The following is a 217,243-nucleotide window of genomic DNA, read 5'->3' on the forward strand; positions in this document are numbered from 1 at the left end:
CGGGTCGCCCGGTGCATCGAGCCCGTCGCCCGACTCGTCGGCCGGATCGATGGCCGGGCACACCACGAAGGCCTGGTGGCCCTTCTCGAGCTCCTCCGCCACACGCTGCCAGATGCGCCCGGCCCAGCCCGGCTTCTCGGAGAGCGGCACGCTGAAGCTCTCGATGCCCTGGCGGCCCTCGGGCAGCTCGGTGATGGTCGACACGTCCAGGTCGCCGAACACCGTCATGGCGACGGTGCGCGGAATGGGGGTGGCCGTCATCACGAGCACGTGCGGCGGGGTGGCGGCCTTCTGGCGCAGGGTGTCGCGCTGCTCCACGCCGAAGCGGTGCTGCTCGTCGACCACCACGAGGCCGAGGTCGTAGAACTGCACGGTGTCGCTGAGCAGCGCGTGGGTGCCCACCACGAGCTTCGCCTGGCCCGAGACCATGCGCAGCAGGGCCTTCTTCTTCTGCGCGGTCGGCAACTGGCCGGTGTGCAGCGTGGGCATGAGCTCGGCGGCGAGATCGGGGCCGAGCACCTTGACGATGGAACGGAGGTGCTGCGAGGCGAGCACCTCGGTGGGTGCCAGAAGAGCGGATTGCCCGCCGGAGTCGGCCACGGCGAGCATGGCCCGCACCGCCACGAGGGTCTTGCCCGATCCGACCTCGCCCTGGAGCAGGCGCATCATGGGCACGTCGCTCGCCAGGTCGCGGCTGATCTCGCCTCCCACCACCTGCTGGTCGCTCGTGAGGCGGAACGGCAGCGCGGCGTCGAAGCGCTCGAGGTAGCCACCGGGCTTCGGAACGCGGGGGGCGGTCTTCACGGCGTTGGCGGCGCGGCGCTGGCTCACGAGGGCGGTCTGCAGCACGAAGGCCTCGTGGAAGCGCAGGGTGTCGCGGGCGCGCAGGTAGTCGGAGTCGCGCTGGGGGCGGTGGATGAGCTCGTGCGCCTGCTGGGCGGTGAGGAGGCCTCGTTCGAAGCGCACCTCCTTGGGCACCGGATCCGGGAACGCGCCCGGTGCCTTCAAGCCGTCGAGCAGCAGCTCGATCGACTTCGCCACCTGCCAGCTGGCCACGGATGCCGTGGCCGGGTAGATGGGGATGGGCATCTCGGCCCACCGCTTGGCCTCGGCGTCGTCGAGCTCGGGGGCGGCGCCGTCGCTGAGGCTGCCGCGGCCGAGGGCCTCGTCGAAGAGCTCGTAGTTGGGGTGGGCGAGCTGCAGGGCGCCGCGGTAGTTCGAGACCTTGCCGGCGAAGATGCCGCGCACGCCGGGGCGGAGCTCGCGGGCCCGCCAGGACTGGTTGAAGAAGGTGAGGCTGATGTGGCCTCGGCCGTCGGAGATGGAGACCTCGAGCAGCGATCCGCGTCTCGCCCTCATCGGGCGTTCGCGCACGTCGCGCACCTCGGCCACGATCGTCACGTTCTCGTCGAGCGGGAGCATGTCGATGGCGGTGAGCTCGCCGCGCTTGGCGTAGCGGCGGGGGTAGTGGGCGAGCAGCTCGCCCACCGTGCGGGTGCCGAAGGCCTTCTCGAAGGCGTCGGCGGTGCGCCCGCCGAGCAGCCCGTCGATCTTCGCGTCGAGGAAGGCGCCACCGCCCTGCGCCTGCCGCAGCGCGGCGTCGAGCGCGGCCTGCTCGACCTCGGCCCCCCGCCGCTCGTCAGCAGCAGCGGCCCGCCGCTCGTCGAGCGACACGGCACTCCGCACCTTCGGCCCGCCCCCCGACCGCCCTGCGCCGCCGGCCCCTGCCGCGCCGCCGCCGCTCGCGCCGCCTGTCGCGCCACCCCGCGCCCCACCGGCGCTGCCGCCGCTCGCCCCACCGGCGCTGCCGCCGCTCGCCCCACCTGCACCGCCGCCCCGCGCGCCACCTGTGCTGCCGCCGCTCGCGCTACCCGCGCTGCCGCCTCGCGCGCCGCCGGCGGTGCCGCCTGGGGCGCGGTCAAGGTCGGCGCCGTCCAGTTCGGCCTCAAGCTCGGCGAGGTCGGCCGCGAGCTCGCCGGCTTCCAACCAATCGGCGTCGGTCCACGCGCCGTCGGACCCCGCGGGGCCGCCCACGCCGGGCCCGTCGCCCGGCCCGCCTGCTCCCGCGCCGCTCATGCCCCCATCCTAAGCTCGCCCTCCGACACCACCTTCGGCCGTCGAGCGGGGGCGGCGCGGTAGGGTGCTGGGCGTGACTCGCATCATCGCCGGATTCGCCGGATCCCTACCGCTCGCCGTGCCCCGCTCGGGCACGCGCCCCACGAGCGACCGCGTGCGCGAGGCCATCTTCTCGGCGCTCGAGGCGCGCGGCGGGGTCGACGGCCTGCGCGTGCTCGACCTCTACGCGGGCTCCGGCGCGCTCGGGCTCGAGGCTCTCAGCCGGGGTGCAGCGACGGTGACCCTCGTGGAGAAGCACCCGGCGGCGGCCAAGGTCATCCGCCAGAACCTCGCCACCGTGCTCGGTGCCGCCGCGCGCGGAGCCGGTGCACCTCGGGCCCAGGTCGCGGTGCAGACTGTGCAGGCGTTCCTGCGTGCGACGCCCGTGGTGGTGGGGGCGGGATTCGACGTGGTGTTCATCGATCCGCCCTACGAGCTCACCGAGGCCGAGCTCGCCGAGGATCTCGCCGCTCTCGCCCCCCTGCTCGACCCGGAGGCCGCGGTGCTCGTCGAGCGCAGCAGCCGCACCCCGGAGCCCACGTGGCCCCCCACCCTCGCCCTCGACCGCACCCGCTCCTACGGCGACACCGCCCTCTGGTGGGCCTCCCCCACCCTCGCCTGACAAGCCCGCTCGCTTCACCCACCCCACGCGACCCGCCCATCCAGTTCACCACCCGTCGCGACCCACCCACCCCGGCTCACCACCCCCCACGCGACGCTCGATCTTGCGGAATCGACGGAGAGTGGGGCCGAGCAGCCCGAACGACGGATCGTCGCCCCGTTTTCACCGCCGATCTCCGTCGTGCCACTCGGAGCAGGGGGTGCGGTGGATGCCGGCGGTGCCGCGGGGTCGGGCGCGGGTGGTCAGCCGGCGTGGCCGTCCCAGTCGGCGTAGGGATCCCAGCCGCCGAGCGCCGAGTGCGGAAGGGTACCGACGAGGGCGTCGGGGCGGCCCCCGGGAGTGGAGGCGGTGCCGGAGGTAGAGGCGGTGCCGGAGGCGAGGGCGCGCACTGTGCCGAGGGGGCGGAAGCCGTCGGGGAGGGGCGCGGTGGGGGGGAAGGTCGCGAGGAGGGCGTGGTCCTCGCCGCCGGAGAGGACGAACTCGGCGGCGCGGGCGCCCACGACGGGGTCGGTCTCGAGCAGGGCGCGGGCCTCGGCGGCGATGGACGACGGATCGAACGACACCACGCATCCGCTCGCCACGGCCAGGCGGCGGCCGTCGAGCACGAGCCCGTCGGAGACGTCGAGCATGGCGGTGGCACCCGCCTCGGCCGCCACGACCCCGAGAGCGATGGGAGCCCGCGGCGCCAGCTGCGCCTCCACGAGCTCGCGGTGGGCTGCCCGCACGGCGCGCCCCCGCTCGGCATCGGGCTCAGCGCCGACTCCCCCACGAGCGGCCTCCCAGCCCTCCCCCGCCCCGAACGCCCCGCCGCCGGCGGCCCCAGCTGGGGTGGTGGCGTCGCGGAAGAGGAGGGCGATGCCCGCGCCGGCGCGGCCGAGGGGGCCCGCTACCGCTACCGTGTCGCCCGGCCGGGCGCCCGCGCGGGTGACCGGGGCTCGGCCAGCGAGGTCGCCGAAGGCCGTGACTGCGAGTGTGAGGGTGGCCGTGACCGAGAGGTCGCCGCCCACCACCCCGCACCCCGGAGCAGCGAGGGCGCAGGCCTCGCGCAGGCCGTCGGCGATGCCCAGCAGCAGCGAGACGGGGGTGTCGAGCGGCGCCGCGATCGCCACCACGAGCGCCGTGGGCCGAGCCCCCATGGCGGCCACATCGGCGAGGTTCGACATGGCGGCCTTCCACCCCAGGTCGTGCGGCGTCGACCACGCCAGCCGGAAGTCCGGGCCGTGGATCATCATGTCGGTCGTCACCACGTACCGCCCGTCAGGCGCGGCCACCACGGCGGCGTCGTCACCTGGCCCGAGCTGCTCGGCCGCGGCGTGCGGCAGCCGCGGGAACAACCGCCGCAGCACCTCCCCCTCACCCACCGACGCCAGGGTCTCGGGATGCTCGTTCGCAGGTAAACCGGAGTCGGGAGCCACGCGTCAACGGTAGCCTGAACTGCGATGCCCACACCGCCCACGCCGCCTGCACTCCTCTCGCCGCCCGCACCTCCCGCACCTCCCGCACCGCCCCTCCGCTCAGCCTCCGCACGCAACGGCACTCCCGCCCGCGCCGCCGACGCCATCCGAGCCGCCAGGGCCACTCGCGCCGCCGGGGCCACCCGCGCAACCCGAGCCGCCCGCGCCGCCGGTGTGCTCGCCCTGGTACTCACGGGCACCGCGGTGCTCGCCGGGTGCGCCGGCCCCGTGGCCCTCGAGCCCGCCGCCGACGCCACCGACCCCGCGTGCGCCGAGGTGATCGTGCGGCTCCCCGACGCGGTGGCCGACGCCGATCGACGCGAGACGGATGCGCAGGCCACGGGTGCGTGGGGCGACCCCGCATCCGTGCTGCTGCGCTGCGGTGTGGAGCCCTACGGCCCCACCACCCTCCCCTGCTACAACGTGAACGGCGTCGACTGGATCCGCGACGACGCCGACGACCCCACCTTCGTCTTCACCACCTACGGCCGCACCCCGGCCGTCGAGGTCATCGTCGACTCCCTCAGCGCCTCCGGCACGAACGCCCTCGTCGACCTCACCACAGCGGTCTCCGCCATCCCCCAGACAGAGGTCTGCCTCAACGCCGACGACGTCCTCGAGTCGGGCATCACCCCCACGCCCACCCCACCCGCAGGCTGACCCTGCCGACGGAGCGACCCCCACCCCGCAGGCTGACCCAACAACCCGCGGAGACTCAAGCGCAGACCCAACGCAACAGGCCGTACCCGACGACCCGAGGTGAGACCGACGCCGCGCAGCGACGGCGGCCTCACATGTCGCCCGCGCCGCAGAAGCGGCGGCGCGGCAACCAGCACTTCTACTCCAGCGCCAGCTCGATCAGCTCGTCGATCAGTTCCGGGTACGAGAGTCCCGACGCGATCCAGCAGGCCGGGAACATCGAGATCGGGGTGAAGCCCGGCATCGTGTTGATCTCGTTCACCACGAACGACCCGGAGGGCGTGAGGAAGAAGTCCACACGCGCGAGCCCCGATCCGTCGATCGCGGTGAACGCCCGCGCCGCGAGCGACTGCATCTCGGCGAGCTCAGCCTCCGAGAGGTCAGCAGGGCACACGAGCGAGACCCCAGACCCGCCCAGGTACTTCGCCTCGAAGTCGTAGAACTCGCGCCCGGTCATGACGATCTCACCGGCCACCGACACGCGCGGCGCAGCACCGAAGTGCCCCCCGAGCACCCCGCACTCCACCTCGCGCCCCGACACGGCCGACTCCACGAGCACCCGCGAATCCTCGGCCAGCGCCACCTCGATGGCCTCGCCCAGCGACGACAGCGACGAGACCTTGCTCACGCCCACCGACGACCCCGCCCGCGCCGGCTTCACGAACAGCGGCAGCCCGAGCGACGCCACCGACTCGGTGACCGAGGAGGGCGACGCGGCCCACGAGTCCGCCGTCACGGTGACCCACGGCGCCACGGCGATCCCGGCGGCAGCCAGCACGGTCTTCGTGAAGTGCTTGTCCATGCCGAGCGCCGACGCCAGCACCCCTGAGCCCACGTACGGCAGCGAGACGAGCTCGAGCATGCCCTGCACCGTGCCGTCCTCCCCGAACGGCCCGTGCAGGATGGGGAACACCACATCCACGGAGCCCAGCGACCGCACGGCCCCCGACGCCTCCTGCACCGACAGCGAGCGCGACAGTGCCGACGACGGCCACAGGATGCGCGACCCGTTGTCGACGACCTCGGGCAGAGCGGCGGGGTCGAGCCGGAACTTCGAGGGAGAATCCTCCTCCAGCACGAACGCGCCCGACCGCGTGATCCCCACGGGGATGACGTCGTAGCGCGACCGGTCTATGGCCTCAAGAACGCCGCCCGCGGTGGCGCAGCTGATCGAATGCTCGCTGGAGCGACCCCCGAAGAGCACCACGACCGTCTTCTTTTCTGGCATCGAGAGTCCTTTCGCCCTGCGGCGCCGAATCGTCGTCGGTCGTCAGGTGGGGGGCAATGTCTTTCGGATCGAGCGTACCGGCCAGCACTTCGGCCACCTGACGGCAGATGGGCATGTCCACGCCCTTAGCCGCCGCCAGCGCGAGCACGGGCGCCACCGAGGCGAGCCCCTCCGCGGTCTGCTGCATCGACTTGACGACGTCGGCGAAGCTGTAGCCCTGGCCGAGCAGCCGACCGGCGGTGTTGTTGCGCGAGAGCGACGACCCCGAGGTGGCGATGAGGTCGCCGAGCCCCGCGAGGCCCGAGAGGGTCTCCGGATGCCCGCCGTACGCCACCGCGAAGTCGGTCATCTCCACGAGACCGCGAGTGATGATCGAGGCCTTCGTGTTCTCGCCGTAGCCCACCCCGTCGACTATGCCGATGGCCACGGCGATGAGGTTCTTGAGCACGCCGCCGAACTCGGTGCCGATCACATCCTGGTTGATGAACGAGCGGAAGTACCGGTTGGTCGCGATCTTCGCCACGGCCTCCGCCGTCTCGAGGCTCGTGGAGGAGACGACGGCCGCTGTGGGCTGCTCCTTGGCGATCTCGAGGGCGAGGTTGGGCCCCGAGGCCACGGCGATGCGGTCGCGATCGATCTCGAGCACCTGCTCGAGCACCTCGCTCATGCGCATGCCGGTGCTCTTCTCGACGCCCTTCATGAGGCTGATCACGGGCGCACCCTCGGGGATGAGCGTCTTGATGTCCACCAGATTGGCCCTGAGCGACTGGCTCGGGATCGAGACGAACACGAACTGCGCGTGCGCGAGGGCGGCCCCCACATCCGGTGTGGCCGTCACGCTCGCGGGCAGGTTGACGCCGGGCAGGTAGTCGCTGTTGCGCTTGGCCTCGCGGATCTCCTTGGCGAGCTCGGGCCGGCGCGCCCACAGGGTCACGTCGGATCCGCCGTCGGCGACGATCTTGGCGAAGGTCGTGCCCCAGCTGCCCGCCCCCAGCACCGTGACCTTGGGCCGCACGGGGGCGGGAACGGGGTTGCGGTTCGATCGCATCAGTCTGTCTCCTCGAGGCGGCCGTACTCGCTCTGGTTGTGGGCGGCCGGGTTCCAGCGCTCGGCGGGCGCCGGCTCGCCGCGGAGCTCCTCCACGAGCCCCGTGATCGCGGCCATGACGCGCCTCGTGGCCTCGCTCAGCGCCCGCTGGTCGAGAGGGCCGGCCCGCAGGTCGTCGAGGTCCACGGGAGGGCCGTACAGGATGCGCACCGTCTTGCGCGGGAAGATGCGGAGCTTCTTCGAGTACCGCGGCAGGATGGCCTGCACCCCCCAGTGCGCGGCCGGGATGACGGGGATGCCATGCTGCAGGGCGAGTCGCACAGCCCCCGTCTTGCCCCGCATCGGCCACAGCTTCGGGTCGCGCGTGAGAGTGCCCTCGGGGTAGATGATGATGCCCTTCTCGTGCTCGAGCAGCTCGGTGGCCGCCGAGATGGGGGCGCTCTGCCGGCCGGGCCCTGAACGCTCCACCGGGATCTGACCGATCGAGCGCAGCCCCCAGCCCACCAACGGCACCCTGAACAGCGAGGCCTTGGCCAGGAAGCGCGGGGCGCGCCCGAGCTTCCAGACCCCCCAGGCCATCACGACCGGATCGAAGTTCGAGTAGTGGTTGGGGGTCAGTACGAACGGCCCCGTGGTGGGGAGGTGCTCTGTGCCGCGCTGGTCGACCTTCACGATCGCCGTGAGCAGCGGCACGACGAACACCTCGACCACCCGGAACGCAGGGGTCTTCTCGGTGTTCTTTCGCGATGCGGTGTTCTTGCGCGGTGCGGCCATCGACGGGACGAGCTGCTACTCGGCGAAGTAGAAGTCGGCTCCCAGCTTCTCCAGCTTGCCCACGAAGTCGCCGTAACCGCGGGCGATGAGGCCCACGTTCGACACCGAGGAGCGGCCGTTCGCGGTGAGCGCGGCGATGAGGTGGCTGAAGCCGCCACGGAGGTCGGGCACCTCGAGCTCGGCACCGTGCAGCTTGGTGGGGCCGGTGATGACGGCGGCCTGCTCGAGCGGGCGGCGGGGCACCCGGCGGTTCGGATCGGCCAGGCCGTTCTTGTGCACCTCGACGTCTGCGCCCATCTTCACGAGCGCATCCACGAAGCCGAAGCGGTTCTCGTAGACCGTCTCGTGCACGATCGACGTGCCGTGCGCCTGGGTGAGCGCCACGATGAGGGGCTGCTGCCAGTCGGTCATGAAGCCGGGGTGCACGTCGGTCTCGATGACCACGGGCTTGAGGTCGCCACCGGGGTGGTAGAAGCGGATGCCCTCCTCCTCGATGTCGAACGCGCCACCGATCTTGCGGAAGACGTTGAGGAAGGTCATCATCTCGGACTGCTTGGCGCCCGTGGTGAAGATGGATCCGCCCGTCGCGAGCGCGGCGGAGGCCCAGGAGGCGGCCTCGTTGCGGTCGAACAGCGCGCGGTGGTTGTAGCCCTCGAGGCTCTCGACACCTTCGATGAGGATGGTGCGGTTGGGCTCCACCGAGATGATGGCGCCCATCTTCTGCAGCACGGCGATGAGATCCATGATCTCGGGCTCGATGGCCGCGTTCTTGAGCTCGGTGGTGCCGAGGGCGCGCACACCGGTGAGCAGGACCTGCTCGGTGGCGCCCACGCTCGGGTAGGGCAGCTCGATGTTGGCGCCGCGCAGGCCGTTGGGGGCCGTGATGTTGATGCCGCTCGGCAGCTTGTCGACGACGGCTCCGAACGCGCGGAGCGCATCCAGGTGGAAGTCGATGGGGCGGTCGCCGATGCGGCAGCCACCGAGGTCGGGGATGAACGCGTGACCGAGGCGGTGCAGCAGCGGGCCGCAGAAGAGGATGGGGATGCGGCTCGAGCCCGACAGCGCGTCGATCTCGGCGCTCGTGGCCGTGGCCACGTTGGTGGGGTCGAGCTGGAGCACGCCGGTGGCGGCCGAACCCGTGATCTTGACGCCGTGGATCTCGAGGAGGCTCGACACCACGTGCACGTCGCTGATGTCGGGGACATCACGGAGGGTTGAGGTGGTGTCGCCGAGGAGCGAGGCCACCATGGCCTTCGTGACGAGGTTCTTGGCCCCCCGCACGTCGATGGTGCCGCGAAGCGGACGCCCCCCGTTGATGACGATCGTGTCGGACTTGAGCCCGACCCGCTCTGCGGCCTTCCGGCCGTCCTGTACGAGACTGTTCACTTGCATCACCTGCACTGACTGTTATTGCCGCTACGGGATTCGACTGGTCGTCGCCCCGGTTGTCACCCGGTCACGGAGTGTGGTCGTGACCGAACGCTACTTCACGGGAAGCGTTCGAGGTCTCCAACTCTCCCGGCGGCTCTCGAATTCCGTGATCGCCGCTTCGTTGCGGAGGGTCAGCCCGATGTCGTCCAGACCCTCGAGCAGCCTCCAGCGAGTGTAATCGTCGATCTCGAACGGAACTGAGAGGTCGCCGATGACGGCGGTCTTGGCCGTGAGGTCGACCCGGATCTGCACGCCGGGCTGGGCGTCGATGGCCTCCCAGATGCGCTCGATCTCGGCTTCGTCGACGAGCCCGGTGAGCAGGCCCTGCTTGCCGGAGTTGCCGCGGAAGATGTCGCCGAAGCGGGCCGACAGCACGGCCTGGAAGCCGAAGTCGCGGAGCGCCCAGACGGCGTGCTCGCGGCTCGATCCGGTGCCGAAGTCGGGGCCGGCCACGAGCACGCGCGGGTTCTGGAACGCGGGCTGGTTGAGCACGAACTCGGGGTCGTTGCGCCAGCCGGCGAAGAGCGCATCCTCGAAGCCCGTCTTCGTGACGCGCTTGAGGTAGACGGCGGGGATGATCTGGTCGGTGTCGACGTTCGACCGCTTCAGCGGCACGGCGACACCCTCGACGATGTTGATGGCATCCATGTCAGGCTCCTACCGTCTCGCGGGCGTGTGCCGGCTCTTTCAGGTCGGAGACGCTCGAGAGCGTGCCCCGGATGGCGGTCGCCGCGGCGACCAGGGGCGACACCAGGTGGGTGCGGCCGCCCTTGCCCTGGCGGCCCTCGAAGTTGCGGTTGGAGGTGCTCGCGCAGCGCTCCCCCGGTGCGAGCTGATCCGGGTTCATGCCGAGGCACATCGAGCAGCCGGCGAAGCGCCATTCGGCGCCGAACTCGGTGACGATCTTGTCGATCCCCTCCGCCTCGGCCTCGAGCCGCACGCGGGCGCTGCCGGGAACCACCATGACGCGCACGTTCTCGGCCTTCTTCTGGCCCTTGATGATCTCGGCGAACGCGCGCAGATCCTCGATCCGACTGTTCGTGCACGAGCCCATGAAGACCGCGTCGACCGGGATCTCCTTGAGCGGGGTGCCCGCCTTCAGGTCCATGTACTCGAGGGCCCGCTCGGCGGCCGAGCGCTCGTTGGGGTCGGCGATGGTCGAGGGATCGGGCACGGAGTCGCTGAGCGAGACGCCCTGGCCGGGGTTGGTGCCCCAGGTCACGAAGGGCTCGAGCTCGTCGGCGTCGAGGAAGACCTCGGCGTCGAACACGGCGCCCTCGTCGGTGGGGAGGGTCTTCCAGTAGGCGACGGCCTCGTCCCAGTCCTCGCCCGCGGGGGCGTGCGGGCGGCCCTCGAGGTAGTCGAAGGTGATCTGGTCGGGGGCAACCATGCCCGCGCGGGCACCGGCCTCAATCGACATGTTGCAGATCGTCATGCGGCCCTCCATGGAGAGCGAGCGGATGGCGGAGCCGCGGTACTCGAGCACGTAACCCTGGCCGCCTCCCGTGCCGATCTTGGCGATCACGGCGAGGATGATGTCCTTCGCGGTGACGCCGGGGCGGAGCGTTCCCTCGACCGTGATGGCCATGGTCTTGAAGGGCTTGAGCGGCAGCGTCTGGGTGGCCATGACGTGCTCGACCTCGCTCGTGCCGATGCCGAACGCCATGGCGCCGAACGCGCCGTGGGTGCTCGTGTGGCTGTCGCCGCAGACCACGGTGATGCCCGGCATGGTGAGGCCGAGCTGCGGGCCGACGACGTGCACGATGCCCTGCTCGAGGTCGCCGAGGGAGTGCAGGCGCACGCCGAACTCCTTGGCGTTGTTGCGCAGGGTCTGGATCTGGGTGCGGCTCGTGAGGTCGGCGATTGGCTTGTCGATGGCCAGCGTGGGGGTGTTGTGGTCTTCCGTGGCGATCGTGAGGTCGAGCCGGCGGAGCGGGCGACCCTCGGAGCGCAGGCCGTCGAAGGCCTGCGGGCTCGTGACCTCGTGCACGAGGTGCAGGTCGATGTAGATGAGGTCGGGTTCGCCGTTCTCGCCCTTGACCACGAGGTGGTCGTCCCAGACCTTCTCGGCGAGAGTACGGGCCTTCTCGGCCAGGGTGCGGGGGCGTGAGGATGTGGTGCTCATGGGGTGTCCTTCGAAAGAGTAGGGGTCAGCCGTTGACGAACACCGCGACGAGGGAGGCCTTGACTAGGACTCGTCGCGGCAGCGAAGGAGAAGCCGACCGAACAGCACCCCCCGATCCTACCAGCAGCAACGGAAAGAACCCCTCCCTCCGCGGGATGAGACCGCGGACGGAGGGGTTCTGCGGAGCCGGGTCAGCGGCGCGCGAGCTCGTCGTGGAACTCGGAGCGCACCTCGGTGAGGCGCCGCTTGAGGCGGGCCACCAGCTCGGGGTCGAAGCCCTCGGAGGAGGCCTTGCGCAGATCCGTCCTGACGCTCTGGCGGAAGTCGGCGAGCGCGATGTCGGCGTCGCGGAGCGCGGCCGAGACGTCGGCCCGCGAAGGGGACGACGACGAGCCGGTGGATGCGGTCGGCACCGAGTCTGCCGTGGGCTCCTCTTTGCGCAGGGTGGGGTGCGCGGGGGCCGTGGGCTCGAAGGAGGGCTGCGGAGCGTCGCTCGTCGAGGTCGTCGAGGTCGAGGGGGTCGCCGTGGGGTCGACGGGCGAGTTCCAGCCGCGCAGGTGCTCGGTGGCCGCGAGGCGGGCCTCACGGGCGGCGGACGCCAGATCCGCCTTGAGGCTGCGCATGGCGAGATCGACGCCGGAGCGCACCTCGTCGGCCAGCCTTCGCACGGAGTCGGACAGCTCGGCCTCGATGTCATCGAGCTCGGCACGGCGCGAGTCGAGCTCGGCGCGACCTGCGTCGGTGATGGAGTAGACGGTCTTGCGGCCGTCGGCGGTCTTGGTGACGAGACCGTCCTCCTCGAGCTTCGCGAGCCGCGGGTAGATGGTGCCCGCGCTCGGGCTGTAGGTGCCACCGAAGCGGTCCGAGAGCGCCTGGATGAGCTCGTAGCCGTGCTTGGGCGACTCGTCGAGCAGGCTCAGCAGGTAGAGCCGCAGGTGGCCGTGGCCGAAGACGGGGCTCATGCGTGACCCTCGGCGAACGTCTCGTCGGGGCCGGCGGGGCCCTCGGCACCGGCACCGGCGGTAGCACCGGCAGTAGCACCAGCACCGGCACCCGCTCCCGCCTTCGAGGCCGCGTGCTCCGCCTCGCGGAACACCACCGTGATGTCGCCGGCCACGGAGTTCGCGCGCACCTCGGTGAACGCCCCTTCGAGCGATCCCGTGCTGCCGTTGTAGCCGCTGCCGCGCAGCCCCTTGATGGTGCTGTGGGCGAGCTGCAGCACCCCGGAGACGGAGTTGACGTTGTAGCGGGCCGACGTGGCGCTGTCCATGCGCACCGTGAGGGCGCCCGAGACGGTGTTGTTCTGGATCTCGTCGGGAGTGCCCGTGGTGTCGACGAAGACCTCGGCGGAGACGCCGTCGGCCGAGAACCGGCGGATCGCGCCCTGGGCGGTGATGTCGCCGGCGACGGTGTGGGCCTTGACGCGACCGGTGTGGTCTCGGATCGAGATCTCGCCGTTCACGCTGTTCACGTCGAGGTCGCCGATCACGTCGTCGACCACCACGTCGCCCGTGATCGTGCTGATGCGCGCATCCGTCACGAGGCCGGAGAGGAGGGCCGAGGCCGAGATGACGCCGAACTTGAGGGCCACGTCGCGCGGCACCATGATGCTGATGTCGGCGCTCGCGTTGCCCCGCCACGAGGTGAACACCTCGATGAAGTTGTCCCAGCGCAGCTGCGGGTGGTTGATCTCGAGCTTGTCGCCGTCGACCGAGACGGTCAGCTCCTTGCCCTTCACCGAGTGCACCTCGATGCGCGCTCCCGGCTCGTCGTGGCCGATCACGTCGACCTTGCCGCCGATCAGTCCGACCTTGACCGATCGGACCAGTTCGATGTCGATGACCTTCGGTCCGTCGACGACCCACTTCTCGAGTACCACGCTGCTCTCCTGCCTGTTCGCGTTATATCGCGTCCTGTGGCAGTCACGTTATATCGCGTCTCGAGTTGGGTCAAGATATATCGCGAGTGCGCGTCGAAAGATCAGCGAAGTGCCAGCGAGGCGGATGTGGCGGGCGTCAGCCCGCGTGCTGCGTCATGAACGGCATGGGGTCGTAGCGCACGCCGTCGGCACCGTAGAGCTCGAAGTGGGTGTGCTCGGTGGTGGCGTTGCCGGTGCGGCCCGTGAGGCCGATCACCTGCCCGGCGGTGACCGTGTCGCCCACCCCGGCCATGAGCGAACCGTCGAGGAAGTGCATGTACATGCTGCACACGGCGACCCCGCCCACCTTGTGCGCGAGCGAGAGGTAGACGCCGCCCGTGCCTCCGTTGCCCGAGGCGGCGATGACGATGCCGTCGGCGATCGCGTGCACCGGCACACCCTCGTCGTTGACCATGTCGACGCCCTTGTGGAAGCCCTCGGCGCGCGGACCGAAGCCGTCCGACTGCCGGTAGCCGCCCGGGTAGACCCAGGAGAACGCGGTGGACTCGGCCACGGCGTCGGCCCCCGCCTGGCACTGGGCACCGCCGTAGCCGCCCTCGCTCGAGGAGGCGACGGGCTTGGGAACGGGGGTGGGGGTGGGCGTCGGGGTGTTCACCACGTAGCCGTCTCGGGCCACGGCGCCTGCACCGGCGGCCTCGGAGTCGAAGGACTGCGCCGACCCGGCCAAGACGTCGCTCTGCACCGCGTCGAACGAGCTCGTGGTGGCGAGGGAGGCGGCCGGCACCGAGGTGGCCACGGCCACGCCGAACACGAACGTCATGGCGACGCCGCCGAGTATCGTGCCCTGGAACCTCATCCGCCCCATTCTGTAATGCCCGCGCCCTCCGCACAACCCGGGGCGGTGCTGACAGAATCGGCAGATGGCTCTTCCCATCGAGGACTACGCGCTCATCGGCGACTGCCACACGGCCGCCCTCGTCGGCATCGACGGCAGCATCGACTGGCTCTGTCTGCCGCGTTTCGACTCGGCCTCGACCTTCGCGGCGCTGCTCGGCACGCCGGAGCACGGCCGCTGGCTGGTGGCGCCCGCAGCCGCGACCACGCAACCCGCCACGCGCCGCTACCTCGGCGACACCTTCCTGCTCGTCACCCGCTGGCAGACGGCGGAGGGCGTGGTGGAGGTGACGGATGCGATGCTCCCCGAATCCGGTGACCGCACGGTCGTGAGACGCATCCGCGGGGTCTCCGGGAGGGTGCGGATGCGCCAGGAGCTCGCCATCCGCTTCGGCTACGCCGACGCCCTGCCCTGGATGCGGCAGGCGCCCGAGCACGGCGGCAACGCCGTGGTCGCCATCGCGGGCCCCGATGCTGTGATCGTGCGCGGACCGGCGCTCACGGCCGACGGCCACGTGCACGCCTCCGACTTCGAGGTCGCCGAGGGCGACGTGGTCGACATCCAGCTGACCTGGTTCTCCTCCCATCTCTCACCCCCTCGCGCCGTCGACGTCGACGAGGCGCTCGCCTCGACGTCGACGTGGTGGTCGGACTGGGCCGACGCCACCGAACTGCCCGAGCCCTACGCCGCCGCCGTGCGCCGCTCCCTGCTGGTGCTGCGGGCGCTCACCCACCTCGACACGGGCGGCATCGTGGCGGCCGCCACCACGAGCCTGCCCGAGCAGTTCGGTGGCCCGCGCAACTGGGACTACCGCTACACCTGGATCCGCGACGCCTCGCTCACCCTCTCGGCGCTCATGCTCCACGGCTACGAGGAGGAGACCGGGCACTGGCGGCGCTGGCTGCTGCGTGCCATCGCGGGCGACCCCGCCGACATCCAGACCATGTACGGATTGGGCGGTGAGCGGCGGCTGCCGGAGTACGAGGTCGACAGCCTGCCGGGGTACTCTCTGCCCGCGGGCGACAGCGCCTCCCCCACCGGCCCCGCGTCGCCCGTGCGCGTCGGCAACGGCGCCGCCACCCAGTACCAGGGCGACATCTTCGGCGAGCTCATGATCGCGCTCCGCGAGGCCCGCCGCATCGGCGTGGACGAGGATCAGTACTCCTGGCCGCTGCAGCGCTCGCTGCTGGGCTTCCTGGCCACCACGTGGCAGAAGCCCGACAACGGCATCTGGGAGATCCGCGGGCCGCAGGTGCCGTTCACGCACTCGCGCGCCATGATCTGGGCCGCCTTCTCGTGCGGCGTCGAGGCGGTGCGTGTGTACGGGCTGCCGGGCGACGACGAGCTGTGGGCCGGCATCCGCGACACCCTGCGCACCGAGATCGAGACCCACGGTTTCGATGCCTCGCGCAACACCTTCGTGCAGCACTACGGCACCACCGAGGTCGACGCCTCGCTGCTGCTGCTCTCGCAGATCGGCTTCGTGGAGGCCGACGACCCGCGCATGCTCGGCACCGTGGCCGCCATCGAGGAGGATCTGCTGCACGAGGGGCTGCTGCTGCGCTACCGCACGGAGTCGGGGGTCGACGGGCTGCCGGGCGGCGAGCATCCGTTTCTCGCGTGCTCGTTCTGGCTCGTGGGGCAGTACGCCCGGTCGGGGCGCGTGGAGGATGCGACGACACTCATGGACAGGCTCGTCGGGCTCGCGAACGACGTGGGGCTGCTGGCCGAGGAGTACGACGTGCGCGGGGCGCGACAGGTGGGCAACACGCCCCAGGCGTTCTCGCACCTGGCACTCGTGAGGGCCGCGGATGCGATCGCCACGGCGACGGCGGCCGCCGCCCACGCACCCGGGCGGGCACCCGGTGAGTCCTCCACCGATCGCGCCGCCACCAATCGCGCACGCACCGACACCGCCGACGCTCCGAGCGATTAGGCTTTCGCCGATGAAGGCACTCACCGAGGCGGAGATCCGCGGCTCGTTCGCGAACGTCAGCGAGACCGACCTCGAGCGGATGACCCTGCCGGGGCTGCACGAGATCCTCTGGGACGAGCGCGAGTTCCTCGGTTGGCGCGACGTGCACGCCATCCACCGCGGCTACATCGTCTACTGGCAGGGCGACCGGCCCGTCGGCATCCTGCTCAAGGCGGCCGGATCGCTCACCCGGCCCGGCATCTCGAGCATGTGCACGCTGTGCCGCACTCCCCTGCCCGGTGTGCAGGTGACGCTGTTCACGGCACCGCGCGCCGGCCAGGCGGGCTACGACGGTTCGACCGTGGGCACCTACATCTGCGCCGACTTCGGCTGCTCGACCCTCATCCGCAAGGTGCCGCCGCGCTCGGAGCTGCAGCCAGACCCCGACGCCGTGGTGGCGCTGCGCGCGGCGGGCCTGAGCTCGCGCCTCGACTCCTTCACGCGCAACGTCTTGCGTTAGGTCGGCTAGCCGTCGTTCTCTTCGAGGGTTTCCTCGTCGGTGGCTACTTCGTCTTCGGAGGTGGGGTGCTCGGGCTCGTCGGCGACCGTGGGGTCCACTCCTGAGGGCACCGCGTCTGTCGTGGGGCCGTTGCCCACCATGCCCTCGCCGTCGGGGTAACCCGAGTAGTCCGGGTACTCCACGTCGCTGAGGTCGACGGGTTCGTTCTTCTCGCTCATCGCGGTCCTTCCGTTGGGGATGCTCCCGAGTCAACTCCCCCGAGCCGCTCGCGACAACCTGCCCCCACCAACGCAGAAAGCCTCCGGAGAACCGGAGGCTTTCTGTCTGTACTGCTCTGTGTGCTGTGACCCCAGCGGGATTCGAACCCGCGTTACCGCCGTGAGAGGGCGACGTCCTAGGCCGCTAAACGATGGGGCCGTTTTTGCAACTCACCGAGTATGCCACACCCATGAAGCTCCTAACAAATCAGCGGCGCGGCGAGCACCGAGAGCGCCTCCGGAACGAGTTCGACCGTGAGCGGCAGCTCGCCGAAACGCTCCCCGTCCGCGTACCCCACGACCCCGGGGGACGACACCGTGACGGTGCGGCCGCGGCGGAACTCCACGAAGGGCAGATCGACGTGGGTGCCCGAGAACACCCGGGGGAACAGGCGGATGAAGCGCAGCCGCGAGACCGGCGACACGATGAACACGTCGAGCAGGCCGTCGTCGAGCAGCGCATCCGGAGCGATCTTCATGCCGCCCCCGATGGTGGTGTTGTTGGCCACCGAGAGCAGGCACGAATCGACCTCGATGCGCTCGCCGTCGATCTCGAGCTCGTAGTGCCGCGTCTTGAGGGTGGCGAGCTCCGCCACGAGGGCCAACACGTAGCGCGAGGCGCCGCGGGGGCGGCGCATGCGGTTGGCGCGATCGTTGACGGCGGCGTCGAAGCCCGCCGAGAGCACTCCCGCGAACCAGCGGGGGCTCTGCTCGCCCCCCGTGACCCGGGCGGCGTCGATGACCCGCGGCGCCCCCTCGAGGGCCGTGGCGAGCACCCGGATCGCCGCCTCGGGATCGCCGGTGGGGATGCCGAGACCGGTCGCGAAGTCGTTGCCCGTGCCCGTCGGCACGATGCCGAGCGGCACACCGGTGCCCGCCACGAGGTTGACGCCGAGGTTGACGAGCCCATCGCCGCCGACCACCACGAGCGCATCCGTGGGGGCCTCGAGGGCACGGTCGACCACCCGCACGAGCCCCTCGTAGTCGGGGGCGCTGAGCGGCACGACCTCGTGACCCCGCGCCTTGAGCGCCGAGACGACGAGGGGCCCGACGTGACGGCTCCGACCGAAGGAGGCGTTCGGGTTGATCGCGATGACGATCCGCTTCGCCGCGGTGGGCGCTGGGCTGTCGACTGGGGTGGGCATTCCACCGATTATCGCGGAGTTGCACGGCGGCGGCGGCAGGTGTTGAGTCGGGATCATGAGACTCACGAAATTCGAGCACGCCGCTCTGCTGCTGGAGAAGTCGGGCCGCAAGCTCTTCATCGACCCCGGATCGTTCACCACCCCCATCACCGACGCCGCGGGCACCGTGGCCGTGGTGATCACCCACGAGCATCAGGACCACTGGACCCCCGAGCAGCTCCGACGCATCCTCGAGGCCTCGCCCGACGCCGTCATCTACGGGCCGGAGGGCGTGGTGAACGCCGCCACCGACTTCGACGTGGTGCAGGTCGCTCCCGGCGACTCGATCGAGGCCGGGCCGTTCCCGCTCGTCTTCTCGGGCGGGCAGCACGCCATCATCCACTCCTCGATCCCCGTGATCGACAACGTGGGTGTGCTCGTGGATGGAACGCTCTACTACCCGGGCGACTCGTGGGCCCTGCCGGAGGGTGTGGACGTGGATCTGCTCGCGGTGCCGGCGGGGGCGCCGTGGATGAAGATGGCCGAGGCCATGGACTACGTGCTCGAGGTCAAGCCCAAGCGTGCGTTCTCCACGCACGAGATGGTGCTCTCGGTGGGCGGCAAGGCCATGTCGAACGACCGCATCAAGTGGGCGACCGAGCAGGGCGGCGGGGAGTTCTTCGCGCTGCAGCCGGGCGACTCGCTCGACCTCTAGAGCCGAGCGCGGGGGCGGTCAGGGGGCCAGTGACGGCGACTCGGTGATGCCGAACACGTCGCGGAGCGCCGCCCTGGCCGCCTGCCAGCCGCCCATCCCGTGCACGCCGGGCCCCGGTGTGGTGCTCGCCGAGCACAGGTAGACCCCGTCGAGCGGGGTGCGCCACGGCGTGCCGGAGACGACGGGCCTGGCGAGCAGCTGGCTGAACGAGGCGGCTCCGCTCGAGATGTCGCCGCCCACGTAGTTGGCGTTGTAGAGCGCGAGGCCCGACGCCGGGATGGCGGCCGAGGCCACGATGCGGTCGCGGAAGCCGGGGGCGAACTCCTCGATGCGGGCCGTGATGGCCTCGGTCATGTCGCGTCCCGATCCGCGGGGCACGTGCGTGTAGGCCCAGAGCACCTGGTGGCCCGCAGGGGCGCGACCGGGGTCGACGGTGCTCGGCTGCGAGACGAGCACGAACGGCTTGTCCGGGTGCGTGCCGCGGGCGATCTGGCGCTCGCCCGCGTCCACCTCGGCCCCGGACCCCGCGAGGTGCAGGGTGCCGGCGGCCGCGAGCTGCGGATTCTTCCAGGGCACGGGCCCGTCGAGCACGAAGTCGACCTTGGAGGCGGCGTTGCCGTAGCGGAAGCCGCGCAGGGCGCTGCGGTAGCCGAGCGGCAGCAGCTCACCGCCGATGGATTCGAGCGCCCTCGGGGAGACGTCGAGCAGCACGGCGTGCGCGGAGGGCAGGTCGCGCAGGGAGTCGACTCGGGTCTCGGTGACGATCTCGCCGCCGTGCGCCACGAGGTCGGCGGCCAGGGAGTCGACGATTGCCTGGGATCCACCGATCGGGATGGGCCAACCGCCCGGGGTGTGCGCGAGCATGCCGAGGACCAGCCCCGCAGCCCGGGCGCCGAGGGACGCGACCGGGCCGATGGAGTGCGCGGAGAGGCCGGCGAGCAGGCCGCTCGCCTCCTCGGTGCGGAAACCGCCGCTCGCCGAGCGGGAGGTGGCGAGCACACGGGTGCCGAGGGTCGCTGCGGCGAGCGGATCGCGCGGCACGCGGAGGAGCGGCGACATGGCGAAGTCGACCACGGCGTCGCGGCGCGCGAGCAGCGGGGCGAAGAGCCGTCGCCACCCCGCGCCGTCGGCGCCGAGACCGGCGGCGGTCTGCTCGAGGTCGCGGAAGGCGAGGGCGGCGCGGCCTCGGTCGAGCACCTGGGCGTAGGAGATCTCCGGCGAGACGAACGGCACCCGGTCGGTGAGCTGGAAGGCCCGGAAGAAGGGCGAGGCCAGGGCCATCGGATGCACGGCCGAGCACACGTCGTGATGGTGGCCGGGCAGGGTGAGCTCCGCCGTGCGCGCACCGCCGCCTGCGGAACCTGCCGCCTCGAACACCCGCACCGAGAGTCCGGCGCGCGCGAGCGTGACGGCGGCCGCGAGCCCGTTGGGCCCGCTCCCCACGACCACCGCGTCGACCGGCCCGCTGCTCATGCCGCCACCCTATCCCCCGCGCGGGCGTCGAGAAGGGTGGGGAGATGGTGGTGGGAGAGAGGGGTCAGATCCAGCCGCGGTCCTGAGCCAGGAGCACGGCCTGCTGCCGGGTGCCGACGGCGAGCTTGGCGAGGATGGCGGAGACGTGGTTGCGCACCGTTCCGGGGGCGAGCGAGAGGGTGCGGGCGATCTCCACCGTGGTCTCGCCGCGCCGGCCCACGCGCAGCACGTCGAGCTCGCGGTCGGTGAGCGGACAGCGCTCGTCGCTCAGCGCATCCGCCGCGATCTCGGGGTCGACGTAGCGCGCCCCCGCCGCCACCTTGCGGATGACCGCGGCCACCTCCCCGGCCTCGCGCGATTTCGGCAGGAAGCCCGAGACGCCGGCCGTGAGGGCGCGCCGCAGCACGCCGGGCCTGGCGTGCCTCGTGACGATCACGAACCGGGCGGACACCGTGCGCCTCAGTCGCTCCGCCACCTCGACGCCGTCGAGGCCGGGCATCTCGAGGTCGAGCAGGCACACGTCGGGCTGCAGCCGCTCGGCCGCCTCGACGGCCTGCAGCCCGTCGGCGCACTCGGCGATCACGTCGATGTCGCCCTCCAGCCGCAGCAGCGCGGCCACGGCCGAGCGGATCATGCCCTCGTCATCCGCGACGAGCACCCTGATCTTGGGCACGTCGCCCTGCGCACCGCCCGCTGCGGCGCTCATCTCTGAGCCCATTCCAGCGTTCGTTCCTGCGCTCATCGCTGCGCCCCAGAGCCTGCGGTGGCCGGAGCCGTGACCACGACCCCGAACTCGTGCTCGCCGCGCGTGACCTCCACGGTTCCGCCCGCCTCCCCCGCGCGGCGGGAGATGCCATCGAGACCCGAACCCGCTTCCGCCGAGCCCGCCGACGAGGAGGCGTCGTTGCGGATCTCGTACCTCCAGAGGTCGCCCGACCGGGTCAGAGCGAGCCTCGCCCACGTGCCGCCACCGTGGCGCAGCACGTTGGTGGTGGTCTCCCGGATGACCGGTCCGAACACGGCAGCGGGGGCGTCGTCCGCATCCGCCGCCACGGTCGTCTGCGCCTCGATGCCCGCCGCCCGCAGCAGGTCGCGTGCATTGGCGAGCTCGTCGCCGAGCGGCACGGAGCGGAACCTCGTCGCGAGGTCGCGCGTGCCCTGCCTGGCCTCGTCCACACTCACGCGCGCGGCCTTGAGCTGCTCGAGCGCTGCCCCCTGATCGTGCTGAAGCAGCCGTTCGGCCAGCTCGAGCTGCAGCGCGATGACCTGCAGGTGGTGCCCCTGCAGGTCGTGCACATCCGTCGCCACACTCAACCGCTCCTGGGTGGCCGCGAGCCGCGCCTCCGAGACGCGCGCGCGATCGAGGGCGATGAGCACGTCCCACCACCAGAGCGAGAGCACCGTCATGAGCGGCAGCACGGCCGTGAAGAACCCGTACAGGAAGTGCTCGCCCGCGGCATCGGAGGGCGCCTCCGCGAACGTCGTGCGCGCATCCACCACCCAGAGGGCAACGAGCAGCACGGAGACCCCCAGCACGAGCCTCGTGCGCACCGAGCGCGGCCAGTCGAGCAGCTGCAGCAGCTGCGCCACGGGCATGACGAGCATCATCCACAGGCCGCAGAACGAGAACGCCGCCACCCCGTAGGCCGCCGCAACGAACAGCGGCACGAGCGTGCGCCGCCACGGCAGCGTGGTGGTCTCACCGGTGCGGTAGCGGTAGGCGAGGAGGGGCGGCACGGTCGACGCGCACCAGAGCACGCCGCCCACGAGCACCACGAACGGCGCCACCGGCGGCAACGCGAGCTGCACCGAGATCGCCGACCAGATGACCACGAGCATGACCTCGAAGAACAGGATCGCCGACGCCGTGTACCACCAGGTGGCGGTGACCCCGCGGCCGGCCGCGAGCCGGCGACCGCGGGGGAATCGGGGCCGGAGGGGTCGGTCTGGGCGGTCACGCTCCCACCCTAGATCCGTGACAGATGTCACGGCCCCAAGGTGCGGATGACCCGGCAACCGGTGACACCGGGGCACTGCCGGTGGGCGAGCGGATGCGATGGGCTTGTCATCGAGGCGGAGTCGACCGGACGACGCCCCCCGATGAACAGGAGCTCCCCCATGGATCTGATCAGCCGCTTCCAGGAGTTGGTGGCCCAGGTGCCCGAACTCCTCCAGCCCTTCATCGTGGCGCTCGCCGGCGCCGTGCCCTTCATCGAGGGAGAGGGCGCCGCGACGATCGGCGTCATCGGCGGGCTGCACCCCGTGGTCGCCGCACTGGCGGGTGCTCTCGGCAACTTCGCCTGCGTGGCCGTGCTCGTGCTCGTGAGCTCGGGCGCTCGATCGGCCATCGTCACCAAGCGCCGCGCTCGCGCCGAGGCCCGCACGGCGGCCGTGCCCGTGGTGGCGCCCGTCGGCGCCGGATACGGCGACCCGATCTCTCGGGACGACGCCACCCTGGGATCTGCTGTGGCGGACGGATCGGCCGAGGCGGATGGATCGGCCGAGGAGAGCGGGTCGGCTCGCAAGGCGGCCCGTCGGGCCAAGTTCCAGCGGGCGCTCGACCGCTACGGTGTGCCCGGTGTGAGCCTGCTCGGTCCGCTCCTCTTGCCCACCCAGTTCACGGCCACGATGCTCGCGGCCGGTGGCGTGAGCAAGGGCCGCGTGCTGCTCTGGCAGGGCATCGCGATCGCCGCGTGGACCACGCTGTTCGCCCTGATCATCAGCGGCGTGCTCACCGCCGTCGGCTGATCGGACCGCAGGCGGAGCGAACCGCGCGCGGAAAGAACCGCCTGCGGAGAGCCGGGCACGAAGAGCAAGGGGGGCCGCGGGTGTGAACCCGCGACCCCCCTCACGTCGTGCGTCAGCCCTGTCGGCGAGCGCGCACCCGGAGCAGCCCGGCGGCACCGGCGGCGAGGGCGCCACCGCCCACGAGCAGGAGCGACCACGGCAGCAGTGCCGCGGCACCGGATCCCGTGTTGGCGAGACCGGCCGGCTTCGGCGCCGGAGCCGGGGTGGGCTTGGGCGTCGGGGTCGGCGTGGGTGCGGGCGTCGGCACGACCCGGAAGTCGACCGGGTTGCTCACCGAGGCACCGAAGTTGCCTGCCTCGTCACCGCGGTACCTGGCCGTGAGCACGGCCTCACCGACGGGTCGGAACTGGAACTCCGCGTCGATCGAGTTGCTGCCCGGCTCGAGAGTGGCGATGCCCACGAGGGCGTCGTCGTAGTAGAACGCGATGTCGCCGGACGGCACGATCGGGGACGGGCCGACGACCGTGGCGGTCAGCACGGTCTTCTCGCCCTCCTTCACGGTCGACGGGTTCACCGCCAGCTGCGTGGTGGTGGGCACCTGGAGGACACCGAGGTAGCCATCGGCCTCTGAGCTCGCGTAGGGCGAGACCGGGGCGGGCAGGTACACCGTGCTGAGCGTGTACGAGCCGGCGTCGAGCTCGCCGCCCTCGAAGGTGAACTCCGCGGATCCGTCGACCAGGGGCAGCACGATCGCCTCGTCGAGAGCCAGAGCGGATGCCGAACCGGGCGCCGAGGCCGAGCCCGTCTGGGCCAGCCGGCTCACGATGAGCTGCACGTCGCCGACAGGCACCTCCTCGGTGGTGAGGTTGCCCACCGAGACCACCACGGAGACGTCGTCGCCGTACACGGGGGTCTCCGGGGCGACCTCGATGGTCGTGACCGTCTGGTACTCCACCGAGTAGCTGATGGTCACGGATCCGTCACCGGCGTCGCCCTCGCCCTCGACCGCGCCCATGAGGGTGCCGAAGATGCTGCCGCCGCCTGCGCCGCCGCCCCCGCCGCCGCCGAGGCCGAAGATGGCCTCGATGGAGCCGGTCGCGCCGTCGGGCGTGGCGGGGTTCTCGTCGTCGTCCGCCACGAGGGCGCCGGCCGCGCCGCCACCGCCACCCGAGACGCCGTCGCCGTCGAAGCCGGCGCCACCGCCTCCGCCGCCACCGCCGAGGAAGAGCACCGACTCGCCCTCTCCACCGTCACCGGTCTCGGAGGTGTTGATCTCGCCGCCCGCGCCCTCGGCGAGGCAGTTGAGTGCGAAGTCGGGGTCACCGTCGGGAGAAGCGGCCTCGTCGTCGCGAGGAGCCTTGCCGTCTTCGCCCGCTGCACCGCCGTCGCCGCCGAAGCAGAAGCCCACCACGCCGCGACCGCCGCCGCCCGCGCCGCCCGCCGCCACGACCACGGTGGTCGGGTCGTCGACGAGCGCGCCGATGCTGCTCGAGCCGCCGCCGCCCCCGCCGGGGCGGGCCAGCAGCGAACCACTGCCGCCGTCGCCGCCGACGGTGTAGCCGAAGCCGCCCTCGCCGGGCACGAGCGCAAGAGCGTCGACGTCCCCCGGCGCGGCGAAGGTCTCGACGGCGGTCTCCGGCTCGGCGTACGCGTCTTGGCCCGCCTCGCCCACGTTCACCGCGAACTCCTGGCCCTCCGTGACCTCCATGGTGCCCGAGAGCACCGCGCCCACGCCGCCGGCACCGCCGTTGGTGCCACCGCCCGTGCCGCCTGAGGCGCCCTCGACCTGCACGAACACCTCGGTGACCCCGGCCGGGACCTGCCAGGTGTAGAAGCCGCTCTCGGAGAAGACCACCGGTTCTGCGGGCAGCGCCGCCTGGGCCGGCGCACCGACGGCGAGCAGGCCGCCCGCGGTGAGCGCGAACACCCCGGCTCCCGCCAGAAGGCGCCTGACCGGGCGCGGATGGGCTGTGGACGGCTTCGATGCCATGACGACTCCCCCTGATTCGCGGCGCACATCGTCGGCGCCAGCGGCCTCAGCGTAGCCACCTGGCGCTCTGCCTGATAGAACCCGGAAAGGGGGGTACGGAGGAGCAGAATGCTCGTGAACGTTTCGTGGCTGTGGCCCGTTGTGGCAGATGGAGGTGCACGCCCGATGACCGACGACCAGGCCGAACTGCTGCGTGCGGTGCACGACGCCCACGCGCCGGCACTGCACCGTTACGTGCTGCGGCTGACGCGAGACGAGAACCTCGCGCAGGACGTGGTGCAGGAGGCGCTGCTGCGTGCCTGGCGCAAGCCCGCCATCCTCGAGCAGAGCGATGACGAGGCCAGGGCGTGGCTGTTCACGGTGGCGAGGAACCTCGTGATCGACGACAGGCGGAGCGCGCGGCACAACCGCGAGTTCGGTGTGGACGAGGTGCCCGAGGGCCCTCGGGTGCGGAGCATCGACGGCACGGGCACGGATGACGGCACCGACGCCATCGACGCCGTGCTCGACAGGTGGCTGCTCGCGGACTCGCTGCAGTCGCTGAGCCTCGAGCACCGTGCCGTGGTGGTGCGCTCGTTCTACCTCGGCCAGTCGGCCGTCGAGATCGGGCGGCACGAGGGCATTCCGGCCGGCACCGTGCGGTCGCGCCTCCACTACGCGCTGCGAGCACTGAGGCTCGCACTGCAGGAGAGGGGGGTGACGGAGTGAACGGCATGGACGATGTGAACGGAGTGCAGGGCGGCGGCGATCCGTACCGGGAATGGGATGCGGCCTACCTGGCGGGAATCCTGACGCCCGACGAGCGTCGGCGCTACGAGCGCCACCTCGCCGAGTGCCCCCCGTGCGCGGCCTCGGTGGCCGAGATCGCGGGACTGCCCGGCATGCTCGCGCAGCTGACGCGCGAGGAGGCGGAGGCGCTGCTGACCGACTCGAGCGGGACTGCGCGCGGCCCCGGCGAGGGAGTGCCGCAGGCGGCGGAGGCCGGTCGCGTTCAGGACCTGGCCCGGCGCGCCGGCCGGAGCCGTCGGCGTGCGCGCCGTCGGTTGGGCGGGATCGTGGCCGCGGGCGGAGTGCTCCTGGCCGCGGTGGGCGTGCTCTTCGGGGTCGGCGTGGCGCAGACCGGCGGGCCGGCGCCCGAGGCGGCACCCGCCGCCACGTCGGCGCCCTCCGAGGGCACCGTTCTCGCCATGGCGCAGGTGGAGCCCGGCTGGCTCGACGCCGAGCTCACGGTGACCGAGAAGGGCTGGGGCACGCGCTTCGACTGGAACTGCAGCTACCGGGTCGACGTCGGTTCGTACGAGCCCGTGGACTACGACCTCGTGGTGACGGATGCGCAGGGCCTCGAGACGACCGTGGCGAGCTGGACGGCCACGAGCGAGGCCGCCGGCAACCTCTCGGCCTCCACGAGCATCAAGGCGCCCGACATCCGCTCGGTCGACATCCGCGTGGCCGACACCGATCGCCCCCTGGTGCGCACGACGCTGTGACCCGACACGGTCACCGTGTGACGGGCTGACCCGCTAGCGCCCGTGCGCGCCTCACCACGTGCACGGCGTGAGCGCCGCCACCGCGTCTCCGAGCGACGCCGGGCCGCCGAGGAGCACGATCTTGCGGGTGCCGTTGACCTCGAGCTGCTGCACCACCGCCTTCGGGATGCAGTCGTTCGGGATGACGAACAGCGGCGCATTGGTCGATCCGGCGAGCACACCCCCGGCCAGGGCGTCGGGGAAGGTGGCGCCCGTGGCGAGGTACACGGTGGAGTAGTCCTGCAGGATGAGGTCGTTGAGCGCTGCGGAGACGGCGTAGCGATCGGCGCCGCCCACCCGCGTGGTGCTCAGGGTGCGCCCGATCGAGGCCTCGATCGAGGCGGTCACCGAGGCCGTGCCGCCCATGATGATGGCGGAACCCGCCCCGAGCTCTGTGATGAGCGCCGCCGTGGAGCCGTCGAGCGCCGGCTGCGCTCCGTCGACGAGGAGCACGGGGAACCCCAGCTTGGAGGCGGCGGCTCCCGCCGAGAGCGCGTCGGGGAACGTGCGCCCAGTCGCCAGGAAGACCCCGGAGGTGGGGGCGTCGAACGCGCTCCTGGCGACGGCGCGGCTGACCTCGTAGCGGTCCGCGCCCGCGAGCCGGGAGACGGTGGCGCGCGGCACCGTGCTGCGGATCGCGCTCACGACCGCGTCCGGCACGGAGGCCGTGCCGCCGACCACCACGACGGTCGACGGATCGAGCGCCGCGAGCGCGGTCGAGACGCTCGCGGGGAGCGACGTCGGCGGCACCAGGAGCAGCACTCCGCCGCGGTGCACCACGGCGGGCCCGGCGCTCAGCGCATCCGGGTAGGTCGCCCCCGAGGCGATGTAGACGACGTCGCTCCTGCCGGGGGCCGTCTGCCTGGCGATCCTCGCGGCGAGCTCGTAGCGGTCCGCGCCGCTGATCCGCGAGACGTCCGCGGTCAACCGGTGCCCCTCGTCGTCGACCGGCGCCGGGCTCGCCCCTGAGGTCGACGGCGCAGCGCCTCCGAGGAGCACTCCGGCGGCGAGGAAGACCGCGAGCGCGGAGATCCGCTGATGTGAGAGCCTGCCCATGATCGTCTCGTTCCCCCCTCGGGGCCCACGTCGTCGTGGGCTGCAGCCGACGGATAGGGCCACTGTAGCGCGATACAGCGATTAATGCTCATGTTTCAGTGACTGGCGTAACGCGAGCGACATGTGAGGTGCGGCATCATGGAGTCGTGCAGTTGTTCGTGAGGGGATCCGAGAGTCCGCTCACCGGCGAACTCCGCGTGCCTGTGTCGAAGTACCACGCGCACCGCGCCCTCGTGCTCGCCTCGCTCGCGCCGGGGCGGAGCGTCATCACGGGTGTCTCCGACACGAGGCAGGTCACCTGGACCATCGGTGTGCTGCGCGCGCTCGGCACCCGCATCGACGTGACCGCTGAGGGCTACGTGGTGCACGGCGGGCCCTACGACACGAGCGCCGGCGTGATCGACCACGGGTCCAGCGCGGCCGACGGCGTGCTCAACGTGGGATCCTCGGGCACCACGCTCTACTTCATGACCGGTCTCGCGGCCCTCGCCGACAAGCCCATGACGCTCACGGGCATGAAGTACTTCCAGCGCCGCCCCATCAAGGCGCTGCTCGACTCGCTCGACGGCATCGGGATCCGCTACAGCGCCGAGCACGACCGGCCGCCCATCACCGTGCAGCCCGGTCGGCCCCGCGGGGGCCACGTCACGATCGCGGGCACGCTCTCGCAGTGGATCTCGGGGCTGCTGCTCGTGGCCCCGTTCGCCGAGACGGAGACGACGATCGAGGTGGTCGGCGAGCTCAACGAGCGCCCCTACGTGGAGCTGACCGTGCGCATGATGCAGCAGTTCGGGCTCGAGGTGGAGCACTCCGACGACTGGCGGCACTTCACCGTGCGGCCGGGGCAGACCGCGACCCCCGCGCACTACTCCATCCCGCCCGACATCGGATCGGCCGCGTTCGGGCTCGCCGCCGCCGCCCTGCACCCCTCGGATGTGCTGTTCCGCGGTCTCACGGCGAGGCGCGGGGTCGACACTGACCACCCCGAGGGCGACTTCCTCGACGTCGTGACGCGCATGGGGCTGCCGCTCGAGCGGGATGCGGAGACCGGTTTCGTGCGGGTGCGGCATGATGGCCTCGAGCTGCAGCCGATCGACCTCGACTTCCGGCAGATGCCCGACCTGCTGCCCGTGGTGGCGGCGCTCGCGAGCCTCGCGGGAGGCACCTCGAGGTTCCGCAACATCTCGCACGTGCGGCTCAAGGAGTCGGATCGGGTGAACGCGATGCTGCAGCTCAACAAGCTCGGCGGCGATCTCGTGGACTCCGGCGACGAGCTCACCATCCGCGGGGTGGATGCGCTGCAGGGGGCGCCGATGTCGTCGTTCAACGACCACCGCGTGCTCATGTCGCTCGCCGTGGCCGGCACCCGTGCGAGCGGGGAGTCGCGACTCACCTACCCGCGGGCCTACCGCATCTCGTACCCGGCGTTCCTCGACTCGATGACCGCCGTGGGGCTCGACCTCTCGATCACCTCCGCCCGCGCCGAGGCGGCCGCATCGTGACGCAGGATCAGGCGGCACCCGCGTCTCCCGAGGCCCCCGCGTCTCCCGGGCTGACCGCGCGAGTCGATGGGCTCGCCGAGGCCGCACCGTCGGCAGCGGCCGTGATCGAGGTGGGCGACCGCGCCCTCACCTGGAGCCGGGCCGAGCTGCGGCGGGCCGCCGACGGGGTCTCCGAGCTGCTGCTGCGGCTCGGGGTGCGGCCGGGTGAAGCCGTGGCGTTCCAGCTGCCGAACTGGGCGGAGTGTGTGGCGGTCACGCTCGGGGTGCTGCAGATCGGTGCCGTCGTAGCGCCCGTGATGCCGGTGTTCGGCGAGCGCGAGGTGGCGATGGTGCTCGCGCGCTCGAAGGCCAGGGTGCTCGTGGCGCCGCAGTCGTTCCGGGGCCGCCTGCACGCGCAGGAGGTGGCGGGTGTGGTCGTCGAGGCGGAACGGCAGGGCCGCGGTCTGCTCCTCGAGCACGTCGTGGTGATCGCGGATGTGGATGCCACAGGCGCCGCCCGCGCGGGCACGCAGGGCTCGCGCATCCGCCCCACGCCGCCGCCCACGCCCACCCGGGCGCTGGAGTGGCACGACTACGACGACGCCGTATCCGCCGTCGCATCCGCCGCGGCATCCGCCGCGGCATCCGCCTCCGCGCTGTGGGACGAGGACCGGTCCGGGCTCGTGGAGCTGCGGCCCGGAGGTGCGGACGTGGCGCAGCTGCTCTTCACCTCGGGCACCACGGGCGAGCCGAAGGGCGTGCAGCACCTGCACGGCACGCTCGACCTCGCCACGCGGCTCGAGGTCGAGCACCTGGGGCTCGACGAGCACGACCGCGTCTTCATCCCCTCGCCGCTCGCGCACCAGACGGGCTTCCTCTACGGGCTGCTGCTGAGCTGGCGGCTCGGCGTGGCCGCTGTGGTGCAGCCGGTGTGGGATGCGCGAGTGGCGCTCGAGCAGGCGTTCGAGCGCGCGGGATCCACGTTCGTGCAGGCCGCCACCCCTTTCCTCATGGACCTCGTCGACGCCGTGGAGGCGGGGGCCTCCGCGCCGCCCCGCCTGCGCATCTTCGTGGCGACGGGCACGGCCGTGCCCAGGAGCCTCGCCGAGCGCGCCACCCGCGTGCTCGACACCGCCGTGCTCGGTGCGTTCGGCACCACCGAGACCTGCCTCGGCACGCTCTCGGCACCCACCGACCCGCCGGACTCCGCGTGGGGCTCGGACGGCCGGCCGCTCGCCGGCATCCGCATCCGCATCGTCGACGACCACGGTGCCGAGCTGCCGCGAGGGCAGGAAGGCGACTACGAGCTGAAGAGCCCCACGACCTTCCTCGGCTACCTCGACCGGCCCGACCTCACGGCCGAGGTCTTCACCGCCGACGGGTGGTACCGCACGGGCGATCGGGCGATCCTCGACGCCGATGGCTTCCTGCACATCACCGGTCGGGTGAAGGATGTGATCAACCGAGGTGGTGAGAAGGTGCCGGTGGTCGAGATCGAGAACCTGCTGTTCGGTCATCCGGCGGTGAAGGAGGTGGCGATCGTGGCGATGCCCGACTCGCGCCTCGGCGAGCGCGCGTGCGCGTTCGTGGTGGGCACCGATCCGCTCGACTTCGCCGAGATGCAGAGCTTCCTCGCCGCGGCCGGTGTCTCGAAGTACTACTGGCCCGAGCGGCTCGAGATGATCGACGAGCTTCCACGGAACGCCGTGGGCAAGATCCAGAAGAACGTTCTGCGGGAACGGGCCGCACAGCTCGTGGCAGGCACAGGCACAAGCACAGGCATAGGCATAGGCACAGCAACGATGGAGAGCTCATGAGCAAGCACGACACCGTCATCGATGGCACCGCGTTCGACGAGACCGCCTTCGAGCAGCTGAAGGCCGAGCTCGACGCGTGGGTGCGCGGGACGGGCGAGGAGTGGTCGGAGCGCGTGGAGCAGGAGGGCGACGTGCCCGCCGAGCTCTACGCCGAGCTGCGCGACCGCGGCTGGCTGAGCCTCGCCGCCCCCGTGGAGCTCGGGGGTCGGGGCATCCCGTTCGCCCGCTACCTCGAGCTGCTCGAGGTGGTCTCGCGCTCGCACGGCTCGATCCGCATGCTCGTGCACGTCAACAACGGGCTCTGGCGCGCCATGGCGCCGTTCGTCGACGAGGCGCAGCGAGACACGCTCAAGCGCGTGGTGAGCGGCGAGCTGCTCGTGGCGTTCACGCTCACCGAGGCCACGGCGGGCACGGGTGCCGACATCCGCACCACCGTGCGCCGCGAGGGCGACGTGTACCTGCTGAACGGCGAGAAGCACCTCATCACGTTCGGCGTGAAATGCGACCACTGGCTGCTCTTCGCACGTCTCGAGGGCAGCACCGGCGCGGCGGGCACCGTGGCGTTGCTCGTGCCGAACTCGCAGCTGCCGGGCGCCGAGGTCATCGACGACTCCGACACCATGGGGGTGCGCGGCACCGACCACGCCATCCTGCGCTTCACCGACACCCCCGTGCCGGTCTCGGCGCGCATCGGGGCCGAGGGCGAGGGGCTCGCGGTGGCGCTCGGCGGCTTCCTGCTGCCGAGCCGCATCTCGGTGGCGATGAGCTGCGTGGGGCTCGCCGAGCGGGCCCAGGAGCTCGCGGCCTCGTACGCGCTGTCGCGCACGACCTTCGGCAAGACTCTCGCCGAGCGGCCCGTCATCCAGGCCTACCTGGCCGAGAACTACGCCGACATCGCCGCTGCCCGCGCACTCGTGCTCGAGGCCGCGCGCGCCTACGAGCGGTCGGCTCCGGATGCCGCTGCACTCTCGAGCGCCTCGAAGATCGTGGCGGTCGACATGCTGGGGCGGGTGACGGATCGGGCTCTGCAGATCCACGGCGGCCAGGGCTTCTGGCGACGCAGCACGATCGAGCGCGTGTACCGCGACGCGCGGGCGCAGCGCTTCGAGGAGGGCACGAACGAGATCCAGAAGACGGTGGTGGCCAGAGCCGTGCTCGCCGAGGCGCGCGCAGCCGCCGCTGCCGGCTCAGCCACCGAGGAGGCCGCACGATGACCGACGACACCACCACCGCATCCCCCTCCCCCGCCACCTCCGATGAGGCCGGGCCGCGGGTCGTCGTCATCACGGGGGCCTCGCGGGGCATCGGGCGACTGCTCGCCTCGAAGCTCGGCGCGCAGGGGGCCGCCGTGGTGATCAACTTCAAGGTCAACGGCGACCTCGCCGACGAGTCGCTCGCCGACGTGGTCGCAGCAGGCGGCTCGGGCATCACGGTGCAGGCCGACGTGGAGAACCCCGACGACATCGATCGCCTCTTCGACACCGTGGCCGAGCGCTACGGCCGCCTCGACGCCTTCGTGGCCAACGCGGCGGCCTCGGCGTTCAAGCCCGTGGCGCAGCTCAAGACCCACCACCTCGACCGCAGCTACGCCATGAACACCCGCTCCTTCGTGCTGGGCGCGGTGCGCGCGGCCGAGCTCATGGATCGGGGCGGCCGCATCCTCGCCATCACGAGCTACGGATCGCAGCGCGCCTTCGCCACCTACGCCGCGCTCGGTGCCGCGAAGGCCGCAAACGAGGCTTACGTCAAGTACATGGCGGCCGAGTACGGGCCGCGCGGCATCACCGTGAACGCCGTGAACGGCGGGCTCATCGACACGGATTCGCTCGACTTCTTCTACAACAAGGTGCCGGGCATGGCGCCGATCGAGTCGGTGCTGTCGAAGATCCCGCTGCAGCGGCCGGGCACCGCCGACGACATGGCGGATGCGGCCGACTTCCTGCTCTCGCAGAAGGCCGGCTACATCACGGGCCAGGTGCTCACGGTCGACGGCGGACTCACGGTGGTGGCCCCGCCGTTCTGGTCGGACACCACCGGTGATCTCCGCGCGGCGGTGCTCCCTCCGACCCCCTGATCCGCGGCCCGGCTGAACGGTGCGGGCGCACCCGCGGCGAGTAGCGTGAGGGCATGCTCAACCTGCTGCATCTCGACTCCTCCGCCGCCTCCCCCGAGCGCTCACGCTCCCGCGCCATCGGGCGGAGCTTCAGCGAGGCCTGGCTGCACGCGGCACCGGGCAACTCGGTGACGCACCGCGATCTGCACCGCGACCCCCTGCCGCACCTCGCCGACGACGCGCTGCACTGGCCGCCGCGCCTGCGCCACGCCGACGCCGCACCGCCCGCCGAGGCCGAGGCGCTGCAGGCCTCGCTCCTCGCCGAGCTGCTCGCGGCCGACGTGCTGCTCGTGGGTGCGCCGCTCTACAACTACTCGCTGCCCTCGACGCTCAAGGCGTGGATCGACAACATCCACGTGCCGGGCGTCACCGCGCCGTTCGACGGCGACACGCAGCCGCTCGCCGGTCGGCCCGCGGTGATCGTGGCGAGCCGCGGCGCCTCCTACGACCCCGGATCGCCCACCGACGGCTGGGACCACGCGGTGCCCGCCCTCCGGCTCGTGCTCGGCACGGCGCTCGGCATGGAGGTGACGGTGATCGAGACCAACCTCACCCTCGCGGAGGACGTGCCGGCCCTCGCCCCGCAGCTCATCCGCTCCAGGGCCGAGCTCGCGGCCGCCCACGTGGCCGCCACCGACCTCGGCGCCCGCCTCGGAGCCCCCCGCCCCGCCTGACCCGCCCCCTGCCACCGCTGTGTGCGGTATCGAACGCGGACAACGACGAACGTCGCGCCGACCGACGCCCCTGAGGGCGAGGTCGACGCGACGTTCGCGTTTCTCCGCTCGGTGCGGCGGCTACTCGCCGCGCTGCAGGGAGATGAGGCCCGTCGGGAAGCGGTCGCGCGCCGAGACGTAGACCGTGCCGAGCTCCGTGTCGACCGAGACGCCGTACACCTTGTTGCCGTAGGCGGTGCCCGGGTAGTTCGCGATCTCGGTGAGGTCGGCCGCCTTCAGCACCCGCACCCCGCTCGCCTCGAAGGTGTCGCGCGAGTGGCCCACGTACAGGCGCCCCGCCACCTGGTCGACCGCGATCGACCGGTAGTCCGGCGCCGCGACCACGAGCGAGTCGAGCAGCTCGAAGGTGGTGGAGTCGTAGACCCGCACTCCCTCCGTGCCCGATCCGTTGTCGTTCGACGTGTAGATGCGCCCGGCCACGGAGTCGACCGCGATGCCGTGCGTCGTCCACGCCGCACCCGGGGTGTCGACCGTCTGCACGGCTGCGCCCGTCTCTGCGTCCATCACCTGGAACCCGGTCTGACGGGTGGCGCCGAACACGCGCCCCGTCGTGAGGTCCACGTCCATGCCGCGCACGTTCGCCGCGAAGGTGAACGGCCCGCGGGCCATCGATCCGTCGGCGAGATTCAGCACGGCCCAGGCGTTTCCGAAGGCCACGTAGAGCTCGTTCTTCGCGGTGTCGATCGCGACGTCACGCACGCCCTCACCCTCGGCCCCGGGGATGGCGTGGGTCGCCACCACCGTGTCGGTGGCCGGGTCGATCTCGAGGACCCTGGCGGGCCGCTGCTCGTTGCCCACGAACAGGTGACCGGTCTCGGAGTCGACGACCGAGCCCACGGGCTTGGTGTCGTCATCCGGTGCGCTCTCCGCCGACGGGATCGCCGTCATGGGAGTGGGCGTGTACTCGAGGCCGACCGGCGGCTCCGGGTCGGTGGGATCGGTCGGATCCGTGGGATCGGTCGGATCGGTCGGGTCGGTCGGATCGGTCGGGTCCGTCGGATCGGTCGGATCCTCCACGCCCCTCCGCTGCGAGATCGTCACTGCCACCGACGTCAGCTCCGACCCGGGCGGGTTGAGGCGATAGTCGCGGTTCGAGACGAACACGCGCTGGCGCTCCTCATCCACCGAGATGCCGTAGCCGTCCTTGCCGTACTTCGGGTCGGCGTAGTCGGCCAGCAGTTCGCCGGTCTTCGAGTCGTGCACGGTGAAACCACCCGATCCCACGGCCGTGCCGGTGTACCCGACGTAGAGCAGCCCGTTGGTGGAGTCGGCATCGAGCTGACGGGGGTTGGCCCGGCTCGTCGACTCCCACAGCGAGGTGTACCCGTTGTCGATGTCGAACGTCTCGATGTTCTTGGCATCGGGCACATCGCTGAAGTACACCGTCGAGACGAGACCGTTCTCCGGATCGGCAGACACGTAGTACGCGTCGGCCGTTCCGTCGATCACGCCGATGGACTCACCCGTCTCGGCATCCAGTACCTCGACTCCCCGTGAGGGGACGGCACCGAACACGAGACCGCGCTCGGGGTCGACGTCGATCGAGCGGTTCGACTCGAGGAACGAGAACGGACCGCGCACGATCTGGCCGAACGTCGCATCCGCGATGGAGACCACGAGCCAGTTGCGGTTCTGCTGCCCGACGTAGAGCAGCTCCTTCTCGTCGTCGATGCCCAGGTCGCGGATGTTCTCCGGCAGCGTGATGGTGCGCAGGACCTGGTCGGTGTCCGGGTCCATCTCGAAGATGTTCCGGCCGTTCTGGTCACCCAGGTACAGCACGTCCTTCGACTGCGAGAACGCGGAACCGGCGGGCAGGGTCGCCGCGGGCTTCGCCACGGAGGAGAGCGCGCCCACGGAGTCGTACTCGAGCGTCTCGGGCAGCACGCGCTCGGAGACGGTCACGGCGACCGCCTCGAGCTCGGAGCCGGGCGGGTTGAGGCGGAAGTCGCGGTTCGAGACGAACACACGCTGGTGCTCCTCATCCACCGAGATGCCGTAGCCGTCCTTGCCGTACTTCGGGTCGGCGAAGTCACCGAGCAGCTTTCCGGTCGCGAGATCGTGCACCGAGAATCCGCCGGAGCCGATCGCCGTGCCCGTGTACCCCACGTAGACGAGGCCGTTCGTGGAGTCGATGTCGAGCTGACGAGCGCCCACGCGCCCCTTGGTCTCCCAGAGCTGCTCGAAACCGGCCTCCACATCGAACGTGGCGACCTGCACCACATCGGGGACGTCCTCGAAATAGGCCGTGGAGACGTACCCCTTCACCGGGTCGGCAGCCACGTAGTAGGCACCGGCCGTTCCGTCGATCACGCCGATGGACTCACCCGTCTCGGCATCCAGAACCTCGATACCCCGCGACGGCATCGCGCCGTACACGTAGCCGCGCACGGGGTCGACGTCGATCGAGCGGTTCGACTCGAGGAACGAGAACGGACCGCGCACGATCTGGCCGAATGTCGCATCCGCGATGGAGACCACGAGCCAGTTGCGGTTCTGCTGACCGACGTAGAGCAGCTCCTTCTCGTCGTCGATGCCCAGGTCACGGATGTTCTCCGGCAGCGTGATCGTGCGGAGGATCTCATCCGTCTCCGGGTTCATCTCGAAGATGTTGCGGCCGTTCTGGTCACCCAGGTACAGCACGTCCTTCGATTCGGAGTAAGCGGATCCGGCGGGGAGCGTGGCGTTCGACTTGTTCACGGAGTCGAGCGACGAGACGACCTCGTAGTCGACCGAGCCGACCGGGGTCTCCGGATCGGTGGGGTCGGTCGGATCCGTCGGGTCCGGGTTCGGCGTGCAGCCGAGGCACGGTCCACCGGGGTCGGAGGGGTCGATCTCCTGAGGTGCGGTGTCATCCGTGACGGCCTTGCCCGCCTCGTTCTTCACGATCGTGAGACCGTCGAAGTACTGACCGTCGGCCGTGCGCGATTCGTAGCGCATGGTGTCGCCCGAGACGTCGATGAGCTGGTAGAGCTCCACGCCGCCCTGCAGCTTCTTGAGGTGCGCGTCGTTCTCGGTCCAGAGGCGGGGGCCGGCACCGTCGTACATCTTCGAGCCCACGACCGACACGGCGTAGACCGGTCCGTCGTAGTTGAGCTCGGAGTTCCAGGTGGTGGGGTTGCCCTCCTCGGCGTCGTTCGTGTTGCCGCGACCGTAGTTGTGGTCGTGGCCCTGCAGCACGAGGTCGACGTTGTGCGACTCGAACAGCGGCAGCCACGCCTCACGGATGGCCCGGTTGTTGCGACCCTCGTCGAGCGAGAACACGGGGTGGTGGAAGTACACCACGGTCCACTTGTTCGGGTTCGACTCGAGGGTGTTCTCGAGCCACTCGGTCTGCACCGCGAGCGAGGCGGCATCCGTGATGTTGCTGTTCAGCGAGATGAACCGCACGCCCTGGTAGTCGCTGTAGTAGACCGTGCCGTCGAGCAGCGCCTCGATCTCGTCGGATCCGCTCGGCCCGTTCTCGGGGTAGGCGAACTGGGCCGACCACTGCTTCGAGAGCTCCTCGCCCTCGTACTCGTGGTTGCCGGCGGCCGCGAGGAAGTTCTGCGTGCCGAACTGGTAGCCGGCGGCGTCGAAGACCTCGCCCCACTGGGCGTCGTCGTTCGCGTCGTCGATGAGGTCGCCCGCCTGGAGCACAAGGCTCGCGTCGGGCCGGTCGCGGAACGCGTTGCGGATGACGCGGCTGGCATCGCTCAGGATGCCGTTCTGCACGTCGCCGAGGTAGATGAACGAGAAGTCCTCCGCCGTGGAGGCGGCGGTGGTGAAGTGCTGCCACTCGCTGAAGTTCGTGCCGTCGCCCACGCGGTACTGGTACTGCGTGGAGGGCGTGAGGCCCGTGAACTCCACGGTGTGGAACTCCTCGTCCCAGCCGCCGGCCGCCACCGTGGTGGTGGAGGTGGCGTTGATCTTCTGGATGCCCGTGGGGTACGGCGTGGCCGTGGCCACGCGCAGCTCCGCCTTGGGCGTGTTGACCGTGGTGGCGGTGCGCCACGTGACGGCCTGGCTGGTCGCCAGGTCGCCGGAGGGCGTGAGCACGATGCGGTCGGGCACCACGGAGGGTCCGTGCTGCTCGAGAGGCGTGGCGACCGCGGCCTGGGCCGAGGAGCTCGCCCCCAGCACGGGAGTGAACATCGCTGCCGCGACGGCAGCGGCGGCGAGGCCCGCGAGCAGCCGCACGGGGCGGGCTCTGGTGGGCGTTGTGGTCATGGACCGACGGCCTTTCTGAGTGTTTCGGGAAGTGGTGTGTCCGGATGCGGGGGTCGCGTTCACGCGGTGCCTCCCGTGGGGCGGCGGCGGATGTAGAGCACGGCGAGGGCGAGCACGCCCGCGAGCAGCAGTCCTCCGGCCACGGCGATGGCCGTGCCGGTGCCTGCGGCTCCCGTGTTCGCGAGATCCTTCACGCCGGTGCTGGCGGAGCCCGCCTTGAGCACGGTGAGGTCGGCCTTCACCACAGCCCCGGACTCCAGGCCGCGCACCTCGACGTGGTGCGACCCGGGGGTCACTCCCGCCGGGATGCGCGCGGTGAAGAAGTAGGCGCCGTTCGCGTCGGCCTTCGGGTAGCCGAGCTCGATGGGATCGGAGTGCAGCGTGACCTCGAGGTCCTCGTTCGGCCAGAAGCCGGCACCCTTCATGTCGATGCTGCCGCCGGCCGCTACGCCCGTGGCGGAGAGCTCGATGGTGGGCTTGGCCTCAGGCTTCGGCGCCACCGGGTTCTCGGTGGGCTGGGGGCTGGGGGCCGAGGTGGGGGTGGGGGTGGGGGTCGCCGTGGCCGTGGGCTCGACTGTGGGGCCCGGGGTGGGCTCCGTGGTGGGGCCGGGGGTCGGCTCCAACGTGGGGCCGGGGGTCGGCTCGGGCGTGGGGCCCGGGGTGGGCTCCGCGGTCGGCGTGGGCTCCGGAGTCGGCGTGGCGGTCGGCGTGGGCGTGGGCTCCGGAGTCGCGGTGGGCTCGGGGGTCGGCGTCGGCTCGGGCGTCACGGTGGGCTCGGGGGTCGGCGTCGGCTCCGGGGTCGCGGTCGGCGTCGGCTCGGGAGTCGGCGTCGCGGTCGGCGTCGGCGTGGGAGTCGGGGTCGGCGTCGGCTCGGGAGTCGGCGTCGGCTCCGGCGTGGGCTCGGCACCCGGCACCACCGGCGTCGGACGCTCGGGAGCCGAGATGTCGGAGCGCGTCGATCCCGGGCCCGATGCCCAGGCCACGGTCTCGTCGGTCACGAGCTTGGATCCGTCGTCCGCCTTGGTGATGGTGAACGCGTCGAAGAGCTCACCGGTCACGGTGTGGCTCTCCACGTGCATCTGCCCGTCGATCACGTCGACCGTCTGGTACATCTGCGTGTCGCGGTTCATGCTGCGGAGGTTGGCGCCGTTCGTGATCCAGTTGTTCGACTCGAGCGGATCCGGCACGTACATCTTCGGGCCCGCGATCGTGACCATGTAGACCGGTCCGGTCTGGCTGGTCTCCGGGTCGGCACCCGCGGGCAGGTTCTCCTCGTTGGCGAAGAGGTTGCCGCGCCCGTAGGCGTGGTCGTGGCCCTGCAGCACGAGGTCGACGTTGTGCTTCTCGAACACGGGCAGCCAGGCATTCCGGATCGACTTGTTGTCGCGACCCGAGGTCACCGAGAAGACGGGCTGGTGGAACGCCACCACGGCCCACTCGCCCGGGTTCTGCTCGAGCACGGAGTCGAGCCAGGCGGTCTGTGCGGCGAGCTCCTCGGTGCCGATCACCGAGGCGTTGAGCGTGATGAAGCGCACACCCTGGATGTCGGTGTAGTAGACGTTCTCGGAGAAGGCCTGCTGCAGCGCGGGCGTCGTGGCCGGTCCGTTCTTCGGGTACTCGAACTGCGCGCCCCAGTAGCGGGTGAGCTCGGGGCCCGGGTAGTACTCGTGGTTGCCGGGGGCGGCGATCACGTTCTGGTAGGCGTTCGTGAAGCCGGCGGCGCCGAACCACTCGCCCCACTCCGCGTCGGCGACATCCGTGTCGATGAGGTCGCCGAGGTGCACGACGGCCTTGGAGTAGGGGCGCGCCTCGTAGGCGGCGCGGAAGGCGCGCGAGGCGTAGGACTTGACGTCGTTCTGCGCGTCGCCCTGCACGATGAACGAGAACGGCTCGGCGGTGGAGGCGGCGGTCTCGAACTCGAGCCACTCGCTCCAGGTCTCGCCGTCGCCCACGCGGTAGAGGTAGGCGGTGCTCTCGGCGAGGCCGGTCATGGTGGCCGTGTGGTACTTGATGCTGTAGCCGAGATCGGTGGCGAACTCCGTGGTGCTCGCGGCATCGATCGTGGTGGGGTTCTGCACCGGACCCTTGGCCATGGGGGCGAGCTGCACCTTGGGGGCGGTCACGTCCATGCTCGTGCGCCACGAGACGTTCTGGCTCACGTAGGGGGTCTCGGTGGGGGTGAGGATGACGCGGTCGGGTACCGCGGAGGCGACGTGCACGAGCGCGGGGCTCACAGGAGGCGGGTTGAGGCCGCCGGCGGCGTAGGCGAGGCCTCCGCCGAGGGTGGCGAGGGCCACGGCGGCGGCGACTCCGCCGGCCACCAGGGCTGTGCGGGGGCGGATGCGCGTGAGGGCACGCGTGAGCTGATCGCTCTTCATTCGGGGTGCTGTCCTTCGATGGATGGGTAGGCGGGTACGACGGCGATCACGCTAGTGAAGCGGTGGCACGCTCCCGGGCCGGCCGCTTGAGATTTCACGCCGCGTTCACGGCCACGGCGTGTCGAAACCGGCCAGGGCAGGTTTCTTCGCCCAGCGTTCACCCAGCAAACGTGACGCTGCTCTGGCACACGGAGCCTCCGATGCGATAGGGGCCCGCTCCTGCCCTCGGTGGCGCAGCCCGCGCTCGACCCGCGAGGATGAACGCATGACTCCTGCCGACGCTGCCGCCACCCCCGCTCACGCTGCGACACCCGCCCTGCGGGTGCCCGAGAGCGCGGCGGCCAGGGGGGCCGTGGAGGTCGCTCGGGAGTTCCACACGACCGCGCTCGTGGAGCACTGCATCCGCTCGTACCTGTTCGCCGCCGAGCTCGGGCGCACCACGGGTCTGGCCTTCGACGACGAGCTGCTCTTCGTCGCGGCGATGCTGCACGACCTGGGACTCGCCGACGCCTTCGACCACGCCGAGACCTCGTTCGAGCTCTCGGGAGGCGACGTGGCACGGGTGTTCGCCGCCGGTGCGGGCTGGCCGCCGCCGCGTCGCCGCCGCACGGCCGAGATCATCGACCGCCACATGGCCGACTCGGTCGACCCAGCGGTCGATCCGGAGGGCTACCTGCTGTGCGAGTCCACCGGCCTCGACATCTCGGGCCGCGGCGCCGAGCGCTGGTCCCCCGCGTTCCTCGACGCCGTGCTCGCGGCGCACCCTCGAGGCGCTCTTGCCGAGGACTTCCTGGCCTGCTTCGAATCCCAGGCGGCCAGAAAGCCCCACTCGGCCCCCGCGGCCGCCCTGGCTTCGGGCCTCGCGATCCGCCTGCGCGCCAACCCCCTCGGAAGTTGAGAGGTCGCCGATCCGTCCGTAACTTTACCGTACGTACGGTATGGTTACGGTCATGAGAAGCAACTCACGCACCGAGATCCTCGAAGCCGCCCTGCGCGTGGTCGACGCCGGGGGCGGGGCCGACATCACCTACCAGTCGGTGGCCGCGGAGGCCGGGCTCACCAAAGCCGGCCTCATGTACCACTTCCCCTCGAAGGACGCGATGATGGTCGCCGTCATCGAGCACGTGATCGACCGCTGGCAGACCGAACTGCAGGCCGAGCTGCCTGTGCCGCTCGAGCAGTCGACCCTGGCGGAGCGGGTGCGCGCCTTCGTGACGTTCGCGAGCGACGGAGGGGTGAGCCCCGGCGAGTTCGTGGTGTTCTCCGAGGCCGTGCGCCGGCCGGAGCTCGCGGCTCCGTGGCTCGCCTACCTGCAGCGCTGGTTCGGTTTCGGCGCCGCCACCGAGGGGAACGCCTCCACACTCATGCTCGCGTGGTTGGCCACGAACGGTCTGTGGATCGCGGAGTCGACCGGCATCCTCGAGCTGTCGTCCGCGCAGCGCGAGGCCCTGGTGGGGCGCATCGTGGGTCTGCTCGACGAACCCGCGGCCCGCTGAACCCACGGCGCCCGACCCGACCCCACCCGATTCGACCCGACCCGACCCGACCCGACAAGGAGACCCCATGTTCACCATCGTTCCCGCTTCCTCCGCCGCCATCCCCGAGGCCTCCGAGGCGCTGGCCTCGGCCTTCGAGCACGACACCGTGATGGGCACCCTCACCCGCGGATCCGACGCGAGGGGGCGCCTGGCCCGGCTCTTCGGAGCGCTCACCCGATCCGGAGCGCTCAAGGGCGGCCGCCTGGATCTCGCACGACGCGACGACGACGGCCTCATCCTGGGCGCAGCCATCTGGGAGCAGCCGGGCCACCACACCTCCCTGGCGGCTCAGGCGCGCGAGCTGCCCGCGTTCCTGCGGGCGCTCGGGGTGGGTGGGCTGCTCGCGGCGATGAAGGTGCAATCGGCCCTCGCGCTCCACCGGCCGGCCGAACCGCACTGGTACCTGGCGCAGATCGGGGTGACCGCCGAAGCGCGCGGCCTCGGGGTCGGATCGGCGCTCCTCCGCCGGCGCCTCGACGCGATCGACCTGGCCGCCGAGGCCGCCTACCTCGAATCCTCGAACGAGCGCAACCGCGCGCTCTACCGCCGCCACGGATTCACCTCGATCGGCACGATCGCCGGCATCCCGAACGCCCGCCCGGCCGCCATGTGGCGCCCGCCGACCTTCCTCCGCCCCACCGCGCAGCCGCTCCCGGCCACCTGAGCCGCGGCGGGGTCAGCGGGCGAAGAGACGGGCGGCGAGGCGGCGGAGCCAGGAGCGGCGCGGGGCACCCCACCCGTAGCGAGACGTGAGCGCCGCAGACACGGCCGCGAAGGGCCGAGCCCCCACAGCCACACCCGCCCGGCGCACCCCCGCCTGGTGCACCCGCAGCACCCGGCCGAGCAGCACCCAGCTGGGGCGGCCCTCCGCATCCCACGCGCCGCTGCCGATGCCCACGAAGTCGCCGCGGTCGTGCGGTTTCGAGGTGAGGGGCAGCCCGAGCAGGGTGCCACCGGCTTCGCGCGCCACGACGAGCACAGGGCGATCCTTGCCGCGGCCGTCGTTCTCCTCGTAGGGCACCCAGGTCCAGACGATCTCGCCCGGATCGGCCTGGCGGTCGTTCCGTGGCCGGTAGGAGAGGTCGACAGCACCCACCCGCCGCGGGTCGACCTCGGCGGTGGCGGTGCGCCCCGACCGCCCCGGGCTCTCGGAGGGACTCGGGCTGCCGTGGCGATCGCGCATGCGGCCGACCATAACAGCCGAGCGGATCGTTGACCGACATGAACGATCCGAGAAATGCCGGGTCGGGATGCGCGACCGGTGCGCCCACCCGGGTTTGAATGTGCTGTGCTGTCCCGACCCCTCGCCGCCCTTCTCACGGTCGCCCTCGCCGCCGCTGTCATCGTGGGTGCCCCCGCCGCCCCTGCCCTCGCCGCCGACTACCCCAGCTGGGACGACGTGGTCGCCGCCCGCGCGAGCGAGAGCGCCAAGCAGTCCGAGATCACCGAGATCACCCAGATCATCGCCGACCTCGAGACCCGCGCCGAGGCCGCCCGAGAACTCCTGCGGCAGCGCACCGACGAGAGCGCCGCCGCCGACAGCGCCCTCGCCGCCGGCCAGGCCAAGGCCGACTCCCTCGCCGCGAGCTCCGCCGCGGCGGCCACCCGCGCCGCCGACTCCAAGCGCCGCGCCGCCGTGCTCGCCGCCCAGTTCGTGCGCACCGGCGGCCGCGACCTCACCACCCAGCTGCTCACCTCCACGGGCGGGCAAGCGGATGACCTTCTCGGCCAGCTCAGCTCGGCCGGCCAGCTCACCCAGGCGGTCAACGGCGTCTACGCCCAGGCGGAGCAGGACAGCAACACCTCCGCCGCCCTCAGCGAGCAAGCCGCGGTGGCCACCGACCGGCTCACCACCCTCGCCGCCGCCGCACAGGCCGCCCTCGAGGAGGCTGCCGCAGCCCAGCAGGCCATGGTGGCCGCCCTGCAGGAGCAGACCGCGCACGAGGCCGAGCTGCAGGCGCAGCTCGCGAGCCTCACGAGCACCGTCGCCACCACCGAGCAGCAGTACCAGGAGGGCGTGGCCGCCGCCGCTGCAGCCGCTGCCGCAGCCGCGGCGGCCGCCGCAGCCTCCGCGCACCAGGGCGGCGCCGTGGTGGGCCCCGTCTCCGCCGACGCCCAGGCCCTCGCCGAGGAGCTCATGGGCTACGTGGCCAGCGGCCAGTTCCACGGATCCAGCCCCGACCACATCTTCGAGATCGCCTGGATCGCCCAGGGCCAGGAGGTGGAGAACTGCGGCATCGACGTCGTCATCCTGCAGGCCATGGTGGCCGCCGTGCGCGCGTTCGGCAGCGCCGGCGTGAGCGACATCAGCCGCCGCTGCACCGGCCAGATCGAGGGCGCGGGCACCGCGAGCGCGCACTACCGCCAGGGCGGCGGCCACGCCGTGGACTTCACCTCGGTGGGCGGCGTGCCCACCACGGGCGCCAACGACGCCTCGCTCGCCCTCATCGCCGTGCTCGACCCGATGATGCCGAACGGATCGCGGGTCGGCCAGTCCCAGTGCCGGTACGCGGCCGGCAACGAGCCCGAGTTCATCAACTTCGTCGACTTCTCCGACACCTGCAACCACCTGCACATCGACGACTTCTGACCCGAGACGCCACCCTCGTCGACCGTCACGGGGTTTCCCGTGACCTGCGCACGGAAAGTGCCTAGACTGGCCACCCAGGTGCGTCAGGGAGACGGGGGGACGACATGGCCGGGATCTTCGACCCCGCGCTGGCCGACGAGGCCATGGTGGAGCAGATCGACGGGCGCTGGTTCCTCACCGTGCGCCGCTTCACGGGCGACGTGCTCGCGAGATCGCCGCTGCACGTCTCCGGTGACTTCCCGACTGCCGTGCTGAAGCTCGCCACGCGACTGCTGCAGCGCTGGCACATCGAGTACAGCTCCACCGCCGACTGGGTGGAGTACCACGGCACCTGGAGCACCCCGGTGCAGCCCTACAACCCGCGGGCCAACACCGTGCGCCTCTGACCCTCGCGGATCGCGGATCGCTGATCGCTGATCGCTGGGCGCTGGCGCTGGGCCCTCGGCGCCTCGGGGATGCTCCCCGTTGGCGGGTGGGGGGCTGGTGTTGCGTCGGAGCCGCAGTCCCCCGCCCGCTGCGCGGGCTCCCGCCAGGCCCGATGCCCGCGGCTCCGACGCAACACCAGCCCCCCACCCTCCCGCCGCACGTTCACCTCTGTGGTGCGCGCTTCTTCTTCTGTTGGGCGTGAGTCCGCTTCTGTTGGGTCAGGTCTTGAGGGGCTTCCATTTCGGGAGGGGGATGGGGGTGGGTTCGGTCGCGGGGGGATGTCGGCGGAGACGGATCGAGGATCGGAGGTAGAGGAAGGCGAGGGCGCCGTCCCGCACTGTGCTCAGGGCGAAGATCAGCGCGTCGTCGGCCGAGGTGACGACGGAGACGATGCTGAGGGCCGCGTTGAGTGCGAGGAGGGTGCCGATCACGAAGCCTGCGCGGGGGCGCGACGTCATGCGCCACCGGGCTCGAGGGGGCGCGATCGGCTCCCCGCGGCCTCGGAACGCACGAGTGCCCACGAAGTACACCGCCAGGAGGAGCACGTCTCCTGCGAACAGGTGCACGGGAAACGGCAGGATGCGCGGGAGGAACACGGCGTTCGCAGCCCCGACGAGCGCCACACCGGCGACGACGAACAGCACTTTCCACCGGGTCCTGCGGATGCGGAGCATTCCGCGAGACTATCGCCGATAAGGCTCAGGGGGTGGGGACAGGGACCGGGAGGGTGCGGACGCTTCGGACGGAGAGTGCGGCTAGGGAGGCCAGGACGATGAGGGCGGCGCAGGTGAGGAGCGTGGGGGTGGTGCCGACGGCCTGGGAGATCGGGCCCACCAGGACCTCGCCTAGAGGGATCGCCACGAAGGAGCCGACCATGTCGTAGGAGTAGACGCGGGAGAGGGCTTGTCGGGGGATGTGGGTCTGGAGGGACTGGTCCCAGGCGATCGCGAAGATCTCCAGTGCGATGCCGCCCAGCGCGAAGGCCGCGATGAGCGCGGGGAGGGTGGGCGCGATGCCCAGGGTGGCTACCGGGACCGCTGTGACCGCCATGAGTCCGACCCCGATGCCCAGCGCTCGGCGGGGGCGCCAGCGCAGCGCGATCAGGGCGCCGATCGCCAGGCCGACGGTCTGGGCTGCTACGACGAGACCCCATCCGCCGCGGCCGAAGGAGGCATCCGCTACGACCGGGCCGAGCACCGTGGTGGCTCCCACGAAGGCCGCGTTGAGCACACCGAACTGGGCCACCACCACCCAGACCCAGCGGCGGCTCGAGAATTCGCGCCATCCCTCTCTCAGGTCGTGGAGCACCGAGGGGGTCTTGCGCGGGGCGGCGTCGTCGGGGTTCGGGCGGCGGGGCGGGAGGCGCACCATGGCGTAGAGGGCCGCCGCAAGGGCGAAGCCGGCCGCATCGATCGCGAGGCCCCAGCCCGGGCCGACGACGCTCACGAGGGCGGCTCCTGCGGCCGCTCCCACGATGCCCGAGGCGTTCAGGCCCAGACGGAGGAGCGCGTTGGCGGGGCGGAGCAGGGCCTCGGGCACCGTGTCGGGCACGAGCGCGGCCGCCGCGGGGAGGCCGACCGCCGCGACCGCCCCGTTGAGCACGCTGAGGAGCACGAGAAGAGGGATCGTCGCCGAACCGGTGAGCACGAGCGCCGCGACCGCCCCCTGGGTCGCTGCAGCGGCGAGGGAGGCGCCCACGAGCACGAGGTGCCGCGGGAGGCGGTCGGCGATGACACCGCCGAGGAGCAGCACCGCCACATTCGCGATCGAGCGGGCCGCGACGACGAGCCCGAGGTCGGTCACCGAGCCCGTGAGGTCGAGCACCGCGAAGGCGAGAGCGATCGGCGCCACTGCGTTGCCGAGGATGCTCGTGGTGCGCGCCGCCAGCAGCCACCGGAAGGCCGCGAACCGCAGCGGATTCTGCGCGGCGGTGGATTCCGATGGCGTCATGGGCGCTTGAGGGGGAAGAGTGCTGCGGTCATCGAGACCGGGGCGGTGCCCGGCGTGCGCGGGGCCCTGGCCTCGGCGTGGAGAAGCGCGGAGGCCCCGCCCACGAGCGTCACGACGCGGTCCCATACCCGGGGGTCCACCCAGAGCTCCGCATCCGTCGTGACGGTCGGCCCCTCCGCGCGCGACGCCGACCGGCGACGCAGCTCACCGACGAGCGCCTCGATGTACAGCGCCCGCTCTTCGGCACTCCGCGCGAGCGGTTCAGCAGCCGAGGCGGCCTCGCCGAGCGAGAACGGCCGGGCGGAGGATTCGTGCCGGTACCGCTTCGCGTCTCCCCCGCGCACCCGCACGACCTCGACCACGCGCACGAGGCCCGCGCGTTCGAGCACCCTCAGGTGGTAGCTCGCGGTCGCCTGCGAGAGCCGCAGCTCGCGCCCCGCCTCGGCCGCGCTCAGTGCGGCCCCGGTGAGCAGGGAGAGCAGCTGCAGGCGGATCGGATGCGCCGTCGCGCGGAGTTCGTCGAGGCTGGCCATGCGATCATTCTCGGGCGGGATCCCACCCACCACCAAAAGTGTCTTTGGGGGTTGCTCGTCAGGGGGCTGGGTGCAGGGTGGCGAGGAGGCGGGCGACTTCGGCTCGGGCCGGGGCGTCGAGGCCCCGGACCGGGCGCGGGAGGCAGTCGGGGGCCACGAGCTCGAGGTGCTCGGCGATCGCGGCGGTCACGCGGTAGCTGCCGTGGCGGGCGAAGAGCGCCCACAGGGGCTCGAGACGGGCCGACTCAGCCGCCGCTGTCGCGTGGTCGCCCGCGAGGGCCGCACGGGTGATGGCGAGTGCTGGCGCGGGGAGCGTGCCCCCGATCACCGAGTACCACGCGTCGCACCCGGCCGTGAGGCCTCTGGCTGCCGCGCTGTCGCCCGAGACGCCCACGGTCACGCCGGCCGGGATGTGCTCGCGGATCGCGGCCACGCGCGCTGCCGCCTCATCCGCACCGGCCGGGACACCGGGGATCTTGATCGAGGCCACGTGCGGGAGCTCGGCGATCCGGCCGTAGAGGTCGTCGGTGAAGGTGACGTGCGTGGTGCCGGGGTTGTCGTAGACCACGAGCGGCACGTCGAGCCCTGCCGTGACGTTGGCGAAGAGGCCGAACACCTCGTCGTCGCCGAGCGCCTGGTACGTGACCGGGGCGAGCAGCACCGCGCTCGCGCCGGCCTCCTGTGCGTCGTCGGCGAGGCGCTGCACCTGGGAGGTGCGGAGGGCGCCGATCCCCACCATCACCGGCACGTCGCCCGCGTGCTGCACCGCGGCGAAGGCGACACGGCGGCGCTCGTCGCGATCCAGGTAGAGATACGAGCCCGTCGATCCGAGGGCGGTGATCGAGTCGACCCCGGCCGCCACGAGCCGCTCGAGCAGGCGCGTGTAGGCGGCCTCGTCGAAGGCGTCGTCGCGGAGCGGAGTGAGGGGGAAGGCGCTGAGACCGGTGAACGCGCCGCTTGGAGAAGCCGGGCCGGTCGAGATGGTGCCGGTCATCGATCCGTCTCCCCCGCGATCTCGCGCAGGGTCGCGAGGTGGCCCCTCCAGGCGTCGCGGCCCTGGCGGGTGAGGGTGAGCGAGGTGCGGGGCATCTTGCCCGCGAACGACTTGCCGACCGCCACGTAGCCGGCCGCCTCGAGCGACGACACCTGCTTGCTCAGCGCGGAGTCCGTGATCTCCACCGCATCGCGCACCTCCTTGAAGCCGAGTGTGCCCGCGCGGTCGAGAGCCGCCACGATCGAGAACCGCACGGGGTTCTGCAGCAGGTCGTCGAGCCGGTGCCTGGGGTGCTGGTCGGTGGTGGTCACGAGCGGGCCTCGCGGGCTGCGCAGACGAAGGCCACGACGAGCACGAGGCCGGAGGCGATGCCGGCGAGCAGAACGGATCCGTGCGCCCAGATCACCACCGAGATGGCGGCCGCGTAGGCCAGGAACCAGCTCGCGATGTATGCGGTCCAGCGGCGGCTGCGGGCGAAGGCGGAGCGGCCCTGGATGCTCACCATGAAGAAGATGAGCAGCGCGAAGGTCACGCCCAGCGTGCCGACGTAGGCGAGGCCGAACGCGTCGCCCGTGGTGAGGGCCATGGCGAACGTGCCCATCGAGGTCGCCACGCCGAGCGCAAGGATGAAGGTGATGTAGGGCCACCTGGTGGCGTTGTGGGCGGAGCGGCTGAGGCGGTCGGCCTTCTCGAGCAGCTGCTGGGCCTCGGAGGAGGTGAGGGTGGGTGTGGGGTCCATGACGTGTTCCCTTCGTTGCCTCCATCCTCCCAACTACTTGCTTTTTTGGCAAGTACTTTCTTCTCGGGTTCATCCGCGGATGGACCCGATCCGGGCCGAGCGGACATTCTTAGATGTGAGCACTTCTGATCTGGATGAACCGGCCGCCTGGCGGGCATCGCTCGAGGGCAGCGACCGCGCCTTCGGTCAGCTCTTCGACGCGCACCACGCACGCGTCTACGCCAGGGCGCTTCAGGCCACGGGGTCGTCTCACGACGCCGAGGAGGTGACCGCCACCGTCTTCTTCGAGTGCTGGCGCCTCCGACACCGCGTGCGCGTGGTCGACGGGTCGATCATCGGATGGCTGCTCGTCACGACCACGAACACCGCCAGGAACCTGGATCGGTCGCGCAGGCGCTATCGGGCCCTGCTCGCCCGCCTGCCGACGGATCATGCGCAGCACGACCACGCCGACGACGTGGCCGGGCGCCTCGACCAGGCCGCGGTCGACGACCGCACCAGGGCGGAGTTCGACAAGCTCTCCACCCGCGACCGGGAGGTGCTGGTGCTCTGCCTCGTCGAGGGATTCAGTGCCGCAGCCGCGGCGGCCGTGCTCGGCATCCCCGAGGGCACCGTGAAATCCCGACTCGCCCGCGCTCGACGACGACTCTCCGAGGGCGTGTCCGGCGATCACGACAGGTTTGCTCAGGAGGCACCCCATGACGCTCGATCCTGATCGCCGCGACGCCATCCGCGCCCTGGTGCTGGAGAACTCCCGCACAGCGCGGCCCGAGCGGTCGGCGCGACTCCGTGTCGCCGCAACAGCCTCGGCGGCTGTGGTGGTCGTCGCGATCGCCGCGGCCGCGGTCACCGTGGCGGGGCTCGGCCTCACGGGGGCGCCGCTCGCCGCGGATCCGTCGCCCACCTCGTCCGCAGCCTCCGGACCGCAGACCGAGGGTGAGCCCGCGGTGTGGTTCCTGTCCGATCCGTCATCGGTGAACCCGGACAGCACGAGCCTCGATGTGGACGTGTCTAGGATGGCGTGCTCCTCCGGCGTCACCGGCGACACGCTGGAGCCCGTCGTGACGTACACGGAGGCGAGTGTCGTCATCCGGATCGATGTCGCCCCCCTGGCTCTGGGCGACGCCACCTGCGTGGGCAACGAGTCCGTGCCCGTGGTGGTCGAACTGTCGGAACCGCTCGGTGACAGGACGCTCATCGACGGATCCTGCGATCGCCCCGGCGCGCGAGGCACCTCCCTCTGCCTGACGGCCGAGCGCTACCCGGTCGGCTCGGACGCCCCCGCCGAGGATCCCCTCCCGTCGTCGCCGTCCAGCCCACCGGCCATCGACGACACCCTCCTGACCGCGCAGTCCGCGTACGACATCTGCGCGGCGGCCGCCGATCCCTGGGACTCCGGCGTCTCGACTCCGCAGGGCGATCTGCCGCCCGCACCGACGATCAGCATCGCACCCATCGATGAGAGCGAGGTCGACCAGTACGTCGAGGGGGTCTGGACGGTCGTCATCCCCGTCGTCCGCGATCGGCCCGACGGCCCCGAGGACGGCATCAAGGTCTGCACGGTCGAGGGCACCGTCGATGCCCCGACGGTCGCGGTCACCGACGCGCAGGCATGAGTGAGGAGGAGCCCATGGAGAAGTACGACATCAAGAAGAGCCACAAGGAGCTCTACGCGCCGCGCGGGAAGGGCTTCGTTCTCGTCGACGTGCCTGAGCTCCAGTACATCGCTGTCGATGGGCACGGCGATCCGAACACCTCGAGCGACTACGCCGACGCGGTCGAGGCCCTCTTCTCGGCCGCCTACGCGGTGAAGTTCGCGAGCAGGAACGACCTCGGGCGTGACTTCGTGGTGGGGCCGCTGGAGGGCCTGTGGCGGGCGGATGACATGAGCACCTTCAGGTCACGCGAGAAGGACGAGTGGGACTGGACGATGCTGATCTCCCAGCCCGACTGGATCATCGGCGACATGGTCGCATCCGCTGTCGAGAAGGTGTCGGTGAAGAAGGATGTGCGCGCGCTCGGGCTTCTGCGTCTCGTGACGCTCGCCGAAGGCCTGTCGGTTCAAGCCCTGCACATCGGCTCCTACGACGACGAGACGCCGCTCCTCGACGACCTGCACGACCGCTACCTCCCCGCCCACGACCTCACGTTCAACGGCGACCATCACGAGATCTACCTCAGTGACGCGCGCAGAACCGAACCGGCCAAGCTCAGGACGGTCATCCGTCAACCCGTGGCACCGAGGTGAGCGCCGAACGGCGCACCCGGGGGTGCCGGGTGCGCCGAACGGGTGGTGCAGTGGTGCCGGGTGCGGCTACTGCTGGATGAAGGCGAGGAGGTCGGGGTTGATGACGTCGGCGTGCGTGGTGAGCATGCCGTGCGGGTAGCCCTCGTAGATCTTGAGCGTCGCGTTGCTCAGGAGCTCGGCCTGCTTGAGCGAGGCATCCTTGTAGGGGACGACCTGGTCGTCGTCGCCCTGGGTGACGAGCACGGGAACCGAGATCGCCTTCAGGTCGTCGGTCTGGTCGGTCTCGGAGAAGGCCTTGATGCCCTCGTAGTGGGCCAGCGCGCTGCCCATCATCCCCTGACGCCACCAGTTGTCGACCACGGGCTGCGAGAGGGTGACGCCCGGCCGGTTGAAGCCGTAGAACGGGCCGGCGGCCACGACCTGGTAGAACTCGGCGCGGTTGGCGGCGAGCGCGCTGCGGAAGCCGTCGAACACGTCGATGGGCGTGCCCTCCGGGTTGGCCTCGGTCTTCACCATCAGCGGGGGCACCGACGACACGAGGATCGCCTTCGCCACACGACCCTGGGGCTCGCCGTACTGGGCGACGTAGCGGGCCACCTGGCCGCCACCGGTCGAGTGACCGATGTGCACGACGTTGCGGAGGTCGAGGTGCTCGACCACGGCCGAGGCGTCGCTCGCGTAGTGGTCCATGTCGTGGCCGGTGCCGATCTGCGACGACCTGCCGTGACCCCGGCGGTCGCTCGCGACGACGCGGTAGCCCTTGTCGAGGAAGTAGAGCATCTGCGCGTCCCAGTCGTCAGCCGAGAGCGGCCATCCGTGGTGGAACATGATGGGCTGCGCGTCGTGGCTGCCCCAGTCCTTGTAGTAGATCTCCGCGCCATCATCCGTGGTCACGAACCCCATGATCGACCTCCAAATTCTGTCGAACCAAGCTGCGCTCGGGACGACTGCCGGGAACTGCATTCCTCGCTGACGCCAGGAATGCGACCACAGTAACCCCGGGGTGACGCCGTGTCGCCGGGTCTCGGCAGGGTTCCGACAACTGTTCAATCGGGCTTCGTCAGGAGGTCGATTCCAGCACCGCCACGCCGGCCCCGATGGCCCACTCGTTCGTCAACGCGGCCAGCTGCGGAACGTCCTGGAGCACCACCCCGCCGGAGGTCAGCACCACCACGACGCCGTCCCGCACCACCTGCACTCCCGTCATGTCGAGCTGAGCGGCCGGGTCGTACCCGCCGCCGACCTTGAGCGCCCAGGCGCCCGCGGCCTCCACCCTGGCGTCCTCCACGTTCCAGCCGAGCGGCTGCATGCTCTCCTCGGTGTACTCGGGATCGCGCGAGACCCCCACCGCGATCGCTCCGTACTGCGAGACGTCGATGCTCGAGCCGTCCGTCTCCGGCGTGAACCAGCTGCAGGTGAGTGCCGGGCCGTCGGCTCCCGTGCTGACGCCGTTCTCGCTGCCGTCGAGCTCGATGAGGCCGTCGACGGCCGGGCCGAGCGCTGACCGCACCTCGTCGCAGGTGGGGTAGCCGTCGGATCCGGTGGTCGTCGCGGGCTCTTCGCCCGGTGCCGCCGCCGGTTCCGAGGCCGCCGCCGACGGCTCCGGCTCCCCGACGCGCGATGCGGTCGTGGGCTGCCCCACCTGACCGCTGCACCCGCTGAGCACCGCCCCCGTCAGCGCCACGAATACCAGAACGACCGTGCGTGCGGCCTTCACTCGGCGAACTCCCATGCGACCCTCTCCTCGTCGACTCCCCTCGACGCTATTGGCCCGCCCCCACCGCGTTCAAGTCGACGATCCAGCGGATCAGCCGCAGTACTCCTTGAGGTTGATGGTCGCGCGGCTGACGTCGATGATGTTGATGGTGAGGCCGTCGACGCTCGTGAAGTGGATCCAGCTCGAGCCGTCGGTGAGGCGGTAGCCGGGCCGTCCGGTGGCATCGGTGAACGGCTCCGCATCCGGATACGCGGTGAGCAGCTCGTCGACGGTCGAGCCCGCCGCGATGCCGGCATCGGTGCTGGGCTTCTGCGTGATGTCGAGGCTGCTGCTGGGGCCCGTGGTCGCCACCGCGATGAGAGCCGGATCGGATCCGTCACCGACACCCACCACTCCGCTCTCGAAGAACGAGGCGACGCCCGGCCGGCAGCCCTCCTCGCCTGCAGCCACCTCGGCGAGGACCTCGGCGACGGGGCGATCGAGCTGCACCGGGCCGATGCCCGTGTAGGTGATATCCCACGTCGACATGTCGGCGGGATCGTAGGGCGGTCCGGCCTCGGGTGTCGAGGTGGGGGTGGGGGCGCCGGTCGGCGTGGGCGTTGGCGTCGGGCTCGGGTTCGCCGCCGCCGAGGGGCTGGACGCGGCTGTGGGGCTGGAACTCGGCGCCGCGCTCTCCCCCACGCACCCGGCCGCGGTCAACGCGACCGCCGCCACCATCACGATCGCCGCGACCCGCCTGCGTACCCTCATCCTGCTCCCCCGTTGTTGCCGACCCTCACCCTACACGTGTCGAACAGTCCAGGATCCCCGGGTACGTCACGAGCGCTCTCGAGCTCCTCCGGTGTCGTGCTCGACCACCTCTACTGCCACTGAGTCCCAGCGGTGCAGTTCGGTGCCCGCCTCCGGGTGCTGCGAGGTGATGTAGTACAGCCCGGGCCAGGCGAGCGCGGCGATGGGTGGGCCGTCGGGGTCGGGATTGGCGAGGGTCACACCGGCGGCGGAGGCCACATCGCGCCCCACATGGAACGGCAGACCGACCACATGCGGCACCGTCACCCTCTCAGCGTCGCGACCCGTCATGCCCCGACGGTACGCCACCCGACCCACCCGGACCAGCCCCCGAGGCGGTGTCTCGGAGGAGGTGCTGGGTGCGGCGGTTGAGGCTGAGGTTGCTGAGGCCGAGGAGCGCGAAGAACCCGACGAAGAGCAGCTGCCACCAGTTCTGGGTGACCGCGGCGTAGACGGCGAGTGCGACCATGGCGACGAGCAGTACGCAGTTGACGACCTCCCGCACCCGCGCCAGCTTCAGCTGGGTCTGCAGCGACGGCGCGACATCGGGCGGCCACGGATCGGACCACGAGCGCCGGTGGAGCCACACGGTCCCGAGCGACAGCACGATGGTCGCCGCGACCAGCACGAGGGCGCCCAGGATGCTCCACGGCGGAGTCGCGATCACCAGCCCGCCCAGCACGGCGAGCACGCCCGATCCGCCGACCGCCAGCCACCCCGCGGCGCGCGGCGTCACGCGATCCGCCCGCAGCCGCAGCCGCAGCCGCAGCCGCAGCCCAAGCCCACCAGCAGCACCACCATCGTGACCCCCGATCCCCTGGGAGAAGCTTCACCCGCCGCGCACCGCACCGCAAGAGGTCGCGGTGGAGTCGACCGCGTCACCGCGGTCGGTGCATCGCTGGGCGGCCTCGCATCGTGTCGGGTGATCAGCGAGGGGGGTTGCGGGTGACGCGGCCACGGCGGTGGGCGGTCGTGCGGCGCCCTCTCGCGACGTGGCGGCTCTGCCCTCGCGGGTCGGCGACCATGCGCTCGGCGTCGAGGGCGTGCGCCGGCTCGCTGACGGGTGGTTGCTCGTCGACCCCGTGGGAGGGCGCTCGCCGCTTCCGGCGCCGAGCGGCCACGACGCCCCGCACGATGGTCGCCGCGGCATAGAGCAGCAGAACGGATGCGCCGACCGGGATCAACCACGCCCTCGCGCTGCCACCGGTCGAGGTGTTGACGAACCCGATGAGGGGAACGGAGTACCAGACGCGCCCCATCACCTGGCCCTCGACCACCGGATCCTTGTCGGCGACACTGTTGTTGTCGCCCTTGAAGATGAAGGTCCTGGTGCCATCGGCAGCCAGGTTGACGCTCGTCACACGATGCGTGATGACCCCGGGCACGTTGGGTCGGATCTGGTACGTGACCACATCTCCCACGCGGATGTCGTCGGTCGCGACGGGCTTCACGATGAGCAGCGTGCCAGGGGGCAGGCCGGGTTCCATCGAGCTGGTCAGCACCGTGAGGGGGATGGCGTTCGCGATGCGGGGCACCGCGATGACAGCCGCCCCGAGCGCGAGCACTAGGAGGAGCAGGGCGAGAGCGAGCGACCGCGAGACCATCCTCACGAGTCCACCCTCTTTCGGAGCCGCCATGGTCAGGCCCCCTTCTGGAGGGTGAACTGCTGAGCCGTCGAAGAGGTGCACTCCGTGACGCGCAGCGCGGGATGGCCTCGCGGCGTGAGCCCGCCCGCCGTGTCGAGGCAGAGGTTGTTGCGGTTGCGCAGCAGGAAGGTGCCCGAGCCCGGTGCGATGGCCACCACCTCCCACTTCTGAGCACTGACGGAGCTCGCCGTGCGCAAGATGGCACTGTGGTCGCTCGGGCTGTCCCAGAAGAGACTCGACGACGAGAGGGGCGTGACCTTGAGGTAGGGGCCGTCGACCACGAACTTCCACAGCTGGTCGGCGCGAGGGGAGCACGTCGTTCCCACGAGAGCCTCTCCCGCGTAGTAGGCCCCGCGCTCTCCCGAGACGCAGAGCTGGTTCGCGACGTTCTTGATGGAGTACCAGCTCGTCGAGGTGATCCATGCGGTCGCGTGCAGAACGGCCGGGGACTCGGGTGACGCGGCTCCCGGGGCGGCGCTGCTGATCGCGCGCACCGTGTAGCGGTAGTAGGTGGAGACGGTGAGACCGGTGTCGGTGAACTGTCGTCTCGAGGCGGGCACGGTGCCGACGAGCGTGGTTCCGCGGTAGACCTGGTACCCGGTGACGGCGGAGGTGTCCGACGGTGCGGCCCAGGTGAGCGAGATGGTGCTGTCGGTCTCGCTGACCTTGGTGGTCGCTCCCGGTGTGACGGTGCCGGCCACGGATTGGCTCGCGGTCGCCGTCGTCGTGCTCGTCCACGAGCCCTGCGCCGCGGAGACGACGGAGGTCGCTGCCACGCTCTCTCCGCTCAACGCGAACCGCTGGGCCTGCGTCACGGCGGTGCGCACGCAGTAGACGGCCTTCGCCGCGGGCGCCAGGGTGCCGGTGAGAGCGGCGACCGTCGACCAGGTCGCGGAGGGGCCGGATGCGACGGTGGAGGCGGTGCACCCGGCGCTCGACGACACGGCCCAGACGTGCACGTCGACCGCTTGCGACAGGGGTGTGACCGCCTGCGCGCCGAGTCGGAGTGTGTAGGGGGCAGGGATCGTGCCGGTGTTCGTGATGGTGATGGGGGCTGTGGCGGTGAGAGCACTCGACGAGTACGTCTTGGCCACCGCGGAGAAGCCCGACTGGGTGACCGCCAGCTTTCCCGGGGCGACCACGGCGGATGCGGTGTGCTCGGTCGTCATCCAGCTCGCCGCCGCGGACGGCGCGCCGGCGGGCGCGATGCCGAGCGGTGCGGCGAGGGCCACGACGAGAGCGGTGATGACCGCTCCGGTCGCCGAAGCACGGCTGCGGGTGAGGATGCGGGAGCCGCGGGAGGCGCGTGGCCGTCGCGGCCGGAGGCCCGTCGGAGAATCGGTCATGGCGTTCAGACCTGCGTTCCGACGAGGTGCAGGAGGAAGCCGGTCGACGGCTGGCCCTGGCTGGCGGCGGGGGCGTCGAGGGGCAGGGTCGCCGAGACGCACAGCACCCGGCTCTCACCGGCGGGCACCGTGACGGCGACCGCGCCGGGTGCGGGGGCCCCGAAGGTGCCCGTCCAGCTGGAAGCGGGGGCGCCGGCAGTGCACGAACCCCCGGACGACGCCGCGCCGACCCCGAAGACGAGCGCTGCGGCGAACGGCGAGGTGGAGGCCCCACCGACACCGGTCAGGCCCGAGACGGAGATCGAGAGCGGCACCGCACCGGTGTTCGTGACCGTGACCGGCCCCGTCCTGGTCGCCCCCGGGTAGAGGGCGTCGGTGGGCATCGAGATGGTCGACACCGTCAGTTCGGCCGTGCCGGAGGTGAGCACGGAGGTCTCCGCGAGGGCGGGTTCGCTTGTGGTGAGCAGAGCGAAGGTGCCGGAGGCGCCTGCGGCGGTCGCGAGCGTGGCGCCCCCGATGATGAGCACGACGAACACGACGATGCCGCGCAACCGAGAGCGGGGGCGGGCGTGACGCGCAGCTGCGCGGCGTGTGCCGGTGCGTGCTGCTGCGGTAGCTGCTGCTGCTGTCATCCCGTCACCCCTTCTCGGTGTCGTCATCGTCTGTTCGTCGTCATCGTCTGTTCGTCGTCATCCGGTCAGGTGCCGGAGCCCGTTGGATCAGACCTGGGTGAGTGTGACGGCCAGGGCGTTCAGGTCGACCGACCCGAGCTGGGTCGAGTTCTCGAATCCCGCGGTCGAGCTCTTCGGGTAGGTGATCGTCACGTTCACCGTGACGGTCTGCGAGACTCCGGCAGCGCCGGCCGTGACCGTGTAGGGGGCAGAACCCTCCGAGATGCCTTCTCCGCTCGCGGTGAGCACCGCACCGGCCGACAGGTAGTCGGCGAGAGCGACATCGGCGGGAACACTGGTCGACGAGGCGGTGATCGACGCCGGGTCGACATCGAGGGTCGCGACGAGGTTGTCTCCCTCCGCCGTGATGGCCATGTCCTTCGTGTAGACGATGACGTCGCCGGGAACGATCGGGTAGCCGTCGAGGTTCGACAGCGGGGCTCCGCCGTTCACGCTCCAGGAGGCCTCGGTGCTCGAGGGGGCGATCGAGAGCTGGCCGGCCACGATGGTGCCGCCTGCGGTCACCGAACTGGCGTTCCAGAGGGCGAAGGTGCCCGCTCCGCCGAGGAGGAGGGCGATACCGGCTGCGCCGGCGATGGTGCCTTTGAGGATGCTGTTCATGATGGGTCCTTTCGAACGCCCGCGACGGGGCGCCGTGTTGTCCACGAACCATTCAGCAGGCGAGCGGATGCGCTGCGCAGGGTGCACGAGCGTCACTCGGATCGCGGGCGGTGAGAGAAAACCGTCTGAAGGGAGCACTTGAGATGCCAAAGAAATGGCACAGGCAGGGGACGATGATCTGCATACGGGTCACAGCTGGGGAGCTGAGAGAAACCCACTTGAGGCGAGTATGGCACACCTCACGAGAGGGGGACGACACGGCGACCCCCCTTGGGGGGCCTTTGGCAGGAAGGGGGCCGTACGAATCCGACCGGAGCCACTGCTCGGCTCCCGCGATCTCTAGTGGGGCGGCCTGCCTGCGGCGATGTCGGCGAGGGCCGCGAGGTGGGCCTCGAGCGCGGTGGAGCCGGCGGGCGTGAGCGAGACCCAGGTGAGCCGACGCGCGTCGGCGCGCTGGGGTGAGCGCTCCTTGCGGAGGGCGACGAAGCCCGCATCCGCGAGGGTCCTGAGGTGCTTCGAGAGCTTGGCGTCGTCGACCTGCAGGGCGTCGCGGATGATGGCGAAGTCGAGTTCGTCGACGTGGCGGAGCAGGCCGCAGATGCGCAGGCGCAGGGGCGCGTGGATGACCTCGCTGAACGAGGGGTCGGAGACGGTGGTCACGGTCGCCGCTCGCTCGGCGCAGTGATCTCCTGCCGCAGTGCGTCGTCGAAGCGGCGGCCCAGGATGACGGTCGCGAGGAACGTGACCGCGGCGGGGAGGAGCGCCCACCACGGCTCGAGCCCGAGCAGCTTGAGGGCGAGCGTCGAGGCCATTCCGGCGATGAGCACCGCCAGGAGCCCCAGCATCAGGCGTCTGCCGCGCGGGCCCGCGGGCTTGGAGACGGCGACCCCGTATCGGCGTGTGTAGGTGGTGGTGAGCACGGGGATGGCCACGATGGCGAGCGCGATCACGATCATGGGCCACGCATCCGGAAGCGCCTGAGCGCCCACGAGCACGGCGGTGATGAGACCCAGGATCGGGTGGTACCACGCGGGCGTCACGATCCGATCCGCGAGCACCCCTCCATCGCGTTCCAGCTCTCCGAGCGCGGCCCGCGCCTCGTCCTGCGTCATTCCACCGGAGCCGGTACCCGGTCGGTCGTCACTGAAGTCGTTTGCCATGATCGCAACTCTACGCACTCACTTGCGCTCACCGCAACTGACGGCGCGCACCGCAACTGACAGCGCCCGGCGCGGCCGGCACGACCGGCGTGGCGCCGAAGGTGATGCCGGCGGCAGCCGTGACCACCGCGGCGACGAGGAACGCCGGCAGGGGGCCCGACGACTCGATGAGCGCCCCCACGAGCACTCCCCCGACCGCCTGACCCACGATGAGCACGACGAAGAGCATGGCCGTGCCTGTGGCGGCGCGGCGGGCGTCGATGGTCGAGGTCCATGCGATCAGGGCACCGGATCCCGCCGTATAGCCCCATCCGAACAGCGCACACGCGAGCAGCGCGAGGGGGGTGCTCGCCGCCCCGAGCGCGAGCCCGACCGTGCCTGTCGCGGCTCCGACGCTCGTGATCGTCCAGACCGTGCGCGCGGATCTCGACCCCGCCCACCGAGCCGTGAGGATCGCCGCCGAGCCTCCGGCACCGATGGCGATCCAGGCCACCACCGATTCCGCATCCGTGCGGCCCTCCTCGACGAGGAGGGTCCTGCCGAAGTTCCACACGGCGGCCGAACCTGCTCCGAGGAGCAGTGCGGAGAGGATGGCGCTGCGGTGCGCGACGAGCCAGGCGACCGAGGGAGCGGTCGGTCGCGATCGGCCGCCGTCGCCCTCACTCTCCCCGCAATCCAGCAGGGCGACCGAGCCGGCGGTGAGCAGCGCGATGACGGCCGCAACGACCCAGACGGCCCGCCAGTTCGGGAGCAGGGCGAGAGCGAGCACCCCGGCGGCGATCAGGCCAGGCCCGGTTCCGGAGTTGACGATCGTCTGCGCCCTCTCGTCGAGATCCGACGAGACGGATCGCTTCACGATGCCGACCAGCGCGGGCGAGGCGAGCCCCGCTCCGACCGAGCTCACGACGGCGCCCACGGCGAACGGCACGAACTCGCCGGCGACGGCGACGCCCGCCGCACCGAGACCCGCGAACGCACCAGCGCCCAGCACGAGCAGTCGGGCCGCCCTGGATGCCGCGAGGAATCCGATGATCGCCCCCACGCAGTAAGCCACCGAGGCACCCGCGGCGACCGCGCCGGCGGTGACGGCGTCGAAGCCCAGCTCGGAGCGCATCTCCGGCAGCAGCAGACCGTAGCCGAAGCGCACGAGTCCGTACGCCGCGGCGATCAGGCCCGCGCTCGCGACGATGAGCGGCAGCGAAGACCTAGGGGAAGACGGCAGCGCAGACGGCGGGGATAACGAAAACGATCGTTTCATATTCGGAGTCTAGACTGAGCGCCATGAACTCCCCACCCCGTGCTGCGCGCACCGGATCGATCAGACCCCGCACGGAGATCAAGCTGCTCGACGCGGCCGAGGAGCTCTTCTTCACCCGCGGCATCGCGGCGACCTCGATCGATGCGGTCCTCGCTCGCGCCGGCGTCTCCGCCGCCACGCTCTACCGCGGGTACCCGAGCAAGGAGGCGCTCGTGGCCGCTGCGCTCGAGCGGCGTCAGGCGGCCTGGGTGCAGACCTGGACCGAGACCGTCGAGCAGGAGACCTCCGCGGAAGGCCGCCTGCTGGCCGTCTTCACCGCTCTCGATCGTTTCCGCGAGCGCCCGTTCCGTGCTCGCTGGTGCGCCTTCCTCGGATCGTCGGCCGAGTACTCCGACCCTCCCGTCGAGGTCGACCGCGCCGTTCGCGCCGACACCCTCGGGTTCCGGCTCCGCCTCACCGAACTCGCGGAGCCGCTCGTGGGCGACCGCGCACCCGAGCTCGCCGAACAGCTCCTGCTCGTGGTGTCGGGCGACCTGGCGATGCGTCTGCGCGACGACTCCGTCACGGCACCGACGGGCACCGCCCGCACGATCGCGTCGGCACTCCTCGCCGGCCACCAGCAGCAGGCCGCCGGGCTCCGGCAGAAAGGAACCGGGCTCCCGCAGCCGACCGTCGCCGGCTGATCCTCAGGCGCGCTGGCGGCGAATCAGGGTGATCGCGGCGAGTGCGGCACCGGCGACGAGGATGGCGAGCGCGCCGCCGAGAAGTGGTGCCGGGGCCGCGCCGGTCTCCGCGAGCACGGGCCGTCCGCCGGGGGCGGCCGGAACGGGAGCCGGTGTGGGGGTCGCGGTGGGGCTGGGTGCCGGCGCGAGGTAGGTGTAGGCGAGGGTGCCGGACTCCCCGCCCGGGATGGCGACCGTGACCGTGGCGGCCCCGGCGGCCCCGGCGGGAGTCACCGCGGTGAGCGAGTCACCGAGCGGATCCACCACCACGCTCGTCGCCGCGGTGTCGCCGAACGTCACCGTGGTCTCCGGGGTGAAGCCGCTGCCCGTGATGGTGACGGTCTCGCCGCCGGCCGTGCTGCCCGAGGCGGGGTCGATGGCCGTGACAGCGAAGCCGCTGACGGGAGAATCGCACGTGACGGCCGAGACCACGAAGTCGCCGATGAGCTGGTCGGTGAAGACCTGGCCGTCGTAGGTGCCCGTGATGGTGAACGCGGCTCCGACGGCGACTCCCCCGGCCCCCGCGCCCGTCTCGCTGGTGGTGATGCTCTGGGTGACCGTGACGGTGATGTCGATCCCGCTCAGATCGACGGTGGCGTCACCGTCGTCGGTGGCGGGAGTGGGAACGTCGTCGGGCAGCGGCGCCGTCTGCGAGGCGACGGGCTCCTCCGCGGAGACCGTGGCCGGAACACCCAGGATGGTCAGACCCTCGGTGACGACGTCGACCGTCGGAGCACCGTCGGCGGGGCACACGGCGGTGCCCTCTGCGCGGGCGACGCTCAGGAGGTTGAGGCCGAAGAGGTCGGAGCTCGCGTCGACGACGACCGAATCGGATTCGGCCGTCGACTCGTCGCTGAACGCGGACCAGTAGATGAACGCCGCTCCCGACTGGGCCTCCGGGAGGTCGGTGACCGTGGGGTCGACCAGCGATTCCGCCTGGTCGTCGATCCCGATGGCCACACCGCCGATCTGCTCGAGCGACTCGACCTGGAACGGGCCGATGTCGAACGTCAGCGCCTGCGCGGCGGCGATCGTGATGACGACTCCGCCCTCGTCGGCGGCGAGCGGCTCGACGGCCATGGCGGGGCCGGCCACGAGCACCGGCCCGACGCCGAGTGCTCCGATGGCGATGGCGGTGGAAAGGACTCTGTTGCGGACGCGTGCGATCACGATGTGATTCCCCCAGGATTCAGCTCGACCACCCCGACTGGCCGCAGCGGTCTCAGCTTAGCCAGACGGCGGTGCCCGTGGTCGATTCCCGCCGACATCTCTCCTCAGGGATTTCCGCGGTTCGGGCAGGCCGTTCCGCTGGGGGCCGGCGATCTGGTTCGATGGGGGCATGACGCAGCGTGCTGTTCGAGCTCGGCCCGGTTCCGTGACCTTCGCGGTGGTGCTCGTCTACATCGCCGGCATCGCCCAGATCGCCCTGGGCATCCTCGCGATCTTCCTCCGCTACACCCCCGCGGCCTCGGAGGGCGGGGCCGCACTCGCGGTGACGCTGCTCGGGGCCGCGATGGTGCTCTTCGGACTGTTCGTGATCGCGCTCGCCTCCGGGGTGGCCAGGGGAAGCAGGGCCTCGCGGTCGGTCGTGACCGTGCTCATGCTGCTGGCGGTCGCGCTCGCGGTGGTCGATCTGGTGGTCGCCGCCGATGGCGACTGGTCGGGGCTCGCGGTGCAGCTGGTGGTGTCGGCGCTCGTGATCCTGCCGCTCTGGCTGGGTGCTGGACGCCGCTACTTCGCGGCCTGACGCCGAGCATCCCGAGCCTGAGCATCCCGGCCCCGAGCCATGGGTCGCGCGAGGGTGGCGCGCTCGGCGTCGCGACGGGCGATGCGCCGGTGGGCGAAGCGCACGACCTCGATGAGCGCGATCGACGCGAGGGCGGTGCCGAGCACGAGCAGCGCGGTGGGCAGGGTGGGATCGACGAGCTGCAGGAAGTCGCGCACGATCGGCACCGTGTAGACCAGCACGAGCCCCACCATCATCGCCCCGATCACGAGCCCCTTGAACCGTGTGACAGGGCGCGAGAGCACCACGAGGATCCACAGCCCGATGATGGTCAGGATGAGCGTCGAACCGGTGCGGATCTCGTTCTCGGGGATGCCCGCGTCGGCCGCGAGCCGCGCGTACGAGGCGATGCCGAGGGTCACGGCCACGCCGGCGGGCACCGCGAAGGTGAGTGAGCGGCGGAGGAACCCGGGCACGTAGCGCTGGGCGTTCGGCAGCAGGGCCAGGAAGAAGGCGGGGATGCCGATGGTCAGGCCATCCGTCACCGACAGCTGCCGGGGCAGGAACGGGAACGGCAGCAGCAGGATGCCGAACGTGATCGCGAGGAAGGTCGCGTAGGCGGTCTTGGTGAGGAAGAGCATCGAGACGCGTTCGATGTTCGCGATGACCTGCCGGCCCTCGGCGACCACGTTCGGGAGGTGCGAGAACTTGCCGTCGAGCAGCACGAGTCGCGCCACGGCCTTGGTGGCGGCCGCGCCCGAGTTCATCGCCACCCCGATGTCGGCCTCCTTGATGGCGAGCGCGTCGTTCACGCCGTCACCCGTCATCGCCACGGTGTGGCCGGCGGATTTGAGCACCACGACGATGCGCTTCTTCTGGTCGGGCGTCACGCGGCCGAACACGAGGTACTCGTCGAGCACCTCCAGGAGTTCGTCGTCGCTCTCGGGCAGCTCGCGCGCGTCGAATCCCGTGCGTGCGTCGAGGCCGACCTCGCGGGCGATCGCGGCGACGGTCTGCGGGTTGTCGCCCGAGATGATGCGCACACCCACCTCCTGGGCGGCGAAGTAGGCGAGGGTCTCGGCGGCGTCGGGGCGGATGTTCTCGCGGAAGGTCAGGAGCACGACCGGCACGGCATCCGCGGGCACGGTCTCGTCGGCGGTCGGGGTGCCGTGGGCGAGCACGAGGGTGCGGCGGCCCGTGGCCGCGAGCTCGGCGGCCCGGGTGGCGAGCTGGGTGCGCAGGGGATCGTGGCTGCCACCGGCTGTGGCGGGGAACACCATCTCGGGCCCGCCGAGGATCCACATTCCGTCGCCGAACACCACGGCGCTCCACTTGCGCGCCGACGAGAAGGGCACCCGGTCGATCGGCCCTTCGGCCGGCTGCACGGTGAACGGCTCGGCGAGGCTGCGCGCGGTCGCGTTGGCGTCGTTCTGCACCCCGTACCAGGCGAGCACCTGCTCCCAGCCGTCGACATCGGCCAGCGGATGCGCGGCGTCGAACACGATGTCGCCCTGCGTGAGCGTTCCGGTCTTGTCGAGGCAGATCAGGTCGACCCTCGCGAGGCCCTCCACCGCGGGCAGCTCCTGCACGAGCACCTGCTGACGGGCGAGCTTGACCGCACCGACCGCGAAGGTGATGCTCGTCATCAGCACGAGCCCGAGCGGCACCATCGCCACGACGGAGGCGATGGTCGCCGTCGCCGCATCACGCCACGCGCCGCTCTCCCATGCCTCGACCCACCCGCCCTGCGCCATCATCTGGGCGTTGAGCACGAGGAGGGCGATCGGGCCGATGATCCAGGCCACCCACTTCAGCACCCGGTTGATCGACGACCGGAGCTCCGACGCCACGAGCGAGAACCGCTTGGCCTCGGACGCGAGGGAGTTGGCGAACGAGTCGGCGCCCACGCGGTCGACGATGGCCGTGCCCTCGCCGCCCACCACGACCGATCCGGAGAGCACGCGGTCGCCCGCGGTCTTCTCCACGGGGTCGGATTCCCCCGTGAGCATGGACTCGTCGAGCTGCAGCCCGCGGGCCGCGTCGACGACGGCATCGGCGGGCACCTGGTCGCCGGCGCGCAGCACGAGCGTGTCGTCGAGCACGACAGCGGCGACGTCAACGTCGGCTTCGGCCCCGTCGCGCAGCACCCGGGCGTGGGGTGCGTTCAGGAGCGCCAGCCTGTCGAGAGCCCGCTTGGCGCGGAACTCCTGCACGCTGCCGATGACGGCGTTGGCGACGGCGGAGAAGCCGAACAGCGCATCCTGCCACCGCCCGATCGCGAACAGCACGATGAAGCAGACCAGGATGATGCCGTTGAACAGTGTGAGCACGTTCGCGCGCACGATGCTCCACACGCTCCGGCTGGTGTCCTGCACGAACACGTTCGTGTGCCCCGCCGCGACCCGCTCCTGCACCTCGGCCGCGCTCAACCCCGCTGACGCCACAGCGCCCCCTCCCGCTTGCCGCTCACTGTAGCAACGGATGTCGTCGGTGCATGGGACCATCGGCCCAGCGGACGACGGGCGGATGGTCGGCGGACGAGGGGCGGATGGTCGGCGAGCGGTCGGCGGGAGGAGGCGGCATGCGAGGGGAAGCGACCGTGCTGCACGCCGACCTCGACGCGTTCTACGCCTCGGTCGAGCAGCGCGACTCGCCCGCGCTGCGGGGGCGGCCCGTGATCGTGGGCGGCGGCGTGGTGCTCGCGGCGAGCTACGAGGCGAAGGCCCGCGGGGTGCGCACCGCCATGGGAGGGCGGCAGGCACGGGAGCTGTGCCCGGAGGGCCGTCGTCGTGCCGCCGCGCATGGAGGCGTACTCGGCCGCCAGCCGAGACGTCTTCGCCATCTTCCGCGACACGACGCCGCTCGTGGAGGGACTCTCCATCGACGAGGCGTTCCTCGAGGTGGGCGGTCTTCGACGCATCGTGGGCACGCCGGAGCAGGTGGCGGTGCGGCTTCGGGAACGGGTTCGCGCGGAGGCGGGGCTGACGATCTCGGTCGGGGTGGCCCGCACCAAGTTCCTGGCCAAGGTCGCGAGCGCCGTCAGCAAACCCGATGGGCTGCTCGTGGTCGAGCCCTCCCGGGAGGAGGAGTTCCTGCTGCCGCTGCCGGTGGAGCGGCTGTGGGGAGTCGGCGCCGTGACCGCCGAGAAGCTGCACCGCATCGGGGTCACGACAGTCGGGCAGCTCGCCGAGCTCGAGGCCGCGACCGCCGAGAGGCTCCTGGGGCGCGCCGCCGGCGCCCACCTCCACGCCCTCGCACGGCTGCGCGATCCGCGCCCCGTCGACACCACGCGCCGCCGCCGCTCGATCGGGTCGCAGCGCGCACTCGGCAACCGCCCCCGCACGGCCGACGAACTCGACCTCTTCCTCACTCAGATCGTCGATCGCCTCGCCCGCCGACTCCGCGACGGTGAACGCGTGTGCCGCTCGGTGGTGCTGCGCCTGCGCTTCGGCGACTACGCGAAGGCCACCCGCTCACGCACGCTGCGCTCCCCCACCGACGGCACGGCGGTGCTCCTCACCGTCGCCCGTGAGCTGCTCGCCTCCGCCCAGCCGGAGATCGCCGTGCGCGGCATCACCCTCATCGGCCTCTCCCTCTCGCACCTCGCCCCCACCGTCAGCCTCCAGCCCGAGCTCCCCATCGATTGGAACGACACCGGCCCCCGCGGCAGCACCCGCCTCGACACAGCCCGAGACGACACCCGCAGCCTCGACACCGTGCTCGACGCGGTCCGCGACCGCTTCGGCGCCACCTCCGTGGCCCGAGCCACCCACCTCGACCGCGACCCGGGCTGGTCCACCCCCCTCCTCCCCGAACACGAGTGACCGTGGGGAGCTGTCAACGCCACAACGCGTCGTTTTCGAAGCCGTTCGGAACATCCATCTGGATCGCCAGCTCCCAATTCGCCAGCAGGTGCGCTCGGAGGTCGTCCTTGTAGGAGTGGCCCGGTCGGATGCGGTCGAGGATGTAGACCGTGATCGAGAGCCAGCGGAAGATGCGATGCGGATCGGATCCTGCGGTCGCTTCGGCCAGTTCTACCGGCTTGCCCAGGATGTCCTTGATGGTCACGGACAGGCGGCGGTTCCAGAGTCGGGAATGATGGGCGCAGATGTTCCGGATCACGGTGAGCTGCCGCAAGTAGCTGCGCAGCACTGGCATGGGCAACGCGAAGTGCCCGGCGATCGATTTCCGCAGCGAATCGGATCCCAGGTTGTCGTACCACCGCGACAGCAGACCGAGGGTCATCACCTCCGTGGCCATCCACACCGGTGGGACCGGGTCGCTGTAGCGGTCGAAGAAGTGCGCAACGAACGCCTCGTCTGATTCCGCCAGCGCCTCCGCGAGCTTTCTCAGATCTCGGGCGTGGGCCGCCGGGCTGTGGGCATGAGCCGCGTCTGCGTATCCCATCGGTCCGATGACAAGGCTCGTCTCATCGGCGAAGGCCCGACGCAATCGAACCTCGACGACCTCGATCGCCGGCCAGACGATCTGACGCAGCTGCTCATCGAAGGCGATCACGGTAGCGATGTCGCCCACCGAGGTCCCCGCGAGGAAACGCCCGGTCGCCTCGTTCCGGAAAGGCCAGGCGTAGCCGGAGAAGCGGTAATAGCTCATTCTCTGCAGCAACGCCGCGACGTCTGCCGCGCTGGCTACGAGCCCATCGGCGATGAGAGATCGGGCCTGATCCTCGACGGTGCGAGCGGGCTTCTCGAACCTGATCCGCTCCGTACCGCTCACAAGAAAGAACCCGCCGATTTGAGGATGCGCGATGCAGAGCCTTGGCGGGTCTTGTTGCCCCGATCGTACGCTCCACGACTGCCAGCGTCAAACGCCGACCGGCCGCTTTCGCGCCTCATGATCATGAACTCGAGCTCCCGATTGCCCCCGGAGTGGCAGCGAACGGCCACCCTTATTGACCATAGCTCACTTTATTTCGGATATTCAGGCGGGGTCGGACGCGGGTGGTGGGGCGAGGGTGAAGTGCGCCTCGGGTGAGAGGGTGCCGTTGGCCTGGACGGTGACGGAGTGGGGGCCCGGGTAGTAGGTGCGGGTTGTTATCGCGCGGAAGGAGTGGGTCTTGGTGACGGTCGTGCTGGCGCCCGCCGGGAGGCGGCGGGTTCCGAGCTTGAAGGTCTTCGGGCGCACGGAGCCGTCGGCGCGCTGGAAGCCGATGGAGTAGTCGACTGCCACCGTCGCATCCGTCTCCCCGGTGTTGACGACCTCGGCGGTGAGCTCGACCGTTCCTCCCCACGGCACGATGTCGCTCGAGAGGACGGGGCGGGCGACATGCAGTCCGTCACCCTCGAAGCCCAGGAGAGCGAGGGCTGCCTGGTCGCCCCGCTTCACGAGGGTTCTGAGGCCGTGCCGGAGCACCCACGGGGTGTGCGCGGTCGGCTCGGCGGCCCAGCCGGCGGCGGTCTCGAGGACGACCGCGGGGTCGATCCGACTCAGGTCATTCAGGTGATTGGCCGCCGAGCGCCGCACGTACTCGGCGGGATCGCGGGAGGTCGTGTCGAGGATGCCACGCGTGGCCCGCGGGTGGGCGACCAGCCAGGGCACTCGTTTCGCCCAGGGCAGGTAGGCGCGGGAGCCCTCGCTCGCGAGCCGCCGCACGTGCTCGTCGTCGTGCGTCGCCCAGTCGCGCATGATGGCGAGGCCGCGCTCGGGGCGCGCGATCAGCAGGTCCCGGATCGCGAACTCGGCGGTGAGACCTGTCGTGAGACGTGCCAGCAGTGCCATCCCGGCGTCGAAATCCGCCTCGGAGCCCGAGTCGAGCGCCCGGGATGCCACGAACTCCGTGACCGGCCAGATCATCCAGCCGGCGAATCCCGGCTCGTCGAGCACCGCGAGCACGATCCGCTCACCGGCGTCGAAGCCTTCGGGGAGGTCGGCGAGGAGGGCGTCGCGCACGATGTCGACCCGGTCTCGGAGGCGCGACCCGGGCACGGCGTTCTGCGCTGCTGCGAGCGCGGGGAGCTCTACCGTGGGAGCGACGGTCTGGACAGCTGCCCGTAGCTGCGCAACGACGGCGGGGCTGATCAGGTCGTCCATCGTGCCCATGCGTCTTGCTTCGCTTTCTTGGCGCTTGGTTGCCGTTGTTTTGGTCGTGGGTGCCGGGGGGTGTGATGCGGGGCGGCCGTGGGGATGGTGTTGGGTTGGAGCCATAGTCCCCCGCCCGCTGCGCGGGCTCCCGCCAGGCCCGATGCCTATGGCTCCAACCCAACACCATCCCCACGGCCTCGCGACCTCGGCCTTCGCTGCGCTCGGCGTTTGCTGCACACGGCTTTGCTGCGCTCGCCTTGGTCCGCGCTCGGGTGGTGGGTGCTCAGCCTGTGTGGTGCTCGGATGCCGCGGCGGGCGCGGGCGGCGGGCTACTTCTGGGCTGCTCGGACGTAGGCGACTATGGCGTTGGCGTGGCCGTGGCCGAGGGAGTGCTCGGTCTTGAGGTGGGAGACGACCTCCATGTGGGGGTTGTCTGCCAGCTGCTCGCTCGCGATGTCGAGCCAGTCCTGGATCGGGCGGCCGTAGGTCGACTCGATGCTCGCGAAGTACGACGCGGGGCCTTTGGGCCTCGATCCGTCGGCCGGTGGTTCGGGCGCGAGAACACGTTCACCGTTCATGCGCCCACCCTAGTGACCCACCCCACTCCGGTCGAGACCATCCGGCCGAGGGATCTGCAGAGGGTGGGGTGGCAGGCGATCTGTGCGGCGTCGGGTGACGATGGGTGCGAGAAGGGCGAAGGCCAGGCACAGGGCGGCCACTCCGATGATGGCGCCGCGGAGTCCGAGAGCACCCGACAGGAGTCCCACGTAGACCGGGCCGAGCACGAAACCGAGGTACGCGGCCGTGGCCACCACCGAGGTCGCGCGCCCGCGTGAGTCGTCGTCGACGTGGCGAGTGGCCCGGCTGAGGAGGGTCGGGAACACGACCGAGGTGCCGATGGCAGCGATCGCGAGCCCCGTCACCGCGATCGGAACGTTCGGCGCCACTGCGAGGAGCAGTGCCCCGAGCACGGCGGTCAGCGCACCTCCCCTCAGGATGAGGGAATCCGGGATGCGGGTCGAGAACCCCACCGAGAAGCGCGCGGCCGCAGCGAACAGCGCGAACGTGGCGGGGGCGAAGGAGGCGACGAGAGGGGTCGCCTGCAGTTCGTCGGTCAGGAAGATCGCACTCCAGCTCTGGTGCGCGTTCTCGGAGGCGAAGCCGAGCGCCCCCACGAGGCCGATCGCCACGAGCGGCAGCACGGGCGGTACCGTGCGGGGAAGTACGGTGCGGGGCGGTACTGTGCGGGGCGTCTTCGCCGGGTGATGCCGACGCGGCGAGCGGGGACTCGCGCCGGCGAGGAACACGAGCCCTCCCGCCGCTGCGATGAGGATGCCTGACATCACGAAGGTAGGGACGAGGCCGCTGGTCGCGGCGGTCAGCGCGCCGGCGATCAGACTGCCGACGACGACGAAGCACGAGAAGACGGCGTGAGCCCGCGTGATGACTCGCCGTCCGGTCGCCTGCTCGGCCGATCCGGCGAGAGCATTGGCGGCGACGTCGGCCGATCCGGAGGTGGCTCCGACCAGGAGCATGCCTACCGCGAGGGTCGCGAGATCCCGCCCGAACGCGGCCAACGCCACACCGGTCAGCGCAAGAGCCACGAGCGCGAGTCCGCCGGCCCGCGAGCCGAATCGATCCACCGCCCGGCCGGTGAGCGCCATGGCGGCGACGGCGCCGATCCCGACGCAGAGCAGGGCGGCTCCGAGCTGCGCATCCGTCAGCCCACCCGCGGCGCGCAGCCCCGGGAGACTCGCACCCCACGTTCCCCAGAACATCCCGAATCCAGCGAACGCGATGTAAGGAAGGGCAGATCCGATCATGTGTGTAACGATACACAGATAGGGTGGACGGTGTGAAGCGATCCCGGACGACGATGCGGCAGGTCGCGGCCGAAGCAGGGGTCGCGCCGATGACCGTGAGCTACACCTACACACGCCCGGAGAGGGTCGCCGCGGCGACCCGCGCCAAGGTGCTGGAGGCAGCGGACCGGCTCGGCTACCGGGGCCCCGACCCCGTGGCGCGCTCCCTGCGCAGCGGTTCGACCGGCAACCTGGGCGTGGTGCTCGGCGAGCACCTCGGCTACGCCTTCGAAGACGCTCAGGCCTCCCGCTTCCTCGCCGGCGTCTCGCGGGTGTGCGCCGAGAACCGACTCGGACTCGTGCTCATTCCGGCCACGGGTGCACCCGACGATTCCGACCGCGTGCGCGAGGCGGCGGTCGACGGCTTCGTGGTGTGGACCACTGTCGACGGGGATCCGGTGCTCGACGCCATCGCGGCGACCGGACGGCCCGCGGCGATCCAGGGAGGACCGGCGACGGCCGGGATCGTCGCCGTCTCACCGGACGACCGCGAGGCGGCGAGGAGCATCGCGTCGTACGTGTGCGAAGAGGCGACGTCGCCTCTCATCCTCTCCCTGCCCTTCGACCGGAGTCGGGCCGAGGGTTTGTCCTGGGGGCCGGATGCGCCCGTGGAGTATCCGGTGACACGAGCGCGGCTCGAGGGATTCCGCGATGCGATCGAGCAGGCGGGCCGCCGATGGGTCGACGTCCCGGTCGCCGCCGCCCCCCGCAATGATCGCCGTGAGGGCGAGCGGGCCATGAGAGCCGCGCTAGAACGCATCCGCCCCGACGCCGTCATCGCGATGAGCGATCAGCTGGCGGCCGGAGCGCGCGATGCGATGGGCGGATCGATCACGGTCACGGGGTGGGACGACAGCGACCTCGCGGAATCGCTCGGATTCGCGAGCATCCGCCAATCCCTCTACGACCAGGGCGTCGCGTGCGCGCTGATCGCAGCAGGACTCCGCACCGCGGTCGAACCCCCCGCGTGGTCACTCACGAGACGGTGACCCGCGCGAAGGCCGACGCGACCCACGGACGGCGGTCGCTGCTGCGGCGACCAGGACGAGGAGGGCGGCCAGGGCCGTCCAGGCTCCGGGGATCGTCTCCGTCCAGGGGGTCGTGTCGAAGGATTGGTATCCCGTGATCGCCGGGGCTATGACGAAGGTGGCCACGATGTAGCCCGGGAGGGTGGCGCCCACCAGGAGGAGGCATCCGAGCGCGATCGGCCAGGACGTGGCGAAGCGGTTCGCCGCCAGCACGACGAGGCCGATCGCGGTCACTCCCGCGAGCAGCAGCTGGAGCGGCACGTACTGCAGCGGCGAGGGCACTCCCATGAGCCCCGACACGAGCACATGCGCTCCGTCGAACCCGAACAGGATCGCCACGACCACCGCGACCGCACCGTTGAGACCGTGTCGCCGCGCAGGCGCCGCCCGAGGGAGCAGCAGCACACCGATCGCGAGCAGCAGCAGACCGGCGCCGTGGAGTTGAGCGGCCGCCCCCACGTTCTCCCACGGATCGGCCGGCCACCAGTAGTCGAACCGGTGATCCTCGATCGACACATCGCCGTAGGTCCACGACCCCGCCGCCACGACCCACCGCTCGAGCGACGCGACGACCTGCAGCGCCGCCGACGCGAGCCACAGCGCGGCGACGACGAGCGACCACCGTGCCGAAGTCATGCCCCCACGCTAACCAGCGCACCCCGGCGACGACTCCCCCGGCGGGCGAACACCTGTCGAATTCGCGGCGGGCGGGTGCGCTCGCGCGTTGTGGAATTTGACCGGACTGTTGTGAATACGCAATACTCGAAGTGTGGCAGGCAAAAGTGCGAGTGAAGCGGACGGCAGGGATCTGCACAACCGCCTGGCCGTTCTGCGAGCCGAGCGGGGCATCAGTCGCCGTCAGCTCGCCGAGGCGGTGGAAGTGAACGTGCAGACCATCGGCTTCCTCGAACGCGGCGACTACGGCCCCTCGGTCGAACTCGCCCTGCGCCTCGCCGCCCACTTCGCTCTGCCGGTCGAGGCGATCTTCTCGCTCACGCCGTTCTCCCCGATGTCGGAGCAGCTGTACTCCATCGCAACACCCCCGGACACGACACGAGGAGCAACGCCGTGAACGCCTCCCCTCCCGACAGCAACCGACGACGTGCCGATCTGCGCGAACAGATGGAGGCACGCATCCAGCAGCAGCGCCTGCGCCCCCTGCCGGCGTGGCTGGCCGGCCGCGGTCGTCGCCGGATGCTCGCCCTCGCACCCGCGGTGACCCTCGCGCTGGGAGTGATCGCAGCGACCCTCGACGGCTCGAATGCGGGCGTCGGCCTGCTCCTCCTCGTCCTCGCCGCACTCACCGGCGCGGCGGGAACGGTGCTGCTGCGACGCGCGAGTCAGATGCTCGACGCAGCGCCCTCAGGCCTGCTCGACGAACGGGAGGTCGCCCAGCGGAACGAGGCCTACCGGCGCGGGCACCGACTGGCGCTGGGTGTGATGGGGGTGCTGTGGCTGCTGGCGGTGATCGACGGTTTCGGGCTGGCCGGATCTCCCACCCCTCTGCTGAGCGGCACCGGCTGGGTCTATGTCACTCTCGCCGCGCTGCTCGCCATCAGCATGCTGCCCGCCGCGGCCCTGACGTGGGCCTGGACCGCGCCCCTGGACGACCCCCTCGATGCCCTCGAGGACGCCGACTGACGACGACTGACTCCCGCACGAGGATCGCACCTGGTCAGGGTCGGGAGGAGCGCATGGCCGCCTTCTGCGTGAGGTCGGTGTCGGCGGCGAGGCGGGCGTACTCGGCGGTGCCGATGCCGTAGAGCGCCACTCGGCCCTCGGCGTCGTGGTGGGTTCCCCAGCCGTACCGCTTTCCGAGCGCCGACGCACGCAGGCACGGCTGGCCTTTCGAGAAGAAGCGCTCCCGCTCGGCGTCGAGGTCGGCATCGGCCACGGAGTTCCTCGTGGCGTGCACGGAGAAGAGGATGTCATCCGAGGTCATGCCATACGGATTCTCGGCGATCAGCTCGAACTGCAGGGCGGCCACGGTGGGCTTGGCCGCGGCCGGCGGCGCTTCCGCGACGGCCACGCGGCAATCGGGCGCGACGGCGATGAAGGTGTTCACGTAGTTGGTGGTGGTGGTCACGGTCTCATCTTCCCGCCGGCCGGCCCGCGACGCTACCTCCGGGTCGTGAGCTGGACGGAGACGTCCCACAGGCGCTCCGCGGCGACGGGGTCGAGGGCGTGGGGCATCACGCCGTGGATCCCGTCGGTGATGGCAGAGACGACCTCGGCGGGGTGGCAGTCCTCGAAGTACACCGGTGCTCCTGGCGCGAGCTGGGCCCGCGTGGCCACGTACACCGAGGTCGCGGCCCCCTGCGCCGGGGTCTTGCCCGGGTAGCGCCGCTTCATGTCGGCGAGCACGGCCGGATCCCAGTGCCGCTGGAGGTTCGTCCAGATCCCCCCGGGCATGACGGCCGCCGCGGTGATGCCGTGGGCCGCCCACCGCCTCGCGGCTTCGAGGGCGAAGAGCACGTTCGCGGTCTTCGACTGCCCGTAGGCCACCCCGGAGTCGTACGGATCCCGCTCGAAGAACATGTCGTCGAAGCGGATGCCGCTCGCTGCGTGTCCGCTCGAGCTGACGGCGACGATCCGCGCATCCCCGGCCTCGATCAGGGCCGGCAGCAGGCCCGTGGCGAGGGCGAAGTGCCCGAGGTGGTTGACCGCCATGTGCATCTCCCACCCCCGGTCGGTGCGCTCGAGTGGTGCGTGCATGATGCCGGCGTTGGTGACGAGGATGTCGAGCGGGCCGTTCCAGGCGTCGGTGAAGGCACGCACCGAGGCGAGGTCGGCGAGGTCGAGTGCGGCGACTCGCACGTCGCTGTCGGCCGTCGTGGAGCGGATCCCCTCGGCCGTGCGCTCCCCCGCGGCGACGTCCCTGACCGCGAGGGTCACGGCCGCACCCGCTGAGGCGAGCGCCCGCGCCGTCTCCACGCCGATGCCGGAGGCGGCACCGGTGACGATCGCCGTCCGTCCGCGCAGATCCAGACCGTCCACCACGTCGAGCGCTGTCGACTCGGCCCCGAACACGTCGCTCATCAGCCGACCCGGGTGTTGGCGATGCCGCCGTCGACGTCGAGCACCGTGCCGTGCACGAACGCGGCCTCCTCCGACACGAGGTAGCGCACCGCGAAGGCGATGTCCACGGGTCGCACCGGGCGCCCGGCGGCCGTCGCGGCGGTCATGGCCGCGAGCACATCCGCGCTGTCGGCGTTGCCCGGCGTGCTCGTCGCACCCGGCGCCACGGTGTTGACGTTGACGCCGCTCGGCCCGAACTCGGCCGCCCACGTGCGGGTCATCTGCTCGATCGCGGCCTTCGACGCGGAGTACATCGCCGCGAACGGGATGCCGACCCGCGACATCCACGACCCGATGTTCACGATCGCGCCGGATCCCCGTTCCGCCATGGCGGGAGCGAGCTCGGCGACGAGCACGTGCGGAGCGCGCACGTTGGTGGCGAGCAGCGCGTCGAGGTCGGCGTCGGAGAGCGCGGCGGTGGGCGGCGCCGGGTAGATGCCCGCGTTGTTGACGAGGATGTCGACGCGGCCGCCGAGCACCTCTGTCGCGGCGGCGGTGAAGGCGCGGAGCTCGTCGTAGCCGCCTGCGAGGTCGACGGGCACGACGTGGGCTCGTCCGCCGGCGGCGGTGATGGCGGCCGCCACCGTGGTGGCGCGCTCGGCGTTGCGGCCGCTGATGACCACCTCGGCACCGGATGCGGCGAGCACTCGGGCGATCGCTTCTCCGATGCCGCTCGTGGAGCCGGTGACGATCGCCGTGCGCCCGCCGAGGCGGTCGTCGGTGGGGAGGGACTGGAGGACTTCTTCATTGGACTTCATGGTCCATTCCTAGCACAGGCTGGACCACCGGGTCCATTCGTCTAGAGTGAACACATGGATGAGTCGAAGATCACCGAGCGGGGGCGCCTCACCCGCCAGCGGATCATCGAGGCCACGGGAGAGCAGATCCTCGCCTCGGGCATCGGCGGCACCACGCTCGACACCGTGCGGGCGGCGACCCTGACCAGCAAGAGTCAGCTGTTCCACTACTTCCCGAACGGCAAGGCCGAGCTGGTGCGGGAGGTCGCCGACTGGGAGGGGCGCCAGCTGCTGGAGGCCCAGGAGCCCGAGATCCACGACCTGGGGTCGTGGGAATCCTGGGAGCGCTGGCGCGACAGGCTCGTGGACTACTACATCGGCCGGGGCCGCTGGGCCTGCCCCATCGGTTCGCTCGCCACGCAGGCGGCGTCGACCGATTCCGATCTCGAGCGCACCCTCGCCGAGAGCATGCACCGTTGGCGCGACCTGCTGGCCGCCGGCGTGCGGAGGATGCAGCAGGCAGGGACCGTCGACGCGTCGGCCGACCCCGAGCGGATCGCGACCGTCATCCTCGCCGCCATCCAGGGCGGCCTCATCCTGAGCCAGCCCGAGCGCGCCGCCTGGCCCCTGGAGGCCGCCCTCGACAACGCCCTCGCCCCCCTCCACCTCGCCTCCACCCCCTAGCCCGCGGGCATCGGTGCGCAACCTCGGTTGACAGGGGTGGGGTGAGCAACGTAGGTTGACAGCATGGAGTCTTCGAGGATCGCGGCGGTGGCAGCCGACACGAGCGACCCGCGAGCAGGGCTGCGGGCCGTCGCGTCGTTGCGCGTGCTCGCCGACACCCTCGAGCTGCGGCAGGTCGAGGCGGCGCTCCGCGCCGGCATGACCTGGCAGGAGATCGCCGACGCGCTCGGCGTGACCAGGCAGGCAGCTCACAAGAAGCACTCCAAACGTGTCGACCCCACCATCCCGATCCTCAGGAGGAACGCATGAGCAAGCTCGTCCGCGCCGCTCAGACCAGCCAATCGCTCTCCCTCGCCGCCATGGAGGAGGCATCCCGACTCGGACTCCGCGAAGCGGACATCGAGCACCTCTTCCTCGCCCTCGTCATCACCGACCAGTCGGCCGGACGTGCGCTGCGCGGCATGGGCATCGACCTCGATGCCGCCCGTCGCGCCGTGGAGGAGCAGCGCCAGGCGCACCTGGAGTCGCTCGGCATCGAGGCGTCGTTCCCCTCGGCGGGGCGGATCGTGTTCCACGAGACGTTCGGGTACGAGTGGAGCAGGCGCGCATCCGACCTACTCGGCCGGTCCGGAGGCAAGGGCAAGGATGGCGACGCCGCCGCGGTGCTGCGCGAGCTCGTGGGCGAGCCGAGCGGTTCGATCGCCGACCTGCTCGAGCGCTTGGGCACGACATCCGGGGCTGTGCTCGATCAGCTCGACCGCCTCGACCACGCCGACCGGTCCGCCTCCTCCGATGACTCCGGCCGGGAGGCCGTACCCGCAACCGTGAAGATCAAGGGGCGGGTGTCGGGATCGACCCAGGCGTTCGTGCCCGCGCCGATCGAAGAGGTGTGGGCGTTCCTCGCCGACCCGACGCGGGTGCCCGAGTGGGAGATGAGCGTCGGCTCGATCGACGACTTGGGCCAGGATGCGACGCCGGGCACGGTCTGGCAGGGGCGAGCTCCCGAGACCCGCCCGGACGGCAAGCCCGTGAAGATCAAGCCCCGGTTCCGCCGCCGCACCGTGGAACTGGTCGAGGCGCAGCGACCGGAGCGGATCGTGTGGCGCACCACCTACCCCGACTCCGGCCTCACCCGTGCGACCTCGACGGAGTTCGCCCTGGCGACGGCGACGGGCGGCACGCAGGTCACGATCACCCTCTCGTGGGCTCGGCGCAACGGCTGGCGCAAGCTCGTCGCCTGGCCGCTGCGACCCTTCCAGAAGTTCCTCGTCTGGATCGTCCTCTTCCAGACCGGCAGCGCCATCTCCCGCCCCTTCCGCTGACCCGCCCGCCTAGCGACGGGGTGCTGGCGACGGGCGCCGACGTCGGGCGGTTCGCGGCGGGATGGCTTCGTGGGGGTGTCGAGGGGGGCGCGGGGTGCGGGCTTAGGCTCGTGCTCGTGGGGAAGGTTCGCGAGCGGTGGCGACCGTCGAGCGTGGTCGGGATGGCCGTGGTCGGCGTGTTCGGTCTCGCTGTGGTGGCGCTGGCCGTGGCCACCGTCGTGATCGAGCTCTGGGGCCAGCCCCTCCTCGACATCTCCGGCGGTGTACGCAACGTGCCGGTGTGGATGACCTGGGTCGCGGTTGCCGCCGGCCTGGTCGGGGGCTTCTCCCTCGTCTTCTCGTGCGCGGGCTACCTCATCCGCGTCGCCCGCGGTCAGGTGCCGCGCGTGCAGCCCACGCGGGAGAGCCGGCGTCGTCGCGACGCGGACCGCAAGCGCGACTACGACGCCCGCCGGCGCCACGACCGCACACCCGACCAACGCGACCGCCGTCGTCCGGACAGCTGAATTCGCGGCTCGGTCGCTGACGCCGGATCCCCCTCGCGGCGGATGTGCTCCGCAAGTCAGGCTCCTAGCGTGGAGGCAACGAAGCGAAAGGAACGACGATGACCGAATCGATGCTCCAGCTCTCCCGGATCGCCGCCGTGCTCACCGCGGTGATCGCACTGACCTTCATCATCGTGGGGCTGATCGTGCAGAACACGATGATCATCGCGGTGTTCGCGGTGATCGGCATCGCGGGTCTCGCGTCCTACCCCGCGCCCGCAACGAAGCGGCCTCCCACACCCCATCCGTGACTCCAGATCACGCCTGGCGAGGCTCGAAGGCGGATCGGTGAACAGTGAGGTCCCGGGCGGCATGCCGGCCCCGCCGACTGGCAGGATCGGGGCATGCAGAAAGTGCCTGTTCAGGAGGAGCTCCCACGGTTTCGGTTCAGTCCGAAGGCGTACGAGCTGGGGTTGTTCGAGCCGGTCGAGGGCGAGTGCGAAGCCTGCGGAGAACTCCGCACGATGCGGTACACGTCGTCGTTCTACTCGACCGCGGAGGTCGAGTACATCTGCCCGTGGTGCGTCGCAGACGGCACGGCAGCGCGCGTCTTCGACGGCGAGTTCTCCGACTATCTGGGCATCGACGGCATCCCCTACGACCCGGCCGAGCCCGTGACCGTCGACGAGGCCGAGGCGAGGGAGGTCGCCACCCGCACCCCGTCGTACCCGAGCTGGCAGCAGGAGCAGTGGCGTTCGCACTGCGGCCGCCCGTGCGCCTTCCTCGGCGACGTCGGATCCGAGGATCTCGGGGAGTTCCTCGACGAACCCGACTTCAAGGCCGACGTGATGGGTGGGCTCGGGTGGGAGCCCGCCGTGCTCCGAAGGCACCTCCGCAAGTCCGGCGACCTCGCCGGGTATCTGTTCCAGTGCCTGTCGTGCGGGGCGCATCGTCTCCACGTCGACGCGAGCTGACCGCTGCGCCGACCCGGGAGCCATCCGGTGCTCTTGAGCGGCCCCGGATGCGGACTGCGGGCAGCGGGCTACGGGCTACGGGCTACATCAAGGCACCGCGCTGCCGACGATGAGCACGGCGCCCAGAATCACGACCAACCCGTTGCCGATCACCGAGGTCCAGCCTCGGAACGACGGCCCCGCCTTGCGTCCCAGTCCGGCTCCGAGGGCGACGAGCAGAGCTTGCCACGCGAAGGACGCGACTCCCACTCCCGTGACGAACGCGACCGCCGTCGAAGGCGATCCGGTCACCGACTCGAGCCCGGTGAGAAGAGCGGCGAAGTACACGAGCGTCGCCGGGTTGAGCGCCGTCAACCCGATGAAGAGAGCGAAGCGGCGCAGCGACGTCCCCGAGCGGGTGATCGGCGCATCCGCCCCCCGGCTGTCCCTGCGCCGGCTCCTCTCGAGCCCGAGCACACCCATCGCGACGAGGGCTGCACCTCCGACGATCTGGGGCCACGGAGCCCAGCCGTTCACGACCGGCCCGGCGAGCGCCCCCGCCGTCACCGCGGCGATGCAGTACAGGATGTCGACCGTCGCGACGGCGGCAGCACCGGGCATCCCTCGGCGCAGCCCCCGCGTCAGGCCCTCCTGGATGAGCAGCACACCGATCGCGCCGAGCGGAGCGGCCAGGGCGAGGCCCGCGACGAGGCCGGAGAGGAGCGAGAGGGGGACATCCATACGGAGACTCTGGAGCAGCGCCTCGGGCCCGACTGAGTGAACGAGCAGTCTCTTGAGATAATCAGCCGTATGGATGCGACAGACAGTGAGATCATCGACGTTCTCCGCGTGGATGGTCGTGCATCGTTCAGTGAGATCGGTCGGCGGATCGGGCTGAGCACGAATGCGACGGGGGCCCGGGTGCGTCGGCTCGAGAAGGCCGGAGTGATCCTGGGGTACCAGGCGATCCTCGGCTCGGACGCTGCCGAACCCGTGGAGGGCCTTGAGGCGTTCATCGATGTGCGGCTCGATCCCGGGCGCGATTCGGAGGAGTTCCTCGCCTGGGCCAGGAGCGTGCCGGAGGTCAGAGACGCCGTGCACGTCACGGGCGCCTACGACTACCTCCTGCGCATCCGGGTCGGCGGCACCACGGCACTCGACCGCCTCCTCCGCACCCTCAAGAACGACGGCGGAGCCACCCACACCCAGACCCGCCTGGCCCTCCGCTGACCCCGCCCGTGCGGGCGTACCCTTGATGCATGGCCGAGCTAGACGAATTCGGATACCCGTTGCACGAGGTCACCGAGCAGGGATTCCTGGCCCCGGTGATCCTCCCACCGAACGCCACCGAGCAGCTCCACCAGCGCCACGCCGACGCCTACGCGGCCTACCAGGAGCGATTCCGCACCCAGTACATGTCACAGCGCCGAAGCCGCTAGCGCTGCAGCAGCGGCGACCGAGAGGGCGTCGCTCGGCTCGCGACCCAGCAGGCGTTCGAGGTCATCGCTGGTGCCATCGAGCATGCCGTGCCGCACGCTGGAGTAGATCGACATGAGCATCGCCGGCTGGAACGGCTTGAGACCGCCCGAGTCGAGCTCGCGACGTCGTTGCTCGAGCGTGATCTCGGCCAGAGGCACCCCGAGTTGCTCCGCGATCTGGCGGGCGGTGATGGGAACCCCGACCAGGTCGTACGCAGCCCCCGCGTGGGGTCGCGGCGCCTCGGCGACGTTCGCTGCGGCCTCGGCGAGGTCCCCGCGCGTCACCGCCGACAGCGCTCCCCCACCGAACGCCGACGTCATCCGAGGCCCCGACCAGGTCAGGAGCGACCCGAACAGATCGGCGTAGAGACCGTTGCGCAGGATCGTCCACGACAACGAGCTGCGGCTGAGCCGCCTCTCGGTCCACCGGTGCGCCAACGCGAAGGCCAGGTGCTCGCCCTGGCTCGCCAGGCTCGTGTAGACGACGTGACCGACCCCATCACGCTCGGCCGCCGCGATCACCGCCTCGTGGCGCGCGACCACCACATCGTCCTCCGCCTCGCCCGCCGACACCAGCACGAGGGTGTCGACGCCGCGCAACGAGATGCCGCCCGGCTCATCGAAGTCCAGCGCACGGGATGAACCCGCACCGCTCCGACTGCTGCCGGATGCGTCGACGTCGCGCTCGATGAGACGGGTCAGGATGTCGCGGCCGAGCTTGCCGGTCGTACCGGTGACGAGAATCAAGATGGTGCCCTTCGTGGTTCTTTCGGGTAACTAGGCTGATTCTGATCGGCACGTCCGGATGCTCACAAGAAGGCAGCTTGATGTCACTCACGCACACAGGAGTAACCGCAGACCTCGAGCCCTGCGGCAAGCAGGAGCACCCGGACTGCGGCATCCGCGACGTCCTCGACCGCGTGGGCGACAAGTGGTCGGTGCTGGTCGTGGTCGAGTTGGCGTCGGACACCCGCAGGTTCCGTGAATTGCAGCGCGCAATCGACGGTATCTCCCAGCGCATGCTGACCCTCACGCTGCGCCGGCTCGAGCGCGATGGGCTCGTCGAGCGCACCGTGTACCCCGTGGTGCCGCCGCAGGTCACCTATGAGCTCACCGAGTCGGGAAGGAGTCTCACCCACTTGGTGAAGGCCCTCGCCGACTGGTCGATCGACCAGCGACCGGCGATCGCCGCGTCCCGACGGAGCTACGACGCCGCCAACCCCGGGCACACCATCCGGTGAGGTGCGTCACGGTCACGGTCACGGTCACGGGATGATCCGCTGGTCGCGGAGGTCCTGGAAGATGCGGAGGAACATCGCCTCGGTGTCGACGTACTCGTGGAAGCCGGCACGGCGCGATTTTGACGTGTCGGCGATCACGTCGTAGTCCCAGGCGAACACGAAGTCCCCGAAGGCCCACGACGACACCTCGCCGTAGGGGGTCGGGACGAGACCATGGCGCTCGACCATCGCGTTCCACAGGTCTTCCTTGTCGGCCATCACCTCACCCAGGTCCATCTCCAGGGGCGGCGCGACGTCGAGCTCAAAGAAGGCGGCGATCTTCGGCCACATCGACGACCACCTGAACATGTCGCCGTTGGTGATGTTGTAGGCCTCGTTGCGGGCCTCCTGCGTGGTGGCCGCCCAGACGGTGGCCTTGGCGAGGAGCCCGGCATCCGTCATCTCGATGAGGCTCGAGTAGGCGCCCGGCTTGCCCGGGAAGCGCAGCGGGATGCCGAGCTCCTTGCTCAGGGAGGCGTAGACGGCGATGACCATCGCGAGGTTCATCGGGTTGCCGAGCCCCACACCGGCCACGACGGACGGGCGCAGCGCCGACCACGACCACGACGCCCCGCGCTGGCGCCGTTCGAGGAACTGCTGCTGGTCGACATTGAACTCGGGCGGCATGTGCGGCGGATCCGACTCCTTCGCGGGAGTCGCGAAGGGGCCGAGGTGGGCGCCGTAGACCTTGTAGCCCTGCATGAGGCTGATGTGCTCGAGGTGGGGCGCGATGGGCTCGATGGCGTCGACCACGTTGGTGAGCATGGCCAGGTTCGGGGCGACGAGCCCCGCCCACGTGGGCCGGTCCTGGTAGGCGGCGTAGAACACGTGGGTGATGTCGGCGACGCCGCGGAGGCCGGCGGCGAGCTCGGCCGTCGCGTCGCGGTCGAGCAGATCGACCGCGACATGCCTCACGGGGCCGGTGTCCTCCCCTCCTCGACGGGAGAGACCGATGATGTCCCACCCTCCGCTGCGTGCCAGATGGTCGACGAGGTTGCCTCCGATGACACCTCGCGCCCCGACCACCAGTGCTGTCCTGTGTTCCATCCGTCCTCCATCGTTAGATCGTGATTTACCGATGCACTGTCTACCACAGGATCGGGAAAAACCGATATTGCGATATGCTCGAGGGGTGAGCGATGCAGGGAACGACCTCGACCTCGTGACGGTCTTCAAGGCGCTGGGCCACCCGACCCGCCTCGCGATCCTCGGGTGGTTGAAGCAGCCCGAGAGCTTCCCGCCGCAGGATCGACCCGCAGCCGAAGTGGGCGTGTGCCTGAAGCACATCCAGGCCCGGGCCGAGGTGTCGCAGTCCACCGCCTCGCAGTTCATGGCCACTCTCCAGCGCGCCGGCCTGGTCACCTGCACCCGGATCGGCCAGTGGTCGCACTACTCCCGCAACGACGAAGCCCTCGAAGCCCTCAGCCGCCGCCTCGCGCTCACCCTCTGAATCCCCGCGGGTGCAACGGATCGCGGCGCCGTGGACACTACAGGGTATGGGCGACTCGGACGAAGCGGACTGGGATCGCGTTCTGGCGGGTGAGGGTGAGGCGTTCGGCCGCATCTTCGACCGGCACCGCGACCGGGTGCGTCGTCATGCCGTGGGGCTCGCCCCCTCCCGCAGTGAAGCGGAGGACGTCGTCTCCCTCACCCTCCTCGAGGCCTGGCGCAGACGGCACAGCATCCGGTTCGTGGACGAGTCGATCCTGCCGTGGCTGCTCAGGACCGCCACCTACACGTGCCTGAACATGGCGCGCTCGGAACGCCGTCATCGGGCGGCGTTGAGCAGGCTGCCTGTGGCCGAGACCAGCCACGATCCGTTCGAGCACTCCGACGATGGCGCGGTCTTCGCCGCGATGCGGCGGTTGTCGGCTCGTGATCAGGAGATCATCACCCTGTGCGTGCTCGAAGGCCTCTCGGCCGAGGAGGCCGCCTCCCTCCTGGGGGTGCGGGCGCCATCCGCACGATCGCGCCTTTCCCGAGCCCGATCCCGACTGCGCGAGCACATGCTCGCACCCCCACCCCTCGGTGTCCGAACAGAAGGTCTCCCCCATGCCCAGTAGCGAACCCACCCGGGATCAGGTGCAGCGCCGCATGCTCGTCGCTCTCGCGGATTCGGCGCCGCTGACCCGCCGCCGCCCGAAGGCCTTGGCAGCGCTGGCGGTCTTCGCCCTCTCCGGCGCCCTCACCGGTGCGGCCGTCTCCGCCACCGCCGCCGCACTGGGCGACGACCCGCCCAACGTCTCACGACAGGTGCCGACCACCGCGATGCTGTCGACGCTCGTGCCGGGCTCCACCGAGCTGCTCGGCGAGCCCTTCGTCATCGAGGAAGGTGACGGCCCTGCGACCCTCGAGGTCGGCCTCGCGCCGGAAGGAGCCACCGAGCTCTTCGTCTCCTTCGGATGCCTCGATGCGGGCACCCACACCATCTCGATCGACAGCACCGTGACGGACACGTACTCGTGCGATGGCCCCAGCCTCGGATCAGGTGGCGGCCGACTGGTCACGGGCACCGGACCGCACACGGTGGACGTCGCCGGAGAGGGCGAGTACGTGCTCTGGGCGTCCTGGTCCGCCCCGGCCGTGGCGCCCGATGCCTCTGCCGAGCAGATCGCGGCTCTCGCCGATGGCACCGTGACGGAGGCCGAATACCGCGAGGGATTCGCTCGCTACCAGGAGTGCATGGCCGACGAAGGCCACCCCATCGACGTCGCAGACGCTCCAGGGCCGTTCATCAGCTACACGACGAGCGACGCCTCCCACGACTCGGGAGCCGAGCAGGCCTGCTACGCCGCCGAGTTCGAACGGATCGACATGGCGTTCCAGGGCGCGAACAGATAGGCACGGCAGGTCAGTCCTCTGGATGCGGGCGCTCCACGTCGGGGTGGGGCCTGTCGGGGTCGGGGCGTTGGAGGGCTTCGTGCACCAGGTAGGTGATGTCGATGGAGATGAGGCGCGGGGTGGTCACTGCGCCGGCTCCTGCGCGGTGGTGTCCTCCGGAGCGGGGGTGGGCGTCGGGTCGGCGGACGGTGTGGGGGCCGGGGTGGGCGTCGGAGTGGGGGTGGGATCCGGGCCTGCCGTCGGGGCCGCCGTGGGCGTAGGCGTCGGGGTGGGCGTCGGCGAGGCCGGGACCGGGTTCGTGGTGCGGAAGGGCGGGGTCGCGGGTGTGGCCTCGCTGAGATCGGCGTTGCCCATGTCGTCGAGGGGGACCTCGCGGAGCGGGAAGATGTTCCAGCCGGTGCCACGGGCGGCGTTCGCGAACGGCACGGTCACGGTGGTGCCGTCGGTGCTGAAGTAGTCGAACGGCTCCTCGAGCAGCGCGTCGCCGACGGTCACGAGAGGGTCCCCATCCTGATCGAACAGCTGCAGGTCGGTGACGGGATTCCCGGCGGCGTCGTAGCCGAAGATGTTCGTCACCCGCTGGCCGTCGAGCTGCAGGCCCGTCGGGTCGGTGTACGAAACGGCGTAATCATCCCCGGAAGTCGCCCTGACTTCGTTGAGAGCCCAAGCAGCGAAGAACGGCAGGGTCACGACCGCCACGACGGACACGGCGACCCGCACAGCCCTGAGCACCCGCCCCGGCGCCCAACGACCCCTCCCCCACTGCACGCTCAGCACGATCGCCGCGAACAGCAGCACCCAGAGCGGCAGGCTCGAGGGCACCAGCCCACTCAGCCCCAGCAGCAGAATGGTGAGCAGCTGATACAGGGCCCACCCCCGGAGAACCCACCACACGGGTCGCAGCGAGACGGCGAAGTCGGCCAACCACGCACCGAGCCGGGTGGAGCGTGCCCGCACGAGCGTCGCGGCCTCGAGGGAGTGCAGCCCCCGCGCCAGTCGCTGGCGGAGCGGCGCCGACGAGTTGCCGCGCGCAGGCAGCCCGGCCGAGGCGCGGAGCTCGGTGGCGTACGCGGCCGGATCGCCCAGCTCGAGGTGCCCGCCCTCATCGGAGGCCTGCTCGGCGAGGTCCGCCTCCAGCCCGCCGGTGAGGTCGTCGACCTCCTCCAGGGGCAGGTCGTCGAGGTGACGCCTCACGGCGGCCGCGAAGGCCGCGATCGTGGGCTCGAGGGTGCTGGTGGGTTCGCTCACTTGTTCTCTCCGATCGTGCGAAGCGGGGTCTTCTTGGGTGTGGGATCGGCCAGCAGCGCCGACATCGCCCCGGCGAACCCGGACCATGTGGTGCGCTGCCTGGCCAGCATCTCGCGGCCCTGGGTGTTGATGGCGTAGTACTTGCGGTGCGGGCCGCCCTCCGAGGGCACGACGTAGCTCGACAGCGCCCCAGCGGCGTACAGGCGGCGGAGCGTTCCGTACACCGACGCATCACCCACATCCCCCAGGCCCGCCTCGCGCAGCCGGCGCACGATGTCGTATCCGTACCCGTCGTCGTGCTGCACCACGGCCAGGACGGCCACGTCGAGCACACCCTTGAGCAGTTGTGTCGTATCCACTGAACCTCCACTGTGTCGATAAGCAAGGTACCACGCGGTGCACAGTAGTGCGCACTGAAGACACATGCGGCGAGTCGGATCTGGTGCCGGATCGACCCACCTGACACGATCGGAGCATGGCCCACGATCCCGCACCCGACCGAGCGGTGCCGAATCTCCCCTCCGCCGACTTCGACACCACGCAGGCGTTCTACGCCGGGTTCGGCTTCGAGTGCCTGTTCCGGGATGCCGGGTGGATGATCCTGACCCGAGGCGATCTGCAGCTCGAGTTCTTCCCCGCACCCGATCTCGATCCCCTGTCGAGCAGCTTCATGTGCTGCCTGCGCGTCGCCGACGTCGACGAGCTCTACGAGGCGATCCGCGCGTCAGGCGTGCCCGTCGCACCCACGGGCAGGCCACGACTCCACGAGGTGCGCCTGCAGCAGTGGGGGCTCCGGGCGGGCTACCTGGTCGACCCGGACGGCACGCAGCTCACCCTCATCGAGCAGCCCCGCTGAGAGCGCTTGACTCGAGCGTCGCCTCTCCGGCGGCCCACCCAATAGTCTTCTGTCGTACGCTCGGGATCTGCCGACGCGCGGTCGAGAAGGATGCCACGAGATGTCACGCGCGAACGGTTGGCCTGCGTCCGGTTCCCAGCACGACGGTCGCCGCCGCGATGACGGTTTCGGCAGGGGCATCGCCTACTCCCTGCTCGTCATCCCCCTGGCCATCCCGGTCTGGCTCATCCTCTGGCACTTCGGCTGGATCGCCAGCATCGTCGCCTTCGCGGTCGCGTTCGGAACGGCCGCCCTCTTCCGGTACGGGTCCAAGGGCAGGATCGAGACGCGGGGTGCCGTGGCCATCTCGCTCGTCGCGTTCGGCACGATCCTCCTGTGCGTGGCCGCTGCGGCGCTCTTCGATGCCAGCACGACCTTCGCGCCCGACGAGCGACCGCTCGCCGCACTCTCCGATCCCGACTTCTGGCCCTGGCTCGCCACCACCTACCTCGGTGACGCTGGCGTGCGCGCCTCGGTCGCGTGGAACGCGGCGCTCAGCCTGTTCCTCGCGGCCCTCGGATCGCTGCCCACCCTCCTCGCTCTTCTCCGAGGCCGCTCCGCGGGCAGCCGACTGGCCACTCTCTTCGCCCCCATCGGCATGGCGGTCACGGCCCTGGCGGTGCTCGGCATCCTCGTCTCCAACGGCTACTCCGTGGGCTCGGGCGGCATCACCGCGGCTCGCGCCCCGGAGCTCGCCACCCTCGAACCCTCACTCCCCGTCGGAACGTGTGTCGGCGACCTGAGCTACGACCTCACCGAGGTGGAGGAGATGGAGACGCCGACGACGATCCCGTGCGACGAGCTCCACGATGCCGAAGTCGTCTATGTGGGCGCCGTCGACGAATCGGCCTCAGGCCCCGACGTGCCCACCTCGGAGTGGCTCAGCTCCCACACCCTCGACCAGTGCTCGACCACGGTCTCCGACTTCCTCGGCACCCCATGGGAGGAGTCCGGTTACGCCATTCAGACCGTCTACCCCTCGGAGCGCACATGGAACGCCGGCGACCGGGCCGTCTCCTGCTGGCTCATGACCCCCACCGGCCCCACCACCGGCACCCTCCAGGGCGCCGGCCCCCTCCCCGCGTCCACCTGACCCGCCCGTCACCCGCAGCCGGCACGCCCCACAGATGATGAGAGCGATGAACGACCGTCACGAGCCCTCTCCGCAACCCGCTGCTGAGGTTCGGCCTGTGGGCGAACGGTTCCGGGTGTGGGCATTGCCCGTCGGCATCGCCGTGCTCGTGCCTGTTCTGGCGATCTCCTTGTGGCCGCCCCCGGCGCAGTCCGCGACCGTCGCGGTGCAGATCGACGCCGCAGAGAGCGCGCTCTCGCACGAGGTCGCTGCACACGGAATGCTCCGCAGTGCGGTGGGCGCCGACTACAAGGGGCGGGCATTCCGCGTGACGACGTTGGAGATAACCCTCGGCGAGAGGCGCGCGAACGGCGGAGCGGAGACGGGTGATCTCTCAGCCTCGTTCACCACCGCCGGAGGGATGGACGTGCTGTGCGAACCGACGTCTCCCTTCGAGGCCTCGGTTGGTGTGCAGACCCTGCAGTGCATGCCGTTCGTCGAGCTGGACCAGCTCGCTGCCGTGACGGACGTGCGGGTATCCACATGAGGAAGCTGATGGCGGTCGCGTCCGTGGTGGTGGCGTTGGTCGCGCTCGCAGGCTGCACCTCCAGCACCCCTGAGCCGTTCGTGACGCACACATCGTCAGGCAAGGTCTGGGAACCCGTTCGTACGACGATCCAGCAGCAGGGCCTGACGGCTCGATGGAGTTCGGATGGCACGTCTCTCGACATCATCGTGAGCGGGAGCCCGAACTGCTTCCCCACCCCGACCGGTTACGTTGTGACCGCCCCGGACCGCCTGACAGTCGTCACGGAGTCCCCTCGGCCGTTCGCCTGCGACCTGGCACTGTTCACGAAGCAGTTCAGAACGGCGACTCCCGAAGGCCTCGACCCGTCCGTCCCCATCGAGATCCTCCGCGACTACGAGCCCACCCCCGCGCCCAGAACCCTCGATCCCGCCGACCGGTAGATGTCTCCAGCGCTACCCGCCGGTCGTCGACCAACCGGGCACGGCCAAGGCAACAGACTCTATCCAGGACGCTGTCGCCGACGTCGGGCTTCAGTCGACCGCCCCGCGGCTATTCGAACCAGGGGACTGCTGTGAGGGGGCCGGGTGCGGCGGGCGGCGCCGGGGTGATCGTGAGGGTGAAGCGGGGGACGCCGGCGGTGTGCTGCAGGGTGACGCGGTGCGCGCCTTCGGGGACGGGGAGGCGGATCGCACCGGGACCCGTCGGCGCCTCGTCGTCGAACTGCGCGGCCATGGTCAGCTGCGTGTAGTCGGTGACCCACAGGCCTGCGGGCCCGACGCGCACGATGCTCACCGCTTCGCGCAGCACCGGAGCGTCCACCGCGCCACCCGTGAACTCCAGGGGATCGTCGGCATGGTCCGGGCCGGGGTAGGCGATGAACAGCGAGCCCTCGTTCATCTGCGCGGTGAAGTGGGCGAGGAGCTGCTCGAGCTCCCAGTCCTCGTGCACGAAGCCGCGGTACGTATCCGGAGCCACGAGGCAGACGAATCCGTCCTCATCGACGGTCAGCGACAGCGCATCCTCAGTGCTCATGACAGCACCGTAATCGATGCCGGAAGACGAGCACAGCGCAAGGGCCGAGCGCCGGGCCCTGCCGTCGCCTAGCGTTGACCCATGGCCAGAACCATCTCCACCAACACCTCCGTCGACCGCGACGGCATGCTCGAGTTCGTGCGACCTCGGCACCGGATGCTCGTCGCCACCACGCGCGCAGACGGCCGCCCGCAGATGTCGCCCGTCACCGGTGGGGTGGACGAGCAGGGCCGCATCGTCATTTCCACCTACCCGGGCCGCGCCAAGACCCGCAACGCTGAGCGCCGCCCGGCGACCTCGGTGCTGGTGCTGTCGGACGACTGGAACGACGCGTGGATCCAGATCGACGGCGACGCCGAGGTGCTGCACATGCCCGAAGCCGCCGACGGTCTCGTCGACTACTTCCGCTGCATCTCGGGCGAACACCCCGACTGGCAGGAGTACCGCGAGGCGATGGCACTGCAGAACAAGTCGCTGCTGCGCATCACGCCCACCCGCTGGAGCCCCATCTCCACAGGCGGTTTTCCGCCCGATGTCGCCGAGCGACTCGACTCCCTCTGAGCGCCCGGCGTAGCATCGAGGCATGCCACTGATCGGGGAGTACGAGCCGGGAACCAGCGACTGGGCGCGCGAGCAGCTCGAGCTGTACGAGTCGTCGGGCGGCACCGAGGGCACCGAGCTCCGCGGCATGCCCGTCATCATCCTCACGACCGTCGGCGCCAAGACCGGCAAGCTGCGCAAGACGCCGCTCATGCGGGTGGAGCACGACGGGGAGTACGCCGTGGTGGCGTCTCTCGGCGGGGCGCCCAAGCATCCGGTCTGGTACTTCAACATCGTCAAGCAGCCGCACGTCGAGCTGCAGGACCGCACCGAGAAGCACGACTACACCGCCCGCGAGGTCTTCGGCGACGAGAAGGCGCTGTGGTGGGAGCGAGCGGTCGCCGCCTACCCTCCCTACGTCGACTACCAGACGAAGACCGACCGCGAGATCCCCGTCTTCGTCCTCACCCGCCTCGACGCCGCCTGACCCCGGCCGGCATTCGTTCTCGCATCCAAACGCTCCTCTTCAGCCTGTGGGACGGGGGCTGTGCGCATCCTCACCCGTCGCCGAGACAGGATCCCAGGTCGACCCCAGCCAACACGAGTGCATCGACCTTCTCCTGGCGTGTCGTCGGAATGGCAAGACCGTTGTCGGTCAGGCAGGCGTCGAGAAGTGCTCCGTCCGTTCGCTCTTCCTGGTGGGCAGTCTGCCAGGACCCGTCGATCCCTTCGAATTCGGTCTGATAGCAGCGAGCGTCGGTTCCGTCGTCGGTCGCTTCCGCCAGGTAGCGGTAGTCGAGGATCGAGCCAGTGCTTTCCAGAACCTCGACCGTGTATCCACTGGTCGACATGCACGCTTCGAACGCGGCGAAACCTCTCTCGTACTCGGCTCGATCGACGTGCCCATCGGCGAGCGCCTCTTTGTGCGCCAGTGACGGGGCATAGAACTCTGCGCCCGCCTCCCCCTCGCCTGCGTTCGCCGCACCGCCCGCGCAGCCGGACAACCCGAGACCGGTAACGGCTAGAACAGCGCCGATCAAGAAGGTTCTCTTCGTGGTTCGCATCAGAACTCCTTACGTCGTGAACGGCCAGCCGCCTGAGTAACCCCAGGCCTTGACACCACAGTTGTGGGAGGCACCCACGATGGTGCCGCCAGGGTGATGGGTGACGATCCCTGGCGCTTCCTGCCACGCGCTGGTGTAGATCGGACTCCCGGGGTGGGCCTTGTATCGCACCTGGACGCGGGCGTTGCCGCACCCCAGCTCAGGGTTCGGGTTCGTTGGCGAAGCCGTCTGGCCGCCCAACGCTTGTGAGCTCTTGCCTGTCACCGTCAGGTTGTAGGTGCAGCTCTTGTACTTCGTTCCGGTCGCAGTGGCCGTGCCGCCACCCACGATGTGGAGGCCGACAACCATCGCCAGTGCACAACCCACCACGAGCAGTCGCCTGCCAAGGTAGCCATCGTGGACTTTCATCGCTCCGCCCCTCTCGGGCGGCTCTCGCCCGTTGCGACGACCGTAGATCTGGACTCGACTCACGTAAATGAGTAATTGCCACTCACTCGTATGCGATTCGGTTTCGTTCCGTCACTGTCGTCGATTCTGGACTCGTCATGAGTTGCGTTGCGTGACGGCTGTGGGGCTGGTGTTGCTCGCTTGGTTCGGTTCGGGCCTGCGGTGGGTTGAAGGTCGACCGGGTCAGGCGCGTTCTACCGGGAGCCAGAGCTCGCAGGTCGCTGTGGTGAAGTCGGGTGCGCGGTCCAGGACCGCGACGATCGACGGGCCGGGGCGCAGCCGCCACGGGTTCGACGGGAACCAGTCCGTCGCCGTGGCCGCCCAGACGGATTGCAGCGTGGCCGGGTACTCCCCCTCGGTGCGGAAGACCGCCCACATGCCGGCCGGGACCTCGATGACGTCGAGATCGTCGGGCACCTGGGTCGTCTCGCCGATCGCGACGCCGTGCAGGTAGGTGAGCTCGCTGCCCTCCCGGTAGTCCGGGTCGACATCGGCGCTCACCTGCAGCAGCCCCGCCGGCTCGGTGTCGCTCAGCTCCTTGAGTCGTGCGTGCTCCGCCGCCGGCAGTGAGGCGATGTGGGCCTGGATCTGCGGATTGACGCCCTCATGGATGAGGGGGACGCGGGTGGCGTGGCCGACGAGGCGGAACGGCGGTCGGTCGACGAGTCGAGTGTCCATGGTGATGTTCCCTTCTACTGTCAGGCGGAACCTGATCTGCGGTTGTGTACGAAGGGGGCCGCCGTCTCGCCGCACGTCAGCCGGGCTGACGCCGTGCACCGAGCGGAACGCCCGCCCGAACGCCTCGGTCGATCCGTATCCGAATCGCACTGCGATCCCGAGCAGCTCATCGCCTCCCAGCACGTCCGCCGCCGCGATCGCCATGCGCCGCCGGCGGATGTATTCCGACAGCGGCATGCCCGCCAGCGACGAGAACATCCGCCGCAGGTGGTACTCGGTGGTGCCGAGCCCGCTCGCCAGCTCGGCCACGTCGATCTCGCCGGTCAAGTTGCGCTCGACCAGCTCGACCAGCCTGTTCAGTTCGGCGATCACGGCTCTCCCTTCGACATCCACCCTCGCAGTCGTCCTCGCCCGGCACCCTAATATCGCGGTCCGATCGGATCGCCCTCTCGACCGAACGTCGTCGAACTAGGGTCGGAGTGTGAATCGCACCGACAGGCTCTACGCGCTCGTGGAGGAGCTGCGGGCCGTGTCGCCGCGCCCGAGGAGCGCCCGGTGGCTCGCCGACAGGTTCGGCGTGAGCTCCCGCACGATCGAGCGTGATCTCTCGGCGCTGCAGCAGAGCGGGGTGCCCATCTGGGCAGAACCCGGCCGCACCGGCGGGTACTGCCTCGACACGGCTCACACCTTGGCGCCCCTCGGATTCACCGTCGACGAAGCCCTCGCCGTGATGGTCGCTCTGGGCACGCTGGCCACGAGCCCGTTCCGCGATTCGGCGACATCGGCCCTCCGCAAGGTCGTCGCCGTCACCGAGGATCGCAGCCTGGAGCAGACGGCCGACCTCGCCACCCGCATCCACCTGCTCGACGACGAGACGTCGAGCGAAGCTCCCCCGGCCTTGGCCCTCGCGCTGCGCACCGGCCACGTTCTGCGGATCTCCTACAGCGACCGCACCGGACGTGCGACCGTGCGTGACGTCGAGCCGATGGGATTCGTCGGCAAGGGCGCCGAGTGGTACCTGATCGCCTGGTGTCGCCTTCGCGATCGTCTTCGTGCCTTTCGGGGCGACCGCATCAGCGAGGCGGAGCCCCTCGCGGAGCGACCGCCACGGCGACCGCTTCGAGCGGAGGATCTGGGCATCGTCGAGGGAAGGCTGCGAGCGGTCGGTCCGGGCGGCGATCCGTCTTAAACGCCGACAGGACGTTGTCGCTCGGGGTGTGGAGGATGAAGGTGTCGGGCCGGTTGGCGTGACGGAAAGGAAGACCATGGACCTCGCATCGATCCGCATCATCACGCACGACGTCGACCGGCTCGCCCGCTTCTACGAGGCTGTGACGGCGACAACCGCCGCACGGCCGGCCCCGGTCTTCGCCGAGTTCCGAACGGCCTCCGGCACCCTGGCGGTGGCGAGCACGGCGACCGTCGCCATGCTCGGAGACGACGCACCGCGCCCGGGCAGCAACGAGTCGATCATCATCGAGTTCCTGGTCACGGACGTCGACGCGGAGTTCGACCGACTGCGCGACGTGCTCAACGACGTCGTGCTCCCACCGACCACCATGCCCTGGGGCAACAGGTCCGCCATCTTCCGCGACCCTGACGGCAACCTGGTGAACCTCTTCTCCCGCCCCGCCGCCCCGTGACGATGAGCGTGCCGAGGTGGGGTCACTCGGCCTCTTCTGCCTTGGCGAGCAGTTCCAGGAGTTTGGGCAGTGCCGCATCCGACTTCATGGTCTGGAAGTCGACGGCCGACACGATGTTGAGGAGGTCGAGCCGGAGTTGGGCCCGCTCCGGTGACGCCGGCCCGCGGTTGCCGTTCAGCGCCCATGCCACGTCGATGCGGGCGACCAGCGCCTCGTCGCTCCAATGACGCTCACTCATGCGCTGATGGTAAGCATCCGAAATGAACCGGAATCGACCAGCAGACTATGGACAGCTGGACGATGACAGCCGCCACACCGCCGCCATCCGCTCGCCGCCGCCAGCGGGCGGCCACTCATCAGTTCGCGCGGTCTTCCAGCTCGTCCGCCGTCAGGTGCTCTCCAGGCTGCGGGGTCCGGAACAGGGGGTTGTCCGAGACCGCTTCACCCTCGGCCGGCTCGTCGGCCGCGGCCGCTGCGTCGGGGAGGATGTCGGGTTCCTCCGACATGGGTGTCCCCGGCGCACCGGGGCCCGGTTCGGCAGCGGCGGGCGCGCCCTGCTCGGAGTCAGCGGACCGTGGGACGAGAGGTTCAGACATCGACATACGACGATCGTCACCCGGGCATCCCCGCCCGACGGCCCCCTTGACTCACGTCAGCACGTCAGTTCATCAGGGTGCCGCGGTGCCGAAGGCGTGGAGGTCGAGCTCCCTGCTCAGGGCGTCGCAGGCGGCCTTGCCCCGCACGCTCGTGCCGTGCTCGTCGAGAGGTGGGCTGACAACGGCGGCACCGAGCCGCCCGGGGGCCGAGAGCACGATCGCCCCGGAGACGCTGGATTTCGCCGGGATGCCGATCTCGCGCATCCACCGCCCCGAGCCGTCGTACACACCGCAGGTCGCCATCACCGAGACGACATCACGCGCCACGGTCGACGACACGACGCGTTCGCCCGACACCGGGTTCACTCCCCCGCAGGCGAGGGTGGCGCCCATGACCGCGAGCGCCTCGGCATCCACCAGCACCGCGCACGCACGCGCGTAGACGGCGACCGCGTCGTCGGCGCTCACGTGCAGGGTCCCCTCCGCCCGCATGAGGTGCGCGAGCGCGTGATTGCGGTCGCCGAGGAGGTGCTCGTTGCAGGCGACGCTCTCGTCGACCTCGAGCCGGCGGCCGGCGAAGGCCGAGAGGCCGCGGAGGATCCGCTCGTTGCGCTCGTCGACGTCGCTGCCGTCGACGAGCGAGGCCGTGAGCAGGGCCCCGGCGTTGACCATGGGGTTCGGTGGACGGCCGGTGCCGCTCTCGAGCTTGATGGCATCGAAGGCCTCGCCGGTGGGTTCGATGCCGATGCGGTCAAGCGCATCACCGTGGGTGTCGAGCAGGGCGAGGGCGAACAGGAACGGCTTGACCGCCGACTGCACGCTGAACGGTGCGTCCGCCTGGGCGGTGGTGTGCACCGTGCCATCCGGCAGCACCAGTGCCAGCGCGCACAGCTCGGCGTCGGCATCGGCGAGCTCGGGGATGCTGTCGTCCACCGCGCCACCGCTCTCCCGCATGACCCGCCGCCGCAGATCCTCGAGGTCGTACAGTGCCGCGTCTGGTCTCATCCCTTCACCCTGCCACGGTGTGCGGCCCATGCAGGGGTCTCGCACTAAGCTCGCCCTGAACACGGGAGGGGGCACCTGTGAAGCGGGTGGTCGAGTGGTACTGGCGTCGGGGGTGGAGTTCTCGGGATGCCCTGGGCAGCGCCATCGTCTGCGCGGTGAACGCCGCCGCGGTACTGGTGCTGTGGTTCTTCGTCAGGGACTACGGCCGGGAATGGGCAGTTGCAGCCGTTGTCGCAGCCGCAGCAGCGGCAGCGCCCTCCGCTGTCATGTTCGCCGTCTCGGGGAGGATCCGCTCTAGGGAGAAGGCCACCAGCGAGAACGATTGATGCGCTGACAGGCGCCGATCAGCCCTCGAGCGGGTCGAGGGTGCCCGCCGGGGAACCCTCCACGAGGACGGTGATCTCCCTGCTGAGGTCGAGCCCCTCAGGCTGCTCGGCGGCGAATGACGTGGGCCTCAAGTCGGTAGTGCAATCGCGATCGGGTGGCGGTTCGAGCGTCACGGCCACCGTGGATGCGTCGACGACGTCGAGCGTGGCGGGGACGGTGGGGCAGCTCCCACTGCCGTACGTCGTGAGGATGATGTGCGGGAAGGAATCGTCCCCCCACCGAACAGGCACGTCGCCGGCAGAGACGTACTGCTGCACCCACGTGCCCGCGGGCGCTGCGGATGCGGTGCTCTCGCCAGCCTCCGGGGCCGCCACCGCCGAGGCCGTGCCCTCACCGGGTTCCGAGGTGCACCCCGCCAACGAAGCCCCGACGACCACGGCGACGGCTGCAACCCCCACGCACACCGCCCACGATCGCTTCCCCATACGAGAACGCTATCCGCGCGCCCTTTGGAAGTCGAGGCGTCGGCCTCGATGAGTGGCGACGGGCGGGCACTCAGGTACCGGCCTCCCAGCCGTCGTAGTCGCCTCCAGGAACGCTCAGCGCAAGCTGCTCGAAGAATGCGCGCGCCGATTGCACTCTCTCCGGAGTGACGACGACACCTCTCTGTTCCGCGATGACAACCCAACCGGTCCCGGAAGCGGCGTGATCCACGCGTTGCAGGTCCCACCCATCCTGTGACGCTGCAGCCGCTATGACCTGCGCTCCTTCTTCGTCTGCGCAGTAGATGTAGTGAATCCAATGTCGCGGAACAGTCAGATCACTTCTCTTTCCGAGCGCGCGAAGCGTTTGATCGTCCAGAGGGTTGCCGGGGGTGACTGTCTTCTTGCCTCGCCTGAATATGCCCACGGTGTGAGCCTACTGGCGTCCTTCATCGCGTTCTCCGCGGATCAGACCGGCCGCGCGTCAGGCCCTGTGCCAAGCCGGCAGGCGGCGTCGGGATCCGATCGCCGTCACCTGGTCAGTTGCGTGATCTCCTCGGCGGGCGGGGCCTCGATCGTGACCTGCTGGCCCCAGCGCTCGAACGTCGTCTCCTGAGCCGAGCCCGCGTAGTCGAACGCGAGCTTGCGGAGCAGTCCGTCCGGCCCCACCCACATGCGGTACTCGATCTCCGCGGGCAGCTCGGCCACGAGCTCGGCAGGCATCCCCTGGAAGTAGGCACCCGATGTGTCGACCACCACGCGGTACGGAATCGTCGACACCCCGTCGAGGGTGACGGCCTCGCCCGCCGTCTCGACGGCCACGATGGAGCCACGGACGCCGTTCAGCAGCGTCGACGGATCCGAGGAGTCCTGCAGCGCGGGCATCATCGAGGCGAACGGGCCCGCCGAGTCGTTCATGTCGAAAGCCGCCCAGCGGCCAGGCGCGGCCTCGCCGAGAGCCACGTACAGCACGCCGTTGACCAGCCGGGCCTCCATGGCGGGGCTGTCGGGGAGGCTCGTGGTCATCGAGAGCGCGGTCTCCGATCCGTCCGGCGCGGCTGACACGTCACCCTGGGCGGTGATGGTGACGCCCGAGGCGGTGATCGTCGTCGTGAAGTGCACCGAGGTCGGGGCTCCAGGATCGGCCTGCACACTCGAGACGAAGCCGGCGAGATCCATGGTGCCTGGCACCGCGGGCGACCCCGCTGCTGCGGCCTGCGTGCGTGGCGGGTTCGCGGCGAGATAGGCGGAGACGCCCGCGGCGGCACCGCCGGCGAGCCCCACGACCACGGCCGCCACGAGGAGCGAACGCAGAACGCGGCGCCGACCCTCGCGGTGGTACGACCTGAAGGCGTCCTGATCCTGCATGTCCTCGTCCCCCCGGCCAGCACCCCTGCGCCGCCCGAAGCCACACCGTAGGGCTGCCACCTGAACGGCGGATGGTGCGGAGACCAACAGTCCGCACCCGAGCCCGGCCGCCTTGGGGGTGGCCTGAGGTCGGGTAGCATCTCGGCATGACGACGCCTGCACCCATCGACGACATCTCGATCGGTGGTGAGGGCATCCGCCTCGGGCAGTTCCTCAAGTTCGCCGGGCTCCTCGACTCCGGCGGAACGGTCAAGGAGGCCATCGCCGAGGGCGACGTGACGGTCAACGGCGAGGTCGACCTGCGCCGCGGACGACAGCTGCAGCTCGGCGACATCGTCGGCTTCGAGGGCCGCAGAGCCCGGGTCTGCCCCTGACGCATCGCCGTGCGCGACGGGCGAGGCTGCCTGCCGTGAGGGGATGTGCCCGGATCAACCGATCTCGGCCGTGATCTGGTCGAGGGCGAGTCGGGCGGCGACCGGACCGGCGTTCATGAAGTAAGGATCGAGGTCGACGAGGAGGGTGTGCCCGGTGTCGACTGCGGTCAGGCTCGGCCAGAGAGCGGCATCCTCGATGAGCGAGAGTCCGTCGCCGTTTCCGGCGTAGAAGATCCAGTCGGCATCGGCCAGTTCGAGCTGTTCGGCGCTGATCTCTGCGGAGGTGTCGTCGACCTGCTGGCTCGTCGCCCGACCCCAGCGCTCGACGAGCACACGCAGAGCACCGCAGCGTGCCGATCGCTCCCCCTGACGATCCCGACGCGACACTGGGTCGCGAAGCACCTGTGCGGCGAACGTCACGTCCCCGAGGCGTGATCCGCAGCGCGAGCGCGAGCGATGTAGTCGACCGCCATCACGTACCCGTGCGACCCGGCACCGGCGATGACGACATCGGCCTGCCTGGACACGTAGGAGTGGTGCCGAAACTGCTCGCGCTTGTGGATGTTGCTCAGGTGCACCTCGACGGTCAGCAGCGGGCGGACGCTCTCCAGCGCATCGTGGATGGCGAGGGAGTAGTGCGAGAACGCACCCGGATTGATGATGAGCGCGACGGCACTCTGCCGAGCCGCCTGGATCGCGTCGATGAGCACACCCTCGTGGTTCGACTGCAGGAACTCGGTCTCGAAGCCCTGAGCCGCTGCGGTGGAGCGCACGAGCTGCTCGATGTCGCCGAGCGTCTGCGTGCCGTAGATCTCGGGGGCGCGTACACCGAGCATGTTGAGATTGGGCCCGTTCAGCACGAGGATCCGGGGCTCCGCGCCGACGGCGGCTGTCGAGTCATTCAACGACGATCACGTCCTCGGTGTCGGTGTCGGGGTCGGGGTGCACCACCTCGTCGGTCGCGCGAGACGGAGCCCGGGAGGGGGATGTGAGCCACGCCACGACGACGTCGCCGATCATCTCACGGAGGTGATCACGCCGTTCCGGCGCAAGCAGGTCGCGGTCGAAGAGGAAGCCGAAGGTGTACTGGTTGGCGACCTGGAAGAAGCAGTACGAGCTGATCACGAGGTGCACGTCGAGCGCATCCACGTCGTCTCGCACGAGACCCGCCTCCCGGCCTCGTTGCAGGGCGGTGTCCAGGACGTCCACGGCGGGTTGGTTCAGTTCACGGAGCCCGGCCAGACGACGGATGAAGTCGCCGCGGTGGATGTTCTCGATCGACACCAGACGAATGAACTCGCTGTGCTCGAGGTGGTGGTCGTAGGTCAGTTCTGCGATGCGTCGGAGCGTGTCGACCGGCTCCAGGTCGCCCACGTGCACGGCCTGCTCGGCTTCGCGGATGCCGCGATAGGCGTTCTCGAGCACCGCCATGTAGAGCGCCTCCTTGCCGCCGAAGTAGTAGTAGATCATCCGCTTCGTCGTGGAGGTGCGCTCGGCGATATCGTCGACGCGTGTTCCCGAGTAGCCCGATTCGGCGAAGGCCTCGGTCGCAACACGCAGCAGGTCTGCGCGAGTGCGTTCTCGATCGCGGGTGCGCACGGGTGGAGCGATGTCGTTCACGGGCTCCAGGATAGTCAGGGATAGCGCCGGAGACCTCGGTTCGCGCTGCTCGCGTTTCACGGCGCTCCCGTGAGGATGCGCCGCGGGTTTCCGACGAGCAGGGTGTCGATCGTCTGCTCGTCGATTCCCGCTTTCCGCAGTCGCGGAAGCACGCGGGTGTGGATGGTCTGCATCGTCCAGTGCGGCACCGTCGCGGCCCGCCAGGAGGGCGGTGTGACCCGGCTGAAGAACGCGGCGTCGTGCGACAGCACGATCCGCTCGGCATAGCCTTCGCCGAGGAGGTGGAGGAGGGTGCGGATGCGGTCGTCGTCGCGGGCGACATGCTCCATGCCGAAGCGGTCGAAACCCAGGTAGGAGCCACGATCGGCCAGCTCTCGCAGGTAGTCGAGATCGGTGGAGTCGCCGCTGTGGCCGATGATCACGGTGTGCATCTGCACACCGAGGCGAGCGAGCAGCTGCTGCTGCGCGCGCCCTCCGGCCGAGGCGGGATGCGAGTGGGTCGTGATGGGCACCCCGGTGCGGAGGTGGGCGGCGGCCGCCGCCTCGAACACCCGCTCGACGTCCGGGGTGATGCCCTCGGCATCCGACACGACCTTGATCATCCCGGCCCGGATGCCCGTGCCGGCGATGCCCTCCTCGATGTCGCGCAGCATCATCTCGGCGAGCGGATCGGGGCCGCCGACGAGGCGGCCAGGGCCGTGGGTGCGGAACACATGAGGCAGTGTGGAGCTCGTGTAGTAGCCGGTCGACGCCACGAGCGCCACGGGAGACCGCTCCGCAACCCGCGCCACGAGCGCCACATCGCGCCCCAGACCGGGAACGGTGAGGTCGACGACCGTGCGCACTCCGAGCGCGTGCAGCGCTCGGAGCCCCTCGACGGCGGTCTCGATCAGGTGCTCCACCTGCCACTCCGGGTGCGGAAGATCGAGCTCCAGCTCGGGGCTGCGCACGAAGACGTGCTCGTGGATCAGGGTGACACCCAGCTGCTCGGCCCCCACCTCGCCGGTGAAGGTGGGAACCGAGCGGGCCGCAGAGGGCAACGACACAGGCGCCCTACTCGGCGCTCGAGCGGATCGCCTCGAACGCCTCGAGCGACTCACCAGTGAGGTTCTCCTCGAGGTAGGCGATGGCCTGCTCCTGGAAGGCATCGATGTCGACATCGTCGATGACCTCCCACTCCCCGCCGGTCCGCCACTCCTCGATCGTGGTGGCCTCTTCGTCGGCCACGCACGCGGTCACGTCGTCGATGGCGGTGTCGACGGCCGCGGTGAGAGCGTCCTGCTGCTCGGCGCTCAGCTCACCCCAGGCTTGACCCATGATCACGAGGTTGGTGTTGAGCTGGTGGGAACTGAGGCTCAAGTAGTCCTGCACCTCCGCGAGGTTCTGCGCGGCGATGTTGGTGATGGGGTTCTCCTGCCCATCGACCGTGCCCTGCTGCAGCGCGAGGTAGAGCTCTTCGTAGGCGACCTCCGTGGCCTCGGCGCCGAGGGCCCTCGCGTTGATGAGGAACTGCGGCGATCCCGGGAACCGCAGGCGCATGCCCTCGAGGTCGTCGGGGGTGCGGATGGGTGAGTTGGAGGTGAAGTGCCGTGCGCCGGCCGACCAGGCACCGAGGGTCTGCACGCCTGCGGTCTCGAAGAATCCCTCGATCACGGGCGCCGACGCATCGCTGCCCATGAAGGCGGCGAGGTGCTCCGGCCCATCGAAGGCGTAGGCGGCATCGAGCACGCTGATCGGCTCGTAGACTGCGCCGAGCGCCGAGGCTCCCTGGATGTCGATGTCGATGTCGCCGGAGGCCACCGACGCGATGCGGTCGGCGTCGCCACCGAGCTGGCTCGACGGGAAGATCTCGATCTCGAGGCCGACATCGGCCGCAGCGATCTCGTCGGCGATCACCTGGGCACCGCACGCGTGCTGCGGTTGGGTCTCGTTGTAGCTGTGCGCGAGGCTCAGGGTTCGCACCTCGTCGGTGCTGCCCCCTGGTTCTTCGGAACCACCCCCGGAGCACGCCACCAGCATCATTGCCGGTACCGTCGCCAGAGCGATCATCATCGTTCGCCGTGCACGTCGTGCAGTCATCGGTTTCTTCCTCTCGGTGGTGCCTGTTGGGCGGGAATGCTGGCCGCTTCGGCGGCGACCAGGTCTTGCAGGTCGGCGAGCATCGCCGAGCGATCGGCGGAGGCGCCCGTGAAGATCTCGAAGGAGTCGGCCGCTTGATGCATCGCCATCCCGAGGCCCGACATCACACGGCATCCCCGCAGTCGCGCGCCGCGGAGGAGGGCCGTGTCGACGGGCCGGTAGACGATCTCGGCGACGAACATCCGCTCGTCGAGGAGATCCAGGTCGAAGGGCGCACCCGGGTGCGCCGCCATGCCCGAGGGAGTGGCGTTGACGACGCCGTTGGCGCGGCTCAGCAGGTCGGACAGCTCGTTCAGCTCGGCGGCACGCACGGAACGCCCCGCCTGGGCTGCGATGCCGGCGGCGAGAGCGGTGGAGCGTGCGGGATCGGCGTCGACGATCACCAGGTCGTCGATGTCGCGTGCGGCGAGGGCACTTGCGACCGCGGATCCGGCTCCGCCCGCACCGACAAGCACGACGCGGTGATGGCTCGCGTCCGCGAACGCCTCGTCGAAGGCCGCACCGAACCCGGTCACGTCGGTGTTGTGCCCCACGGATCCCTCGTCTCCGAAGAGCACCGTGTTGACCGCGCCCACCGCCCGCGCGCTCGGGCTCAGGTCGTCGAGGAGGGGCACCACCAGCTGCTTCACCGGGTGGGTCACGTTGAGTCCGTCGAAGCCCAGCAGACGGGCCGAGGCGAGCAGGTCGGCGATGTGGCCGGCCGTCCCTTCGCCCGTGGCGAGTTCGATGGTGCGGTAGACGTAGTTCATGCCGTGTCTGGCGCCTTCGAGCTCATGCATGGCCGGGGTGAGCGACGGGCCCACTCCCTCGCCGATCAGGCCGATGAGCATGGCTCGGCGTCGCTTCGACACGGTGCGGAGATCGGTGTCGGTCACAGGCCGAGCACCCCAGGCAGCCACATCACGGCACTCGGGAACAGCACCAGCAGAATGCAGATCACGACCGAGGGGATGAGGAACGGCAGCGAACCACGGAACACCTCACCCACCTTGCTTCTCGAGACCGACGCCGTGACGAAGAGCACGGTGCCGACAGGTGGAGTGATCAGACCGATCATCAGGGCGACGATCAGCAGCACTCCGAGAGCGATCGGATCGATCCCGAACTCGAGGCCGATGGGCATCAGGATCGGCACGGTGAGCACGAGGATCGCCGTGGCGTCGATGACCGTGCCGAGGATCAGCATCACGACCGCCGCGAGTGCCAAGAACATCGTGGGGCTCGACGTGATGGACAGCACGAGATCCGTCAGCAGCTGCGGCAGTCGTTCGCGCGCCAGGATGTAGCCGAGGAGGGAGGCCGAACTGACGATCAGCATGATCCCGGCGGTCGTCGTCACCGTCTCGAGCAGCGCCTTGAGGAATCCGCGCAGATCGAGCGAGCGCTGCACGACTCCGACTAGGATGATGTAGACGACACCGACCGCCGCGGCCTCGGTGGGGGTGAAGATGCCGCCGAGGATGCCGCCGAGGATGATGAACGGCGCCAGCATCGGCAGGATCACACCCTTGGTGGAGGCGAGCAGTTCGGCCCGGTCGAAGACTCCCCGCCGGATCTTCGGGTTCTTGCGGACGAGCACGAAGACCACGATGCACAGGCCTATCGCCATGAGCAATGCGGGGATGACGGAGGCGGCGAAAAGCGCTCCGGTGGAGACGGCGGCGAGCCCGGAGAAGATGACGGCGGGGATGCTCGGTGGCATGACGGGTGCGATCAAGGACGACGACGCCGAGACACCGGTGGCGAATCGCCGCCCGTAGCCGGCCCTGATCATGGCGGGGATCTGGACCTTGCCGAGGGCTGCCGCGTCGGCGACGGCCGATCCGCTCATCCATGAGAAGCCCACGCTCGTGCCGACGGCGACGTAACCGAGGTTGCCTCGCACTCGTGCCATGGCTGCCAGAGCGAAGCGGAACAGTCGATCCGCGATGCCCGCGTGGTTCGCCAGTGCGCCGAGGAAGACGAAGAGCGGAACAGCGAGGAGGGGGAAGCTCGCCGCGGCGTTGGTGACCGTTCGCAACGCCGTACCGGAGGACTGGCCCGTGAACAGCATGTAGACGATGGAGGGACCGAGGAAGGCGAAGGCCACGGGCACACGCAGCACCAGGAGGATCGCGATCGAGAGACCGAGCAGCAGGAGGATCATGCGACGGTTCCTTCACTCGTGTCGTCGTCGGTCTGCGCGAACACCGGGCCATGGACGGCCACATCGATGGCCGCGACGGCTGCCCGCACCGCGGTGCTGACAGCACCGATGAGCACCGGCAGGTACACCCACGACATCTGCAGCCGGAGCACGGGCGAGCGGAGCAGACCCTGGGTCTGGATGAGCGCCGCCGCTTCGAGAGCGAGACCGACTCCGGTGGCGGCCACCACGACGAGCGCGAAGACCTGGATGATGCGCACCATCATCCGGTTCGGGATGGCGTCGACGATCTCGAGGGTGATGTGACCCCGCGAGGTGACGAGCAGCCCGGCGGCCGAGAAGGTGAGCCAGATGAGCGAGAACCGGGCGATCTCCCCCGTCCACGCGACACTGTCGATGGGCAGGTAGCGCTGCGCCGCTTGGAAGAAGACGAGCACCAGGATCGACATCAGGGCGAGGGCCCCGATGGTCAATTCGATGACAGTCACGACGCGGACGATGCGGCGCAGTGCGCCGGCTGGTCGCCGGGGGGAGGCTGTGGTCACGAGACGTCCTTGTTCGTTCGAGACGGGCTCTTTCCCGCCGCCGCACCGAATGTACTATCCATTACATTACGACGCAAGAGGCCTGTTCCTCGAATGTACAAGCTGGTACATTGCAGCCATGCGCACCTCAATTGCGACGGTCTGCCTGTCGGGCGGGCTCGTCGAGAAACTCCATGCCTGCGCCGATGCAGGCTTCGATGGCGTCGAGATCATGGACGCAGACCTCACCGCGGCACCGGAGTCGCCCGAAGAGATCCGGGCCCTGTGCGCCCGCCTCGGGCTGTCGATCGACCTCTTCCAGCCCCTCAGGGACATCGAGGGCGTCGACGACGACACCTTCGCCGACAACCTGCGCCGCGCCGAGGCGAAGTTCGAGATGATGGGGCGCCTCGGCGCGACCCTGGTGCTGGTCTGCAGCAATGCGGGCACCGCCACGATCGACGACGACGAGCTCGCCGCACGTCAGCTGGGCGAGCTCGCCGACCGGGCCGCCGCCCACGGCATCGGCGTCGCCTACGAGGCCCTCGCGTGGGGCAGGTTCGTGGACGACTACCGTCACGCCTGGAAGATCGTGGAGATGGCCGACCGTGCGAACCTCGGCCTGTGCCTGGACAGCTTCCACATCCTCTCGCGCGGCCATGACCTCTCGGCGATCGAGGAGATCGACGGCGAGAAGATCATGTTCCTCCAGCTCGCAGATGCGCCCGCACTCGACATGGATGTGCTCTCGTGGAGCAGACATCACCGCGTCTTCCCTGGAGAGGGAGACTTCCCGCTCGTCCGATTCCTGGGACACGTACTGCGGGCGGACTACCGCGGTCCGATCTCGCTGGAGGTGTTCAACGACACGTTCCGGCAGACGGATGCCAGGCGCACGGCGGCCCACGCGCGCCGGTCGCTGACCTGGCTCGGCGATCGCACCTCGGCGGAGCTCGGTTGGGACACCTTCCGACTCGCCGAACCGCAGCCCGCCCAGGGGATCGACTTCGTCGAGATCGCGGGAGCCGGACTCGACGAGTTCGATGAGATGCTCGGCCAGCTGGGCTTCGAGTTCCGCGGGCGGCATCAGAGCAAGCCCGTTCGCCTGTGGAGCCTGGGAGACGCGCGCATCATCCTCAACGAGCAGCGGCGCGACACAGTGCCGTGCCTGCTCGCGATCGGGTTGCAGGTGGAGGACGCCGGCATCGCGACGTCGCGCGCCCTCGCGCTCGGTGCTCCGAGCGTCTTCCGGCGCACCTACGCCGGCGAACAGGAGCTGCACGCGGTCGCCGCCCCGGACGGCACGGAGTTCTACTGGAACGACCGTGCGCACGCGGCCTCCTGGACCACCGAGTTCGAGGGCGGGACCGACATCGGGCACTCGATGGGCGTGATCGACCACATCAACCTGGGTTACCCGTGGCAGGAGTTCGACGAGGCTGTGCTCTTCGCGGCGAGTGTGCTCTCGCTGAAGACGGAGTCGGCGGCCGAGGTTCCGAGCCCGATGGGGCTCATGCGCAGCCAGGTGATGCGCACCGACGACGGTGTGGTGCGGGTGCCGATCAACCTCGCACCCCCGACCGCTCCCCTGCCCGACCGGCACATCGCCGTGCGATGCGACGACGTCGTCGGTATCGCGCGCCGTGCCCGTGACGCAGGCCTGCAGCTGCTGCAGATTCCGAGCAACTACTACGACGATCTGTCAGCGAGATTCGAGCTGGACCCCGCCTTCATCGCGGAGCTGCGCGAACTCGGGCTGCTCTACGACCGCGATGACGCGGGTGAGTTCATCCACTTCTACACCCGCACCGTGGGGGCGGTCTTCCTGGAGTTCCTCGAGCGCAGAGGCGCCTACGACGGATACGGCGCGGCCAACGCGGCCATCCGCCTCGCCACCCAGACGGCGCATTGACCGTCAACGGCGTCGCCCTCATCCGCGACGTGTGGCACTGATACTTCCGCGGTATCACGCGTGCCCGGATCGGTCTTGGACGCATCCGCCCGACGTTGTGAGCATTGAGCACATGACGACAGACAGGACAGCGCTCGTGACGGGCGCGAACAAAGGCATCGGGTACGCGATCGCACAGGGGCTCGGCGCGGCGGGATTCACCGTCGCCGTGGGCGCTCGGGATGACGGCAGGCGCGAGGAGGCGGTCGCACGGCTGCGTACGGAGGGGGTCGAGGCGTTCGGGGTGGCCCTCGACGTCACCTCCGACGAGAGCGCTGCCGCGGCGGCCGAGTCGATCGCGCAGACGACGGGGCAGCTCGACGTGCTCGTCAACAATGCGGGGATCGCCGGGCGGACCGAGTCCCGGGCGCAGATCCCCTCCACCTTGGACCTGGACGTGCTGCGCACCGTGCTCGACACGAACGTGTTCGGGGTCATCCGGGTGACGAACGCGATGCTGCCGCTGCTGCGTCGAGCGGACTCGGCGCGCATCGTGAACGTCTCGAGCAACATGGGATCACTGACCCTGCAGACCGGCCCCCAGATGGCGGCCTACGCGCCCTCGAAGACCCTGCTCAACAGCATCACGGCGCAGTACGCGCGCGAGCTCGCCGACACGAACGTGATCGTCAACGCCATCTGCCCCGGCTACGTGGCGACGGACTTCACGGGCTTCAGCTCGCCCCGCTCGGCCGAGGAGGGTGCGGCGGTCGCGATCCGTCTCGCCACGGCGCCCGACGATTCGCCGCGCGGCGGCTTCTGGGACGACGCGGGCCTCGTGCCCTGGTAGCAGCCGGTCTACACCGCTGCGAACGCGCGCCGGGCGGCGAGCTCGGTCGCGACCCGCACCACGGCGGCGATCTCACGCGAGCGGCTCAGCGCGGGCCAGGCGAGGACGGTGGTGATCGCTGGCGCGTCGACCACGGGAACGGCGACGTGCTCGGGCCACTGCCACGCGCGACTCGACGCCGGGATCACGAGGAGAGCCTTGTTGAGCGCCACGAGCTGAGCGATCTGCGACTGGGTGCGCACCTCGGGCCCCGGACCCTCCGGATACGTGCCGTCGAGGCGCGGCCAGCGGGCCCGAGGCAGGTCGGCCACGTCGCTGATGTCGGCCAGGGTGAGTCGCTCGCGGCGGGCCAGCGGATGGCCTGCCGGCACGATCGCCACCTGCTCCTCCACGCAGAGGTCTTCGGTGTCGAACCCGGAGAGGTCGTCGACCGGGCGGTGCATGATGGCGATGTCCGCGCGGCCGTCGCGCAGCAGCCCGGCCTGCTCACCGACCTCGCACAGCACGACCTCGACAGGCGACACGTCTGCGGTCGCCGCCACGGCGTCGAGCAGCTCTCGGAGCAGCTCGTGCGATGCGCCCGCCTTCGTGGCGAGGGCGATCGGCCGGCGCGGGTGACCTGCGCGCTGGGCGCGACGAGCCGCTGCGGCGACGGCGTCGAGCGCGGGGCCCGCCTCACGGAGGAGCACCGCGCCGGCCTCCGTGAGGGCGACGCCGCGGCGATCCCGGTCGAAGAGCTGCGCACCGAGGCGCTGCTCGAGCTGACGGATCGCCCGCGAGAGCGGAGGCTGGGCGATGCCGAGGGATTCGGCCGCCCGCCCGAAGTGCAGTTCACGGGCAACGGCGGTGAAGTAGCGCAGCTCGCGCGTCTCGAGATCGACCACGGGCCCACCCTACGCCCTGATACCCCTCAGGTATCAGGATATCGTGCGGGTGCGGGTGCGGGTGCGGGTGCGGGTGCGGGTGCACGCCGCTGCTCGCTGCGAATCAGGCGGCATCGACGGTGGCGGAACGGCGTCGTCCGGTGACGAGGGGGCGCAGGATCACCGTCGCGGTGGCGAGGAAGCCGACGCAGGTGATCGCGATGACCGCGTCGGGCAGGGGGTTCGCAGAGAGGATGGTGGTGAAGTCGGCGGCGCTGTGCACGAGAACCAGCGGCAGCACCCAGTGGAACCGGAACTGGAAGGCCGACAGCCCGATGCCGAAGCACGCGGAGACGAGGACGTTGAGGAGCACATCATCGACCGTGCGCGAGGTGGTGGCGAATGCGGAGAGGTGCTGCAGGCCGAAGAGGGCGCCGGTGAGTGCGACGGCGCCCGCGGGACCGAAGGAACGCCGCATCCGCTCCAGCACGACCACGCGGCTGAGAAGCTCTTCGTTCAGACCGACGAGGAGCAGAGTGAGTGCCCAGAGCCCGAATCCCGGCGGGTGCTCGACGAGCCCATCCGGCACCGCCCACAGCAGGATCTCGACGACGAACGGGAGGAGGAAGAGGGCCGCCGTCTTGCCGCGCCAGAGGGAGAAGAGACCGGATGCAGACCACTGGCCGCGCACTGTGACGAGCACGACGGCGAGAATCACGCAGGCGACGTTGGCGAACAGGCCCATGTACCAGCCCGAGATCCCCAGCAGCGGCGCCACGGCCAAGGCTCCCATGATTACAGCGAACCTGAGCATGTGCACGGCTGCGCCGAAGCCGAGCGCGCGCCAACGATCACCTGTCACCGGCGCACCCTACCGTCGGCCCGTAGCCGGCGAGTGAACCGGCTCACTGGACCCGGCGAGGGCGGTGGCCGTGACGAGCGAAGACCACGTGTCGTGGACATGGCCTCGGAAACGCAAAAGGCCCGGAGATCCGGGCCTGACTTGCTGGGGTACCTGGACTCGAACCAAGAACAACTGAACCAGAATCAGCCGTGTTGCCAATTACACCATACCCCACCGTCTCAACCATTGGCCGAGCCGACTGTTTACTTTAGCGCATGCGCGAGGCCGATTCCAAAACGGCCGATGAGGCCGGATGTCGAGCTCGCCCAGACGGCCGATCAGGCGAACATCGCGCGGTAGTGCTCGCTCATGCCCGGGTGGTAGTCGTCGAAGAGGATGAGGGACGGATTGCCGCCGTCGAGCACGGCGGCGAGGCGGTCGAGGTAGTACTCCCAGCCCGGGGCGATGTCGCCGATGCCGGAGGTGTCGTCGAGCAGCTGGGCGAAGTGGAGGGTGGTGGGGCCGTCGGCGGATGACGATTCGAGCGTGAGCTCGAGCTTCCAGGCGGCGGCGTCTGCGTCAGCCCCCACGCCGATCTCGAGGCCGAGGCGCTCCCCCGGCGTGCAGGCGAGGATCGTGACCGCCTCGTCGGGGACGTCGTCGCCCTCCGAGGTCATCCGGAACACGACACGACCGGAGGCGGAGTCGCCGCTCCAGGTGCCGATCCAGCGCTCCAGCAGGGTCGGCTCGGTGAGGGCGGCCCAGACCTCGGCCGGGGTGGAGTCGAAGCTGCGGTCGAACACGATCGCGTCACCGCCCCCGCCATCCTCCCCGCGCGATTCGCGGCGACCGGTGGGGTTCGGGGCGGGTGTCGACATGGTGGAGGCGCTCCCCTACTCGGCCGTGGTGCGGGCTTCGCGGCGAGCGCGGGCGCGCTGTCGCAGGTAGGCGATGACCGCGGATCCGACGGTCAGCACCACGAGCCCGATGAGCACCCACTCCATCGAGCTCTGCACCACCTCCGCGACCTGCGGGATCGACCCGAGCGCGTAGCCCACGCTGATGAGCGCCGTCGACCAGATGGCGGCACCGAGGGCGTTGAAGCCCACGAAGTGCGAGTACTTCATGCGGCCCACGCCCGCCGCCACCGGCGCGAACGTGCGCACCACGGCGATGAAGCGGGCGATGGTCACGGCGAAGCCGCCGAAGCGATCGAAGAAGGCCTGGGTGCGGTCGACGTTCTTGCGGCTGAAGAAGCCGGAGTCCCTGCGTTCGAAGATGGCGGGGCCGGCGCGGCGGCCGATGACGAAGCCGAGCTGGTCGCCGAGGAAGGCCGCCGCGAAGACGGCGAGGATGACCACGGCGAGCGGCAGCGGGATGGCGCCCGTGTAGGTGAGCAGTCCGGTGAAGAAGAGCAGGGTGTCGCCGGGCAGGAAGAAGCCGATGAGCAGGCCGGTCTCGGCGAAGATGATGACGCACACGATGGCGAGACCCCAGAGGCCCGCGCCTTCGACGGTGTCCTGCAGGTTGAAGAGGTCGGCCGGTGCCATAGTGCGACACTACTGGGCGCGCGGCCGGCGCGATGTCCCCTCTTGAGGTGGGACGCGGAGCCGCGGGCCTCTGCGCGGGCGGATGGCCGCCACGGCACCCTCTCCGAGGCCTGCTGGTCCCCGGTGGGAGCTGCTTGCCGCTACGGCACCTTCTCCGAGGCCTGCTGGTCCCGGTGGGGGGCTGATGGCCGCTCCCGCACCGAATCCGGAGCCCGCTGGTCCCCGGCGAGGGACCGGATGGCCGCTGCGGCGCCTCGTGGGTGGCTCGCCGAGGGGCCGGCTGGTCGACAACCGGGGTCGGACGGCGCGGGATGGAGGGATGTTCGCATCCTTCGACGGCTCGCATCTCGTCATCATCCTGCTCTCGATCGCAGCCTTCGTGCTGTTCATCGCGGCGCTCATCAGCATCATCCGCGCGCCGCGGGCATCGGCGGCCGAGCGGGTGATCTGGGTGCTGGTGGTGCTCATCCTCCCGCTTCTGGGGTCGATCGTGTGGTTCGCCGTCGGGCGCCGCTTCGCCACGGCAGGCGACCCGCCGACCGCGTAGTCCTGCGCGTTCAGGGTCCCCGGACCGTGCAGTGCTGCGTCCCACCGCCTGTGGCGTTCGGCTCGGCGCTTCCGGTCTGGTCCGTGGTGGAGTGGGGGGCGGATGGCAGACTGGGCGCATGCAGGCCGGGCCGCGACACCTCACCCCCGACGAGTTCTGGAGTCGGGTCGACGAGACGGATGAGCGGCTGCGTGAGTCGTTCGAGCCGGTGGGGGCCTTCGGGCTGGTGGAGTGGCCGGGGTTCGCGATGGTGAGCGAGTGGGAGTTCGGGGGCTCGACGCGCGTGCTCTCGTTCGCCCACGCGCTGCCGCAACCGCCCACCGACCTCCCCGGCGTCGCCGACGACGCCGACGGCGGTGGCAGGGCGAGTGGCCGCGACGGCGACGGTGCCAGCGCGAGTGGGGGCGACGGGGATCCGTTCGAGGTGCATGTGCACTGGCGGGAGGGTGACAGCCGCTCGGTGGTCGAGCGGTTGCGGCGGCGGGCGCTCACCGCTATGGGCGGATCGCAGTACCGCACGAGGCCGCCGGGAGAAGGGCTGCCGGATCGCATAGAGCAGATCCAGGTGGAGGGGCTGGAGCAGCCGTTCGAGCTGTGGGAGCGCGGCGATCGGTGGTGGGCAGCCACCACCCTCTCGGGTCGCACTCTCGCGGTGGAGGCGCGAGGGGTGACCCCCGCGGGGGTCGCACTGCACCGCATCGCCGACGTCGAACCCTATCTCGCCGGCCGCCGAGCCTGGCTCCGCCGCATCCGCGCCGAATCCTGACCCACACGCACCCACCCTCGCCTCCCTCGCATCGGCCTCGTGAGTCGCGCCCAAGTGTCGCCAAACGCACCCAAACCGCCCTTTTGGCAACACTTAGCCGCGACTCACGCGCGGGTGGGGCGCGGGGGTGGGGTGGGCGGGAGTGCGCGGGACGAGGCGGGGCGGGAGTGCGCGGGACGAGGCGGGCCGCGCGGGGCGGGAGTGCGCGGGACGGGGCGGGGCGGGCGGGCGCGGCGGGCAGGAGCGGCGGGCGGGAGCGCGTGGGGCCCACGGGGCGGGCGGAGCGCGCGGGCGGGAGCGCGCGGGGCCCACGGGGCAGGCGGGCGGGCGGGCGCGGGTGGGCGCGGGAGTGACGGTGGGTGCGCTCGCGCGGGGCGGGCCGGCGCCTGCAGGGCGGGCGGGCGGGCGGGGCGGGCGGGCGGGGCGGTGCGGGCGGGCCCGCGGGTGGGGTGGCTAGAGGAGGGGGCCCAGGAGGTGGCGATTGAGGGCTGCTGCTACTCGGGCTCCGGCGCCGGCCGCGACGATGAGCTGCTGGGAGCCCGGGGGCGTGATGTCGCCCGCCGCGTAGACGCCGGGGGCCGAGGTGGCGCCGCGGTCGTCGACAAGGATGTGGCCCTCCTCGTCGCGCGCGAGGTCGAGGGAGGCGGCGAAGTCGAGGGGCACCGACCACAGCGGGCGCACGAAGCCGCCCGTGCGCGGCACGACCGTGCCGTCGTGCAGCTGCACTCCTGTGAGGCCCGAGCGGTCGCCCACCACGTCGGCGATCGCGCGCCGCTCCACGGTGATGCCCCGCCCGGCGAGCGCCTCCTCCTCGGCCGGAGTGACCGCCGACGACGCGTTGGTGAAGACGATGAGGTCGTCGGTGAGCTGCGAGATGAGCACGGCCCGCTCGGCGAGGTCGTCGGTGGTGCCGATGAGCGCGAGCGCGCCGTCGATCTTCTCGAAGGCGTCGCACTCGATGCAGCTGTGCAGGCTCGTGCCGTAGTAGGCGCGGATGCTCGGGAGCTCGGGCAGCGTCTCGGCGAGCCCCGAGGTGAGCACGATGGCGGAGGCGGTCACGGCACGGTCGGCCGAGCCGCGCACGCCGCGCGAGGTCACGGCGAAGCCGCTCTCGGTGCGCGTGATCGAACCGACGAGGCCCTGGTGGAACTCGGCGGTCGGGTACGCCGCGAACTCCTCGCGACCGAGCGCGCGGAGCTCGAGCGGCGAGACGCCGTCGCGCGTGATGAAGCCGTGCGAGACGAGGGTGGCCGAGTGCCGCGGCCGGTTGCTGTCGAGGATGAGCACCCGGCGACGCGAGCGCACGAGGTTGAGCCCCGCCGAGAGCCCGGCCGGGCCCCCTCCCACGATCACGACGTCGTAGTGGTCGTCGATGTTCACGCCCTCGGCCGCTCGAGCGGAGCCCAACGCCGACACCCCACCCGCGGTGGCTGACTCGGCGACGCCCGCGGCCGCACCCGCAGCACCAGAGGGCTCGCTCACAGCGACTTCACCAGCGCATCGAGGCGGGCGATGGTCTCCTCCTTGCCGAGGATCTCCATCGACTCGAACAGCGGCGGCGAGATGCGGCGGCCCGAGAGCGCCACCCGCAGCGGCCCGTACGCCACGCGCGGCTTGAGACCGAGCCCGTCGATGAGCGCCGACTGCAGCGCCGCCTGGATGGACGAGGCGTCCCACGACGCCGCCGGCACGAGCTCGAGCCCACCGATGGCGGCCGCGAGCACGACCCCGGCGTTCTCGGGGAGCCCGGCGAGCGCATCCGGAGCATACGACGACGACAGCGCCGACGCCGTGGTGAAGAACGACGCCACGAGGTCGGGCGCCTCGCCGAGCAGCGCCATGCGCGTCTGCACGAGCGGCGCGACGGCGGCGAGGGTGGCCGACTCGGAGGGAGACAGCGGCGTCGTCACCACACCCGCCGCCGCCAGGTACGGCTCGAGCCGCGCGGCGAAGTCGGTGGCCGGGAGCAACCGGATGTGGTCGCCGTTGATCGACTCGGCCTTCTTGAGGTCGAAGCGCGCTGGGTTGGGCAGCACGTCGGTGACGTCGAACGCCGCCACCATCTCGTCGAGCGTGAACACGTCGCGATCGGCCGCGAGCGACCAGCCGAGCAGCGCCAGGTAGTTGACGAGCCCTTCGGGGATGAACCCGCGGTCGCGGTGGTGGAAGAGGTTCGACTCCGGGTCGCGCTTGGAGAGCTTCTTGTTGCCCTCGCCCATGACGTAGGGCAGGTGCCCGAAGCGGGGCACGAACGTGGTGACCCCGATGTCGATGAGCGCGTGGTAGAGCGCGATCTGCCGCGGCGTCGACGACAGCAGGTCTTCGCCGCGCAGCACGTGCGTGATGCCCATGAGCGCGTCGTCGACGGGGTTGACGAGCGTGTAGAGCGGATGCCCGTTGGGGCGCACGATCACGAAGTCGGTGAAGGAGCCCGCCGGGAAGGTGATCTCGCCGCGCACGAGGTCGTCGAACGAGAGGTCGGTGTCGGGCACCCGCAGACGGAGCGCCGGCTCGCGGCCCTCCGCGCGGAACGCCTCCTTCTGTGCATCCGTGAGGGTGCGGTCGTAGTTGTCGTACCCGAGCTGCTTGGCGCGGCCGGCCGCCTCGTTGCGGGCGTCGATCTCCTCCGCGTTGGAGAAGCTCTCGTAGACATGGCCGGACTCCATGAGACGAGCGATGATCTCGCGGTAGATGTCGAAGCGCTCCGACTGCCGGTAGGGGGCGTGGGGCCCGCCCTTGTTGATGCCCTCGTCCCAGTCGAGCCCGAGCCAGGTGAGCGCCTCGATGATGAGCTCGTAGCTCTCCTCGGAGTCGCGCGCCGCATCCGTGTCTTCGATGCGGAACACCATCGACCCGCCCGTGTGCCGCGCATAGGCCCAGTTGAAGAGGGCCGTGCGCATGAGACCCACGTGCGGCGTGCCGGTGGGGCTCGGGCAGAAGCGGACGCGCACGTCGGCCCCCGAAGCGGTGGTGAACGGATGCGGGGCGGGGGGCGAGGAGGGTGCGCTCATGACCCCCTGATTCTACCGGGCGGGGCCGGGAGCGTCAGCCGAAGACCGCGCCCTGTGCAGAGCCGCCGAGCGGGTGTGGCACTGTGGAGGAATGACGTCGACCGCCAAGGGCGCCGTGCGCGAGGCGAGTCGCAACCGCGTCTTCCACACCCTCGCCCGCTCGGGCTTCGCCGTGAACGGCCTGCTGCACATCCTGATCGGCGCGCTCGCGATCGGTGTGGCCGTGCGCGGCGGCCGCGACGCCGCCGGGAGCGCCGCCGCCGTCGACGCCGACCAGACGGGAGCACTCCGCCAGATCGCCGACACCCCCGGCGGGCTCGTGGTGCTCTGGATCGCAGTGGTCTGCCTCGTCGCCCTCGCCCTGTGGCAGACCGCGCAGGTCGTGATCATGAACGACCGCGACCTCCTGAAGCGGTGGGGCAAGCGCATCTCGGAGGGCTTCAAAGGCCTCATCTACTACGTGCTCGGCGCCACCGCACTCGTCTTCGCCCTCGGTGGCACCACCTCGGCGAGCGACAGCGCGCGCTCGATGAGCACCCGGCTGCTCGACACCCCCGGCGGCCTGTTCCTGCTCATCGCGGTGGGGCTCGCCGTGCTCGGCACCGGTGTGGGGTTCGCCTCGATCGGCATCCGCCGCACCTTCCGCAAGGTCGTGCGCGTGCCGGACGGCCCGGCCGGGCCCCCGGTGATGGTGCTCGGCATCGTGGGTTACGTGGCCAAGGGGATCGCCTTCTGCCTGGCCGGCGTGCTCTTCGTGATCGCCGGCCTGCGCTCGGACCCCTCCGACGCCACGGGGCTCGACGGCGCACTGCGGGCCCTCGCCCACGTGCCCTTCGGCATCGTGGCCCTCGTGGCCATCGGCGTGGGCCTCATCGCTCACGGCGTCTTCCTCGTGGCCCGAACCCGCCTCGCCAAGCTCTAGCCCCGCCGCCGCGCGCGTTCCGCCGAGTCACCCCTGAGGCAGCTGCGGAACCCACTGCTGCACGATGCGGATGAAGGCCTCGCGCTTGACGTCGATGTCGGAGAGGTCCGCGAAGGTGGCGATCGCGCGGTCCTTCCCCTGCCAGGCCAGGAGCCCGTGCGGATCGTCGACGACGACATCCGGATGCCCGGGCACCGCTCGAGCGCCCGTGTGCAGCACCACGCGCACCTGCGTGGGCGGGCGCAGGGTGAAGGTGGCGAACCAGTCGGCCACGGCGAAGCTCGGGGCGTTCCACTTGATGCCTTCGCGGATGCGAGGGTCGGCCGCCAGGATGAGCGCGCGCAGCTCCTGGATCTCGGCCTTCTTCGGATGTTCGAGCTCGGCCAGGTAGTCGTCCACTGTCTGCATGCGGCAGACCTACGCGCTCTTGAGCGACCGCAGGCGGGCCAGGAGCTCCGGCCCCCGGCGGTCGAGCTGCGCCGAGCCGATGCGCACGCCCACCCCCAGGAACACCGCCCCGAGCACGACTCCCACGAGAAGGGTGAGCCACCCGAACAGCACGGGGTCGAAGAACAGCCCCAGCACCGCGAGCACCGTGGCGGGCACGCACAGCGCGAGCGCCACACCCCACGCGGCGAAGCCCGACAGCGCCGTGGTGAAGCTCGCACCGGGCGCCGACTTGAACGGGTTGTCGCCCGCCTGCGGCACCGGGATGATGATCATCGACGACGACACGCTCGCCACGCCGAGCCCGCCGAGCAGCGCGGCCGCCGCGAGCCCGAACAGCATGGGCAGACTCCCCCACGAGCCGGTGAGCGCCACGGGGATGATGGTGCCGAGCAGCACGAGCGGCACCGCGATGATCGAGACCGCCGCCACGCGCCCCACCCGATCGTCCCGCCCGCGCACGCCGTCGGCGAGGTGGGTGGCGAAGGCCGTTCCGTCGTAGGAGATGTCGGCGTAGATGGCCACCGAGAGGAAGAACGCGATGAGCGGCCCCGTGAGGTTGAGCAGCACCGGGGAGCCGAAGCTGTTCGCGTAGAACCACAGGAACACGGGCACGAGCGGCACCGTGATGAGCTGCCTCGCGTAGCGCGGATCGCGCCGCCAGTAGGTGAGCGCGCGGGCGGCCACGGCACCGGCAGGTGTGGCGGGGAGCACCCCGAAGAGCCCGGTCTTGCCCTTGGCCACACGCTTCGCCGACGAGGAAGGCGGCGTGACGAGCGCCACCGCGAGGCTCCGCCGCCAGATGAGCACGAGCACAGCGAGGGTGACGAGCGAGATGCCGAGCTTGGCGGCGGCAGGGCCCCAGTCGCCGATCGCGACGTCGCCGGCCACGGCCCACGGCGCACCCAGCGGCGACCAGCTGAGCGCGCGTGCGAGCTGAGGCAGCGTCTCGGCGGAGGAGACGACACCTTGGGTGACCCACCCGAAAATCGGCCCGATCAGGATGAGCGGGATGAGCACGAGGATGCCGCCGAGCTCCCGGAACCGCCTCTTCGATTGCAGGCTCGTGGAGAGCGCCGCCATGGTGCGCGAACCGACCACACAGATGAGCACCCCCACGGCGCCCGCCACCACAGCGGCGACGGCCGCGAGCGGCGAACGGATCCAGGTGGCGAAGCTCGCGAGCACGGCGATCGACGTCACGATCCCGGGCACGCCCAGCACCCCCGTGACGGTGAGCCCCACGAGCAGCTGCCTCATCGTGAGCGGGAACACCACGAGGCGCGCCGGGTCGAGCGTCTGCTCCACACCGAACGCGACGAGCGGCACGACGATCCACCCGACCACGAGCAGCGAGCCGCCGAGAATGAGTGCGGTCGACGCGAACTCCACGGGCGCGAAGCCGAGGGCGACGAGCCCGGCGATCACGAGCCCGAGGATGCCGACGCCGTAGATCGCGCCGATGATCACGGCCACGAGCTGCCAGGTGCTCCGCTTGAGCGAGTTGCGGAGGACGAGGAAGCGCAGCCTCAGGAGCGTCGCAACCATTCCGGCCCCTCTGCGTGGGTGCGGCCGCCGACGAGCTCGACGAAGCGGTCCTCGAGCGTCGATCCGTCGCGCACCTCGTCGGTGGTGCCCTGCACGAGCACCTTGCCGTGCGCCACCACGGCGACGTGGTCGCACATGCGCTGCACGAGGTCCATCACGTGGCTCGAGACGATCACGGTGCCGCCGTCGCGCACGTACCCGGTGAGGATGTCGCGGATGTTGGCCGCCGAGACCGGATCGACCGACTCGAACGGCTCATCGAGCACGAGCAGCCGCGGTGCGTGCACGAGAGCGCACGCGAGTGCGATCTTCTTGGTCATGCCCGCCGAGTAGTCCACCACGAGGGTGCCGGCGGCCGAGTCGAGGTCGAGCAGCCGCAGCAGGTCGCCGACCCGCTCGGCCACCTCGGCGCGATCGAGGCCGAAGAGCAGGCCGTTGTAGGTCACGAGCTGCTCGCCGGTGAGGCGGTCGAAGAGCTTGACGCCATCCGAGAGGTTGCCGATGAGGGCCTTCGCCTTGAGCGGCTCCGCCCACATGTCGATGCCGTGGATGAGGGACTGCCCGGCATCGGGCCGCAGCAGGCCCGTGGCCATGGAGAGGGTGGTGGTCTTTCCGGCGCCGTTCGGGCCGACGAGGCCGTAGAACGATCCGGTGGGCACGGTGAGGCTGAGGTCGTCGACGGCGACCTTCTCGCCGAAGCGCTTGACCAGCCCGGTGAGCTGCATGGCGGGTGAGTCTGTCATGGGGCCCACTCTGTCGGCCCCCGGCCTGATCGACAACCGTCCTCGCCGTGGTCGCGCAAAAGCCCGTGCATCCGGTCGCGAGCCCCCTCACCCGGAACCGGTAGAGTTGATGTCAGAGACGCCCACCGGTTCGCCGGGCGCCGTGACGAAGGAGCAACCGAGATGACGACGGCCACCGACTCGCACACCACCGCGGCAGATCACACCCCCGCGGTGCAGTCGGGCCCCGAGCACACCGGTCGCGAACTGCCCATTAAGCTCGCCGGTGCCGTGTTCGTGCTGTTCTGGCTCGCGGCCATCGTGCTGTGGATCATCGCTCCGAACCTCACCGACCCGCGCTGGGGCGCCTTCGTGATCGACACCGGCCTGCTGCTCGCCTCGGTGGGCTTCGCCGCTCCCTTCATCGGGCGCCTCAAGAGCCTCGGCGTGACCCTCGGATTCGCGGCCCTCGCCTGGGGCCTCTTCGCCCTCGGCGACTTCGGCGAGGTCACCGCCCTCGTCTACTTCCTGCGCATGTTCGTGCCGTTCCTGGCGCTGCTCGCCTTCGTCTACGCCCTCATCGGCAAGCTCAAGGTCTGGTACTGAGCCCAGCACCGGTCACGCCGCACCGGCACCGGGCTCAGACCCGGGTCAGGACAGGTCGGCGATCGCGGCGGTGATGAAGGCCGCCACCTCAGCCGGCTTGGTCTGCATCACGAGGTGGGGAGCATCCAGCTCGATCACCTTGCGGGCACCTGCTCGCTTGTAGCCGAAGCGCTCCACATCCGGGTTGATGGTGTTGTCGGCGCTCGAGACGATGCCCCAGCTGGGCTTCGTCTTCCACGCCGCGACCGGGGCGGTCTCGGAGAACGCGACCGCGGCGAGTGGGCGCTGACCGACCGCGAGCACACGAGCCGTGTCGGCGGGCACACCGGCCGCGAAGACCTCGGCGAACGCCTCGATCTTGACCGAGACGTCGGTGCCGGGCTCGGCTCCGTCGATGGGGTACGGCGAGTACACGAGGTTCGCCGCGAGCAGCGAGTCGGGGAAGCCGCCCTGCAGCTGGCCGAGGCTCTCGCCCTCGTCGAGCGCGTAACCCGAGACGTAGACGAGCCCGACCACGTTCGCCGCCACTCCGGCGACGGTGATGATCGCTCCCCCGTAGGAGTGGCCTGCCAGGATGACCGGGCCGTCGATCTGCTCCACGAACGACCTGATGTAGGCCGAGTCGCCGATGAGGCTGCGGTTGAACACCGGGGGCACGTGCACGGTGTAGCCCTGGTTCAGCAGCTCCAGGGTGACGGGCGCCCAGCTGGCGGCGTCGGCGAAGGCGCCGTGGACGAGCACGATGGTGGGTGTCGTGGACATGATGATCTTCTTTCGGGGAGGGGCACCGCGGTGCCGTGTGGGGGGGGATCGAACAGGTCGGAAGGTTCAGGAGGCGGCGGGGGTGCGCCGCAGCAGGTAGGTGTGCTCCCCGGCGAGCACGATCTCGGACCGCTGGTTGTGCACCGTCGCCGACGCCGTGACGATGCCGTTGTCCCCCTCCGGGGTCAGGGCCGTGATGCGCAGCTCGGAGTACAGGGTGTCTCCGGCGTGCACCTCGCCGAGGAATCGCGCCGACAACCCCGTGAAGGCGATGAACACTTCGCCGATCACGTGCGGGAAGAGGGTGGCCCCCGGGGCGGTGAAGGCGAGCACCTGCAGGCCGTGCACGACGGGCGCGCTGTGACCGTGCGCCCTCGCCCACACGGCGTCGTAGTGCACGGGATGGTTGTCGGCCGAGACGGCTTGGAACGCCGAGGCGTGGGCGTCGGTGAGGGTGCGGCTCGGGGCCCGGAACACCTCGCCCACCTCGAGCTGCTCGAAGGTGCGCGGCGGCACGATCGCGAAGTCGAGGGGGTCGAACGCGGCGGGTGCGGGGATGTCAGCGGTCATGGTGGGGTCCTTTCGTGGGGGTGCGGCGGGGCGGGGTGACGGCGACGAGGTGCTCGACGATCGGCTCCGACTGCGAGAGCCGGCGCGCGGCCTCGACGATCTCGGCGTCGTAGCCTGTGGTGCGGGTGCGGTGCTGGCTGAGGTGCTCGCGCCAGGTGCCCACGTCGAAGACCTCGATGAGGGATCCCGGATGCTCGCGGTCGTCGTAGATGTTCCAGCTGCGGGCGCCGGTGCGCCGTCTGCTCTGCTCGACGGTGCGCATGGCCTCGAGGAAGGCGGCGCGGTCGACGTCGGCGACCTCGTACCGCACGATGACGAGGGTCGAGCCGGCGGGATCGACCTCCTGGAGATCTCCCTCGGGGAGCGGCATCGGGAGAGGGGCCCGGCTCTTGTCGGCGGTGGAGTGCAGCGGCCACAGCAGCAGCAGGGCGGCGCCCAGGACGACGACCCCGCCCGCCCCGGCCATGGTGGGAGCCGTGCCGAACACCCCGCCGAGGGCTCCGATGCCGGCGGCACCGAGAGCGGTGCCGCCGAAGAGCACGAGCTGGTAGACCGACAGCCCCCTGGTGCGCACCCATCCGGGCAGGAACGACTGCACGGTGCTGTTGAGGGTGGCGATGACGCCGATCCACGACAGTCCCACGAGAACGAGCACGGGGAGCGTCAGCCAGAGCCACGGCGAGAACGCCGCGACCGCGATGCCGACGCCGTACGAGACGCTCGTGACGATCACGAGCCTGTTGGTGCCGAGCGCCGCCTTCGCCCGCGGGATGATGAAGGCGCCGCCGATCGACCCGACGCCGAGGGCGGCGAGGAGGATGCCGTAGCCGTTCGAGTCGAGCCCGAGGCGGCCGCTGGCGAGAACGGGCAGGAGCGCCCAGAGGGCGTTCGCCGGCACGATGAACACGAGCAGCTGCACGCAGATGCGCCGCACCACCCCCGCGTGCACGACGTACCGCAGTCCGGCTCGGGTGGCGGCGATGAACCGCTCGTGGTCGGCCGCGGGAGCCGTGTAGCCGCGGTAGAGGATGAGCACGACGAGCAGCCCCGCGAAGCTGGCGGCATTGAGGGCGAAGACGAACGGGATGCCCCACGATGCGATGACGACGCCGGCCACGGCGGGCCCGATGGCGCGGGCGACGTTGACGCCGATCGACGTGAGCGAAGCGGCCGACCCGATCAGCGGTTTCGGCACGACTCCGGGCACGAAGGCCTGATAGGCGGGGAGCTGCACGGCAGACGCCACGCCGAGCGCGAAGGTGAAGGCGAGCAGCAGCGAGGGCGTCATCGAACCGGTCGCCGTCAGCACGGCCAGCACCGCGGCGGTCAGCGCCTGCGCCGACTGCACCCCGATGAGCAGGTGCCGCTTGTTCGCGAACTCCCCCAGCACGCCGGCCGGGATGCCGAAGAGCAGCACCGGGGCCGCCGCGGCCGTCGAGACCAGCGCGATCACCGCGGGAGAGGCGTTCTGCTCCACCAGGAACCACTGGGCGCCGACCGTCTGCATCCAGCCGCCGATGTTGCTCACGACATCCGCGATCCACAGCCAGCGGAAGATCGTGACCCCGAGCGGCGCCAGCGGGCCGGCGGCCGCGGCCACCGCGGAGCGTGTCGCCCTCGTGGAGGGTGTGGTCGTCATGGAGGTCCTCTCGCCTGATGATGTCCGGAGTGGGGTCGGTCGACGGCGACGATCAGTACTGTGCCCCTCCCGCGACGGCTCAGCGCGCGGATTGCGCGTGCGACGGCCAACGATGCGCGAAAAGCCGATTTGTCGACAAAGCGAGGAAGGCGTGCGAGGCGCGGAACGTACCCTGGAGTGGTCGGTCCAGTTGCTGCGGCGAGAGGTCGGAACGTGCTGCTCCCTTCGAATCCCTCCTGCGTGCTCGTGCAGATGTCGGCGAAGACGCTCATGGATGCTCCGGCGTACCGGCGCATGTCCCGCCACGATTTCGGCGGGCTCGCCATGGCGCGCATCGCCTCCGTTCCGCAAGCGGTGACCTCGGTGCTCGACGAGGTGCCCGCCACCGCACCCGAGAGCGCGCAGGTGCAGATCGTGCACGCGGGCCGCCTCATCCTCGACCAGGGCGGGCGGCAGACCTCGATCGGCGCAGGATCGCTCGTGGTCCACGACGTGAGCCGACCGTTCGAGTTCATCTACCCGGACGAGTTCCGAACGACGATCCTGCAGATCCCCCTCGCCTCGATCGGGGCCACCGCCGGTGCGCTGCGGGAGCTCTCGGCCCGGCCGGTGTCTCCGCACTCCGTCTACTCACCGGTGCTGACGGAGATGCTCAGGACGGCGGATGCCCAGCACGACCGCCTCACCCCGCAGAGCCGGCGCGCCGTGTCGCGAGCCATCGTGCAGCTCGTGCGGCTCGTGGCGGCCGAGCATGCCGAGCCGCAGCCCGTGGAGGGCGGAGCGCGGAGAGGACTCGTGCGCGCCGCGGAGTCGATGGTGACCGATCGACTCGCCGATCCCGGCCTGTCTGCCGCACTCGTCGCCGCCGAGCTCCACGTGTCGGTGCGCTCGCTGCACGCGGCCTTCGAAGACCACAGCGAGACCCTCCGGCAGATGATCCGCCGCCTCCGACTGGCGGAGGCGCGCACGCTCCTCACCACCACCGAGCTCCCCGTGAGCGGAGTCGCCGCGACCGTCGGCTACCTCGACCCGACCCACTTCATCCGCTCGTTCAAGGCCGCCGAGGGGGTGACGCCCGCCCAGTGGCGCCGCCACCAGCTCGGGCGGGCCGCATGAGCCGGCAGGCGCTCGCACTCGAGAGCAGCCGGGTGGCACTGCACGACACGGCCGCCCCGCCCGACGAACCGCCCCTCGTCGTCGACGTGCCCGAGCTCGAACTGCTGACCGAGGCCGAGCGCGGAGTGCTGGCCGCGCACGCGATCCCCGCCTCGGTGGGGATCGGAGCAGTCATCGCTCCCCTCGTGCTGCACCTCGCCCGACTCGGCGACGACCCGGGTGCGGCGCCGGAGCGGCACCGCCTGGCCGTGGTGCTGCGGGGACTGCTGTCGGCCGCGGCCGCCGAGCGGGTCGACGACGACTGGGCACCCGTGGCCGCCCACGACCGCGTCACGGTGCGCGCGATGCAGCTCATCCACGCGCGGCTCGGCGAGGCACGCCTGTCGAGCGCGGTGATCGCAGCCGAGCTGGGGGTGCCGCTCCGCACCCTGCAGGCCGCCTTCCACGAGTCGGGCACCTCGGTGCGGCAGACCCTCGCCGCGCTCCGCTCGGAGTGAGGGGCCCGCGGCCGATGCAGCCCGCGGCCGATACAGACTCGTCCCGCGCCCGAAACACGCGCGTTACACGGCCGCGCTACGGTCGAGGCATGACGATGGTGGACGGATCCCAGGGCTTCAGCCCCTGGTTCTGCCTGCGCCGACGGAGCGGCCGCCACAACACCTCCGTGTTCTCCTTCAACTCGTGATCGCGCCCCGCTCCCGGGGTGAAGTGCGCCTTCTGCGCCTTCCCCGGTAGCGGCACCGCACCGCATCCGCACCGGGCACGCAGCCCGCACGAGTCCGCGACCCCACGGGTCGCATCGGAGAACCATGACCACCCTCTGGCAGAACGCCCTCGTCATCGCCCTCGACGACGAGCACGGCTCCACCCCCTTCCGCGCTGACGTGCGGATCGACGACGATCGCATCACCGCCGTCGCTCCGCCGTTCACGGCCGCGGCCACGGCAACGGATGCGACGACCACCGCGATCGACGCCACGCACCTGCTCATCGCCCCCGGCCTGGTGAACGCCCACACCCACTCGTGGGAGATCCTCGTGCGCGGCACGAGCGATCCGCTGCCCCTCGAGATCTGGACGCTGCTGAGCTACCCGCCCGTGGGTGTCGATCCGCTGCCCGAGCGCCTCGTCTACCTGCGCACCATGGTGGCGGCCATCGAGTCGCTGCGCGGCGGCACGACGGCTCTGCTCGACGACGTGGGCGAGCTTCCCGACCAGACGGCGGCCACCATAGCGCAGGTGTTCGCCGCCTACGACGACGCCGGCATCCGAGCCACCTGCACCGGCACGGGCATCGACGTGCCCATGGTCGACCGCCTGCCGTTCGCCGACGAGGTGCTCCCCGCCGAGATCCTGCGGGCCAGCCGCGAGTCGATGCCGCCCTCCGCCGAGGTGCAGGAGGCCTACTTCGCATTCTGCGCCACCGCCCGCGCCCTCGTGGCCGAGCGCCCCCGGCTGCGGTTCGCGGTGGCACCGAGCGCCCCGCAGCGCGTGACCGACGAGCTGCTCGTGCGCGCCGCCGAGGAGGCCCGCACGCACGGCGAGGTGCTGCACCTGCACCTGCTCGAGACCCGGGTGCAGCAGCACCTCGGCCGCACACGCTACGACGGCCGCACCATCGTGCAGCACCTCGACGACCTGGGTGTGCTCGGCCCGAACGTCACGCTCGCGCACGGCATCTGGCTCACCGCCGACGACCTCCAGCTGCTCGCCGCCTCGAGGGCGACCGTGGTGCACAACCCGCTCTCCAACCTCAAGCTCGGCTCGGGTGTGCTGCCCTGGCGCGCCCTGCACGACGCCGGTGTGCGGGTGGCCCTCGGCACCGATGGCGCGTCGAGCAACGACACCATGCGCATGCTCGACGTGGTCAAGACGGCCGCCGGCCTGCACACCCTCACAGATCCGGACTACCTCACGTGGCCCACCGTCGACGAGGTACTGCACGCCGCTACGGTGGCGGGCGCAAGGGCCGCGGGCTGGGGAGACGGCGTGGGCAGGATCGCGCAGGGGCGGAAGGCCGACCTCGTGGTCTACGACCTCACCGCAGGCACGGCGTTCACGCCGCTCAACGATGCCGCCAGGCAGCTCGTGTTCGCCGAGAACGGCTCCTCCATCCACCAGGTGTGGGTCGACGGTCGGCTCGTGGTCGAGCACGGCCGGTGCACTCGGATCGACGAGGAGGCGCTGCTCGCCGAGTTCCGCACGGCGGCCGAGGCCTACCTCGCCGAGGCCCTGCCGCGGTGGCGGGCGTTCCAGACCGAGATGGAGCCGTTCGTGCGCGAGGCGTACCTGCGGGCCACCGCGCCCGCTCACGAGAGGAGGAGCCGATGAGACTCGACGACATCTGCCTCGTCAACACCGACGTCACCGCGAGCGACGACTTCTACCGCGAGGGCGTCGGCCTCGAACGGCGCATGCGCAACGTGCGCTTCGCCGACTTCCTCATCGGCGACGGCCCGCGGCTGGCGATGTGGATGCGCCCGAGCATCGCCGAGACCGTGGGGGCGGCGTTCCCCGAGGCGCCCGGCCTGCCGTTCCGCGTCACCCTCGAGCTGCCGAGCAGCGAAGCGCTCGAGCGGGCCGCGACCCTGCCGAGCGCGGTGCGCCTCTCCCCCGGTCCCGAGCATCCGGTGCGCTGGGTGGTCAGCGACCCAGACGGCTTCGCCACCGTGCTCACCACCTCGGCCACGGGCAGACCCCGGATTGCCGAGATCGAGCTCACGGTGAGCGACACGGCCCGCAGCTTCGACTTCCTCGAGCGGCTCGGCTTCGTGCCGCGGCCGCACGACGGGCGCATGCACTTCGACGGCGGCAACGTGACCCTCACCCTGATCGATGCGGCCGAGACGAGCGCGAGCCCCGCCGAGCACGCCTCGTTCACCCGCAACGGAGGGCACCTCATGCTCGCCATCGAGCTCGCCACGGGTGAGGAGGTCGATGCGCTGCACGCCGATCTCACCGCGAGGGGCCTCGTGGCCTCGGGCCCGCCCGCCGTGTTCGAGTGGGGCGCCCGATCCACCTACTTCATCGACCCCGACGGCTACATCTGGGAGATCTACGCCTGGGTGGACGACCCGACATGACACTTCACCGACGCACCACCAGCACCGCCCGTTCCACTCGCACCATCCCATCCCTGCACCACCACACAGAACAAGGAGCACCGATGTCCCGACCCCTTCCCCGCACCCTCCCCGCGCGACTGACCGCCACGGGCGCCCTCGCCTTCGCCGCCGCCCTCGTGTTCACGGGCTGCGCGAGCGCCCCGAGCGACGCCCCCTCGAGCGGATCCTCCGACGCCGCCGCGAGCGACGTGCTGCCCTGCATCGTCTCCGACGAGGGCGGCTTCGACGACCAGTCGTTCAACCAGCTCGGCCTCGAGGGCACCACGATGGCCGCCGACGCGCTCGGCTCCGAGTACATCGAGGTGCAGTCGCAGTCCGAGAGCGACTACGCGCCCAACATCGCGAGCCTCGTCGACCAGGGCTGCACCACGATCGTGACGATGGGCTACCTGCTCGCCGCCGCCACCGAGGAGGCGGCCTCCGCCAACCCCGACGTGCACTTCATCATGATCGACGACAACACCATCGAGGCCGAGAACGTGAAGGGCGTGGTGTGGGACACCTCGCAGTCCGGCTTCCTCGTGGGCTACGCCTCGGCCAGCTACTCCAAGACCGGCAAGGTCGGCACCTACGGCGGAGCCCAGATCCCGCCCGTGACGCTCTACATGGACGGCTTCGCGCGCGGCGTGGAGTACTACAACGAGCAGAAGGGCACCGACGTGCAGGTGATCGGTTGGGACGCGGATGCGCAGACCGGCCAGTTCACCGGCAACTTCAGCGACATCAACGCCGCGAAGGTGCTCTCGCAGGGCATTCTCGAGCAGGGCGTCGACGTGATCGTGCCGGTCGGCGGCCCGATCTACCAGGGCGCTGCGCAGGCCATCCGCGAGTCGGCGAACCCCGTGGCCCTCGTGGGCGTCGACACCGACATGTACGAGAGCGACCCCGAGTACGCCGACATCTGGTTCACCTCGATCGCCCGCAACATGCCGAAGTCGATCTCGGAGGTCATCCAGGCCTCGGCCACCGGTGACTTCTCGAACGAGTCCTACGTGGGCACGCTCGAGAACGGCGGCGTGCTCATGAGCCCGTTCCACGACTTCGAGTCGCTCGTCGACCCCACGCTGCAGGGTGAGCTCGACGAGATCGAGGCCGCCATCATCGACGGTTCGATCACGATCGAGACCCCCTCGGCTCCGTAGTCGACACCACGAACGAGGGGCCCGAGTCGCGTGTGCGGCTCGGGCCCCTCGTCTCGTGGACGGCCTAGACGGCGGCGATCGCGTCGATCTCGATGGTTGCGCCGTTGTAGAGCGAGTGCACGCCGATGACGGTGCTGGCCGAGGGCTCGGGCACCTTCACGAGGGCGTTGCGGGTCTCGCGCCAGACCTTCAGCTTCTCCTGGTCGAGCTCGGTGATGTACACGTTCACGCGCACCACGTCCTCCCAGGTCGCGCCGGCCGCGGTGAGGGCGCGCTCGACCTCGGCGTAGGTGAGCTCGATCGCGCGGGCGAAGTCGGTGGGCACCGATCCATCCGCCTCGAAGCCGACCTGGCCCGAGATGAAGACGAGGTCGCCCGCGGTCACGCGCGTGCTGTCGGAGATGCCGGGAACCACGGGGGCGGGGATCCGGCTGATGCGGTCGTTGGTCACAGTGCTCTCATTTCGTTCTCGTTCGATGGTGGGTGCTCTAGACGATCGGGAGCACGAAGCGTGCGTCGTCCTCGCGGCCGAAGAGTACCTTGCCGTAGGCCTCGTAGCCGCTGGCCGAGAGCGTGTGGCCGTGGCGGGCGGCGGTGGCCTGGTCGCGCCAGATGCGCTGCAGCACCGAGGACTCGGCGAACCCGGCCGATCCGTGGGCGGTGATGAGCTCGTTGATGAGCGAGGTGATCGTCTCGACCACCCAGCCCGCCTTCGCCCGCATCTCGATGCGCTCCGCGTAGGGCGCGTAGTAGCCGACCTCGGTGGCGGAGTAGATCTGGTCCGCCACCTGCTGCGCCACGGCCTCCGCCGCGTTCAGCTGCACGGCCGCCTTGGCGACGGCGGACTGGAAGATCGCCGAGTCGGCCTGCTTCTCGTAGCCCGTGTAGGCGATGGCCTTCGACTCGGCCTTGGCTATGACGAAGTCGAGCGCCGCCCGGCCCATGCCGAGGTGCGGGCCCACGAGCTTCATGAACAGCGACGGCACGAAGATGGTGCCGTACGACGCCTCGGTGTTCTCGCCGAGGTAGGTGCCCTCGACGGCCGCGGTGAGCGGGAACACGCGGTGCGCGGGCACGAACACGTCTTCGGCGATCTGCATCACGCTCGCCGTGGACTTCATGCCGGCCACGAACCAGTTGTCGTCGTAGGTCAGATCCGCGGTGGGGATGAGGGCCAGTCCGGCGTCAACGACCTCGCCCTGGTCGTTCTTCAGGGGGATGCCGAGCAGCGACCAGGTGGCCTGCAGGCTGCCGGTGCCGTAGCCCCACTTGCCCGTCACGCGGTAACCGCCCTCCACGGGGGTCGCGTCCGAGGTGGTGGCCAGCACGATCGAGATGAGCGAGTCCAGCCCGCCGTCGGCGCCCCACACGTCCTCCTGGGCGCGCTCGTCCATGAGGCTCAGCACCCAGGCGCCGGAATCGAGGATGCCGTCGACCCACGCCAGGCTGCCGTCTCCCCGGCCGATCGCCCGCGCGACCGCGTGCGCCTCACGGGTGTTCGCGGCCAGGCCGCCGAACTTGGTGGGTGCCGAGATGCTGAACGCCCCGGTCGCGGCCACGGCGTCGAAGACCTCGGAGGGGATGCGGCGGTTCTGGTCGCCCTCGCGACCGCCCGCGATGAGCTGGGGTCGCAGGGCGTCGATCTTCTCGACGATCGCCTCGATCTCGGGGCGGATGACGGCCACTGGCATGGGGACTCCTCGTGTTCTGGACGTAAAGGATCTGGTGCCACCAGACGATTCCAATTCGACGCAGGTTTGTCAAGGCTCACTGAACATGCACTGCAGGATCTCAGGCACTGCGAGCCCAGTGTTTACAAGCCAGAAACAAGATCGCCTGTTCACCCATGCTAATTTTCCCCACAACCAAAGTAATTGCCACTTAACCGGTTCCGTCGAAGGAGACCCCGTGCCCACTGACTACTCGATCTGGTCGCTGGAGTTCTGCCACGCCGACATGCCCCACGACTTCTTCGGCGGATCGGGCATCTTCAGCAACGCGGGCATCATCCGCATCCCCATGCTCTACACGCTCGTGGTGGGCGGCGAGGTCGGCGGCAAGCAGCACGTGGCGCTCGTGGACTGCGGATTCCGCAACGACTACTGGCTCGACAGGTACGCGTTCTCCAACTGGCAGAACCCGCGAGACGTTCTGGCCTCGGTGGGGTACACGCCGGATGACGTCGACGTCATCCTGGTGAGCCACATGCACTTCGACCACATGGGCAACTTCGAGGCGTTCCCGAACGCCAAGCTCTTCGTGCAGCTCGACGAGTTCACCGGCTGGTCGGAGGCCGTGGCCTCCACGCTGCAGGAGCCGGAGGCCGAGCAGGCCTGGGTGTTCTCGTCGTTCGACCCCACCGACCTGGCCCGCGCCGCCCAGGGCATCGTCGACGGGCGGGTGGTCTTCGTGAAGGGCGACGAGGAGCTGCTGCCCGGCATCACCGCCCGCCTCGCGAAGGACTCGCACACCTTCGGCTCGCAGTGGTTCTCGATCGAGACGGGCAACGGGCCCTACGTGGCCGCGGGCGACACCGTCTACTGGTACTCGAACGTCGAGAAGATGTGGGCTCCGGGCTATGGTCAGGGCAACTCGTTCAACCTGATCGAGGTGTACCGCACCCTGCAGAAGGAGCTCAAGCGCGAGACCTCCCGCATCATCCCCGGGCACGACCCCGAGATCGCCGCACGTCACACCTCGTGGCTCTCCGAAACGGGCAACTCCGTGACCGAGGTCAACCTCCGCGCCGACGACCACTCCCGCAAGCCCCACTCCGCCCCCCAGCTGTTCCGCTAGCCCCGAGGAGCTCCATGGCCACCGCCCACACCCTCTCCCCCGAGATCACCGACCTCGTCGCCCGCATCTCCGAGACCGTGCCCGTGCTGCTCGCGAACGGCGCGGAGGGAGAGCTGAGCCGCCGAATCCCCGAGGCCTCCCTCGAGGCCCTCGTCGGCACGGGCGCGTTCCGCCTCTCGGTGCCGACCCGCTTCGGCGGCTACGCCGGCACCTCGCGCGCCGCCACGGCGGTGGCCCGCGAGATCGGCCGCGGAGACGGCGGAGCGGCCTGGGTGTTCGGCATCTACGACTCCGGCACCTGGGTGACGGCGATGCTGCCGCTCCGGGCCCAGGAGGAGGTCTGGGGCGAGACCCCCGACGTGCTCATCTCGATCGTGCTCGCCACCACCTCGAAGGCCGTCAAGGTCGAGGGCGGCTACCGCGTGACCGGCAAGTGGAACTACGGCACGGGATCGAACCACTCCACCTGGTCGCTGCTCGGCGTGCCGCTCGAGGACGAGCAGGGCAACGTGATCGACGGCGGCCTCGCCCTCATCCCCGCCTCCGACCTCTCGAGCGAGCAGACCTGGTTCGTGGCCGGCATGAAGTCGACGGGCAGCAACACGCAGGTGGCCGAGGACGTGTTCGTGCCCGACTACCGCATCCTGCCGCTCACCCCCGCCCTCGAGGGCGAGTACCCGGGCAAGGAGGTCAACCCCGAGATCTCGTACAAGACACCGTTCGTGCCCTCGCTCGTGCTCAAGCTCGTGGGCCCGCACCTCGGCATGGGCCGCACGGTGCTCGACATGGTGATCGCGAAGGCCTCGAAGAAGGGCATCGCCTACACGAGCTACGACCGCCAGGCCGACTCCGTCACGTTCCAGCTCGCCGTGGCACGCGCCGCCCTGCTGCTCGAGACCGCCGAGCTCTTCCTCGGCAACCTCGCCGACGAGATGTACGAGGAGGCCGAGAACGGCGTCTACCGCCCCTACGCCGAGCGCATCCACGTGCGCGCCGGTGTGGGCTGGGCCGTGGAGGCCGTGACCCAGGCCATCGACACCCTGCTGAGCGCGCACGGATCCGGTGCCTTCGCCGACGTCAACGCCATCCAGCGGTTCTGGCGCGATCAGGCCACAGCCGCCCGCCACGCCCACTCGCTGCCCTCCATGGGCTACGAGGTCTACGGCAAGGTGCTGCTCGGGCTGGTCGATGAGGCGCGAGCGGTGCTTCCGGCAGTATGAGTGGCGTGACCTCTCTCTCCGCCATCGGCGCCCGCCTGCGCACCGCCCGCGAGGCGCAGAACCTCACGCTCAAGGCCCTCGCGGATGCGATGGGCGTGACGCCGAGCCTGCTCTCGCAGATCGAGAACGACAAGGTGCAGCCCTCGCTCAACACCCTCTACCACCTGGCGCTCCAGCTCGAGCTCTCGGTCGACGAGCTGCTCGGCATCGCCTCGGGGCGCGACACCCGCCGCCCCGGCCCGGTGCAGCGTTTCGAGGACAACCCCGTGGTGGAGCTCGAATCCGGCGTGCGGCTCGAACTGCTCGCGGGCGGGGCGAGCGGCATCGTGGAGCCGCTCATGGTGACCTACCGGCCGCACTCCTCCACCACCTCGGGAGCGCTCTGGAGCCGACACCTCGGCTACGACTTCGGGGTGCTGCTCGAGGGCGAGCTGACGCTGCGGCTCGGCTTCGAGGAGCACGTCATCCGCTCGGGCGACTCCGTGCACTTCGACACCACCCAGCCGCACGTGTACGTCAACGACTCGACGCACACCGCACGAGGCGTCTGGTTCACGCTGCGCCACCCGCCGGAGCGCGCCACCACGGCGGCGAGCACTCCGGGAAGTGGCATTCCGGGGAGCGGTCTCACTCGCGGCCGGCCGGGCTCGCTCAGCGACGTGCTGAACGCCCTCCACAACCACGACGATTGGGGTTAGACCATGCATCACCCTCAGCTGCACCCGCACGCCCGCGCGTTCCTCGACATCACGAAGGATGCGCCGCCGCTCGACACCCAGACGGTGGAGCAGAACCGGGCCGACCTCGAGCGCGCCGTGCCCCTCACCGGGCCCGCGCATCCGCTCGCCGTGGTGGAGGACAGGGTGATCGCCGGCGTGGGCGTGCGCATCTACAGCCCCCGCCCGCTCGACGCCGAGCAGCCCGTCACCGTGTACTTCCACGGCGGCGGCTGGGTGCTCGGCGACCTCGAGATCGCCGACACCACGGCGCGCGCCCTGGCTGCGGCGTCGGATGCCGTGGTGGTGAGCGTGGACTACCGCAAGGCACCCGAGGCGGTCTTCCCCGCCGCCGTGGAGGATGCGGTGGCCGTGACCGAGGCCGTGCTCACCGGCGAGGCCGGCTTCCCGGCCGACACGCGCCGGGTGGCCGTGGCGGGCGACAGCGCCGGCGGCAACCTCGCCGCCGTGGCCGCCCAGCAGCTCGCCGCCCGCTACCCGGGGCTCGTGCACCAGGCCCTCATCTACCCGGCGGTGCGCGCCCGCATCCCCGAGGAGGGCAGCTACCGCACCTACGCCGACGGCCACTTCCTCACCGCCCGCGACATGGCCTACTTCTTCGACACCTACGCACCGGGGGTCGATCGCGACGACATCCGCCTCTCGCCGGCGGCCAACCCCGAGCTGGCCGGGCTGCCCTCGGCCACGATCGTCACGGCGGAGTGCGATCCGCTGCACGACGACGGCGAGCTCTACGCCGAGGCCCTCTCCGAGGCCGGCGTGCCCGTGGTGGCCGTGACCTTCTCGGGCCTCGTGCATCCCTTCCTCTACATGGGCGGCGTGATCGACGCGGCACACACCGCCCGTCGACTTGTGGGCACGGAGCTCAAAGCGGCCTTCGACGCTGTAGGGTAGAGCCCCTGACCAGCTCCCGGCTGGTGTGGTCGACCGCCTTCTGAGTGCGTCGGTCCGAGGCTGGAAACCTCCGGCATCCGCATCGTCGCCCGGAGGTTCCTCCTTGTCCATCAGCACGCCCACGCCCACCTCCCCCACGCCCGCCGTGGGAGCAGGCGCCCGTCGCTCGCGCCGCACCCCCAACCGCTGGCTCACGCTCTGCGTGCTCGCCCTCACCCAGCTCGTGGTGGTGCTCGACGGCACCATCGTGAACATCGCGCTCCCCCAGGCGCAGATCGAGCTCGGCCTCACCGACGGGCAGCGCCAGTGGGTGGTCACCGCCTACGCCCTCGCCTTCGGCGCCCTGCTGCTGCTCGGCGGCCGCGTGGCCGACTACTGGGGCCGCAAGCGCACCTACCTCGTGGGCATGGTGGGCTTCGGCCTCGCCTCCGCCTGGGGCGGCATGGCGCAGTCGGGCATCGAGCTCATCATCGCCCGCGGCCTGCAGGGCGCCTTCGCGGCGCTGCTCGCCCCCGCCGCCCTCGCACTGCTCACCGTGACCTTCACGCACGGCCGCGACCGCAACACCGCCTTCGCCGTGTTCGGCACCATCGCCGGTGCGGGTGCCGCCGTGGGCCTCGTGCTGGGAGGCGTGCTCACCGAGTTCTTCGACTGGCGCTGGTGCCTGCTCGTCAACGTCTTCTTCGTGGTCATCGGCTTCATCGGCGGCGTGCTGCTCGTGCGCGAGTCGAAGGCCGAGGGGCAGAACCGCTACGACATCGGCGGCGCCATCACGGTCACGCTCGGCTTCGGCGCCCTCGTCTACGGCTTCAGCCTCGCCGAGGGGGGTTGGGGTTCGCTCGACACCATCGGCTTCCTCGCGCTCGGGCTCGGCCTGCTCACCCTCTTCGTGGTGATCGAGCTCAAGGTGGCCCAGCCGCTGCTGCCTCTCAGGATCGTGCTGAACCGCGTGCGCGGAGGCGCCTTCGCCATCCAGGCCATCGCCGGCATCGTCATGATCGGTGCGCTGCTCTACCTCGCGTTCCACCTGCAGATCGTGCTCGGCATGCCGCCGCTCGAGGCCGGGCTCGCGAACCTGCCGCTGACGATCGTCATCATGATCGTGGCTCCCGTCGCCACCAAACTGCTGCCGAAGATCGGCCCGCGCCCGCTCATGATCACAGGCCCCCTCGTGGTGGCCGCCGGCCTCGTGTACCTCAGCCGCATCACGGCCGGTGGCGACTACTTCGTGCAGGTGCTGCCCGCTCTCGTGCTCATGGGCGTGGGCATGGCGTGCATCTTCGTGCCGCTGCAGAACCTCGCCCTCACGGGTGTGGCGCCGCACGACGCGGGTGCCGCCTCGGCGTTCACCAACTCGGCCATGCAGATCGGCGGGTCGATCGGTCTCTCCATCTTCACCGCGGTCTACGCGGGCGTCGTGGCCGGCGCCTCCACGGGCGCGGGCGCACCCTCCGCCTCGGCCATGACGAGCGGCTACTCCGCGGTGTTCCTCGGCGGCGCGCTCGTGATGGTGATCGCGTCGATCATCGCCATCACGATGATCCGTGGCACCAAGTCGGAGCTCCTCCCCCAGGGCGAGCCCGTGCCGCACCTGGGCTGAGGCCCCTGCCCGTCGTGAGCCCCCGGCCCGTCGGGCGGGTCAGGCGCTCGTCGCGTCCTGGACCTCTCCCACGAGCTCCTCGATGATGTCCTCCAGGAAGAGCACCCCCGTGACCTCGCCCTCCGTCGTGAGGGAGCGGGCCAGGTGGTCGCCGCGGCGCCGCATGAGGGCCAGTGCGTCCTCTAGGTCGGCGTCGCGCGGCACCGAGCCGAGGCGGCGGATGCGCTTCGCGGGCACGGCGTCGTCGAAGGCGCCGGCCGTGAGGTCCATCACGTCCTTGAGGTGCAGGTAGCCCGTGGGCTCGCCCTCGCCGTTCGTGAGGATGTAGCGCGAGAAGCCGTGCTCGGCCACCGCGCGCTGGATGTCGCGGGGCGAGGACTCTGGCGCCAGGAGCACCATCTCGGCCACGGGCACCTCCACGTCGCGCACCTTCTTGGCGGTGAACTCGAACGCGGCGCTGAGCGTGCCCGAGGTGTCGCTCAGCACTCCCTCGCGGGTGGACTGCTGCACGATCGACGCCACCTCCTCGAGCGTGTAGGTGCTCGTCGCCTCGTCTTTCGGGGTGACCCCGAAGGCGCGCAGGATGAGGTTGGCCAGGCCGTTGAGCGACCAGATGACGGGGCGCACGATCTTGGAGACCACCACGAGCGGCGGGGCCAGGATGAGCGCGGCCCGATCCGGCACCGAGAAGCTGAGGTTCTTCGGCACCATCTCGCCGAACACCACGTGCAGGAACGTCACGAGCACGAGCGCGATCACGAAGGCCACACCGCCGATGAGCTCGGGGGTGAGCGGCGTGAGCGCGAGCGGGTACTCGAGCAGGTGGTGGATGGCGGGCTCGGAGACGTTGAGGATGACGAGCGAGCACACCGTGATGCCGAGCTGGCTCGTGGCGAGCATGAGCGTGGCGTGCTCCATGGCCCACAGGGTGGTCTTGGCGGCCTTGCTGCCGGCCTCGGCACGCGGCTCGATCTGCGAGCGGCGGGCCGAGATCACGGCGAACTCCGCGCCCACGAAGAAGGCGTTCACCACGAGGAGGATGACCAACCAGACGATGCCGGGGATGATGTCGCTCATGCCTTGTCCTTCAGGGTGGTCGTCGTCGTGGTCGTCGTGGTGGTGGTCGTCCCCGTCTTCATGCGCTCGGCGAGGATGCCCTCGTCGTCGGGGAGGTAGCGCAGGCGCTCCAGGCGCACGCCGTCGACGCGCTCGACCCGCAGCATGCCGCCGTCGACGGCCACCTCGTCACCGAGCTCGGGCAGCCGGTCGAGCTCGTCGATGACGAAGCCGCCCACGGTCTCGTAGTCGCCGTCCTCGGGCACGGTCACACCCGTGCGCTCGAGCAGCTCGTCGGGGCGCAGGCTCGCGTCGAAGGTGATGGCACGGCCCGTGCGCACGATGTCGGCGTGCAGCCGGTCGTGCTCGTCCTCCAGCTCTCCCACGAGCTCCTCCACGAGGTCTTCGAGGGTCACGATGCCGGCGGTGCCGCCGTGCTCGTCGGTGGCGATGGCGATCTGGTAGCCGCCTTGCCGGAGCATGGGCAGCAGAGTGTCGATGCCCATGGACTCGGGGACCCACACCGGAGTCACCATGAAGCTCTCGACCTCGGTGGTCTCGCGCTCGTCGAGCCCCACCGCGAAGGCCTGCTTGACGTGCACCACGCCGATGATCTCGTCCACGCTCTCGCCGATCACGGGAAAGCGGGAGTAGCCCGTCTGCTGCGCTTTCGCCACCACGTCGGCAGCGGTCTCGCGCGGCTTGATGCTCGCCATGCGCACCCGAGGTGTCATCACGTCGGCCGCGGAGCGCTCGGAGAAGCGCAGGGTGCGGCCGAGCAGGGTGGCGTGGTCGTCGTCGAGCATGCCCTCGAGGGCTGAGCGGCGCACGAGCGAGCTGAGCTCCTCGGCCGAGCGAGCACCCGAGAGCTCCTCCTTGGGCTCGATCCCCATCGCGCGGATGAGGGCGTTGGCCGTGTTGTTGAAGAGCAGGATGACGGGCTTGAACACCGTGGTGAAGACCGTCTGGAACGGCACGACCACCTTGGCCGTGGCGAGCGGCAGAGCGAGGGCGAAGTTCTTGGGCACGAGCTCGCCGATGACCATCGAGAAGAGGGTAGCGAGCAGGATGCCGATGACCGCGCCGATGCCGGGCACGATCGCCTCGGGCACACCGATCCCCGTGAGCGGTCCGGCCAGCAGCGAGCTGATGGCGGGCTCGAACGTGTACCCCGTGAGCAGCGTCGTGAGCGTGATGCCGAGCTGCGCACCGGAGAGGTGCGTCGACGTGATCTTGAGCGCCTTGATGGTGGGCGCGAGTCGCTTCTCGCCGCGCGCCTGGCGCTGCTCGAGGTCGTGCCGGTCGAGGTTGACGAGCGCGAACTCGCTCGCCACGAAGAATCCGGTGCCGATCGTCAGCACGAGGCCGATGGCGAGCATGATCAGCTCATACACGGGGCAGCCCCCTGAGAGTGATCGGGCGGTGCGGCTGGATCAGCCGGCTGCTGCCGTGGTCGTCGTCTGCAAGGGGCGCGGGCCTGTGATGGGGAGGGTCGTCCATAGTCGGACCATCCTAGAGCACGGGCCTGGGAGGGTTCCTGGGCACCGGGGTGCTGCGGGCGGGTGCCGGCCCTACGGGCGCTTGGCGCGCGGGAGGCCCGCCACCACGAGGTCGTAGGAGTTGACCACGAGGTCCTCCACGAGCTGCGGATCGGCCTGCTCCGTGAACGCCACCGAGATCCAGTGCCGCTTGTTCATGTGGTAGCCGCGGGTGATCCAGTCGTGGTCGCGCACGAGGGCGTCGATGTAGGCGGGCTGGGCCTTGAGCGTCACGCCCTGCTGCTCGCTCTCGAGATCCCAGAGGGCGAACACCTTGCCCACCACCTTGAACACGGCGGTCTCGGGGCCGAACGGCCGCTCGTCGGTGGTGGCGGGCAGCCCCGCGCACACCTCGAGCAGCCGCTCGCGCGTCATCCGTTCCGCCATGGTCTGCGGCCGATCGCTCAGTCGGTGCCTGCGTCGAAGGCCGCGCCCTCGGAGGCGAGGTCGGTGGCGCGGTCGAGCGCGTCGGCCGAGGCGCTGTGGGGGGCGGTGCTGCCGAGGATCTCGGCCGCGGCACCCTCCTCGAGCGTGCCCACGAGCTCCGCGGTGGCGCCGCCGATGATGCCGGCGGCGGCGTACTGCTCGAGGCGCGACCGCGAGTCGGCGATGTCGAGGTTGCGCATGGTGAGCTGGCCGATCCGATCGCCGGGGCCGAAGGCGGCGTCGCCCACGCGCTCCATCGAGAGCTTGTCGGGGTGGTAGCTGAGCGCGGGGCCGGTGGTGTCGAGGATCGTGTAGTCGTCGCCGCGGCGAAGGCGCAGGGTGACCTCGCCCGTGACGGCCGAGCCGACCCAGCGCTGGATGGACTCGCGCAGCATGAGCGACTGCGGGTCGAGCCAGCGGCCCTCGTACATGAGGCGGCCGAGGCGGCGGCCCTCGGTGTGGTAGTTCGCCACCGTGTCCTCGTTGTGGATGGCGTTGAGCAGGCGCTCGTAGGCGATGTGCAGCAGCGCCATGCCGGGAGCCTCGTAGATGCCGCGGCTCTTGGCCTCGATGATGCGGTTCTCGATCTGGTCGGAGACGCCGAGACCGTGGCGGCCGCCGATGGTGTTGGCCTCGAACACGAGCGCCACGGCGTCGGGGAACTCCTGGCCGTTGATGGCCACGGGGCGACCGGCCTCGAAGCGCACCGAGACCTCCTCGGTGGCGACCTCAACGTCGTCGCGCCAGGCGGCGACACCCATGATGGGCTCGATGAGGTCGAGACCGGCGCTGAGCTCCTCGAGCTTCTTGGCCTCGTGCGTGGCACCCCAGATGTTGGCGTCGGTGGAGTAGGCCTTCTCGGTGGAGTCGCGGTAGGGGAAGCCGCGCGCCACGAGCCACTCGCTCATCTCGGTGCGGCCGCCCAGCTCGCCCACGAACTCGGCGTCGAGCCAGGGCTTGTAGACGCGCAGGCGCGGGTTGGCGAGCAGACCGTAGCGGTAGAAGCGCTCGATGTCGTTGCCCTTGTAGGTCGATCCGTCGCCCCAGATGTCGACGCCATCGTCTTTCATGGCGCGCACGAGCATGGTGCCGGTCACAGCACGGCCGAGCGGCGTGGTGTTGAAGTAGGTCTTTCCGCCCGAGCGGATGTGGAACGCACCGCACTGCAGGGCCACGAGGCCCTCCTCCACGAGCGCGCTCTTCGCATCCACGAGGCGGGCGATCTCGGCGCCGTACTCGAGCGCGCGGCTCGGCACCTTGTCGATCTCGGGCTCGTCGTACTGGCCGATGTCGGCCGTGTAGGTGCAGGGCACTGCACCCTTCTCGCGCATCCAGGCGACGGCGCAGGAGGTGTCGAGTCCCCCCGAGAATGCGATGCCGACGCGCTCGCCGACGGGAAGGGAACTGAGAACCTTGGACATACGAAAACTGTAGCGCGGGAACTCTGTGTCGCTTCGCAGGCAACGTTCGTCACACTGCTGGTCTCCGTTCACCTTGCGGGCGCACGATCGGATGACCGACCGAGAAGGATGTGGAACATGGCACTCGAATCAACCGCCTGGACCCGGGATCTGCTCACCCGACGCCGCGCCCTGCACTCAGCCATCGACGGACTGGCCAGGAGCCGGCCGGCGGAGGCCGCCCGTGCCCGCCTCGAGGTCTACACCGTGACCCACCGCTTCTCCATCGGCGAGGTGACCGCGGCGGAGGTCGACGAGTCGTTCGCCGTGCTCGAGGCGACGCTCATCGAGGTGTCGCAGGCCGCTTGACCTGCGGCCTCCGCGTCACGGCGTCGGCATGCCGCCGTTGACGTTGAGGGTCTCGCCCGAGACGTAGCTCGACTCCGCCGAGGCGAGGAAGACGTAGGCAGGGGCGAGCTCGGCCGGCTGGCCGGCGCGCTTGTACTCGTTCTCCTCGTCGAAGGCCTCCATCTGCTCGTCGGAGACCCCGCCCGAGACCTGGAGGGCCGTCCAGGTGGGGCCCGGGGCCACCACGTTCACGCGGATGCCGCGGGGCGCCAGCTGCTGGGCCAGACCTTTCGAGAAGTTGTTGATGGCCGCCTTGCTCGCGGCGTAGTCGAGCCGATCCGGAGCGGGCTTGTAGGCCTCGAGCGAAGCCGTGTTGACGATCACGGATCCGGGGCCGAGGTGCGGGAGGGCGGCCTTGGTGATCCAGAACATCGCGAAGACGTTGGTGGTGAAGGTGGCCTCGAACTGCTCGTCGCTGAGGTCTTCGAGCCTGTCGACCGCCACTTGCTTGCCCGCGTTGTTCACGAGGATGTCGAGGCCGCCGAGACCATCGACGGCCTGCTCCACGAGGGCGCGGCAGTGCGCGGCGTCGCGGATGTCGCCCGGGATCGCCACGGCGGTGCGCCCGGCGGCCTCGATCTGCTCGACGATGTGCTGCGCATCCGTCTGCTCGTCGGGCAGGTAGCTGATGGCCACGTCGGCGCCCTCGCGCGCGAAGGCGATGGCCACAGCGCCGCCGATGCCGGAGTCGCCGCCCGTGATGAGCGCACGGCGGCCCTCGAGGCGGCCGAGGCCGAGGTAGGTGTCTTCGCCGAGGTCGGGCACGGGGGTCATGCGGCTCTGCACGGCGGGCTCGGGCTGGTGCTGCACGGGCGGCTGCACCTTGGGGTAGCGGGCCACCGGGTCGTCGAACGTGAGCTGATCGCGCGCGGCGGGCTCGTGGGCGGGCACGGGGGCGTCGTGGGAGTCGGGGGTCATGCGGCACACCGTACGCTCGTGCCGCTCTGCGCGCGCGCCCTGGGCGGAACGGGGTGGGCGTGGTTAGGCTGGCTGCACCCGATCGGGTCCACACGGCCCCGGCCGCTGCACCCGTGCGGAGCAGAGCGGGGAAAGGGGACCGGCATGGCCACCGAGTACGTGCGGGACGGCGTCTTCCTTGTGGCGTGGTTCGGGCTCATGACGTGCGTGTGGTTCGGCTGGGCGCAGGAGTCACCTCCTCGGCGAGCGCCGCTCTGGCTCGGCATCGGCAGCGGGCTGGGCATTCTCGCGGCGATCGGCGGCGGGCTGCTCGTGTGGCGCACCTGGGCAACGCCGTCGGCGCTCGAGGGTCAGTACGCCACGTTCGGGGTGCTCGTGGGGGTGGAGGTCGTGGTGGCGGGGCTCGCGTGCCTCGCGCTCTGGCGGGCGGGGCGCACCAGGTGGTTCGCGCTGGCGGTGGGGCTCGTGGTGGCGCTGCACTTCGTGCCGCTCGGCATCCTGCTCGACGATGCGGCGCTCATCGTGCTCGGGCTCGTGCAGTCGGTGCTCGTGGTGGTGGCGGCGCGCGTGGCGAGCAACAGGCGCATCGCGCCGAGCTACACGGTGGGGGTCGCCATGGGCGTCACGCTGCTGCTCGCGGCGGGCGTGGCCGCGGCGCGGTGGGTGCCCGCGGCCCTCGCGACCTGACCCGCCCCCGGAGCGGACGTTCTGATGTGCCGATTCGGCATGCAGTTGTGCGCTCACGGCATGGATCCGGCAAGGTGATGTCATGACCGGTCACCACCACCACTCCCCCTCCGACGACACCCACTCCCCTGCCGGGTCGAGCCACGCCGATCCGACGGCGTTCTGGGAGGCGCGGTACGGCGAGCGCCCGCGCATCTGGAGCGGCAACCCGAACCGGGCCCTCGTGGAGTCGGTCGTGGGGCTCACGCCGGGCACCGCGCTCGACCTCGGCTGCGGCGAGGGCGCCGACTCGCTCTGGCTGGCCGAGCAGGGGTGGAGGGTGACGGGCATCGACCTCGCCGCCGTGGCACTCGAGCGAGCAGCCGCCGAAGCGGAGACCAGGGGCATCGCCTCGGACCGGATCACGTGGCAGCGCGCCGACCTCGCCGAGTGGCAGCCGGGTTCCGACGAGCGCTACGACCTCGTCTCGGCGTGCTTCCTGCACGCTCCCGTGGAGGTGGTGTTCCCGCGCGACGAGGTGCTGCGCCGCGCGGCCGGCACAGTGACCCCCGGCGGGCACCTGCTCGTGGTGGGCCACGCGGGCGTGCCGCCGTGGGCGGGCAAGCACGACCACTCGGGCACTCCCCTGCCCACCAACGCCGAGGTGCTCGCGGCGCTGGCGCTGGATCCGGATGTCTGGACCACCGTCATCGACGAGAACCGCACCCGCCCCGTCACGATGCCCGACGGCAGCCCCGCCGAGATCGACGACGCCATCCTGCTGCTGCGCCGCACCGCCTGACAGCCCGGCCCCCGCCCCCGCGGGTCGCGGATCAGAAGGCGTTGGCGGGGTTCGGCACCACCGAGCCGTAGCCCGCACGGGGCGGCGGCTGCCGGTGCCAGGCGAGCAGGGCGGGTTCGTAGACCGAGTTCTGCCCGCCCAGGATGAACGCCCAGACGTAGGGGAAGAAGATGCCGAGCACGAGGAACCCTCCGTCGCGGCGGAACGCGAGCCCCGTGCGGTACATGCCGATGTAGAGGAACACGCTCGTGACGGTGCCTAGCCCCACGACCGAGAGCAGTGACAGCCACCCCGGCTGGCCGCCGAGCTCGAGCCACACCCAGGTGCGGTAGAACGGCACCCAGGCCACCCAGGGCCGGATCCCCGTCTTGCGGAACAGCGCCATGAGCGCGAAGCCCATCACCACCCAGATCGCGGCCACGATCAGCAGGGTGAGCGCGATGGTGCCGGCCATGACCGTGAGGTAGATGGCGAGGAACTGCGCGTACGGATCCGAGGTCATGGCCCCAGAGTAGCGAGCAGCGCCCCCGCCGTCTGGATGTCGGAGGGTGCCGCTACCCTGTCGCCATGGAGAGCTCCTCAGAAGCACAGCGCAGTGCCTCGCACGTGGCCGACGCGCACGACCTCATCCGCGTGCACGGCGCGCGCGAGAACAATCTCAAAGACGTGAGCGTGGAGCTGCCGAAGCGCAGGCTCACCGTCTTCACGGGCGTCTCGGGCTCGGGCAAGAGCTCGCTCGTCTTCGGCACCATCGCCGCCGAGTCGCAGCGCATGATCAACGAGACCTACAGCTCGTTCGTGCAGGGCTTCATGCCCACGCTCGCCCGACCCGACGTCGATGTGCTCGAGGGCCTCACCACGGCCATCATCGTCGACCAGGAGCGCATGGGCGCCAACCCCCGCTCCACGGTGGGCACGGCGACGGATGCGAACGCGGTGCTGCGCATCGTCTTCAGCCGGGTGGGTGTGCCCCACGTCGGCCCGCCGAACGCCTTCTCGTTCAACATGGCGGGCGGCATGTGCCCTCGCTGCGAGGGCCGCGGGCAGGTGAACGACATCGACCTCACCGAGCTCTACGACGAGTCGAAGTCGCTCTCCGAGGGCGCCATCAAGGTGCCGGGGTACACGGCCGATGGGTGGATGGTGCGGGTGTTCGCGGCCTCCGGCTTCCTCGACGGCGACAAGCCCATCCGCGACTACACCCCCACCGAGCTCGCCGACTTCCTCTACAAGGAGCCCACCAAGGTCAGGTTCGAGAACATGAACATGACCTACGAGGGGCTCGTGCCGCGCATCCAGAAGTCGGTGCTCTCGAAAGATCGCGAGGCGATGCAGCCGCACATCCGCGCGTTCGTCGACCGTGCCGTCACCTTCACCACGTGCCCCGACTGCTCGGGCACGCGGCTGAACGAGGGTGCGCGCTCGGCGAAGGTGGGCGGCATCAGCATCGCCGAGGCCTGCGCCCTGCAGATCAGCGACCTCGCGGTGTGGGTGAGGGAGCTCGACGAGCCGCAGGTGGCGCCGCTGCTCGAGTCGCTCGCCGAGACCCTCGACTCGTTCGTCGAGATCGGGCTCGGCTACCTCTCGCTCGACCGCCCCTCCGGCACGCTCTCAGGCGGGGAGTCCCAGCGCACCAAGATGATCCGGCACCTCGGATCGTCGCTCACCGACGTCACCTACGTGTTCGACGAACCCACCGTGGGGCTGCATCCGCACGACATCCAGCGCATGAACGGGCTGCTGCTGCAGCTGCGCGACAAGGGCAACACGGTGCTCGTGGTGGAGCACAAGCCCGAGGCCATCGCGATCGCCGACCACGTGGTCGACCTGGGGCCGCGGGCGGGCACGGCCGGCGGCGAGATCGTCTACGAGGGCACCGTGGAGGGTCTCCGTGCGAGCGGCACGCTCACCGGGCGGCACCTCGACGACCGGGCTCAGCTGAAGGCCGCGGTGCGGAGCCCCACCGGGGCGCTCGAGGTGCGCGGCGCCTCGTCGCACAACCTCACGGGGGTCGACGTCGACATCCCGCTCGGGGTGCTCGTGGTGGTCACGGGTGTGGCCGGGTCGGGCAAGAGCTCGCTCATCCACGGATCGGTCGCCCGTCGAGAGGGCGTCGTGGCCATCGACCAGTCCGCCATCCGCGGGTCGAGGCGCAGCAATCCGGCCACCTACACGGGGCTCCTCGAGCCCATCCGCAAGGCGTTCGCGAAGGCCAACGGGGTGAAGCCCGCGCTCTTCAGCGCCAACTCCGAGGGCGCGTGCCCCACGTGCAACGGGGCGGGGGTCGTCTACACCGACCTCGGCATGATGGCGGGGGTCTCCACCACGTGCGAGGAGTGCGAGGGGCGGCGGTTCCAGGCCTCGGTGCTCGAGTACCGGCTCGGCGGGCGGAACATCAGCGAGGTGCTCGGCATGCCCGTCTCGGAGGCGCTCGCCTTCTTCGCCTCCGGCGAGGCGCGCATCCCGGCGGCTCAGGCCATCCTGTCGCGGCTCGACGACGTGGGGCTCGGCTACGTGAGCCTCGGCCAGCCGCTCACCACGCTCTCGGGCGGGGAACGGCAGCGGCTCAAGCTCGCGTCGCAGATGGGTGAGAAGGGCGATGTCTACGTGCTCGACGAACCGACCACGGGGCTGCACCTGGCCGATGTGGAGCAGCTGCTGGGCCTGCTCGACAGGCTCGTGGAGTCGGGGCGGTCGGTGATCGTGATCGAGCACCACCAGGCGGTCATGGCGCACGCCGACTGGATCATCGACCTCGGGCCGGGTGCCGGCCACGAGGGAGGCCGGATCGTGTTCGAGGGAACCCCTGCCGCGCTGGTCGCCGACCGCTCGACCCTCACGGGGCAGCATCTGGCCACCTACGTCGACGCCTGAGCCCGACCGCTGCGAGCGCCGCCCTCAGAAGCAGGGTCGGGAGCGGCAGGAGGGGTTCAGGGGTGGAGGGCGTCGTCGGGTGGGGTGCGCGTGTGGGAGGTGAAGGTGACCTCGAGGCCGGGGCGGGTGGGGCCGCAGCAGAAGAGGCCCGCCGTCACCACGGCCGTCGGCGAGAGATAGGCGACCCGCACGAGCCGGAACTCCTCACCCTCGGCCTTGGCGCGCACGGTCACGGCGTCGCCCGAGCGGCTCGCCCGCACCGTGACGATCCGCCCCCGCCAGTCCGGCACCGGAGCCACCGACCAGTCGGAGAACCCGTGGGTCACGACCGCCCCCACCTGCAGCACGCCGTCGGAGACCTCGACCCCCGCCTTGATCCACTCCGTCTCGGACACCCGCAGTAAGATCCCCGCCTGGTCGAACTGGCGGTCGTAGTCGAGCACGAACGAGACCTCGACCGCGTCCTCGGGCCCGAACTCCTCGAGCAGTGCGTGCTCGGTGTCGTGCACGAAACCGTAGGAGGTCGTGAGCCAGGCGTCGCTGCCCTCCGCGGCGACGACCCGCAGAGCCTCTCCGTCGAACGTCGTGCTCACGGGCGGTGTGGTCCACCGACCGCTCTCGATCAGCTCAGTCAGACCCATCCGTCATCCCTCCGTCGCGACGCGCGCTCCCCGTGGAGCGGCTTCAGCTTAGAGTCCGGGGCGTGGTCACATGCCTCCGCCGCCGATGCGCATCCACGCCTGCGTGCCTTCCGCACGACGCGCGGCGTCGCCTGACGCCTGATCCGGATCGTTGCCGGCCCGCCGCAGATCTTCGGCACCCTGCCGCCGAGCCGCCGATCGCCGCAGGAGCAGCACGGAGATGCCCACTCCCAGGACCGCGGCAAGAAGACCGATGACGACAATACTGATGATGACGAGAAGCGTGAGAGCATCCATATCCCCACGCTCCCAGCGTCCGGAGCCCGGAAACCGCATTCCCCGCCGATGCCCAGGTTGTCGCTGTCAGCCCAGTTTCGCCGCGGCCGCATCCACGATGGAGATGTACTCCTCGGGTTCGACCTCGGTGCGGAGCTGCTTCGTCTTCGACAGCCCCACCATCGTGACGCCATCGACGTTCGCCACGCTGAGCATGGTGATGTCGTTGGGCTGGTCGCTCACCGCGCTGAACTGCGCGGAGAACACGGCGGGACTCTGGGTGACCCCCTCGGTCGTCCACACGAACTTGTGCACGACGCCCTCCGACACGGCGAACTCCACCGGCCCTGCCGCCATGCACTCCTCGATCTGCCCGCGGATCGTCTCCGCGAGTTCCCCGGATTCGTCGAAGAAGAGCCCCTCCACGAACGCCGCGGCGGTGTTGTTCTCCTCCTGGTAGGTGCGGAGCACCCCCTCGGCGTCTCCGAGCTCGGCGATCTGCGTCACGTCGCCATCCCCGCACAGGGTCTCGGCCGGCGGGGCGGCCGACGGTGCCGTACCCTCCGAGACGGTCGGCGGCGCGGTGGCCGTGCCCTCGGTGGAATCGACCAGCGGACTCGACTGCGTACCGAGCACGACCCAGCCGGCGAGCGGGAACTCCGTCACCTCGAGCATCGACTCGGCGAGCTCGATGCGCGGGTCGGGGCCGTCCGGCGCACCGGTCGAGGAATCGGACGGGGTGCCTGTCGCTGCTGCACCGGAGCCCTCGGAGTCCGCGCCCGCGCCCCCGCCCGCGCATCCGGCCAGCAGTGCAACGAGCCCCACGACGGAGGCAGTGCGAATCAACATCTGTAGAGAGGCCATGCTCAACCCAACCACATCACGCGGCGCTCGCTCGACACCACCGCCGGTACCCTGGAGTCGATGACTATCACCGCTTCCGCCGATGGCTCTGCGCTCGGCAACCCCGGACCGGCAGGCTGGGCCTGGTACATCGACGACCGCACGTGGGGGGCCGGCGGCTGGCCGCACGGCACCAACAACATGGGTGAGCTGAAGGCCGTGCTCGAGCTCTTCCGCGCCACCGCGCACGTCGACGACGACCTGCACATCCTGTGCGACAGCCAGTACGTGATCAACACGATCACCAAGTGGATGCCGGGCTGGAAGCGCAAGGGCTGGCGGAAGGGCGACGGCAAGCCCGTCATGAACCTCGACCTCATCAAGGAGATCGACGACGCGATCGTGGGCCGCCGCTACACCTTCGAGTGGGTCAAGGGCCACGTGGGCCACGTCATGAACGAGGCCGCGGATGCGCGTGCCCGCGCGGCCGCCGAGGCCTACGCCCGCGGCAGGGCTCCCGACGAGGGGCCCGGCTACCCCGGCGCCCGCCCCGCGGCCGCGCCGGCGGAGGCCCCGCGTGCCGCGGTCACCGCGCCCTCCTCCCCCTCCCCCGCGGCGACCCAGCAGGACACTCTGTTCTGATTCCTGTCTGATCCCTGCGCGGGCGCTCGGGCGTAGCGTGGAAGCATGACTGAACTCGCACCCCTCGTCGACCTCAACGACGGTCACCGCATCCCGGCACTCGGCTTCGGCACCTACCCCCTACGCGGCAGCGCGGGCGCTGAGGCCATCGACTCCGCCATCCGCACCGGCTACCGCTCGATCGACACCGCCTTCAACTATGACAACGAGGGCACCGTGCGGGAGGGCATCCGGCGCAGCGGGATCGACCGCGAGGAGCTCTTCATCACCTCGAAGCTGCCCGGCCGCTACCACGAGCACGATCTGGCGCTCGATGCCGTGCGCGAGTCGCTCTGGCGTCTGGGCCTCGACTCGATCGACCTGTACATCATCCACTGGCCGAACCCCAGCGTCGACCGCTACGTCGAGGCCTGGCAGGCGCTCGTGGAGGCGCGGGAGGCCGGGCTCGTGCGCTCGATCGGCGTGAGCAACTTCGCACCGGAGCACCTCGAGCGCATCATCGAGGCCACGGGCGTGACGCCCGCCGTGAACCAGATCGAGCTGCACCCCTACTTCCCGCAGGTCGAGCAGCGCGCCGTGAACGCCGAGCTCGGCATCGTGACCGAGGCCTGGAGCCCCCTCGGCAAGGGCAGCGCCCCCTACGAGGAGCCGGCCGTCGTGGCCGCCGCCGAGGCCCACGGGGTGACCCCCGCTCAGGCGATCCTGCGCTGGCACGTGCAGCTCGGCACCGTCGCCGTGCCGAAGAGCGCCACCCCCTCGCGCCAGGCCGAGAACCTCGACGTCTTCGGCTTCGAGCTCACCGCTGCCGAGGTCGACGCCATCACCGCCCTCGGCAAGCCCGACGGCCGCCTCTTCGGCGGCGACCCCACCACCCACGAAGAGCAGTAACCCCGCCCTCGGTGAAGCCGCCCCCAGGTGGCCCTGCTCGACCGCTACGCTGTGCAGACGGCGCCGACGATGGGGCCACCGGGGGATGCATCATGGGGAATCAGTCGAGCCTGCGCGCGCGCAGGGCACGGATCACAACGGCCATCGCGACGGCAGCATTGCTGCTCGCCACAGGAGCGATGAGCGGCACCGCCGCGACCGCCGCCACCGGCACCGCCGGCACCGCCGCCGCGAGCGAGCAGCCCGCCCCGCTCGACTCCGCCACCTCCCTGGCCGCCACCACCGTGCGTCTCGCACCGACGGGCCGCACGATCGACGCGAACTGGGGCGGCGCGTACGTCTACGGCACCACGACCACCCTGCGCGTCACCCCGCCGGTCGAGGTCGCCGAGCTCGGTGTCACCTCGCTCGACTGGACGCTCGACGGCTTCGGCGAGACGCTGAGAGGAAGCGTCTCGACCGCGCAGAAGACCTTCGACATCCCCCTCCCCTCGGATCCCCCTCGCTCGTACTCCCTCCAGCTCGACCTGCAGGGCCGCGGTGCGACCATGCCGAACTTCGTCAGGCTCACCGCCTTCATCGGTCCGAGCGTGCCCCAGCAGGGCGAGACCGTGAGCCCCGTCGCGTCCATCGACCTGGCGCTGGGGAAGAGGCAGAGCGGAGGTGTGTCGTACAGGTACGGGGGCGACCCGGCATCCGCCGACATCGTTGCGGGCGAGCCCATCGTGCTCTCGGCGGACGCGGGATTCTGGACGGACGGCCCGGAGGGAGTCTGGGCCGGGTCGAGCGGGATCAGGATGATCGGCACGCTGTTCGACAAGACGACCGGCGGTGAGATCCCTCTCGGCACCCGGGTGTCGGCAGACGGCTCCCGACTGGTGCTCAGCGTGCCCGAGGACATCGGTGACTTCAGGACGGGCGAGATCTTCCTGATCGCGTCTCCTGCCGGGAGCACGGGCAGCGACAAGCAGGTGGAGGTCACCCTCCCCGTCTACGGCGACACCTCCATCGCGACGGACCGCATCGGCGGTGCCGATCGCTACGCCGTCTCCGTCGGCGTCTCGCAGGCAGCGCATCCCGCAGGGGCATCCGTCGCCTACGTCGTCTCCGGCACCGGCTTCGCCGACGCCCTGAGCGCCGGCCCCGTTGCCGCCGCCCAGCAGGGCCCCGTGCTCCTCACCCCGCCCGACGCCCTCCCCTCGGCCGTCGCGCAGGAGCTGCGCCGGCTCGCCCCGGAACGCATCGTGGTGGTCGGCGGCCCCGCCTCCGTGTCGGAGGCCGTGGTGACGGGCCTCGGCCTCATCGCCCCGACCGAGCGCGTCTCGGGCGCTGACCGCTACGAGGTCTCGCGCAACCTCGCCGCGCTCGCCCATCCCGACGGGGCGCCACTCGTCTACGTCGCCACGGGCACGACCTTCCCCGACGCCCTCAGCGCGGGAGCCGCCGCGGGAGCCGCTTTGATGCCCGTCGTGCTCGTGCCGGGCGGCGGATCAGCGCTCGACGCTGCGTCGACCGCTGCTCTCAGCGCCCTCTCTCCGCAGGAGATCCGCATCGTGGGAGGCCCCGCCTCGGTCACCGAGGGGGTCGCCGACTCGCTCGAGGCCATCGCCCCGGTCACCCGCTACGGCGGCGCCGACCGCTACGCGGCCTCCGTGAGCCTCAACTCCGCCGCGTTCGGCGTGAGCGATCGGGCGTTCCTCACGACGGGGAGCACCTTCCCCGACGCCCTCACGGGCTCAGCCTTCGCGGGCCAGTCGCTCGCCCCGCTCTACGTCTCGCCACCCGACTGCGTGCCCGTCGCCACGATCTCGGCCATGCGCGACCAGGGAGTGCGGCAGGTCACCCTCATCGGCGGTCCGGCGTCGCTGACGCAAGCGGTCGCCGACCTCACGCCCTGCGCCGCCTAGCAGCGCGTCAGAGGGCGCCGGAGGCGGCGCGCTCCTGCACGTGGGGCGTGCCGTCGAAGACGAGCAGGCGGTCGGCGAGCTTGTCGACGAAGAAGCGGTCGTGCGAGACCACGAGCACGGCCCCCGGGAAGTGCGTGAGCGCCCGCTCCATCACCTGGGTGCTCGTGATGTCGAGGTGGTTGGTGGGCTCGTCGAGCACGATCACCGCGGCCCCCGACAGCAGGCACTGCGCGATCGCCACACGCGCCCGCTGACCGCCGGAGAGCGTGCCGATCTTCTGCTTGAGGTCGGCCTCGGAGAACTGCAGCATGGCCAGGAACCGCCCCACGCTCTTCTTCGTGGCGGTGAACGCGAGCGAATCCGGGTAGGCGTTGACCGCGTGCCCGACGGTGTCGGTGAGGTCGAGCTCGGCGTACACCTGGTTGTACGAGATGAAGCGCGCACCCTTCGCCCAGCGGATCTGCCCCGCGTCCGGCTCGCTCTCGCCCGTGAGCACCTCGAGCAGCGTCGACTTGCCCGAGCCGTTCGAGCCGAGAACCGCCACGCGGTCGCCGCGGTGCAGGCTGAACGAGAGGCCCTCGAAGAGCGGCGATCCGCCGAAGCCCTTCGTGAGCTTCACCACCTCGAGCAGGTCGTTGCTCACCCGCAGGCCGCCGTAGATGTCGGTGATGATCTGGTCGATGGGGCGGGGCGCCTGCCGCTTCTTGATGTCGGCGAGTCGACGCGCCACCGCGTTCGAGGGGTTGCGGGCGGCCTCGCGGCGGGCGGCGCTCGCGGCCTGCTCGTAGGCGAGCAGCTCCTCCTCGTGCGCGAACTGCCGCTCGAGCATCTTGAGCCGCGACTGCTTCGCGTGCACGTAGGCCGAGTAGTCGCCTTCGTACTCCTGCAGCCGGTAGTTCTCGATCTCCACGATGCGGCTCACGACCCCATCGAGGAACTGCCGGTCGTGCGAGACCACGAGCACGGCGCCCAGGTAGCGCCCGAGCCAGTTCTCGATCCAGCGCACGCCGTCGAGGTCGAGGAAGTTGGTGGGCTCGTCGAGCAGCAGCACGTCGGGCGACTGGATGAGGATCTGCGCGAGCGCCGCCCGGTTGCGCCAACCACCCGAGAGCCGGTCGACGGGCAGCACCCGGCGCGACTCGTCGAAGCCGAGGCTCGTGAGCACCGTGTCGATCGTGTTCTCGAACGACCAGCCGTCGATCGCATCCATCTTCTCGAACAGCTCGCCCTGCTCGGCGAGCAGGCCCGTCATGGAGGCCGGCCCGCTGCCCTCGAGGTCGAGAGCGGGATCGGCGAGCGCCTCCCCGATCTCATCGAGCCGGCGCTGGGTGGCGTGCACGGCCTCGAAGTGATCGCTGAGGATGCCGTGGATGCTCCGCTCGCCGTCGAGCTCGGAGAACTGCGAGAAGTAGCCGATGGTGGTGCCGAGCGTCACGTCGACGGTGCCCTCGGTGGGCTCGAGCCGCCCGAGCATGAGCTCGAGGAACGACGTCTTGCCCGTGCCGTTCTTGCCGATGAGCCCCACCCGGTCGCCGGCCTTGAGCTTGAGGAACGCCTCCTTCACCACGGGACGCCCGTCGAACTCGATGCTGACGTCGTTCAGGCGGATCAGGCTCACGGATTCCTCAGGGTTCGTCGGCACCGACCACGCGGTCGACGCCCCAGCCTACCCAGCCGCCCTCCGGGCGGCCGCGGTGCTACGCGACGGGCACGATGAGGCCGTCCCAGGTCTCGGTGATGTAGTCCTTGGTGCGCTGGTCGGTGAGGAGCTCGACGAGCTTCTCGATGCGGGGGTCGCTCTCGAAGTCGGGCGTGGTGGCGAGGATGTTGTAGTAGCTCGAGTCGGTGGACTCGATGATGATCGCCTGGTCGCTCGTGAGGCCGGCGGGCAGCGCGAACGAGGCCGTCACGAAGGCGGCGTCCACATCCGGCACCGCGAGCGCGAGGCTCGCGTTCTCGATCTCGGAGAACTCGAAGTTCTTCGGGTTGGCGGTGATGCCATCGAGGTTCGTGGCGTCGTCGGCGACCTCGATGAGGCCCTCCGAGGCGAGCAGCTTGAGCGCACGGCCCTCGTTGGTCGGGTCGTTCGGGATGGCGATGGTGGCGCCCTCCTCGAGCTCGTCGATCGCGTCGACCTTGTCGGAGTAGAAGCCGGCGGCGGGCAGGTAGATCTCGCCCACGCTCACGAGGTCGCCGCCCGTCTGGGAGTTGTAGGTCTCCATGAAGGTGGAGTTCTGGAACAGGTTGGCGTCCGTGCTGCCGTCGGTGAGCGCCGGGTTGGGGGTGTTGTAGTCGGTGAACTCCACCCACTCGATGTCGAGCCCCGCCTCCTCGGCGAGGTTCTCGTCGACCCACTCGAGCAGGTCGCCCGCGGGCACGGCGAGCGCGCCGACCTTGATGGTGCCGAGGTCGTCCGACGAGCCGGAACCCGCATCCGTCGACCCCTCCGACGACGAGGAGCAGGCCGCGAGCGAGACGGTGAGGGCGGCGGCGCCGAGCAGGGCGACGGATCGGACGAGGCGGGAACTGGTGCTCATGATGAGGCTCCTTGTGCGGGGGTGATGGGGCGTGCAGGGGTGAGATCCGCGTCTTTCGGGAGCGCTGCTGTGGAGCTCCGGTGAGAGACGCGGGTGGCGATGCGCGTGAGCACGATCTGCACGATCTGCACGATCGCGAAGAGGATGATGACGACGAAGACGATGTGGATCCAGCTGTAGCGCTGGAACCCGTAGGTCACCGCCACGTTGCCGAGCCCGCCGCCGCCCACCACACCCACCATCGCCGAGAAGTTGATGATGGAGGTGATGGTGGTCGAGACGCCGAGCAGGATGGCGGGCAGCCCCTCGGTGAGCAGCACCCGCCGAACGAGCAGCCACTTGGTGGCGCCGAGTGAGTCCGCCGTCTCGTAGAGGCCGGGGGCCACGTCGTTCACCGCGATCTCGACCATGCGCGCGAAGAACGGGATGGCGATGATGGTGAGCGGCACGATGGCCGCCGTGGTGCCCACGAACGTGCCCACGATGAGGCGGGTGAGCGGGATGAGCGCGATCATGAGGATGATGAAGGGCACGCTGCGCCCCACGTTCACCACGAAACCCACCACACGGTTGATGGCGCGGGAGACCCAGACGGGCCCGAAGCTGCGCTCGAGGAACGCGCCCTTCTCGGTGCCCACGAGCAGGATGCCGAGCGGCAGGCCGATGAGGATCGTGAGCACGGTGGCGATGCCGGTCATGTAGAGCGTCTCGCCTGTGCCCTTGAGGAGCACCTCGAACAGGTCGCTCCAGAAATCCGGTGAGTCGTAGTCGATCATGCCGCTCCTCCGAGACGTGCCGACGGCTCTCCGCCGCGCACGTACTCCACGATCAGTCCCTGCCTGCGGAGGTCGGCCACCACGGCGGCGGCCGCCTCGCCCTCGACGGGCAGGGCCAGCCGGGTGCGGCCGGCCTGGGTGCCGGCGATCCGCTCCACGGTGGCGCCGAGGATGCTCACGTCGAGAGCGTGCTCACGCGCCAGCCGGGCGATCACGGGCCGGTCGGCCGTGCCACCGGCGAAGGTGATGTCGATCACGGTGGGGCCCTCGTCGGCCGTGGGGGCGGTGAGCGGGAAGAGCTGGGAGGCGAGCTTCGAACCGGGGGTGCGGATGACGTCGACGAGCGTGCCCTGCTCCACGATGGCCCCGTTCTCCATGAGGGCGGCCGAGGCGCAGATGCGCTTCACGACGTCCATCTCGTGGGTGATCAGCAGCACGGTGAGGTGCAGCTCGCGGTTGATCGACTGGATGAGGTCGAGGATCGACTCCGTGGTCTCGGGGTCGAGCGCGCTCGTGGCCTCGTCGGAGAGCAGCACGCGGGGTTTGGCGGCGAGGGCGCGGGCGATGCCCACGCGCTGCTTCTGGCCGCCGGAGAGCTGGGCGGGGTAGGCGCCGCCGCGATCCTTGAGCCCCACGAGGTCGAGCATCTCGGCCGCCTGCGCCGCCCGCTGGCCGCGCGGCACCCTGGCGGCCTCGAGCGCGAACTCCACGTTCTGCTGGATGGAGCGGTTGGCGAGCAGGTTGAAGTGCTGGAACACCATGCCCACCGAGCGCCTGGCCTGGCGGAGCGCCCCGCCCTCGAGGCCCGTCATGACGGTGCCGTCGATGGTGACGGTGCCGCTGTCCGGCCTCTCCAGCACGTTCACGGTGCGCAGCAGCGTGCTCTTGCCCGCACCGCTCCTGCCCACGACGCCGAAGATCTCACCCGGTGCGATGGTGAGGCTCACGTCGTCGAGCGCGCGCACCGCCGACGGGCCGTGCCCGTAGGTCTTCTGCAGGTTCCGCAGCTCGATCATGGTATCCATCCGAGCACCCCGCACGACGCTCGGCCCAATCCGGTTACGCCCTATGACGCGTCGATGACACGACGTATCGTGGATCAATCTCTGCTTTCTCTAGGTTACCTAGTCATTAGACGATCTAGGATTGTGCATCATGGGCATCCTCACCTCTCTCGACGCGCTGCGCGACTCCGATCGGATCGTCGAGGCGATGCGCCTGGCCGACGACCTCGCCTTCGAGGCGAACCGCGAGCCCGGCCTGCGCACCCTGCGGCTGCTCACCTCCGCCGTGCACGGAGACGACCAGGTCGCCGCCATCGCCGCGGTGCACGCCCTCGGTCAGGTCGTCGACGAGGATGCGGACCAGGCGCTCACGGGCCTGCTCTCTGACGAGAAGGGGTATCTCAGCGAGCACGCCGCCTGGGTGCTCGGCGCCCGCATCCCGCACGTCGACGCGGTGGGGCGGCTCATCGGCATGGTCGTGGGCGGTGGCTTCGGCGGCATGATCGCCCAGCGCTCGCTCGAGCAGTGGGCGCACATCTCCCCCGAGCACGTCTCGGTGGGGCTCGAGGGGGCGCTCATCGGGGTGCACGATCCCGAGGCGCGGTACCGGCTGGTCGAGACGCTCGGACTCATCCGGGGCAGCGGACCGCTCCGCCGGCTTCTCGCGGCGGCCTCCGACCAGGGCGAGAGCCCGCTCGTGCGCACGGCCGCCGTGGCCGCGCTCGGGCAGCGTCGCGGCGACGATCGGGTCGCGAACCTGCTCGATGCGCTCGGGCGGTCGGACGACGAGGCGGCCGTGCCCGGCGCGGCCGGAGCAGCTGGCACAGCTGGCGCGGACGGATCGGTCGGGCTCGCGGATGTGGCGCGGCTCGCACTCGTCGACCTCGCAGGCGGATCGGTCGGCACGAGCAGCCCCGACGGCTCGCTCACGGTGGCCCAGCTCTTCCTGCACGCCGACATCGACGCGCGGCTGAGCGCCGCCGGCAGCGGAGACAACGGCGGTGTGGCGACCCTGCTGGTGCGCCTCGGCGATGCGCTGGTCGACGACTCCGTGGGTCGTGTCATCACGATGTCGCGCGGGTCGGTCTCGGAGGCCATCGGGAGCGTCGCCGACATCGCGGGGCACTCCGAGGGCCACCACTACGGTCGTATCCCCCTGCTCACGCCCACCGCGAGCTCCGCCACGGCGTGGCCGCAGCGTGTGGCGGCCAGGCGGGGCATCCGCCGCATCCTGCGCGCCGCCGGCACCGTCGACGTGCTGCACCTGCGCATGGCCGAGGTGGGCAGCCTCGCGGCCTCTGACGTGGCCCGCGAGCTCGACCTGCCCGTGGTGTTCACGGTGGCGCCTGATCCGCACGCCGTCATCCAGTCGATGGATGCCGCCGGAGCGCTCACCCGCTGGAACTTCGGGGCGACCGACGAGGTGGAGCACTACTGGTTCCGTGCGCGGCTCGTGCAGCGGCTCGCCTCGAACGCCAACCACACGGTGCTCTTCCCGCGCCCCGAGCTGCGTCGCGACATGCGAATGCTGCTCGGCATCGACATCGACTCGCACCCCGAGCGCCACACCGTGGTGCCCGAGGGCATCGACCTGCGGGTCGTCGACCGGGCCGTCGCCGAGGCGGAGGCCTATGCGGCGGGCGATCCGGACATCGCGCCCACTCCCGAGCTCGATGAGCTGCGCGAGCTGCTCGCCACCATCCCCGCCGAGCGCCGCGGCCTGCCGCTGCTCGTGAGCGTGGGCCGCTTCCACCGCGTGAAGGGCATGGCGGCCATCGTGGCCGCGTGGCAGAGCAGCGAGGCCGCCGAGACGGCCAACCTGCTGCTCGTGGGCGGCGATCTCACGCATCCGTCTGCCGACGAGCGTGAGCAGATCGACGCCATCGACGCCGTGCTGCCCCGTGCCGAGCGCGCCGCCCGCGGGCTCCTCATGCCCGGCCACCGGCCCAACGACGCCGTGGCCCGCTGGGTCGCGGCCGTGCGCACGGGCGTTCCCGGCGGCAACGCGGCCGGCGGCGTGTACGTGTGCGGCAGCGTGAAGGAGGAGTTCGGCATCGCGCTGCTCGAGGCCATGGCCACGGGGCTGCTCGTGGTGGCTCCGGATGGCGGAGGGCCCGCCACCTATGTGGAGGACGGCGTGACCGGCTTCCTCACCCGCACGTGGGACCCCGCCGCCCTCGCAGCCTCGATCGACCGGGCCCTCGCTGCAGCGGCCGCCGAGACCGCCGACGCCCTCGAGGGATCGCGCCGGGCCGCCCGCTCGCGCGGGGTCGTGGAGCGCGACTTCACCATCCAGGCCATGGCCACCTCCCTCGGCGGTGTCTACCGCCAGGTGCGCCGCGAGAACGCCGCCGCGCTGGCCGAGTGGCCGGTGTCGGCCTCGTGACGCTGCTCGTCATCAGTCCGGACTACGCCTCGCATCTGCTGCCCCTCGCCACCATCGCCACGGCGTGGCAGCAGCGCGGGGAGCGGGTGGTCGTGGCCACCGGGCCCGCCACCGACGCCATCGTGCGGCGCTTCGGCTTCGAGCGCGCGCCGCTCGAGCTCGGCCGCGGCTCGAACCCCGGCGTCATCAAGGCCGAGGATCAGCCCGAGGAGGAGGACGACTCGCTGCGCGGGTTCTTCGAGGCCACGCGTCGCGGTCTCGTGCCGACCCTGCACTACCAGGCCACCGAGCGGCTCACCGACCTCATGTGGCAGCCCGTGGCGAAGGCCCGCGAGACCGTGGCCGTGGTGGAGGCCGTGCAGCCCGACGTCATCCTCGTCGACCATCTCGCGTTCAGCGCCCGGCTGGGGCTGCAGGCAGCGGGCATCCGCTATGTCGATGTGGTGCTGGGGCATCCTTCGGCGCTGCCCGTGGGCGAGGAGCTCTACGGGTACCCGACGGCGTGGCCTTCCGCCTTCTCGCCCGACGCCTCGGCGCTCGAGGGGCTCGAGGCCCTGTGCCGGCGGGTGAGCGCGAGCTTCACCTCCGAGTGGAACGCCGCCCTGGCGGCTCTCGCACCCGCGGCGGCGCCCTCGGCCTCGGCGTTCTCCGAGACCGGCGACCTGCTGCTGTTCAATTACCCGGGCGAGCTCGCCGATGCCGAGCGCGCGGCCCTGCTGCCGCCCCACACCTACCTGGGCTCGACCCGGCGCGACGACTCGGGTGATGCCGAGGTCGACGAGTGGTTGAGGGGGTCGGACGAGCCGTTCGTGTACGTGAGCTTCGGCAGCTTCCTCTCGGTGCGCGACGACGTGCTGGGCCGGGTGGCCGAGGCGCTGCGCCTCCTCGGCGTGCGAGCGGCTGTGGCCACCGGATCGGGCGACCCCGCGCGGCTCGGCTCGGTGCCGGCCGGGTGGTTCGTGCGCGAGCACCTTCCGCAGGTCGCGCTGCTGCAGCGGGCCGCGGCGGCGGTGACCCACGGGGGAAACAACAGCGTGACGGAGGCGGTGGACTCCGGGGTGCCGATGCTCGTGCTGCCCTTCTCCACCGACCAGTTCGCGGGAGCCGCGGCCCTCGAGCGGGCGGGACTCGGCGAGTCCCTCGACCCGAACTCTGCCACGCCGGCCGAGCTCGCCGAGTCCCTCACCCGCCTGCTCTCCCCCGCCTTCCCGGGGCGCGCCCCCCTCCGCACCATCGCCGCCTCCCTCGACACCCTCTCAGGCCCGCAACGAGCCCACGCCGCAGTCACCACCGCCTGGGGCCGCACCCCGACCCCCGCACCCACCCCCTCCTGACCCCCGCCTCGGAGGTCGGCTTGCGCCCGGGGCCTCTCCTCTCCGCCACCGCCGCCGTGGCACCCACCCCACGGCCGCGCCTGGGAGGACGGCCTGGGGCGATGCCGCGGGGGTGGGATCGGGGCAGAGTGAGGGGATGACGAGCGACCACGACAAGGCCCGGATCGGCGAACGACTCACCGGCCACCACGACCCCAAGGACCCAGACGGTCTGCTGACGCTCGACGACGTCTCCGACACACCGGCTCCCGCCCGCGAGGTCGCGAGCTCGGAGTACCCGCCGGTGCCCGGCCGCTACAAGTCCACCCCTCACGACCGCTTCAACGACCCCGTGTGACCTCCCGCCGGGCCCGCGCGCTCCTGCTGCTCGACCTCGCCGGCGTCTCCACCATCGCCGCGACGGCCGCGGCACTCCACCGCCGCACCGGCCCCGAGCCCGCCTCCCGCACCGTCCGCGAGAACGCCAGCCGCACAGGCCGCGAACTCACCACCCGCACCGTCCGCGAGAACGCCAGCCGCACAGGCCGCGAACTCACCGCCCACGCCGGGCGCGAACTCGCCACCCGCACTCGCTCCGAATCATCTCTCGTGGGCGCATCCGCTCTGGTCGGCTTCCTCACCTGGGCCCTGGCAGTCGTGGCCTTCGCGCGTCACGGTGGCGGCGGGGCTCGCGGGCTGCTGTGGGCGGGCCTGGCCATCAACACGGCCGGCTCGCTCGCCATCGCCGGTGCTGCTGACGGGCGTCCGCGTGCGCGCCGCATCGCCCTCGCACTCGGGGTCGGCGGTGGCCTCCTGAGCGCCGGCTACCTGCACCTCACGTCAGGGTCGCGCTCGCACCCGCGCTGACTGGCCCACCGGCGGTGGGGTGGGCGGGCGCAAGCCCACCCCGCACGCGCGGCTAGGTGGGCGAGCGCTAGCCTGCTGCGCCCGCGGCGGCGTTAGCCGGCTGCGTGGGTGACGAGGGCGGCGATGGTGGCGGCGGAGGCGTCGTCGATGTGGGTGAGGGCGTAGGAGGTGGGCCAGAGGCCGGCGTCGTCGTCGAGGGCCGCGAGTGCGCTGAAGCCGAGGGTCGAGTAGCGCTCCTTGTCGCCCTGGCCGCTGCGGAAGAAGACCACGGGCTTGCCTCCGCGAGTCCAGGCCGGCTGGCCGTAGTAGAGCTTCGGCAGCAGGTCGGGCGCCGTCTCCGAGACGATGGTGTGCAGCCGCTCGGCCATGCCGCGGTCGGGCTCGGGCATGGCGGCGATCTTGTCGAACATCGTCTGCGCCTCGGCCGCGGCCTTCTCGGCCGCCTTGCCGCTGCGGCCCTGCGCCTTGAGCTCGGCGGCGCGCTCCTTCATCGCCGCCTTCTCCTCGGCGGAGAATCCGCCTCCCGTGTTCCCGCTGTCGTCCTTCGACTGTGCGCTCATGGTGTGCCTCCCGTGTGGATGGTCCGAATTCACTCCACGGTAGCGGCGGGGCCCGATCCCGCGCTTCTCTATTCCTGATCGATCCGCCCGGTGTGCCCTTGCGAGGCCGACCCTCGCGAGGCCTCGGCGAACGCCGCTTCGATGGAGCGGTGGCGCTCCCGCACCACATCCACCCAGTCCGGATGCGTGATCGCATAGCGCCGGCCGTCGCGGAGCGCCTCGACGGCCACCTCCGCCACCTCCTCCGCCGAGATCCAGCGCAGACCGCCGCCCTCCGACGCGGCGAGATCCACGTCGACGAGCCCGCCCTCCGACCCCTCCGGTCGGTTCCGGGAGCTCGATCCGAGCGCCGTGCGCACCGGGCCTGGCGCGAGCAGCGTCACCGCGATCCCCTCCTCCGCGAGCTCGGCCGCGAGCACCTCGGTGTACGCCGTCACGGCGAACTTGCTGGTGCCGTAGCCGCCCATGCCCGCATCCGGCGAGAGCCCCGCCATCGAACCGGTGTTCAGCATGCGCCCCCGCGTCTCGCGCAGCTGCGGCAGGAAGGCCGTGACCCCGTGCACCATTCCATAGAAGTTGACGCCGAGCAGCCAGCCCCAGTCCTCATCCGTCATGGCGTCGAGTCGCCCGGTCGATGCGACCCCGGCGTTGTTCACCAGGATCGACACAGGCCCGAACGTCTCCCGCACGGCAGCGGCGAGCGCCTGCACGCTTCCGAGCGAACTCACGTCCACCTGAAACGCCGCGACCCGCGCCCCGCCAACGCCCTCTTCACGGGCATCCGGGTGGCCGGCCAGGATGCCCTCGACGGCCCGCCGAGCGGCCTCCGCATCGATGTCCGCCACCGCCACCCTGGCGCCTTCAGCCGCCAATCGGGTGGCGATGGCGAGCCCGATGCCCGAGCCCCCGCCCGTCACGACGGCCACCCCGCCGCCGGGCCAGGCCCCCATCCCGCCGCCCAGCTCGGCGCCCGCCGCGCTCAGCTCGGAGTCCACCGGGTCGCTCACGGGGCGGCTCGCAGGGGATGCACGAGGTCGTCGGGCCAGCCGTCGAGGTGGCGGCCCACGAGCCGCCACTCGCCGTGCCGCTCCTCCACCTCGTCGCGCAGGAACCCGCTCATCTCGAACACGACCTCCCCCGTCTCCGGATGCCGCGTGGTCGTCATCCAGTACGACCACACCGTCCAGCCGTGCGGATCCTCAGCCCCACCCGCCCGTGCGGGCAGCGGCGTGTACACGTGGTTCGAGAGCCGGTGCTGCCGCCCCGTGAGCCCGCCGAACCGGGGCGTCGTCATGTGCCGGATGTCGTCGATCCCCTGCCACGCCCGCCGCACCCCGTCGGGCCCGACCTCGCTGAAGTCGGCATCCGGCCAGTAGGTGCCGAGGTACAGCTCGAGGTCGCGCGTGTCGAGCGACCACATGCTCGAGCTCAGCAGATCCGCGATCGCGATGCGGTCCTCGGCCCCCGGCCTCATCGTCCGCCCGCCCCGCCGGCCGACGCTCCACCGGCCCATGCCGAGCCGGCCGATGCCGAGCCAGCCCCAGCCGCGGGCGCCACCCCACCACCAGCCGCCCCAGCCGCAGGGGCCGCGCCCGATGCCGCCCCGGCGGCCCCAGCCGCAGGTGCCGCGCCCGATGCCGCCCCGCCGGCCGGCGCCGTGCTCGGCAGGTCGAACGCCGAGCGCTGCACCCCCAGGATGGTGGCCCCGATCCCCTGCATCCACGCCCCGTACTGCGCCGCGGCATGCGTGCGGTACATCATGATGTCGCGCGCGTACCGCTCCATGCGCCGCCCGGGCCGAGCCTCCGAGCTGCCGGCCGACTGGAACAGCATGTCCACGGCCTCCGACGCGAGCCGCCCGGCCTCGAGCGTGAGCCCGTTGAGCCGCGTGTCCATGCCGCGCGTGAGCGGTGCACCGCGCAGCACGAACGCCTCCGACCACTCGGCGATGGTGTCGGCGACCTGCATGAGGATGGCCTCGGCGGCGTCGGCCTTGATGGCGGCCTCACCGAAGATGCGCTGGCTGGCCGGATCGTGGTCGCGCAGCGAGAACGGCGGCAGCGGAGCCTTGCGCACGCGCGCCAGCTCCTCCCACTCGTCGAGCGCGGCCCGCGCGGCCCCCACCGTGACGGCGGCGAGCTCCGCCCCGAGGAACGCCTGCACGCTGCCGACGTAGATCGGGTTGCCGTGCAGCGCCGCCCCCGTGAGCGACGGATCGATCTCGCCCGCCCAGGTCGCCGGCACCAGGTGCTCGGCCGGCACCACGGCCTTCTCGAACGCCACCGAGTTGGATCCGCTCGCCCGCATGCCGAGCACGCGCCCCTGGCCCCAGTCGTCGAGCGGCGTGTACAGGGCGCGCGGCAGCAGCACCTGCGCCGTGCGCTGGGCACCCGACTCGTCGGTCTCACCCTCGACCGTCACGAACACGATCGCGTGGGTCGAGAACGGCGATCCGGACTGGTAGCGCGAGACCCCCGTGAGCTCGTAGCCCCCCTCGACCTTCCGCGCGGTGCCCGCCGGCGCGAGGCTGTGCGACGAGCGGAAGTACCCCTCGGGAGCTGCGAAGGCCTCGACCTGCACCGACTCGGGCCACAGAGCCGCCGCCTGGATGTTGTGCGAGTGCCCGAGGCAGTAGCACCAGCCCACGCCCGGATCGGCCGCCGAGATCTCGATGACCGTGCGCAGCCACGTCTTGAGCGACACCTCGAGGCCCCCGAAGCGGCGCGGGGTGAGCAGGTGGTTGAGCCCGAGCTCCTGCATGCGCTCGTGCACACCCTCGGTGTAGTGGCCGAGGCGCTCCGACTCGTCCTGCTCGGAGCGGATGAGCTCCTTGAGCGAGCGCGCCCACCCCACCACCTCGTGCTCGCTGGCGTCGCGGTCGAACGAGGTCGCCGGTCCGGTGCTCTCCATGGTCATGATGTCTCCTCCGAGGGGGTCGGGTGGGTCGAACTGGTCGGGCTGGTCGCGTCGGTGGCGGTGGTGGCGGCGGCAGGTGCGCCGGTGGGCATCAGGATGACGCCGGTGAGCTGCTCGGGATCGGCGAGCGCCGGGTAGGCCGCGGCAGAGCCCTCGAACGGGTAGCGCGCGGTGATGATCGACTCGGCGTCGAGCGAGCCCTGCGCCAGCAGCCGCTCGAACTCCGGAACCATCCGCTGCACGTCTCCCCCGCCGCACTGCGAACCGATGATCGTGCGCGATGAGAGGGAGTACTGCAGGTTGCTCAGCGTCACCTCGGCCGTGAGGCTCTCGAGTCCCGTCGGCACCACCACGCCGCCGTAGCGGGTGCTCTCGAAGGACTGCCGCATGGCGAGGGTCGTTCCGGCGGCCTCGAGGCCCACGTCGGCGCCGCGCCCGTGGGTGAGCGCCTTCACCTCGGCCACCACGTCGCCGGACGCGTCGAGCACGTGCGTGGCCCCGAGGGCGAGGGCGCGCTCGCGCCGCCACGGCTCCGGATCGACCGCCACGATCGTGGTGGCGCCCGCGAGCCGGGCCGCCTGCACCATCCACAGGCCGAGGTGGCCGCATCCGCTGATCACGACCGACTGACCGGGGCGCACCCCCGCCACGTCGCGCACGCTGCCGACCCCGGAGGGGATCCCGCAGCCGAGCAGGGCGAGGTGCTCACGCGGTGCGTCGCCCTCGATGCGCACGAGGCTCGACTGGCGGTGCACGAGTCGCTCGGCATGGCTGCCGAGCCCGCCGTCGCCCCAGACGACCTCGCCCTCCGGCGTCACGCCGAGGCGGCGGGTCATGTGGGCGAAGATCTCCTCGCACGCGCCCGGGGCACCGTTGAGGCAGTAGAAGCAGGTGCCGCACTGGCGTGTGCCCACGATCACCACCGCGTCGCCGGGCGCGAACCTCGTGACGCCGGGGCCCACCTCGGTCACGACACCCGTGCCGGCGTGACCGAGCACGGTCGGCGAGCCCTCGGGCGCCTGGATGGTCAGCAGCTCGGTGCGGCACACAGCGGATGCCGAGATCTCCACGAGCACCTCACCCTCGCCCACCGGATCCAGCACGACGTCGACGACCCGAGGTGGCTCCCCCCCACCCCGGGTCACGAGCGCGCGCGTGGTCGTCACCGCGGCCAGACCCCCTGCTTGCCCGGCGCGAGGATGCCGTTCGGATCGACCGCGGCCTTGAGCGTGCGCGTGAACTCGAGCAGAGCGCTGTCGTTCCACGAGAACTGGGCGGCCACGGCATCCATGAACTCGAGGTGCGCGCGGTACTCGCCGTAGCCCTTCTCGGCGAGCAGCGGCACGAGCTCGGCGAACGCCCGGCGCACCTTCTCCGACTCCACGGGGTCTGCGGCGTCGAAGAAGATCATGAGCACGTTCACGGCGTGACGCTCGGTGGCGAGCCAGCCGCCGATGTAGTCGAAGCCCGCCGCCTCGATGTGCGTGCGCATGATGCGCGAGGCCTCGGCCACGTGCAGGCCGGTGAGCGGTGACACGGGGCAGAGACCGATGTGGGCGCCGCTCGGGCCGTTGGCGCGCCAGCGCACACCGTCGGCGAGCAGCATGCCCGGGATGCCGGCGGCGAAGTGGTCGCCGGGCTCCACCTCGTGGGGCGCCGCCGTGCCGTCGTAGCGGTTCACGACCACGCGGCCGCCCGGCAGCGCCTCGATCGCGCTCCGCAGCCGCTGCTCCTTGAGGTCGAGCAGGGCATCGGATCCGTAGAGCGCGCACTTGATGTTCCAGCGGCCGATGCCGAGGTCGCCGGCGAGCACCTGCACCACGTCGTCCGGCACCACGCCGTCGCCGTCGTACCAGCGCTCGCGCGGCGAGAGGCCAGCGGCCACTCCCACGGCGTTGGCGGCGTTGACGACACCGTCGATGGTCTTGTCGAGCTTGAGCTCGCGGATGGCGTCGACGAGCTGCGACAGCGCATCCTCGTCGTCGATCATGAGGCGGCAGGCGGCGAAGCGCTCGGGGCGGGGCATGAGCCACACCCCCATCTTCACCACGATGCCGAGGTTCGACTGCAGGAAGAGGCCCTCGAAGCCGGGGCCGAAGCCGCCGCGGTAGAGGGCCCACGCCTCCGACCCGGGCAGAGCACCCATGCCGGTGCGGATGAGCTCGCCCGTGGGCAGCACCACCTCCATGCCGCAGATGAACTGCTGGTGGTCGCCGTGCGCGGTGTAGCCGTAGCCCCGCTCGAGCGCGTTGCCCACCACGCTGCCCCAGCCGAGATCCGGCACCGAGGCCCACAGCCGCGACTCGCGCCGGAGCAGCTCCTCGTGCAGGTCGAAGAAGCTCACGCCGGGCTCCACGAGGGCGTAGGCGGTCTCGTCGTCCACCTCGAGCACGCTGTTCATGCGCGAGAGGTCGATCACCACGCTGCCGGACTGCCGTGGGGCCGGGCCGCCGTAGCCGAGGTTCTTGCCGCGGCCGATCGGCCAGAGGGGCACGCCGTGCTCGTTGGCGAGGCGCACGACGGCCTGAACCTCCTCGACACTGCTGGGGCGCACGGCACCGGCGGGCAGGAAGGCGCGGGGGTCGCCGAGGGCGTAGGCGTCGAGGTAGTCGTCGACGTCGTCGGCCCGGGAGACGTGCTCCCGGCCGAGGAGGTCGGCGGCGGCGGTCAGGAGGCGGTCGGCGGGAGCCCCGCTCATCGAACGGCGGGCGCGGGGGCGGATGCGACGGGCTCGGCGCCGGCAGCGAGCGGATCGGCGGAGGCCGCCGACTCCTGCGCCAGCGGGTGGGTGAGGTCGCCAGGCCAGCGCTCCACCCAGCGCTGGATGAACCGCCACGTGCCGTCGCGCTCCTCCACCACGTCGCGCGAGTGGCCGGTGGAGGAGAACGAGACCTCGCCGTTCCCCCGGTGGCTCGTGGACCAGTACGACCGCACCTGCCAGCGCGCCGCACCCTCATCCGAGTCGGCGGCGGGCAGGTAGAGCCGGTTCGACTCGCGGTGCTGGTGGCCTCGGTAGCCGCCGAAGTGGCTCTCCGAGAACTCGCGGATGCTCCGAGCCCCCGTCCACGTCTCCACCGTGCCGTCGAGCTGGGTCTCGATGAACGAGGCCTCGGGCCAGAAGGTGCCGATGTAGAGGTCGATGTCCTGGGTGTCGAGCGCCCAGAGGTACTCGCTGTAGAGATCGTCGACGGCCATCCTGATCTCGATGCCGGGGCCCTTGCCGCGCTCGCTCATCCTCTGCTCCTTTGCGTGATGAAGGGGCGCCCGACCATGCGAGCACCCACTGTCACGCTAAAGACCCCCCGCACCTCCGTCAAACACCCTTTCCAGAGGAACCTTCCCCACTTCTCCCGAGGAATGGATCTGCGCGCGGACCCGATCCGCGAGGAGGATGGTGGCACGGGTGGCGAGCGGCGGGAGGCACGGGATGCGGGTGGCGACGACGGCCGGAGAGCTGGGCGAGGCGGCGCAGCTGCTCGTCGCCTTCAACACCGAGTACGACGATCCGGCACCGGCGCCGCAGTGGCTCGCCGAGCACCTGGGGCGGCTCGTCGAGGGCGGAGACACGAGCGTGCTCACGATCGACGAGCCGGGCACGGCGACCGGCGACGGCCCGGGGCCCGCGGTCGGCGTGGCCGTGCTGCGCTTCAGGGTGAGCACGTGGAGCGCCGACCTCGAGGCGTACCTCGCCGAGTTCTACGTGCAGCCGGGGCTCCGCGGGCGCGGGATCGGCACGGTCTTCCTCGATGAGGTGATCGAGCACGCCCGCTCGCGCGGCGCCACCTACCTCGACCTCAACACGAGCGAAGACGACGAGGCCGCGCGCCATCTCTACGAGAAGCGCGGCTTCGACTGCCACGAGGGCGACGGAGAAGGCCCGCTCGCCCTGTACTACGAGCTCGACCTGGGTGCGCCGGATCCCGTACCCGCGCCACGGCGGGCCCACGGGGGCATGGCAGACTAGAGGGATCCGATCGCGACAGACCCGCCGGTCGCCCCTGGAGGACACCATGACCGAACCGAACGACGCCAGAGTCGGCCTGTACATCGACTTCGACAACATCGTCATCTCGCGCTACCAGCAGCTGCACGGGCGCAACGCCTTCCAGCGCGACGGCATCCGCGACTTCGACAAGAAGAGCCAGAACGCCGACCCCGAGGTGGCCGCGCGACTCGCCGCCGCCACGGTCGACTTCAACGCCATCATCGACTTCGCCGCCTCGTTCGGCACCCTCGTGGTCAACCGCGCCTACGCCGACTGGTCTGTGCCCGTCAACGCCAGCTACCAGCGCCAGCTCATGTCACGCGCCGTCGACCTCACGCAGCTCTTCACCACCACCACGCGCGGCACCAAGAACGGCGCCGACATCCGCCTCGCCGTCGACGTGGTGGAAGACCTGTTCCGTCTGCCCGACCTCACGCACGTCATCATCGTCGCGGGCGACTCCGACTACATCGCCCTGGCCCAGAAGTCGAAGCGACTCGGGCGGTTCGTGGTGGGCATCGGTGTGGCCGGCTCCACGAGCACCTCGCTCGCGGCCGCGTGCGACGAGTTCGAGGACTACGACTCGCTGCCCGGCATCGAGAAGGTCGTGGCGAGCGCTGCGGCCTCGCGCGGAGCGTCGTCGGGCTCGGGATCGGCCTCCGGCGCGGAGGGCTCCGGGTCGGGATCGGGCTCCTCGGGATCGGGCAGCGGCTCCGGCTCGGCCTCCGGCGGCTCCGGTTCGGGATCCGGATCGGGCTCGTCCCGCGGATCGCGCCGTCGCGCGTCGAGCCCCGCCATCGACACCTCGGCCACCGACGACGACACCGCCGAGACCATCGAGCCGGAGAAGGTCGCCGGCCCGCGCCGCGCCTCCACCATCCCCATGTTCTCCCACACCGAGGACGTGCAGTTCGACGATCCCGACCCGGTCGACGACATCGATCCGCAGACCGTCGCCACCGAGCTGCTCGTGCGCGCCCTGCAGATCGGTCACGCGAAGGGCGACGCCGACGAGTGGCTCAACACGGGCACCGTGAAGAACCAGATGCGGCGCATGGACCCGTCGTTCAACGAGAAGCCCCTCGGCTACCGCTCGTTCACCGACTTCCTCTCCTCGCGCGGCGACCTCGCCGAACTGGAGGAGGACGGCCCCCAGCGCCTCATCCGCCTCCGCTCCGGCGCCGCGCGCTGACATGCGCTGAACCCGCTTACCCCGCCCCACGGGCTTCCCCGTCATCGGGGCGGTGGGCGGTGGCCGCGGCGCCCGCGATTGCTAGCATCGCGCCATGACCTTCGGAGCCCGCCTCGCCATCTCGATCGCCCTCATCGTCGTGGGCCTCGCTGCGCTCGTCATCATCCTCACCCTCGAGATCGACGGCGGCGCGCCCACCTGGCTGCACTGGTTGACGTTCATCGGCGGAGCCTTCTTCGCCGCAGGCATCGGCACCCTCGCCAACGCCATCCGCACCCGGAAGAGCTCGCGCCTCTCCTGATCTCCGCGCCGGGGCACCGATGCGCCGATGCGGACGGCCCACCCCGGGAGTAGCGTCGGCCCCATGGCTGACGAACTGCAGCGTGGCGACGAGGTCTCCTGGAAGACCCACGGCACCACCACCTCCGGCAAGGTCGAGAAGAAGATCACCGAAGACACCGAGGCGGCGGGCCGCACGGTGCGCGCCGACGACGACGACCCGCAGTACCTCGTCACGAGCGACAAGTCCGGCCGCGAAGCCGTGCACAAACCAGACTCCCTCGACAAGAAGAACTGACGCCCTCCATTCCGCGGGGCAGCTGCTGAGCTGACCTACGCGAGGGCCTCGTGGACGAGGGTGGCCAGGCGCGGGGCCGTGTGCTCCTCGAACCAGGGGTTCTTGGTGCGCCAGCCGCGGGCCAGCGGCGAGGGATGCACGATGGGGAAGTACGGGAGGTACGTCTCCGCGCGGCGCACCGTCTCGGTGAGAGTGGATCCGCGCCGCTCGCCGAGGTAGTGCTTCTGGGCGTAGGCCCCGATCAGGATCGTGAGCCGCACCTCGGTCAGCAGCTCGAGCACGGGTGGGTGCCAGGTGGCGGCGAAGCCCGCGCGGGGCGGGGCGTCTCCGCTCGCGCCCTTGCCGGGGAAGTAGAAGTCCATGGGCACGATCGCGACGTTCTCGGGGTCGTAGAACTCGTCATCCGTCAGCCCGAGCCAGCGGCGCAGCCGCACCCCGCTCGGGTCGTTCCACGGAATGCCCGTCTCCTGCGCGAGCCGCCCGGGCGCCTGGCTGATGATGAGCACCCGCGACCGCTCCGACGCCACCACGAGCGGCGCGAACCCGGCCTCGGTGGCCCACGCGTTCGCCGGATCCGCCGCCACCCGCGCCCTGATCCCGTCGAACGCCGTCACCCGATCAGTCTGCCCCTTCCACACCCTCGGAGCACCCGGGACCAGCCAGGAGGGTCGATGGTCACCCACCCGCCGACGGCCACCTGCACTGGATCACGACCCCGCAACTGAGGCACCGAAGTCGATGGAAACGTGCTCGTCCGTCCAGAAACGCACGTAGGGACCGTAGCGCTGCCACAGCAGATCGATCTGGGCGGGGTCGTGGCCGGTCATGCCGATCACCACGAGTCCGTCCTCGTCGGGTCCGAAGGTGGCGACCTCCGGCACCTCCGCGCTCGAGATCGCCCCTGACTGGAAATCGGCCATGATCCTGTTCTGCAGGGCCAGCGCATCCCGCTCGGAGCGGACCGACGTGAAGAAGGCGACCTTCTCGGCCGGCAGCCCCGATGCCGCGAGGAACTCCGCCTCGATGGCGGGATCGCGGTCGGTGATGAGGATGCGGAGCACATCCGGATCTCCGGGGATGCCTCCCCCGACACCGGTGTAGACATCCGGATGCACTCGAGGGCCGAATTCACGCACCGCCTCGAGCCCGGCCACGAACTCCGCGCTGATGAGCGACATGTCGCGCTCCGGATCGCCCGTGCCGTGCTCGCCTGGGTCGAAGGGGGGCCTCGGCCCCACGGACGGCGTCGGCGATGGTTCTGCCGACGCCACCGCCACGTGGGATTCGCCAGGGCTCGAGGTGGCCGAGGCGCACCCAGCGAGCACGGTGGCTCCGGCTGTCATCGTCAGCGCTATCGCAAGAGCTCTGCGGGTCTTGCCCATGTCATCTCCCTCTCCATCGTCTGATCCGTCATCACGAGGTCACGAGGTAGGTGCCGATCGGCGTCGTCCCGTCGGCGGCGAGGAGCGGGATGGACCGCCCCTCCGGGAACGCCTCCCTCTGCTCCTGCAGCCAGCGGGTTCGCGCGGCCCCGACCTGGTCGTCGACCGGAGGGAGCAGATCCGTCCAGCGCACGAAACCCGCAACGGGCGCACCTGCTCCGTCCACTCCCCGCGCAGCTACGAGGTCGTCTACCCCTGCCGGGGCCGAGAACTGCGTGGACCCCGATGCCATATCGGTGCCCGTCGCGGCACCGCTGTCGGACGAGGTCGACGCGGGGATGGCGGCGGGGACGAGCCGGGTGGCGATGGTGAGTCCTTCGCGTACGTCGTCTGAGCCGATCGAGAGGACCTGCCTGCCACCGGCACCGGCACCGGCACCGGCACCGGCGAGATCGAAGTACAGCGTGCGAACCTCCCCCGGCCGCGAACACGAGCCGCGACGTGGATCTGGTTGTTCGCCGAGAGTGATCTCGAACGATCCCACTCCCTCGCAGGTCGCCGCCACTGCGAGCACTGCCGCGTCGCCGGTCTCGACCGCGATCACCACCTCCGAAGCGGGCGGTCGACCACCGCCTCCCTCCCTCGGGAGGGCGATCGCGATCCCACCCGCGAATGCGACGAGCACGGCGAGACCCCCGGCGAGAACGCTCAGGCGGCGTGCTCGCCGGCGATCGCGCTGCACGGCCGCGAAGACGTGCGTGCGGGCCTCCGCGGCGATCGCCTCGAGGTCGAACCGCGTCTCATCCATGGAGCAGCGCCTTCCGCAACCGGATGCGGGCTCGCTCGAGCCGCTTGGCGACGGCACCCACGCTCACTCCGAGGTGCTCCGCGGCCTCCTTGTAGGTGTAGCCCTCGATGAGGCACAGGCGGCAGAGTTCGCGATCGCTCTCGGAGAGGCGGTCCAGTTCATCGAGCAGATCACGGAGGTCGGTATCGGCCTCGGCCGACGCGGCGGGGAGCTCGGCGAGCTCGTGCAGCGACACGGTGCGACGTCGGCGCCGCGAGCGCTCCAGGTTGAGCGCGTGGTTGCGACAGGTCACGAGCAGCCACGGCAGCGCCGAATCCTCGGCGATCCGGACGGCCGCGGCTTTCTGCCACGCCGTGATGAAGGTCAGCTGCAGCAGTTCCTGAGCATCGGATGGCTGCACGCTCGTGCGGATCGCGTATCTGAGCACCGCATGCGAATGGCGATCGTAGAACGTGCTGAAAGCGAGTTCGCTTCCTTCTGCAGAGAGCCCCAGCAGCTCCGCATCCGTCGCGCCATCCATTCCCACCTCCACTCAGGAGTGTCCGCGGCTGAGGGAATCATGACAGAGCCGCTCGACGGGTTAGCGGCTGCGGCTACTCGGTGACGACGACGGTGAAGGTGAGGGGCTGGATGCCGCCGTTGGAGTTGGTGAGCGTCACCGAGGTCTCGCCCACGGCGAGCGCCTCGACGCCGGGGTTGAGCTCGGCTCCCCCCTCCGTGCCGCCCGCCACGAACTTCGCCACCGCGGTGTCGTCGACCTCGCCGGTGTAGCTGTCGGTGGCTAGGTCGCCCGTGTTGATGTTGAGGATCTGACCCACCACGAGGTCGACGGTCGCACCCTGAAGGTCGTTCGCCTCCATGGTGACCGGCGTGATGACGTCGCCGCCGATCGGCGCCTCGGTCGCAGCCGAGGTGGCGGGGGTCTCGGCCGAGGTCGAGGAGCAGGCGCTGAGGCCGAGGGCTGCGGCGGCCACGACGACGCCGGCGAGGAGCTTGGTGATACGCATGCGCTCAGTATCCCAGCGGCCCTCCCGCCCCACGGTCACGATCCCGCAACGCCCCACCCCCAAAACGAGTGTCGCCGGCCCCAAGACGATCCTGCCCGGATCACCACTTGTGGACGGCGTCCACATTGGGCAGAGTGGGGATATGACAGAGCGGATGATCGGGGTCGACGGGATCGAGCTGTGCATCGAGGAGTTCGGCGCCGAAGGGCAGCCGGGAGTGGTGCTGGTGCCCGGCGCGGCCTCGCCCTCCGACTGGTGGGACGAGGAGTTCTGCGAGGCCCTCGCCGCGGAGGGCTACCGCGTGGTGCGCTACGACCTCCGCGACACCGGCCGCTCCACCACCCGCGCCCTGGGTCAGGCCGACTACACCGGCGACGATCTCGTGCAGGATCTCGCTGAGCTCATCCGCGCCCTGGGGCTCGCGCCCGCGCACGTGGTGGGGCTGTCGCTCGGCGGCGGTCTCGCCCAGCAGCTCGCCATCTCGGAGCCCGACACGGTGGCCTCGCTCACCCTCATGTCGACGAGCCCCGGTGGACCCTCCGACGCCGGGGAGCCAGACGCGGATGCGGACCCTGATGCGGATCCAGATGCGGATGCGCTCCCGCCCATGTCGGAGGCCCTCGCGGCGTCGTTCGCGGTGGAGCGCCCCCCTCTCGACTGGAGCGACCGGGAGGCGGTCGTGCGCTCGACCCTCGCCGACGAGGAGCTCTTCGGTGGCAGCATCCCGCTCGACGAGGAGCGGATCCGCCGCATCGCCGGCCGCGCGTTCAACCGCGCGATCGACCCCTCCGCGGGCGCCAACCACTTCAGCCTGCCGTCGGCCTCCGGCACGAGGGAGCAGCTCGGCGGCATCACCGCCCCCACGCTCGTGGTGCACGGCACCCACGACCCGCTCTTCCCGCTCGCCCACGGCGAGGCCCTGGCGCGCGAGATCCCGGGCGCACGACTGCTGCCGGTGCCCGGCCTCGGCCACCAGTTCCCTCCCCCTCAGACCTGGGCGCTGCTGGTGCCGGCCCTCACCGCCCACTTCGCCGAGGCGACCCGCCGCCGCGCGTGAGCGACCCCACGTAGGCTGGCGGGATGGCCACTGTCATCCTCGTGCGGCACGGCCGCACCACCTCGAACGCCACCGGCATCCTGGCCGGCCGCTCCCCCGGCATCGAGCTCGACGAGGTGGGGCGCGAGCAGGCCGCCGCTACCGCCCGCCGTCTCGCCCCGGTGCCGCTCGTCGCGGCCGTCTCGAGCCCCCTCGACCGCTGCCTCCAGACCACCAGGGCCATCCTCGACCTGCAGGGAGAGGGGCAGGCCCTCGACCTCGACGGTCGCGCATCCTCCCTCGAGGGGCAGAGCAGTGCCCCGGCCCTCGAGCTGCAGATCGACGAGGGCATCATCGAGTGCGGCTACGGCGACTGGACGGGCCGCCCGCTCCGCGAGCTCGCCGAGGAGCCGCTCTGGAAGACCGTGCAGGTGCATCCCTCCGCGGTCGTCTTCCCGGGCGGCGAGTCGATGGCGGCCATGCAGGCCCGCGCCGTCGACGCCATCCGGCGACGGGATGCCGAGATCGAGCGTGAGCACGGCCCGGGTGCGGTCTGGCTCGCGGTGAGCCACGGCGACATCATCAAGTCGATCCTCGCCGACGCCCTCGGCATGCACCTCGACCTGTTCCAGCGCATCAGCGTGGGCCCCGCCTCGGTCTCGATCGTGCGCTACGGCCCGGCCCGCCCGGAGGTCATCGCCACCAACACCGAAGCGGGCGACCTCTCCTGGCTCCGCACCGAAGCCGCCCCCGACCCCGCCGGTGCCCCCGTGGGCGGCGGCGCGGGCCACCATCCCCCCTCCCCCACCCCCTGAGGAGTCTCGCCACGCCGGTGCCGGGCGGGCCCTGCGCTCGTAGGATGGAACCCATGCCCACCATTGCTCACGAGTTCGTCTGGCCGGATCGCGTCGTCATCGGCACGATCGGCAGCCCGGGCTCCCGCACCTTCTATCTGCAGGTGCGCCTGCGCTCCCAGGTGATGAGTGTGGCCCTCGAGAAGGAGCAGTCCGCGCTGCTGGCCGAGAAGATCGACGAGATCCTCGACGAGCTCATGGTCAACGAGGGCAACCCGTTCAGCGTGCCCTCCACCACGCCCGTCGAGCTCGTCGACAACGACCCGCTCGAGCTGCCGCTCGACGAGCAGTTCCGGGCGGGCGCCATGAGTCTCGGATGGGATCCGTCGACCGTGCAGATCGTGGTCGAGGCCTTCCCCGTGCAGGAGATCGACGACGCCGACTTCGACCCCGAGAGCATCCAGAGCCTCGAGCAGCTCGAGGAGCTCGTTGAGCCCTCCGAGGTGCTCCGCGTGGGCATGCCCGTGGGCACGGCCCGCGCGTTCGCCAAGCGCACGCGCGAGGTCGTGGGCGCCGGCCGGCCGCTCTGCCCGCTGTGCGGCACCCCCATGGATCCCGAGGGGCACACCTGCCCCGTGCTCGACGACCTGTGACCCCACCGCCCGCCGACCCGCCGAGCACGAGCGACGGCAGCAGCACCGCCAGCACCGGCACCGGCACCGGCACCCCGCAGGGCGAGCTCGAGCTCGTGGGCCGCATCACCACGGCCTCCAACGCCACCTTCCTCGCCCGCCTCGACGGCATCGAGGTGGTCTACAAGCCCGTGCGCGGCGAGAGCCCCCTCTGGGACTTCCCCGACGGCACGCTCGCCGGCCGCGAGACCGCCGCGTACCTCGTCTCCGAGGCCCTCGGCTGGAACGTGGTCCCGCGCACGTGGCTCGGCGACGGCCCGCTCGGCCCCGGCATGCTGCAGCTCTGGCAGCATACGGATGAGGAGCAGCAGGCCATCGACCTCGTCGACGCCGACGACGTGCCCGAGACGGGATGGCGCCCTGTGTTCGAGGGGCACGACGAGGAGGGCCGCACCGTGGTGCTCCTGCACGAGGACTCCCCCGCGCTCCGCCGCATGACGGTCTTCGATGCGCTGGTCAACAATGCTGACCGCAAGGGCGGTCACGTGCTCGCCCTGCCCGACGGCCACCGGCACGGAGTCGACCACGGGCTCACCTTCCACGAGGAGCACAAGCTGCGCACGGTGCTGTGGGGCTGGATCGGCGAGCCCCTCGAGGCCGACGAGCTCGAGGGCCTCGAGCGTGTCCGCAGCGCCCTGACCGGCGACCTCGGCGCAGCCCTCGCCTCGCACATCACCGACGCCGAGCTGACGGCCCTGGATGCGCGCTGCGCCCGCCTGCTCGCCGAGGCGGTGTTCCCGGAGCCCGAGGGCGACATGCCCGCGGTGCCCTGGCCCCTCTTCTAGCGCGCCGCCCACCTGCGAGTCCCGCCGTCGGCGAGTCCTCCCATCTGGGAGTCCTCCCGTTTCGGAGCGGGCCGCGGTTCACTGGGATCAGTCACCGAGCCGGCACGCCGGCCTGAGCCGTGAAGGATCCGAGACCATGACGACCACCACAGACCGCGCCCTGCAGCTCAAGGCGCTCCACGAGGCCCCCGAGATCCTGCGGGTGGTGAACGTGTGGGATGCGATCAGCGCCAAGACGATCGCGGATCTGCCCGAGACCCGTGCCATCGCCACCGCCGGCCACTCCATCGCCGCCTCCTTCGGCTACGCCGACGGCCAGATGCCGCTCGACCTGGCGCTCGTGGGTGTGAAGGCCGTGGTCGACGCGGTCGACCTGCCCGTGACCGCCGACCTCGACGACGGCTACGTCGATCCGGCGGAGACCATCCGTCGCGCCATCGCCCTCGGTGTGGTGGGTGCCAACGTGGAGGACCGCCTGCGCCCCTTCGAGGAGTCGGTGGCCCGCGTGCGCGCCATCATGAAGGCCGCCGAGGCGGAGGGTGTGGACTTCCAGCTCAACGCCCGCACGGATGCGATCGCCCGCGGCGGCGACCGCCCGAAGAGCGAGAGCATCGCCGACGCCATCGCCCGCGGCCGAGCGTTCCTCGACGAGGGCGCCCCCCTGATCTTCGTTCCGGGAGCCCTCACCCGCGACGACGTGGAGGCCCTCGTAGAAGGCCTCGGCCACAACAAGCTCTCCGTCATCGGAGCCCCAGGCGCCCTCCCCGCAGCCGACTACGAGTCCCTCGGCGTCGCCCGAATCTCCTACGGCCCCTTCACCCAACGAGTAGCCCTCCGAGCCCTCAGCACCCTCGCCACAGACCTCTACGCCACAGGCACCATCCCCGAAGACACCCCCGCCCTCAACTAACTCGCAACCCCGACCACGACCACGACCACGACCACGCTCCCACCCCCCACGGCCCCAATGACCCCACGAGCAACGCGAAGTGGCGGGGGTGGGTCTCCGGGTCGAGACGGTGGTGGGCCTGGCAGGCGTCGGCGAAGCCGACGCGGGATCGGCTCGACCCGGAGACCCACCCCCGCCACGCCCCGCATCACAACACCTCCCCGCACCAACACCGCCCCGCACCACAACTGGAGCACTCATGACCGACCCAGGCATCCCAGAAGCAGCAACCCTAGAGCGCACGGCCCGCACCATCGCCATCCTCGGCGCCGGCGGCGACCTCACAGAACGCCTCCTCCTCCCGGGCCTGGGCCAGGTCGTCGACGCGGCCCGAGAGGCCAGGAACCCCATCGATCTCACCATCATCGGCGCGGCCCGAACCCCCCAGTCCCGAGACGACTGGCAAGCCCTGGTCCGCCGCAGCCTCGAAGCGGCCGACATCTCGCCGCAGACCATCGACGAGCTGGCGAGCACCGCCGAGTTCCAGCCCACGGATGCGTCGGACCCCGCCGAGCTCAAGGCCCTGCTCGACGCCTGCCCCACCTCCCCCGTGCTCTACGTCGCCCTGCCCCCGTCGATGGGCCGCACGGTGGCGGCATCCCTCATCGAGATCGGCGACGACCTCCCCGACGACCTGCTGCTCGCGGTCGAGAAGCCGTTCGGCGAGGATCTCGCCGACGCCCAGGCGCTCAACGAAGAGCTCGCGGGCATCGTGCCGGAGGAGCGGCTCTGGCGCATCGACCACTTCCTCGGCGAGTCGACCGTGCTCGGCATGTTGGGCCTCCGCTTCGGCAACACACTGCTCGAGGGCGGCTGGAACGCCGAGCGGATCGAGCGGGTGGAGATCGTCTTCGACGAGGAGCTCGGCCTCGAGGGCCGCGCCGACTTCTACGACTCCACGGGCGCCCTGCGCGACATGCTGCAGAGCCATCTGCTCATGGTGCTCGCCCTCACCGCCGTGGAGCGCCCCGAGGCGGTCACCGCCGAGGCCGTGCACGACCGCATGGCCGAGGTGCTCGGCGCGGTGCGGCTGTGGCGCGACGACCCGTCGCTCGCCCGCCGCGCTCGCTACACCGAGGGCCGGGTGGAGGGCCGCTTCTTCCCCTCCTACGCCGACGAGCAGGGGGTCGACGCCGAGCGCCGCACCGAGACGCTCGCCCAGATCGTGCTGCAGATCGACGTGCCGCGTTGGCAGGGTGTGCCGTTCGTGCTGCGATCGGGCAAGGGGATCGGCGATCCGCGTGCCGAGGTGGCGGTGCACTTCCGCGCCTCCGAGGTGCCGGAGGGTCTCGAGGTGCCCGAGGGCGGTCTCGGCACGGCGCTCCGGCTCTCGCTCACCGACGGCGAGGTGGATCTCGGTGTGGTGCTGAACAGCGCCGGCGAGCTCGGCGGTCTCGAGCGCACCACGCTGCGGGCCGATCAGGCGCCCGCCACGCTCGGCCCGTACGCGCAGGTGCTCGCCGGCATCCTGCAGCAGGACACCCTGCTCTCGGTGCGCGGCGACGTGGCGGAGCAATGCTGGCGCATCGTCACGCCCGTGCTCACCGCGTGGGCCGCCGACGAGACGCCGCTCGAGGAGTACGAGGCGGGATCCGCCGGTCCGGAGGGATGGTGAGGGGCGTAGCGTGCACAGCATGAACGCACTCACCGACACCTACACGCTCTCGAACGGCGTCCGCATCCCGAAGATCGGTTTCGGCACCTGGCAGATCCCGAACGGCCCCGAGACCTACGACTCGGTCGCCACGGCCCTCGAGGCCGGCTACCGGCACATCGACACCGCGCGCGCCTACGACAACGAGGAGAGCGTGGGTCGCGCCATCCGTGACAGCGGGATCCCGCGCGACGAGATCTTCGTCACCACCAAGCTCCCCGCCGAGGCGAAGGACACCGCCTCGGCCGAGGCCGCGTTCGAGAAGACCATGGGCGAGCTCGGGCTCGACCGCATCGACCTGTACCTCATCCACGCGCCGTGGCCGTGGAGCGAGATGGGATCCGACCACCGCCAGGGCAACATCGACGCCTGGAACGTGCTCAACGGCATCTACGAGTCCGGCCGCAGCCGCGCCATCGGCGTCTCGAACTTCTCGGTGTCCGACCTCGAGTCGATCGTGGAGGCGACGGGCGTCACGCCGCACGCCAACCAGATCCGCTGGTTCGTGGGCAACACGCAGGACGAGACGATGCGCTACTGCGACGAGCACGGCATCCTCGTGGAGGCGTATTCGCCGCTCGCGACGGGCGAGCTGCTCGAGAACCCGCAGCTGCAGGAGATCGCCGGCCGGCTCGGCCGTTCGGTGGCGCAGGTCTGCATCCGCTACGCGCTCGAGAAGGGCACGCTGCCGCTGCCGAAGTCGACGACCCCGTCGCGCATCGTGGAGAACGCCGACGTCGACTTCGAGCTCTCGCCCGCCGATGTGGAGGCGCTCGACGCCTTCTAGGCGATGAGGTCGGGGTCGCCGCCCGGGCGCACCTTCGCGTCGTCGCGCACCTCGATGCGCTTCACCCCGTCGCCCTCGACCACGTCGAAGCGCGGCGCCGCGTCGTCCTCGGTCGACTTGGGGGCGGTGGTGAGCTGGTCGTGGCGCTTCTCGTCGTGCGTGCGCTCGGGCGTGGAATCGTCGGTCACGGTGCTACCTGCTTCTTGGTGCTCTTGGCGGCGCGCTTCTGCGCGTTGTGGGAGATGGCCTCGCGGATGAGCTGGGCGAACGCCTGCTCGTCGACGGTGTCGCCCTCGAAGAGCTCCACCGAGCGGCGCTGGTTGCCGCCGAGCTCGCCGTTGAAGAGCCCGTGCGGATCATCGAGCGAGGCGCCGTAGAGGAAGCCGAGCTTCACCTTCTTCGCGAAGATGTTGCCCACGACGAGGATCCCGTCGAGCTCCCACACGGGCGAACCCATCCACTTCCACTCCTCCACGATGCCGGGATCGACACCGAGGATGACGGCGCGCATGCGGGCGAGCGCCTCGCCCCGCCAGTCGGGGTGCGCGGCGATGAGGCCGTCGATCTCTTCTGAGGGGGTCATCCGGTCATTGAACCACGGCGCCCACGACGGAGGAAGCCCCGGCCGCAGGGGCCGGGGCTTCCGAAGGGTGAGGCGATCCGAGGATCAGGCCTCGCTCATGACGAGCTTCTCGGCCTGACCGCGCGCGGCGAGCGCTGCGGCACGGGCGGCGAGACGGCGCGACTGCTCGGCCTGGCCGGCGTCGAGCTCGTCCTGCGGCACGGCCACGCTCTCGACGTGGTTCACGCCGTTGTACTTCTCGATGTAGGCGTCGAGCTCGGGGCCGGACTCCCACGAGGTGATGAGGCAGTAGCGGGCCGAGTCACCGGGGTGGGTGGCGGCGTGCCAGAGGCGCTGCGTGTCGACGATGAGCTGCGCGCCGGCGGGAAGGGCGATGCGCACCTCGCCCTCGGGGTCGGTGCGGTTGTGGCGGAGGACGAAGTAGCTGTCCTTGTCGTCGGTGAGGTTGAAGAAGCCGCGCACGACCCAGCCGGTGCCATCCGGGTTCAGGCGGTTGTTGTCGTCCTGGTGGAGGTTGTAGAGGCAGTCGGCGTAGGTGTTGGGCTGCAGCTCGATCACGCGGCAGCGGCCCACGTTGGCGCCCGGCTCCTGCGCGCGGCGCGTGAGGTCGGGGGCCTTGGCGGTCTGCGAGTCGATCCACACGCCGTCCTTGTCGGTGCGCGGCGGCTTGTGGTTCCAGAAGCCGTTGCACTCGATCTCGCCCTTGGCGCTCGCGAGGGGGGCGAAGCGGGTGTCGCCGGAGGACTTCCAGTCGTTGTACTCGATGTCGAGCCACTCCCGGGGATCCATCTCCCGGTCGTACTTGTCGAGAACGACGTAGCCGGTCTCTTCCAGCGCTGCTGATTTGATGTATGCCATGACGTTCGCCATGTCCTTTCGTCGGAGGACCAGCACGTTTTAACAGGTCCAACTTAGGCCACCCTAACAGCGCCGTCTGGGAGCGCACCCTCCGGATTCCCGCGTGTCCCCTCGACTAGAATCGAGCCCTATGGTCACCGCCACGAACGTCGAAGCCACCGCCGTGAACACCATCGCCTGGCTCTCCCGGCCGGAGACCACGATCGTGGTTCCGGTGTACCAGCGGCAGTACCGGTGGGACATCGGCGGATGCGAGCAGCTGCTCACCGACATCCGCGCAGTCTCCGACACACACGACACGCAGACCCACTTCATCGGCTCGATCCTGTCGACCGGTGCGGATGCGGATGCGGGTGGGGCACTGGGTGCGGATGCGGGTGGTGACGGCGCCGAGCTCGTGCTCATCGACGGTCAGCAGCGCATCACCACGCTCATGCTGCTCATCGCGGCGCTGCACCACTCGGTGGCCGACGACGACGAGGCGCTCGCATCGGAGCTCGCGCGCGTGCTCGTGCGGGCCAGCCCCGCCGGCGGCGATGCCTTCGGCGGCGGCGCGGCAGCCGGGCCCGGCGCCGGTACGCGCACCAAGCTGCGCCCGCACCGCGCCTGGGCCGGGGTGTTCGAGAGCGTCGTGCTCGATCGGCTGGGTGCCGACGAGCGGTCGCGCGACTCGCGCTTCGACGACAACTACGCGTTCTTCCGCAGCCAGGTGCGGCCCGATGAGGTGCCGCGCATCTGGCGCGGGCTGCAGAAGCTCGAGCACGTGGCCATCACGCTCGGGCACGGCGCCAACGCGCAGCAGATCTTCGAGAGCCTCAACTCCACGGGTGCTCCCCTGCTCGATCACGAGCTCATCCACAACTACGTGCTCATGGGGCTCTCGCACGCCGAGCAGATCGAGATCGAGGAGTCGTTCTGGCTGCCGATCGAGCAGAACACGGGCGACTCGATCGCCGCGTTCTGGCGCCACTACCTCGTCATGAAGACGGGCCGCGAGGTCGTCACGACCGGCGGGCGCGGGGTCTACGACGCGTTCCGGGCCGAGTTCCCGAGGCTCGACCTCGACTCCCTGCGCGAGCACGCGGCCGAGTGGCGCGACCACTCCGCCGCCTACCGCGTGCTGCTCGAACCGGAGCGCGAGGCCGACCCCGCCGTAGCGTTCGAGCTCACCGGGCTCGGGGTGTTCGGCAAGGGCACCTATCCGCTCGTCATGCCCGCCTACCTCGAGTACTCGCGCGGCGAGGCGACCGCTGCCGAGCTCGATCGGCTGCTCAAGCAGGTGCAGTCGCTGCTGCTGCGCCGCACGGTCGTGGGCATCGGCACCGAGCGGCTCGTGGCGCGGCTCTGCCGGGCGCGGGCCGAGGGCGGCGACGAGCTCGTGCGGGCGATGGCCCGCATCACGCCGTCGGACGAGCGCGTGAAGGTGGCGCTCAAGTTCAGCGAGCTGCCGCACGCCTCGTACGTGCTGGGGCGCATCGCGCGGGCCGCCGCGGCTGCCGGCACGGGTGGCGGTGCCGGCACGAGCTCGGACACTGGCGCACACGCGGACGCGCACGCGCACGGCGCATCCGCCGTCCTCGCGGAGCCGCTCGACCTCGAACGGATCGTGCCGCCCTCCCCCGGCGACGACTGGAGCGGAGACGGCACCCGCCGCTGGGCCGACTACACCGACGACGAGCAGAACAGCCACCGCGCCCTCGCCGGCACGCTCGGCAACCTCACCCTGCTCGAGCGCCCGCTCGCCGACCGCGCCTTCGACCTCTCCTATCCCGCCAAGCGAGCGGTGTACGCGTCGAGCGAGGTGCCCATCACGCGCTCCCTCGCCGACGTGCCCTCGTGGGGCACCGCGGCGATCGCCGCGCGCACGGTGGAGCTCACCGAGGCGTTCCTCGCGGTGTGGGAGCGGCCGCTCCCCGCCGACGGCCGCGTGTACATCGACGACGACGACCTCACTCCCGTGCTCGACGCCATCCGTCGCCGCGGCTGGCCGCGCGGCTGGGAGCGCGAGTGGGACTACGTGGAGTACCGCGGCGAGCACTGGGAGGTCTACGACGTCAAGTACCTCTTCAACCGCGTCTTCAAGCGACTGTGGGCGGATTCCCGCGAGAGCGTGGTGTCGTTCAGCGCCCGCCGCGGCGGCCCCGTCTACGACGCCCAGTCCTGGAACGGCCAGTGGGACACGCTCGACGACTCCGTGCACCTCTACATGGGCTGGGACTCGCAGTACATGCTCACCGCCGTGCAGGGAGTGCTCGACGAAGCGGGCATCGCCTCGGAGGTCTTCGTGAAGTACTCCTACTTCGGCGCGGTGATGTAGCGGCCCTCAGGCGAGCTTGACGGCCGTGCCGTAGGCCACGACCTCCTGGGCGTTCTGGCCCACCTCGCTCGCGTCGAAGCGCATGGCGACGACCGCGTCGGCGCCCAGGGCGGCTGCCGCCTCGGTGAGACGCTGCTTCGCCTCCTCACGGCTCTGCGCGAGCTGCTTGGTGAGGCCCGCGAGCTCGCCGCCCACGAGGGCCTTGAGACCGGCGCCGAACTGCACACCCGCGTTGCGCGAGCGCACCGTGAGGCCCGTCACCTCGCCGAGCACCTCGGTGATCTGGCGGCCGGGGACATCGTTCATCGTCGAGATCAGCATGCCGGAAGCATGGCAGAGCGGCTGCGCGGGCGCGAGACCCCGAGGGGGTCACGCGGGATTCCCCGTACGGCCGGCCGGCCGGTAGGCGGCGGGCTACAGGCTCTGCCCGATGTCCCACAGCCGATCGGTGCGGCCGTTGAGCGCCTCGGCCACGGCGATGGCCTGGCCATCCGAGAGCGAAGCGACGTAGTCGATCACGCCACGGCCGCGCCCGAGCCGGCGCAGGTCGTCCGCGCCCGCCTGGTCGAGCAGCTCCGGCCGTGTGGTGGCGAGCCGGGCGTAGCCGGCGGTGGCGAGCTCCACCATCTCGAGCAGGCGGCGGGGCACACGCTTGCGGTCGAAGTCGTCGTCGAGCCACTCCGTGAAGGCGCTCACGAGATCCACGAGCACACGGCTGAGACCGCGCTGGTACATGGCCACGTCGGGGCGGTTGAGGATGAAGTGCTTGTGCACGAACTTGAGCACCTTCACCTCGTGCCAGGCGCGCCGGTCGAGCGTGATGAGTCCCGTGCGGGGGCTGCCGGCGGGGGCGGCCTCCACGGAGCGCTCGAAGTGCGCGATCCACCGGCTCGTGAAGCTCGAGAGCCGGCGCTCGGCCGCGATCGAGCCGTCGAAGACCGTGGAGAGCAGCCCCTCCACGAGCTCCTCCGAGACCACCCGCACGGCATCCGCGAACGCGTCGTCGTCGGCGATCCAGGGGTCGTCGCGGTGGATCTTGCGCCGCAGCGCCTCGAGGCCCTCACCGGCCTGGTTGCGGGCGCTCTCGATCTCGAGGGCGGGAGCGTCGAGCCGCCGCAGCTGCGCGCTGTTCGTCGTGAAGCCGCGGAACTCGCGCGCCACCGCCACCTGGCTCAGGATGCCGGCCCGGTAGAAGTCGTCGACGTCGTGGATGGAGTAGGCGATGTCGTCGGCGATGTCCATCACGGAGCACTCGACCGTCTGCACCCCGGCGGGCAGGCCGGGGGCGGAGGCGCGGGCCTGGTCGAGGTCGTCCTGCTCGAGGAAGTAGGCCGAGTACTTGCGGGCCACGATCGTGTCGCCCACGCGCTTGAGGCCCGGCGGCAGCTCGGACGAGGCGATGGCACCCGCCGCTCCCGGGCGCGTGTCGAGGTCGAGGCCCTCCATCGCCGGTGTCCACGGGTACTTCGCGAGCGCCGCGCGCACGGCGGCGGTGAGGTTGAGACCCGCCGCGGCGGCGTCGCACACGTCGAGCGCTGTGACGATGCGGTAGGTCTGCGCGTTGCCCTCGAAGCCGTCGGCGAGCCCCAGGGTGTCGCGCGCGATGCGGTTGAGCACGTTCTCGCCGAGGTGGCCGAAGGGCGGGTGCCCGAGGTCGTGCGCACTCGCGGCGGCCTGCACCACCACCGCGTCGCATCCTCCGGGAGCCATCCGCTCCGAGAGGCCCGGCGTGGTGCCGATGAGCGAGTCGTCGACCGAGACGGCGATGGCGCGCGCCACCGCGGTGACCTTGAGCGAGTGCGTGAGGCGGTTGTGGATGAGCGGGCTCGCCCCGGCCTGCGAGATGACCTGGGTCACGGCGGAGAGGCGGGAGAAGTAGGGAGAGAACCGCACGCGCTCGAGGTCGACGCGGTACTCGGGGTGGCGGCTCGCGGTGCGCGCGCCCTCGACCCCGTGGAGCTCCTCCGGCTGCCTTCGCGCGGTGCGGGGGTCGTGGGTCATGGTGGTGCCTCCGGGCTCGTGCCGCCTGGCTCACGCCTCCGGGATGCGGTGGCGGGATGCTGGGGCGGCCGGGTCGATGACACCGAGGCTACTGCGTCTGCCGTAGCCTCGATGTCGTGGACATCAGCCAGCTGCAGCATTTCCTCGCGGTCGCCGACGAGGGCGAGTGGTCGCGCGCGGCCAACGCCGCGCACGTCTCCCGCGCCACGGTGCAGGCCTCGGTGGCGGCGCTCGAGGAGGCGCACGGGCAGAGCTTCGTGGTGGAGGTGCCCGATCCCTCCGACGACAGCCGACCCTCGGTGTCGCTCACCGAGGCGGGGATCGCCTTCCGGGCGGTGGCGCGCACCGCGGTGGCGAAGGCTCCGGCGCCCGAGGGCAAGGCCGGTGGGCGGGCGAAGGCCTCGAAGGGGCGCGGTCGCGCTCCCGTGGTGAAGGGCGAGCCGAAGCCGTTCAAGAAGCGGCAGGGGCGCTAGGGCGCCTCGGCCGACGCTGCCGCTTGCGCTCGCGCTCGCGCTCGCTTGCGTGAGTACAGCACCGCGAGGGCGCCGAGCCCCACGAGGAAGAGCGTGAGCCCCACGATGTAGGCGAACACGCTCGGCCAGCCATCTGTGGCCGGGTTGAGGAACGGGTACGGGTAGATCCGGCCCCCACTCGCGGCCGCGCGGCCGAACGAGTAGATGGCCCAGGCGACGGGGTAGATCGGCACCACCCAGAGCGCCTTCCAGGGCAGGGCGGGTCGGCCGGGGCTGAGCAGCCAGTCGAGCAGCAGCAGGATCGGGATCCACACGTGCACGACCTCGTTCGGCCAGTCGAGCCCCTCGTAGCCCGTGGGCGGGATGAAGCGCAGCAGCGCGTTGTAGACACCGGCGGTCACGATCGCGTAGGCGAGCGTGGCCATGCGCACCGTCGTGTAGAGCTGCGTGTCGCGGGACACGCGGAGGGCGAGCAGGCCGCCCGCCACGAGCACCACGATGTTGAAGAGGCTCGTCTGGATGGTGAAGTAGCTGAAGTACTCCCACGGGTCGAAGGCGTCGTTCACCACGCGGTCGGTGATCTGCACGGCGATCGTGGCGGCGAGGCCGAGGCCGGCCGCGAGGCGCAGCGCGCCGGCGACGCGGCGCCCCGTGCCGGGTCGGGTGGCGGCGGATCGGGTCTCGGCGGGCCGGGTCTCGGCGGATCCTGGCTCGTCGGGTCGGCCGGCACTGGAGCGATTCTGGGCGGGGCTGGTCACCTCGGTTGTTCGTGGTGGACCGTCGAGGGGATTGCCGTCATCACGCATCCTGGAAGTCTTCCACGGCAGTCGCCCGGCGGGAACGCAGACGGCCTCGTCTACACTCGCCGGATGCCCTCCTCACCCCCCGCCGCACCCTCCGCCCGCGACTCCCGGGCGGAGCGGGGCACGTCCGCCCCTGGCTGGGTGGGCCGCGCGGGCAGGGATCGCCGCGCGGGTGGCGCGGGTGCTGCCGGGCGGCTGGCGGCGGTGCTCGCCGGGCTGGTGGCGATCGGCGTCGTGGTGAGCGGGTGCGTGGCGGGCGCGCCCGGCGAGACCGGTGCCAGCTCGTCGGCGGCAGCCCCGTCGGCCGTCGTCTCCACCGCCGCACCCGAGATCGCGCCGGGGCCCGCCGCCGAGCTGCAGTTCCCCGAGGTGGGCGCGGGTGCCGTGGGCATCGCCTCGGCCGACGGCACCGTCGAGATGCTCGGGCAGGGCGGCGAGACGGGCACGGTGCCCATCGCGAGCATCACGAAGGTCATCACGTCGCTCGTGGTGCTCTCGGCGCATCCGCTGGCCGGGCCGGACGACCAAGGGCCCACCCTCACCCTCGGGCAGGCCGACCTCGACACGACCGCCACCATCGAGGCCACCGGGCAGTTCGTCGAGCCGATGTACGCAGGGCAGGAGGTCTCGCTGCACGACGCCCTCGCGGTGACCCTGCTCACGAGCGCCAACAACTACGCGGAGTCGGTGGCGGCGTGGGCCTTCGGCTCGCGCGAGGCGTACCTCGAGGCGGCGCGCGCCTGGCTCGCTGCGAACGGGCTCAGCGGCACCACGCTCGCCGACGCGAGCGGCCTCGACCCCGGCAGCGCGAGCACCACCGCCGACCTGCTGAAGGTGGCGGCGCTGGCGCACGCCGATCCGGCCCTCGCCGCCATCGCCGGGCTCGCCACCTACGACCAGCCCGATCTCGGCACCATCGCCAACCAGAACATCCTGCTCGGCGAGAACGGGGTCGACGGCCTGAAGACGGGCTCCACGAGCTACGCGGGCTTCACGCTGCTCACCTCGGCGGTGGTGACGGTGGGGGCGACGCCCGTCACGCTCGTGTCGGTGGTGCTCGGCACCGAGTCGCTCGATGCGCGCTTCGACACCACGCGTGCCCTGCTCGCGAGCGCTCAGGCCGGCCTCCGCGAGGTCACCCTCGCCACCGCGGGCACCCCCTTCGGCACCTACACCCTCCCCGCGGCCACCACCGCCGCCGACGCGGTCGCCACCCGCGACCTCACCACCGTGGTGTTCGGCGACACCTCCATCACCACCGAGGTCACCCTCGAGGAGCGCACCGAGGGCGCCACCGGCGACCTCGTGGGCACGGCGGTCTTCACCGCGGGCGCCACCCGCTTCGACCTCCCCCTGGCCCTCGCGACACCCCTCGGCTGACCCACCCACCCGGTAAGTACAGAAATGCGCGCAACCGACCCCCTATAGACGGTCGCTCCCTCGCATTTCTGTACTTACACGGGGGGCTGCTGGAAGCCGTCGCGGGTCGTGCGCTCCTCGAGCGGCTCGAGCTCCTGGAAGAGGCTCACCTGCAGCCCCGCCGGCGCCCGCAGCCGCGAGTTGAGCGACCGCCACGGCGTCTCGACGGGCGGCGCCTCGAGCTCGGCCCCGCCCAGCACGAGCCTCTCGGTCACCGCGGCGGCGTCGTCGACCTCGAACGCCACCCGCAGGCGATCGCTCGGCCGCCCCTCCGCCTCCACGGCGTCGATCAGGCGCACCTGCGCGGGGTTCGAGAGCTCGAGCGTGGCGGCGCCCGCGTGCAGGATGGCGACACGCGCATCGCCCTCACCCTCGAAGGCCGCCTGCTGCGTGAGCCCCAGCACGTCGCGGTAGAACGCGAGCGCCTCGTCGAAGTCCTCGGCCTCCACCACGAGCCGCAGCTGCCTCACCCCCGCCCCGGCGCTGGGCGGTGAAGAAACGGCAGGGCGTGGGGTCGGGTCGTCAGTCATGCGAGTACCGTATGACCTGACATCGATGTGAGAGGCAAGCGTGCGGATCGGGGAGCTGTCGGAGCGCACCGGTGCGAGCATCCGCTCGCTGCGCTACTACGAGGAGCGCGGCCTCATCCGCGCCGAGCGCAGCCCGAGCGGCCAGCGGCACTATGCCGTCGGCACCGTGGAGCGGGTGCGAATCATCCGCGACCTCCTCGCGGCGAGCCTCGGCACCGAGGCGATCGCCGATGTGCTCCCGTGCATCGCCGAGCCCGCCACCCGCACGACGGCGCTCACCGATCGCCTCGTCGCCGAGCGCGACCGCCTCGAGGCCGAGATCCTGCACCGCACCACCATGCGCGACGCCCTCCAGCAGCTCATCGACGAGGCGCCGCCGCTTCCGCCCACGCGAGCCTGAGTGCGTCCTCCCGGTCGGCGGCCCACGCGGGGGGCTGGTGTCGTATCGTGGTGGTGTGAGTCTTCAGTGGAATGCGATGCCCGAGGGGCGTCTGGGGGTCACCGGCAGCATCTCCGCCGGTGGCAGATAGACCCGACCCCTCCTCCGCATTCCCTTTTCTCCCGCCCGAGGCACGCTGCCGTGGCAGTGCTGTGCGGGCACGAACGAACGGCCTCACACATGCTCCCCCTGAATGAGAAGACCCTCCGCGCCTCCTTCGTGAACACCACACGCAAGGAGCTCAGCGATCTCACCCTGCCCGCCGACTTCGACACGATCGACTTCGACCGTCTCGACTACCTCGGCTGGCGCGACCGCCGGATCGCCCGGCGCGCGTACGCCGTCATCCCGGTGCCGGCCCTCGAGCCCGGTCTCGGCGACGGTTCCGCATCACCCGCCCCCGAGCTCGTGGGCATCATGTTCAAGCAGGCGGAGGCCACTCCGCGCTCCCGCGCGCAGTGCTCGCTGTGCCAGGACGTGCAGCTGCCGAACGACGTGGTGCTCTTCGCGGCCCGCCGCACGGGCCACGCGGGGCGCAACGGCGACACCGTGGCGAGCCTCGTCTGCGCCGACTTCGAGTGCTCGGCGAACGTGCGCAAGCTCCCGCCGTCGGCGTACATCGGCTTCGACAGGGAGGCGGCCCGCGCCGACCGCATCGCCTCCCTGCGCCAGCGGGTGGCGGCGTTCGCCCGGGCTGCCACCTCCGCCGACTGACGGCCACGGCGGGCCCCCGCAGCGCGCGAGCGTGCGGTGGGTCCGCCGCGGGAGGGACACGCGGTTCCGCCGTGGGAGGGAGGCGGTCACGCGCACGGGCTCCTAGCCTGGTCTCATGAGCGAGATGCGCATCACGAGCCACGAGCCCACCCAGCCCGCACCGGGCACGTACGCAGCTCCGGCGGCGACCCCCGCGGAGGCCCACGCGAAAGCGCCCACCTTCACCTACGACCACGCGCTGAGGGCCGCCCCCGCCTGGTGGCGCGGCGCCGTCTCGATAGCCCTCCTCGTGCTCGCGTACTTCGTGAGCTCGATCGTGTTCGGCCTCCTCGCCGTGGTGGCCGACCTCGCGCTCGGCAGCTACACCCTCGACGACCTCGCATCCGGCGCCACCCTCACCATGCTCACCCCCGCCGTGATGCTCGCCAACAACCTCGCCCTCGCGAGCCTCTGGCCGCTCTCGATGCTCATCCAGTGGGCCATGTTCGGGGTGCGACCGCGCTGGCTGTCGTCGGTCGAGGGCCGCTTCCGCTGGCGCTGGATGGGCCGGCTGGCCCTCGTGATCGTGCCCGTCTGGATCATCTACGTCGGCATCTCGATCGCGACAGGTCCGATCGACCCGATCGTGCTCTCCGGCACCGTGATCGCCATGGTCGTGGTGGTGCTCCTCACCACGCCCCTGCAGTCGGCGGGCGAGGAGTTCGGCGCACGCGGCCTCATCCAGCGCTCGGTCGGCTCGTGGTTCCGCCACCCGACGGCCGCGTTCGTGGTGGGCACGATCGTCTCCGGCGCGGTCTTCGCCACCGCGCACCTCGCGGGCGACGTCTGGCTCATCGCCTACTACTTCGTGTTCGGCGCCTCCGCCTCCATCGCCGCCCGCGGCACCGGTGGACTCGAGGCGCCCGTGCTCGTGCACGCCACGAACAACCTGCTGCTGCTCCTCCCCACCGCCCTCATGAGCCAGACGGATCAGGTGTTCGAGCGCGACGCGGGCACCGGGGGCCCGTTCATGCTCATCCCCATGGCCCTGTGCCTCGGTGCGGCCCTGTTCAGCACCTGGTGGGGCCGCCGCGCCGGCATCACCACGCGCGCCCCCCTCCCGCACACGCGAGCCGACCGCAAGGCCGCCCAGGTGCACACGCCACCCGCTACCCTTCGAGGGTGACCCGCAGCACCCTCACCCGCCCGGGCCGCGTCGCCCTGGCCGTCGGCGCGGCGCTCCTGGCCGTGCTGATCATCGCGATCGCCGCCGCCGTGCTGCTCCTCGGCCGCACCCAGCAGAGCGACACCGGCAGCACCGGTGTCACAGCCGGCAGCACCGGGGTCACCGCCGACAGCATCGCCCCACGCACCCTCGACGACGCCCTCGTGTTCCCGGTCGACGAAGACGACGACCTCCTCCCCACCGACGACGGCGACGAGCCCGACGCCACGGCCCTCCGCCTCTGGCAGCTGTTCCGCGACGTGGCCGGCGACCGCACCGCCGACGTCTACACCTTCTCGATCTACCACGACGAGGCGAGCGACCTCATGGCCGCCGTGACCCGCGACGGCGAGGGCGACGACCCCCTGCGCTGGGACGCCGAGGTCAACACCGCCTACATCGACGACGAGGACGAGCTCGAGAACACGATCCTGCACGAGGTCGGCCACATCCTCACCCTCTCCGACGACCAGGTGCCCGAGCTCTCCGGCTCCTGCCCCACCTTCGACCTGAGCGAGGGCTGCCCGAGGGCCGACTCGCTCATCGCCGCCTTCCAGGAGCACTTCTGGGCGGAGTACGGAACGGACGTGCCGTCGGACGACGGCCCCGAGGGCTCCGATCCGGCGGAGGTGGCCGCGTTCTTCCGCGAGCACGGCGGCTTCGAGACCTTCGTGAGCGAGTACGCGGCCACGAGTGCCGCGGAGGATGTGGCCGAGAGCTGGGCCGAGTACGTGCTCACGGATGACGACACCCTCGACGCGACTCTGCCCACGGACGAGTTCCCGACGCCCTTTGCGCTCACCCCGTCCGAGGCCAAAGTCGTCTTCTTCGAGCAGTACCCCGCGTTCGTGGCCGAGCGGGACCGCATCCGCGCTGCCCTCGGCTACTGATCCACCATCCGTTAACCTCCCCGTTCCCTCGGCCAGCTACCGTGCCCGCCGTGACGACTCTCGACGACGGCCGTGCGGTGCCGCCAGAACTCGACCACCTTCTCGGCTTCAGCGTGCTCGACGACGATGACGACGACCCCGTGCTCGTGCGCACCGACGGCAGCACCGTCGACACCTGGCGCGAGGACTACCCCTACGACGAGCGGATGAGCCGCACCGAGTACGAGGCCTCCAAGCGCCTGCTGCAGATCGAGCTGCTCAAGCTGCAGAACTGGATCAAGCGCGGCGGCCGCCGCCTCGTGGTGGTGTTCGAGGGCCGGGACGCCGCAGGCAAGGGCGGCACCATCAAGCGCTTCACCGAGCACCTCAACCCCCGCGGCGCCCGCGTGGTGGCGCTCGAGAAGCCCACGGAGCGCGAGGCCACCGAGTGGTACTTCCAGCGCTACGTGCAGCACCTCCCCGCGGCGGGCGAGATGGTGCTGTTCGACCGCTCCTGGTACAACCGAGCGGGTGTCGAGCGCGTGATGGGCTTCTGCACCGACGCGCAGTACCACGAGTTCATCCGCCAGGTGCCGCTCTTCGAGAGCATGCTCACGGGCGACGGGATCGACCTCGTGAAGTTCTGGTTCTCGGTCTCGGCCGAGGAGCAGCGCACGCGCTTCGCCATCCGCATGGTCGACCCCGTGCGGCAGTGGAAGCTCTCGCCCATGGATCTCGAGTCGCTCGACAAGTGGGGCCGCTACACCGATGCCAAGGAGGCGATGTTCACCGCCACCGACACCCCCTCGGCACCCTGGACCGTCGTGAAGTCGAACGACAAGAAGCGTGCCAGGCTCGAGGCCATGCGCTTCGTGCTCAACCGCTTCGACTACGACGACAAGGATGTGGAGGTGGTCGGCGAGACCGACACCGCCATCGTGGGCTCCGCGGTCGACATCCACGAGCGCGGCGAGCAGCGGCCCACCCGATGACACCCAGGGTGCACGTGCGCTGGACCCCGCTGCCCACGGGCCCGTTCGCCGTCGACACCCTCCTCCCCCTGCTCACCGACGAGGAGCGGATGCGCTACGCCGGCACCCTGGACGAGTCGACGGCGTCCCGCTTCGTGGTGGGCAGGGTGGCGCTCAGGATGCTGGCCGCCGAGCTCGTGACAGAGCACGCCAAAGCGCGCGGCGGCGACCCCGTGCCGCCCACGGCACTCGTGGTCTCGGCGCACTGCGCCGTGTGCGGCGGCCCTCACGGCCGCCCGCAGCTGCAGCTGACCTCGCCCAAGGGCCGCCCCATCAGCGTGAGTGTGGCGCACTGCGCCGCGGGCGTGGCGGTGGCGGCCACGTGGCGCGGCCCCGTCGGCATCGACGTGGAGGCCGCCGACGCCGGTGTGGAGCTGCTCAGCGCCGTCACGGCCCTCGTGCCGGCGGCCTCCCGCCCCACCGGGCGCCAGTGGGAGCCGATCCAGCACTGGACGAGGCTCGAGGCCGTCGTGAAGGCCGACGGCCGCGGGCTCGCGCTCGACCCCGCCGATGTGCGCATCCGCACCCGCGACGGCGCCATCGAGGCGAGCGTCGAGAAGCCGGCGAGCGGCGATCAGGGCGCAGGGGAGTACGCCGTGGCCGACCTCCGGCTCGATCCTGCCGTGCGCGCGAGTGTGGCCGTGCGCCTCCCCGGGGTGCCGAAGAAGCCCGTGGTGCCGCTCACGAGCTGGCGGCGCCTCGACCTCGCCGACCTCGAGGCCACCGCCCGCCCGTGAGCGGACGGCGGCCCGGAGCCGGGAGCCGGGTGGCTACGCCGCGTCGAGGTAGCCGTTGGGGTTGAGCACGTACTTCTGCGCGGCCCCTGCGTCGAACTCGGCGTAGCCGCGTGGCGCATCCTCGAGGGTGATGGCGGTGGCGTTGACGTTCCTCGCGATGTGCACCTTGTCGTGCAGGATGGCCATCATGAGCCCGCGGTTGTACTTCATCACGGGGCATTGCCCGGTGGTGAACGAGAGCGACTTCGCCCACCCCGTGCCCAGGCTGAGCGAGAGGGCGCCCTTCTTGGCGGCGTCGTCGATTCCGCCGGGGTCACCCGTCACATAGAGGCCGGGGATGCCGAGGGCGCCGCCTGCCGCGGTGATGTCCATGAGCGAGTTGAGCACTGTCGCGGGAGCCTCCTGGCCGGAATCCCCGCCGTGGCCGCGCGCCTCGAAGCCCACGGCATCGACCCCGCAGTCCACTTCGGGCACACCCAGGATCTGCTCGATCTGCTCTGCCGGGTCGCCCTTCGTGAGGTCGATCGTCTCGCACCCGAAGCTCCTGGCCTGGGCGAGCCGATCCTCGTTCATGTCACCCACGATCACGGCCGCTGCTCCGAGCAGCATCGCGCCCGTCGCCGCGGCGAGTCCCACCGGCCCTGCCCCCGCCACGTAGACCGTGGAGCCGACTCCCACTCCCGCGGTCACAGCTCCGTGGAAACCGGTGGGGAAGATGTCGGAGAGCATGGTCAGATCCATGATCTTCTCGAGCGCCTGATCGCGGTCGGGGAACTTCAGCAGGTTCCAGTCGGCGTAGGGCACGAGAACGAACTCGGCCTGGCCGCCCACCCATCCACCCATGTCGACGTATCCGTAGGCGCTGCCGGGCCGATCCGGGTTGACGTTGAGGCAGATGCCGGTCTTGCGCTCCTTGCAGTTGCGACACCGGCCGCAGGCGATGTTGAACGGCACCGAGACGATGTCGCCGACCTTGATGAACTCCACGTCGGGGCCGACCTCGACCACCTCTCCGGTGATCTCGTGGCCGAGCACGAGGTCGGCAGGGGCGGTGGTCCTGCCGCGCACCATGTGCTGGTCGGAGCCGCAGATGTTGGTCGCGACGGTTCGGAGAATGGCACCGTGCGGGACCTTCCTGCCCACGTTGGCCGGGTTCACCCCCGGCCCGTCCTTGAGTTCGAAGGTGGGGTAGTCGATGTCGATGACCTCGACGACTCCGGGCGACTTGTAGGCGACAGCTCTGTTTCCCGACACGTGATCCTCCTCGATGCTGCGTGCCCCGACGGGACACGTCGTGTCCTTTCGACAGTAGTCGTTTTAGCCCAGCGGAGGCAGTGCGGCCTCGTGCAGCCACGCGTCGAAGAACGCCGTGAGGCTGCGACCGGCCCGCTGCTCGGCGAGCGCCACGAACGCCGCCGTGTCGACCGTGCCGTGCGCGTGCGCCGCCGTCCACTCGCGCAGGAGCCCGGCGAACACCTCGTCGCCGAGCAGGGTGCGCAGCGCGTGCAGCGTGAGGGCTCCGCGCTTGTAGACGCGGTCGTCGAACATCGAGGCCGCCCCGGGTTCGCCGATCACGAGATCCTGCGGGGCGTTGCGCAACCGCGCGTGGTGCTGCTTGGCGAGCGCGGCCGCCGTGGGCCCTCCGCGCTCCTCGGACCACAGCCACTCGGCGTAGCACGCGAAGCCCTCGTTGAGCCAGATGTCCTTCCAGGCGGCCACGCCCACGCTGTTGCCGAACCACTGGTGGGCGAGCTCGTGCGCGATGAGCCGCTCGGATCCGCCCACGCCGTCGACGTGGTTGGCCCCGAAGATGCCCATCGCCTGGGCCTCGAGCGGGATCTCGAGCTCGTCGGCGGTCACCACCACCGCGTACCGGTCGAACGGATAGGGCCCGAATGCGCGCGTGAAGAACTCGATCATGTGCGGCAGCGGCGCGAAGTCGGCATGCATGCGCTCCGCGAGCTCGGCCGGGAACGCGTACTCGATGGGCACCGACGCCGATCCGCCTCCCGTGCTCGTGCGCCGCACGTACTGACCCACCTGCACGGTGGCGAGGTACGCCGCGGTGGGCCTCGGCTGCTCGTAGACCCACGTGGTGCGCCCCATGCGCGTGCGGTTCTCGGCGAGCCTGCCGCTGCACACCACGGTGTAGTCCTGGTCGCACGTGAAGCGGATGCGGTACGTCGCCTTGTCGCCCGGCCGGTCGTTGCACGGGAACCAGGTGGAGGATCCGGTGGGCTGCGAGGCGGTGAGCACGCCGTCGGTGAGCTCCTCCCAGCCGATCAGGCCCCAGGCGCTCCGCCGCGGGCCCGGCCGGCCGCTGTAGGCGATCTCGAGCTCGAAGCGAGTGCCGGCCGGGATGGGTGCGTCGGGGCGCACGGTGAGCGCGTGGGTGGTCTGGCTGATCCGCTGCAGTCGTCTGCCGTCGAGCTTGACCCTCGTGGCCTTGAGCTTCGAGAGGTCGAGCACGATCGAGGGCAGGTCGACCACGGCCTCGGCGCTGATGCGCGCCACGCCGTCGAGCCGATTGGTCTCGATGCGGTAGTCGAGCTCGAGGTCGTAGGCGTGCACCCGGTACGACCAGGTGCCGATGCCCGGGGTGTACGGGTCGCCGGCGAAGGCGACGCCGCGGCCGATCACACCGACACCGTGCGCGCCGCCATCTGTCCGTAGTCGGAGGTGCGCACCTCGCGCCACGGCCCGATCGGGTTGCCGCTCCAGCGCGTGCCACCGGGCACGAGCTCGCCCCGCATCACGAGCGAGGCGGGCCCCACCGTGCCCTGAGCCGCGATGCGGGCGGCGGGCAGGATGACGCTGTGCGGGCCGAGCGTGGCTCCGTCGTCGAGGGTGACCGTGTCGAGGCTCATCACTCGATCATGGAACAGATGCGTCTGAACCACACATCCGCGGTTCACGGTGGTGGCGTCGCCGAGGGTCACGAGGTCGGCCTCCGGCAGCCAGTAGGTGTCGATCCAGACCCCGCGGCCGATCGTCGCCCCGAGGCTCCGCAGCCACCAGACGAGCGCGGGAGTGCCGGAGGCGGCCTGCGCGAACCACGGCGCCGCCACCATCTCGGTGAAGGTGTCCGAGACCTCGCTGCGCCACACGAACGACGACCAGAGCGGATGCTCGCCCGCCTTGATCCGCCCGATCAGCGCCCACTTCGCCACGGTCGTCACCACGGCGGCCACGGCTCCCGCGGCCAGCAGCACCACTCCCGAGAGGAGTGCGGCGGGGAGCACGCCGACCCACTCGGTGAGGGCGGCGAGCGCGAACAGCACGCCGAGCCCGATGGCGCACGTCACGAACACCGGCACCACGCGGCCGAGCTCCCAGAGGATGCGCGCGACCTTGAGCCTCGCGGGAGGTGCGTAGGTGCGGCTCACGTCTCCGACGTTCACGGTGCGGCGGAGGCGCACGGGCGGCGATCCGAGCCACGACGACCCGGCCTTGGCCTTCTTGGGGGCTGCCGAGAGCACGGCCACGAGGCCGTCGCGCGGCACGGAGTGCCCGGCGGCCGCCATGCCCGAGTTGCCGAGGAAGGCCCGCTCGCCGATCTGGGCGCGCGCCACGCGCATCCATCCGCCGCCCAGGTCGTAGGCGCCCACGAGGGTGTCGTCGGCGAGGAACGCGCCGTCGTGCACCGTGGTCATGGCGGGGATGAGCAGCACGGTCGAGGCCTCGACGTCGCGGCCGATGCGGGCACCGAGCATGCGCAGCCACACGGGTGTGAAGAGCCCGGAGTAGAGCGGGAAGAGCAGGGTGCGCGCCATGTCGAGCAGCCGCTCGGTGGCCCAGAGCTGCCAGCCCACGCGGCCGCGCACGGCGTGCACGCCCTCGCTCACCCCGAGGCCCAGCAGGCGGGTGAACACGAGCACGAGACCCGCGAGCACGAGGCCGGCCACGAGCGTGGCGGGCACGAGGCCGAGCGCGCTGCGGGCGGCGGCCTCGGCCAGGTCGGCCGAGCCGTGCAGGAACACCGCGAGCACCACGCCACCCGTGGCGAACGCGAGGAGGGGCACGAGGGCGAGAGCCACGGAGGAGATGCCGTAGACGAGCACCCAGCGCGAGGCCTTGGCGGGCCGCTCGGCGGGCCACCAGTCGCGCGACTTGCCCACGCGCCTGGCGGGCGACCCCGCCCAGCGCTGGCCGGAGGGGACTCGGCCGAACACCGAGGATCCCGCCTCGATCTCGGCGCGCTTGCCGATGCGGGTGCCGGGCAGCAGCGTGCTGCGGGCGCCCACCGTGCTGCCGGCCCCCACGCGCACCGCACCGACGCGCAGGGTGTCGCCGTCGATCCAGTAGCCCGAGAGGTCGACCTCCGGCTCGATGGCGGCGCCGCGACCGATCGTGAGCATGCCCGTGATGGGCGGCAGGGAGTGCAGGTCGACGTCGTCGGCGATGCGCGCACCGAGGGCACGGGCGTAGTAGTTGATCCACGGTGCGCCCGCGAGGCTCACGGCACCCACCTGGTGGGCGATCTGCTCGGCGAGCCAGAGCCTCAGGTGCCAACTGCCTCCGCGCGGGTGGTTGCCCGGTCGCAGGCCCCTGAGCAGTAGCCGGGAGGCCACGACCGAGATGCCCATGCGACCGAACGGCGTGGCGAAGAGCACGATGCCGATCACGAGCGCCCAGAGGGGGATGGTGGGCAGGAAGTCGAAGCCGCCGGACCCCATCGCCTCCCCCACAGCGCGCAGCACGGCCGAGGCCGCGAAGAGGTAGACGAGCCAGCGCAGGCCGGCGAGCACGAAGAGCGGGATGCCGAGCAGGGTCTGCAGCACACGCATGCGCAGCGGTGTCTGGGCCACGGGCGGGCCGGCGTGCGCGGCCTCGGCGGCCTCCGGCTCGCCGCCGACCCGCACGGTGAGCTCGGCGGCCACCGCGCCGAGCCTGGGGTGCGAGTAGACGTCGGCCACGGTGAAGCCGGGGTCGATCTCGCGGAGCCCCGCCACGAGCTGGGCGGCGGCGAGGGAACCGCCACCGAGGTCGAAGAAGTTGGCGGAGGGGTCCGTCACGGGCACCCCGAGCACGGCGCCCCAGAGGCCGGCCACGCGGCGGAGCATCGGGTCGGCGTCGGGGCCGAAGCCGTCGCCGCCGTCGCTGGAACCCCCCGATCCCGATCCGCCGCCCGCTCCGGGCAGCGGCCACGGCAGTGCCGCCTTGTCGACCTTGCCCGAGGTGCGGGTGGGCAGGTCGTCGAGCACCGCTACGAGCGGCACGAGGGCCGCCGGGAGCTCGTCGCGCAGCCTCTTGACGGCCGCCTCGCGGTCGAACGAGGACGCATCCGCCGCCACCACGTAGCCCACGAGCACCTGGTTGCCCGACGCCGTGGTGCGCACGGCGACGGCAGCCCCCGAGACGCCGGGCAGCCCCTGGAGTGCCGCTTCGATCTCGCCGAGCTCGATCCGTCGCCCGCCCACCTTGACCTGGTCGTCGGCCCGGCCTTGGAAGACGAGGCCCTCGGGGTCGTACCGCACGAGGTCGCCGCTGCGGTAGGCGCGCTCCCAGCCGAGGGTCGGCATGGCCGCGTACTTCTCGGCGTCCTTGGCGGGGTCGAGGTAGCGGGCCAGTCCGACGCCGCCGATGATGAGCTCACCCACCTCGCCGGGCGCCACCCTGGTGCCCTCCGGATCGACCACCGCGAGCGTCCAACCCTCGAGCGGCAGCCCGATGCGCACGGGGCCGGGGCCGCCGAGGGGCGCGGCGCACGCCACCACGGTGGCCTCGGTGGGGCCGTAGGTGTTCCACACCTCGCGGCCGCCGCTCGCGAGCCGCTCTCCGAGCTCGGGCGGGCACGCCTCGCCGCCGAAGATGAGCAGGCGCACGTTCTCGAGCGACTCCACGGGCCAGAGGGCCGCGAGCGTGGGCACGGTCGAGACGATCGTGATGTCGCGCGTCACGAGCCACGGGCCGAGGTCCATGCCGCTCCGCACGAGCGATCGCGGCGCGGGCACGAGGCAGGCTCCGTGCGCCCAGGCGAGCCACATCTCCTCGCACGAGGCATCGAAGGCCACCGAGAGGCCCGCGAGCACGCGGTCGCCAGGGCCGATGGGCTCGGCGGTGAGGAAGAGCTGCGACTCGGCGTCGACGAACGCGGCGGCCGAGCGGTGCGTCACGGCCACGCCCTTCGGGGTGCCCGTGGAGCCGGAGGTGAAGATGATCCAGGCGTCGTCCTCGGGGCGGGGAGGCGAGATGATCGGCAGCGCGGCCGTGCTCGCGTGAGGTTCGGCGCGCGCGATGAGGCGGCCGCGGGGCGACGCCTCCTCCGCGCTCGGCACGAAGTCGCCCGTGCCCGTGATGACGCCCGCCACACGCGCCTCGCCGAACACGAGCTCGGCCCGCTCCTCGGGGTCGTCGGCGTCGACGGGCACGTAGGCCGCGCCCGCGGCGAGCACGGCGAGGATGGCGATGTAGAGCTCGCGACGCCCGGATTCCATGCGGATGCCGACCCGGTCGCCCCGCCGCACCCCCGCCTCGTGCAGCTCCGCCGCCACGGCGAGCACGCGCGCCATGAGCTCGCGGTAGCTGAGCGCTCCCTGGCCGTCTTCGAGGGCGGAGGCCTCGGGGTTCTGGGCGGTGGCCTCCCGCAGCACGTCGATGAGAGTGCGCGCCGGGGCTGCTCCCGAGGCCCGATCGAGCTCGGGCTGCAGGGAGGCGGTGGTGTCGGGCATGGCCGACATTCTGCACCAGGGAGGTTAACTCGCCGGCACACGACAGGCCTCGGCCCGTCGGGTCGCGGAGTCGGGAGCGTCCCGCCCCGTGGGGTGGGCGGGACGCTCGACGCACGGCCCGTATCGGGCGATCCGTTCCGTGCTCCGGACGCTGTCACGTGGACCGCGTCACAGGTAAGACGCGCGGGACGACGGATTCGTCACACCTCGCGGGCGAAGTTGACGTCGCCCGGCGATGCGTTTGCGAGGCGCGGCGGGCCCAGCTAGTTTGGTTAGGCAATCCTAATCGAAAGGCACCCATGCCCCGCGCTCCTCGTCTGCTCGCCCTCTCGGCGGCAGCCGTCCTCACCGCCGGCCTCGCCGCCTGCTCCAGCTCCTCGGCCGGATCGGATGCGGCCTCCGGCTCGTCGGACGGCTCCGGCTTCACGCCCATCACCATCGAGCACGCCCTCGGCACCACCACGATCGAGACGAAGCCCGAGCGTGTGGCCACGGTCAACTGGGCCAACCACGAGGTGCCTCTCGCCCTCGGCATCGTGCCCGTGGGCATGGCGGCGGCGAACTTCGGCGACGACGACGGAGACGGCGTGCTGCCCTGGGTCGACGAGAAGCTCGAGGAGCTCGGCGCCGAGACGCCCGTGCTCTTCGACGAGACCGACGGCATCGACTTCGAGGCCGTGGCCGACACGGACCCGGATGTCATCCTCGCCGCCTACTCGGGCCTCACGCAGGAGGACTACGACACACTCAGCGAGATCGCTCCCGTGGTGGCCTACCCCGAGACCGCGTGGGGCACGTCGTGGCGCGACATGATCCACCTCAACAGCGAGGGCCTCGGCATGGCCGAGGAGGGCGACGCCCTCGTCGCCGAGCTCGAGCAGGAGATCGCCGACTCGGCCGCGGAGTACCCGCAGCTCGACGGCACCTCGGCCATGTTCCTCACCCACGTCGACTCCGCCGACCTCAGCGAGGTGAGCTTCTACACGAGCCACGACACCCGCGCCGCGTTCTTCGAGGACCTCGGACTCGTGACCCCGGGGAGCATCGCGGAGGCCTCGGCCACCACCGAGAACTTCTCGCTCACGGTCAGCGCCGAGCAGGCCGACACCTTCGCCGACGTCGACGTGATCGTGACCTACGGCGGCGACGAGCTCGTGACCACCCTCGAGGGCGACCCGCTGCTCTCGCAGGTGCCCGCCGTGGCCAACGGCGCGATCGTCAACCTCCCCGGCACGAGCCCGTTGGGCACCGCCGCCAACCCCACGCCGCTCTCGATCTCGTGGGTGCTCGACGACTACCTCGAGCTGCTCGCCGCCGCTGCCGACAAGGCGCAGTGATCCCGAGCCCACAGAAGCCTCCGGCGGTGGCCCCCCACGCCACCGCCGGAGGGCCTTCCCCCGACCGGCCCACCACAAGGCCCACCACCGGGCCGGTCACCCCCGCCTCGGGCGCTCGGCATCGCGGGAGCGCTCGTGGTGCTGGCCGGTGTGATGGTCGCGTCGGTGCTCGTCGGATCGCGGGAGGTCGACCTCGCCGACGTGCTCGCCGCCCTCGGCGGCTCCACCGACGGGTTCGGCCCCGCGGCGGTCGTCACACGCATCCCGCGCACGCTGCTCGCGGTGCTCGTGGGGGCGGCGCTCGGCGTCTCGGGGGCCGTCATGCAGGGGGTCACGCGCAATCCGCTCGCCGACCCCGGCGTGCTCGGCATCAACATGGGCGCCTCGCTCGCCGTCGTGACGTTCATCGCGTTCGCGGGGATCGCCTCCGCCTCCACCCAGATCTGGGTCGCGATCGGTGGTGCCGCCATCGCCGCCGTGTTCGTCTACACGGTCGGCTCGCTCGGGCGGGGCGGTGCGACGCCGCTCAAGCTCGCGCTCGCGGGGGCGGCGACGTCCGCGGCCCTCACCTCGCTCATCAGCGCCGTGGTGCTGCCGCGCGCCGACATCGGCGAAGCGGCCCGCGCCTGGCTCGTGGGCGGCGTGGGCGGGGCCACCCCGGCGGGCACCCAGCAGGTGCTGCCGTTCCTCGTGGTGGGCTTCGCCATCTGCCTGCTCTCGGCCAAGGGCCTCAACTCCCTCGCACTCGGCGACGAGCTCGCCGCGGGCCTCGGCGAGCGCGTGGCGCTCACCCGCGGTGCCGCCGCGCTCGGCTCGGTCGTGCTGTGCGGTGCGGCCACGGCCGTCACGGGGCCGATCGCCTTCGTGGGCCTCGTGGTGCCGCACGCGTGCCGGCTCATCGTGGGGGTCGACCACCGGTGGCTGCTCCCCTACTCGGCCGTGGTGGGGGCTGCGCTGCTCACGGGCGCCGACGTGCTCGGTCGCATCGTGGCGCGCCCCTCCGAGATCGATGTGGGCATCATCACGGCGCTCATCGGCGCCCCGGTCTTCATCTACATCGTGCGCCGGCAGAAGGTCAGGGCCCTGTGACTTCGGCGACCAGCCCGGCGACGACCGGCTCGACCGGGATCACCTCGCCCTCGGCCACCTCGGCCGCCGTCGCGCGCATCCGCCGGTCCCGCCGCACCCGCGCGGGCATCACCATGGCCGTGCTCGTGGTGCTCATCGTCGCCGTGTACGCGCTCTCGCTCATGGTGGGCAAGACCTTCTACCCGCCCGCCGACGTCGTGACGGTCATCCTGGGCGGGGATGCGCCAGGGGCCACCTTCACGGTGGGGCGACTGCGCCTGCCGCGCGCGAGTCTCGCGGTGCTCACCGGGCTGTGCTTCGGACTCGGCGGCGTGACGTTCCAGACCATGCTGCGCAATCCGCTCGCGAGCCCCGACATCATCGGCATCAGCTCGGGGGCCAGTGCGGCGGCGGCCTTCGCCATCGTCACCCTCTCGCTCGGCGCCACGGGGGTCTCGGCGTTCGCCATCGCCGCCGGCCTCGCGGTGGCCCTGCTCGTCTACGGGCTCTCGTACCGCAGCGGGGTGGCGGGCACACGGCTCATCCTCATCGGCATCGGTGTGGCGGCCATGCTCAACAGCCTCACCGCCTACGTGCTCTCGCAAGCGGCCCAGTGGGATCTGCAGGAGGCGGAGCGCTGGCTCACCGGCAGCCTCAACGGCGCGAGCTGGAACCAGGTGCTGCCCGTGCTCGTGGCCCTCGTGCTGCTCACCCCCGTGCTGCTCGGCCAGTCCCGCAACCTCGCGGCCACCCAGCTCGGCGACGACACCGCCTCGGCCCTGGGTGTGCGGGTCGACCGCACGCGGCTCATCGCCATCGTGGCCGCCGTGGGCCTCATCTCGTTCGCCACCTCGGCGGCGGGGCCCATCGCCTTCGTGGCGTTCCTCGCCGGCCCCATCGCCGCCCGCATCGTGGGGGCCGGCAACTCCCTTCTCATGCCCGCCGCCCTCGTGGGGGCGCTGCTCGTGCTCGTCTCCGACCTCGTGGGGCAGTACGCGTTCGGCACCCGCTACCCCGTGGGTGTCATCACGGGTGTCCTCGGGGCGCCGTACCTCATCTACCTCATCGTCCGCACCAACCGCCGGGGAGGCTCCCTGTGACCACCGCCCACACGCTCGCCGCCGAGAAGCTCAGTCTCGGCTACGGCGACCGCACGGTCATCGAGGGCCTCGACCTGGCCGTGCCCGCCGGCCGGGTGACCGCCATCGTGGGCGCCAACGCGTGCGGCAAGTCCACGCTCCTGCGCTCGATGTCGCGGCTGCTCGCGCCGCGCGCGGGCCACGTGCTGCTCGACGGCAAGGAGGTGCACAGGATGCCGGCCAAGCTGCTGGCCCGCACCATGGGCCTGCTCCCGCAGTCGCCGATCGCCCCGGAGGGCATCACGGTGGCCGATCTCGTGGGCCGCGGCCGGCATCCGCACCAGGGCATCTTCACCAGGTGGAGCGCCGCGGACGACGAGGCGGTGGCCGAGGCCCTCGACGCCACCGACACGGCTTCCCTCGCCGACCGACCCGTCGACGAGCTCTCGGGTGGTCAACGGCAGCGCGTGTGGATCGCCATGGCGCTCGCCCAGCAGACCGAGCTGCTGCTGCTCGACGAGCCCACGACCTTCCTCGACGTGAGCCACCAGGTGGAGGTGCTCGACCTGCTCACCGATCTCAACCACCGCCGCGGCACCACGATCGTGATGGTGCTGCACGACCTCAACCTCGCCGCTCGCTACGCCGACCACCTCGTGGCCCTCGCCGACGGCCGCGTGCACGCCTCGGGCACCCCCGCCGAGGTGCTCACCGAGGAGGTCGTGCGCACGGTCTTCGGCCTCGACAGCCGCGTCATCCCCGACCCCGTCTCCGGCAAGCCCCTCATGCTCCCCATCGGCCGCCACCACACGGTCGGCGGCTGACGGGCGGGTCGCGCGTGCCGGGTGCCTGGTGTTGGATGGGGGCATGCACCAGATCGGCCTGCGCAACCTCGAGGAGGCCGACGACCGCACCCTCGCGGGCCGTGCCGCCGACGGCGACGTGCGGGCGTTCGAGGTGCTCGTGCGCCGGTACGGCCGGCTCATGCGCGTCTACGCCCGCCGCATCCTGGGGTCGAACTCGGATGTCGACGACGTGGTGCAGGAGGCCTTCGTGCAGGCCTGGTCGAAGCTGCCGACGCTCACCGACCTGGCGAGCGTCAAGACGTGGCTCATGCGGATCGTCGCCAACCGCAGCATCGACCGCATCCGTCGCCGCCGCGAGATCGCCGACATCGACGAGCTGGAGTCCGCCCCGGCCCCCGAGGAGCGGAGCCCTCACGCCCAGGCGCAGGCCAACTCGCTCGAGGAGGCCCTCTCGACCGCCCTCGGCGGTCTGCCGGAGGAGCAGCGCCGATGTTGGGTGCTCCGCGAGGTCTCGGGGTACAGCTACATCGAGATCGGGCAGGAGCTCGACCTGCCCGCCTCGACCGTGCGGGGCCTCATCGCACGAGCACGCAAGAATCTGATCCGGGAGATGGAGGGATGGCGATGAACGACGACCGCGACGATCTCGACGGTCACACGATCGAAGAGCTCAGCGACTACCTCGACGCCGGCCGCAAGCCCTACGACCCGTCGATCGAGAACTCGCCCGGCTGCCGCATCGCGCTCGACGCGCTCGTGCGGCTGCGCTCCACCTCGCAGCTCCTGCTCGAGGCCGAGGCCACGCTCGAGCCGGAGCCGGACGAGAGCTGGATCGGCGGCATCCTGCAGAACATCGGTCGCGAGGCCCGCGCCGGCCGGCGCATCCCGCTCTCGCACCCCGACCCCGTGGCCGACCTCGGCATCACCGAGGGGTCGGTGCGCGGGCTCGTGCGGGCGGCGAGCGACACGGTCGACGGGCTCATCGTGGGGCGCACCGCCCTGCAGGGCGATGTGACGACCCCCGGCGAGCCGATCACCGTCTCGATCGACGCCACCGTCTACCTCGGCCACAGCATCCCCGAGACCACGACGAGTCTGCGCGAGCGCGTGGCGACCGCCCTGGCCACCCACACCGAACTCGTGATCGAGGCCATCGACATCACGGTGCACGACGTGCACCCCGACCCGGCCGCAGCCCCGGAGGAGAACCGATGACCACCACCGGAGCAGACGCCCTCTCCTCCTCCCCCACCCTGGCCGCCGAGCTGCTCGCCACCGCCTCGACCGTTCCCGGGGTCACCGGGGTGTTCCCCACGGTGCTCGCACCGAAGGCCGTGCTCGACACCGCCGTGGCCCTGCTCACGCAGCGCACCCCGCAGACGGTGCTCGTGGAGGAGGGGGAGGGCGGCATCACCGTGACCCTCTCGATCGGTGTCGACCACTCCTTCTCGGCCGCCGAGACCTGCCGCGCCGTCTACGACGCGGTGGCCGCCCAGCTCGCCACGAGCGAACCCGGATCCTCGGTGGCGGGCATCCGCGTCTCTGTGGCCCAGGTCGGTTGACGCCCGCGTCGCAGACCGTGCCGGACGTCGAGGGGATCGCGTCGCGGCTGGGGCTCGGCCTGGCGGCCGTGGGGCGGCCCGCGTACATCACCGCCGGCCGGGCGGAGGATCTGGGCGAGGCCGACGACCGCTCGGTCGAGGCTCTCCGCGACCGTGCTCACGCGCTGCTCGATGCGGCCTGGTGGCTCGGCATCCGCTACGTCGACGCCGCGCGCTCGTACGGGTTCGCCGAGCGGTTCCTCGGCTCGTGGCTCGCACTCCACCCCGGCAGGCGCGAGGAGCTGACGATCGGCTCGAAGTGGGGCTACGAGTACCGCGGCGACTGGCGCATGCACGCGGCGGAGCACGAACACAAGGAGCACAGCCTCCGCCGCTTCGATCGGCAGTGGCCGGAGTCGCTCGAGGCGCTCGGCAGCGCACCTGACGTGTATCTCGTGCACTCCCTCACCCTCGACAGCCCGGCCCTCGACGACAGGGCGCTGCTCGACCGGCTGCGTCGGCTCGCGGATTCGGGCGTGCGGGTGGGCTTCTCCACGAGCGGTCCGCAGCAGGGCGAGCTCATCGACCGCGTGCTCGATCGCCGCGACACCCCGTTCTCGGCCGTGCAGACCACGTGGAACCTGCTCGAGCCCTCGGCGGGCGACGCGCTCGCCCGCGCCAACGACGCGCGCTGGCTCGTGGTGGTCAAGGAGGTGCTCGCGAACGGCCGCCTCACAGAGCAGCCGGCAGAATCGCACGCCGCCGCCCGGCTCGCCGAGGCCGACGGCCAGCCGCTCGCCGGTCTCGCCGTGGGGGCGGCGGTGGCGCATCCGTGGGCCGACGTGGTGCTCACGGGCGCCGTCACCCGCCGGCAGCTGCGGCAGAACGTGGCCGCGGTGCCCCCGCGCGTCGACCCCGAGCGCCTGGCGGCCCTCGCCGAACCCCCGCACGAGTACTGGGCGGCCCGCGCAGCCCGCCCCTGGACCTGAAACATGAGACCTGAGGCCGAGCCCCGAGCCCCGAGCCTCAGGCGTCGACGCGCGGTCGCCTCGCGATCGAGATGCTCACGACCGCCGCCACGGCGCACAGCCCCGCGGCCCCGAACCACGCGAGCGTGTACTCCCCCGTGCTGTCGCGCACCACTCCCGCCACCGTCGCCGCGATCGCCGCCCCCACCTGGTGCGCCGCGAACACCCACCCGAACACCACGGGCCCATCGGCCCCGAACAGCTCCCGGCAGAGCGCCACGGTCGGCGGCACGGTGGCCACCCAGTCCAGCCCGTAGATCACCACGAACACGATGATCGGCGGATGCACGGCCTCCGACAGCAGAAAGGGCAGCACGAGCAGCCCGAGCCCCCGCCCCGCGTAGTAGACGGCGAGCAGGATGCGCGGGTTGACCCGATCCGTGAGCCAGCCCGAGGCGATCGTGCCCACGATGTCGAAGATCCCCACCACCGCGAGCAGCCCGGCCGCCGTGGTCTCGGGCATGCCGTGGTCGTGGGCGCTGGGGATGAAGTGGGTGCCGACGAGCCCGTTGGTGGTGGCGCCGCAGATGGCGAAGCCCGCCACGAGCGCCCAGAACGTGCGCTTCCTCGCCGCTCGCGCCAGCGTGCTGATCGCGGTGCGGGCGGGGTTGCCCGTCACCCGCACGGGCGCCTTCCAGCCGGCCGGCGCCCCGAACGGCGTGGTGCCGAGGTCGGCGGGCCGGTTGCGCAGCCAGATCAGCACGAGCGGCACCACGGCGAAGGCCCCCGCGGCCACGAGCAGCGAGGCCTGCCGCCAGCCCTGCTCCTCCACGAGGATGGCGATGAAGGGCAGGAAGGCGAGCTGACCGGTCGCACTGCCGGCCGTGAGCACACCCACCACGAGACCGCGCCGCGCCACGAACCACTGGTCGGCCACGGTGGCGGCGAAGACGAGGGCCATCGATCCGGTGCCGAGGCCGATCATGAGGCCCCAGGTGAGCACGAGCATCCACGGCGCGGTGGCGAGGATGCTGAGCGCAGCACCCGCCGCCACGAGCAGGAGCGCGCACGTGGTGACCGCCCGCATGCCGAACCTCGCCATGAGAGCGGCGGCGAAGGGCGCCATGATGCCGTAGAACAGCAGGTTCACGGTCACCGCGAGGGAGAGCTCGGTGCGCGACCAGCCGAACTCCTCCTCGAGCGGCAGCATGAGCACGCTGGGCGCCGCCCGGAACCCGGCGGCGCCCACGAGGGCGAGGAACGCGACGGCGGCCACCACCCACGCCGGGTGCAGCCGCCGCCTCGCTCCCACTCCTGCTCCCGTGGCGCTCATGCGCCGATCGTAGCGCCGCGATGGTCAGGGGCGGGGCGTCTTCTCCATGTCGCCCACGATCGCCGCGATGGCCGCGGTGGAGGGGCGATCGGATTCCGCCGCCACCTCCGCCTTCTCGTCGGCCCCGAGGTGGTCGTCGACGCTCATGGTGGTCTCGTCGAACGGGCGCGATCCGTCGAGCACGGCGGTGAGCTGCTCGCGGTCGAGCTCCCTGGTCCACGTGCCCACGAGCAGGGTCGCCACGGCGTTGCCGGTGAAGTTCGTGAGCGCCCGCGCCTCCGACATGAAGCGGTCGATGCCCACGATCACACCCACCCCGTCCACGAGGTCCGGCCGGTGCGCCTGCAGTCCTCCGGCGAGCGTGGCGAGCCCCGCACCGGTCACGCCGGCCGCGCCCTTCGAGGCGATCATCATGAACAGCAGCAGCGAGATCTGCTCGCCGATGGCCAGCGGGGTGCCCATGGCGCTCGCGATGAAGAGCGACGCCATCGTGAGATAGATCGCCGTGCCGTCGAGGTTGAACGAGTAGCCGGTGGGGATGGTGATGCCCGCCACGGGCTTCGAGACCCCGGCGTGCTCCATCTTGGCGATGAGACGCGGCAGCACGACCTCGCTCGAGGAGGTCGAGACGATGAGCAGGTACTCCCGCCCGAGGTACTTCATCATGCGGAAGATGTTCACCCGTGCCACGAGCCACAGCAGCGAGCCGAGCACCACCACGATGAACAGCGCACACGTGATGTAGAAGGCGATCATGAGCGTGCCGAGCCCGATGATGGCGGCGAACCCGGTGTTGCCCACCACGGCCGCGATCGCGCCGAAGGCACCGATCGGCGCCACCCACATGATCATCGAGAGGATGCGGAACACGAGCGCCTGGATCTGCCGGATCGCGCCCAGGATGGGAGTGCCCTTCGCGCCCATCTTCTGCAGCGCGAAGCCCACGAGCAGCGCCACGAAGAGCACCTGCAGGATGTTGCCCGCCGTGAGCGAGGAGACCATCGTGGTGGGGATGATCCCGAGCAGGAACTCGGTGGTCGTGGCCGCCTTGGCATCGCCGGCGTCGTAGCTGCTCGCGCCGATGTTCAGGCCCTCGCCCGGGTGGATGAGGTTGCCCACCACGAGGCCGATGCCGAGCGCGAAGGTCGACATGATGATGAAGTAGCCGAGCGCGAGCCCACCCACCTTGCCCACGGTCGCGGCCTTCGCCACCGATCCCACCCCGAGCACGATCGTGCAGAAGATGATGGGGGCGATCATCATCTTGATGAGCCCCACGAAGGCGTCGCCGAGCGGCTTGAGCCCCACGGCGAACTCCGGGACGGTGAGCCCCACCACCGCGCCGCCGACCACGGCGACGATCACGGCGATGTACAGGTAGTGCGACGAGTCGATGCGACGGCGGGGCTTCCGCCCGTCGGTCTTTGTGCTGAGCGCCATTGCTGCTGCCTCTTCCTCTTCGTTGAGTCACGGGTTCTGCGGGTCGCGGATGTGCGTGGCATCAGGATGCGCGCGCCGGGCGGGCGGGCAGCGGTTGTGGTCATAGTGGTCGCGAGCCGATCCCCCCGGAGCGGGCGCGGAATGCCTACGCTCTAGAGCACACGCAACGGAGCAGTGAGGTCGTCATGGTGGGTCGGTGGAGCATCGCCACGAAGCTCTTCGCCGTGCAGTTCGTGGTCATCCTCGTGCTCGCCGCGGCGGCGGTGGCCCTCAGCTGGGCGGATGCGCGCGCCGACGTGGAGAAGGACGCCGCGGCCCGCAGCCTCGCCGTGGCCGAGACGCTCGCCCAGGATCCGTTCGTGCTCGACGCCGTGGCCGGCCTCGGTGCCGCGCCGCGCCAGGCCGCCCGCGACGCCGCGAGCGACCTGCTGCAGCCGTACGCGGTCGACGTGATGGCGGCGACGCAGACGGATTTCGTGACCATCATGACCCCCGACCGCATCCGCCTCACCCACCGCGACCCGGCCGAGATCGGCCGCGAGTTCCTCGGCACCATCGACACAGCGCTCGAGGGCGAGGCCTTCACCGAGACCTACACGGGCACGCTCGGCCCCTCGGTGCGGGCGGTGGTGCCGGTGCGGGATACCGAGGGCGAGGTGGTGGCGCTCGTGGCCGCCGGCATCACGGTGTCGGCCACCCAGGTCGCCCTCGGCGAGCGGATCGCCACCGTGCTCGTGGCGGCCGGCATCGCCGTGCTGGTGGGCGGGGCGGCGGCGTGGGCGCTCAGCCGCTACCTGCGGCGGGTCACCGACGGCCGCGGTGCGGAGGAGATGGGCCGCATGTTCGCCTACTACGAGGGCGTGCTGCACTCGATCGGCGAGGGGCTCGTGCTGCAGAACGCCGCGCGCGAGCTCGTGCTCTACAACGATCGCGCGGCCGAGCTGCTCGGCCTGCCGCAGCCCACGCCCGCCACGCGCCACCGACCGCTCGACCCCGCCGCTCTCGAGCTGCCGCCGCCCATCGCCGCGCTGCTCACCGACGACGCCGTGGCCGTCGACGAGATCGTGATCACCGGCACGCACGTTCTCGTGGTCGACCGCGACAGGGTGGTGGGCCGCGACCGGGTGGCGGGCCGCGACAGGGTGGGCCGGGACAGGGTGGGCCGCGGCGCCGCCGCCCCGGGCTTCGTGGGCACGGTCACCACCCTGCGCGACCACACGAGGGTGCAGGAGCTCGCGGGTGAGCTCGCCACCATGACGACGCTCTCGGATGCGCTGCGCTCCCAGGCCCACGAGTTCGCCAACCGGCTGCACACGATCATCGCGCTCATCGAGCTCGACCGGCCGCACGAGGCCGCCGAGCTCGCCCTCTCGGAGCTCGAGCTGAGCCAAGGGCTCGCCGATCGGGTGCTCACGGCCGTCGACGAGCCCGTGCTGCTCGCGCTGCTGCTCGGCAAGTCGGCGCAGGCGGCCGAGCGCGGCATCGCCCTCGACGTCGAGATCCCCGAGCGCCTCCCGGCCTCGCTCCTGCCCCCGCGCGAGCTCATCACGATCGTCGGCAACCTGCTCGACAACGCCATGGACGCCGTGGCGGGCACCTCCGAGCCGCGTGTGCGGGTCGCCGTCTCCTCCTCGCCCGCCGGCCTCACCGTCGCGGTCGACGACACCGGCGCGGGCCCCGACCCGGCCCTCGCCGCCCACCTCTTCGAACTCGGCACCACCACCAAGTCCGCACCCACCAAGTCCGCCCCCACCCAGTCCGCGCCCACCCAGTCCCAGGCCACCACCGGCTCCCCCACCACCAGGCGCGGCATCGGCCTCGCCCTCGTGCGCCAGGCGGTCACGCGTCTCGGGGGCACCATCACGGTCGACGGATCGCGCTTCACCGTGCACCTCCCCCTCCGCAGCGCCGAGCCGCAGCCCTCCACGGGAGCCCGCGCATGAGCATCCGTGTGCTCGTGGTCGACGACGAACCGCTCACGGCGGAGGCGCACGCCGCCTACCTGGGCAGGCTCGACGGTTTCGAGGTGGGTGGTGTCGCGCACACGGGCGCGGAGGCGATCCGTCTGCTGCGCGACGACCCGCACCCCTTCGACCTCATCCTGCTCGACGTCAACCTGCCCGACACCACGGGCATCGAGCTCTGCCGGCGCCTGCGTGCGGCAGGCGTGGAGACGGATGTCATCGCGGTCACGGCCGTGCGCGATGCCGCGGTGGTGCGCTCGGCGGTCTCGCTGGGCATCGTGCAGTACCTCATCAAGCCCTTCGGCTTCGCGTCGTTCGCCGAGAAGCTGGCCGCCTACCGCGACTTCCACGACCGCTTCGCCGACTCGGTCGTCACCGACCAGCACGAGGTCGACTCCTCCCTGGCCGCCCTCCGCAGCGACCCGGGAGCCCACCTCACCAAAGGCCTCTCCCCCGAGACCCTCACCCTCGTGAGAACGGCTTTGCGCGAAGCATCCCCCGACGGCCTCTCCGCCGCAGAGCTGGCCGACCGCCTCGACCTCTCCCGAGTGACGGCCCGCCGCTACCTGGAGCACCTCACCGCCACAGGAGCAGCCCTCCGATCCCACCGCTACGGCACCCCGGGCCGCCCCCAGTCCCAGTACCGCCTCCCGTGATGACCCGCGGCACCCCATCCGCGCGCAACGGAGAGTAGGGTCCCCAGCATGTCAACAGAACCTCCCCCCACAACCCCGCCCCTGCCCCCGACCCCGCCGGAAGGCACCCCTGACGCTCCACCGACGTCGCCCGAGCCGCCCCAGTTCTAACGGGAGGTCGCCGAGCGGATCACGCTCAGTGAGCGAACGGCACGCCTTCTGAAGCGGCGCCGGCCTCAGCCGAGATCGTCTCCCCCTCGTCGGTGGTGACCTCGGCGGGCCGGCGCACCAGCAGCGAGGCGGCCACGCCCAGCAGCGAGATGATCGCGCCGCACAGGAACGCGGCCTGGATGCCGCTGGCCGAGGCGGCGAGCTGCGTCGATCCTGAGGCCAGCGATGAGGCGGTGACTCCCGCCATGACGGCCACGAACACCGCGGTGCCCGAGGCGCCGGCGAGCTGCTGCACGGTGCCGATGATGGCCGAACCGTGCGAGTACAGCTTGGGTCGGAGCGACCCGAGCCCCGCCGTGAAGAGCGGCGTGAACATGAGGGCGAGGCCACCGCTCAGCACCACGTGCGCGCCGAGCACGGCCCACACGGGCGTGGTGGCTCCCACCATGGTGAGCCCCCACAGCACGGCGCTCACGATGATGGCGCCCGGGATCACGAGGGGTCGCGGCCCCACGCGGTCGTAGGCGCGCCCTACGAACGGCGCGAGCACACCCATGGTGATGCCGCCGGGCAGCAGCAGCAGGCCGGTGGCGAGGGCATCGAGCCCCAGCACTCCCTGCAGGTAGAACGGCAGCACGATGATGGTGCCGAACAGCGCCATCATGCTCACGCCCAGCAGCAGCACCGACACGGTGAACGTGCGCGAGCGGAAGGTGCGCAGGTCGAGCAGGGCGCGATCCTTCTTCTGCAGCGAGATCTGACGTGCCACGAAGAAGGCGAGCGCGGCGAGGCCCACGAGCAGCGGCAGCCAGCTCGACATGAAGCTCGCGGTGGCACTGCCGATGTTGCTGAGTCCGAACACGAATCCGCCGAAGCCGATGGCCGAGGCGATCACCGAGATCACGTCGATCGGCACCTTGCGCGGCGTGGTGACATTCTGCACCCGCAGGAAGCCGAGCACGAGCGAGGCGACGGCGATCGGCAGCACGAGGATGAACATCCAGCGCCACGACAGCGTGCTCATGATGATGCCCGAGATGGTGGGCCCGATGGCGGGGGCCACCGAGATCACGATCGAGATGTTGCCCATCGTGCGCCCGCGGGTGGCCGGCGGCACCAGTGTCATGACGGTCGTCATGAGCAGCGGCATCATGATGGCGGTACCGGTCGCCTGCACCACGCGGCCGACGAGCAGCATCTCGAAGCCGGGTGCGACGGCGGCGATGAGCGTGCCGAGGCTGAAGAGGCTCATGGCGGCGATGAACACGGGGCGGGTGTTGAAGCGCTGCAGCAGGAAGCCCGTGATCGGGATGACAACAGCCATGGTGAGCATGAAGGCGGTGGAGAGCCACTGCGCCGCCACCTCGGTGATGCCGAGGTCGGTCACGAGGTGCGGGATCGCCACACCCATGATGGTCTCGTTGAGGATGACGACGAACGCCGAGACGAGCAGCAGGTTGATCACGAGCTTGTTGCGCTTCTCGATGCGCACGGCTTCGGAGGAGCTCGGGGCAGACGTGGAGATGTCGGTCACGGGGTGATCCTGTCGTAGAGGTGCGAACGGAGGCGGGGAGCGAAGACGGAGGCGGACGCGCGGCCTCGGTGAGGTGAACGTCGCGTCCAGTGTCGCGTATTCCTCCGACAATGATGTTTCCAGAATGTGAACAGTGTCAACATCATAGCCCCTCTCCGGTGTGCGAGACTCGTCCCCATGACGAACGAGGCCGGAACCCGGAGCGCCGACACCTCTCCCCGCGCCGAGGCGGCGGCCAGGCTCGCGCACGCGATCGGCCGGCTGAACCGGCGGATCCGCTACACGGGCGACCTGACGCCCGGCCAGATCTCGGCGCTCGGCACCATCGTGGCGTCGGGCTCGATCCGCCCGGGCGATCTCGCCAGGGTCGAGCGCGTGGCCGCTCCTACGGTCACCCGGCTGCTCACCGATCTCGAGAGCCGCGGACTCGTGGAGCGCACGGCCGACCCGGCCGACGGCCGCTCGTTCTTCCTCAGCTCCACCGAGGCGGGGGTGGCTGCCATCGACAAGGCCCGCTCGGAGCGCGCCCTGCGGGTGCTCGAGCTGTTCGAGGAGCTCGACGTCGACACGATCGACACCCTCGTGGAGTCGCTCGACGCCCTCGAGGCCGCGTCGGGCATGCAGCCGCACGAGAGCTGACGGGGGCCGCCGGCACCCGGCGCTCCTACTGCTCCGGATGCGATCCGGTCGTGTACGTCACGGTCGAGTTCACCACTCCGCCCACTCGGTACTCGGCACCGTACTCGTCGTCGGCGACCGCCTGGACCTCGTCGTCCCTGTCGACGAACACGCCGATCGGCGAGAACCCGTGCGCTTCACCGATCCGCCCGAGCTCGGCGATGAGCTCCTCGCGGCCCTCACCCGCGGCCGGGAACGGCGCATCGAAGCTCCAGCGCGGCGAGATCGAGACCTTCGCGTCGTCACCGGCCACCGCCGTGTCGCCCACGAGGGTCTGCGCGGCCGTCTTCTCGCTCCAGGTGCCCCCGGGCACGGCACTCGACATGGCGTCGCGCATCTCGCTCAGCATCTCGTCGTAGTCGGCCACGACGGTCGACAACGGCGGGCGCTGCACCGCCCCCGAATCGCCCGATCCGCTCGAGTCGTTCATGAAGGGTCCTCTCATACAGCCGGCCAGAAGGGCCAGGATCGTCACGGCCAGCACGACGGAGCCGACGCGGCCGACAGCACGGCGTCGCCGCCCCGCCTGCGGCGAAGCAGTCGCTCCCAGCGGGGTGCGCATCAGAACAGGGCCTCCCAGCCCCAGCGCAAGTACCGGCCGGTCGTCACTCCGGCTTCGACCACCGAGTCGGCGATGTTCCGCGGCACGTCGATGGCTCCGTAGAGCGAACCGCGCAGAACGTCGCCGATCCCGGAGTTGTCACCCGTGATCACGCGGTCCTGGTTGCCGCCCACGACCGCCGCGATGTTGTACTGGCTCGTCGACTCCTCGATGAGGTACTCGGAGTGGCCGTACGACTGGCCGTACTGGCCGGTGCCGTCGGCCGAGAGATTGGTCGCCCCCGGCAGCTGGTTGGGGTCGGTGCCGAACGCGCCGAGGTCGGCGACGGGGTCGCGATCCGCCTCCAGCACGTAGAGTTCGCCGCTGCCGGTCTGCAGATCCCCCACGTCGCTCGTTCCGAGGCCGGGCGATCCGAAGACCACCGCGTCGTCGAAGGCGCTCGTCTGCTGCAGCGCGAGGCCCGTCACGAACGAGCCGTAGGAGTGCCCGATCGCCGTGAGGTGGGTGTCGCCGTTGACCGAGCGGATGCCCTCGCCGAAGCGCGCGAGGTCGTCGCTGCCGTCGATGCCGTTCGTGGGGATCGCCGCCTCCGCCCATTGCGGGGAGTCGTAGCCCATCCACACCACCATGGCCGAGGTCTCGTCTATGCCGAGCTGCTCGTTCTGGTCGCCGATCGCCGCCTGGATGGCCGCCATGTCGGCGAGAGGGCCCGAGAGGCCGCCGGGGGTGTCCGCCCGCGAGTTCATGCCCTGGGTGTACACCCCCACGTTGTCGGCGGTGTCGACATCGCCCACCGAGATGGCGATCCTCACGGGGTCGCCCGAGCCGGTGTCGAGGAGCAGCAGGTGGGTGTCCGGGTTCTCGGCGAGCACGGTCTCGGCGTTCTCCAGCACGTCGATGGCGCGTTGAAGTTCAGCCGCCTCGCCGGGATCGCTCGGCACCGGGAGGGACTGCAGGCGCTCCAGCTCGCTCTCGAGGTAGGCGCGGTTGGCCTCGTCGCGCACCGAGAACGGGATGCCGTCGAGCTGGCCGATGAGGCCCGGGTTCTCGTCGATGTAGCGCTGCTGCTCCTCGGGGCTGAGCGAATCCCACCAGTCGCGCACCTCGTCGGTGGAGGCGTCGTCGGCCGGCAGCGGAGGCAGAGGGCCGGTCGCGTCGTCGCCCGAGCCCGTTCCGCCGGTTCCGCCCGTTCCCGTGCCCCCCGAGCCCGTTCCCGTGCCCCCCGAGCCGGTTCCGCCGACTCCCGAGCCGCCCCCGTCGTCGCTCGAGGCGCCTTCCTGCTCGTCGGCGTTCCGCACGAGGGCAGCAGCGCCCTGCTCGAGCAGGCGGGCCGCGGCAACGAGCTGGCCGCTGTAGCGCCCGCCCCAGTCCGCGCGGAACCCCTCCGCATCCGGGCCGCGCCACGGGCTCGACTGCACCTGCCCTGTCACGGTCCCCTTCGCCGAGGTCAGCTGCGCCCCGGCCTCGCTGAACTGCTTGGCGAGAGCCCTCAGCTCCCCGACATCCGCCCCCAGGAATGTCATCGCGCTACACGAAGGTGTTCTCGAGAACGCCGATCCCCGAGATCTCCACGGTCACGGTGTCTCCCGACTCCATCGGCGCCACACCGGCGGGTGTTCCGGTGAGGATCACGTCGCCCGGCAGCAGGGTGAACACGGCCGAGGCGTAGGCCACGATCGCGGCCACCGAGTGCACCATGTCGGTGAGCGGTGCGCTCTGCGCGAGCACTCCGTTCAGCCGGGTCTCGACCGTCGAGGTCGAGAGGTCGAACTCCGTCTCGATCACGGGCCCGAGCGGGCAGAAGGTGTCGAAGCCCTTGGCCCTCGCCCACTGGCCGTCGGTCTTCTGCAGGTCGCGCGCGGTCACGTCGTTGGCCACGGTGTAGCCGAAGATCACGCTCTGGGCGTCGGCGGCGGCCACGTTCTTGGCCACGCTGCCGATCACGATGGCGAGCTCGCCCTCGAAGTCCACCCGGTTCGACTGCGGTGGGCGAACGATGCGGTCACCCGGCCCGATCACCGAGGTGTTGGGCTTGAGGAAGAGCAGCGGCTCCGCGGGTGCCTCTCCGCCCATCTCGGCCGCGTGGTCGAGGTAGTTCTTGCCCACGGCCACGACCTTCGACCGCGGGATGACGGGGGCGAGCAGCGTCGCGGCCGAGAGTGGGATGCGCTCCCCCGTGGTGTCGAACCCGGCGAACATCGGGTCCCCGTTGAGCACCACGAGCTCGGTCTCCCCGCCCGCGGTGTCGACGTCGAGGATCCCGTACGAAATCGTGCCCCCGGAGTGGCTGAACCGTGCGACCTTCATGCGTCCAACCTCGTCAGCCAGTTGTGGCGATCCTCGATGCGGCCGTACTGGATGTCGGTGAGCTCCTGGCGGATCGACATCGTGAGCTCCCCCGCGGGGGCGTTCTCGTCGCCGATGGTGCCCTCGGGCGACTTGAGCGCCGAGATGGGGGTGATCACGGCCGCGGTGCCGCACGCGAACACCTCGGTGATCTCGCCGGAGGCCACGCCGTCCCGCCACTCGGCCACGGTCACATCGCGCTCCTCCACGGTCATGCCGCGGTCGCGGGCGAGCTGGATGATGCTGTCGCGCGTGATCCCCTCGAGGATGGCGCCGGTGAGCCGCGGGGTCACGAGCTTCTCGCCCTTGTGCACGAAGAACACGTTCATGCCGCCGAGCTCATCGATGTGCTGCCCGGTCTCGCCGTCGAGGAAGAGCACCTGCGCGCAGTCGTTCTCGTACGCCTCCTGCTGGGGCAGCAGCGAGGCGGCGTAGTTGCCGCCGCACTTGGCCGCTCCGGTGCCGCCGCGGCCGGCACGCGAGTACTCGGTCGACAGCCAGATGGCCACGGGGGCCACGCCGCCGGTGAAGTAGGCGCCCGCGGGGCTCGCGATCACGTAGTAGGCCACCCGCTGCGAGGGCCGCACCCCCAGGAACGACTCGTTCGCGATCATGAACGGGCGGATGTACAGGCTCGTCTCGGGAGCGCTCGGCACCCACGATCCGTCGACGGCCACGAGCTGCTTGAGCGACTCCACGAAGTCCTCCGTGGCGAGCTCGGGCAGGGCAAGGCGGCGGGCGGAGCGCTGCAGGCGGTCGGCGTTCTTCTCCGGCCGGAAGGTCCAGATGGAGCCGTCGGCGTGGCGGTAGGCCTTGAGGCCCTCGAAGATCTCCTGTGCGTAGTGCAGCACCGCCGCGGAGGGGTCGAGCTGGATGGGGCCGTAGGGGATCACCGCGGCGTCATGCCAGCCGGCGTCGATCGTCCAGTCGATCTGCACCATGTGGTCGGTGAAGTGCTTGCCGAAGCCGGGGTCGGAGAGGATGACCTCCCGCTCGGCCTCCGCACGGGCGGCCTGCGACGGCGTGTGCTCGAACCGGAGCGGGAAGGTGGATGTCGGTGCCAGTGTCATGATCTGTCTTTTCGTCGGATCGTTTTACGAGAGTGCGGCCACGATGGCGTCGCCGATGGCTGAGGTCGATCTGGCCGAGCCGTCCCGG

234 protein-coding genes, 2 tRNA genes and 2 pseudogenes (2 of these 238 only partly in view) are annotated in these 217,243 nt (G+C 70.9%); 107 read left to right on the forward strand and 131 right to left on the reverse strand.

Annotated features, from left to right (window positions below; all coding sequences use genetic code 11):
• On the reverse strand, positions 1–2,076 hold the 5' portion of the coding sequence (locus ACEXQC_RS05965) for an ATP-dependent DNA helicase RecG (RefSeq protein ID WP_374819473.1). Its footprint begins 717 nt before the window's first position; only the first 2,076 of its 2,793 coding nucleotides appear in the window; its start codon is at positions 2,074–2,076; its stop codon lies beyond the left edge, outside the window.
• 73 nt (positions 2,077–2,149) lie between these two features.
• Here ACEXQC_RS05965 and rsmD point away from each other — a divergent pair, with 73 nt between their 5' ends.
• Positions 2,150–2,737 carry a 16S rRNA (guanine(966)-N(2))-methyltransferase RsmD gene (gene rsmD, locus ACEXQC_RS05970; protein ID WP_374819475.1) on the forward strand — a complete coding sequence of 196 codons (588 nt, stop codon included), beginning with the start codon at positions 2,150–2,152 and terminating at the stop codon, positions 2,735–2,737.
• 242 nt (positions 2,738–2,979) lie between these two features.
• Here the strand turns inward: rsmD and ACEXQC_RS05975 are convergent, their stop codons facing one another.
• Positions 2,980–4,152, reverse strand: coding sequence for a thiamine-phosphate kinase (locus tag ACEXQC_RS05975; RefSeq protein WP_374819477.1), 1,173 nt, complete (start codon positions 4,150–4,152; stop codon positions 2,980–2,982).
• A gap of 24 nt (positions 4,153–4,176) precedes the next feature.
• On the opposite strand from ACEXQC_RS05975, the gene ACEXQC_RS05980 reads away from it, so the two are divergent.
• A complete protein-coding gene (locus ACEXQC_RS05980) occupies positions 4,177–4,851 on the forward strand; it encodes a DUF3515 family protein (protein ID WP_374819479.1) in 675 nt (224 codons plus the stop codon).
• A 178-nt stretch (positions 4,852–5,029) separates the two neighbouring features.
• Here ACEXQC_RS05980 and ACEXQC_RS05985 read toward each other — a convergent pair whose 3' ends face one another.
• The 9 genes from ACEXQC_RS05985 to ACEXQC_RS06025 all read right to left on the reverse strand — a co-directional run bounded on the left by ACEXQC_RS05985 (position 5,030) and on the right by ACEXQC_RS06025 (position 14,230).
• Positions 5,030–6,118, reverse strand: coding sequence for a D-alanine--D-alanine ligase family protein (locus tag ACEXQC_RS05985; RefSeq protein WP_374819481.1), 1,089 nt, complete (start codon positions 6,116–6,118; stop codon positions 5,030–5,032).
• Positions 6,030–7,166, reverse strand: a complete 1,137-nt coding sequence (locus tag ACEXQC_RS05990) for an NAD(P)H-dependent glycerol-3-phosphate dehydrogenase (protein ID WP_374819482.1) — start codon at positions 7,164–7,166, stop codon at positions 6,030–6,032. The genes ACEXQC_RS05985 and ACEXQC_RS05990 overlap by 89 nt, the downstream gene beginning before the upstream one ends.
• Entirely contained in the window at positions 7,166–7,939 is a 774-nt protein-coding gene (locus ACEXQC_RS05995; protein ID WP_374819484.1) for a lysophospholipid acyltransferase family protein, read from the reverse strand. The genes ACEXQC_RS05990 and ACEXQC_RS05995 overlap by 1 nt, the downstream gene beginning before the upstream one ends.
• Before the next feature lie 15 nt (positions 7,940–7,954).
• The gene (gene murA / locus ACEXQC_RS06000) at positions 7,955–9,325 is read right to left on the reverse strand and encodes a UDP-N-acetylglucosamine 1-carboxyvinyltransferase (protein ID WP_374819486.1); all 1,371 of its coding nucleotides are present in this window, start codon (positions 9,323–9,325) and stop codon (positions 7,955–7,957) included.
• A 96-nt stretch (positions 9,326–9,421) separates the two neighbouring features.
• Positions 9,422–10,018 carry a 3-isopropylmalate dehydratase small subunit gene (leuD, locus tag ACEXQC_RS06005; RefSeq protein ID WP_374819488.1) on the reverse strand — a complete coding sequence of 199 codons (597 nt, stop codon included), beginning with the start codon at positions 10,016–10,018 and terminating at the stop codon, positions 9,422–9,424.
• Position 10,019: 1 nt separating this feature from the next.
• On the reverse strand, positions 10,020–11,495 hold the full coding sequence (leuC, locus tag ACEXQC_RS06010; RefSeq protein WP_374819490.1) for a 3-isopropylmalate dehydratase large subunit: 1,476 nt from the start codon (positions 11,493–11,495) through the stop codon (positions 10,020–10,022).
• A 191-nt stretch (positions 11,496–11,686) separates the two neighbouring features.
• On the reverse strand, positions 11,687–12,457 hold the full coding sequence (locus ACEXQC_RS06015) for a PadR family transcriptional regulator (RefSeq protein ID WP_374819492.1): 771 nt from the start codon (positions 12,455–12,457) through the stop codon (positions 11,687–11,689).
• A complete protein-coding gene (locus ACEXQC_RS06020; RefSeq protein WP_374819494.1) occupies positions 12,454–13,374 on the reverse strand; it encodes a DUF4097 family beta strand repeat-containing protein in 921 nt (306 codons plus the stop codon). The genes ACEXQC_RS06015 and ACEXQC_RS06020 overlap by 4 nt, the downstream gene beginning before the upstream one ends.
• 136 nt (positions 13,375–13,510) lie before the next feature.
• Positions 13,511–14,230, reverse strand: a complete 720-nt coding sequence (locus ACEXQC_RS06025) for a M23 family metallopeptidase (protein WP_374819496.1) — start codon at positions 14,228–14,230, stop codon at positions 13,511–13,513.
• A 64-nt stretch (positions 14,231–14,294) separates the two neighbouring features.
• On the opposite strand from ACEXQC_RS06025, the gene ACEXQC_RS06030 reads away from it, so the two are divergent.
• A complete protein-coding gene (locus ACEXQC_RS06030) occupies positions 14,295–16,205 on the forward strand; it encodes a glycoside hydrolase family 15 protein (protein ID WP_374819498.1) in 1,911 nt (636 codons plus the stop codon).
• 10 nt (positions 16,206–16,215) lie between these two features.
• Positions 16,216–16,704 carry an FBP domain-containing protein gene (locus ACEXQC_RS06035; RefSeq protein WP_374819500.1) on the forward strand — a complete coding sequence of 163 codons (489 nt, stop codon included), beginning with the start codon at positions 16,216–16,218 and terminating at the stop codon, positions 16,702–16,704.
• A gap of 5 nt (positions 16,705–16,709) precedes the next feature.
• Here ACEXQC_RS06035 and ACEXQC_RS06040 read toward each other — a convergent pair whose 3' ends face one another.
• The 3 genes from ACEXQC_RS06040 to ACEXQC_RS06050 all read right to left on the reverse strand — a co-directional run bounded on the left by ACEXQC_RS06040 (position 16,710) and on the right by ACEXQC_RS06050 (position 18,106).
• Positions 16,710–16,922 (reverse strand): hypothetical protein, encoded by a 213-nt coding sequence (locus ACEXQC_RS06040; RefSeq protein WP_374819501.1) that lies wholly within the window; start codon positions 16,920–16,922, stop codon positions 16,710–16,712.
• 126 nt (positions 16,923–17,048) lie between these two features.
• Positions 17,049–17,121, reverse strand: a tRNA-Glu gene (locus ACEXQC_RS06045).
• A gap of 40 nt (positions 17,122–17,161) precedes the next feature.
• Positions 17,162–18,106, reverse strand: coding sequence for a YegS/Rv2252/BmrU family lipid kinase (locus tag ACEXQC_RS06050; RefSeq protein WP_374819503.1), 945 nt, complete (start codon positions 18,104–18,106; stop codon positions 17,162–17,164).
• A 55-nt stretch (positions 18,107–18,161) separates the two neighbouring features.
• On the opposite strand from ACEXQC_RS06050, the gene ACEXQC_RS06055 reads away from it, so the two are divergent.
• On the forward strand, positions 18,162–18,800 hold the full coding sequence (locus ACEXQC_RS06055; protein WP_374819505.1) for an MBL fold metallo-hydrolase: 639 nt from the start codon (positions 18,162–18,164) through the stop codon (positions 18,798–18,800).
• A gap of 18 nt (positions 18,801–18,818) precedes the next feature.
• Here the strand turns inward: ACEXQC_RS06055 and ACEXQC_RS06060 are convergent, their stop codons facing one another.
• The 3 genes from ACEXQC_RS06060 to ACEXQC_RS06070 form a co-directional block, all read right to left on the reverse strand.
• Positions 18,819–20,273 carry a phytoene desaturase family protein gene (locus tag ACEXQC_RS06060; protein ID WP_374819507.1) on the reverse strand — a complete coding sequence of 485 codons (1,455 nt, stop codon included), beginning with the start codon at positions 20,271–20,273 and terminating at the stop codon, positions 18,819–18,821.
• Positions 20,274–20,337: 64 nt separating this feature from the next.
• Complete coding sequence (locus tag ACEXQC_RS06065; RefSeq protein WP_374819509.1) at positions 20,338–20,979, reverse strand: response regulator; 642 nt, start codon at positions 20,977–20,979, stop codon at positions 20,338–20,340.
• A gap of 32 nt (positions 20,980–21,011) precedes the next feature.
• A complete protein-coding gene (locus ACEXQC_RS06070) occupies positions 21,012–22,262 on the reverse strand; it encodes a sensor histidine kinase (protein WP_374819511.1) in 1,251 nt (416 codons plus the stop codon).
• Between the two features lie 129 nt (positions 22,263–22,391).
• Between ACEXQC_RS06070 and ACEXQC_RS06075 the strand changes: the two genes are divergently transcribed.
• Positions 22,392–23,021: a small multidrug efflux protein gene (locus ACEXQC_RS06075; protein WP_374819513.1), complete on the forward strand. Its 630-nt coding sequence runs from the start codon at positions 22,392–22,394 to the stop codon at positions 23,019–23,021.
• 112 nt (positions 23,022–23,133) lie between these two features.
• Here the strand turns inward: ACEXQC_RS06075 and ACEXQC_RS06080 are convergent, their stop codons facing one another.
• Positions 23,134–25,011 carry an Ig-like domain-containing protein gene (locus tag ACEXQC_RS06080; protein ID WP_374819515.1) on the reverse strand — a complete coding sequence of 626 codons (1,878 nt, stop codon included), beginning with the start codon at positions 25,009–25,011 and terminating at the stop codon, positions 23,134–23,136.
• 165 nt (positions 25,012–25,176) lie between these two features.
• Between ACEXQC_RS06080 and ACEXQC_RS06085 the strand changes: the two genes are divergently transcribed.
• Both ACEXQC_RS06085 and ACEXQC_RS06090 read left to right on the forward strand, forming a co-directional pair.
• A complete protein-coding gene (locus tag ACEXQC_RS06085; protein WP_374819517.1) occupies positions 25,177–25,719 on the forward strand; it encodes a sigma-70 family RNA polymerase sigma factor in 543 nt (180 codons plus the stop codon).
• Between the two features lie 5 nt (positions 25,720–25,724).
• Positions 25,725–26,498: an anti-sigma factor family protein gene (locus ACEXQC_RS06090; protein ID WP_374819519.1), complete on the forward strand. Its 774-nt coding sequence runs from the start codon at positions 25,725–25,727 to the stop codon at positions 26,496–26,498.
• 51 nt (positions 26,499–26,549) lie between these two features.
• On the opposite strand, the gene ACEXQC_RS06095 is transcribed toward ACEXQC_RS06090, so the two are convergent.
• The gene (locus ACEXQC_RS06095; protein WP_374819521.1) at positions 26,550–27,593 is read right to left on the reverse strand and encodes a cell wall-binding repeat-containing protein; all 1,044 of its coding nucleotides are present in this window, start codon (positions 27,591–27,593) and stop codon (positions 26,550–26,552) included.
• 146 nt (positions 27,594–27,739) lie between these two features.
• Between ACEXQC_RS06095 and aroA the strand changes: the two genes are divergently transcribed.
• From aroA to ACEXQC_RS06120, 5 genes are read left to right on the forward strand one after another with little or no spacing between them, the layout of a single operon-like run.
• Positions 27,740–29,095 carry a 3-phosphoshikimate 1-carboxyvinyltransferase gene (aroA, locus tag ACEXQC_RS06100; RefSeq protein ID WP_374819522.1) on the forward strand — a complete coding sequence of 452 codons (1,356 nt, stop codon included), beginning with the start codon at positions 27,740–27,742 and terminating at the stop codon, positions 29,093–29,095.
• On the forward strand, positions 29,092–30,891 hold the full coding sequence (locus ACEXQC_RS06105) for an AMP-binding protein (RefSeq protein WP_374819524.1): 1,800 nt from the start codon (positions 29,092–29,094) through the stop codon (positions 30,889–30,891). The genes aroA and ACEXQC_RS06105 overlap by 4 nt, the downstream gene beginning before the upstream one ends.
• Positions 30,888–32,105 (forward strand): acyl-CoA dehydrogenase family protein, encoded by a 1,218-nt coding sequence (locus ACEXQC_RS06110; protein ID WP_374819525.1) that lies wholly within the window; start codon positions 30,888–30,890, stop codon positions 32,103–32,105. The genes ACEXQC_RS06105 and ACEXQC_RS06110 overlap by 4 nt, the downstream gene beginning before the upstream one ends.
• On the forward strand, positions 32,102–32,965 hold the full coding sequence (locus ACEXQC_RS06115) for an SDR family oxidoreductase (RefSeq protein WP_374819527.1): 864 nt from the start codon (positions 32,102–32,104) through the stop codon (positions 32,963–32,965). Before ACEXQC_RS06110 ends, ACEXQC_RS06115 begins: the two co-directional genes overlap by 4 nt.
• A gap of 53 nt (positions 32,966–33,018) precedes the next feature.
• Positions 33,019–33,678, forward strand: coding sequence for an FMN-dependent NADH-azoreductase (locus tag ACEXQC_RS06120; protein ID WP_374819529.1), 660 nt, complete (start codon positions 33,019–33,021; stop codon positions 33,676–33,678).
• A gap of 120 nt (positions 33,679–33,798) precedes the next feature.
• On the opposite strand, the gene ACEXQC_RS06125 is transcribed toward ACEXQC_RS06120, so the two are convergent.
• Together ACEXQC_RS06125 and ACEXQC_RS06130 are read right to left on the reverse strand one after the other, a co-directional pair.
• Positions 33,799–37,944, reverse strand: a complete 4,146-nt coding sequence (locus ACEXQC_RS06125) for a metallophosphoesterase (RefSeq protein ID WP_374819531.1) — start codon at positions 37,942–37,944, stop codon at positions 33,799–33,801.
• Positions 37,945–38,003: 59 nt separating this feature from the next.
• Positions 38,004–40,322, reverse strand: a complete 2,319-nt coding sequence (locus ACEXQC_RS06130; protein ID WP_374819533.1) for a purple acid phosphatase family protein — start codon at positions 40,320–40,322, stop codon at positions 38,004–38,006.
• A gap of 265 nt (positions 40,323–40,587) precedes the next feature.
• On the opposite strand from ACEXQC_RS06130, the gene ACEXQC_RS06135 reads away from it, so the two are divergent.
• From ACEXQC_RS06135 to ACEXQC_RS06145, 3 genes are all read left to right on the forward strand, one after another.
• The gene (locus ACEXQC_RS06135) at positions 40,588–41,220 is read left to right on the forward strand and encodes an HD domain-containing protein (protein WP_374819535.1); all 633 of its coding nucleotides are present in this window, start codon (positions 40,588–40,590) and stop codon (positions 41,218–41,220) included.
• Positions 41,221–41,272: 52 nt separating this feature from the next.
• Positions 41,273–41,818, forward strand: coding sequence for a TetR/AcrR family transcriptional regulator (locus tag ACEXQC_RS06140; RefSeq protein ID WP_374819537.1), 546 nt, complete (start codon positions 41,273–41,275; stop codon positions 41,816–41,818).
• A gap of 67 nt (positions 41,819–41,885) precedes the next feature.
• Positions 41,886–42,524 (forward strand): GNAT family N-acetyltransferase, encoded by a 639-nt coding sequence (locus ACEXQC_RS06145; protein ID WP_374819539.1) that lies wholly within the window; start codon positions 41,886–41,888, stop codon positions 42,522–42,524.
• Positions 42,525–42,536: 12 nt separating this feature from the next.
• Here ACEXQC_RS06145 and ACEXQC_RS06150 read toward each other — a convergent pair whose 3' ends face one another.
• Entirely contained in the window at positions 42,537–43,043 is a 507-nt protein-coding gene (locus ACEXQC_RS06150) for a type II toxin-antitoxin system PemK/MazF family toxin (protein WP_374819541.1), read from the reverse strand.
• 105 nt (positions 43,044–43,148) lie between these two features.
• Between ACEXQC_RS06150 and ACEXQC_RS06155 the strand changes: the two genes are divergently transcribed.
• Entirely contained in the window at positions 43,149–44,450 is a 1,302-nt protein-coding gene (locus tag ACEXQC_RS06155; protein ID WP_374819543.1) for a hypothetical protein, read from the forward strand.
• Between the two features lie 104 nt (positions 44,451–44,554).
• Positions 44,555–44,836, forward strand: coding sequence for a hypothetical protein (locus ACEXQC_RS06160; RefSeq protein ID WP_374819545.1), 282 nt, complete (start codon positions 44,555–44,557; stop codon positions 44,834–44,836).
• Between the two features lie 258 nt (positions 44,837–45,094).
• Here ACEXQC_RS06160 and ACEXQC_RS06165 read toward each other — a convergent pair whose 3' ends face one another.
• From ACEXQC_RS06165 to ACEXQC_RS06190, 6 genes are read right to left on the reverse strand one after another with little or no spacing between them, the layout of a single operon-like run.
• Positions 45,095–45,550 (reverse strand): hypothetical protein, encoded by a 456-nt coding sequence (locus ACEXQC_RS06165; protein WP_374819546.1) that lies wholly within the window; start codon positions 45,548–45,550, stop codon positions 45,095–45,097.
• A gap of 25 nt (positions 45,551–45,575) precedes the next feature.
• On the reverse strand, positions 45,576–46,826 hold the full coding sequence (locus ACEXQC_RS06170; RefSeq protein ID WP_374819548.1) for an MFS transporter: 1,251 nt from the start codon (positions 46,824–46,826) through the stop codon (positions 45,576–45,578).
• A complete protein-coding gene (locus tag ACEXQC_RS06175) occupies positions 46,823–47,359 on the reverse strand; it encodes a helix-turn-helix domain-containing protein (protein ID WP_374819550.1) in 537 nt (178 codons plus the stop codon). Before ACEXQC_RS06175 ends, ACEXQC_RS06170 begins: the two co-directional genes overlap by 4 nt.
• Positions 47,360–47,417: 58 nt before the next feature.
• Positions 47,418–48,353, reverse strand: a complete 936-nt coding sequence (locus ACEXQC_RS06180; RefSeq protein ID WP_374819552.1) for a dihydrodipicolinate synthase family protein — start codon at positions 48,351–48,353, stop codon at positions 47,418–47,420.
• The gene (locus ACEXQC_RS06185) at positions 48,350–48,664 is read right to left on the reverse strand and encodes a winged helix-turn-helix domain-containing protein (protein WP_374819554.1); all 315 of its coding nucleotides are present in this window, start codon (positions 48,662–48,664) and stop codon (positions 48,350–48,352) included. The genes ACEXQC_RS06180 and ACEXQC_RS06185 overlap by 4 nt, the downstream gene beginning before the upstream one ends.
• Entirely contained in the window at positions 48,661–49,092 is a 432-nt protein-coding gene (locus tag ACEXQC_RS06190; protein WP_374819556.1) for a chemotaxis protein CheY, read from the reverse strand. The genes ACEXQC_RS06185 and ACEXQC_RS06190 overlap by 4 nt, the downstream gene beginning before the upstream one ends.
• A 115-nt stretch (positions 49,093–49,207) precedes the next feature.
• On the opposite strand from ACEXQC_RS06190, the gene ACEXQC_RS06195 reads away from it, so the two are divergent.
• Genes ACEXQC_RS06195 through ACEXQC_RS06205 form a run of 3 tightly spaced genes read left to right on the forward strand, consistent with a single transcriptional unit; the run spans position 49,208 to position 51,340 of the window.
• Positions 49,208–49,807, forward strand: a complete 600-nt coding sequence (locus tag ACEXQC_RS06195; RefSeq protein WP_374819558.1) for an RNA polymerase sigma factor — start codon at positions 49,208–49,210, stop codon at positions 49,805–49,807.
• Entirely contained in the window at positions 49,791–50,708 is a 918-nt protein-coding gene (locus ACEXQC_RS06200) for a hypothetical protein (RefSeq protein ID WP_374819560.1), read from the forward strand. Before ACEXQC_RS06195 ends, ACEXQC_RS06200 begins: the two co-directional genes overlap by 17 nt.
• A gap of 14 nt (positions 50,709–50,722) precedes the next feature.
• Entirely contained in the window at positions 50,723–51,340 is a 618-nt protein-coding gene (locus tag ACEXQC_RS06205) for a GyrI-like domain-containing protein (RefSeq protein WP_374819561.1), read from the forward strand.
• Positions 51,341–51,406: 66 nt separating this feature from the next.
• Here the strand turns inward: ACEXQC_RS06205 and ACEXQC_RS06210 are convergent, their stop codons facing one another.
• The 12 genes from ACEXQC_RS06210 to ACEXQC_RS06265 all read right to left on the reverse strand — a co-directional run bounded on the left by ACEXQC_RS06210 (position 51,407) and on the right by ACEXQC_RS06265 (position 60,548).
• The gene (locus ACEXQC_RS06210) at positions 51,407–52,243 is read right to left on the reverse strand and encodes an alpha/beta fold hydrolase (protein ID WP_374819563.1); all 837 of its coding nucleotides are present in this window, start codon (positions 52,241–52,243) and stop codon (positions 51,407–51,409) included.
• Between the two features lie 157 nt (positions 52,244–52,400).
• Positions 52,401–53,072: a hypothetical protein gene (locus ACEXQC_RS06215; RefSeq protein ID WP_374819565.1), complete on the reverse strand. Its 672-nt coding sequence runs from the start codon at positions 53,070–53,072 to the stop codon at positions 52,401–52,403.
• A 75-nt stretch (positions 53,073–53,147) separates the two neighbouring features.
• Positions 53,148–53,807 carry a hypothetical protein gene (locus ACEXQC_RS06220; RefSeq protein WP_374819567.1) on the reverse strand — a complete coding sequence of 220 codons (660 nt, stop codon included), beginning with the start codon at positions 53,805–53,807 and terminating at the stop codon, positions 53,148–53,150.
• A gap of 66 nt (positions 53,808–53,873) precedes the next feature.
• On the reverse strand, positions 53,874–54,137 hold the full coding sequence (locus tag ACEXQC_RS06225) for a hypothetical protein (RefSeq protein WP_374819569.1): 264 nt from the start codon (positions 54,135–54,137) through the stop codon (positions 53,874–53,876).
• Positions 54,118–54,582 (reverse strand): hypothetical protein, encoded by a 465-nt coding sequence (locus tag ACEXQC_RS06230; protein WP_374819571.1) that lies wholly within the window; start codon positions 54,580–54,582, stop codon positions 54,118–54,120. The genes ACEXQC_RS06225 and ACEXQC_RS06230 overlap by 20 nt, the downstream gene beginning before the upstream one ends.
• A 190-nt stretch (positions 54,583–54,772) precedes the next feature.
• A complete protein-coding gene (locus ACEXQC_RS06235) occupies positions 54,773–55,483 on the reverse strand; it encodes a signal peptidase I (protein WP_374819572.1) in 711 nt (236 codons plus the stop codon).
• A gap of 2 nt (positions 55,484–55,485) precedes the next feature.
• Positions 55,486–56,838 carry a fibronectin type III domain-containing protein gene (locus tag ACEXQC_RS06240; protein WP_374819574.1) on the reverse strand — a complete coding sequence of 451 codons (1,353 nt, stop codon included), beginning with the start codon at positions 56,836–56,838 and terminating at the stop codon, positions 55,486–55,488.
• A 5-nt stretch (positions 56,839–56,843) separates the two neighbouring features.
• The gene (locus ACEXQC_RS06245; RefSeq protein WP_374819576.1) at positions 56,844–57,470 is read right to left on the reverse strand and encodes a hypothetical protein; all 627 of its coding nucleotides are present in this window, start codon (positions 57,468–57,470) and stop codon (positions 56,844–56,846) included.
• Between the two features lie 87 nt (positions 57,471–57,557).
• Positions 57,558–58,130 carry an alternate-type signal peptide domain-containing protein gene (locus ACEXQC_RS06250; protein ID WP_374819578.1) on the reverse strand — a complete coding sequence of 191 codons (573 nt, stop codon included), beginning with the start codon at positions 58,128–58,130 and terminating at the stop codon, positions 57,558–57,560.
• Between the two features lie 339 nt (positions 58,131–58,469).
• A complete protein-coding gene (locus tag ACEXQC_RS06255; protein WP_374819580.1) occupies positions 58,470–58,790 on the reverse strand; it encodes a transcriptional regulator in 321 nt (106 codons plus the stop codon).
• Positions 58,787–59,290 (reverse strand): hypothetical protein, encoded by a 504-nt coding sequence (locus ACEXQC_RS06260; RefSeq protein ID WP_374819582.1) that lies wholly within the window; start codon positions 59,288–59,290, stop codon positions 58,787–58,789. Before ACEXQC_RS06260 ends, ACEXQC_RS06255 begins: the two co-directional genes overlap by 4 nt.
• Positions 59,291–59,318: 28 nt before the next feature.
• Positions 59,319–60,548: an MFS transporter gene (locus tag ACEXQC_RS06265; RefSeq protein WP_374819584.1), complete on the reverse strand. Its 1,230-nt coding sequence runs from the start codon at positions 60,546–60,548 to the stop codon at positions 59,319–59,321.
• A 23-nt stretch (positions 60,549–60,571) separates the two neighbouring features.
• Between ACEXQC_RS06265 and ACEXQC_RS06270 the strand changes: the two genes are divergently transcribed.
• Entirely contained in the window at positions 60,572–61,231 is a 660-nt protein-coding gene (locus ACEXQC_RS06270) for a TetR/AcrR family transcriptional regulator (protein ID WP_374819585.1), read from the forward strand.
• A gap of 3 nt (positions 61,232–61,234) precedes the next feature.
• Here ACEXQC_RS06270 and ACEXQC_RS06275 read toward each other — a convergent pair whose 3' ends face one another.
• Positions 61,235–62,440, reverse strand: a complete 1,206-nt coding sequence (locus ACEXQC_RS06275) for an IPT/TIG domain-containing protein (RefSeq protein ID WP_374819587.1) — start codon at positions 62,438–62,440, stop codon at positions 61,235–61,237.
• Between the two features lie 169 nt (positions 62,441–62,609).
• On the opposite strand from ACEXQC_RS06275, the gene ACEXQC_RS06280 reads away from it, so the two are divergent.
• On the forward strand, positions 62,610–63,017 hold the full coding sequence (locus ACEXQC_RS06280) for a hypothetical protein (protein WP_374819589.1): 408 nt from the start codon (positions 62,610–62,612) through the stop codon (positions 63,015–63,017).
• Here the strand turns inward: ACEXQC_RS06280 and ACEXQC_RS06285 are convergent.
• A complete protein-coding gene (locus tag ACEXQC_RS06285) occupies positions 63,002–65,500 on the reverse strand; it encodes an HAD-IC family P-type ATPase (protein WP_374819591.1) in 2,499 nt (832 codons plus the stop codon). The genes ACEXQC_RS06280 and ACEXQC_RS06285 overlap by 16 nt on opposite strands.
• A gap of 77 nt (positions 65,501–65,577) precedes the next feature.
• Between ACEXQC_RS06285 and dinB the strand changes: the two are divergent.
• Positions 65,578–66,820: pseudogene (dinB, locus tag ACEXQC_RS06290) on the forward strand (DNA polymerase IV).
• Positions 66,821–66,833: 13 nt separating this feature from the next.
• Here dinB and ACEXQC_RS06295 read toward each other — a convergent pair.
• From ACEXQC_RS06295 to ACEXQC_RS06310, 4 genes are all read right to left on the reverse strand, one after another.
• Positions 66,834–67,733, reverse strand: a complete 900-nt coding sequence (locus ACEXQC_RS06295; protein WP_374819592.1) for an Abi family protein — start codon at positions 67,731–67,733, stop codon at positions 66,834–66,836.
• A 204-nt stretch (positions 67,734–67,937) separates the two neighbouring features.
• Positions 67,938–69,047, reverse strand: coding sequence for a DNA alkylation repair protein (locus tag ACEXQC_RS06300; protein WP_374819594.1), 1,110 nt, complete (start codon positions 69,045–69,047; stop codon positions 67,938–67,940).
• Positions 69,048–69,367: 320 nt separating this feature from the next.
• Positions 69,368–69,616 (reverse strand): DUF4287 domain-containing protein, encoded by a 249-nt coding sequence (locus ACEXQC_RS06305; RefSeq protein ID WP_374819596.1) that lies wholly within the window; start codon positions 69,614–69,616, stop codon positions 69,368–69,370.
• A 9-nt stretch (positions 69,617–69,625) separates the two neighbouring features.
• The gene (locus ACEXQC_RS06310) at positions 69,626–70,861 is read right to left on the reverse strand and encodes an MFS transporter (RefSeq protein ID WP_374819598.1); all 1,236 of its coding nucleotides are present in this window, start codon (positions 70,859–70,861) and stop codon (positions 69,626–69,628) included.
• Positions 70,862–70,893: 32 nt separating this feature from the next.
• Here ACEXQC_RS06310 and ACEXQC_RS06315 point away from each other — a divergent pair, with 32 nt between their 5' ends.
• A complete protein-coding gene (locus ACEXQC_RS06315; RefSeq protein ID WP_374819600.1) occupies positions 70,894–71,889 on the forward strand; it encodes a LacI family DNA-binding transcriptional regulator in 996 nt (331 codons plus the stop codon).
• Here ACEXQC_RS06315 and ACEXQC_RS06320 read toward each other — a convergent pair.
• Entirely contained in the window at positions 71,872–72,564 is a 693-nt protein-coding gene (locus ACEXQC_RS06320; RefSeq protein WP_374819602.1) for a hypothetical protein, read from the reverse strand. The two genes, ACEXQC_RS06315 and ACEXQC_RS06320, sit on opposite strands and share 18 nt — an antisense overlap.
• A 133-nt stretch (positions 72,565–72,697) precedes the next feature.
• Between ACEXQC_RS06320 and ACEXQC_RS06325 the strand changes: the two genes are divergently transcribed.
• Both ACEXQC_RS06325 and ACEXQC_RS06330 read left to right on the forward strand, forming a co-directional pair.
• Entirely contained in the window at positions 72,698–73,000 is a 303-nt protein-coding gene (locus ACEXQC_RS06325; RefSeq protein ID WP_374819604.1) for a helix-turn-helix transcriptional regulator, read from the forward strand.
• Positions 72,997–73,569: a hypothetical protein gene (locus tag ACEXQC_RS06330; RefSeq protein WP_374819606.1), complete on the forward strand. Its 573-nt coding sequence runs from the start codon at positions 72,997–72,999 to the stop codon at positions 73,567–73,569. Before ACEXQC_RS06325 ends, ACEXQC_RS06330 begins: the two co-directional genes overlap by 4 nt.
• 34 nt (positions 73,570–73,603) lie before the next feature.
• On the opposite strand, the gene ACEXQC_RS06335 is transcribed toward ACEXQC_RS06330, so the two are convergent.
• From ACEXQC_RS06335 to ACEXQC_RS06345, 3 genes are read right to left on the reverse strand one after another with little or no spacing between them, the layout of a single operon-like run.
• Complete coding sequence (locus ACEXQC_RS06335; protein WP_374819608.1) at positions 73,604–74,014, reverse strand: DUF6157 family protein; 411 nt, start codon at positions 74,012–74,014, stop codon at positions 73,604–73,606.
• A 32-nt stretch (positions 74,015–74,046) separates the two neighbouring features.
• Positions 74,047–74,967 (reverse strand): SDR family NAD(P)-dependent oxidoreductase, encoded by a 921-nt coding sequence (locus ACEXQC_RS06340; RefSeq protein WP_374819610.1) that lies wholly within the window; start codon positions 74,965–74,967, stop codon positions 74,047–74,049.
• A complete protein-coding gene (locus ACEXQC_RS06345) occupies positions 74,967–75,764 on the reverse strand; it encodes an SDR family NAD(P)-dependent oxidoreductase (RefSeq protein WP_374819612.1) in 798 nt (265 codons plus the stop codon). The genes ACEXQC_RS06340 and ACEXQC_RS06345 overlap by 1 nt, the downstream gene beginning before the upstream one ends.
• Positions 75,765–75,818: 54 nt before the next feature.
• On the opposite strand from ACEXQC_RS06345, the gene ACEXQC_RS06350 reads away from it, so the two are divergent.
• The 6 genes from ACEXQC_RS06350 to ACEXQC_RS06375 all read left to right on the forward strand — a co-directional run bounded on the left by ACEXQC_RS06350 (position 75,819) and on the right by ACEXQC_RS06375 (position 79,208).
• Positions 75,819–76,427 (forward strand): TetR/AcrR family transcriptional regulator, encoded by a 609-nt coding sequence (locus ACEXQC_RS06350; protein ID WP_374819614.1) that lies wholly within the window; start codon positions 75,819–75,821, stop codon positions 76,425–76,427.
• A gap of 63 nt (positions 76,428–76,490) precedes the next feature.
• Entirely contained in the window at positions 76,491–76,736 is a 246-nt protein-coding gene (locus tag ACEXQC_RS06355; RefSeq protein ID WP_374819616.1) for a hypothetical protein, read from the forward strand.
• Entirely contained in the window at positions 76,733–77,749 is a 1,017-nt protein-coding gene (locus ACEXQC_RS06360; RefSeq protein ID WP_374819618.1) for an SRPBCC family protein, read from the forward strand. The genes ACEXQC_RS06355 and ACEXQC_RS06360 overlap by 4 nt, the downstream gene beginning before the upstream one ends.
• A gap of 116 nt (positions 77,750–77,865) precedes the next feature.
• Positions 77,866–78,255, forward strand: coding sequence for a hypothetical protein (locus tag ACEXQC_RS06365; RefSeq protein ID WP_374819620.1), 390 nt, complete (start codon positions 77,866–77,868; stop codon positions 78,253–78,255).
• Between the two features lie 98 nt (positions 78,256–78,353).
• Positions 78,354–78,545, forward strand: a complete 192-nt coding sequence (locus tag ACEXQC_RS06370; RefSeq protein ID WP_374819622.1) for a hypothetical protein — start codon at positions 78,354–78,356, stop codon at positions 78,543–78,545.
• 93 nt (positions 78,546–78,638) lie between these two features.
• Positions 78,639–79,208 (forward strand): CbrC family protein, encoded by a 570-nt coding sequence (locus tag ACEXQC_RS06375; protein ID WP_374819624.1) that lies wholly within the window; start codon positions 78,639–78,641, stop codon positions 79,206–79,208.
• A gap of 87 nt (positions 79,209–79,295) precedes the next feature.
• Here the strand turns inward: ACEXQC_RS06375 and ACEXQC_RS06380 are convergent, their stop codons facing one another.
• Complete coding sequence (locus ACEXQC_RS06380; RefSeq protein ID WP_374819626.1) at positions 79,296–79,928, reverse strand: LysE family transporter; 633 nt, start codon at positions 79,926–79,928, stop codon at positions 79,296–79,298.
• A 69-nt stretch (positions 79,929–79,997) separates the two neighbouring features.
• On the opposite strand from ACEXQC_RS06380, the gene ACEXQC_RS06385 reads away from it, so the two are divergent.
• Both ACEXQC_RS06385 and ACEXQC_RS06390 read left to right on the forward strand, forming a co-directional pair.
• On the forward strand, positions 79,998–80,417 hold the full coding sequence (locus ACEXQC_RS06385) for an Lrp/AsnC family transcriptional regulator (RefSeq protein WP_374819628.1): 420 nt from the start codon (positions 79,998–80,000) through the stop codon (positions 80,415–80,417).
• Positions 80,418–80,446: 29 nt separating this feature from the next.
• Complete coding sequence (locus ACEXQC_RS06390) at positions 80,447–80,626, forward strand: hypothetical protein (protein ID WP_374819630.1); 180 nt, start codon at positions 80,447–80,449, stop codon at positions 80,624–80,626.
• On the opposite strand, the gene ACEXQC_RS06395 is transcribed toward ACEXQC_RS06390, so the two are convergent.
• Entirely contained in the window at positions 80,606–81,412 is an 807-nt protein-coding gene (locus tag ACEXQC_RS06395) for a Rossmann-fold NAD(P)-binding domain-containing protein (RefSeq protein WP_374819631.1), read from the reverse strand. The two genes, ACEXQC_RS06390 and ACEXQC_RS06395, sit on opposite strands and share 21 nt — an antisense overlap.
• A gap of 80 nt (positions 81,413–81,492) precedes the next feature.
• Here ACEXQC_RS06395 and ACEXQC_RS06400 point away from each other — a divergent pair, with 80 nt between their 5' ends.
• Positions 81,493–81,906 (forward strand): winged helix-turn-helix transcriptional regulator, encoded by a 414-nt coding sequence (locus ACEXQC_RS06400; RefSeq protein WP_374819633.1) that lies wholly within the window; start codon positions 81,493–81,495, stop codon positions 81,904–81,906.
• A 24-nt stretch (positions 81,907–81,930) separates the two neighbouring features.
• On the opposite strand, the gene ACEXQC_RS06405 is transcribed toward ACEXQC_RS06400, so the two are convergent.
• Entirely contained in the window at positions 81,931–82,992 is a 1,062-nt protein-coding gene (locus tag ACEXQC_RS06405; RefSeq protein WP_374819635.1) for an SDR family oxidoreductase, read from the reverse strand.
• Between the two features lie 85 nt (positions 82,993–83,077).
• Here ACEXQC_RS06405 and ACEXQC_RS06410 point away from each other — a divergent pair, with 85 nt between their 5' ends.
• The 3 genes from ACEXQC_RS06410 to ACEXQC_RS06420 are packed head-to-tail and all read left to right on the forward strand — an operon-like array spanning position 83,078 to position 84,786.
• Positions 83,078–83,395: an ArsR/SmtB family transcription factor gene (locus ACEXQC_RS06410; protein ID WP_374819637.1), complete on the forward strand. Its 318-nt coding sequence runs from the start codon at positions 83,078–83,080 to the stop codon at positions 83,393–83,395.
• 46 nt (positions 83,396–83,441) lie between these two features.
• Positions 83,442–84,008, forward strand: coding sequence for an RNA polymerase sigma factor (locus ACEXQC_RS06415; RefSeq protein WP_374819639.1), 567 nt, complete (start codon positions 83,442–83,444; stop codon positions 84,006–84,008).
• The gene (locus ACEXQC_RS06420; RefSeq protein WP_374819641.1) at positions 83,998–84,786 is read left to right on the forward strand and encodes a hypothetical protein; all 789 of its coding nucleotides are present in this window, start codon (positions 83,998–84,000) and stop codon (positions 84,784–84,786) included. The genes ACEXQC_RS06415 and ACEXQC_RS06420 overlap by 11 nt, the downstream gene beginning before the upstream one ends.
• A gap of 123 nt (positions 84,787–84,909) precedes the next feature.
• On the opposite strand, the gene ACEXQC_RS06425 is transcribed toward ACEXQC_RS06420, so the two are convergent.
• Positions 84,910–86,034, reverse strand: coding sequence for a hypothetical protein (locus ACEXQC_RS06425; RefSeq protein WP_374819643.1), 1,125 nt, complete (start codon positions 86,032–86,034; stop codon positions 84,910–84,912).
• Positions 86,031–86,393 carry a PadR family transcriptional regulator gene (locus ACEXQC_RS06430; RefSeq protein ID WP_374819645.1) on the reverse strand — a complete coding sequence of 121 codons (363 nt, stop codon included), beginning with the start codon at positions 86,391–86,393 and terminating at the stop codon, positions 86,031–86,033. The genes ACEXQC_RS06425 and ACEXQC_RS06430 overlap by 4 nt, the downstream gene beginning before the upstream one ends.
• Before the next feature lie 116 nt (positions 86,394–86,509).
• Between ACEXQC_RS06430 and ACEXQC_RS06435 the strand changes: the two genes are divergently transcribed.
• The 4 genes from ACEXQC_RS06435 (at position 86,510) to ACEXQC_RS06450 (ending at position 88,970) form a co-directional block, all read left to right on the forward strand.
• A complete protein-coding gene (locus ACEXQC_RS06435; protein WP_374819647.1) occupies positions 86,510–86,890 on the forward strand; it encodes a bleomycin resistance protein in 381 nt (126 codons plus the stop codon).
• A gap of 100 nt (positions 86,891–86,990) precedes the next feature.
• Positions 86,991–88,022, forward strand: coding sequence for a septum formation family protein (locus ACEXQC_RS06440; protein WP_374819649.1), 1,032 nt, complete (start codon positions 86,991–86,993; stop codon positions 88,020–88,022).
• 97 nt (positions 88,023–88,119) lie between these two features.
• The gene (locus tag ACEXQC_RS06445; RefSeq protein WP_374819651.1) at positions 88,120–88,548 is read left to right on the forward strand and encodes a hypothetical protein; all 429 of its coding nucleotides are present in this window, start codon (positions 88,120–88,122) and stop codon (positions 88,546–88,548) included.
• Positions 88,545–88,970: a hypothetical protein gene (locus ACEXQC_RS06450; RefSeq protein WP_374819653.1), complete on the forward strand. Its 426-nt coding sequence runs from the start codon at positions 88,545–88,547 to the stop codon at positions 88,968–88,970. Before ACEXQC_RS06445 ends, ACEXQC_RS06450 begins: the two co-directional genes overlap by 4 nt.
• Before the next feature lie 109 nt (positions 88,971–89,079).
• Here the strand turns inward: ACEXQC_RS06450 and ACEXQC_RS06455 are convergent, their stop codons facing one another.
• Positions 89,080–89,562: a hypothetical protein gene (locus tag ACEXQC_RS06455; protein ID WP_374819655.1), complete on the reverse strand. Its 483-nt coding sequence runs from the start codon at positions 89,560–89,562 to the stop codon at positions 89,080–89,082.
• A gap of 81 nt (positions 89,563–89,643) precedes the next feature.
• On the opposite strand from ACEXQC_RS06455, the gene ACEXQC_RS06460 reads away from it, so the two are divergent.
• Both ACEXQC_RS06460 and ACEXQC_RS06465 read left to right on the forward strand, forming a co-directional pair.
• Positions 89,644–90,123 (forward strand): PPOX class F420-dependent oxidoreductase, encoded by a 480-nt coding sequence (locus ACEXQC_RS06460; RefSeq protein WP_374819656.1) that lies wholly within the window; start codon positions 89,644–89,646, stop codon positions 90,121–90,123.
• 22 nt (positions 90,124–90,145) lie between these two features.
• Positions 90,146–90,589, forward strand: a complete 444-nt coding sequence (locus ACEXQC_RS06465; RefSeq protein ID WP_374819658.1) for a nitroreductase family deazaflavin-dependent oxidoreductase — start codon at positions 90,146–90,148, stop codon at positions 90,587–90,589.
• A gap of 70 nt (positions 90,590–90,659) precedes the next feature.
• Here the strand turns inward: ACEXQC_RS06465 and ACEXQC_RS06470 are convergent, their stop codons facing one another.
• From ACEXQC_RS06470 to ACEXQC_RS06480, 3 genes are all read right to left on the reverse strand, one after another.
• A complete protein-coding gene (locus ACEXQC_RS06470) occupies positions 90,660–91,166 on the reverse strand; it encodes a hypothetical protein (RefSeq protein ID WP_374819660.1) in 507 nt (168 codons plus the stop codon).
• 9 nt (positions 91,167–91,175) lie between these two features.
• Entirely contained in the window at positions 91,176–91,574 is a 399-nt protein-coding gene (locus ACEXQC_RS06475) for a hypothetical protein (protein WP_374819662.1), read from the reverse strand.
• A 222-nt stretch (positions 91,575–91,796) separates the two neighbouring features.
• Positions 91,797–92,663: a GyrI-like domain-containing protein gene (locus tag ACEXQC_RS06480; protein ID WP_374819664.1), complete on the reverse strand. Its 867-nt coding sequence runs from the start codon at positions 92,661–92,663 to the stop codon at positions 91,797–91,799.
• Between the two features lie 109 nt (positions 92,664–92,772).
• Between ACEXQC_RS06480 and ACEXQC_RS06485 the strand changes: the two genes are divergently transcribed.
• The gene (locus ACEXQC_RS06485; RefSeq protein ID WP_374819665.1) at positions 92,773–93,480 is read left to right on the forward strand and encodes a helix-turn-helix transcriptional regulator; all 708 of its coding nucleotides are present in this window, start codon (positions 92,773–92,775) and stop codon (positions 93,478–93,480) included.
• A gap of 76 nt (positions 93,481–93,556) precedes the next feature.
• A complete protein-coding gene (locus tag ACEXQC_RS06490; RefSeq protein WP_374819666.1) occupies positions 93,557–93,934 on the forward strand; it encodes a VOC family protein in 378 nt (125 codons plus the stop codon).
• Positions 93,935–93,956: 22 nt separating this feature from the next.
• On the opposite strand, the gene ACEXQC_RS06495 is transcribed toward ACEXQC_RS06490, so the two are convergent.
• From ACEXQC_RS06495 to glsA, 3 genes are all read right to left on the reverse strand, one after another.
• Positions 93,957–94,172, reverse strand: coding sequence for a hypothetical protein (locus ACEXQC_RS06495; protein WP_374819668.1), 216 nt, complete (start codon positions 94,170–94,172; stop codon positions 93,957–93,959).
• Between the two features lie 118 nt (positions 94,173–94,290).
• A complete protein-coding gene (locus ACEXQC_RS06500) occupies positions 94,291–94,440 on the reverse strand; it encodes a hypothetical protein (RefSeq protein WP_374819669.1) in 150 nt (49 codons plus the stop codon).
• Between the two features lie 162 nt (positions 94,441–94,602).
• Entirely contained in the window at positions 94,603–95,535 is a 933-nt protein-coding gene (gene glsA, locus ACEXQC_RS06505) for a glutaminase A (RefSeq protein WP_374819671.1), read from the reverse strand.
• A 77-nt stretch (positions 95,536–95,612) separates the two neighbouring features.
• On the opposite strand from glsA, the gene ACEXQC_RS06510 reads away from it, so the two are divergent.
• Positions 95,613–95,861: a hypothetical protein gene (locus ACEXQC_RS06510; protein ID WP_374819673.1), complete on the forward strand. Its 249-nt coding sequence runs from the start codon at positions 95,613–95,615 to the stop codon at positions 95,859–95,861.
• Positions 95,862–95,879: 18 nt separating this feature from the next.
• On the opposite strand, the gene ACEXQC_RS06515 is transcribed toward ACEXQC_RS06510, so the two are convergent.
• The 3 genes from ACEXQC_RS06515 to ACEXQC_RS06525 form a co-directional block, all read right to left on the reverse strand.
• On the reverse strand, positions 95,880–96,347 hold the full coding sequence (locus tag ACEXQC_RS06515; RefSeq protein WP_374819675.1) for a hypothetical protein: 468 nt from the start codon (positions 96,345–96,347) through the stop codon (positions 95,880–95,882).
• A 70-nt stretch (positions 96,348–96,417) separates the two neighbouring features.
• Positions 96,418–96,771: a ribonuclease E inhibitor RraB gene (locus tag ACEXQC_RS06520; RefSeq protein WP_374819677.1), complete on the reverse strand. Its 354-nt coding sequence runs from the start codon at positions 96,769–96,771 to the stop codon at positions 96,418–96,420.
• 104 nt (positions 96,772–96,875) lie between these two features.
• On the reverse strand, positions 96,876–97,712 hold the full coding sequence (locus tag ACEXQC_RS06525) for an SCO4651 family lipoprotein (RefSeq protein ID WP_374819679.1): 837 nt from the start codon (positions 97,710–97,712) through the stop codon (positions 96,876–96,878).
• Positions 97,713–97,858: 146 nt separating this feature from the next.
• Between ACEXQC_RS06525 and ACEXQC_RS06530 the strand changes: the two genes are divergently transcribed.
• Positions 97,859–98,086, forward strand: a complete 228-nt coding sequence (locus ACEXQC_RS06530) for an RNA-binding S4 domain-containing protein (RefSeq protein ID WP_374819680.1) — start codon at positions 97,859–97,861, stop codon at positions 98,084–98,086.
• Between the two features lie 54 nt (positions 98,087–98,140).
• Here ACEXQC_RS06530 and ACEXQC_RS06535 read toward each other — a convergent pair whose 3' ends face one another.
• The 8 genes from ACEXQC_RS06535 to ACEXQC_RS06570 form a co-directional block, all read right to left on the reverse strand.
• The gene (locus ACEXQC_RS06535) at positions 98,141–98,419 is read right to left on the reverse strand and encodes an ABC transporter substrate-binding protein (RefSeq protein ID WP_374819682.1); all 279 of its coding nucleotides are present in this window, start codon (positions 98,417–98,419) and stop codon (positions 98,141–98,143) included.
• 83 nt (positions 98,420–98,502) lie between these two features.
• On the reverse strand, positions 98,503–98,991 hold the full coding sequence (gene aroQ, locus ACEXQC_RS06540) for a type II 3-dehydroquinate dehydratase (RefSeq protein ID WP_374819684.1): 489 nt from the start codon (positions 98,989–98,991) through the stop codon (positions 98,503–98,505).
• Positions 98,984–99,706, reverse strand: coding sequence for a TetR/AcrR family transcriptional regulator (locus ACEXQC_RS06545; RefSeq protein ID WP_374819686.1), 723 nt, complete (start codon positions 99,704–99,706; stop codon positions 98,984–98,986). The genes aroQ and ACEXQC_RS06545 overlap by 8 nt, the downstream gene beginning before the upstream one ends.
• A gap of 56 nt (positions 99,707–99,762) precedes the next feature.
• Positions 99,763–100,752, reverse strand: coding sequence for a phosphotriesterase family protein (locus ACEXQC_RS06550; protein ID WP_374819687.1), 990 nt, complete (start codon positions 100,750–100,752; stop codon positions 99,763–99,765).
• 7 nt (positions 100,753–100,759) lie between these two features.
• A complete protein-coding gene (locus tag ACEXQC_RS06555; RefSeq protein ID WP_374819689.1) occupies positions 100,760–101,668 on the reverse strand; it encodes a DctP family TRAP transporter solute-binding subunit in 909 nt (302 codons plus the stop codon).
• Positions 101,669–101,781: 113 nt separating this feature from the next.
• Positions 101,782–102,720, reverse strand: a complete 939-nt coding sequence (locus ACEXQC_RS06560; protein WP_374819691.1) for a shikimate dehydrogenase — start codon at positions 102,718–102,720, stop codon at positions 101,782–101,784.
• On the reverse strand, positions 102,717–103,991 hold the full coding sequence (locus ACEXQC_RS06565; protein WP_374819693.1) for a TRAP transporter large permease: 1,275 nt from the start codon (positions 103,989–103,991) through the stop codon (positions 102,717–102,719). The genes ACEXQC_RS06560 and ACEXQC_RS06565 overlap by 4 nt, the downstream gene beginning before the upstream one ends.
• Positions 103,988–104,479 carry a TRAP transporter small permease gene (locus ACEXQC_RS06570; protein WP_374819695.1) on the reverse strand — a complete coding sequence of 164 codons (492 nt, stop codon included), beginning with the start codon at positions 104,477–104,479 and terminating at the stop codon, positions 103,988–103,990. Before ACEXQC_RS06570 ends, ACEXQC_RS06565 begins: the two co-directional genes overlap by 4 nt.
• A gap of 175 nt (positions 104,480–104,654) precedes the next feature.
• On the opposite strand from ACEXQC_RS06570, the gene ACEXQC_RS06575 reads away from it, so the two are divergent.
• Both ACEXQC_RS06575 and ACEXQC_RS06580 read left to right on the forward strand, forming a co-directional pair.
• Entirely contained in the window at positions 104,655–106,427 is a 1,773-nt protein-coding gene (locus ACEXQC_RS06575) for a bifunctional sugar phosphate isomerase/epimerase/4-hydroxyphenylpyruvate dioxygenase family protein (RefSeq protein ID WP_374819697.1), read from the forward strand.
• A gap of 112 nt (positions 106,428–106,539) precedes the next feature.
• Positions 106,540–107,256, forward strand: coding sequence for an SDR family oxidoreductase (locus tag ACEXQC_RS06580; protein WP_374819699.1), 717 nt, complete (start codon positions 106,540–106,542; stop codon positions 107,254–107,256).
• 8 nt (positions 107,257–107,264) lie between these two features.
• Here ACEXQC_RS06580 and ACEXQC_RS06585 read toward each other — a convergent pair whose 3' ends face one another.
• From ACEXQC_RS06585 to ACEXQC_RS06605, 5 genes are all read right to left on the reverse strand, one after another.
• Positions 107,265–108,140, reverse strand: coding sequence for a LysR family transcriptional regulator (locus tag ACEXQC_RS06585; protein WP_374819701.1), 876 nt, complete (start codon positions 108,138–108,140; stop codon positions 107,265–107,267).
• A gap of 103 nt (positions 108,141–108,243) precedes the next feature.
• A complete protein-coding gene (locus ACEXQC_RS06590) occupies positions 108,244–108,981 on the reverse strand; it encodes a CPBP family intramembrane glutamic endopeptidase (protein WP_374819703.1) in 738 nt (245 codons plus the stop codon).
• 144 nt (positions 108,982–109,125) lie between these two features.
• Positions 109,126–109,197, reverse strand: a tRNA-Gln gene (locus ACEXQC_RS06595).
• A 104-nt stretch (positions 109,198–109,301) separates the two neighbouring features.
• Positions 109,302–109,841 (reverse strand): SRPBCC domain-containing protein, encoded by a 540-nt coding sequence (locus tag ACEXQC_RS06600; RefSeq protein WP_374819704.1) that lies wholly within the window; start codon positions 109,839–109,841, stop codon positions 109,302–109,304.
• A gap of 15 nt (positions 109,842–109,856) precedes the next feature.
• Positions 109,857–110,513 (reverse strand): DedA family protein, encoded by a 657-nt coding sequence (locus tag ACEXQC_RS06605; RefSeq protein WP_374819705.1) that lies wholly within the window; start codon positions 110,511–110,513, stop codon positions 109,857–109,859.
• Between the two features lie 319 nt (positions 110,514–110,832).
• On the opposite strand from ACEXQC_RS06605, the gene ACEXQC_RS06610 reads away from it, so the two are divergent.
• On the forward strand, positions 110,833–111,060 hold the full coding sequence (locus tag ACEXQC_RS06610) for a PLDc N-terminal domain-containing protein (RefSeq protein ID WP_374819707.1): 228 nt from the start codon (positions 110,833–110,835) through the stop codon (positions 111,058–111,060).
• A 118-nt stretch (positions 111,061–111,178) separates the two neighbouring features.
• Complete coding sequence (locus tag ACEXQC_RS06615) at positions 111,179–111,826, forward strand: hypothetical protein (RefSeq protein ID WP_374819709.1); 648 nt, start codon at positions 111,179–111,181, stop codon at positions 111,824–111,826.
• A 453-nt stretch (positions 111,827–112,279) separates the two neighbouring features.
• Here the strand turns inward: ACEXQC_RS06615 and ACEXQC_RS06620 are convergent, their stop codons facing one another.
• On the reverse strand, positions 112,280–113,308 hold the full coding sequence (locus tag ACEXQC_RS06620; protein WP_374819711.1) for an NAD(P)/FAD-dependent oxidoreductase: 1,029 nt from the start codon (positions 113,306–113,308) through the stop codon (positions 112,280–112,282).
• Entirely contained in the window at positions 113,305–114,837 is a 1,533-nt protein-coding gene (gene gltX, locus ACEXQC_RS06625) for a glutamate--tRNA ligase (protein ID WP_374819713.1), read from the reverse strand. The genes ACEXQC_RS06620 and gltX overlap by 4 nt, the downstream gene beginning before the upstream one ends.
• A 91-nt stretch (positions 114,838–114,928) precedes the next feature.
• Between gltX and ACEXQC_RS06630 the strand changes: the two genes are divergently transcribed.
• Positions 114,929–115,759, forward strand: a complete 831-nt coding sequence (locus ACEXQC_RS06630) for a DUF1206 domain-containing protein (RefSeq protein ID WP_374819715.1) — start codon at positions 114,929–114,931, stop codon at positions 115,757–115,759.
• 27 nt (positions 115,760–115,786) lie between these two features.
• Here ACEXQC_RS06630 and ACEXQC_RS06635 read toward each other — a convergent pair whose 3' ends face one another.
• The 3 genes from ACEXQC_RS06635 to ACEXQC_RS06645 are packed head-to-tail and all read right to left on the reverse strand — an operon-like array spanning position 115,787 to position 118,497.
• Complete coding sequence (locus ACEXQC_RS06635) at positions 115,787–116,167, reverse strand: DUF1801 domain-containing protein (protein ID WP_374819717.1); 381 nt, start codon at positions 116,165–116,167, stop codon at positions 115,787–115,789.
• A 9-nt stretch (positions 116,168–116,176) separates the two neighbouring features.
• A complete protein-coding gene (locus ACEXQC_RS06640) occupies positions 116,177–117,754 on the reverse strand; it encodes a transporter (RefSeq protein ID WP_374819719.1) in 1,578 nt (525 codons plus the stop codon).
• On the reverse strand, positions 117,736–118,497 hold the full coding sequence (locus ACEXQC_RS06645; protein ID WP_374819721.1) for an ABC transporter ATP-binding protein: 762 nt from the start codon (positions 118,495–118,497) through the stop codon (positions 117,736–117,738). The genes ACEXQC_RS06640 and ACEXQC_RS06645 overlap by 19 nt, the downstream gene beginning before the upstream one ends.
• A gap of 162 nt (positions 118,498–118,659) precedes the next feature.
• Between ACEXQC_RS06645 and ACEXQC_RS06650 the strand changes: the two genes are divergently transcribed.
• Positions 118,660–119,082, forward strand: a complete 423-nt coding sequence (locus ACEXQC_RS06650) for a hypothetical protein (RefSeq protein ID WP_374819723.1) — start codon at positions 118,660–118,662, stop codon at positions 119,080–119,082.
• 45 nt (positions 119,083–119,127) lie between these two features.
• Here ACEXQC_RS06650 and ACEXQC_RS06655 read toward each other — a convergent pair whose 3' ends face one another.
• The 3 genes from ACEXQC_RS06655 to ACEXQC_RS06665 form a co-directional block, all read right to left on the reverse strand.
• A complete protein-coding gene (locus ACEXQC_RS06655; RefSeq protein WP_374819725.1) occupies positions 119,128–119,844 on the reverse strand; it encodes an alpha/beta fold hydrolase in 717 nt (238 codons plus the stop codon).
• 66 nt (positions 119,845–119,910) lie between these two features.
• Positions 119,911–120,414 carry a MaoC family dehydratase gene (locus tag ACEXQC_RS06660; protein ID WP_374819727.1) on the reverse strand — a complete coding sequence of 168 codons (504 nt, stop codon included), beginning with the start codon at positions 120,412–120,414 and terminating at the stop codon, positions 119,911–119,913.
• Positions 120,404–122,053, reverse strand: a complete 1,650-nt coding sequence (locus tag ACEXQC_RS06665) for an MFS transporter (protein WP_374819729.1) — start codon at positions 122,051–122,053, stop codon at positions 120,404–120,406. Before ACEXQC_RS06665 ends, ACEXQC_RS06660 begins: the two co-directional genes overlap by 11 nt.
• Before the next feature lie 213 nt (positions 122,054–122,266).
• Between ACEXQC_RS06665 and ACEXQC_RS06670 the strand changes: the two genes are divergently transcribed.
• From ACEXQC_RS06670 to ACEXQC_RS06690, 5 genes are all read left to right on the forward strand, one after another.
• Positions 122,267–123,169, forward strand: coding sequence for a helix-turn-helix transcriptional regulator (locus ACEXQC_RS06670; protein ID WP_374819731.1), 903 nt, complete (start codon positions 122,267–122,269; stop codon positions 123,167–123,169).
• Positions 123,166–123,666: a helix-turn-helix domain-containing protein gene (locus ACEXQC_RS06675; protein ID WP_374819733.1), complete on the forward strand. Its 501-nt coding sequence runs from the start codon at positions 123,166–123,168 to the stop codon at positions 123,664–123,666. Before ACEXQC_RS06670 ends, ACEXQC_RS06675 begins: the two co-directional genes overlap by 4 nt.
• Positions 123,667–123,978: 312 nt before the next feature.
• Complete coding sequence (locus ACEXQC_RS06680; RefSeq protein WP_374819735.1) at positions 123,979–125,499, forward strand: amidohydrolase family protein; 1,521 nt, start codon at positions 123,979–123,981, stop codon at positions 125,497–125,499.
• Positions 125,496–126,251 carry a VOC family protein gene (locus ACEXQC_RS06685; RefSeq protein ID WP_374819737.1) on the forward strand — a complete coding sequence of 252 codons (756 nt, stop codon included), beginning with the start codon at positions 125,496–125,498 and terminating at the stop codon, positions 126,249–126,251. Before ACEXQC_RS06680 ends, ACEXQC_RS06685 begins: the two co-directional genes overlap by 4 nt.
• Before the next feature lie 83 nt (positions 126,252–126,334).
• Positions 126,335–127,435 (forward strand): BMP family lipoprotein, encoded by a 1,101-nt coding sequence (locus ACEXQC_RS06690; protein WP_374819739.1) that lies wholly within the window; start codon positions 126,335–126,337, stop codon positions 127,433–127,435.
• 64 nt (positions 127,436–127,499) lie between these two features.
• Here ACEXQC_RS06690 and ACEXQC_RS06695 read toward each other — a convergent pair whose 3' ends face one another.
• Positions 127,500–127,886 (reverse strand): RidA family protein, encoded by a 387-nt coding sequence (locus ACEXQC_RS06695; RefSeq protein ID WP_374819741.1) that lies wholly within the window; start codon positions 127,884–127,886, stop codon positions 127,500–127,502.
• Positions 127,887–127,923: 37 nt separating this feature from the next.
• The gene (locus ACEXQC_RS06700) at positions 127,924–129,126 is read right to left on the reverse strand and encodes an acyl-CoA dehydrogenase family protein (RefSeq protein WP_374819743.1); all 1,203 of its coding nucleotides are present in this window, start codon (positions 129,124–129,126) and stop codon (positions 127,924–127,926) included.
• A 217-nt stretch (positions 129,127–129,343) separates the two neighbouring features.
• Here ACEXQC_RS06700 and ACEXQC_RS06705 point away from each other — a divergent pair, with 217 nt between their 5' ends.
• The 5 genes from ACEXQC_RS06705 to ACEXQC_RS06725 all read left to right on the forward strand — a co-directional run bounded on the left by ACEXQC_RS06705 (position 129,344) and on the right by ACEXQC_RS06725 (position 134,682).
• Entirely contained in the window at positions 129,344–130,231 is an 888-nt protein-coding gene (locus tag ACEXQC_RS06705; protein ID WP_374819745.1) for an N-acyl homoserine lactonase family protein, read from the forward strand.
• A gap of 14 nt (positions 130,232–130,245) precedes the next feature.
• A complete protein-coding gene (locus ACEXQC_RS06710) occupies positions 130,246–131,451 on the forward strand; it encodes an acyl-CoA dehydrogenase family protein (RefSeq protein WP_374819747.1) in 1,206 nt (401 codons plus the stop codon).
• Between the two features lie 5 nt (positions 131,452–131,456).
• Entirely contained in the window at positions 131,457–132,149 is a 693-nt protein-coding gene (locus ACEXQC_RS06715; protein WP_374819749.1) for a helix-turn-helix domain-containing protein, read from the forward strand.
• Positions 132,150–132,152: 3 nt separating this feature from the next.
• Positions 132,153–133,082, forward strand: a complete 930-nt coding sequence (locus ACEXQC_RS06720) for an alpha/beta hydrolase (protein WP_374819751.1) — start codon at positions 132,153–132,155, stop codon at positions 133,080–133,082.
• Positions 133,083–133,185: 103 nt separating this feature from the next.
• The gene (locus ACEXQC_RS06725) at positions 133,186–134,682 is read left to right on the forward strand and encodes an MFS transporter (protein ID WP_374819753.1); all 1,497 of its coding nucleotides are present in this window, start codon (positions 133,186–133,188) and stop codon (positions 134,680–134,682) included.
• 39 nt (positions 134,683–134,721) lie between these two features.
• Here the strand turns inward: ACEXQC_RS06725 and ACEXQC_RS06730 are convergent, their stop codons facing one another.
• The 4 genes from ACEXQC_RS06730 to argG all read right to left on the reverse strand — a co-directional run bounded on the left by ACEXQC_RS06730 (position 134,722) and on the right by argG (position 139,123).
• Positions 134,722–135,759 carry a hemolysin family protein gene (locus tag ACEXQC_RS06730; protein WP_374819755.1) on the reverse strand — a complete coding sequence of 346 codons (1,038 nt, stop codon included), beginning with the start codon at positions 135,757–135,759 and terminating at the stop codon, positions 134,722–134,724.
• Positions 135,756–137,132, reverse strand: a complete 1,377-nt coding sequence (locus ACEXQC_RS06735; RefSeq protein WP_374819757.1) for a hemolysin family protein — start codon at positions 137,130–137,132, stop codon at positions 135,756–135,758. Before ACEXQC_RS06735 ends, ACEXQC_RS06730 begins: the two co-directional genes overlap by 4 nt.
• Positions 137,133–137,309: 177 nt before the next feature.
• Positions 137,310–137,651, reverse strand: coding sequence for an MmcQ/YjbR family DNA-binding protein (locus ACEXQC_RS06740; RefSeq protein ID WP_374819759.1), 342 nt, complete (start codon positions 137,649–137,651; stop codon positions 137,310–137,312).
• Between the two features lie 29 nt (positions 137,652–137,680).
• Positions 137,681–139,123, reverse strand: coding sequence for an argininosuccinate synthase (gene argG, locus ACEXQC_RS06745; protein WP_374819761.1), 1,443 nt, complete (start codon positions 139,121–139,123; stop codon positions 137,681–137,683).
• A 117-nt stretch (positions 139,124–139,240) separates the two neighbouring features.
• On the opposite strand from argG, the gene ACEXQC_RS06750 reads away from it, so the two are divergent.
• Positions 139,241–139,471: a hypothetical protein gene (locus ACEXQC_RS06750; protein ID WP_374819763.1), complete on the forward strand. Its 231-nt coding sequence runs from the start codon at positions 139,241–139,243 to the stop codon at positions 139,469–139,471.
• A gap of 15 nt (positions 139,472–139,486) precedes the next feature.
• On the opposite strand, the gene ACEXQC_RS06755 is transcribed toward ACEXQC_RS06750, so the two are convergent.
• On the reverse strand, positions 139,487–140,428 hold the full coding sequence (locus ACEXQC_RS06755) for an SDR family oxidoreductase (protein ID WP_374819765.1): 942 nt from the start codon (positions 140,426–140,428) through the stop codon (positions 139,487–139,489).
• 144 nt (positions 140,429–140,572) lie between these two features.
• On the opposite strand from ACEXQC_RS06755, the gene ACEXQC_RS06760 reads away from it, so the two are divergent.
• Positions 140,573–141,115 carry a hypothetical protein gene (locus tag ACEXQC_RS06760; protein ID WP_374819767.1) on the forward strand — a complete coding sequence of 181 codons (543 nt, stop codon included), beginning with the start codon at positions 140,573–140,575 and terminating at the stop codon, positions 141,113–141,115.
• Positions 141,116–141,197: 82 nt separating this feature from the next.
• Positions 141,198–141,896, forward strand: coding sequence for a class I SAM-dependent methyltransferase (locus tag ACEXQC_RS06765; RefSeq protein ID WP_374819769.1), 699 nt, complete (start codon positions 141,198–141,200; stop codon positions 141,894–141,896).
• A gap of 31 nt (positions 141,897–141,927) precedes the next feature.
• Here the strand turns inward: ACEXQC_RS06765 and ACEXQC_RS06770 are convergent, their stop codons facing one another.
• A complete protein-coding gene (locus tag ACEXQC_RS06770; protein ID WP_374819771.1) occupies positions 141,928–142,398 on the reverse strand; it encodes a DUF5684 domain-containing protein in 471 nt (156 codons plus the stop codon).
• 65 nt (positions 142,399–142,463) lie between these two features.
• Between ACEXQC_RS06770 and ACEXQC_RS06775 the strand changes: the two genes are divergently transcribed.
• Positions 142,464–144,770 carry an ATP-binding cassette domain-containing protein gene (locus ACEXQC_RS06775; protein WP_374819773.1) on the forward strand — a complete coding sequence of 769 codons (2,307 nt, stop codon included), beginning with the start codon at positions 142,464–142,466 and terminating at the stop codon, positions 144,768–144,770.
• A gap of 56 nt (positions 144,771–144,826) precedes the next feature.
• Here the strand turns inward: ACEXQC_RS06775 and ACEXQC_RS06780 are convergent, their stop codons facing one another.
• From ACEXQC_RS06780 to ACEXQC_RS06790, 3 genes are all read right to left on the reverse strand, one after another.
• The gene (locus tag ACEXQC_RS06780) at positions 144,827–145,411 is read right to left on the reverse strand and encodes a DUF1349 domain-containing protein (RefSeq protein ID WP_374819775.1); all 585 of its coding nucleotides are present in this window, start codon (positions 145,409–145,411) and stop codon (positions 144,827–144,829) included.
• 66 nt (positions 145,412–145,477) lie between these two features.
• Complete coding sequence (locus ACEXQC_RS06785) at positions 145,478–145,708, reverse strand: hypothetical protein (RefSeq protein WP_374819777.1); 231 nt, start codon at positions 145,706–145,708, stop codon at positions 145,478–145,480.
• A gap of 66 nt (positions 145,709–145,774) precedes the next feature.
• A complete protein-coding gene (locus ACEXQC_RS06790; protein WP_374819778.1) occupies positions 145,775–146,536 on the reverse strand; it encodes a hypothetical protein in 762 nt (253 codons plus the stop codon).
• A gap of 75 nt (positions 146,537–146,611) precedes the next feature.
• Here ACEXQC_RS06790 and ACEXQC_RS06795 point away from each other — a divergent pair.
• From ACEXQC_RS06795 to ACEXQC_RS06805, 3 genes and pseudogenes are all read left to right on the forward strand, one after another.
• Positions 146,612–147,148: pseudogene (locus ACEXQC_RS06795) on the forward strand (ribonuclease H family protein); the annotation flags it as partial.
• A 69-nt stretch (positions 147,149–147,217) separates the two neighbouring features.
• Complete coding sequence (locus tag ACEXQC_RS06800) at positions 147,218–148,060, forward strand: aldo/keto reductase (protein ID WP_374819780.1); 843 nt, start codon at positions 147,218–147,220, stop codon at positions 148,058–148,060.
• A 179-nt stretch (positions 148,061–148,239) separates the two neighbouring features.
• Positions 148,240–149,967 (forward strand): cell wall-binding repeat-containing protein, encoded by a 1,728-nt coding sequence (locus ACEXQC_RS06805; RefSeq protein WP_374819782.1) that lies wholly within the window; start codon positions 148,240–148,242, stop codon positions 149,965–149,967.
• A 7-nt stretch (positions 149,968–149,974) separates the two neighbouring features.
• Here the strand turns inward: ACEXQC_RS06805 and ACEXQC_RS06810 are convergent, their stop codons facing one another.
• The 4 genes from ACEXQC_RS06810 to ACEXQC_RS06825 form a co-directional block, all read right to left on the reverse strand.
• Entirely contained in the window at positions 149,975–151,585 is a 1,611-nt protein-coding gene (locus ACEXQC_RS06810) for an ABC-F family ATP-binding cassette domain-containing protein (protein WP_374819784.1), read from the reverse strand.
• Between the two features lie 79 nt (positions 151,586–151,664).
• Positions 151,665–152,504 carry a MetQ/NlpA family ABC transporter substrate-binding protein gene (locus tag ACEXQC_RS06815; RefSeq protein ID WP_374819786.1) on the reverse strand — a complete coding sequence of 280 codons (840 nt, stop codon included), beginning with the start codon at positions 152,502–152,504 and terminating at the stop codon, positions 151,665–151,667.
• Positions 152,501–153,280 (reverse strand): methionine ABC transporter permease, encoded by a 780-nt coding sequence (locus ACEXQC_RS06820; protein WP_374819788.1) that lies wholly within the window; start codon positions 153,278–153,280, stop codon positions 152,501–152,503. The genes ACEXQC_RS06815 and ACEXQC_RS06820 overlap by 4 nt, the downstream gene beginning before the upstream one ends.
• On the reverse strand, positions 153,277–154,296 hold the full coding sequence (locus ACEXQC_RS06825) for a methionine ABC transporter ATP-binding protein (RefSeq protein WP_374819790.1): 1,020 nt from the start codon (positions 154,294–154,296) through the stop codon (positions 153,277–153,279). Before ACEXQC_RS06825 ends, ACEXQC_RS06820 begins: the two co-directional genes overlap by 4 nt.
• A 139-nt stretch (positions 154,297–154,435) precedes the next feature.
• Between ACEXQC_RS06825 and ACEXQC_RS06830 the strand changes: the two genes are divergently transcribed.
• The 4 genes from ACEXQC_RS06830 (at position 154,436) to ACEXQC_RS06845 (ending at position 158,850) form a co-directional block, all read left to right on the forward strand.
• On the forward strand, positions 154,436–156,670 hold the full coding sequence (locus ACEXQC_RS06830; RefSeq protein WP_374819792.1) for a glycosyltransferase: 2,235 nt from the start codon (positions 154,436–154,438) through the stop codon (positions 156,668–156,670).
• Positions 156,649–158,004 (forward strand): glycosyltransferase, encoded by a 1,356-nt coding sequence (locus ACEXQC_RS06835; RefSeq protein WP_374819794.1) that lies wholly within the window; start codon positions 156,649–156,651, stop codon positions 158,002–158,004. The genes ACEXQC_RS06830 and ACEXQC_RS06835 overlap by 22 nt, the downstream gene beginning before the upstream one ends.
• Positions 158,005–158,140: 136 nt before the next feature.
• Positions 158,141–158,341, forward strand: a complete 201-nt coding sequence (locus ACEXQC_RS06840) for a hypothetical protein (RefSeq protein ID WP_374819796.1) — start codon at positions 158,141–158,143, stop codon at positions 158,339–158,341.
• Positions 158,338–158,850: a hypothetical protein gene (locus tag ACEXQC_RS06845; protein ID WP_374819798.1), complete on the forward strand. Its 513-nt coding sequence runs from the start codon at positions 158,338–158,340 to the stop codon at positions 158,848–158,850. The genes ACEXQC_RS06840 and ACEXQC_RS06845 overlap by 4 nt, the downstream gene beginning before the upstream one ends.
• 92 nt (positions 158,851–158,942) lie before the next feature.
• On the opposite strand, the gene ACEXQC_RS06850 is transcribed toward ACEXQC_RS06845, so the two are convergent.
• From ACEXQC_RS06850 to ACEXQC_RS06880, 7 genes are all read right to left on the reverse strand, one after another.
• Positions 158,943–159,410 carry a DUF1801 domain-containing protein gene (locus ACEXQC_RS06850; RefSeq protein WP_374819800.1) on the reverse strand — a complete coding sequence of 156 codons (468 nt, stop codon included), beginning with the start codon at positions 159,408–159,410 and terminating at the stop codon, positions 158,943–158,945.
• Positions 159,411–159,478: 68 nt separating this feature from the next.
• Complete coding sequence (locus ACEXQC_RS06855; RefSeq protein WP_374819802.1) at positions 159,479–160,417, reverse strand: SDR family oxidoreductase; 939 nt, start codon at positions 160,415–160,417, stop codon at positions 159,479–159,481.
• Positions 160,414–160,884 (reverse strand): nuclear transport factor 2 family protein, encoded by a 471-nt coding sequence (locus ACEXQC_RS06860; protein ID WP_374819804.1) that lies wholly within the window; start codon positions 160,882–160,884, stop codon positions 160,414–160,416. The genes ACEXQC_RS06855 and ACEXQC_RS06860 overlap by 4 nt, the downstream gene beginning before the upstream one ends.
• Positions 160,881–162,326, reverse strand: coding sequence for an acyl-CoA dehydrogenase family protein (locus tag ACEXQC_RS06865; RefSeq protein WP_374819806.1), 1,446 nt, complete (start codon positions 162,324–162,326; stop codon positions 160,881–160,883). The genes ACEXQC_RS06860 and ACEXQC_RS06865 overlap by 4 nt, the downstream gene beginning before the upstream one ends.
• The gene (locus ACEXQC_RS06870; RefSeq protein ID WP_374819807.1) at positions 162,323–163,492 is read right to left on the reverse strand and encodes a zinc-binding dehydrogenase; all 1,170 of its coding nucleotides are present in this window, start codon (positions 163,490–163,492) and stop codon (positions 162,323–162,325) included. Before ACEXQC_RS06870 ends, ACEXQC_RS06865 begins: the two co-directional genes overlap by 4 nt.
• Positions 163,489–165,024, reverse strand: coding sequence for an FAD-binding oxidoreductase (locus ACEXQC_RS06875; protein WP_374819809.1), 1,536 nt, complete (start codon positions 165,022–165,024; stop codon positions 163,489–163,491). Before ACEXQC_RS06875 ends, ACEXQC_RS06870 begins: the two co-directional genes overlap by 4 nt.
• Positions 165,021–165,560 carry a nuclear transport factor 2 family protein gene (locus ACEXQC_RS06880; protein WP_374819811.1) on the reverse strand — a complete coding sequence of 180 codons (540 nt, stop codon included), beginning with the start codon at positions 165,558–165,560 and terminating at the stop codon, positions 165,021–165,023. The genes ACEXQC_RS06875 and ACEXQC_RS06880 overlap by 4 nt, the downstream gene beginning before the upstream one ends.
• 157 nt (positions 165,561–165,717) lie before the next feature.
• On the opposite strand from ACEXQC_RS06880, the gene ACEXQC_RS06885 reads away from it, so the two are divergent.
• The 4 genes from ACEXQC_RS06885 to ACEXQC_RS06900 all read left to right on the forward strand — a co-directional run bounded on the left by ACEXQC_RS06885 (position 165,718) and on the right by ACEXQC_RS06900 (position 168,080).
• Positions 165,718–166,290 (forward strand): GNAT family N-acetyltransferase, encoded by a 573-nt coding sequence (locus ACEXQC_RS06885; RefSeq protein WP_374819813.1) that lies wholly within the window; start codon positions 165,718–165,720, stop codon positions 166,288–166,290.
• Positions 166,291–166,336: 46 nt separating this feature from the next.
• Positions 166,337–167,503 carry an NYN domain-containing protein gene (locus tag ACEXQC_RS06890; RefSeq protein WP_374819815.1) on the forward strand — a complete coding sequence of 389 codons (1,167 nt, stop codon included), beginning with the start codon at positions 166,337–166,339 and terminating at the stop codon, positions 167,501–167,503.
• A 94-nt stretch (positions 167,504–167,597) separates the two neighbouring features.
• Positions 167,598–167,804 carry a hypothetical protein gene (locus ACEXQC_RS06895; RefSeq protein ID WP_374819817.1) on the forward strand — a complete coding sequence of 69 codons (207 nt, stop codon included), beginning with the start codon at positions 167,598–167,600 and terminating at the stop codon, positions 167,802–167,804.
• 63 nt (positions 167,805–167,867) lie between these two features.
• A complete protein-coding gene (locus ACEXQC_RS06900; protein ID WP_374819819.1) occupies positions 167,868–168,080 on the forward strand; it encodes a hypervirulence associated TUDOR domain-containing protein in 213 nt (70 codons plus the stop codon).
• A 35-nt stretch (positions 168,081–168,115) separates the two neighbouring features.
• Here ACEXQC_RS06900 and ACEXQC_RS06905 read toward each other — a convergent pair whose 3' ends face one another.
• From ACEXQC_RS06905 to ACEXQC_RS06925, 5 genes are all read right to left on the reverse strand, one after another.
• A complete protein-coding gene (locus ACEXQC_RS06905; protein WP_374819821.1) occupies positions 168,116–168,694 on the reverse strand; it encodes a uracil-DNA glycosylase family protein in 579 nt (192 codons plus the stop codon).
• 93 nt (positions 168,695–168,787) lie between these two features.
• Positions 168,788–169,423 carry a hypothetical protein gene (locus ACEXQC_RS06910; RefSeq protein WP_374819823.1) on the reverse strand — a complete coding sequence of 212 codons (636 nt, stop codon included), beginning with the start codon at positions 169,421–169,423 and terminating at the stop codon, positions 168,788–168,790.
• A 70-nt stretch (positions 169,424–169,493) separates the two neighbouring features.
• The gene (locus ACEXQC_RS06915) at positions 169,494–170,270 is read right to left on the reverse strand and encodes a hypothetical protein (protein ID WP_374819825.1); all 777 of its coding nucleotides are present in this window, start codon (positions 170,268–170,270) and stop codon (positions 169,494–169,496) included.
• Positions 170,263–170,790: an RNA polymerase sigma factor gene (locus tag ACEXQC_RS06920; RefSeq protein ID WP_374819827.1), complete on the reverse strand. Its 528-nt coding sequence runs from the start codon at positions 170,788–170,790 to the stop codon at positions 170,263–170,265. Before ACEXQC_RS06920 ends, ACEXQC_RS06915 begins: the two co-directional genes overlap by 8 nt.
• Positions 170,791–170,863: 73 nt before the next feature.
• A complete protein-coding gene (locus ACEXQC_RS06925) occupies positions 170,864–171,277 on the reverse strand; it encodes a hypothetical protein (protein ID WP_374819829.1) in 414 nt (137 codons plus the stop codon).
• Positions 171,278–171,419: 142 nt separating this feature from the next.
• On the opposite strand from ACEXQC_RS06925, the gene ACEXQC_RS06930 reads away from it, so the two are divergent.
• From ACEXQC_RS06930 to ACEXQC_RS06960, 7 genes are all read left to right on the forward strand, one after another.
• Positions 171,420–172,334 (forward strand): alpha/beta fold hydrolase, encoded by a 915-nt coding sequence (locus ACEXQC_RS06930; RefSeq protein ID WP_374819831.1) that lies wholly within the window; start codon positions 171,420–171,422, stop codon positions 172,332–172,334.
• 23 nt (positions 172,335–172,357) lie between these two features.
• The gene (locus ACEXQC_RS06935; protein WP_374819833.1) at positions 172,358–173,128 is read left to right on the forward strand and encodes a histidine phosphatase family protein; all 771 of its coding nucleotides are present in this window, start codon (positions 172,358–172,360) and stop codon (positions 173,126–173,128) included.
• Positions 173,129–173,181: 53 nt separating this feature from the next.
• Positions 173,182–173,760, forward strand: coding sequence for an Rv2134c family protein (locus ACEXQC_RS06940; protein WP_374819834.1), 579 nt, complete (start codon positions 173,182–173,184; stop codon positions 173,758–173,760).
• Positions 173,757–174,584: an Rv2133c family protein gene (locus ACEXQC_RS06945; protein WP_374819836.1), complete on the forward strand. Its 828-nt coding sequence runs from the start codon at positions 173,757–173,759 to the stop codon at positions 174,582–174,584. The genes ACEXQC_RS06940 and ACEXQC_RS06945 overlap by 4 nt, the downstream gene beginning before the upstream one ends.
• Before the next feature lie 136 nt (positions 174,585–174,720).
• Positions 174,721–175,494 carry an isocitrate lyase/PEP mutase family protein gene (locus ACEXQC_RS06950; protein WP_374819838.1) on the forward strand — a complete coding sequence of 258 codons (774 nt, stop codon included), beginning with the start codon at positions 174,721–174,723 and terminating at the stop codon, positions 175,492–175,494.
• A gap of 238 nt (positions 175,495–175,732) precedes the next feature.
• A complete protein-coding gene (locus tag ACEXQC_RS06955; protein ID WP_374819840.1) occupies positions 175,733–177,148 on the forward strand; it encodes a glucose-6-phosphate dehydrogenase in 1,416 nt (471 codons plus the stop codon).
• A gap of 19 nt (positions 177,149–177,167) precedes the next feature.
• On the forward strand, positions 177,168–177,974 hold the full coding sequence (locus tag ACEXQC_RS06960) for an aldo/keto reductase (RefSeq protein WP_374819841.1): 807 nt from the start codon (positions 177,168–177,170) through the stop codon (positions 177,972–177,974).
• On the opposite strand, the gene ACEXQC_RS06965 is transcribed toward ACEXQC_RS06960, so the two are convergent.
• The 3 genes from ACEXQC_RS06965 to ACEXQC_RS06975 form a co-directional block, all read right to left on the reverse strand.
• Positions 177,971–178,162, reverse strand: coding sequence for a multidrug transporter (locus tag ACEXQC_RS06965; protein ID WP_374819843.1), 192 nt, complete (start codon positions 178,160–178,162; stop codon positions 177,971–177,973). The genes ACEXQC_RS06960 and ACEXQC_RS06965 overlap by 4 nt on opposite strands.
• Positions 178,159–178,557 (reverse strand): DUF1801 domain-containing protein, encoded by a 399-nt coding sequence (locus ACEXQC_RS06970; RefSeq protein WP_374819844.1) that lies wholly within the window; start codon positions 178,555–178,557, stop codon positions 178,159–178,161. The genes ACEXQC_RS06965 and ACEXQC_RS06970 overlap by 4 nt, the downstream gene beginning before the upstream one ends.
• A gap of 84 nt (positions 178,558–178,641) precedes the next feature.
• On the reverse strand, positions 178,642–179,415 hold the full coding sequence (locus ACEXQC_RS06975; RefSeq protein ID WP_374819846.1) for a hypothetical protein: 774 nt from the start codon (positions 179,413–179,415) through the stop codon (positions 178,642–178,644).
• 130 nt (positions 179,416–179,545) lie between these two features.
• Here ACEXQC_RS06975 and ACEXQC_RS06980 point away from each other — a divergent pair, with 130 nt between their 5' ends.
• Positions 179,546–181,732 (forward strand): DUF262 domain-containing protein, encoded by a 2,187-nt coding sequence (locus tag ACEXQC_RS06980; protein ID WP_374819848.1) that lies wholly within the window; start codon positions 179,546–179,548, stop codon positions 181,730–181,732.
• A 6-nt stretch (positions 181,733–181,738) separates the two neighbouring features.
• Here ACEXQC_RS06980 and ACEXQC_RS06985 read toward each other — a convergent pair whose 3' ends face one another.
• Together ACEXQC_RS06985 and ACEXQC_RS06990 are read right to left on the reverse strand one after the other, a co-directional pair.
• The gene (locus tag ACEXQC_RS06985) at positions 181,739–182,053 is read right to left on the reverse strand and encodes a heavy metal-binding domain-containing protein (RefSeq protein ID WP_374819850.1); all 315 of its coding nucleotides are present in this window, start codon (positions 182,051–182,053) and stop codon (positions 181,739–181,741) included.
• A 93-nt stretch (positions 182,054–182,146) separates the two neighbouring features.
• Entirely contained in the window at positions 182,147–183,733 is a 1,587-nt protein-coding gene (locus ACEXQC_RS06990; protein WP_374819851.1) for a deoxyguanosinetriphosphate triphosphohydrolase family protein, read from the reverse strand.
• A 116-nt stretch (positions 183,734–183,849) separates the two neighbouring features.
• Between ACEXQC_RS06990 and ACEXQC_RS06995 the strand changes: the two genes are divergently transcribed.
• A complete protein-coding gene (locus tag ACEXQC_RS06995; protein ID WP_374819853.1) occupies positions 183,850–184,206 on the forward strand; it encodes a LysR family transcriptional regulator in 357 nt (118 codons plus the stop codon).
• Here the strand turns inward: ACEXQC_RS06995 and ACEXQC_RS07000 are convergent.
• Positions 184,203–185,012, reverse strand: coding sequence for a Pr6Pr family membrane protein (locus tag ACEXQC_RS07000; protein WP_374819855.1), 810 nt, complete (start codon positions 185,010–185,012; stop codon positions 184,203–184,205). The genes ACEXQC_RS06995 and ACEXQC_RS07000 overlap by 4 nt on opposite strands.
• Positions 185,013–185,075: 63 nt before the next feature.
• Between ACEXQC_RS07000 and ACEXQC_RS07005 the strand changes: the two genes are divergently transcribed.
• Positions 185,076–186,389, forward strand: coding sequence for a D-alanyl-D-alanine carboxypeptidase family protein (locus ACEXQC_RS07005; protein WP_374819857.1), 1,314 nt, complete (start codon positions 185,076–185,078; stop codon positions 186,387–186,389).
• 74 nt (positions 186,390–186,463) lie between these two features.
• On the opposite strand, the gene ACEXQC_RS07010 is transcribed toward ACEXQC_RS07005, so the two are convergent.
• Positions 186,464–186,958 (reverse strand): VOC family protein, encoded by a 495-nt coding sequence (locus tag ACEXQC_RS07010; RefSeq protein WP_374819859.1) that lies wholly within the window; start codon positions 186,956–186,958, stop codon positions 186,464–186,466.
• Between the two features lie 40 nt (positions 186,959–186,998).
• Here ACEXQC_RS07010 and ACEXQC_RS07015 point away from each other — a divergent pair, with 40 nt between their 5' ends.
• The 6 genes from ACEXQC_RS07015 (at position 186,999) to ACEXQC_RS07040 (ending at position 191,952) form a co-directional block, all read left to right on the forward strand.
• Positions 186,999–187,358, forward strand: a complete 360-nt coding sequence (locus tag ACEXQC_RS07015) for a MerR family transcriptional regulator (protein ID WP_374819861.1) — start codon at positions 186,999–187,001, stop codon at positions 187,356–187,358.
• A gap of 219 nt (positions 187,359–187,577) precedes the next feature.
• Positions 187,578–188,111 carry an FBP domain-containing protein gene (locus tag ACEXQC_RS07020; RefSeq protein ID WP_374819863.1) on the forward strand — a complete coding sequence of 178 codons (534 nt, stop codon included), beginning with the start codon at positions 187,578–187,580 and terminating at the stop codon, positions 188,109–188,111.
• A 115-nt stretch (positions 188,112–188,226) separates the two neighbouring features.
• Positions 188,227–189,276 (forward strand): CPBP family intramembrane glutamic endopeptidase, encoded by a 1,050-nt coding sequence (locus tag ACEXQC_RS07025; protein ID WP_374819865.1) that lies wholly within the window; start codon positions 188,227–188,229, stop codon positions 189,274–189,276.
• A complete protein-coding gene (locus ACEXQC_RS07030) occupies positions 189,273–190,205 on the forward strand; it encodes a hypothetical protein (protein ID WP_374819867.1) in 933 nt (310 codons plus the stop codon). The genes ACEXQC_RS07025 and ACEXQC_RS07030 overlap by 4 nt, the downstream gene beginning before the upstream one ends.
• Positions 190,206–190,255: 50 nt before the next feature.
• Positions 190,256–191,176 (forward strand): polyphosphate kinase 2, encoded by a 921-nt coding sequence (gene ppk2, locus ACEXQC_RS07035; RefSeq protein ID WP_374819868.1) that lies wholly within the window; start codon positions 190,256–190,258, stop codon positions 191,174–191,176.
• Complete coding sequence (locus ACEXQC_RS07040; RefSeq protein WP_374819870.1) at positions 191,173–191,952, forward strand: 4'-phosphopantetheinyl transferase family protein; 780 nt, start codon at positions 191,173–191,175, stop codon at positions 191,950–191,952. The genes ppk2 and ACEXQC_RS07040 overlap by 4 nt, the downstream gene beginning before the upstream one ends.
• Before the next feature lie 33 nt (positions 191,953–191,985).
• Here ACEXQC_RS07040 and fdhA read toward each other — a convergent pair whose 3' ends face one another.
• From fdhA to ACEXQC_RS07055, 3 genes are all read right to left on the reverse strand, one after another.
• The gene (fdhA, locus tag ACEXQC_RS07045; RefSeq protein WP_374819872.1) at positions 191,986–193,206 is read right to left on the reverse strand and encodes a formaldehyde dehydrogenase, glutathione-independent; all 1,221 of its coding nucleotides are present in this window, start codon (positions 193,204–193,206) and stop codon (positions 191,986–191,988) included.
• Positions 193,207–193,269: 63 nt separating this feature from the next.
• A complete protein-coding gene (locus tag ACEXQC_RS07050) occupies positions 193,270–194,592 on the reverse strand; it encodes a M1 family metallopeptidase (RefSeq protein ID WP_374819874.1) in 1,323 nt (440 codons plus the stop codon).
• Positions 194,589–198,632, reverse strand: coding sequence for a Pls/PosA family non-ribosomal peptide synthetase (locus ACEXQC_RS07055; RefSeq protein ID WP_445451967.1), 4,044 nt, complete (start codon positions 198,630–198,632; stop codon positions 194,589–194,591). Before ACEXQC_RS07055 ends, ACEXQC_RS07050 begins: the two co-directional genes overlap by 4 nt.
• Positions 198,633–198,922: 290 nt before the next feature.
• Here ACEXQC_RS07055 and ACEXQC_RS07060 point away from each other — a divergent pair, with 290 nt between their 5' ends.
• From ACEXQC_RS07060 to ACEXQC_RS07095, 8 genes are all read left to right on the forward strand, one after another.
• Positions 198,923–199,960, forward strand: a complete 1,038-nt coding sequence (locus tag ACEXQC_RS07060) for an iron-siderophore ABC transporter substrate-binding protein (protein ID WP_374819878.1) — start codon at positions 198,923–198,925, stop codon at positions 199,958–199,960.
• Positions 199,961–200,095: 135 nt separating this feature from the next.
• Positions 200,096–201,049, forward strand: a complete 954-nt coding sequence (locus tag ACEXQC_RS07065) for a FecCD family ABC transporter permease (protein WP_374819880.1) — start codon at positions 200,096–200,098, stop codon at positions 201,047–201,049.
• Positions 201,046–202,128, forward strand: coding sequence for a FecCD family ABC transporter permease (locus tag ACEXQC_RS07070; RefSeq protein ID WP_374819882.1), 1,083 nt, complete (start codon positions 201,046–201,048; stop codon positions 202,126–202,128). The genes ACEXQC_RS07065 and ACEXQC_RS07070 overlap by 4 nt, the downstream gene beginning before the upstream one ends.
• Positions 202,125–202,931 carry an ABC transporter ATP-binding protein gene (locus ACEXQC_RS07075; RefSeq protein WP_374819884.1) on the forward strand — a complete coding sequence of 269 codons (807 nt, stop codon included), beginning with the start codon at positions 202,125–202,127 and terminating at the stop codon, positions 202,929–202,931. The genes ACEXQC_RS07070 and ACEXQC_RS07075 overlap by 4 nt, the downstream gene beginning before the upstream one ends.
• Before the next feature lie 43 nt (positions 202,932–202,974).
• On the forward strand, positions 202,975–203,541 hold the full coding sequence (locus ACEXQC_RS07080; RefSeq protein WP_374819886.1) for an RNA polymerase sigma factor: 567 nt from the start codon (positions 202,975–202,977) through the stop codon (positions 203,539–203,541).
• Positions 203,538–204,128, forward strand: a complete 591-nt coding sequence (locus tag ACEXQC_RS07085; protein ID WP_374819888.1) for an Asp23/Gls24 family envelope stress response protein — start codon at positions 203,538–203,540, stop codon at positions 204,126–204,128. Before ACEXQC_RS07080 ends, ACEXQC_RS07085 begins: the two co-directional genes overlap by 4 nt.
• The gene (locus ACEXQC_RS07090; protein WP_374819890.1) at positions 204,125–204,475 is read left to right on the forward strand and encodes a hypothetical protein; all 351 of its coding nucleotides are present in this window, start codon (positions 204,125–204,127) and stop codon (positions 204,473–204,475) included. The genes ACEXQC_RS07085 and ACEXQC_RS07090 overlap by 4 nt, the downstream gene beginning before the upstream one ends.
• Positions 204,476–204,492: 17 nt before the next feature.
• Complete coding sequence (locus ACEXQC_RS07095) at positions 204,493–205,443, forward strand: aldo/keto reductase (RefSeq protein ID WP_374819891.1); 951 nt, start codon at positions 204,493–204,495, stop codon at positions 205,441–205,443.
• A gap of 37 nt (positions 205,444–205,480) precedes the next feature.
• Here the strand turns inward: ACEXQC_RS07095 and ACEXQC_RS07100 are convergent, their stop codons facing one another.
• Positions 205,481–206,755, reverse strand: a complete 1,275-nt coding sequence (locus ACEXQC_RS07100) for an MFS transporter (RefSeq protein ID WP_374819892.1) — start codon at positions 206,753–206,755, stop codon at positions 205,481–205,483.
• A gap of 24 nt (positions 206,756–206,779) precedes the next feature.
• A complete protein-coding gene (locus tag ACEXQC_RS07105) occupies positions 206,780–208,195 on the reverse strand; it encodes a cation:dicarboxylate symporter family transporter (protein ID WP_374819894.1) in 1,416 nt (471 codons plus the stop codon).
• A 185-nt stretch (positions 208,196–208,380) separates the two neighbouring features.
• Between ACEXQC_RS07105 and ACEXQC_RS07110 the strand changes: the two genes are divergently transcribed.
• Together ACEXQC_RS07110 and ACEXQC_RS07115 are read left to right on the forward strand one after the other, a co-directional pair.
• On the forward strand, positions 208,381–210,138 hold the full coding sequence (locus tag ACEXQC_RS07110; RefSeq protein ID WP_374819896.1) for a sensor histidine kinase: 1,758 nt from the start codon (positions 208,381–208,383) through the stop codon (positions 210,136–210,138).
• On the forward strand, positions 210,135–210,815 hold the full coding sequence (locus ACEXQC_RS07115; protein ID WP_374819898.1) for a response regulator: 681 nt from the start codon (positions 210,135–210,137) through the stop codon (positions 210,813–210,815). Before ACEXQC_RS07110 ends, ACEXQC_RS07115 begins: the two co-directional genes overlap by 4 nt.
• 175 nt (positions 210,816–210,990) lie before the next feature.
• Here ACEXQC_RS07115 and ACEXQC_RS07120 read toward each other — a convergent pair whose 3' ends face one another.
• Entirely contained in the window at positions 210,991–212,499 is a 1,509-nt protein-coding gene (locus tag ACEXQC_RS07120; protein WP_374819900.1) for an MDR family MFS transporter, read from the reverse strand.
• A 177-nt stretch (positions 212,500–212,676) separates the two neighbouring features.
• Here ACEXQC_RS07120 and ACEXQC_RS07125 point away from each other — a divergent pair, with 177 nt between their 5' ends.
• Positions 212,677–213,138, forward strand: coding sequence for a MarR family winged helix-turn-helix transcriptional regulator (locus ACEXQC_RS07125; RefSeq protein WP_374819902.1), 462 nt, complete (start codon positions 212,677–212,679; stop codon positions 213,136–213,138).
• A 25-nt stretch (positions 213,139–213,163) separates the two neighbouring features.
• Here the strand turns inward: ACEXQC_RS07125 and ACEXQC_RS07130 are convergent, their stop codons facing one another.
• The 5 genes in view from ACEXQC_RS07130 to ACEXQC_RS07150 are tightly spaced (at most 24 nt apart) and all read right to left on the reverse strand, a layout consistent with a single transcriptional unit that may run on beyond the window.
• Positions 213,164–213,739 (reverse strand): LppA family lipoprotein, encoded by a 576-nt coding sequence (locus ACEXQC_RS07130; protein WP_374819904.1) that lies wholly within the window; start codon positions 213,737–213,739, stop codon positions 213,164–213,166.
• Entirely contained in the window at positions 213,739–215,262 is a 1,524-nt protein-coding gene (locus ACEXQC_RS07135; RefSeq protein WP_374819906.1) for an alpha/beta hydrolase, read from the reverse strand. The genes ACEXQC_RS07130 and ACEXQC_RS07135 overlap by 1 nt, the downstream gene beginning before the upstream one ends.
• Before the next feature lie 4 nt (positions 215,263–215,266).
• On the reverse strand, positions 215,267–216,046 hold the full coding sequence (locus ACEXQC_RS07140; protein WP_374819907.1) for a fumarylacetoacetate hydrolase family protein: 780 nt from the start codon (positions 216,044–216,046) through the stop codon (positions 215,267–215,269).
• On the reverse strand, positions 216,043–217,155 hold the full coding sequence (locus ACEXQC_RS07145) for a branched-chain amino acid aminotransferase (protein WP_374819909.1): 1,113 nt from the start codon (positions 217,153–217,155) through the stop codon (positions 216,043–216,045). Before ACEXQC_RS07145 ends, ACEXQC_RS07140 begins: the two co-directional genes overlap by 4 nt.
• 24 nt (positions 217,156–217,179) lie before the next feature.
• On the reverse strand, positions 217,180–217,243 hold the 3' portion of the coding sequence (locus tag ACEXQC_RS07150) for a 3-isopropylmalate dehydrogenase (RefSeq protein WP_374819911.1). Its footprint extends 986 nt past the window's final position; only the last 64 of its 1,050 coding nucleotides appear in the window; the start codon falls outside the window, past its right edge; the stop codon is at positions 217,180–217,182.

It is taken from the genome of Herbiconiux liukaitaii, from assembly GCF_041927495.1.
GTDB classification, from domain to species: domain Bacteria; phylum Actinomycetota; class Actinomycetes; order Actinomycetales; family Microbacteriaceae; genus Herbiconiux; species Herbiconiux liukaitaii.

Excerpts from the sequence above, each read along its gene's own strand:
- ACEXQC_RS05980 (WP_374819479.1), top strand. The coding sequence starts at position 4,177 with ATGCCCACACCGCCCACGCCGCCTGCACTCCTCTCGCCGCCCGCACCT.
- ACEXQC_RS05985 (WP_374819481.1), bottom strand. The coding sequence starts at position 6,118 with ATGCCAGAAAAGAAGACGGTCGTGGTGCTCTTCGGGGGTCGCTCCAGC.
- ACEXQC_RS05990 (WP_374819482.1), bottom strand. The coding sequence starts at position 7,166 with ATGCGATCGAACCGCAACCCCGTTCCCGCCCCCGTGCGGCCCAAGGTC.
- ACEXQC_RS05995 (WP_374819484.1), bottom strand. The coding sequence starts at position 7,939 with ATGGCCGCACCGCGCAAGAACACCGCATCGCGAAAGAACACCGAGAAG.
- leuD (WP_374819488.1), bottom strand. The coding sequence starts at position 10,018 with ATGGATGCCATCAACATCGTCGAGGGTGTCGCCGTGCCGCTGAAGCGG.
- leuC (WP_374819490.1), bottom strand. The coding sequence starts at position 11,495 with ATGAGCACCACATCCTCACGCCCCCGCACCCTGGCCGAGAAGGCCCGT.
- ACEXQC_RS06015 (WP_374819492.1), bottom strand. The coding sequence starts at position 12,457 with ATGAGCCCCGTCTTCGGCCACGGCCACCTGCGGCTCTACCTGCTGAGC.
- ACEXQC_RS06025 (WP_374819496.1), bottom strand. The coding sequence starts at position 14,230 with ATGAGGTTCCAGGGCACGATACTCGGCGGCGTCGCCATGACGTTCGTG.
- ACEXQC_RS06030 (WP_374819498.1), top strand. The coding sequence starts at position 14,295 with ATGGCTCTTCCCATCGAGGACTACGCGCTCATCGGCGACTGCCACACG.
- ACEXQC_RS06035 (WP_374819500.1), top strand. The coding sequence starts at position 16,216 with ATGAAGGCACTCACCGAGGCGGAGATCCGCGGCTCGTTCGCGAACGTC.
- ACEXQC_RS06040 (WP_374819501.1), bottom strand. The coding sequence starts at position 16,922 with ATGAGCGAGAAGAACGAACCCGTCGACCTCAGCGACGTGGAGTACCCG.
- ACEXQC_RS06050 (WP_374819503.1), bottom strand. The coding sequence starts at position 18,106 with ATGCCCACCCCAGTCGACAGCCCAGCGCCCACCGCGGCGAAGCGGATC.
- ACEXQC_RS06055 (WP_374819505.1), top strand. The coding sequence starts at position 18,162 with ATGAGACTCACGAAATTCGAGCACGCCGCTCTGCTGCTGGAGAAGTCG.
- ACEXQC_RS06060 (WP_374819507.1), bottom strand. The coding sequence starts at position 20,273 with ATGAGCAGCGGGCCGGTCGACGCGGTGGTCGTGGGGAGCGGGCCCAAC.
- ACEXQC_RS06065 (WP_374819509.1), bottom strand. The coding sequence starts at position 20,979 with ATGAGCGCCGCAGCGGGCGGTGCGCAGGGCGACGTGCCCAAGATCAGG.
- ACEXQC_RS06075 (WP_374819513.1), top strand. The coding sequence starts at position 22,392 with ATGGATCTGATCAGCCGCTTCCAGGAGTTGGTGGCCCAGGTGCCCGAA.
- ACEXQC_RS06080 (WP_374819515.1), bottom strand. The coding sequence starts at position 25,011 with ATGGCATCGAAGCCGTCCACAGCCCATCCGCGCCCGGTCAGGCGCCTT.
- ACEXQC_RS06085 (WP_374819517.1), top strand. The coding sequence starts at position 25,177 with ATGACCGACGACCAGGCCGAACTGCTGCGTGCGGTGCACGACGCCCAC.
- ACEXQC_RS06090 (WP_374819519.1), top strand. The coding sequence starts at position 25,725 with ATGGACGATGTGAACGGAGTGCAGGGCGGCGGCGATCCGTACCGGGAA.
- ACEXQC_RS06095 (WP_374819521.1), bottom strand. The coding sequence starts at position 27,593 with ATGGGCAGGCTCTCACATCAGCGGATCTCCGCGCTCGCGGTCTTCCTC.
- ACEXQC_RS06110 (WP_374819525.1), top strand. The coding sequence starts at position 30,888 with ATGAGCAAGCACGACACCGTCATCGATGGCACCGCGTTCGACGAGACC.
- ACEXQC_RS06115 (WP_374819527.1), top strand. The coding sequence starts at position 32,102 with ATGACCGACGACACCACCACCGCATCCCCCTCCCCCGCCACCTCCGAT.
- ACEXQC_RS06120 (WP_374819529.1), top strand. The coding sequence starts at position 33,019 with ATGCTCAACCTGCTGCATCTCGACTCCTCCGCCGCCTCCCCCGAGCGC.
- ACEXQC_RS06125 (WP_374819531.1), bottom strand. The coding sequence starts at position 37,944 with ATGACCACAACGCCCACCAGAGCCCGCCCCGTGCGGCTGCTCGCGGGC.
- ACEXQC_RS06130 (WP_374819533.1), bottom strand. The coding sequence starts at position 40,322 with ATGAAGAGCGATCAGCTCACGCGTGCCCTCACGCGCATCCGCCCCCGC.
- ACEXQC_RS06135 (WP_374819535.1), top strand. The coding sequence starts at position 40,588 with ATGACTCCTGCCGACGCTGCCGCCACCCCCGCTCACGCTGCGACACCC.
- ACEXQC_RS06140 (WP_374819537.1), top strand. The coding sequence starts at position 41,273 with ATGAGAAGCAACTCACGCACCGAGATCCTCGAAGCCGCCCTGCGCGTG.
- ACEXQC_RS06145 (WP_374819539.1), top strand. The coding sequence starts at position 41,886 with ATGTTCACCATCGTTCCCGCTTCCTCCGCCGCCATCCCCGAGGCCTCC.
- ACEXQC_RS06150 (WP_374819541.1), bottom strand. The coding sequence starts at position 43,043 with ATGCGCGATCGCCACGGCAGCCCGAGTCCCTCCGAGAGCCCGGGGCGG.
- ACEXQC_RS06160 (WP_374819545.1), top strand. The coding sequence starts at position 44,555 with ATGGCCGGGATCTTCGACCCCGCGCTGGCCGACGAGGCCATGGTGGAG.
- ACEXQC_RS06165 (WP_374819546.1), bottom strand. The coding sequence starts at position 45,550 with ATGCTCCGCATCCGCAGGACCCGGTGGAAAGTGCTGTTCGTCGTCGCC.
- ACEXQC_RS06170 (WP_374819548.1), bottom strand. The coding sequence starts at position 46,826 with ATGACGCCATCGGAATCCACCGCCGCGCAGAATCCGCTGCGGTTCGCG.
- ACEXQC_RS06175 (WP_374819550.1), bottom strand. The coding sequence starts at position 47,359 with ATGGCCAGCCTCGACGAACTCCGCGCGACGGCGCATCCGATCCGCCTG.
- ACEXQC_RS06180 (WP_374819552.1), bottom strand. The coding sequence starts at position 48,353 with ATGACCGGCACCATCTCGACCGGCCCGGCTTCTCCAAGCGGCGCGTTC.
- ACEXQC_RS06190 (WP_374819556.1), bottom strand. The coding sequence starts at position 49,092 with ATGGACCCCACACCCACCCTCACCTCCTCCGAGGCCCAGCAGCTGCTC.
- ACEXQC_RS06200 (WP_374819560.1), top strand. The coding sequence starts at position 49,791 with ATGACGCTCGATCCTGATCGCCGCGACGCCATCCGCGCCCTGGTGCTG.
- ACEXQC_RS06205 (WP_374819561.1), top strand. The coding sequence starts at position 50,723 with ATGGAGAAGTACGACATCAAGAAGAGCCACAAGGAGCTCTACGCGCCG.
- ACEXQC_RS06210 (WP_374819563.1), bottom strand. The coding sequence starts at position 52,243 with ATGGGGTTCGTGACCACGGATGATGGCGCGGAGATCTACTACAAGGAC.
- ACEXQC_RS06215 (WP_374819565.1), bottom strand. The coding sequence starts at position 53,072 with ATGGGAGTTCGCCGAGTGAAGGCCGCACGCACGGTCGTTCTGGTATTC.
- ACEXQC_RS06220 (WP_374819567.1), bottom strand. The coding sequence starts at position 53,807 with ATGAGGGTACGCAGGCGGGTCGCGGCGATCGTGATGGTGGCGGCGGTC.
- ACEXQC_RS06225 (WP_374819569.1), bottom strand. The coding sequence starts at position 54,137 with ATGACGGGTCGCGACGCTGAGAGGGTGACGGTGCCGCATGTGGTCGGT.
- ACEXQC_RS06235 (WP_374819572.1), bottom strand. The coding sequence starts at position 55,483 with ATGGCGGCTCCGAAAGAGGGTGGACTCGTGAGGATGGTCTCGCGGTCG.
- ACEXQC_RS06240 (WP_374819574.1), bottom strand. The coding sequence starts at position 56,838 with ATGACCGATTCTCCGACGGGCCTCCGGCCGCGACGGCCACGCGCCTCC.
- ACEXQC_RS06245 (WP_374819576.1), bottom strand. The coding sequence starts at position 57,470 with ATGACAGCAGCAGCAGCTACCGCAGCAGCACGCACCGGCACACGCCGC.
- ACEXQC_RS06250 (WP_374819578.1), bottom strand. The coding sequence starts at position 58,130 with ATGAACAGCATCCTCAAAGGCACCATCGCCGGCGCAGCCGGTATCGCC.
- ACEXQC_RS06260 (WP_374819582.1), bottom strand. The coding sequence starts at position 59,290 with ATGGCAAACGACTTCAGTGACGACCGACCGGGTACCGGCTCCGGTGGA.
- ACEXQC_RS06265 (WP_374819584.1), bottom strand. The coding sequence starts at position 60,548 with ATGAAACGATCGTTTTCGTTATCCCCGCCGTCTGCGCTGCCGTCTTCC.
- ACEXQC_RS06270 (WP_374819585.1), top strand. The coding sequence starts at position 60,572 with ATGAACTCCCCACCCCGTGCTGCGCGCACCGGATCGATCAGACCCCGC.
- ACEXQC_RS06280 (WP_374819589.1), top strand. The coding sequence starts at position 62,610 with ATGACGCAGCGTGCTGTTCGAGCTCGGCCCGGTTCCGTGACCTTCGCG.
- ACEXQC_RS06285 (WP_374819591.1), bottom strand. The coding sequence starts at position 65,500 with ATGGTCCCATGCACCGACGACATCCGTTGCTACAGTGAGCGGCAAGCG.
- ACEXQC_RS06300 (WP_374819594.1), bottom strand. The coding sequence starts at position 69,047 with ATGGACGACCTGATCAGCCCCGCCGTCGTTGCGCAGCTACGGGCAGCT.
- ACEXQC_RS06305 (WP_374819596.1), bottom strand. The coding sequence starts at position 69,616 with ATGAACGGTGAACGTGTTCTCGCGCCCGAACCACCGGCCGACGGATCG.
- ACEXQC_RS06310 (WP_374819598.1), bottom strand. The coding sequence starts at position 70,861 with ATGATCGGATCTGCCCTTCCTTACATCGCGTTCGCTGGATTCGGGATG.
- ACEXQC_RS06320 (WP_374819602.1), bottom strand. The coding sequence starts at position 72,564 with ATGACTTCGGCACGGTGGTCGCTCGTCGTCGCCGCGCTGTGGCTCGCG.
- ACEXQC_RS06340 (WP_374819610.1), bottom strand. The coding sequence starts at position 74,967 with ATGAGCGACGTGTTCGGGGCCGAGTCGACAGCGCTCGACGTGGTGGAC.
- ACEXQC_RS06345 (WP_374819612.1), bottom strand. The coding sequence starts at position 75,764 with ATGAAGTCCAATGAAGAAGTCCTCCAGTCCCTCCCCACCGACGACCGC.
- ACEXQC_RS06350 (WP_374819614.1), top strand. The coding sequence starts at position 75,819 with ATGGATGAGTCGAAGATCACCGAGCGGGGGCGCCTCACCCGCCAGCGG.
- ACEXQC_RS06355 (WP_374819616.1), top strand. The coding sequence starts at position 76,491 with ATGGAGTCTTCGAGGATCGCGGCGGTGGCAGCCGACACGAGCGACCCG.
- ACEXQC_RS06360 (WP_374819618.1), top strand. The coding sequence starts at position 76,733 with ATGAGCAAGCTCGTCCGCGCCGCTCAGACCAGCCAATCGCTCTCCCTC.
- ACEXQC_RS06370 (WP_374819622.1), top strand. The coding sequence starts at position 78,354 with ATGACCGAATCGATGCTCCAGCTCTCCCGGATCGCCGCCGTGCTCACC.
- ACEXQC_RS06375 (WP_374819624.1), top strand. The coding sequence starts at position 78,639 with ATGCAGAAAGTGCCTGTTCAGGAGGAGCTCCCACGGTTTCGGTTCAGT.
- ACEXQC_RS06380 (WP_374819626.1), bottom strand. The coding sequence starts at position 79,928 with ATGGATGTCCCCCTCTCGCTCCTCTCCGGCCTCGTCGCGGGCCTCGCC.
- ACEXQC_RS06385 (WP_374819628.1), top strand. The coding sequence starts at position 79,998 with ATGGATGCGACAGACAGTGAGATCATCGACGTTCTCCGCGTGGATGGT.
- ACEXQC_RS06390 (WP_374819630.1), top strand. The coding sequence starts at position 80,447 with ATGGCCGAGCTAGACGAATTCGGATACCCGTTGCACGAGGTCACCGAG.
- ACEXQC_RS06400 (WP_374819633.1), top strand. The coding sequence starts at position 81,493 with ATGTCACTCACGCACACAGGAGTAACCGCAGACCTCGAGCCCTGCGGC.
- ACEXQC_RS06405 (WP_374819635.1), bottom strand. The coding sequence starts at position 82,992 with ATGGAACACAGGACAGCACTGGTGGTCGGGGCGCGAGGTGTCATCGGA.
- ACEXQC_RS06415 (WP_374819639.1), top strand. The coding sequence starts at position 83,442 with ATGGGCGACTCGGACGAAGCGGACTGGGATCGCGTTCTGGCGGGTGAG.
- ACEXQC_RS06420 (WP_374819641.1), top strand. The coding sequence starts at position 83,998 with ATGCCCAGTAGCGAACCCACCCGGGATCAGGTGCAGCGCCGCATGCTC.
- ACEXQC_RS06435 (WP_374819647.1), top strand. The coding sequence starts at position 86,510 with ATGGCCCACGATCCCGCACCCGACCGAGCGGTGCCGAATCTCCCCTCC.
- ACEXQC_RS06440 (WP_374819649.1), top strand. The coding sequence starts at position 86,991 with ATGTCACGCGCGAACGGTTGGCCTGCGTCCGGTTCCCAGCACGACGGT.
- ACEXQC_RS06450 (WP_374819653.1), top strand. The coding sequence starts at position 88,545 with ATGAGGAAGCTGATGGCGGTCGCGTCCGTGGTGGTGGCGTTGGTCGCG.
- ACEXQC_RS06455 (WP_374819655.1), bottom strand. The coding sequence starts at position 89,562 with ATGAGCACTGAGGATGCGCTGTCGCTGACCGTCGATGAGGACGGATTC.
- ACEXQC_RS06460 (WP_374819656.1), top strand. The coding sequence starts at position 89,644 with ATGGCCAGAACCATCTCCACCAACACCTCCGTCGACCGCGACGGCATG.
- ACEXQC_RS06465 (WP_374819658.1), top strand. The coding sequence starts at position 90,146 with ATGCCACTGATCGGGGAGTACGAGCCGGGAACCAGCGACTGGGCGCGC.
- ACEXQC_RS06470 (WP_374819660.1), bottom strand. The coding sequence starts at position 91,166 with ATGCGAACCACGAAGAGAACCTTCTTGATCGGCGCTGTTCTAGCCGTT.
- ACEXQC_RS06475 (WP_374819662.1), bottom strand. The coding sequence starts at position 91,574 with ATGAAAGTCCACGATGGCTACCTTGGCAGGCGACTGCTCGTGGTGGGT.
- ACEXQC_RS06490 (WP_374819666.1), top strand. The coding sequence starts at position 93,557 with ATGGACCTCGCATCGATCCGCATCATCACGCACGACGTCGACCGGCTC.
- ACEXQC_RS06495 (WP_374819668.1), bottom strand. The coding sequence starts at position 94,172 with ATGAGTGAGCGTCATTGGAGCGACGAGGCGCTGGTCGCCCGCATCGAC.
- ACEXQC_RS06500 (WP_374819669.1), bottom strand. The coding sequence starts at position 94,440 with ATGTCGGAGGAACCCGACATCCTCCCCGACGCAGCGGCCGCGGCCGAC.
- glsA (WP_374819671.1), bottom strand. The coding sequence starts at position 95,535 with ATGAGACCAGACGCGGCACTGTACGACCTCGAGGATCTGCGGCGGCGG.
- ACEXQC_RS06515 (WP_374819675.1), bottom strand. The coding sequence starts at position 96,347 with ATGGGGAAGCGATCGTGGGCGGTGTGCGTGGGGGTTGCAGCCGTCGCC.
- ACEXQC_RS06525 (WP_374819679.1), bottom strand. The coding sequence starts at position 97,712 with ATGCAGGATCAGGACGCCTTCAGGTCGTACCACCGCGAGGGTCGGCGC.
- ACEXQC_RS06530 (WP_374819680.1), top strand. The coding sequence starts at position 97,859 with ATGACGACGCCTGCACCCATCGACGACATCTCGATCGGTGGTGAGGGC.
- ACEXQC_RS06565 (WP_374819693.1), bottom strand. The coding sequence starts at position 103,991 with ATGATCCTCCTGCTGCTCGGTCTCTCGATCGCGATCCTCCTGGTGCTG.
- ACEXQC_RS06575 (WP_374819697.1), top strand. The coding sequence starts at position 104,655 with ATGCGCACCTCAATTGCGACGGTCTGCCTGTCGGGCGGGCTCGTCGAG.
- ACEXQC_RS06580 (WP_374819699.1), top strand. The coding sequence starts at position 106,540 with ATGACGACAGACAGGACAGCGCTCGTGACGGGCGCGAACAAAGGCATC.
- ACEXQC_RS06600 (WP_374819704.1), bottom strand. The coding sequence starts at position 109,841 with ATGTCGACACCCGCCCCGAACCCCACCGGTCGCCGCGAATCGCGCGGG.
- ACEXQC_RS06605 (WP_374819705.1), bottom strand. The coding sequence starts at position 110,513 with ATGGCACCGGCCGACCTCTTCAACCTGCAGGACACCGTCGAAGGCGCG.
- ACEXQC_RS06610 (WP_374819707.1), top strand. The coding sequence starts at position 110,833 with ATGTTCGCATCCTTCGACGGCTCGCATCTCGTCATCATCCTGCTCTCG.
- ACEXQC_RS06615 (WP_374819709.1), top strand. The coding sequence starts at position 111,179 with ATGCAGGCCGGGCCGCGACACCTCACCCCCGACGAGTTCTGGAGTCGG.
- gltX (WP_374819713.1), bottom strand. The coding sequence starts at position 114,837 with ATGAGCGCACCCTCCTCGCCCCCCGCCCCGCATCCGTTCACCACCGCT.
- ACEXQC_RS06630 (WP_374819715.1), top strand. The coding sequence starts at position 114,929 with ATGACGTCGACCGCCAAGGGCGCCGTGCGCGAGGCGAGTCGCAACCGC.
- ACEXQC_RS06635 (WP_374819717.1), bottom strand. The coding sequence starts at position 116,167 with ATGCAGACAGTGGACGACTACCTGGCCGAGCTCGAACATCCGAAGAAG.
- ACEXQC_RS06640 (WP_374819719.1), bottom strand. The coding sequence starts at position 117,754 with ATGGTTGCGACGCTCCTGAGGCTGCGCTTCCTCGTCCTCCGCAACTCG.
- ACEXQC_RS06645 (WP_374819721.1), bottom strand. The coding sequence starts at position 118,497 with ATGACAGACTCACCCGCCATGCAGCTCACCGGGCTGGTCAAGCGCTTC.
- ACEXQC_RS06650 (WP_374819723.1), top strand. The coding sequence starts at position 118,660 with ATGACGACGGCCACCGACTCGCACACCACCGCGGCAGATCACACCCCC.
- ACEXQC_RS06655 (WP_374819725.1), bottom strand. The coding sequence starts at position 119,844 with ATGTCCACGACACCCACCATCGTGCTCGTCCACGGCGCCTTCGCCGAC.
- ACEXQC_RS06660 (WP_374819727.1), bottom strand. The coding sequence starts at position 120,414 with ATGACCGCTGACATCCCCGCACCCGCCGCGTTCGACCCCCTCGACTTC.
- ACEXQC_RS06665 (WP_374819729.1), bottom strand. The coding sequence starts at position 122,053 with ATGACGACCACACCCTCCACGAGGGCGACACGCTCCGCGGTGGCCGCG.
- ACEXQC_RS06675 (WP_374819733.1), top strand. The coding sequence starts at position 123,166 with ATGAGCCGGCAGGCGCTCGCACTCGAGAGCAGCCGGGTGGCACTGCAC.
- ACEXQC_RS06680 (WP_374819735.1), top strand. The coding sequence starts at position 123,979 with ATGACCACCCTCTGGCAGAACGCCCTCGTCATCGCCCTCGACGACGAG.
- ACEXQC_RS06685 (WP_374819737.1), top strand. The coding sequence starts at position 125,496 with ATGAGACTCGACGACATCTGCCTCGTCAACACCGACGTCACCGCGAGC.
- ACEXQC_RS06690 (WP_374819739.1), top strand. The coding sequence starts at position 126,335 with ATGTCCCGACCCCTTCCCCGCACCCTCCCCGCGCGACTGACCGCCACG.
- ACEXQC_RS06700 (WP_374819743.1), bottom strand. The coding sequence starts at position 129,126 with ATGCCAGTGGCCGTCATCCGCCCCGAGATCGAGGCGATCGTCGAGAAG.
- ACEXQC_RS06710 (WP_374819747.1), top strand. The coding sequence starts at position 130,246 with ATGGCCACCGCCCACACCCTCTCCCCCGAGATCACCGACCTCGTCGCC.
- ACEXQC_RS06720 (WP_374819751.1), top strand. The coding sequence starts at position 132,153 with ATGCATCACCCTCAGCTGCACCCGCACGCCCGCGCGTTCCTCGACATC.
- ACEXQC_RS06730 (WP_374819755.1), bottom strand. The coding sequence starts at position 135,759 with ATGAGCGACATCATCCCCGGCATCGTCTGGTTGGTCATCCTCCTCGTG.
- ACEXQC_RS06740 (WP_374819759.1), bottom strand. The coding sequence starts at position 137,651 with ATGACGCGCGAGCGGCTGCTCGAGGTGTGCGCGGGGCTGCCCGCCACC.
- argG (WP_374819761.1), bottom strand. The coding sequence starts at position 139,123 with ATGTCCAAGGTTCTCAGTTCCCTTCCCGTCGGCGAGCGCGTCGGCATC.
- ACEXQC_RS06750 (WP_374819763.1), top strand. The coding sequence starts at position 139,241 with ATGGCACTCGAATCAACCGCCTGGACCCGGGATCTGCTCACCCGACGC.
- ACEXQC_RS06755 (WP_374819765.1), bottom strand. The coding sequence starts at position 140,428 with ATGACCCCCGACTCCCACGACGCCCCCGTGCCCGCCCACGAGCCCGCC.
- ACEXQC_RS06760 (WP_374819767.1), top strand. The coding sequence starts at position 140,573 with ATGGCCACCGAGTACGTGCGGGACGGCGTCTTCCTTGTGGCGTGGTTC.
- ACEXQC_RS06765 (WP_374819769.1), top strand. The coding sequence starts at position 141,198 with ATGACCGGTCACCACCACCACTCCCCCTCCGACGACACCCACTCCCCT.
- ACEXQC_RS06770 (WP_374819771.1), bottom strand. The coding sequence starts at position 142,398 with ATGACCTCGGATCCGTACGCGCAGTTCCTCGCCATCTACCTCACGGTC.
- ACEXQC_RS06775 (WP_374819773.1), top strand. The coding sequence starts at position 142,464 with ATGGAGAGCTCCTCAGAAGCACAGCGCAGTGCCTCGCACGTGGCCGAC.
- ACEXQC_RS06780 (WP_374819775.1), bottom strand. The coding sequence starts at position 145,411 with ATGGGTCTGACTGAGCTGATCGAGAGCGGTCGGTGGACCACACCGCCC.
- ACEXQC_RS06785 (WP_374819777.1), bottom strand. The coding sequence starts at position 145,708 with ATGGATGCTCTCACGCTTCTCGTCATCATCAGTATTGTCGTCATCGGT.
- ACEXQC_RS06790 (WP_374819778.1), bottom strand. The coding sequence starts at position 146,536 with ATGTTGATTCGCACTGCCTCCGTCGTGGGGCTCGTTGCACTGCTGGCC.
- ACEXQC_RS06800 (WP_374819780.1), top strand. The coding sequence starts at position 147,218 with ATGACTGAACTCGCACCCCTCGTCGACCTCAACGACGGTCACCGCATC.
- ACEXQC_RS06805 (WP_374819782.1), top strand. The coding sequence starts at position 148,240 with ATGAGCGGCACCGCCGCGACCGCCGCCACCGGCACCGCCGGCACCGCC.
- ACEXQC_RS06815 (WP_374819786.1), bottom strand. The coding sequence starts at position 152,504 with ATGAGCACCAGTTCCCGCCTCGTCCGATCCGTCGCCCTGCTCGGCGCC.
- ACEXQC_RS06820 (WP_374819788.1), bottom strand. The coding sequence starts at position 153,280 with ATGATCGACTACGACTCACCGGATTTCTGGAGCGACCTGTTCGAGGTG.
- ACEXQC_RS06825 (WP_374819790.1), bottom strand. The coding sequence starts at position 154,296 with ATGATCGAGCTGCGGAACCTGCAGAAGACCTACGGGCACGGCCCGTCG.
- ACEXQC_RS06830 (WP_374819792.1), top strand. The coding sequence starts at position 154,436 with ATGGGCATCCTCACCTCTCTCGACGCGCTGCGCGACTCCGATCGGATC.
- ACEXQC_RS06840 (WP_374819796.1), top strand. The coding sequence starts at position 158,141 with ATGACGAGCGACCACGACAAGGCCCGGATCGGCGAACGACTCACCGGC.
- ACEXQC_RS06850 (WP_374819800.1), bottom strand. The coding sequence starts at position 159,410 with ATGAGCGCACAGTCGAAGGACGACAGCGGGAACACGGGAGGCGGATTC.
- ACEXQC_RS06860 (WP_374819804.1), bottom strand. The coding sequence starts at position 160,884 with ATGAGGCCGGGGGCCGAGGACCGCATCGCGATCGCGGATCTGCTGAGC.
- ACEXQC_RS06865 (WP_374819806.1), bottom strand. The coding sequence starts at position 162,326 with ATGACCATGGAGAGCACCGGACCGGCGACCTCGTTCGACCGCGACGCC.
- ACEXQC_RS06875 (WP_374819809.1), bottom strand. The coding sequence starts at position 165,024 with ATGAGCGGGGCTCCCGCCGACCGCCTCCTGACCGCCGCCGCCGACCTC.
- ACEXQC_RS06880 (WP_374819811.1), bottom strand. The coding sequence starts at position 165,560 with ATGAGCGAGCGCGGCAAGGGCCCCGGCATCGAGATCAGGATGGCCGTC.
- ACEXQC_RS06885 (WP_374819813.1), top strand. The coding sequence starts at position 165,718 with ATGGTGGCACGGGTGGCGAGCGGCGGGAGGCACGGGATGCGGGTGGCG.
- ACEXQC_RS06890 (WP_374819815.1), top strand. The coding sequence starts at position 166,337 with ATGACCGAACCGAACGACGCCAGAGTCGGCCTGTACATCGACTTCGAC.
- ACEXQC_RS06895 (WP_374819817.1), top strand. The coding sequence starts at position 167,598 with ATGACCTTCGGAGCCCGCCTCGCCATCTCGATCGCCCTCATCGTCGTG.
- ACEXQC_RS06900 (WP_374819819.1), top strand. The coding sequence starts at position 167,868 with ATGGCTGACGAACTGCAGCGTGGCGACGAGGTCTCCTGGAAGACCCAC.
- ACEXQC_RS06910 (WP_374819823.1), bottom strand. The coding sequence starts at position 169,423 with ATGACAGCCGGAGCCACCGTGCTCGCTGGGTGCGCCTCGGCCACCTCG.
- ACEXQC_RS06915 (WP_374819825.1), bottom strand. The coding sequence starts at position 170,270 with ATGGATGAGACGCGGTTCGACCTCGAGGCGATCGCCGCGGAGGCCCGC.
- ACEXQC_RS06920 (WP_374819827.1), bottom strand. The coding sequence starts at position 170,790 with ATGGATGGCGCGACGGATGCGGAGCTGCTGGGGCTCTCTGCAGAAGGA.
- ACEXQC_RS06925 (WP_374819829.1), bottom strand. The coding sequence starts at position 171,277 with ATGCGTATCACCAAGCTCCTCGCCGGCGTCGTCGTGGCCGCCGCAGCC.
- ACEXQC_RS06930 (WP_374819831.1), top strand. The coding sequence starts at position 171,420 with ATGACAGAGCGGATGATCGGGGTCGACGGGATCGAGCTGTGCATCGAG.
- ACEXQC_RS06935 (WP_374819833.1), top strand. The coding sequence starts at position 172,358 with ATGGCCACTGTCATCCTCGTGCGGCACGGCCGCACCACCTCGAACGCC.
- ACEXQC_RS06940 (WP_374819834.1), top strand. The coding sequence starts at position 173,182 with ATGCCCACCATTGCTCACGAGTTCGTCTGGCCGGATCGCGTCGTCATC.
- ACEXQC_RS06950 (WP_374819838.1), top strand. The coding sequence starts at position 174,721 with ATGACGACCACCACAGACCGCGCCCTGCAGCTCAAGGCGCTCCACGAG.
- ACEXQC_RS06955 (WP_374819840.1), top strand. The coding sequence starts at position 175,733 with ATGACCGACCCAGGCATCCCAGAAGCAGCAACCCTAGAGCGCACGGCC.
- ACEXQC_RS06960 (WP_374819841.1), top strand. The coding sequence starts at position 177,168 with ATGAACGCACTCACCGACACCTACACGCTCTCGAACGGCGTCCGCATC.
- ACEXQC_RS06970 (WP_374819844.1), bottom strand. The coding sequence starts at position 178,557 with ATGACCCCCTCAGAAGAGATCGACGGCCTCATCGCCGCGCACCCCGAC.
- ACEXQC_RS06975 (WP_374819846.1), bottom strand. The coding sequence starts at position 179,415 with ATGGCATACATCAAATCAGCAGCGCTGGAAGAGACCGGCTACGTCGTT.
- ACEXQC_RS06980 (WP_374819848.1), top strand. The coding sequence starts at position 179,546 with ATGGTCACCGCCACGAACGTCGAAGCCACCGCCGTGAACACCATCGCC.
- ACEXQC_RS06985 (WP_374819850.1), bottom strand. The coding sequence starts at position 182,053 with ATGCTGATCTCGACGATGAACGATGTCCCCGGCCGCCAGATCACCGAG.
- ACEXQC_RS06990 (WP_374819851.1), bottom strand. The coding sequence starts at position 183,733 with ATGACCCACGACCCCCGCACCGCGCGAAGGCAGCCGGAGGAGCTCCAC.
- ACEXQC_RS07000 (WP_374819855.1), bottom strand. The coding sequence starts at position 185,012 with ATGCGTGATGACGGCAATCCCCTCGACGGTCCACCACGAACAACCGAG.
- ACEXQC_RS07005 (WP_374819857.1), top strand. The coding sequence starts at position 185,076 with ATGCCCTCCTCACCCCCCGCCGCACCCTCCGCCCGCGACTCCCGGGCG.
- ACEXQC_RS07010 (WP_374819859.1), bottom strand. The coding sequence starts at position 186,958 with ATGACTGACGACCCGACCCCACGCCCTGCCGTTTCTTCACCGCCCAGC.
- ACEXQC_RS07020 (WP_374819863.1), top strand. The coding sequence starts at position 187,578 with ATGCTCCCCCTGAATGAGAAGACCCTCCGCGCCTCCTTCGTGAACACC.
- ACEXQC_RS07025 (WP_374819865.1), top strand. The coding sequence starts at position 188,227 with ATGAGCGAGATGCGCATCACGAGCCACGAGCCCACCCAGCCCGCACCG.
- ACEXQC_RS07040 (WP_374819870.1), top strand. The coding sequence starts at position 191,173 with ATGACACCCAGGGTGCACGTGCGCTGGACCCCGCTGCCCACGGGCCCG.
- ACEXQC_RS07055 (WP_445451967.1), bottom strand. The coding sequence starts at position 198,632 with ATGTCGGCCATGCCCGACACCACCGCCTCCCTGCAGCCCGAGCTCGAT.
- ACEXQC_RS07060 (WP_374819878.1), top strand. The coding sequence starts at position 198,923 with ATGCCCCGCGCTCCTCGTCTGCTCGCCCTCTCGGCGGCAGCCGTCCTC.
- ACEXQC_RS07080 (WP_374819886.1), top strand. The coding sequence starts at position 202,975 with ATGCACCAGATCGGCCTGCGCAACCTCGAGGAGGCCGACGACCGCACC.
- ACEXQC_RS07085 (WP_374819888.1), top strand. The coding sequence starts at position 203,538 with ATGAACGACGACCGCGACGATCTCGACGGTCACACGATCGAAGAGCTC.
- ACEXQC_RS07090 (WP_374819890.1), top strand. The coding sequence starts at position 204,125 with ATGACCACCACCGGAGCAGACGCCCTCTCCTCCTCCCCCACCCTGGCC.
- ACEXQC_RS07100 (WP_374819892.1), bottom strand. The coding sequence starts at position 206,755 with ATGAGCGCCACGGGAGCAGGAGTGGGAGCGAGGCGGCGGCTGCACCCG.
- ACEXQC_RS07105 (WP_374819894.1), bottom strand. The coding sequence starts at position 208,195 with ATGGCGCTCAGCACAAAGACCGACGGGCGGAAGCCCCGCCGTCGCATC.
- ACEXQC_RS07110 (WP_374819896.1), top strand. The coding sequence starts at position 208,381 with ATGGTGGGTCGGTGGAGCATCGCCACGAAGCTCTTCGCCGTGCAGTTC.
- ACEXQC_RS07115 (WP_374819898.1), top strand. The coding sequence starts at position 210,135 with ATGAGCATCCGTGTGCTCGTGGTCGACGACGAACCGCTCACGGCGGAG.
- ACEXQC_RS07125 (WP_374819902.1), top strand. The coding sequence starts at position 212,677 with ATGACGAACGAGGCCGGAACCCGGAGCGCCGACACCTCTCCCCGCGCC.
- ACEXQC_RS07130 (WP_374819904.1), bottom strand. The coding sequence starts at position 213,739 with ATGCGCACCCCGCTGGGAGCGACTGCTTCGCCGCAGGCGGGGCGGCGA.
- ACEXQC_RS07135 (WP_374819906.1), bottom strand. The coding sequence starts at position 215,262 with ATGACATTCCTGGGGGCGGATGTCGGGGAGCTGAGGGCTCTCGCCAAG.
- ACEXQC_RS07140 (WP_374819907.1), bottom strand. The coding sequence starts at position 216,046 with ATGAAGGTCGCACGGTTCAGCCACTCCGGGGGCACGATTTCGTACGGG.
- ACEXQC_RS07145 (WP_374819909.1), bottom strand. The coding sequence starts at position 217,155 with ATGACACTGGCACCGACATCCACCTTCCCGCTCCGGTTCGAGCACACG.